Source organism: Brooklawnia propionicigenes (assembly GCF_030297015.1).
GTDB lineage: Bacteria > Actinomycetota > Actinomycetes > Propionibacteriales > Propionibacteriaceae > Brooklawnia > Brooklawnia propionicigenes.
Genome location: NZ_AP028056.1, coordinates 632162 through 862847, shown reverse-complemented (window position 1 = coordinate 862847; position 230686 = coordinate 632162). Strand labels below are relative to the sequence as shown.

The 230686-nt window shown below is 65.2% G+C and carries 189 protein-coding genes, 3 tRNA genes, 3 rRNA genes, 1 other RNA gene, 1 pseudogene and 2 CRISPR repeat arrays (2 of these 199 cut by a window edge); of the genes and pseudogenes, 93 read left to right on the top strand and 104 right to left on the bottom strand.

Annotated elements, in window-relative coordinates; genetic code table 11:
• From purQ to QUE25_RS03915, 4 genes are all read left to right on the top strand, one after another.
• Nucleotides 1–560, top strand: partial view of a phosphoribosylformylglycinamidine synthase subunit PurQ gene (purQ, locus tag QUE25_RS03930; protein ID WP_286267768.1) — the 3' portion only. It extends 115 nt beyond the left edge of the window; 560 of the gene's 675 nt are visible here — the last part of the coding sequence; its start codon lies beyond the left edge, outside the window; the stop codon is at nt 558–560.
• A 119-nt stretch (nt 561–679) separates the two neighbouring features.
• The gene (gene purL / locus QUE25_RS03925) at nt 680–2935 is read left to right on the top strand and encodes a phosphoribosylformylglycinamidine synthase subunit PurL (protein WP_286267766.1); all 2256 of its coding nucleotides are present in this window, start codon (nt 680–682) and stop codon (nt 2933–2935) included.
• 91 nt (nt 2936–3026) lie between these two features.
• Nucleotides 3027–4364 carry a M20/M25/M40 family metallo-hydrolase gene (locus QUE25_RS03920; RefSeq protein ID WP_286267764.1) on the top strand — a complete coding sequence of 446 codons (1338 nt, stop codon included), beginning with the start codon at nt 3027–3029 and terminating at the stop codon, nt 4362–4364.
• Between the two features lie 141 nt (nt 4365–4505).
• The gene (locus QUE25_RS03915; RefSeq protein WP_286267762.1) at nt 4506–5345 is read left to right on the top strand and encodes a hypothetical protein; all 840 of its coding nucleotides are present in this window, start codon (nt 4506–4508) and stop codon (nt 5343–5345) included.
• 104 nt (nt 5346–5449) lie between these two features.
• Here the strand turns inward: QUE25_RS03915 and QUE25_RS03910 are convergent, their stop codons facing one another.
• The 4 genes from QUE25_RS03910 to QUE25_RS03895 form a co-directional block, all read right to left on the bottom strand.
• Complete coding sequence (locus QUE25_RS03910) at nt 5450–5731, bottom strand: DUF1540 domain-containing protein (RefSeq protein WP_286267760.1); 282 nt, start codon at nt 5729–5731, stop codon at nt 5450–5452.
• Between the two features lie 292 nt (nt 5732–6023).
• Nucleotides 6024–6497, bottom strand: coding sequence for a ribose 5-phosphate isomerase B (gene rpiB / locus QUE25_RS03905; protein WP_286267758.1), 474 nt, complete (start codon nt 6495–6497; stop codon nt 6024–6026).
• Nucleotides 6498–6555: 58 nt separating this feature from the next.
• The gene (pdxH, locus tag QUE25_RS03900; RefSeq protein WP_286267756.1) at nt 6556–7197 is read right to left on the bottom strand and encodes a pyridoxamine 5'-phosphate oxidase; all 642 of its coding nucleotides are present in this window, start codon (nt 7195–7197) and stop codon (nt 6556–6558) included.
• Nucleotides 7198–7215: 18 nt separating this feature from the next.
• Nucleotides 7216–8178 carry a C-terminal binding protein gene (locus tag QUE25_RS03895; RefSeq protein WP_286267755.1) on the bottom strand — a complete coding sequence of 321 codons (963 nt, stop codon included), beginning with the start codon at nt 8176–8178 and terminating at the stop codon, nt 7216–7218.
• Between the two features lie 163 nt (nt 8179–8341).
• Here QUE25_RS03895 and purF point away from each other — a divergent pair, with 163 nt between their 5' ends.
• The 4 genes from purF (at nt 8342) to QUE25_RS03875 (ending at nt 12277) form a co-directional block, all read left to right on the top strand.
• Nucleotides 8342–9772, top strand: coding sequence for an amidophosphoribosyltransferase (gene purF, locus QUE25_RS03890; RefSeq protein ID WP_286268486.1), 1431 nt, complete (start codon nt 8342–8344; stop codon nt 9770–9772).
• The gene (gene purM, locus QUE25_RS03885; RefSeq protein ID WP_286267753.1) at nt 9769–10824 is read left to right on the top strand and encodes a phosphoribosylformylglycinamidine cyclo-ligase; all 1056 of its coding nucleotides are present in this window, start codon (nt 9769–9771) and stop codon (nt 10822–10824) included. Before purF ends, purM begins: the two co-directional genes overlap by 4 nt.
• Nucleotides 10825–11020: 196 nt before the next feature.
• Nucleotides 11021–11296 carry a DUF3073 domain-containing protein gene (locus QUE25_RS03880; protein WP_425332733.1) on the top strand — a complete coding sequence of 92 codons (276 nt, stop codon included), beginning with the start codon at nt 11021–11023 and terminating at the stop codon, nt 11294–11296.
• Nucleotides 11297–11320: 24 nt separating this feature from the next.
• Entirely contained in the window at nt 11321–12277 is a 957-nt protein-coding gene (locus QUE25_RS03875) for an alpha/beta hydrolase (protein ID WP_286267749.1), read from the top strand.
• A 265-nt stretch (nt 12278–12542) separates the two neighbouring features.
• Here the strand turns inward: QUE25_RS03875 and QUE25_RS03870 are convergent.
• Both QUE25_RS03870 and QUE25_RS03865 read right to left on the bottom strand, forming a co-directional pair.
• Nucleotides 12543–12616, bottom strand: a tRNA-Phe gene (locus QUE25_RS03870).
• Nucleotide 12617: 1 nt separating this feature from the next.
• Nucleotides 12618–12694 (bottom strand) — tRNA-Asp (locus QUE25_RS03865).
• Between the two features lie 195 nt (nt 12695–12889).
• On the opposite strand from QUE25_RS03865, the gene QUE25_RS03860 reads away from it, so the two are divergent.
• The 3 genes from QUE25_RS03860 to larC all read left to right on the top strand — a co-directional run bounded on the left by QUE25_RS03860 (nt 12890) and on the right by larC (nt 15774).
• The gene (locus QUE25_RS03860) at nt 12890–13585 is read left to right on the top strand and encodes an SDR family oxidoreductase (protein ID WP_286267747.1); all 696 of its coding nucleotides are present in this window, start codon (nt 12890–12892) and stop codon (nt 13583–13585) included.
• Nucleotides 13586–13651: 66 nt separating this feature from the next.
• The gene (larB, locus tag QUE25_RS03855; protein ID WP_286267745.1) at nt 13652–14422 is read left to right on the top strand and encodes a nickel pincer cofactor biosynthesis protein LarB; all 771 of its coding nucleotides are present in this window, start codon (nt 13652–13654) and stop codon (nt 14420–14422) included.
• Complete coding sequence (larC, locus tag QUE25_RS03850) at nt 14419–15774, top strand: nickel pincer cofactor biosynthesis protein LarC (RefSeq protein WP_286267744.1); 1356 nt, start codon at nt 14419–14421, stop codon at nt 15772–15774. The genes larB and larC overlap by 4 nt, the downstream gene beginning before the upstream one ends.
• Here larC and QUE25_RS03845 read toward each other — a convergent pair whose 3' ends face one another.
• The 10 genes from QUE25_RS03845 to QUE25_RS03800 all read right to left on the bottom strand — a co-directional run bounded on the left by QUE25_RS03845 (nt 15775) and on the right by QUE25_RS03800 (nt 24013).
• Nucleotides 15775–16578, bottom strand: a complete 804-nt coding sequence (locus tag QUE25_RS03845; protein ID WP_286267742.1) for a pyrroline-5-carboxylate reductase family protein — start codon at nt 16576–16578, stop codon at nt 15775–15777.
• Between the two features lie 7 nt (nt 16579–16585).
• Nucleotides 16586–17089, bottom strand: coding sequence for a mycothiol transferase (locus QUE25_RS03840; protein ID WP_286267739.1), 504 nt, complete (start codon nt 17087–17089; stop codon nt 16586–16588).
• The gene (locus QUE25_RS03835; protein WP_286267737.1) at nt 17089–17997 is read right to left on the bottom strand and encodes a glycine betaine ABC transporter substrate-binding protein; all 909 of its coding nucleotides are present in this window, start codon (nt 17995–17997) and stop codon (nt 17089–17091) included. The genes QUE25_RS03840 and QUE25_RS03835 overlap by 1 nt, the downstream gene beginning before the upstream one ends.
• A 115-nt stretch (nt 17998–18112) precedes the next feature.
• Nucleotides 18113–19081 carry a nucleoside hydrolase gene (locus QUE25_RS03830; RefSeq protein ID WP_286267736.1) on the bottom strand — a complete coding sequence of 323 codons (969 nt, stop codon included), beginning with the start codon at nt 19079–19081 and terminating at the stop codon, nt 18113–18115.
• 4 nt (nt 19082–19085) lie between these two features.
• On the bottom strand, nt 19086–20015 hold the full coding sequence (locus QUE25_RS03825; protein ID WP_286267734.1) for a ribokinase: 930 nt from the start codon (nt 20013–20015) through the stop codon (nt 19086–19088).
• A complete protein-coding gene (locus QUE25_RS03820) occupies nt 20008–20682 on the bottom strand; it encodes an ABC transporter permease (RefSeq protein ID WP_425332756.1) in 675 nt (224 codons plus the stop codon). The genes QUE25_RS03825 and QUE25_RS03820 overlap by 8 nt, the downstream gene beginning before the upstream one ends.
• The gene (locus QUE25_RS03815) at nt 20679–21317 is read right to left on the bottom strand and encodes an ABC transporter permease (protein WP_286267729.1); all 639 of its coding nucleotides are present in this window, start codon (nt 21315–21317) and stop codon (nt 20679–20681) included. The genes QUE25_RS03820 and QUE25_RS03815 overlap by 4 nt, the downstream gene beginning before the upstream one ends.
• Nucleotides 21314–22195 carry an ABC transporter ATP-binding protein gene (locus QUE25_RS03810; RefSeq protein ID WP_286267727.1) on the bottom strand — a complete coding sequence of 294 codons (882 nt, stop codon included), beginning with the start codon at nt 22193–22195 and terminating at the stop codon, nt 21314–21316. The genes QUE25_RS03815 and QUE25_RS03810 overlap by 4 nt, the downstream gene beginning before the upstream one ends.
• 113 nt (nt 22196–22308) lie before the next feature.
• The gene (locus QUE25_RS03805; protein ID WP_286267725.1) at nt 22309–22539 is read right to left on the bottom strand and encodes an NIL domain-containing protein; all 231 of its coding nucleotides are present in this window, start codon (nt 22537–22539) and stop codon (nt 22309–22311) included.
• A 451-nt stretch (nt 22540–22990) separates the two neighbouring features.
• Nucleotides 22991–24013 (bottom strand): NAD(P)H-dependent amine dehydrogenase family protein, encoded by a 1023-nt coding sequence (locus QUE25_RS03800; protein ID WP_286267723.1) that lies wholly within the window; start codon nt 24011–24013, stop codon nt 22991–22993.
• A 477-nt stretch (nt 24014–24490) separates the two neighbouring features.
• On the opposite strand from QUE25_RS03800, the gene QUE25_RS03795 reads away from it, so the two are divergent.
• Together QUE25_RS03795 and QUE25_RS03790 are read left to right on the top strand one after the other, a co-directional pair.
• Nucleotides 24491–26212: an AMP-binding protein gene (locus tag QUE25_RS03795; protein ID WP_286267721.1), complete on the top strand. Its 1722-nt coding sequence runs from the start codon at nt 24491–24493 to the stop codon at nt 26210–26212.
• A gap of 227 nt (nt 26213–26439) precedes the next feature.
• Nucleotides 26440–27423, top strand: a complete 984-nt coding sequence (locus tag QUE25_RS03790; protein ID WP_286267720.1) for a hypothetical protein — start codon at nt 26440–26442, stop codon at nt 27421–27423.
• Nucleotides 27424–27573: 150 nt separating this feature from the next.
• Here QUE25_RS03790 and QUE25_RS03785 read toward each other — a convergent pair whose 3' ends face one another.
• The gene (locus QUE25_RS03785) at nt 27574–28476 is read right to left on the bottom strand and encodes a metallophosphoesterase family protein (RefSeq protein ID WP_286267718.1); all 903 of its coding nucleotides are present in this window, start codon (nt 28474–28476) and stop codon (nt 27574–27576) included.
• Between the two features lie 403 nt (nt 28477–28879).
• Nucleotides 28880–29659, bottom strand: coding sequence for a CPBP family intramembrane glutamic endopeptidase (locus QUE25_RS03780; RefSeq protein ID WP_286267717.1), 780 nt, complete (start codon nt 29657–29659; stop codon nt 28880–28882).
• Nucleotides 29660–29765: 106 nt separating this feature from the next.
• Here QUE25_RS03780 and QUE25_RS03775 point away from each other — a divergent pair, with 106 nt between their 5' ends.
• The 4 genes and pseudogenes from QUE25_RS03775 to QUE25_RS03760 form a co-directional block, all read left to right on the top strand.
• Nucleotides 29766–30047 (top strand): hypothetical protein, encoded by a 282-nt coding sequence (locus QUE25_RS03775; protein WP_286267715.1) that lies wholly within the window; start codon nt 29766–29768, stop codon nt 30045–30047.
• A 195-nt stretch (nt 30048–30242) separates the two neighbouring features.
• Nucleotides 30243–31097, top strand: a complete 855-nt coding sequence (locus tag QUE25_RS03770; RefSeq protein ID WP_286267713.1) for a hypothetical protein — start codon at nt 30243–30245, stop codon at nt 31095–31097.
• Nucleotides 31098–31163: 66 nt separating this feature from the next.
• Complete coding sequence (locus tag QUE25_RS03765) at nt 31164–31745, top strand: DUF3267 domain-containing protein (RefSeq protein ID WP_286267711.1); 582 nt, start codon at nt 31164–31166, stop codon at nt 31743–31745.
• Between the two features lie 201 nt (nt 31746–31946).
• A pseudogene (locus tag QUE25_RS03760) lies at nt 31947–32600 on the top strand (IS481 family transposase); the annotation flags it as partial.
• 206 nt (nt 32601–32806) lie between these two features.
• On the opposite strand, the gene QUE25_RS03755 reads toward QUE25_RS03760, so the two are convergent.
• The 11 genes from QUE25_RS03755 to arsM all read right to left on the bottom strand — a co-directional run bounded on the left by QUE25_RS03755 (nt 32807) and on the right by arsM (nt 54867).
• Nucleotides 32807–34933 carry a DEAD/DEAH box helicase gene (locus tag QUE25_RS03755; RefSeq protein ID WP_286267709.1) on the bottom strand — a complete coding sequence of 709 codons (2127 nt, stop codon included), beginning with the start codon at nt 34931–34933 and terminating at the stop codon, nt 32807–32809.
• Complete coding sequence (brxD, locus tag QUE25_RS03750; RefSeq protein ID WP_286267706.1) at nt 34933–36273, bottom strand: BREX system ATP-binding protein BrxD; 1341 nt, start codon at nt 36271–36273, stop codon at nt 34933–34935. The genes QUE25_RS03755 and brxD overlap by 1 nt, the downstream gene beginning before the upstream one ends.
• 8 nt (nt 36274–36281) lie before the next feature.
• Nucleotides 36282–37463, bottom strand: coding sequence for an ATP-binding protein (locus QUE25_RS03745; RefSeq protein ID WP_286267704.1), 1182 nt, complete (start codon nt 37461–37463; stop codon nt 36282–36284).
• A 215-nt stretch (nt 37464–37678) separates the two neighbouring features.
• A complete protein-coding gene (gene pglZ, locus QUE25_RS03740) occupies nt 37679–40390 on the bottom strand; it encodes a BREX-2 system phosphatase PglZ (protein ID WP_286267702.1) in 2712 nt (903 codons plus the stop codon).
• Nucleotides 40387–44184 (bottom strand): BREX-2 system ATPase PglY family protein, encoded by a 3798-nt coding sequence (locus tag QUE25_RS03735; RefSeq protein WP_286267699.1) that lies wholly within the window; start codon nt 44182–44184, stop codon nt 40387–40389. Before QUE25_RS03735 ends, pglZ begins: the two co-directional genes overlap by 4 nt.
• Nucleotides 44181–47741: a BREX-2 system adenine-specific DNA-methyltransferase PglX gene (gene pglX / locus QUE25_RS03730; RefSeq protein WP_286267698.1), complete on the bottom strand. Its 3561-nt coding sequence runs from the start codon at nt 47739–47741 to the stop codon at nt 44181–44183. The genes QUE25_RS03735 and pglX overlap by 4 nt, the downstream gene beginning before the upstream one ends.
• On the bottom strand, nt 47738–52099 hold the full coding sequence (gene pglW, locus QUE25_RS03725) for a BREX system serine/threonine kinase PglW (protein WP_286267697.1): 4362 nt from the start codon (nt 52097–52099) through the stop codon (nt 47738–47740). Before pglW ends, pglX begins: the two co-directional genes overlap by 4 nt.
• 475 nt (nt 52100–52574) lie before the next feature.
• Nucleotides 52575–52647, bottom strand: a tRNA-Glu gene (locus QUE25_RS03720).
• A 126-nt stretch (nt 52648–52773) separates the two neighbouring features.
• On the bottom strand, nt 52774–53445 hold the full coding sequence (locus QUE25_RS03715) for a hypothetical protein (RefSeq protein WP_286267695.1): 672 nt from the start codon (nt 53443–53445) through the stop codon (nt 52774–52776).
• Between the two features lie 122 nt (nt 53446–53567).
• On the bottom strand, nt 53568–53975 hold the full coding sequence (locus tag QUE25_RS03710; RefSeq protein WP_286267694.1) for an arsenate reductase ArsC: 408 nt from the start codon (nt 53973–53975) through the stop codon (nt 53568–53570).
• Between the two features lie 106 nt (nt 53976–54081).
• Nucleotides 54082–54867 (bottom strand): arsenite methyltransferase, encoded by a 786-nt coding sequence (gene arsM / locus QUE25_RS03705; protein ID WP_286267692.1) that lies wholly within the window; start codon nt 54865–54867, stop codon nt 54082–54084.
• 90 nt (nt 54868–54957) lie between these two features.
• Between arsM and QUE25_RS03700 the strand changes: the two genes are divergently transcribed.
• Nucleotides 54958–55338, top strand: a complete 381-nt coding sequence (locus QUE25_RS03700; RefSeq protein ID WP_286267691.1) for an ArsR/SmtB family transcription factor — start codon at nt 54958–54960, stop codon at nt 55336–55338.
• Nucleotides 55339–55422: 84 nt separating this feature from the next.
• On the opposite strand, the gene QUE25_RS03695 is transcribed toward QUE25_RS03700, so the two are convergent.
• The 7 genes from QUE25_RS03695 to QUE25_RS03665 form a co-directional block, all read right to left on the bottom strand.
• Nucleotides 55423–56943 (bottom strand): SH3 domain-containing protein, encoded by a 1521-nt coding sequence (locus tag QUE25_RS03695; RefSeq protein WP_286267689.1) that lies wholly within the window; start codon nt 56941–56943, stop codon nt 55423–55425.
• A gap of 252 nt (nt 56944–57195) precedes the next feature.
• The gene (locus tag QUE25_RS03690; protein WP_286267687.1) at nt 57196–57891 is read right to left on the bottom strand and encodes a hypothetical protein; all 696 of its coding nucleotides are present in this window, start codon (nt 57889–57891) and stop codon (nt 57196–57198) included.
• 72 nt (nt 57892–57963) lie between these two features.
• On the bottom strand, nt 57964–59289 hold the full coding sequence (locus QUE25_RS03685) for an SH3 domain-containing protein (protein ID WP_286267686.1): 1326 nt from the start codon (nt 59287–59289) through the stop codon (nt 57964–57966).
• A 237-nt stretch (nt 59290–59526) separates the two neighbouring features.
• A complete protein-coding gene (gene msrA, locus QUE25_RS03680) occupies nt 59527–60162 on the bottom strand; it encodes a peptide-methionine (S)-S-oxide reductase MsrA (protein ID WP_286267683.1) in 636 nt (211 codons plus the stop codon).
• 41 nt (nt 60163–60203) lie between these two features.
• Complete coding sequence (locus QUE25_RS03675; protein WP_286267681.1) at nt 60204–61112, bottom strand: patatin-like phospholipase family protein; 909 nt, start codon at nt 61110–61112, stop codon at nt 60204–60206.
• Between the two features lie 2 nt (nt 61113–61114).
• A complete protein-coding gene (locus tag QUE25_RS03670; RefSeq protein ID WP_286267679.1) occupies nt 61115–61810 on the bottom strand; it encodes a uracil-DNA glycosylase in 696 nt (231 codons plus the stop codon).
• A 53-nt stretch (nt 61811–61863) separates the two neighbouring features.
• Nucleotides 61864–63039, bottom strand: a complete 1176-nt coding sequence (locus tag QUE25_RS03665) for an MFS transporter (RefSeq protein ID WP_286267677.1) — start codon at nt 63037–63039, stop codon at nt 61864–61866.
• Between the two features lie 76 nt (nt 63040–63115).
• Between QUE25_RS03665 and QUE25_RS03660 the strand changes: the two genes are divergently transcribed.
• Nucleotides 63116–64324 carry an AI-2E family transporter gene (locus QUE25_RS03660; protein WP_286267675.1) on the top strand — a complete coding sequence of 403 codons (1209 nt, stop codon included), beginning with the start codon at nt 63116–63118 and terminating at the stop codon, nt 64322–64324.
• Complete coding sequence (locus tag QUE25_RS03655; RefSeq protein WP_286267672.1) at nt 64321–65511, top strand: hypothetical protein; 1191 nt, start codon at nt 64321–64323, stop codon at nt 65509–65511. The genes QUE25_RS03660 and QUE25_RS03655 overlap by 4 nt, the downstream gene beginning before the upstream one ends.
• 63 nt (nt 65512–65574) lie before the next feature.
• Here the strand turns inward: QUE25_RS03655 and QUE25_RS03650 are convergent, their stop codons facing one another.
• The 4 genes from QUE25_RS03650 to QUE25_RS03635 all read right to left on the bottom strand — a co-directional run bounded on the left by QUE25_RS03650 (nt 65575) and on the right by QUE25_RS03635 (nt 68839).
• Nucleotides 65575–66489, bottom strand: coding sequence for an amino acid ABC transporter permease (locus QUE25_RS03650; protein WP_286267670.1), 915 nt, complete (start codon nt 66487–66489; stop codon nt 65575–65577).
• Nucleotides 66486–67133 (bottom strand): amino acid ABC transporter permease, encoded by a 648-nt coding sequence (locus tag QUE25_RS03645; RefSeq protein ID WP_286267668.1) that lies wholly within the window; start codon nt 67131–67133, stop codon nt 66486–66488. Before QUE25_RS03645 ends, QUE25_RS03650 begins: the two co-directional genes overlap by 4 nt.
• A gap of 72 nt (nt 67134–67205) precedes the next feature.
• Nucleotides 67206–68060 (bottom strand): glutamate ABC transporter substrate-binding protein, encoded by an 855-nt coding sequence (locus tag QUE25_RS03640; protein WP_286267666.1) that lies wholly within the window; start codon nt 68058–68060, stop codon nt 67206–67208.
• 26 nt (nt 68061–68086) lie between these two features.
• On the bottom strand, nt 68087–68839 hold the full coding sequence (locus tag QUE25_RS03635) for an amino acid ABC transporter ATP-binding protein (RefSeq protein ID WP_286267665.1): 753 nt from the start codon (nt 68837–68839) through the stop codon (nt 68087–68089).
• A 109-nt stretch (nt 68840–68948) separates the two neighbouring features.
• Here QUE25_RS03635 and QUE25_RS03630 point away from each other — a divergent pair, with 109 nt between their 5' ends.
• Complete coding sequence (locus QUE25_RS03630; protein ID WP_286267663.1) at nt 68949–69797, top strand: aminotransferase class IV; 849 nt, start codon at nt 68949–68951, stop codon at nt 69795–69797.
• Between the two features lie 51 nt (nt 69798–69848).
• Here the strand turns inward: QUE25_RS03630 and greA are convergent, their stop codons facing one another.
• Nucleotides 69849–70352, bottom strand: coding sequence for a transcription elongation factor GreA (gene greA / locus QUE25_RS03625; RefSeq protein WP_286267661.1), 504 nt, complete (start codon nt 70350–70352; stop codon nt 69849–69851).
• A 116-nt stretch (nt 70353–70468) separates the two neighbouring features.
• On the opposite strand from greA, the gene mca reads away from it, so the two are divergent.
• The 3 genes from mca to QUE25_RS03610 all read left to right on the top strand — a co-directional run bounded on the left by mca (nt 70469) and on the right by QUE25_RS03610 (nt 74100).
• Nucleotides 70469–71407, top strand: a complete 939-nt coding sequence (gene mca / locus QUE25_RS03620) for a mycothiol conjugate amidase Mca (RefSeq protein ID WP_425332732.1) — start codon at nt 70469–70471, stop codon at nt 71405–71407.
• 76 nt (nt 71408–71483) lie between these two features.
• Nucleotides 71484–72017: a GNAT family N-acetyltransferase gene (locus tag QUE25_RS03615; RefSeq protein WP_286267656.1), complete on the top strand. Its 534-nt coding sequence runs from the start codon at nt 71484–71486 to the stop codon at nt 72015–72017.
• A 1-nt stretch (nt 72018) separates the two neighbouring features.
• Nucleotides 72019–74100 (top strand): thioredoxin domain-containing protein, encoded by a 2082-nt coding sequence (locus tag QUE25_RS03610; RefSeq protein ID WP_286267654.1) that lies wholly within the window; start codon nt 72019–72021, stop codon nt 74098–74100.
• Between the two features lie 30 nt (nt 74101–74130).
• On the opposite strand, the gene QUE25_RS03605 is transcribed toward QUE25_RS03610, so the two are convergent.
• Complete coding sequence (locus QUE25_RS03605; RefSeq protein ID WP_425332755.1) at nt 74131–74907, bottom strand: isoprenyl transferase; 777 nt, start codon at nt 74905–74907, stop codon at nt 74131–74133.
• Between the two features lie 116 nt (nt 74908–75023).
• On the opposite strand from QUE25_RS03605, the gene trhA reads away from it, so the two are divergent.
• Together trhA and phoH2 are read left to right on the top strand one after the other, a co-directional pair.
• A complete protein-coding gene (trhA, locus tag QUE25_RS03600) occupies nt 75024–75695 on the top strand; it encodes a PAQR family membrane homeostasis protein TrhA (RefSeq protein ID WP_286267650.1) in 672 nt (223 codons plus the stop codon).
• A 170-nt stretch (nt 75696–75865) separates the two neighbouring features.
• Nucleotides 75866–77161 carry an RNA 5'-3' helicase PhoH2 gene (phoH2, locus tag QUE25_RS03595; protein WP_286267648.1) on the top strand — a complete coding sequence of 432 codons (1296 nt, stop codon included), beginning with the start codon at nt 75866–75868 and terminating at the stop codon, nt 77159–77161.
• 52 nt (nt 77162–77213) lie between these two features.
• On the opposite strand, the gene QUE25_RS03590 is transcribed toward phoH2, so the two are convergent.
• The 5 genes from QUE25_RS03590 to QUE25_RS03570 form a co-directional block, all read right to left on the bottom strand.
• Entirely contained in the window at nt 77214–77420 is a 207-nt protein-coding gene (locus QUE25_RS03590) for an exodeoxyribonuclease VII small subunit (protein ID WP_286267646.1), read from the bottom strand.
• The gene (xseA, locus tag QUE25_RS03585) at nt 77417–78652 is read right to left on the bottom strand and encodes an exodeoxyribonuclease VII large subunit (protein WP_286267644.1); all 1236 of its coding nucleotides are present in this window, start codon (nt 78650–78652) and stop codon (nt 77417–77419) included. The genes QUE25_RS03590 and xseA overlap by 4 nt, the downstream gene beginning before the upstream one ends.
• Complete coding sequence (locus QUE25_RS03580; protein WP_286267642.1) at nt 78652–79629, bottom strand: 4-hydroxy-3-methylbut-2-enyl diphosphate reductase; 978 nt, start codon at nt 79627–79629, stop codon at nt 78652–78654. Before QUE25_RS03580 ends, xseA begins: the two co-directional genes overlap by 1 nt.
• Before the next feature lie 112 nt (nt 79630–79741).
• Nucleotides 79742–81187: a DNA recombination protein RmuC gene (locus QUE25_RS03575; protein ID WP_286267640.1), complete on the bottom strand. Its 1446-nt coding sequence runs from the start codon at nt 81185–81187 to the stop codon at nt 79742–79744.
• Between the two features lie 100 nt (nt 81188–81287).
• Nucleotides 81288–82052 (bottom strand): GntR family transcriptional regulator, encoded by a 765-nt coding sequence (locus QUE25_RS03570; RefSeq protein ID WP_286267637.1) that lies wholly within the window; start codon nt 82050–82052, stop codon nt 81288–81290.
• 237 nt (nt 82053–82289) lie between these two features.
• On the opposite strand from QUE25_RS03570, the gene QUE25_RS03565 reads away from it, so the two are divergent.
• Entirely contained in the window at nt 82290–83576 is a 1287-nt protein-coding gene (locus QUE25_RS03565) for a M18 family aminopeptidase (RefSeq protein ID WP_286267635.1), read from the top strand.
• Nucleotides 83577–83585: 9 nt separating this feature from the next.
• Here the strand turns inward: QUE25_RS03565 and QUE25_RS03560 are convergent, their stop codons facing one another.
• Nucleotides 83586–84098, bottom strand: coding sequence for a DUF4190 domain-containing protein (locus QUE25_RS03560; RefSeq protein ID WP_286267633.1), 513 nt, complete (start codon nt 84096–84098; stop codon nt 83586–83588).
• A 124-nt stretch (nt 84099–84222) separates the two neighbouring features.
• On the opposite strand from QUE25_RS03560, the gene ychF reads away from it, so the two are divergent.
• From ychF to QUE25_RS03535, 5 genes are all read left to right on the top strand, one after another.
• The gene (ychF, locus tag QUE25_RS03555; protein ID WP_286267631.1) at nt 84223–85296 is read left to right on the top strand and encodes a redox-regulated ATPase YchF; all 1074 of its coding nucleotides are present in this window, start codon (nt 84223–84225) and stop codon (nt 85294–85296) included.
• Nucleotides 85297–85390: 94 nt separating this feature from the next.
• The gene (locus tag QUE25_RS03550; protein WP_286267630.1) at nt 85391–85936 is read left to right on the top strand and encodes a hypothetical protein; all 546 of its coding nucleotides are present in this window, start codon (nt 85391–85393) and stop codon (nt 85934–85936) included.
• A 95-nt stretch (nt 85937–86031) separates the two neighbouring features.
• Nucleotides 86032–88254 (top strand): ABC transporter ATP-binding protein, encoded by a 2223-nt coding sequence (locus QUE25_RS03545; protein ID WP_286267628.1) that lies wholly within the window; start codon nt 86032–86034, stop codon nt 88252–88254.
• Between the two features lie 24 nt (nt 88255–88278).
• Entirely contained in the window at nt 88279–89544 is a 1266-nt protein-coding gene (locus QUE25_RS03540; RefSeq protein ID WP_286267626.1) for an MFS transporter, read from the top strand.
• Entirely contained in the window at nt 89519–89854 is a 336-nt protein-coding gene (locus tag QUE25_RS03535) for an ArsR/SmtB family transcription factor (RefSeq protein ID WP_286267625.1), read from the top strand. The genes QUE25_RS03540 and QUE25_RS03535 overlap by 26 nt, the downstream gene beginning before the upstream one ends.
• Nucleotides 89855–89945: 91 nt before the next feature.
• Here QUE25_RS03535 and QUE25_RS03530 read toward each other — a convergent pair whose 3' ends face one another.
• A complete protein-coding gene (locus QUE25_RS03530) occupies nt 89946–90998 on the bottom strand; it encodes an ATP-dependent DNA ligase (RefSeq protein WP_286267623.1) in 1053 nt (350 codons plus the stop codon).
• A gap of 116 nt (nt 90999–91114) precedes the next feature.
• Here QUE25_RS03530 and QUE25_RS03525 point away from each other — a divergent pair, with 116 nt between their 5' ends.
• From QUE25_RS03525 to rrf, 6 genes are all read left to right on the top strand, one after another.
• Nucleotides 91115–92767 (top strand): CTP synthase, encoded by a 1653-nt coding sequence (locus tag QUE25_RS03525; RefSeq protein ID WP_286267621.1) that lies wholly within the window; start codon nt 91115–91117, stop codon nt 92765–92767.
• Between the two features lie 11 nt (nt 92768–92778).
• Complete coding sequence (locus QUE25_RS03520; protein WP_286267619.1) at nt 92779–93441, top strand: NUDIX domain-containing protein; 663 nt, start codon at nt 92779–92781, stop codon at nt 93439–93441.
• A gap of 22 nt (nt 93442–93463) precedes the next feature.
• A complete protein-coding gene (gene xerD / locus QUE25_RS03515) occupies nt 93464–94390 on the top strand; it encodes a site-specific tyrosine recombinase XerD (RefSeq protein WP_425332754.1) in 927 nt (308 codons plus the stop codon).
• Between the two features lie 728 nt (nt 94391–95118).
• Nucleotides 95119–96636 (top strand): 16S ribosomal RNA (locus QUE25_RS03510).
• 339 nt (nt 96637–96975) lie between these two features.
• Nucleotides 96976–100064: ribosomal RNA gene (locus tag QUE25_RS03505) — 23S ribosomal RNA — on the top strand.
• Between the two features lie 96 nt (nt 100065–100160).
• Nucleotides 100161–100277, top strand: a 5S ribosomal RNA gene (rrf, locus tag QUE25_RS03500).
• Together the 16S, 23S and 5S rRNA genes form the textbook arrangement of a ribosomal RNA operon.
• Nucleotides 100278–101217: 940 nt before the next feature.
• Here the strand turns inward: rrf and QUE25_RS03495 are convergent.
• Nucleotides 101218–102207, bottom strand: coding sequence for a hypothetical protein (locus tag QUE25_RS03495; RefSeq protein WP_286267615.1), 990 nt, complete (start codon nt 102205–102207; stop codon nt 101218–101220).
• 3 nt (nt 102208–102210) lie between these two features.
• On the opposite strand from QUE25_RS03495, the gene QUE25_RS03490 reads away from it, so the two are divergent.
• From QUE25_RS03490 to QUE25_RS03420, 15 genes are all read left to right on the top strand, one after another.
• Nucleotides 102211–103071 carry a tetratricopeptide repeat protein gene (locus tag QUE25_RS03490; protein ID WP_286267612.1) on the top strand — a complete coding sequence of 287 codons (861 nt, stop codon included), beginning with the start codon at nt 102211–102213 and terminating at the stop codon, nt 103069–103071.
• The gene (locus QUE25_RS03485) at nt 103068–104063 is read left to right on the top strand and encodes an HAD-IIA family hydrolase (RefSeq protein ID WP_286267610.1); all 996 of its coding nucleotides are present in this window, start codon (nt 103068–103070) and stop codon (nt 104061–104063) included. The genes QUE25_RS03490 and QUE25_RS03485 overlap by 4 nt, the downstream gene beginning before the upstream one ends.
• A complete protein-coding gene (locus QUE25_RS03480) occupies nt 104060–104296 on the top strand; it encodes a hypothetical protein (protein ID WP_286267609.1) in 237 nt (78 codons plus the stop codon). Before QUE25_RS03485 ends, QUE25_RS03480 begins: the two co-directional genes overlap by 4 nt.
• Entirely contained in the window at nt 104293–105057 is a 765-nt protein-coding gene (locus QUE25_RS03475; protein ID WP_286267607.1) for a TlyA family RNA methyltransferase, read from the top strand. Before QUE25_RS03480 ends, QUE25_RS03475 begins: the two co-directional genes overlap by 4 nt.
• Nucleotides 105050–105994 carry an NAD kinase gene (locus tag QUE25_RS03470; protein ID WP_425332731.1) on the top strand — a complete coding sequence of 315 codons (945 nt, stop codon included), beginning with the start codon at nt 105050–105052 and terminating at the stop codon, nt 105992–105994. Before QUE25_RS03475 ends, QUE25_RS03470 begins: the two co-directional genes overlap by 8 nt.
• A complete protein-coding gene (gene recN / locus QUE25_RS03465) occupies nt 105994–107682 on the top strand; it encodes a DNA repair protein RecN (RefSeq protein ID WP_286267603.1) in 1689 nt (562 codons plus the stop codon). Before QUE25_RS03470 ends, recN begins: the two co-directional genes overlap by 1 nt.
• Nucleotides 107683–107843: 161 nt before the next feature.
• Nucleotides 107844–108143, top strand: coding sequence for a hypothetical protein (locus QUE25_RS03460; protein ID WP_286267601.1), 300 nt, complete (start codon nt 107844–107846; stop codon nt 108141–108143).
• A complete protein-coding gene (locus QUE25_RS03455) occupies nt 108098–109744 on the top strand; it encodes a PRD domain-containing protein (RefSeq protein ID WP_286267600.1) in 1647 nt (548 codons plus the stop codon). Before QUE25_RS03460 ends, QUE25_RS03455 begins: the two co-directional genes overlap by 46 nt.
• A gap of 9 nt (nt 109745–109753) precedes the next feature.
• Complete coding sequence (locus tag QUE25_RS03450; protein WP_286267598.1) at nt 109754–110212, top strand: transcriptional regulator GutM; 459 nt, start codon at nt 109754–109756, stop codon at nt 110210–110212.
• Between the two features lie 54 nt (nt 110213–110266).
• On the top strand, nt 110267–110818 hold the full coding sequence (srlA, locus tag QUE25_RS03445; protein WP_286267596.1) for a PTS glucitol/sorbitol transporter subunit IIC: 552 nt from the start codon (nt 110267–110269) through the stop codon (nt 110816–110818).
• A gap of 8 nt (nt 110819–110826) precedes the next feature.
• Nucleotides 110827–111888 carry a PTS glucitol/sorbitol transporter subunit IIB gene (gene srlE, locus QUE25_RS03440; protein WP_286267594.1) on the top strand — a complete coding sequence of 354 codons (1062 nt, stop codon included), beginning with the start codon at nt 110827–110829 and terminating at the stop codon, nt 111886–111888.
• A 27-nt stretch (nt 111889–111915) separates the two neighbouring features.
• Nucleotides 111916–112284, top strand: a complete 369-nt coding sequence (locus QUE25_RS03435; RefSeq protein WP_286267592.1) for a PTS glucitol/sorbitol transporter subunit IIA — start codon at nt 111916–111918, stop codon at nt 112282–112284.
• A complete protein-coding gene (locus QUE25_RS03430) occupies nt 112281–112538 on the top strand; it encodes an HPr family phosphocarrier protein (RefSeq protein ID WP_286267590.1) in 258 nt (85 codons plus the stop codon). Before QUE25_RS03435 ends, QUE25_RS03430 begins: the two co-directional genes overlap by 4 nt.
• A gap of 51 nt (nt 112539–112589) precedes the next feature.
• Nucleotides 112590–113936 carry a sn-glycerol-1-phosphate dehydrogenase gene (locus tag QUE25_RS03425; protein ID WP_286267588.1) on the top strand — a complete coding sequence of 449 codons (1347 nt, stop codon included), beginning with the start codon at nt 112590–112592 and terminating at the stop codon, nt 113934–113936.
• 88 nt (nt 113937–114024) lie between these two features.
• Complete coding sequence (locus QUE25_RS03420) at nt 114025–114861, top strand: HAD-IIA family hydrolase (protein ID WP_286267586.1); 837 nt, start codon at nt 114025–114027, stop codon at nt 114859–114861.
• Here QUE25_RS03420 and QUE25_RS03415 read toward each other — a convergent pair.
• On the bottom strand, nt 114850–114987 hold the full coding sequence (locus tag QUE25_RS03415; RefSeq protein ID WP_286267584.1) for a hypothetical protein: 138 nt from the start codon (nt 114985–114987) through the stop codon (nt 114850–114852). The genes QUE25_RS03420 and QUE25_RS03415 overlap by 12 nt on opposite strands.
• Nucleotides 114988–115013: 26 nt before the next feature.
• Here QUE25_RS03415 and pyrB point away from each other — a divergent pair, with 26 nt between their 5' ends.
• Nucleotides 115014–116057, top strand: coding sequence for an aspartate carbamoyltransferase (gene pyrB, locus QUE25_RS03410; protein ID WP_286267581.1), 1044 nt, complete (start codon nt 115014–115016; stop codon nt 116055–116057).
• Nucleotides 116058–116079: 22 nt separating this feature from the next.
• On the opposite strand, the gene QUE25_RS03405 is transcribed toward pyrB, so the two are convergent.
• Nucleotides 116080–117153, bottom strand: a complete 1074-nt coding sequence (locus QUE25_RS03405) for a mannonate dehydratase (protein WP_286267579.1) — start codon at nt 117151–117153, stop codon at nt 116080–116082.
• Between the two features lie 106 nt (nt 117154–117259).
• Nucleotides 117260–118291: a TRAP transporter substrate-binding protein gene (locus QUE25_RS03400; RefSeq protein WP_286267578.1), complete on the bottom strand. Its 1032-nt coding sequence runs from the start codon at nt 118289–118291 to the stop codon at nt 117260–117262.
• A gap of 265 nt (nt 118292–118556) precedes the next feature.
• Here QUE25_RS03400 and QUE25_RS03395 point away from each other — a divergent pair, with 265 nt between their 5' ends.
• Together QUE25_RS03395 and QUE25_RS03390 are read left to right on the top strand one after the other, a co-directional pair.
• Nucleotides 118557–119276 (top strand): GntR family transcriptional regulator, encoded by a 720-nt coding sequence (locus tag QUE25_RS03395; RefSeq protein WP_286267576.1) that lies wholly within the window; start codon nt 118557–118559, stop codon nt 119274–119276.
• Nucleotides 119277–119338: 62 nt separating this feature from the next.
• Nucleotides 119339–121159: a glycoside hydrolase family 2 protein gene (locus QUE25_RS03390; RefSeq protein ID WP_286267574.1), complete on the top strand. Its 1821-nt coding sequence runs from the start codon at nt 119339–119341 to the stop codon at nt 121157–121159.
• Nucleotides 121160–121192: 33 nt separating this feature from the next.
• Here QUE25_RS03390 and QUE25_RS03385 read toward each other — a convergent pair whose 3' ends face one another.
• Nucleotides 121193–122074 carry a patatin-like phospholipase family protein gene (locus QUE25_RS03385; protein ID WP_425332753.1) on the bottom strand — a complete coding sequence of 294 codons (882 nt, stop codon included), beginning with the start codon at nt 122072–122074 and terminating at the stop codon, nt 121193–121195.
• A gap of 104 nt (nt 122075–122178) precedes the next feature.
• Here QUE25_RS03385 and QUE25_RS03380 point away from each other — a divergent pair, with 104 nt between their 5' ends.
• The 7 genes from QUE25_RS03380 to QUE25_RS03350 all read left to right on the top strand — a co-directional run bounded on the left by QUE25_RS03380 (nt 122179) and on the right by QUE25_RS03350 (nt 132039).
• Nucleotides 122179–123084 (top strand): NAD(P)-dependent oxidoreductase, encoded by a 906-nt coding sequence (locus QUE25_RS03380; protein WP_286267570.1) that lies wholly within the window; start codon nt 122179–122181, stop codon nt 123082–123084.
• Nucleotides 123085–123300: 216 nt separating this feature from the next.
• Complete coding sequence (gene mutA, locus QUE25_RS03375; RefSeq protein ID WP_286267568.1) at nt 123301–125205, top strand: methylmalonyl-CoA mutase small subunit; 1905 nt, start codon at nt 123301–123303, stop codon at nt 125203–125205.
• Nucleotides 125202–127394 (top strand): methylmalonyl-CoA mutase, encoded by a 2193-nt coding sequence (gene scpA / locus QUE25_RS03370; RefSeq protein WP_286267566.1) that lies wholly within the window; start codon nt 125202–125204, stop codon nt 127392–127394. The genes mutA and scpA overlap by 4 nt, the downstream gene beginning before the upstream one ends.
• A complete protein-coding gene (gene meaB, locus QUE25_RS03365) occupies nt 127387–128403 on the top strand; it encodes a methylmalonyl Co-A mutase-associated GTPase MeaB (protein ID WP_286267564.1) in 1017 nt (338 codons plus the stop codon). Before scpA ends, meaB begins: the two co-directional genes overlap by 8 nt.
• Before the next feature lie 49 nt (nt 128404–128452).
• Nucleotides 128453–129688: a chloride channel protein gene (locus tag QUE25_RS03360; protein WP_286267562.1), complete on the top strand. Its 1236-nt coding sequence runs from the start codon at nt 128453–128455 to the stop codon at nt 129686–129688.
• 2 nt (nt 129689–129690) lie between these two features.
• Nucleotides 129691–130677 (top strand): diacylglycerol/lipid kinase family protein, encoded by a 987-nt coding sequence (locus tag QUE25_RS03355; protein ID WP_286268485.1) that lies wholly within the window; start codon nt 129691–129693, stop codon nt 130675–130677.
• Nucleotides 130678–130755: 78 nt separating this feature from the next.
• Nucleotides 130756–132039 carry a citrate synthase gene (locus tag QUE25_RS03350; protein WP_286267560.1) on the top strand — a complete coding sequence of 428 codons (1284 nt, stop codon included), beginning with the start codon at nt 130756–130758 and terminating at the stop codon, nt 132037–132039.
• 36 nt (nt 132040–132075) lie between these two features.
• On the opposite strand, the gene QUE25_RS03345 is transcribed toward QUE25_RS03350, so the two are convergent.
• Nucleotides 132076–132585, bottom strand: coding sequence for a phosphoribosyltransferase (locus tag QUE25_RS03345; protein WP_286267558.1), 510 nt, complete (start codon nt 132583–132585; stop codon nt 132076–132078).
• Between the two features lie 71 nt (nt 132586–132656).
• Nucleotides 132657–133154: a GNAT family N-acetyltransferase gene (locus QUE25_RS03340; RefSeq protein ID WP_286267556.1), complete on the bottom strand. Its 498-nt coding sequence runs from the start codon at nt 133152–133154 to the stop codon at nt 132657–132659.
• 94 nt (nt 133155–133248) lie between these two features.
• Between QUE25_RS03340 and tkt the strand changes: the two genes are divergently transcribed.
• From tkt to QUE25_RS03315, 5 genes are all read left to right on the top strand, one after another.
• Nucleotides 133249–135312, top strand: a complete 2064-nt coding sequence (gene tkt, locus QUE25_RS03335; protein WP_286267555.1) for a transketolase — start codon at nt 133249–133251, stop codon at nt 135310–135312.
• 158 nt (nt 135313–135470) lie between these two features.
• Nucleotides 135471–136394, top strand: a complete 924-nt coding sequence (gene rarD / locus QUE25_RS03330) for an EamA family transporter RarD (protein WP_286267553.1) — start codon at nt 135471–135473, stop codon at nt 136392–136394.
• Between the two features lie 173 nt (nt 136395–136567).
• Nucleotides 136568–137659, top strand: a complete 1092-nt coding sequence (locus QUE25_RS03325) for a mandelate racemase/muconate lactonizing enzyme family protein (protein ID WP_286267552.1) — start codon at nt 136568–136570, stop codon at nt 137657–137659.
• A 304-nt stretch (nt 137660–137963) separates the two neighbouring features.
• Nucleotides 137964–138284, top strand: a complete 321-nt coding sequence (locus QUE25_RS03320; RefSeq protein ID WP_286263801.1) for a transposase — start codon at nt 137964–137966, stop codon at nt 138282–138284.
• Entirely contained in the window at nt 138281–139165 is an 885-nt protein-coding gene (locus tag QUE25_RS03315) for an IS3 family transposase (RefSeq protein WP_286263776.1), read from the top strand. The genes QUE25_RS03320 and QUE25_RS03315 overlap by 4 nt, the downstream gene beginning before the upstream one ends.
• 163 nt (nt 139166–139328) lie before the next feature.
• Nucleotides 139329–139783: direct repeats of the CRISPR family, unit length 28 nt; unit sequence GGATCATCCCCGCCTGCGCGGGGAGCAC.
• A gap of 82 nt (nt 139784–139865) precedes the next feature.
• Nucleotides 139866–148879: a CRISPR direct-repeat array (repeat unit 28 nt; unit sequence GGATCATCCCCGCCTGCGCGGGGAGCAC).
• A 54-nt stretch (nt 148880–148933) separates the two neighbouring features.
• Here QUE25_RS03315 and cas2e read toward each other — a convergent pair.
• The 14 genes from cas2e to fumC form a co-directional block, all read right to left on the bottom strand.
• Nucleotides 148934–149278: a type I-E CRISPR-associated endoribonuclease Cas2e gene (gene cas2e, locus QUE25_RS03310; protein WP_340312724.1), complete on the bottom strand. Its 345-nt coding sequence runs from the start codon at nt 149276–149278 to the stop codon at nt 148934–148936.
• On the bottom strand, nt 149275–150288 hold the full coding sequence (gene cas1e / locus QUE25_RS03305) for a type I-E CRISPR-associated endonuclease Cas1e (RefSeq protein ID WP_286268484.1): 1014 nt from the start codon (nt 150286–150288) through the stop codon (nt 149275–149277). The genes cas2e and cas1e overlap by 4 nt, the downstream gene beginning before the upstream one ends.
• A gap of 2 nt (nt 150289–150290) precedes the next feature.
• The gene (gene cas6e / locus QUE25_RS03300; protein ID WP_286267547.1) at nt 150291–150950 is read right to left on the bottom strand and encodes a type I-E CRISPR-associated protein Cas6/Cse3/CasE; all 660 of its coding nucleotides are present in this window, start codon (nt 150948–150950) and stop codon (nt 150291–150293) included.
• Complete coding sequence (cas5e, locus tag QUE25_RS03295; RefSeq protein ID WP_286267545.1) at nt 150950–151651, bottom strand: type I-E CRISPR-associated protein Cas5/CasD; 702 nt, start codon at nt 151649–151651, stop codon at nt 150950–150952. The genes cas6e and cas5e overlap by 1 nt, the downstream gene beginning before the upstream one ends.
• Complete coding sequence (cas7e, locus tag QUE25_RS03290; RefSeq protein WP_286267543.1) at nt 151651–152775, bottom strand: type I-E CRISPR-associated protein Cas7/Cse4/CasC; 1125 nt, start codon at nt 152773–152775, stop codon at nt 151651–151653. Before cas7e ends, cas5e begins: the two co-directional genes overlap by 1 nt.
• A gap of 1 nt (nt 152776) precedes the next feature.
• Entirely contained in the window at nt 152777–153427 is a 651-nt protein-coding gene (casB, locus tag QUE25_RS03285; RefSeq protein ID WP_286267541.1) for a type I-E CRISPR-associated protein Cse2/CasB, read from the bottom strand.
• Nucleotides 153424–155025: a type I-E CRISPR-associated protein Cse1/CasA gene (gene casA / locus QUE25_RS03280; protein ID WP_286267539.1), complete on the bottom strand. Its 1602-nt coding sequence runs from the start codon at nt 155023–155025 to the stop codon at nt 153424–153426. The genes casB and casA overlap by 4 nt, the downstream gene beginning before the upstream one ends.
• Nucleotides 155022–157838 (bottom strand): CRISPR-associated helicase Cas3', encoded by a 2817-nt coding sequence (cas3, locus tag QUE25_RS03275; protein ID WP_286267537.1) that lies wholly within the window; start codon nt 157836–157838, stop codon nt 155022–155024. Before cas3 ends, casA begins: the two co-directional genes overlap by 4 nt.
• A 355-nt stretch (nt 157839–158193) precedes the next feature.
• Nucleotides 158194–159672 carry a sodium/proline symporter PutP gene (putP, locus tag QUE25_RS03270; RefSeq protein ID WP_286267535.1) on the bottom strand — a complete coding sequence of 493 codons (1479 nt, stop codon included), beginning with the start codon at nt 159670–159672 and terminating at the stop codon, nt 158194–158196.
• A gap of 219 nt (nt 159673–159891) precedes the next feature.
• Entirely contained in the window at nt 159892–161232 is a 1341-nt protein-coding gene (gene gabT / locus QUE25_RS03265; protein WP_286267533.1) for a 4-aminobutyrate--2-oxoglutarate transaminase, read from the bottom strand.
• Between the two features lie 9 nt (nt 161233–161241).
• A complete protein-coding gene (locus QUE25_RS03260; RefSeq protein WP_286267531.1) occupies nt 161242–162666 on the bottom strand; it encodes an aminobutyraldehyde dehydrogenase in 1425 nt (474 codons plus the stop codon).
• 13 nt (nt 162667–162679) lie between these two features.
• Nucleotides 162680–164056, bottom strand: a complete 1377-nt coding sequence (locus QUE25_RS03255) for an aspartate aminotransferase family protein (RefSeq protein ID WP_286267529.1) — start codon at nt 164054–164056, stop codon at nt 162680–162682.
• Nucleotides 164057–164090: 34 nt separating this feature from the next.
• A complete protein-coding gene (locus tag QUE25_RS03250; RefSeq protein WP_286267527.1) occupies nt 164091–165626 on the bottom strand; it encodes an APC family permease in 1536 nt (511 codons plus the stop codon).
• A 491-nt stretch (nt 165627–166117) separates the two neighbouring features.
• Nucleotides 166118–167518 carry a class II fumarate hydratase gene (gene fumC, locus QUE25_RS03245; protein WP_286267524.1) on the bottom strand — a complete coding sequence of 467 codons (1401 nt, stop codon included), beginning with the start codon at nt 167516–167518 and terminating at the stop codon, nt 166118–166120.
• Nucleotides 167519–167703: 185 nt separating this feature from the next.
• Here fumC and QUE25_RS03240 point away from each other — a divergent pair, with 185 nt between their 5' ends.
• The 3 genes from QUE25_RS03240 (at nt 167704) to dapC (ending at nt 171063) form a co-directional block, all read left to right on the top strand.
• Entirely contained in the window at nt 167704–169512 is a 1809-nt protein-coding gene (locus QUE25_RS03240) for a VanW family protein (RefSeq protein ID WP_286267522.1), read from the top strand.
• A 121-nt stretch (nt 169513–169633) separates the two neighbouring features.
• Nucleotides 169634–169951: a ferredoxin gene (gene fdxA, locus QUE25_RS03235; protein WP_286267520.1), complete on the top strand. Its 318-nt coding sequence runs from the start codon at nt 169634–169636 to the stop codon at nt 169949–169951.
• Nucleotides 169952–169962: 11 nt separating this feature from the next.
• Complete coding sequence (dapC, locus tag QUE25_RS03230) at nt 169963–171063, top strand: succinyldiaminopimelate transaminase (protein ID WP_286267518.1); 1101 nt, start codon at nt 169963–169965, stop codon at nt 171061–171063.
• A gap of 60 nt (nt 171064–171123) precedes the next feature.
• Here the strand turns inward: dapC and QUE25_RS14740 are convergent, their stop codons facing one another.
• Together QUE25_RS14740 and dapD are read right to left on the bottom strand one after the other, a co-directional pair.
• Nucleotides 171124–172008, bottom strand: a complete 885-nt coding sequence (locus QUE25_RS14740; protein WP_340312722.1) for a hypothetical protein — start codon at nt 172006–172008, stop codon at nt 171124–171126.
• 2 nt (nt 172009–172010) lie between these two features.
• Complete coding sequence (dapD, locus tag QUE25_RS03220) at nt 172011–172982, bottom strand: 2,3,4,5-tetrahydropyridine-2,6-dicarboxylate N-succinyltransferase (RefSeq protein ID WP_286267516.1); 972 nt, start codon at nt 172980–172982, stop codon at nt 172011–172013.
• Between the two features lie 73 nt (nt 172983–173055).
• Between dapD and dapE the strand changes: the two genes are divergently transcribed.
• From dapE to QUE25_RS03205, 3 genes are all read left to right on the top strand, one after another.
• Nucleotides 173056–174123, top strand: a complete 1068-nt coding sequence (dapE, locus tag QUE25_RS03215) for a succinyl-diaminopimelate desuccinylase (RefSeq protein ID WP_286267513.1) — start codon at nt 173056–173058, stop codon at nt 174121–174123.
• An 18-nt stretch (nt 174124–174141) separates the two neighbouring features.
• Nucleotides 174142–174477 (top strand): DivIVA domain-containing protein, encoded by a 336-nt coding sequence (locus QUE25_RS03210; protein ID WP_286267512.1) that lies wholly within the window; start codon nt 174142–174144, stop codon nt 174475–174477.
• An 84-nt stretch (nt 174478–174561) separates the two neighbouring features.
• Nucleotides 174562–174729 (top strand): DUF3117 domain-containing protein, encoded by a 168-nt coding sequence (locus tag QUE25_RS03205; protein ID WP_286267510.1) that lies wholly within the window; start codon nt 174562–174564, stop codon nt 174727–174729.
• A gap of 99 nt (nt 174730–174828) precedes the next feature.
• Here the strand turns inward: QUE25_RS03205 and glgA are convergent, their stop codons facing one another.
• Entirely contained in the window at nt 174829–176022 is a 1194-nt protein-coding gene (glgA, locus tag QUE25_RS03200; protein ID WP_286267509.1) for a glycogen synthase, read from the bottom strand.
• 160 nt (nt 176023–176182) lie between these two features.
• On the opposite strand from glgA, the gene glgC reads away from it, so the two are divergent.
• Nucleotides 176183–177406 carry a glucose-1-phosphate adenylyltransferase gene (gene glgC / locus QUE25_RS03195; RefSeq protein ID WP_286267507.1) on the top strand — a complete coding sequence of 408 codons (1224 nt, stop codon included), beginning with the start codon at nt 176183–176185 and terminating at the stop codon, nt 177404–177406.
• A gap of 85 nt (nt 177407–177491) precedes the next feature.
• Here the strand turns inward: glgC and QUE25_RS03190 are convergent, their stop codons facing one another.
• A complete protein-coding gene (locus QUE25_RS03190) occupies nt 177492–178133 on the bottom strand; it encodes an O-methyltransferase (protein WP_286267504.1) in 642 nt (213 codons plus the stop codon).
• A gap of 66 nt (nt 178134–178199) precedes the next feature.
• Between QUE25_RS03190 and dapA the strand changes: the two genes are divergently transcribed.
• A complete protein-coding gene (gene dapA, locus QUE25_RS03185; RefSeq protein ID WP_286267502.1) occupies nt 178200–179081 on the top strand; it encodes a 4-hydroxy-tetrahydrodipicolinate synthase in 882 nt (293 codons plus the stop codon).
• Nucleotides 179082–179090: 9 nt separating this feature from the next.
• Nucleotides 179091–179549, top strand: coding sequence for a sec-independent translocase (locus QUE25_RS03180; protein ID WP_286267500.1), 459 nt, complete (start codon nt 179091–179093; stop codon nt 179547–179549).
• Between the two features lie 35 nt (nt 179550–179584).
• On the opposite strand, the gene QUE25_RS03175 is transcribed toward QUE25_RS03180, so the two are convergent.
• The 4 genes from QUE25_RS03175 to QUE25_RS03160 form a co-directional block, all read right to left on the bottom strand.
• Nucleotides 179585–181060: a DEAD/DEAH box helicase gene (locus tag QUE25_RS03175; RefSeq protein ID WP_286267498.1), complete on the bottom strand. Its 1476-nt coding sequence runs from the start codon at nt 181058–181060 to the stop codon at nt 179585–179587.
• A gap of 255 nt (nt 181061–181315) precedes the next feature.
• The gene (locus tag QUE25_RS03170; protein ID WP_286267496.1) at nt 181316–182500 is read right to left on the bottom strand and encodes an Mrp/NBP35 family ATP-binding protein; all 1185 of its coding nucleotides are present in this window, start codon (nt 182498–182500) and stop codon (nt 181316–181318) included.
• Nucleotides 182501–182532: 32 nt separating this feature from the next.
• Nucleotides 182533–183084, bottom strand: a complete 552-nt coding sequence (locus QUE25_RS03165) for a DUF1003 domain-containing protein (RefSeq protein ID WP_286267494.1) — start codon at nt 183082–183084, stop codon at nt 182533–182535.
• Entirely contained in the window at nt 183059–184357 is a 1299-nt protein-coding gene (locus tag QUE25_RS03160) for a magnesium transporter MgtE N-terminal domain-containing protein (RefSeq protein WP_286267492.1), read from the bottom strand. The genes QUE25_RS03165 and QUE25_RS03160 overlap by 26 nt, the downstream gene beginning before the upstream one ends.
• A 22-nt stretch (nt 184358–184379) precedes the next feature.
• Between QUE25_RS03160 and QUE25_RS03155 the strand changes: the two genes are divergently transcribed.
• Together QUE25_RS03155 and QUE25_RS03150 are read left to right on the top strand one after the other, a co-directional pair.
• Entirely contained in the window at nt 184380–185321 is a 942-nt protein-coding gene (locus QUE25_RS03155) for an HpcH/HpaI aldolase/citrate lyase family protein (protein WP_286267490.1), read from the top strand.
• A gap of 43 nt (nt 185322–185364) precedes the next feature.
• A complete protein-coding gene (locus QUE25_RS03150; protein ID WP_286267488.1) occupies nt 185365–186354 on the top strand; it encodes a YflT domain-containing protein in 990 nt (329 codons plus the stop codon).
• Nucleotides 186355–186397: 43 nt separating this feature from the next.
• Here QUE25_RS03150 and QUE25_RS03145 read toward each other — a convergent pair whose 3' ends face one another.
• Nucleotides 186398–187855 carry an aminopeptidase P family protein gene (locus tag QUE25_RS03145; protein WP_286267485.1) on the bottom strand — a complete coding sequence of 486 codons (1458 nt, stop codon included), beginning with the start codon at nt 187853–187855 and terminating at the stop codon, nt 186398–186400.
• Nucleotides 187856–187978: 123 nt separating this feature from the next.
• Between QUE25_RS03145 and QUE25_RS03140 the strand changes: the two genes are divergently transcribed.
• Entirely contained in the window at nt 187979–188719 is a 741-nt protein-coding gene (locus QUE25_RS03140; RefSeq protein ID WP_286267483.1) for a zinc ribbon domain-containing protein, read from the top strand.
• A 13-nt stretch (nt 188720–188732) separates the two neighbouring features.
• On the opposite strand, the gene QUE25_RS03135 is transcribed toward QUE25_RS03140, so the two are convergent.
• On the bottom strand, nt 188733–189176 hold the full coding sequence (locus QUE25_RS03135; protein WP_286267481.1) for a MarR family winged helix-turn-helix transcriptional regulator: 444 nt from the start codon (nt 189174–189176) through the stop codon (nt 188733–188735).
• A gap of 109 nt (nt 189177–189285) precedes the next feature.
• On the opposite strand from QUE25_RS03135, the gene QUE25_RS03130 reads away from it, so the two are divergent.
• Complete coding sequence (locus tag QUE25_RS03130) at nt 189286–191112, top strand: ABC transporter ATP-binding protein (protein ID WP_286267479.1); 1827 nt, start codon at nt 189286–189288, stop codon at nt 191110–191112.
• A 14-nt stretch (nt 191113–191126) separates the two neighbouring features.
• Nucleotides 191127–191535: RNase P RNA component class A (gene rnpB, locus QUE25_RS03125), an RNA gene on the top strand.
• A gap of 108 nt (nt 191536–191643) precedes the next feature.
• On the opposite strand, the gene QUE25_RS03120 is transcribed toward rnpB, so the two are convergent.
• On the bottom strand, nt 191644–192927 hold the full coding sequence (locus QUE25_RS03120) for a galactokinase (protein WP_286267477.1): 1284 nt from the start codon (nt 192925–192927) through the stop codon (nt 191644–191646).
• 103 nt (nt 192928–193030) lie between these two features.
• Nucleotides 193031–193582, bottom strand: a complete 552-nt coding sequence (locus QUE25_RS03115; protein ID WP_286267475.1) for a YbaK/EbsC family protein — start codon at nt 193580–193582, stop codon at nt 193031–193033.
• Nucleotides 193583–193632: 50 nt separating this feature from the next.
• On the opposite strand from QUE25_RS03115, the gene QUE25_RS03110 reads away from it, so the two are divergent.
• Nucleotides 193633–194283, top strand: a complete 651-nt coding sequence (locus tag QUE25_RS03110) for a TIGR01906 family membrane protein (protein WP_286267473.1) — start codon at nt 193633–193635, stop codon at nt 194281–194283.
• On the opposite strand, the gene QUE25_RS03105 is transcribed toward QUE25_RS03110, so the two are convergent.
• The 3 genes from QUE25_RS03105 to QUE25_RS03095 form a co-directional block, all read right to left on the bottom strand.
• Nucleotides 194270–195034 carry a hypothetical protein gene (locus tag QUE25_RS03105; RefSeq protein ID WP_286267472.1) on the bottom strand — a complete coding sequence of 255 codons (765 nt, stop codon included), beginning with the start codon at nt 195032–195034 and terminating at the stop codon, nt 194270–194272. The two genes, QUE25_RS03110 and QUE25_RS03105, sit on opposite strands and share 14 nt — an antisense overlap.
• Before the next feature lie 69 nt (nt 195035–195103).
• The gene (map, locus tag QUE25_RS03100; RefSeq protein WP_286268483.1) at nt 195104–195970 is read right to left on the bottom strand and encodes a type I methionyl aminopeptidase; all 867 of its coding nucleotides are present in this window, start codon (nt 195968–195970) and stop codon (nt 195104–195106) included.
• A 71-nt stretch (nt 195971–196041) separates the two neighbouring features.
• Entirely contained in the window at nt 196042–196914 is an 873-nt protein-coding gene (locus QUE25_RS03095; protein WP_286267470.1) for a DUF2510 domain-containing protein, read from the bottom strand.
• A 116-nt stretch (nt 196915–197030) separates the two neighbouring features.
• On the opposite strand from QUE25_RS03095, the gene QUE25_RS03090 reads away from it, so the two are divergent.
• Nucleotides 197031–198365 carry a glutamine synthetase family protein gene (locus tag QUE25_RS03090; protein WP_286267468.1) on the top strand — a complete coding sequence of 445 codons (1335 nt, stop codon included), beginning with the start codon at nt 197031–197033 and terminating at the stop codon, nt 198363–198365.
• A gap of 2 nt (nt 198366–198367) precedes the next feature.
• Here the strand turns inward: QUE25_RS03090 and QUE25_RS03085 are convergent, their stop codons facing one another.
• The gene (locus QUE25_RS03085) at nt 198368–199117 is read right to left on the bottom strand and encodes a sterol carrier family protein (protein WP_286267466.1); all 750 of its coding nucleotides are present in this window, start codon (nt 199115–199117) and stop codon (nt 198368–198370) included.
• A 98-nt stretch (nt 199118–199215) separates the two neighbouring features.
• On the opposite strand from QUE25_RS03085, the gene QUE25_RS03080 reads away from it, so the two are divergent.
• Both QUE25_RS03080 and dprE2 read left to right on the top strand, forming a co-directional pair.
• The gene (locus tag QUE25_RS03080) at nt 199216–202179 is read left to right on the top strand and encodes a bifunctional [glutamine synthetase] adenylyltransferase/[glutamine synthetase]-adenylyl-L-tyrosine phosphorylase (protein WP_286267464.1); all 2964 of its coding nucleotides are present in this window, start codon (nt 199216–199218) and stop codon (nt 202177–202179) included.
• Nucleotides 202176–202904, top strand: a complete 729-nt coding sequence (gene dprE2 / locus QUE25_RS03075; protein ID WP_286267462.1) for a decaprenylphospho-beta-D-erythro-pentofuranosid-2-ulose 2-reductase — start codon at nt 202176–202178, stop codon at nt 202902–202904. Before QUE25_RS03080 ends, dprE2 begins: the two co-directional genes overlap by 4 nt.
• A gap of 39 nt (nt 202905–202943) precedes the next feature.
• Here the strand turns inward: dprE2 and QUE25_RS03070 are convergent, their stop codons facing one another.
• Genes QUE25_RS03070 through QUE25_RS03035 form a run of 8 tightly spaced genes read right to left on the bottom strand, consistent with a single transcriptional unit; the run spans nt 202944 to nt 210423 of the window.
• A complete protein-coding gene (locus QUE25_RS03070) occupies nt 202944–203786 on the bottom strand; it encodes an adenosylcobinamide-GDP ribazoletransferase (protein ID WP_286267460.1) in 843 nt (280 codons plus the stop codon).
• Complete coding sequence (locus QUE25_RS03065; protein ID WP_286267458.1) at nt 203783–204328, bottom strand: bifunctional adenosylcobinamide kinase/adenosylcobinamide-phosphate guanylyltransferase; 546 nt, start codon at nt 204326–204328, stop codon at nt 203783–203785. The genes QUE25_RS03070 and QUE25_RS03065 overlap by 4 nt, the downstream gene beginning before the upstream one ends.
• The gene (cobT, locus tag QUE25_RS03060) at nt 204325–205404 is read right to left on the bottom strand and encodes a nicotinate-nucleotide--dimethylbenzimidazole phosphoribosyltransferase (RefSeq protein ID WP_286267456.1); all 1080 of its coding nucleotides are present in this window, start codon (nt 205402–205404) and stop codon (nt 204325–204327) included. Before cobT ends, QUE25_RS03065 begins: the two co-directional genes overlap by 4 nt.
• A 22-nt stretch (nt 205405–205426) precedes the next feature.
• On the bottom strand, nt 205427–206503 hold the full coding sequence (locus QUE25_RS03055) for a bifunctional glycosyltransferase family 2/GtrA family protein (protein ID WP_286268482.1): 1077 nt from the start codon (nt 206501–206503) through the stop codon (nt 205427–205429).
• An 11-nt stretch (nt 206504–206514) separates the two neighbouring features.
• Nucleotides 206515–207420: a phosphodiester glycosidase family protein gene (locus tag QUE25_RS03050; protein ID WP_286267455.1), complete on the bottom strand. Its 906-nt coding sequence runs from the start codon at nt 207418–207420 to the stop codon at nt 206515–206517.
• Nucleotides 207417–209006 carry a carbohydrate-binding domain-containing protein gene (locus tag QUE25_RS03045; RefSeq protein WP_286267453.1) on the bottom strand — a complete coding sequence of 530 codons (1590 nt, stop codon included), beginning with the start codon at nt 209004–209006 and terminating at the stop codon, nt 207417–207419. The genes QUE25_RS03050 and QUE25_RS03045 overlap by 4 nt, the downstream gene beginning before the upstream one ends.
• Nucleotides 209007–209032: 26 nt before the next feature.
• Nucleotides 209033–209782 (bottom strand): VTC domain-containing protein, encoded by a 750-nt coding sequence (locus QUE25_RS03040; protein ID WP_286267450.1) that lies wholly within the window; start codon nt 209780–209782, stop codon nt 209033–209035.
• On the bottom strand, nt 209779–210423 hold the full coding sequence (locus tag QUE25_RS03035) for a DUF4956 domain-containing protein (RefSeq protein ID WP_286267448.1): 645 nt from the start codon (nt 210421–210423) through the stop codon (nt 209779–209781). The genes QUE25_RS03040 and QUE25_RS03035 overlap by 4 nt, the downstream gene beginning before the upstream one ends.
• A 144-nt stretch (nt 210424–210567) precedes the next feature.
• Here QUE25_RS03035 and QUE25_RS03030 point away from each other — a divergent pair, with 144 nt between their 5' ends.
• Nucleotides 210568–211188, top strand: a complete 621-nt coding sequence (locus QUE25_RS03030; RefSeq protein WP_286267446.1) for a histidine phosphatase family protein — start codon at nt 210568–210570, stop codon at nt 211186–211188.
• A 120-nt stretch (nt 211189–211308) separates the two neighbouring features.
• Here QUE25_RS03030 and QUE25_RS03025 read toward each other — a convergent pair whose 3' ends face one another.
• Entirely contained in the window at nt 211309–212769 is a 1461-nt protein-coding gene (locus tag QUE25_RS03025; protein ID WP_286267444.1) for an MFS transporter, read from the bottom strand.
• Nucleotides 212770–213118: 349 nt separating this feature from the next.
• Here QUE25_RS03025 and QUE25_RS03020 point away from each other — a divergent pair, with 349 nt between their 5' ends.
• Both QUE25_RS03020 and manD read left to right on the top strand, forming a co-directional pair.
• Nucleotides 213119–213805, top strand: a complete 687-nt coding sequence (locus QUE25_RS03020; protein ID WP_286267442.1) for a FadR/GntR family transcriptional regulator — start codon at nt 213119–213121, stop codon at nt 213803–213805.
• 216 nt (nt 213806–214021) lie between these two features.
• A complete protein-coding gene (gene manD / locus QUE25_RS03015; RefSeq protein WP_286267440.1) occupies nt 214022–215236 on the top strand; it encodes a D-mannonate dehydratase ManD in 1215 nt (404 codons plus the stop codon).
• A 93-nt stretch (nt 215237–215329) separates the two neighbouring features.
• Here the strand turns inward: manD and glnA are convergent, their stop codons facing one another.
• Both glnA and QUE25_RS03005 read right to left on the bottom strand, forming a co-directional pair.
• Complete coding sequence (gene glnA, locus QUE25_RS03010) at nt 215330–216751, bottom strand: type I glutamate--ammonia ligase (RefSeq protein ID WP_286267438.1); 1422 nt, start codon at nt 216749–216751, stop codon at nt 215330–215332.
• Nucleotides 216752–216875: 124 nt separating this feature from the next.
• Nucleotides 216876–217631, bottom strand: a complete 756-nt coding sequence (locus QUE25_RS03005; RefSeq protein WP_286267436.1) for a GntR family transcriptional regulator — start codon at nt 217629–217631, stop codon at nt 216876–216878.
• Nucleotides 217632–217928: 297 nt separating this feature from the next.
• On the opposite strand from QUE25_RS03005, the gene QUE25_RS03000 reads away from it, so the two are divergent.
• Entirely contained in the window at nt 217929–218786 is an 858-nt protein-coding gene (locus QUE25_RS03000) for a class II fructose-bisphosphate aldolase (RefSeq protein WP_286267433.1), read from the top strand.
• Nucleotides 218786–219568, top strand: a complete 783-nt coding sequence (locus QUE25_RS02995; protein ID WP_286267431.1) for an HAD-IA family hydrolase — start codon at nt 218786–218788, stop codon at nt 219566–219568. Before QUE25_RS03000 ends, QUE25_RS02995 begins: the two co-directional genes overlap by 1 nt.
• A gap of 84 nt (nt 219569–219652) precedes the next feature.
• Here the strand turns inward: QUE25_RS02995 and QUE25_RS02990 are convergent, their stop codons facing one another.
• The 6 genes from QUE25_RS02990 to QUE25_RS02965 all read right to left on the bottom strand — a co-directional run bounded on the left by QUE25_RS02990 (nt 219653) and on the right by QUE25_RS02965 (nt 225619).
• Nucleotides 219653–220525, bottom strand: a complete 873-nt coding sequence (locus tag QUE25_RS02990) for a sugar phosphate isomerase/epimerase family protein (protein WP_286267429.1) — start codon at nt 220523–220525, stop codon at nt 219653–219655.
• A 37-nt stretch (nt 220526–220562) separates the two neighbouring features.
• The gene (locus QUE25_RS02985) at nt 220563–221333 is read right to left on the bottom strand and encodes a 3-ketoacyl-ACP reductase (protein WP_286267427.1); all 771 of its coding nucleotides are present in this window, start codon (nt 221331–221333) and stop codon (nt 220563–220565) included.
• A gap of 84 nt (nt 221334–221417) precedes the next feature.
• Complete coding sequence (locus tag QUE25_RS02980; RefSeq protein ID WP_286267425.1) at nt 221418–222428, bottom strand: LacI family DNA-binding transcriptional regulator; 1011 nt, start codon at nt 222426–222428, stop codon at nt 221418–221420.
• Nucleotides 222429–222554: 126 nt separating this feature from the next.
• A complete protein-coding gene (locus QUE25_RS02975) occupies nt 222555–223868 on the bottom strand; it encodes a TRAP transporter large permease (protein WP_286267423.1) in 1314 nt (437 codons plus the stop codon).
• A 2-nt stretch (nt 223869–223870) separates the two neighbouring features.
• Nucleotides 223871–224404 carry a TRAP transporter small permease gene (locus QUE25_RS02970; RefSeq protein WP_286267421.1) on the bottom strand — a complete coding sequence of 178 codons (534 nt, stop codon included), beginning with the start codon at nt 224402–224404 and terminating at the stop codon, nt 223871–223873.
• A 111-nt stretch (nt 224405–224515) separates the two neighbouring features.
• The gene (locus QUE25_RS02965) at nt 224516–225619 is read right to left on the bottom strand and encodes a TRAP transporter substrate-binding protein (protein WP_286267419.1); all 1104 of its coding nucleotides are present in this window, start codon (nt 225617–225619) and stop codon (nt 224516–224518) included.
• Between the two features lie 29 nt (nt 225620–225648).
• On the opposite strand from QUE25_RS02965, the gene QUE25_RS02960 reads away from it, so the two are divergent.
• Both QUE25_RS02960 and QUE25_RS02955 read left to right on the top strand, forming a co-directional pair.
• Entirely contained in the window at nt 225649–226806 is a 1158-nt protein-coding gene (locus QUE25_RS02960) for a DUF993 family protein (RefSeq protein WP_286267417.1), read from the top strand.
• 291 nt (nt 226807–227097) lie between these two features.
• Nucleotides 227098–229146, top strand: a complete 2049-nt coding sequence (locus tag QUE25_RS02955) for an FAD-binding protein (RefSeq protein WP_286267415.1) — start codon at nt 227098–227100, stop codon at nt 229144–229146.
• Between the two features lie 82 nt (nt 229147–229228).
• On the opposite strand, the gene QUE25_RS02950 is transcribed toward QUE25_RS02955, so the two are convergent.
• A protein-coding gene (locus tag QUE25_RS02950) for an acyl CoA:acetate/3-ketoacid CoA transferase (RefSeq protein WP_286267413.1) crosses the window boundary here: on the bottom strand, nt 229229–230686 show its 3' portion. It continues 105 nt past the right edge of the window; the window shows 1458 of its 1563 coding nt (coding positions 106–1563); its start codon lies beyond the right edge, outside the window; it ends in the stop codon at nt 229229–229231.

The following is a 230686-nucleotide window of genomic DNA, read 5'->3' as shown; positions in this document are numbered from 1 at the left end:
TCGACGGGGTGGACGCAGTCATCCTGCCCGGCGGCTTCAGCTACGGCGACTACCTGCGCTGCGGAGCGATCGCCCGCTTCGCCCCGATCATGGACGAGGTCGTCAGCGCCGCGAACAGCGGAATGCCCGTACTCGGCATCTGTAACGGTTTTCAGGTCTTGTGCGAGTCCCATCTGCTGCCCGGGGCGATGATCCGCAATGAGCGACGCAAGTTCGTTTGCCGGCAGCAGAAATTGCGGGTGGAGAGCACCGACACCGTGTGGACCTGCGATTTCACCGTCGGCCAGCAGATCACCATCGTGCTGAAGAACGGCGAGGGCAACTACCAGGCCGACCCTGCGACCCTGCGCAAGTTGGAGGACAACAACCAGGTCGTCTTCCGCTACATCGACAACCCGAACGGGTCACGCAACGACATCGCCGGCATCACCAATGAGCGTGGCAATGTCGTCGGTCTGATGCCTCACCCCGAGCACAGCGTCGAGGCACTCACCAGTCAGACCCGTGACGGACTGACCTTCTTCACCTCGGTCCAGCACTTCTTGGCGCTGACCGCCTGATCGGTACCGGCTCGCGGTTGCGCCGGCGACTCGCATGCGCAATCGCCGGGCCGTTGTTGCACATGGCCGCAACTCGATCACCGCGTGAGGAGCGTGGCGCGCTCGGCTAGCCTTAGTACGTGGTCGACACCGTGCAGAATGCCCGTGAAACTCCGGACGCCGAGCAGCCGTGGGCAGCCCTCGGGCTCAAAGAAGATGAGTACCAGCGAATCCGCGAGCTGCTGGGACGCCGGCCAACCGGCGCCGAACTGGCGATGTACTCCGTCATGTGGTCGGAGCACTGCAGCTACAAGTCCTCGAAGATCCATCTGAAGCGGTTCGCAGCACTGCCGCAGACGACTCCGCGCGGTGCGCTGTTGGCCGGCATCGGAGATAACGCCGGTGCGGTGGACATCGGCCAGGGCTATGCGATCACCTTCAAGTCGGAGTCACACAACCATCCGTCGTTCGTCGAGCCCTACCAGGGGGCGGCCACCGGTGTGGGCGGCATCGTCCGCGACATCCTGGCGATGGGCGCCCGACCGATCGCAGTCATGGACGGACTGCGGTTCGGCCCGCTGGAAGCCCCCGACACCGCCCGTGTGCTGCCCGGAGTCGTTGCCGGCGTCGGCGGCTACGGCAACTGTCTTGGACTGCCCAATATCGGCGGCGAGGTCTACTTCGACGCCACCTATGCGGACAATCCGCTGGTCAACGCGCTGTGCGTGGGCGTCATGCGGCATGAGGACCTGAAGTTCGCCAAGGCGACCGGGGTTGGCAACAAGGTCATCCTCTACGGAGCGTCGACCGGCGCCGATGGTATTGGCGGCGCGTCGATCCTGGCCTCGGAGACCTTCGACGATTCCAAGCCGTCGAAGCGTCCGGCCGTGCAGGTGGGCGACCCCTTCATGGAGAAGCTGCTCATCGAATGCACCCTCGAATTGTTCTCCGCGGGCGTCGTCACGGCATTGCAGGACTTCGGTGCCGCGGGTATCTCGTGTGCGACCAGCGAGTTGGCTTCGGCCGGCGACGGCGGCATGCACTGTGAGCTCGATCTGGTGCCGCTGCGCGACTACACGATGAGCCCCGAAGAGATCTTGATGAGCGAGTCCCAGGAACGCATGATGGCGATCTGCGAGCCGGACGACGTCGAACGGTTCATGGAGATCTGTGCGAAGTGGGATGTGCAGGCCACGGTGGTCGGCGAACTGATCGAGGGTAACCGGCTGTACATCGACTGGCATGGTCAGCGCATCGTCGACGTCGACCCCCGCACCGTCGCCCACGAGGGACCGACCTACGACCGCCCGCAGGGCCGCCCGGACTGGATCGACGCGCTGAACGCCGACCACGACAACCATCTGCCGCGCTCCAGCGAGGGCCCCGAGTTGGCATCTCAGCTGCTCAGGCTGGTCGCGTCGCCGAATCTGTGCGATCGCAGCTGGGTGACCGATCAGTACGATCGCTTCGTGCGTGGCAACTCCGTGCTGTCTCAGCCCGATGATGCCGGCATGGTGCGCATCGACGAACTCACCAACCTGGGTATCGCACTGGCAACCGACGCCAACGGCCGGTACTGCCAGCTCAATCCCTATCTGGGTGCCCAGCTGGCATTGTCCGAGGCCTACCGCAATGTGGCGGTCTCGGGTGCGCAGCCGGTCGCGGTGACCGACTGCCTGAACTTCGGTTCGCCGGAAGACCCCGAAGTCATGTGGCAATTCGTGGAGGCCATCAAGGGGCTGGTGGATGGCTGCCGGACCCTCGGCGTGCCGGTGACCGGCGGCAACGTGAGCTTCTACAACCAGACCGGCGGACGCAATATCCTGCCCACCCCGCAGGTGGGCATCCTGGGCGTCATCGACGATGTGCGCCAGCGCATCCCGATGGGCTTCGCGAAGCCGGGGGACAGCGTCCTGCTGCTGGGTGAGACCAAGGAAGAACTTGGGGGTTCGGCCTGGTCGGAGACCATACACGGTCATCTCGGCGGCCTGCCGCCGTTCCCCAACCTGGACGCCGAGCAGGCGCTCGCCACAGTGATGATCAAGGCCGCCAAGCAGGAGTTGCTCGGCGGCGCCCATGACCTGTCGGAGGGCGGACTGGCGATTGCGCTCACCGAGTCCTGCCTGCGCCGCGGCTACGGTGCGACCGTGACGCTGCCCCAGGGCCTGGACGCCACCGCGATGCTGTTCAGCGAGACTCCGGCCCGCGCCCTGGTGTCGGTGCAGCGACCCAAACTGGACGCATTCCGTGCGCTGTGCGCCGACCACGGCGTCCCGGTGGCCGATATCGGCCTGGTCAACCGCGAACGCGAGCTGACCGTGGAGGGATTCTTCTCGCTGCCGCTGGACGAGATCCGCGAGGCCTGGGCGGCGCCCATCCCGGCCGCCATGGCCTGAGCGCAGCCGCCGCCCCGGCGCGAACCCGTCGGTGACCTTGGTGCCGCGGACCAGACGCAACCTCGAAGCCGGCGGGAGTAAGGTCAGGATCATGGTTGATGTTGCCACGATTCGTGAACGCGCTCAGGCTGTGCTGCCGTCAGTGACCGAGGATCTGGTGGGGCTGGTGGCTATTCCGTCGGTCAGCTCGCAGCCCGAGCATGCCTCCGACATGCAGGCGATCGCCGAACGGGTCGCACACCATCTGCAGGAACTCAACTGCGATCGGGTGAAGATCGTCAGGGCCGGCGGTCAACCCGCGGTGATCGCGCACTTCGACGTCGATCCGAGCAAGCCGACGGTTTGCCTCTACGCGCACATGGACGTCCAGCCCACCGGCGATCCGACGCACTGGTCGTCGGATCCGTTCAAGGCCGAGCGTCGTGGCGACCGGCTCTACGGACGCGGCACCGCCGACGACAAGGCCGGCGTGGCCGCCCATCTGGCGGCGCTGCGGGCCTTCGACGGCAAGCCCCCGGTGAATGTCATCGTCCTCATCGAAGGCGAAGAGGAAATGGGCTCACCCACCCTCGGACGCATCCTCGCCGACAACGCCGATGATCTCGCGGCAGATCTCTACATCGTTGCCGACTGCGGAAACTGGGGTATCGGCCAGCCGGCCTTCACCACCAGCCTGCGTGGAGTCGTCGATTGCGTTGTCGAGGTCCGCACCCTGAGCCACGCGATCCACTCCGGTGAGTTCGGTGGCGTGGTGCCGGACGCCCTGACCACCTTGTGCCGGCTGCTGGCGACCCTGCACGACGAGAACGGCGATGTTGCCGTCGAGGGCCTGGTGAGTAGCGAGGACACCACAGTCGAGCAGACCGCCGAAAGCGTTCGGGCCGATTCCGCGGTGCTCGACAGCGTTCAGTTGATCGGCAGCGGCCCGATCGCGGCCCGTACCTGGCTGAAGCCCGCCATCAGCGTGATCGGGCTGGACACCACGCCGATTGCGGCCTCGTCCAACACCCTGATCCCGGTCGCGAAGGCCAGGATCTCCCTGCGTATCGCCCCCGGTGACACCGGAGTCAACGCGCTGGAGTGCCTGCACAAGCATCTCGAAGCCAAGGTCGAATGGGGAGCGCAGCTGGTCATCACCGATGGTGAAGCGGCCGAACCCTGCCGCACTCCGCTGCCCGACGATCTCGAAGAAAAGGCCAACTGGGCATGGCGGGAGGCCTTCGGCGTCGATCCGATGCAGATCGGCACCGGCGGCACCATCGGCATGATCGCCGAGTTCCAGACCACATTCCCGCGGGCCGGTGTCCTGGCCACTGCGGTCAGTGATCCGGACTGCCGCATGCACGGTATCGATGAATCGCTCTACGTGCCGGACTGGGAGGCGGTCTGTCTGGCCGAAGCCCTGTTGCTGGCGGCCTTGGCGGAGTAGCGCTCGAACCGGTGTGGTCGGTGGAGACTAACACCGGCAATAGAAAACAAGAAACTTGCGGAAATATCTGAGACCGGCTTTCCTTTGACGTCATCTGAGCCTAGCCTTGCCTAAGACATAGATGAGAGGGGTTCGCCACAGATGACCGAAAGTGTCCCTGTCGAGGCGATCGACTGCGACCGAACCGCCCGCTCGATGACCGAGCGCATCCTGCGAGGCGCCGGGAACCCGGCCATACTGGCCTACCGGTGTACTCCGATGATCTCTTGTGATGCCATGGTTCATGGCATCTCCCGTAGCGGCAAGCTGGTCGTCGCGGCCTGCCCGGGTGAGGACGATCCGCTCTGGCAGATGGAATGCGGGGAGCGCTTCAGCGTCCGCCTGGACATCACCAAGGAGTCGCCGGAAGTGCAGTTCCGCTTGGTGGCGGCCACCGTCCATCTGCTGGGCGAACTGGAGTGGCAGCCCGACTGGATCACCGATGAGCTGATCGCTGCGGGCGAGTTGCCTGACACGGTGTCGGCCATCGCCGGCGCTCCCAATGGCCGCCTGGGCGTGGTCGAGGCCGAGCGTTGCCTGATTCACGACAGCGCCGGCGTGCATTGCTTCGGCTTCGATGAGCTGCTCACCGAAACGGTCGAGCGAGCCTTTCCCTCCGCCGAGGACGAGTTCGACGCGCACCACGTGGTGATGGCGCTGAGCGACGACTCGCTACGCGGGATTCGCGATGCAGTGCTGAACGGATCCATCGGGGGACGCCTGTGCGCCCGGAAGTCCGCGCTCGGCGGCTGCCCCCACACGTGGAATCAGGTGCTCTGCGCCGACGTCGACCGCACCGGCATCACGATGCTGACGGTGGAGCCGACCGAGACCTACTCCGTGTTCGCGGCCTTCGAGCATGAGGTCTCGACGCTGGACGATCTGTGCCGCGAAGTCGAGGGACTGGTCGACAGCGCACCGATGCGCTTACCGCACATCTGAGCCGCTCCGTCACAAACGAGAAGACGCGTGGGTCCCCGCTTCGGCGGGGACCCACGCGTCTCACGTGAGCTGGTTCAGCTCACGTCCCTGGGCCGGGTGATCAGTCAGCGAACCTGGTAGCTGAGGCACTCCGCATCGGCGCCGGCGATATCGATCGACTCGGCGGTGCACATCAGATCGGAGTTGTGCACGCACTCGAGACGCTGGCAAGCGCCGACCTGGCCGTTGTTGGTGGGCAGGCCGCCGCGGGCGTCGAGAGTGATGAAGGTGCCGCAGGAAGCCTTGGCTCCCTGGCCGCCGACGGTGATGGCGAAGGCCGTGCAGCCGTCGTGGTTGAAAGCGCAAGAGGTGGTGGTGCAGGACTTGATGGCGGTGATGGTGCTCATGATCGGCCCTTTCTGGATTCGGGAATCCTCTGTCTGATATTCCAAAGAATAGGAACCGGAATAGTCACCGACAAGCCAGCCAAGGCTCGCCTTCGATGCGCCGGCGAGTTCTTATACCCGCTGTTCATCACAGGGTCGGCGCGACGACATCCCTTGTCAAAGGGCATTCATGGAATATGAGAAAATAAAACAACGCCGCGATTCTCTTAATAGAGCCGCGGCGTTGTTTGGGTTAGGCAAAACCTCTATTGGGGAACCCTGTGCGAGTTATGAGAAAACCCTGTGCCCCAATTCAGCCTTGCGCGATGGCGAGCTCCTCGTCCTCGATGGCTGCGATCTTGTTGAAGCGGTCGTTGAATTCCTGGTCGACCAGACCCTTGAACTCGGTGCCGAGGAAGGCGTCCACGATGGCCTTGGCCATCTCGGGCCCCACCACGAACGCGCCGAAGGCGATGATCTGTGAGCCATTGTTCTCGCGGGTGTGGCGAGCGGTGAACGGTTCGGAGCAGACCGCTGCACGAATGCCGCGCACCTTGTTCGCCGAGATCGAGATGCCGATACCGGTGCCGCAGATGAGCACCCCGCGCTCGACCTCGCCGTCGCGGATCGCGTGAGCGACCTTGCGCGCGTAGGTGGCAGAGTACTCGGGCTGCTCGCCCTCGCCCGGTCCGTAGTCGACGACCTCGTGTCCCGAGGCGATCAGGTGATCAACGATGATGCCCTTCAGGCCGTAGCCTGAACCGTCACTTCCTATTCCGATTTTCATGCCTCGATTGAACCATCGCAATGCCCGGCACCCCAGCGCCGACGGCCTTCGGTTGCGCCTACGGGGCCAGGCGTTCGCTGATCCAGTGGCCATCGCTGAGCCGGTAACGGATGCGGTCGTGCAGCCGGGATTTGCGTCCCTGCCAGAATTCCCAGTAGTCGGGTATCAGTCGGTAACCACCCCAGTTCTGCGGGCGCGGTGGGTTAAGCCCGAAGCGGGAGGCATATCGGGCGGCATTGGCCAGCAGTACCCCGCGATTGGCGATTACCTGCGATTGGGGCGACGCCCAGGCCCCGATCCTCGAATCGAGCGGACGAACTGCGAAATAGGCGTCCGATTCTTCGGCGCTGACCTTTTCGACGAGGCCTTCGATGCGGACGACCCGTTCCAGCTCCACCCAATGGAACTGCAGTGCGGCCTGGGGATGAACCGCCAACTCCTGAGCCTTGCGCGAGTCGTAGTTGGTGTACCAGACCAGACCGCGCTCGTCCGCGTCCTTGATCAGCACCACGCGGGTGGATGGGCGACCGTCGGATCCCACAGTCGCCAGCGTCATGGCGTTGGACTCGGTGACGTTCTTCGATTTCTCGGCGTCGGCAAGCCAACGCAAGAACAGGGCCAATGGCTGGGCGGTCGCGTCCGCCTCGTCCAATTGGCCCTGCTCGTAGCTCTTGCGTTGATGTGCTAGATGCCGCTGCATGTGCACAACATTAGGAGATCACTTCTTGCGCGGCACCACGATGTTCTTGCACTCGCGTCCCTTGAGCACGTCGATGACGTTCTGCATGGTGCGGCGCTTGAGCTGGAAATAGGACTCTTCGGAGTAGTACGCGGCGTGCGGGCTCAGGATGACGCGGTTGAGCTTCAGCAGCGGGCTGTCGGCAGGCACCGGCTCGATCTCCAGCACGTCCAGGCCGGCGCCGCGCAGTTTGCCCGACTCGACAGCGCGAATCAGGGCGTCTGTGTCGATGACGCCACCGCGCGCGGTGTTGACGATGATCGCGCCGTCCTTCATCTTGGCGAAGGTCTCGTCGTTGAACAGGTGCTTGGTTGCCGGGATCAGCGGGACGTGCACGCTGATGATGTCGCTGGTGGCCAGCAGTTCGTCCTGGCTGACGACCGGGAAACCGTCGACCTCGGTGGTGCCCTGCGGGATCATCACATCGCAGACCTGGGTCTGGAATCCAAGACCGCGGGCCTTGTTGGCGCAGGTTTGTCCGATCGCGCCGAAGCCCAGCACGCCGAAGGTCTGGTCGACGAACTGATGGATCGGCATCGCCGTGGCGAGGTCCATGGTGGACTTGCGGGCCAGCGCATCCAGGGTGGACAGGTTGCGGGCGACGGCCAGCGCCAGCGTGATCGCATGATCGGCCACTGACTGGGTGCCGTAGTCGGGCACGTTCACCACGACGATGCCGCGTTGTTCGGCTGCATCCAGGTCGATGGTGTCGACACCGACCCCGTAACGGCCGATGACCTTCAGCTCGGGCAGCAGGTAGTCCATGACCTCTGCCGTGATATCGGCGTACTGCACCAGCAAGCCGTTGGAGCCCTTCACCCGCGGATCAAGACCGGCGTCCTTGCCGCCGTGAATGATCTGGAACTCGACGCCCTCGGCCTCGGCGACGCCCTGCTCGATTGCCCAAGAATCGTGATCGAGATCGGTGATCGTTACGCGCATCTCTGGTTTCCCTTCATCGTTGAAAACGCGATGCCCATTATCCCATATCCTCTAGCGAATACCGAAGGCGCCGACCTGCGATACGTGGGCCTCGTCCGGCCACTGGCTGCGGTGGTCGCCTGCCCGGAGGCCGCGATAGGATCGCTCAGTGACGTCACCCGGAATGACTGACGATCTGCCGCACGAAGAATGCGGGGTTTTCGGGGTCTACGCGCCCGGCGAGGCCGTCTCGAAGCTCACCTACTACGGGTTGTTCGCCCTACAGCACCGCGGCCAGGAGTCCGCCGGCATCGCTGTGTCCAATGGCAAACGCATCATGGTCTTCAAGGACATGGGCCTGGTCAGCCAGGTCTTCGACGAGGCCACGCTGAGTTCTCTGACCGGGCATCTGGCCATCGGGCATGACCGCTATTCGACCACCGGTGCGTCGGTGTGGCAGAACGCTCAGCCCACCTTCCGGCAGATCGGTGGTGGCGGACTGGCGCTGGCCCACAACGGCAATCTCACCAACACCGATGAGATCGAGGAGCTGCTGGCGGCGGCCGAACAAGAAGATGTCCCGCACAAGGACAAGATGGACTCCTCGAACGACACCGCATTGATCACGGCGCTGATGGCGAGCTATCCGGATGGGGAGCCCATCGAGCAGATCGCGCTGGACGTGTTGCCCAAGCTGGCCGGTGCCTTCTGCCTGGTGTTCATGACCGAGACCGCGCTGTATGCGGCCCGCGATCGCAACGGGGTTCGTCCGCTGGTCTTGGGACGACTGGAGAACGGCTGGGTGGTGGCCTCCGAGACCGCCGCGCTGGATATCGTCGGCGCGACATTCGTGCGCGAGGTCGAGCCGGGGGAGTTCATCACGATCGACTCGGCCGGGCTGCGCAGCCGTCGCTTCGCGGAGACCGACCGCAAGGGCTGCCTGTTCGAATACGTCTACCTGGCCCGTCCGGATACGAAGATCGCCGGGCGTCCGGTGCAGCCCACCCGGGTGCAGATCGGCCGGCAGCTCGCCATCGAGTATCCGGTGGAAGCTGACCTGGTCATCCCCGTGCCCGAATCGGGCACCCCGGCCGCGCTGGGTTACGCACGCGAATCCGGTATCCCGTTCGGTATGGGGTTGGTGAAGAACTCCTACGTCGGACGAACCTTTATTCAGCCCTCGCAGACGATCCGTCAGCTCGGCATCCGGCTCAAGCTCAATCCGTTGCGCGAGGTGATCGCCGGCAAGCGGCTGGTGGTGGTGGACGATTCGATCGTGCGCGGCAACACGCAGCGCGCGCTGATCCGGATGCTGCGGGAGGCGGGGGCCAGAGAGGTGCATGTGCGCATCAGCAGCCCGCCGGTGGAGTGGCCTTGTTTCTACGGCATCGACTTCGCGACTCGCGCCGAGCTGATCGCGCCCGGGCTCAGCACCGAAGAGATCGCGCAGGCGATCGAGGCCGACTCGCTCGGCTACGTCAGCCTGGCCGGGCTGCACATGTCGGTCGGGCTGGATGCCAGTCAGCTGTGCTCGGCCTGCTTCGACGGAAAGTACCCGATTCACATTCCCCACGGGGCGGCGGCCGCGCTGGGCATCGACCAGGAGAACGCATGAGCCAGTCCGCCTACGCCCGCGCCGGGGTTGACATCGAGGCCGGCGACCGTGCCGTCGAATTGATGAAGAGCCATGTCGCGCGGGCCACCCGGCCCGAGGTGATGGGCGGGCTGGGCGGCTTCGCCGGCTGCTTCGACGCCTCGGCGCTCAAGGGATACCGGCGTCCGGTGCTGGCCACCAGCACCGACGGGGTGGGCACCAAGGTCGCCATCGCGCAGGCCATGGGCATCTACCACACCGTCGGCTGGGACCTGATCGGCATGCTCGTGGACGACCTGGTGGTCTGCGGTGCCGAACCTCTGTTCGTGACCGATTACATCGCCTGCGGACATGTGGTCCCCGAGCGCATCGCCAGCATCGTGAGCGGGATCGCCGAGGCGTGCGTGGCGGCCGGGGCGGCACTGCTGGGCGGTGAGACCGCGGAGCATCCGGGGCTGATGGGACCCGACGATTTCGACATGGCCGGCGCCACGGTCGGCGTGGTGGAGGCCGATGAGATGATCGGCGCCGAACGGGTGCGTCCAGGCGACGTGGTCGTGGCGATGGCGTCGTCCGGCCTGCATTCGAACGGCTACTCGCTCGTGCGCCGGGTTTTGCTGGACGAAGCCGGGCTGAGCCTGGAAGCGTCGATCCCGGAGCTGGGCCGCACCGTCGGCGAGGAACTGCTGGAGCCCACCAGGGTCTACGCGCTGGACGCGCTGGCCTTGATCCATGGCGTCCAGGTGCACGCAATGAGCCACATCACCGGTGGTGGGCTGGCCAACAATCTGGCCCGCGTGCTGCCCGGCACAGTCACCGCGCATCTGGACCGGGGAGCGTGGACGCCGCCGGCGATCTTCGCGCTGGTGCAGCGGTTGGGGCAGGTGAGTCAGCGCGATATCGAGGCGACCCTCAACATGGGTGTCGGGATGGCGGCGGTGGTGGCCCCCGAGGACGCCGACGCCGCCGTGCAGCTGCTGGCCGACCGCGGCGTGGACGCCTGGATCTGCGGCGAGATGGTCGCATCGTCCGCCGAGGATCCGCGGGTGGAGCTGGCTGGGCAGCACCGCTGAAACAGCTGTTCTCCCCGGTTCAAGGGTTGCCGGTCGGTTCTCATTATTCGCAAGGGTGAATCTGCCTGTCGGACTGGGATCGGTGGCCGATGCCACGGTGCCCGGTGCCCAAATCGGCTGCCCACGCTTCGGCCCGGCTTTGGCCTAGCGGCGTTCGATTGGGTAGCCTAGGTGCCACGACAGTTTCTTATTCACTATGCCGCGGCTACGGTCGCGAGGGACAAAGCGAGGGGGTCGACCCAATATGGGGCGCGGCCGTGCAAAGGCGAAGCAGACAAAGGTAGCCCGCGATCTGAAGTATCGTGCGGTGAACACAGATCTGGCTTCACTGGAGCGAGAGCTCCGTGGGGAATCCAGCAGCGTGGAGGACATCTACGCCGAGATTCCGGAACAATACGCTGATCTCGTGGGTCAGTACGACGAGGATGACCTGGTTGCGTACGACCCTGACGATGACGAGGATCGTCGCTGAGGTCAGCCTCGCCGAGTTTCGCCCATGTGGACAGATGATCGTCTGTTGCCCGGCTATCGTGCTTGTGCCTGGCAAGTCGCCGATGCCGCAGCGGTCGACGGTGAGCCGGACGAGCCACTGACCGCGACACTGGTCCGGCGTAACGAACCCGAGCATGATCGGGCGCTGTTGTACGTCCACGGCTGGAATGACTACTTCTTCCAGACGCACCTGGCTGACTACTGGAACAGACGCGGTTTCGACTTCTACGCGATCGATCTGCGGCGCTACGGCCGCAATCTGCGTCCGGGTCTGTTCGCCGGATACATCACGAGTCTGGACGATTACGTCAGTGAACTCGACGAGGCGTACCGGCTGATCGGCGAGGATGGGCACGACCTGATCACGCTGATGGGCCACTCCACGGGCGGGCTGATCGCCAGCCTGTGGGCCGCCCAGACCGACCGTCCGGTCAATGGGGTCGTGCTCAACTCACCCTGGCTGGACATGAGCGGGTCCGATCTGATGCTGCGCGCGAAGCGGCCACTGCTGGAGACGGCGGCGGCGTTCAAACCCACCTCCGGAATCCCGGTCAGCGAATCGGCCCTGTATGCCGAGAGCATCTCCAGTTCCATGAAGGGCGAGTGGGACTACGACCTGGACTACAAATCGAACAAGGGCTTCATCCCCCGCCTCGGTTGGGTGAAAGCCATCCTGGCAGGCCAGGCCAAAGTCGCAGCCGGGCTGGCGATCGAATGCCCGGTTCTGATGATGATCAGCGCTCGCAGCGATCTGAACGCAACCGAGTGGGATGAGTCTCTCAAATCGGTCGACCTGGTGCTCGCTGTCGACAAGCTGGCTCCGCTGGCATGGCGGTTGGGGCCAGTGGTGACCCTGATTCGTATCGAGGGCGGCTTGCACGACCTGACGCTGTCGCCGCAGCCGGTGCGCGATGAGGTTTTCGCGGAGATCACGCGCTGGATGAAGGTCTACGTGCGCTGAGTCCGGCCGGCAGTACGCTCGCTGTCGGTACTGTTCGCTCGCTGTCGGTACTGTTCGCTCGCCGTAAGTGAGTTCGCTTCTGTTGCAACGCGAGCGAACTCATTTACGTCGAGCGTTCAGGAGTGGGCGGACGGGGGAGGCACGTACGTACTGCTCAGTGGACGAGTGGGCCAGCCGCATTCGCGCCTGCCCGGAGTTGGCTGGCTCAAGCCGGCTATGGGCCCCATCTCGACCGCGATGGTGGGCCTGATCAGGCATGTCGGGGTGGCCAGGGGCGGGGTCGAACCGCCGACCTTTCACTTTTCAGGCGAACGCTACTACCAACTGAGCTACCTGGCCTTGGCGACCCCGACGGGACTCGAACCCGCGACCTCCGCCGTGACAGGGCGGCGCGCTAACCAACTGCGCTACGGGGCCAGGTCGCGTTGCCTTGTTCAGGCAACTCGGAAACTATAGCGTGAAGTTCGAGCCGAATGCAAAACCACGGTCGCCAAACGGGTAGCTGCCCTTATTTCTGCTTGCCAACGCCAAGATGGAGGCTCTGACCGGGGTGTTCGGCCCCGCGCCTGTCAGCTCGTGAGCCGCTCTGGGCGACCCCAATAGGATAGAGACATGACAGCAGCGAAGCGACGAGTCGTATTGATCACCGGGGCCAGTCGCGGCATCGGACGGGCAGTCGCGGATGCGCTGGCGAGTGACTGGCGGGTGCTGGTGGGCGGCACCCGAATCGAAACGGTCCAGCCGGTGGTCGACCTGCTCCCGGACGCTGCGCCCTTCGTCGCGGATCTCACCGATCCAATGGCGGTCGCGAACGCGGCAGCCGAGCTGGACAGCCTGGATGCGGTCGTGCATTCGGCGGGGATCTGCGAGGGGGGCACCATTGCCCAGACCTCGCGCCAGACGTGGAGCCGCCAGTTCGAGCTCAACGTTGTTGCCGTGGCCGATCTGACGCGGCTGCTGCTGCCGCTGCTTCGCGCTTCACACGGTCAGGTAGTCACCATCAACTCCGGTGCCGGTTTCCACGCCGGAGCGGGCAACGGCTCCTACTCCGCGTCCAAGTTCGCCCTGCGGGCCTTCACCGACGCGCTCCGCGAAGAGGAACGTGGCCGGCTGCGGGTGGCCTCGATCCATCCGGGCCGGGTCGACACCGACATGCAGGTCGCACTGCAGGCTCGGGCCGGGCGTCCGTACACCCCCGAGGCCTATCTGCGTCCCGAATCGGTGGCCGCGGCCGTGAAGCTCGCCCTGGATGCAACCGAGGATGCGGTCATCGAGTCGGTCGCGGTGCGCCCGTCGGGCCTGCAGTGAGGTCGGCTGCGGGATTCGCTGTAACGTTCTCGATGGCCCGGTGAGCGGGCAGAAACAGGTGGGGTAGTGGACCAGCGCGAGACCACGCGGTTGTTGCGGCAGGTCGCCAGCGGCGAAGTGGGCGTGGACGACGCCGTCCAGCGGTTGCGGCAGGCGCCGTTCGAAGACCTGGGCTTCGCCAAGCTCGACCTGCACCGCGGACTTCGCCAAGGCATCCCCGAGGTCGTCTACGGTTCGGGCAAGACTCCGGAACAGATCCGGGCGATCACTGCCGCGCTGCTTGCCGCAGGCCAGCACGCGGTGCTCATCACGCGTCTGGAGACCGATGCCGCTGCTGAGCTGGAAGCGGGCCTGGATACCGGAATGGGCTTGGAGTACTTCCCCGAGGCCCGCATCGCCGTCGCCGGGACGATGCCGCCGCCCGACGGCATGGGACGCATCGTGATCGCCACCGGCGGCACCAGCGACCAGCCGGTCGCCGAGGAGGCCGCGATCACCGCGCAGGCCCTCGGCAACGAGATCGTGCGGCTCTACGATGTGGGGGTTGCCGGGCTGCACCGGCTGCTCTCGCACACCGACGAGATCATGGACGCCTCGGTGATCATTGTGCTGGCAGGTATGGAAGGGGCGCTGGCGAGCGTCGTCGCCGGGCTGGCGGACTGCCCGGTCATCGCGGTGCCAACCAGTGTCGGCTACGGTGCCTCCTATTCGGGGTTGGCGGCACTGCTCAGCATGCTGAACTCGTGCGCGAGCGGGGTCAGCGTGGTCAACATCGACAACGGATTCGGCGCCGGCTATCTGGCCAGCATGATCAACCACATGGGGGTGGCCAAGTGACGACGCTCTACCTGGACCTCGGGATGGGCGCGGCCGGCGACATGCTGACCGCGGCCCTGCTGGAGCTGTTGCCGCAGCGCCGCGCCGAATTCCTGCAGGTCATGAACGGTCTCGGGTTGCCCGGAGTGAGCGTCACCGCCGAATCGAGCGTCAAGTGCGGCATCACCGGCACTCATATCAACGTCAGTGTGCACGGGGTCAGCGAGCACAGTGTGGACGTCGACGATCACCCCGACGCGTCTGCCGGCAATGAGCATCACCATGGCGAGGGTGGTGAACACCACCACCATGGCGACGCTCACGATCACGGCACGTCGCATGACCACCATCATCCCCACGATCCGCACGGGCACGAGGATCATGAGGGTGCACGCGGGCACACCCATTCGCACATCAGTTTCCCGCAGGTCGTCGAGGTCGTGAACGGGCTGGACATCCCCGAACAGGCCCGCGCCGACGCGATCGCGGTCTACTCGCAGCTGGCCGCAGCCGAATCCGCCGTGCACGGTCTGCCGGTCGATCAGGTGCACTTCCATGAGGTCGGGGAGGCTGATGCCATCGCGGACATCGTCGGCGCCTGTCTACTTATGAGCTGGCTGGCTCCGCAGCGAGTGCTGGCGTCCCCGGTACATGTGGGCAGCGGCAAGGTACGTTGCGCGCACGGCATCGTCCCGGTGCCGGCGCCGGCGACCGAGCGACTGCTCCGCGGCATCCCGGTATACGGCGGGACGATCCGCGGCGAACTGTGTACGCCTACCGGCGCCGCCCTGCTCAAACACTTCGTGGACGAATTCGTCCCCGCGCTGCCGGCGATGACTGTGACGGCGGCCGGATACGGCATGGGTTCCAAGGATTTCGAGGCCGCGAACTGCGTCCGCGCACTGCTCGGCGAGCTCGCGGAGACCGGCTCGGGCGACGACGTCATCGAGCTGAGCTGCAATCTGGACGACATGACCGGTGAAGCCATCGGCTATGCCCAGCAGCAGATCTTCGCCGCCGGCGCGGTCGAGGTCTTCACCACCGCGGTGAGCATGAAGAAGGGACGCCCGGGCGTGCTGCTGACCTGCCTGTGTCCACCGGCAGCCGCTGAGGAGGTGGTGCGCGCCATCTTCCGGCACACCACCACCATCGGGGTGCGCGAGCATCTGTGCCACCGTCATACCCTCGACCGCGTCGAGCAGACCGTCGCGACCCGGTACGGCGACGTGCGGGTGAAGGTGGCCAGCGGCTACGGGGTGCGGCGCAGCAAGCCCGAGTACGCCGACCTGGTCACCATCGCCGAGCGTGAGGGCATCTCCTTGGACCAGGCTGCGGGCGCCGTCATAGACGCCCGCAGCGATCAGGGGCAGTAGTCAGCGCCGCGCGTAACGTCCGCCATCCATGCATTCGATCACCGCTGCCCGCACGCCTTGGGCGTCCAGCTCGGTCATCGCCTTCACCGTGCTGCCGCCGGGTGTGGTGACCCGGTTCTGCAGCGCGTTGGGTGAGGCGGTGGTCTCGTTCAGCACCTTGGACGCCCCGGCGATAGCGCCGGCGACGATCGTCCGTGCCTGAGCTCGGCTGAAGCCCTCCAGGACGCCCCACTGCACCATCGCGTCCGCCACGTAGTACACCACCGCCTGGCCGTGACCAGCCAGTGACCCGATCAAGCCGATCTGTGATTCGGGGACGTCCACCAACGAACCGAACTCGCTGAACAAGGCGCGGACCTTCGCGACCGCGGCGGGAGGGCAGTCGTCAGCCGGGCAGATGCCGGTCAGCGAGGCGTTGACGGCCATCGCTGGATTCGGCATCACCCGCACCAGCGGAGTGCCTGGCGGCAGATGCGCGGCGAGGGTGGCCAGATCGGGGTTGGCCGCCATCGACACGACGATGGCACCGGGTTGGATCTGGTCATGGATTTCATCGAGCGCGTTGACGACCTGGTCGGGACGCACCGAAATGATGATGATGCTGGACGCCTGAGCCGCTGCGCTGGCTGCGTCCGCCGGGATCACACCGAAGCGCTCGGCGAGATGTTCGGCGTGGGCCGGTGTGCGGGTGGCGGCATGGATGGTGCTGGGTTCGACCCCGAGCCGCACCAGACCCTCGAGCAGTGAACTGCCGAGTTGTCCGGCCCCGATGATCGCGATGGGCCCTTGCCAAGTGCCATTCATTCGTGTGTTACCCCTTCTCTATGAGTCCGCGCAGATAGCCGATCTGCCCCAGGTGCTGGGTGATGTCGTTCACGATCGATACGAGTCGTACGGCAACGGTCACCCGGTAGGAGTCCTCGACGGTGCTGCTGAGATCATCATCGCTCAACCCGTCGAGCACGCGCTGGGTGGCCGCGTGCACGGCAGCGTAGTAGCCCGTGAACAGGCTCGGATCGGTCAATGGGAATGCTCGCACCTGCTCGATGCTCTGGCCGTATCCGGTCGCCGAGGGACCCGACGGCAAGGCGAAACGCTTCGCCCAGCCGTCTTGGTAGACCTGGGGCACGGCACCGATCGGGGCGATCTGGGCGTCCTCGCAGCGTCCGATGTGCCAGGCGAGCCAGGCGATGTGGTTGGCCGCGGGCGCGGGCTGCCAGAGCAACTGCTCGGCGGTGAGTCCTTCGAGAGCGGCCGGCAGGTCGTCCGCGACTCGCTCAAAACTGTCGCGGAGGATGTCGACAGCAGCGGTCATCAGATCAGCCCCTTCTCGGTGAGCCAGTCGGACGCGATCTTGGACGAGGGGAGTTCCTCGTCCACGCTGCGCTGGTTCAGTGCGATCAGGTCGGTCATGCCCAGCTGGGCGGTGACCTTGTTGATGATCGCCACTGCCGGCTCGTCGACGGTGTCGGATGCGACCGGGACGACGTTCTGCGGCAGGATCAACGACTCGGGATCGTCGAGGCTGACCAGATCGTTTGCCGCGATCGCCGGGCTGGCGGTGTAGATGTCGGCGACCTGGACGGTGCCGTCGACCAGTGCCTTCACGGTCAGCGCTGAACCCGAGTCCTCGATGGGCGTCAATGTCGCCTGGACGCCGTAGGTGCTCAGCAGGCCCGGGATGCCGTAGGGGCGGGTGGCGAACTCCGAGTTCGCCCCGACGGTGACCGGTTGCGGCAGCTTGGTCAGATCGCCGATCGAGGACAGCCCGTACTGTTCGGCCGTCGCGCGGGTCACGGTGTAGGAGTCCTGATCGGTCGCCTCGGCGGCATCGAGCGCCCGCAGACCTGCCGGAAGCGCATCAGCGAGGGCTGCCAGCACTTCGGCGCCGGTGCTCGCGCTGGACGACGAGTCCAGATACTGCAGCAGGTTGCCGCTGTATTCGGGAATGAGATCAATATCCCCGGACTCCAGTTCGGGTAGGTAGACCTCTCGCTGGCCGATCTGATACTGCCGGTCGACCTGGTAGCCGTCGGCTTCCAGGGCCTGCGCATACAGCTCGGCGATGATCTCGTTGGAGTAGTACTGCTGCGAGCCGATGACGATCGCTTGGCCCGATGGCGAACCGGGATCGCTTGAGCCGCTCAGCGGATCCTGGCTCCCGCAGGCAGCCAGGGTAACGGCGAACAGAACAGCGGTGAGCAATGCAGGGGTTTTCTTCATCGGAGAGCCTCCTTGTTGGCTTCCTGCCACGCTAACTCAGCAAGTGTCGTCACGCCGTGCGAACCATCCAGCGATGCGAACCCATCCAGCGATGCGAACCCGCGTCCTTGTCGGCTCAACGGCGGTACTCGTGGTCGAGCACTCGGACGATGTCGCCCCGATCGTCGGGGAACAGCGTTGTCAGCAAGAACTCGAAGAACTCCCGGGTCGCGACGTCCGATGTGGCGACCTTGGCGTTCGGCGCCAGGTCACGGAATCGGTCCGTGCGGGCGACTACTGAGCGTCCCTCAGTAATACCGTTGGTGCTGATCTCCACATGGGCGTCCACCAGCTTCACCAGCTGCGGGCGGCTCAATAGCGCAATGGCCAGCACATCGCACAACTCGGCCCCGACCTGGCGGTGCGTCCGCCAGTAGTAGTCGGCGTACTCGCGCGTGATCTGGAAGATGAAACGTGCTTGCTGATGATCGATTTGATAGAGCAGTTCGCGCACACCGGGCGACATGAAGGCCTGATGGGTGGCGTCCAGACCGACCATGATCGGATTCGGGAAGCCGGCAGCGAGAACCCGCTGCGCGGCCGGCGGGTCGCACCAGAAGTTGAACTCGGCCGAGGGCGTGATGTTGCCGGCGCCTTCCGCGCCGCCCATCATCATCAATCCACCGGTCTTGCCGGCCAGCCCGGGGTCGAGCTCCAGTGCCAGCGCGAGGTTGGTGAGCGGTCCGATCGTCACCAAGGTCACCTCACCAGGGCTGGCGTTCACGGTATCGACGATGAACTGAGCCGCGTCCGGTGCTGCCTCGACCCGGTCGTGCGGCAATGCCACCCCGCCCAAGCCGTCGAGGCCATGGGCCGCGGAACTGCGCGACGGTCCGGAAAGGGGACCGGCCGCGCCGTAGTGCAACGGGATGTCGGTGCGTCCGGCCAGTTGCAGCAAGCCGGCCGCATTGCGCGTGGCCTGCTCGAGGCCCACGTTGCCGGCGACGGTCGTGATGCCGACCACATCGAGATCGGGGCACTGCAAGGCGAGCAGCAGGGCAATGGCATCGTCGATGCCGGGATCGGTGTCGATCAAGATCTGCATGCTGTCACCGACCGAAATCGAGACCGAAGATCGCGGTCAGATCGTCGAGGGTTGGGGCGCCCACCTGAGCGCCGACCTTCAGACAGGCGTGTGCTCCCGCGGCGGCAGCCCAGCGAGTCGACTGCTCCAGCGGATGGCCCTGCGCGAGCAGAGCTGCCAAGGCCCCGACGAAGGCATCGCCGGCCCCGGTCGAGTCGACAGGGGTCACGGGCAAGGCATCGATCTTGGTGAGCTGACCGCCGGCGGCCAGCCAGGCGCCGTCGCTGCCGACGGTGACGATCACCGCCCGCGAATGCCGTTCGGCGAGCAGCCCCGCCACTGCCGCGAAGTCGAGCTCGTCGACGCGGTCGAGCCCGGCCACCGTGGCCGCTTCGAATTCGTTGACCACCAGGATGTCCACGTCGGGCAACAGATCTGCCACCGCCCCTGCTGGGGCGGCGTTGAGGATCGCGGTCGCGCCCCGCTGGCGGGCGATCCGCAGCGCGGTCTCGACCGCCGGTATCGGTATCTCGAGTTGCACCACGAGGATGTCCCCGGCGGTCAGGGCAGTGAGCCCGGCGGCGACACGGTCCGGGTTCAGCTCGGCGTTGGCTCCGGCGATCACGATGATCGCGTTCTGACCCGAATCCGTGCGGGTCACTACCGCCAGCCCGGTGGCCACGTCGTCCACGGTGGTGACATGGGCGATATCGACATCGTTGGCGCGCAGGTTCTCGGTCATGGCGATGCCGGAGTCGTCCGAGCCGACGCAGCCCACGAAGCGGGTGGTCGCTCCGAGTCGTGCCGCGGCCACCGCTTGGTTGGCGCCTTTGCCTCCCGCGTCGTATGCCACCGTGTGGCCATGCACCGTCTCGCCGAGTTTCGGATAGCTCGAAGTGCTGATCAGCAGGTCCTGGTTGATGCTGCCCACGACATAAACCCGATGCTCACTCATTCGACAAGGCTAACGGCCGCCGCCGGCCGATGAGCCATGACAGCACACCGAAGCAGACCTCACCCGTGATGGCAAGCCCAACTGCGAGCAGGGACGCTGCCAGCATCTGCGGATAGTCCTGGGTCTTCAACCCCAGGAACAGATAGCGCCCCAGCCCACCGCCGCCGACATAGGCGACCAGGGTGGCGGTGGCCACCACCTGCAGGGTCGCCGACCGCAGCCCGCCGATCAGCTGCGGCAGGCCCAGCGGTATCTCCACACGGGTGAGCACCTGCCATTCGCTCATGCCCAATGCGCGGGCGGCGTCGATCGTCGAGGCGGGGATCGCGTCCAGACCCGCATACGCTCCGGCCAGGATCGAGGGCAACGCGAGCACGGCGAGCGCAGCCAGCGGGGCCCCGACGCCGACCCCGGCGAGTAATGCGATCAAGGTGAGGACGCCCAACGTGGGCAGCGCCCGCGCCACCCCGGTGGCGCCCACGATCAGCCCACGGCCGCGTCCGGTGTGGCCGATCCAATAGCCCAGCGGAATCGCGATGGCGGCGGCAGCTGTTGTGGCGATCAGGGTGTACAGCAGATGCTCACCCAATCGCGCCCAGATACCGCCAGGTCCGCCCTGGTGGGCCGGATCGGCGATCCATGCGAATGCCTGAGCGAGGTAGTTCACGTTCGTGCCCGCGTCCATGGCAGCAGTAGCCAGCCGATCGCCACCAGGGCGCGGTCCACCAGCACTGCGAGCGCGGCCGTGCTGACAATCCCGGTAACGATCTCGGCCACGATTCCGCGCTGGAAGCCGTCGGTGAACAGGGTGCCCAGGCTCGGGATGCCCAGCACCGCGCTGACCGTGACCAGCGCCATGGTGCTGACTGAGACGACCCGCAACCCGGCTAGCAGCCCAGGACCGGCCAAGGGCAGTTCCACGGCGATGAGTCGTCGGATTCCGGAATAGCCGAGGGCCGTCGCGGAGATGACGGTGTCCCTGTTGACGCTGTCCAGCGCGTCGGCGGTCGAACGCACCATCAGTGCCATGCCATAGCCGGTGAGTGCGACGACGACGTTGACCGGTGAGCGGACGGTCGTGCCAATCAGAGCAGGCAACACGATCAACAATGGGAGCGAAGGGATCGCGTAGATCAGCGAGCTGCCGGTGACGAGCACGAAACGCGACCACCGGTAGCGGTAAGCCAACCATCCCACCGGAAGCGAAAGCACGAAACTCAGCGCTATGGCCGGAATAGCGAGCGCCAGGTGCGACCATAGCGCCTGCAGGACGGTCGACCAGTTGTTGACAAGCCAGGTCATCGGCGGTGTCCGCTCAGTCGTCCGATGGGACGCCCGTCGGCGTCCATCACGAGCTGGGTTCCGTCGCTGTCTTGCAGATGCAGGTCGCGCCCGGCGCCCAGCCCGAGGAAGTCTGCGACGAATTCGTCGGCCGGCTGCGCGATCAGTTCGGCTCCGGTACCTTGCTGGGCGATGCGTCCCCGCTCAGCGAGGACGACGATCTGGTCGCCCAGAGCGAGTGCTTCGGCGATGTCGTGGGTGACGAACAGGATCGTGATGCCGAGCTGGTCTTGCAGTTGGCGCAATTCGCGCTGCAGGTCGGAGCGCACGATGGGGTCGACAGCGCCGAATGGTTCGTCCATCAGCATCAGCCGCGGGTTCGCGGCGAGTGCACGCGCCACCCCGACACGTTGCTGCTGACCGCCGGACAGCTCGGCGGGGAACCTGGTGGCGAGTCGCTGGTCGAGACCAACCACGGTCATCAGCTCGAGGGCACGTTCGCGAGCGGACGCCTTCGTGGCGCCGTTGAGACGCGGGACGATGGCGATGTTGTCGATGACGCGTTTGTGGGGGAGCAGGCCGGATTCCTGCATCACGTATCCGATGGTGCGGCGCAGCTTGACCGCGTCGAGCTCCGAGACGTCGTGATCGTCGATCAGTACTCGGCCGCTGGTTGGGGTGACCATTCGGTTGACGCTGCGCAGCAGCGTCGTCTTGCCCGAGCCGGACGAGCCGACGAGCACGGTGAGGCTGCCCGCGGTGATGCTGAGGGTCACGTCCTGGACAGCGACCGTGGGGTGGTCGGATCGTCCGGAGTAGATCTTGGTGAGATGCTCGAACCGCACGCTGGGGGCGCGCGAGGTGGACGACATGGTGGCTGCGGAGGTGTCGGCTGCCATGGGTGTCACCCTAGCCGTGGCCGGCAAACCGCTGGAAGGTCTGATTCGGCAAACGGACGACTGAGCCAACCGATCGAGTAGGTCGGCTGTTCTCGGCGAGGCGACCGATAGGTTCAGACCGCTGCAGCGAGCTGGTGAATGCCGCGCCGCGCGAACCATGAAGTGGCGGCGTCGAGGGCGGGGGCGTCGGCGTCCAGTTCGACGGTCAACACGCTGACGGGGAAGATCTCCATGGTGGTGATCCGCTGGGCGATGAGTCGGTAGCGCACGTCGAGTTCGGCGCCGAGCTGGTCGAGGGTGGCGCGGCCGCTGTTCGCACCGACGAAGAGTAGATCGAGAGTCATGGCTGTGTTCTCCTGGTGAAGGGTTGTTGGGAGGATTCCGTGCCCAACTCCCTGCCCCAGGTACGCGACCGGGGTCCTTCAATCAACGAAGGATCAGGAGCGGGCGCCGCGCATGCGGCAACAACACCGACAACAGCCGGAGGAGAACAGGGACGACGCGTGCGTGGCCACACCGGCCAGCGTGCGCGCAGTCGTCAACATGGGCAGTAGCTTACACGAGTGGGGCACCAAGACCTATTCGTGGTCGAGGGCAGCACCTGCCGAGGCAGCGGGGCGCCGGACTGCCTGCGGTAGACGAGAGCGAGCCGCGCCGAGAAGTCTCGGATACTCGACGCGGTCGCCTCTACCATCGGGCTCGGTCATCGGTGCGATGGCTGTTGGTTTGATAGAGCCCGCGATTGCATGAACTGTGACGGTCGCGCTGGAAAAAGGGTATTTATACCCGTGCGATTCAGCTTGTCAGATAGTCGTGCATGGGCTTGACCAGGTACCGGTTGTTCGGCATCCGGTCGGTCGATACGTAGCCGGGCTCGGCATCGATCAGCGCTGGGATTCTGTTGATCAGGTTGGCGCAGGTCAGCTTGACGGTGTCAGGCCGGTCCACCGTGATGGTCACATCCGGTTCTCCGTGCAAAGTCCACTCGTTGCGGTCGAACTCGTCGGGAGCGTAGACCTTGCCGATGCACTGTGTCTCGATCGTGATGCCCTCAGCGGTCTCCGTCGTTACCACCGCCGACATGCCGGTAGCATCACCGGCCCTGATCGTCATGCCGAGCGTGGACGATCTCAAATCCTCGTCGTGGGTCAGTGGGACCTGCTTCTGAACCTGCGATACCGGGGTCAAGCCGAGCCGCTCGCACAGCCAACCGTTCTGATTCCACATGTACGACGGAGCGATCTCGCCGCCGGTGATCTTTCGGGCGATCTCCTCCGAACTGAGGTCGTTGAACTGACCGACGCTGGCGGCGAACTCGTCCAGCGTGAGCCCGGCACCGTGGCCTTTGGCCAACGCGATTCCGTAGTCCTCGACGTTGTAGGACGAGGAGCCGGTGATCTTCGTGAGCTTGTCCAGGGATCCCGCGAGCGTGTCCACCAGGACGCCCCAGTACATGTCCGGATAACCGGAACCAGTCAACGTGCAGCCGTTCTCCTTCGCCAGCGCATCGAGTTCAGCGACGAGCGTGGGCGAGGAGTTCTGCGGATAGATGGCTTCTTCTGCGGTCGAGATCGCGTTGACCCCGTTTCGGGCGCACGTCGCCATGGCCTCGTAGATGTCCGCGATGGTGCTCATCGTAGTGATGACGGCGACGTCGGGCTTCAGGGCCGCGAGGAGTTCGTCGGCCATCGACGCGTCGGTGACGACCACACCATGGGCCTCACCTCCGATGATCTCGCCGATGTCCTTGCCGACGACGTGGGGATTGATGTCGAGTGCACCCACAATGTCGACGCCGTGATCCAGCATGAACTGCATCGTGTGGATGCTCATCTTCCCGCAACCGTATTGAATGGCTCGAATCCTCTGATCGGTCACAATCTTCATCTCCCTTGATGCAACCTGCAACCTTCCAGGCAGTCCCCGGAAGGACTACTTTCACAGTAACAATGATTGTCTGACTAGGCGTTGTTCCTCGCCATCTGCTACACCGGAGTTCGCCGCTATCGCACCGGGCCGGTGGTCGACGGCCCGATCCCAGGCACCGGGGTCGCATTGCAGTTGGGTATGGAGGACGCCAGCGGTGTCATCGGCTGGCTCGACGCCGCGTCGGTGGGTGGCGTGCCGCGGCCCTTCGAGCGTCTCGGCCAGACTGCGGTTCGATCCCCGCTGCGCGTGCCGCGCACGTGCAGCGCGCCGCCCAATAGCCGGCTCGCTCGGCTGGGGCAGAACTCCCGATGGTCGCGCGATGGGCACCGCGCCACTCAGCGGTCGCAGCCTTTACGCTTTCATTCCATGAGCCATCCGCTCCGAACTGCCACCCCCGCAACCGACGCGGTGCGGGGCGCGCGCGACTTCCTGCTCGACAACGTCTACGACTACGACAAAGTGGTCCGGGAGTTCCGCTGGCCACAGTTGGAGGAGTTCAATTTCGCCCTCGAATGGTTCGATGTCGTCGCGGGCGAACACCCCGACCGGGCAGCCGTGACGATCGTGGACTCCAACCTGGACGCCACCAGTTGGTCATATGCGGAGCTGGCGAGGCGCTCCGACCAGGTCGCCAACTGGCTCACGTCCCTGGGGGTTCGCCGCGGCGACTCAATGATCGTGATGCTCAACAACACCATCGAACTGTGGGAGATCCTCCTGGGGCTGTTGAAGGTTGGCGCCGTCGCGATCCCCACCTCCACTCTGGTGTCGGATATCGATCTGGCCTGGCGCGTTGAGACCGCGGACACCCGCTTCGCCATCGCACCCGCGTCGTTGGCGGCACGGTTCCACCTGGTGCGAAGGGGGACGACGCGGGTCAGCGTGGGGGAGCAGCCCGATGATGGCTGGCGGAGCTACTCCGAAAGCTACGACGCCCCCGACACGTTCGTCCCGGACGGCCCGACGCCAGCGGACTCACCCTCGCTGCTCTACTTCACCTCGGGGACCACCGCCCATCCCAAGCTCGTTCGCCATACTCAGGTCAGCTACCCGGTCGGCCATCTCTCGACGATGTTCTGGCTCGGGGTCCGTCCCGGGGATGTGCATCTGAACATCAGTTCGCCCGGCTGGGGCAAGCATGCCTGGAGCAACTTCTTCAGCCCTTTCCTGGCGCAGGCCACCGTGCTCATCTTCAACTACGCGCGCTTCAGTGCGGAGACGCTGATGGAGGTGATGGACTCCCACGAGGTCTCGTCGTTCTGCGCGCCCCCGACGGTTTGGCGGATGCTCATCCAGGCCGACCTGTCGCGGTTGTCCCGCCCGCCGCGCGAACTGGTCGGAGCCGGTGAGGCGCTCAACCCCGAGGTGATCAACAAGGTGCGGTCGGCGTGGCACAACACGATCCGCGACGGCTACGGCCAAACCGAGATGACCTGCTGCGTGGGGAACTCGCCCGGTCAACCGGTTCGGATCGGCGCGATGGGACGTCCGATGCCGGGCTACGCGGTGGTGCTGAAGGACCCGGCGACCGATGTCCTGGTCGAAGGCGCCGGCGAGGGCGAGATCTGTCTCGACCTCCGTGTGCACCATCTCGGTCTGATGGGTGGCTACCACGACGCGGACGACCTCACTGCCGAGGCCTGGCGTGGCGGATACCACCACACCGGGGACATCGGGTCTCGCGATGCCGACGGTTACATCACCTACGTCGGACGGGCGGACGACGTGTTCAAGGCTTCGGACTACAAGATCAGCCCATTCGAGGTGGAGAGCGCGCTGATGCTGCACGAGTCGGTCGTCGAGTGCGCGATCGTCCCATCTCCCGACGAGGTGCGCGGCGCCGTCCCCAAGGCGTACATCTGTCTTGCCGCCGGTTGGCAGGCCGACCGGCACACCGCAGCCGCGGTGTTCGAGCACAGTCGCCGGACCCTGAACGCCTTCCAGTTGGTCCGGATCATCGAGTTCGTCGAACAGCTGCCCAAGACAGTGTCAAGCAAGACCCGCCGGGTCGAGTTGCGGAACCTCGAGGCCGAGCGGGTGGCCGCTGGCAGCGACGAGGGGCAGTACTACGACCGCGACTTCCGCTAAGGGTCTGGGTTGCCTCCGGCTGCGGTGGTGATCGTTGACGACGCTGGCCTCGGCCTGAGAGCCACGGCCACCCTGTTCATTGCGCCCGGGACCCGCGACAATTGATCAAGGACGCATCCCGTGTCCCGCATTGGAGGTCCCGCGAAGTGATCCTTCCTCCCTCAGATCCGCAGTTCACCGGGCGAGGCTTTGACCCGGCGGCAGCACTGCGCGCAACCCACCCTGCCATGCCCGCGCCAACCGAGCTGTGCGCGGCGCAGCACGCCTTTCTCGAACGGACTCGCGCCCTGGTGTCGAGCGACGAGGCCGCGCAGGCGCGGGCAGAGATCGCCGCGACGCGCGCCAGATGGGCCGTGCGGGGCACCGCAATCGCCCACGACGCCACGAGCTGGGACGCCGAGCGTGCACTCGCTCGCCGTCAGTTGCAGACCCGGCTCGCGGCGGTGCTGGCGGGATACGCCGAGCTCCGCAAGGCGCAGAGGAGCCACTTCGCGGCCCTGTTCACCAAGGCCCAGCTGCCTTTGCCCGCATTGGACCCGCACGTCGTCCTGCCCGCCGATCCCGAACTGACCCAGTACCGCTCGCCATTCAGTCTCGAACGCCGCGGGCCGCTGTCGGCAGGCTGGCTCAACACCATGCAGGTGCAGGACCGCTCCTTCGCGAGGCGAGAGATCGGTCACCTGGTGGTGGACGCCGACCTGTCGGTGGATCCCGATGCGACCTGGGGACTCAATGAGCTGTTCGGCCTGGTGCCTTTGCATCAGGCATGGCTGTCGGTGGCCTGCGGTACCGTCTTCACGCCTGCCTCGAACGGACGGCTGATGATAGCCGCCGCGCTGCACAACTTCTACAGCCGGGTCAACCTGTCGCTGCGGGACGAGTGGGGGCTTTCGGAAGGAGCGGTCAGCGCAGAGGTGACCCTGTTCATCGCCGCGTTGCGCCCGGACGGCGGGGAAGTGCTGCACAGCCTGGTCTCGGCACGTGCCTTGAGCTCGGATGGTGACGACGCGAACGGCGAACTGCCCGACATCGAGCAACGCCCATTCAACCTGCTGGCTGCGACCGAGACCGCCTTCCGGGCGGGCGAGTCGGTGATGGTGCTGGCCGGGGTGTCGGTGCGATCCGCAAGCGCGCTCAACGACATGCGTGCCAGCGTGCGCCCCCTACTGTGGTGGGGCCTGGACGAACTGCGCATCGGCGTCATTGCCTGAGCACGACCGCAGGATGAAGCCATCTCCGTCGGCTCATCAGGGCCATCTCAGCCAGGGCCCTGAAGGCCGAGTGCACGCGGTGCGGCGATGATGGCCGCAACGGGTTCCTGGGACGCTCTCAGCATCGAAGGCGCCAGCCCGCGGGTGGCATCAGTCGGCGCTCGGCACCCTCCGCTTGAGGTCGAACCTGTCCAGTGGCTCCGGCCCGGCGATGACCCGCCGGGTGACCTGCAGAAAGCCCTCCTCGTTCGGGTCGACGCGCCAGCGCACCAAGCTGATCTCGTTGTTCTCGATCTCGAGCCCGGTGATGTGTGAGGGGTACAGGGAACAGCCGTCGTTGAAGTAGGGCAACTCGTTGTGCTTGGGGAACTTCTCCCGATGGGTGTGCCCGCAGATCAACGCGATGCCGTTCTCCCGGATCCACTTCACGTAGTTACGCTCCACCTTGTGCCGTTTGTACGAGTTGCGTACCGGACTGGAGGGGCTGTGGGCCCCGAACGCGTGCAGATACCTCCAGAAGTAGCGCAGTGTGAACCTGCTGAACTGCCACAACTGGTCGTTGGCGAAGTCGCCCTGATGGCCGTGCACGATCAGGATTTCCTGCCGAGTGTCACGGTGCTGCAACACCACGGCCTCAATCGCCTCGAGTCCGGTGAAGAACGGTTCCACGTCCCCAGAGTCCGGATCTGCGGCCGTCCACAGGTTCGCGCGCACGAAGCCCGGATCCTTCAACCGGATGTCGTGGTTGCCGTACATCCGGATGTAGCGATCCGCACGATGAAAATGCAGCAGCTGGTCCCACACGGCCCGGTTCGCCTTGATGATGTGCTTGTACTGGTGTTCCCAGAGTTCGTCGCCATCGCCGGCCTCGATGTAGGTGAACCCCTCCTTCCAGTAATGCTCCATTGCTGCCAGGAAGACGTTCTTGTTCTTGAGGAACTCGTCAGAGACCGAGCCGTCGCCTCGGTGGCAGTCGCTCATGATGATGTAGCGGGAGTGCCCGTCGATTTCCTCCACCCGGGCGTTCTGGTAGGCGTTAGTGAGGCGCTGCATCGTCTTCATATCATCACCGCCGTGTGTTGATCCTGCATCGATCATAGGTCGGTTTCCGGGTGGTCGGGACGCGTGCGTTGGGTCATGGGCTTGCGATCTGCGACTTGGTCTGATGGCCCGACGTGCGCCGAGACATCAGCGGCACGGCGCTCATGTCCAACGTAGCCGACAGCTACGCCAAAGCCGACGACGCGAACCGTCGGCTGTGCAACCAAGCTCTGTTCAAGGCGATCTACGTCGACGAGGACAACGACGCTCGGCCTCTTCGACCGCGAGCACACGAGCGCGGCCATCGGCCGAAAAGCGACCTAGCCACGGGCGCCGTCAGCGTAGCGATCGTGACGGCCACGAGCAGACGATCCGTCGCGTCACGGTTCTGGCCTTCCTCCTCGTCCAGTGACGGTCAGCGCACATGCGCCGAGCGGTCAGCTCTCGGCGAGAGCGTCAGCTGCATTTCGGGGGCCGGGCCCTTCCGTCGGAGGACAGTCACGAGGTAGACGGCGTAGCCGACACTGATGAGGATCGTGATCGCGAGCATGATTACGTCGAATCCGGCGTCGGGCGCTGTCACGTTGCCGCTGATGTTCAGAAGGGTGTGGAAAATGATGAGCGGGACGATCGTGCCGGTGACTGCGAACAGCAACGCGAGTACGATCCCGAGTACCACCCCGAAGCCGATCTGGATGATCTGCTCGACACCTGTGTAGCCGCGCGCCAGGTTCACGATATGCCCAATCCCGAAAGTCACACCCGAGATGACGATGGCCCGCGTCAGCGTGCTCTTGGTGAGGATCGCACGGAACAGGAACCCTCGAAACACCAACTCTTCGATAAAGCCGACGCATACCATCAGAGCGACAATCAGCAGCACCGCCGTTAGGTCGAGGCCCTCCCGCCAGCCCTTCGCGTACTGCAGTAAAACGATCGCGAGCAGCGGGAGGTACAAGAGCGTCTTTGTGAAGTCGCCGCTCCGGAAGGAACGAACACCGTAATAGCGGAGCCAGCCGTTGCGACTCACGTAGACGATCAGCACGATCGCGAGCACGACGAGAAGGGGCGCTGTCACCGAATTAGGTTCTCCGACCAATTCCGACAACCTGTCCCCCACGGGAACCAGCAGCACGTATGCGACGATCCAGACCACGGCGTGCCAGATGGGGCTCACTTCATTCAGCTTCTTCATCTCTTCCGATCTCCCGTTCGTCGCAACCCTACCCGGCTGTGCGGAACGGCGCAGCCGGAGTGCCGCCCGCGTGGACGGGCGCTGTTCCGTCGGCGACGGTGGAGGCATGCGCGCGGTAGTTGTCTTCGAATCGCTGTGGGGAAACACCGGGCAAGTCGCGCGCGAGATCGCGGCCGGAATCGGCGGTGAAAGCACCGACGTGGTGGACGCAGTGTCAGCTCCGGACGCGCCGGATGCCGATATCGATCTGCCCGTGGTCGGCGAGCCGACCCACACACGTTCTCCATGTCAAGCCGGTCGACACGCGAGTCGGCGAAGCAGCAAGGCGCAAAGCAGCGCCGCCCTGGCAGCGATCGTGACGGCCACGAGCGGACCCGCCACGACGTAGAACGTCGCAACGAGCGGGATCGAGCTGCGCTCGCGGTTCTCGCGCGCCGCGACATTCACAGTGGCGGGCGCCGGTTCGACGCTACAGAGCCGAGGTGTTGTCGGGGCGCCGCCTTCACCGTCCAGACCAACGCACGATCCCCGTTCCAAGCATGTGCTTCCGACGTCCAAGGCCTAGCGAGGCATGCTCTGATATGTGGACACTAACCAGAACCGCATCCAGTCCGTCGTGCAACGACCCGGAGCATCCCTTGTTGTCGCGTCTTTCGTGATTGCCGCAATCGTCACCCTCGCGAGCCTGCTCGGCCTGCTCGCTCCTTGGCCGTACCAGGAGGAAACCGAGAATTGGGTCCTGCAGGCGCGAGGGCAAGACATCGGCAACCTTCTGGCGGTCGTCGTCCTGACCGTGGGTGCGATCAGGATGCGCGCCGGTTCCCTGAGAGCGACGCTGCTCTGGGTCGGTGCGTTGTTCTATCTGCTGTACGCCTACATTGTTTACGCCTTCGCCGTGCACTTCGGTCGCCTGTTTCTCGTCTACGTCGCGATTCTCGGGCTTGTCTTCTACACCCTGATCGCTGCGCTCGCGACGAGCGCACGCCCATCGATATACCCACGCGGCGCAACCCGGGTGTTCGCAGCGTGGGTCCCGATCGGCACCGGCGTGCTCTTCGCCCTGTTGTGGTTGAGCGAGATCATTCCAGCTACCATTTCGGAGGAGGCGCCGCCAAGCCTTGAGTTAGCCGGGCTGATCGTGAACCCCATCCACGTCATCGATCTGGCCGTGGTCCTGCCGGGCATGATCATCATCGGCGCTCTCGCCCTGCGCGGAAACGAGACGGGGTTGTTCTTGATCGTGCCGACACTGGTCTTCTCCGTGCTGATGGGATCGAGCATCATCGCCGCGATGGCGCTGATCGTCGCGAGCGGAGACACGAGCGTACTCGTTCCGATGGTGATGGTTTCCGTTGTTGTCGGCGCCAGCCTTGCAGCTGCCACCGTCTACGCGCGCCGAGTCGCTGGACTTCCCCGACCGCCCGCAACAAACCAATAGGATGGGCATGGACGAGGCCGAACCACGCGCGACACCAGCGCGCTAACCGGCTCCGCGAGGGGAAACATGGGTGCAGAGCGCAGCGTGCAGGACACCACGGAACTCCCGGTCACCTACACAGAGCATCTGACGGTCGACCTCAAGAAGGATAAGAAGCTCACGTTTGTGGTGCAGGGCATCTTCGTGTTGGTCGCCCTCATCGCTGTCGCAGCCGGCCTGTTGCTCCGTCTGCCACTCGAGACCGGCTGGTCTCCGGTCGTCACGATCCCCGTGACGTTGGCCGCCTGCCTCGTGTACATGGCACTCCACGAAGCGACCCACGGGATCACACTGCAACTTCTGACCAAGGTCAGGCCCTCGTACAAGGTGCGATTCCCATTCCTGACCACCGGAAACCGCGCGTACCTCACCCGGCGCACCGCAGTGATCGTGGCACTCGCGCCGGTTGTCTTCTGGGGGATCGTGCTGCTGGCCTCCCTGCTCACGCTGCCGGATGACTACCGAATGACGGCGTACATCGTCCTCGCCTTGAACTTCGCCGGTTCCGCCGGGGACTTCGTCGAGGTTTTCTTGGTGTCAAAGCAGCCGCGGGCAGCGCTCATCCAAGACGACGGCAACAAGCTCCACGTCTTCCTGCCGCGGGAATAGGCAGCGATTCCGGCTCCCGCTCCCAGTGCGAGCCCGATGACCTCGCCAACATCGCCTGGTGTCAACGACGATCTATCACCGTGACGGGGGCCGTAGATGGCGATGATGATGAGCGCGAGGGCGACGGTGATCCCGGTGGTCGCCCACGGTGCGGGCGCTGAAGACGCCGAAGACGTCTGAGCAGCCGTACGTTTTTCGGATCGGATGCCGGCCCTGGCCGATATCGATCAGGCCACCGGGCTGCCCGTGCGTCCAACCGTTCCGGTGCGCTATGAGAAGACAGCCCCCGGGGAACTGGTCCATGTCGATATCAAGAAACAGGGCCGTATCCCCGACGGTGGCGGGTGGCGAGCCCACGGGCGGGGCTCTGCGCAAGCGAAAACCGGCCGGGCCGCGGCCCGGCCGCGGGGCTACCGGTATCTCCACCACGCTGTCGATGACTACTCCCGGGTCGCCTACTCCGAGATCCTTGACGACGAACGGAAACAGACCGCTGCCGGATTCATCGACCGGGCCTTGGCGTTCTTCACCAGTATCGGGGTGAGCGTGGCAGCAGTGATGACCGACAACGGCTCTTGCTACCGCTCCGCCCTGTTCAACGACGTCTTGACCAGCGACGGCATCAAACACCGCCAGACCAGGCCCTACCGGCCCCAGACCAACGGGAAAGTCGAACGATTCAACCGCATCCTGGCCAACGAATGGGCCTACTCACGCCCGTACACCAGCGAAACCGAACGCGAACAGGCCTACACCGCCTGGCTTCACCACTACAATCATTACCGACCCCACACCGGCATCGGCGGCCAAGCACCATCAGAACGCGATCACAACCTCACAGGGCAATACAACTAGATCCGTTCGATCGACGCCGACCAGGGAACCGTCAGCCGCACGTCCCGTTGCGCTTGGGCGGTCATCTCAGCGGAGGTCACGAGTCTGACCGCTCCCTGCGACTCCCGACCGTCGCAATGTCGTCTGGGCTCGCAGCTCTTCTCGATCCAGCGCGCCCCGGTCTCTTCCAACCAGACGTCACCCACTGGCTGGGGTCTGGGGCTGAGTCACAACGTCCAGCGTTCGACGCGCGGACGCCCAACTGCACTGGCCGCGCCGGGGTGGTCGGCGAGTCGTTCGCTCAACGTGGCGTGCGCGAGGGTGTCCGGGAGCAGGTCGCCGAACTTAAGCTCTTGGACTGCTCGCTGCATCACTTCGGGCTGTACGCCGGCGAGATCTTCGCCGAAGCGCTGGTTCGCGGCCGCGAGCGCGGCCCCAAGCCCGGACTCCGTCGCTTCGCCGCGCAGGACGATGTGGTCGTTGGTGTAGGTGCTGTCGGGGTGGCACAGCTCGGGGGCGACGGCGTCCAGGGCCGCGTGCAGGACCGCGTTCGCTCGTCCGCCCGCCCAGGTCCACCACCGCGTCTGGCCGTCCTCGTGCAGGACGACTGTGCGTTCGGCGTCGACCCGGTCGCCGAGTTCGGCGCGCAGCCCGGCCAACCGTTCGGACGCCCGCCCTGAAAGGCCCACCCCGTGGGGCGTGGCTCCGAGCAGGACGCGCCGCATCGCGTCCACGAGCCGTCCCCGCAACGGCGCGGACGTCCCGAGCCAGCGCGCGGTCCCGGAGCCCTCGGAGGGTTCCACGTATGCCCGGCGCCGCGTCCAGTCGACCGCGGTCACCGTCCACGTGCGCCCGGCGAGCGTCAAGCGCCGCGGCCCGGGCACCTTCGACACCAGCACCATCGGGTCGACCGCGCCGATCTCGGTGCGTCCGTGCAGCACGGTCACCTGGGGGTCGGAGGTGAACACGCTCATCAGTTCCATGAAGTGCCGCCGCCCGTAGCGCTTCTCGGCCTCCGGGCCGACGAACAGCATGCCGGAGTCCTCGTCCAGCACGCCCTTGGCGAGCAGTCCTTCGACGATGGCGTCCGCCTCTGTCGGTGGCACCAATTCCAGGCCGTCGAGCCAGTCCTGCCAGGTGTGGCGCCCGATCTGCCGCTCCTGAAGCGCCAACGCCAGCACCTGCTGGGCCGCGATGTGCGCCGCGTGCGGGGGAGGGCTGATCGGCTCGACGTACCCTTCCGACCATAACAGCAGCAACCCGGTCGCGCGCAGCAGCGCGTCATCGTCGGGAGCCAACACCGTCAGGTTCCGGACCGCGCCCGGGCGACGTCCCGTCCGCCCTACCCGCTGCAGCAGCGACGCCACCGTCGAAGGGGAGCCGACCTGCAACACCCGGTCGAGGTCGCCGACGTCGATCCCGAGCTCGAGGGTCGAGGTGGCCACGATCACGCAGTCGCGTCCCTGCGCGAAGGCAGCCTCGGAACGTCGCCGCTCCGCGACCGAAAGGCTCGAGTGTGACACGTACGTTTCAACCCCGAGCTCCGCCAGCCCGACGCCCAGCTGCTCGACGGTCCGCCGCGAGTCGGCGAACACCAGCCGCTTCTCGCCGCGGTGCAACCGCGCGATCACGGTCGCCGCGTTGGGCAGCGACCCGACGTAGTCGAGCGCAATCTCCGGCGCCCCACCGCCAATCGCCTTCGGCGCGAGCACGCGTCCGGGACGTCGGCCCCGCTTGCTGCCCTGCAGCCACGCCAGTAGGTCGTCGGCGTTCCCCACCGTCGCGGACAGCCCGACCCGCTGCAGTGGGCGTCCGGCCAGCTTCGTCAGTCGCTCGATGACGGCCAGCAGATGCCAGCCGCGGTCGTCACCGGCGAACGCGTGCACCTCGTCGACCACCACCGCTCGCACCTCGCTGAGCAGTGACCGGGGGTTGATCGTCGCCGACACCAGCATCGCCTCGAGCGACTCCGGTGTCGTCAGCAGGATGTCTGGTTGATCCACCATCATCCGTCGGCGCACGCCCTGTGAGGTGTCGCCGTGCCGGACGGCAGCCGAGCGTCCCAGCCAGGACGCGTACCGGTTCACCCGCGCCTCGAGATTGTTGAGCAGCGCCCGCAACGGGCACACGTACAGCAGTGACGTGCCGCTCCACGATTCGCCTGCCATCCGCGTCAGCAGCGGGAACAGCGCCGCCTCGGTCTTGCCGCCGGCGGTCGGGGCGAGCAGCAGCGCGTCCTCACCGGCCAGCAGCGGCGCCACCGCATCGTCCTGCAGCGGTCGCAGTTCGCGCCACCCCAACTCGTTGACGATGTGGTGCTGCACCACGGGGTGGAGGGCGTCGAAGCCGGTCATCAGGCGCCCGAGGTGTCCAGCTCGATCGCATCCAGGTCGGACGTCCTCCGCGCGGCATTGCGCTCCACTGCCGTCAGCTCCCCCTCGGACACCGTCAGCGCGTAGTGGACGCGAGGGTCGAAGTCCGCGAACTGGTCGACCCGGTCGAGGACGTCGCTGACCAGCTTCTTCAGGAACACCCGGGGCGCCACCCCGATCCGACCGCCCAGCGAGCCGGCTACTGCGTCCGCCAGGTCACCCAGATAGGCGTCATCGACGACAGCGCGGATCCGGCCGGCGTCCGCGGACCCCTCGGCGTACAGGTCCCGCACCTTCCCTCCCAGCTCCACGAGGCTGTCGCGCTTGAAACCGGGCAGCCGCATCTGCACCGCGCGCGGGTTGTCGAACCGGGCGTCGGTGGTGAAGTCGGTGTGGACGCGCTGGGCCAGGGGGGCCAGCCGCGAAAGTCCGGACGGCCCTTCGAAGAACGCCGGCGTGCCGGTGATGAGCAGGTAGAGGCCGGGGTAGCGTCCCGAGTCGACCTCGTCGATCAGCTGCCGCAAGGCGTTCAGCGCCTTGTCGCGCACGTCGCCGCGGACGCGTTGCAGGGTCTCGACCTCGTCCAGCACGACCAGCAGCCCGGGGTGGCCTGCGTCCTTCAGAACAGTCAGGAGCCCCTGCAGGAAGGCCATCGCCCCGAAGTGGTCGAGGTCGCCGCGGACGCCCGCGGCACGTTTGGCGGACGCCGCCACGTGCGGCTGCCCGCCCACCCAGGCCGCAAGGCCGCCCGCGGTGGGCGCGTCACCGACAAGGGACGCGGCCCGGTAGCCGCGCAGCGCCTGCGCGAACGCCGGCGTCTTGGTCGATATCGCGGCCAGCCGGCTCTCCAGGAGTCGATCCACCTCGACGGTCAAGGCTGCGTCGGACGCGCCGGCGAGCGTCGGGTTGGCAGCGATGGCGTCCGACTCGAGGGTGAACAGCCAGCTGTCCAGGCTCGACCGGAACGCGCTCGGCGGGACGGTCGCGGTCCGCAGCGACTCCGTGATGCGCCGGTAGACCGTCTCGAGGCGGTGCAGCGGGGTCTCGGTCTCGCTGATCTGCACCTCGGCGCTCGCCCAGCCCCGCCGCAGCGCACGCTCGGCCAGATGCCGGGTGAAGAACGTCTTGCCCGAGCCGTACTCGCCGCGAACGGCCTTGAAGACCGCCGATCCGCCGGACACTGCGTCCAGTTCGGCGTCGAGTGCCGGGCCGAAGCGGTCGAGCCCGACGGCGAGCAGGTCCAACCCGTTGGCGGGCACGGTGCCGCGGCGCAGCGCATCGATCACCTCGCGGCGGCGCCTGGGGGAGACTGTTTGACTCACTCCTGGGATCACTCTTCCTGACTCAGCACGAAGTCCGACATCCCGGGCACTGTGAATGCGACCAAGCCCCTTTCAGGGACGTAGACCAATCCCTTCTTGATCAATTCCCCTCGTGCAACCGAAAGGTCTGATGTCCGGGCTTTTCTCAAGTGAGTGGCAAGTTCGCCGATCTCGACGGCGTTCTCTCTACTCAGTTGGGCCATGCCGATCAGCAGTCTGCGCTGGGCGGCCGTGGCCCGTTCCCATCTGGATCGGTAGAGTCCGGCGTCGATCTCTTCCCGCGCCAGGGCGCTGCCCGCCAAGACGTCGTCGGCGCGAACGACAGGACCGGGTGCCAGATCCCAGACGTGCTTGCCAATGGACTGAACGAAGTAGGGATATCCGCGGGCCACGTGCTGCGCAGCACTGAGTGCGTCCTCCTCCCAGGTTGCGCCCAGATCGAGACAGGGCTCTACCAAGGCCTTGCGCACGTCGTCCGACCCCAGGAGTCCGACCGGCTGGTACACGTACAGCCGCTCGGCGTGGCTGGCTGCTTCAGCGAGCTGTGCTGGTAGTGACGGGAGGCCGGCACCTACGAAGAACACTGGAAGTGGAACGTCAGCTTGACCGAGCGCGTGGACGGCCATGTTGATTGCTTCGAGGTCGGAGCTGGAGGCTTCCTGCAGCTCATCAACCAGGATGAGCGTCCCGACACCGAAATCGAGTGAAGCTTCACCGACCACTTCAAGGAGAGCTGTGAGGTCGTGGCCGAATCTGCCGCTGTCAGCGACACCGTGCTGCGGCTCAACCTCGGCGCCGAGCGTGATTCCTTCGATCCCCAGCTTCAGCGTGAAGGACTTCAAGACACCCAGTGCGCGTTTGAGGTGGGAGCCGTTGGGATGCCTGCCCGTGGCAGTACGCATCGCCTTGACCAGCTCTGTCGCGAGGATCTTTCGTAAGGGGGTGGACGATGACGCTTCGACTTTCGCAACGATCCACTTTCGAACGTTGGCCTGACCCATCAGTTCGTTGAGAAGCACCGTCTTTCCCACTCCGCGGAGCCCGGTGACGACCCAGCTCCGGTCACCCTCACCGAACTCCTCGGCACGTCTCAGGACCACGTCGAAGCTGGCCAGAATCCGCTCCCGGCCGGCAAGGACTGGAGGCCTGCGACCGGCGCCGGGACGGAAAGGATTCATCACCGGGTCCATGTGTAAGAACCTATCACGACGTATAAGCATTTTCCTTATAAGGGACGATACGGCCTGACACGCTAACGGACGTCTTGTCCCCGGCCTGCACTGCGGTGAGCGCCTGTTCTGCCATGGGTCAGTTCCCGTTCTGCCGAGCTTCGAACTCCCGAACCGGAGCACGGACGATGGGCGACGTCACGGTGGGCTCGTATATGCAAATCCCTTAGACGACCTTATGGAGTCTGATACACCCCGTACTGCTCGGCGAGCAGCGCGGCGTCCAGGGTGACCGCCTGGGTGGCGGGGTCGGTCGAGACCACGGGGTAGCCCTCGACGTTGAGCAGTTTCGCGACCTGACTCATCACCATCGGCACCCGATTGGCGCTCACCCCCAGCACAGGCGCGACGCGACCGGCCGGCAGTCGCCGGTCGGTCGCGGACGCCAAGGCGTCGACCAAGGTCGCGATCGCCTCATCGGTGACTCCCAGGCGTCCGACCAGCGACTTCTGGGCCCGGTAGGTGGCGCTGGCCACCAGGGCGGCACCCACCCCGGGCTGATCACCCGCCGGCACCGGTTCGGGTTCGCTGAACAGGTCGGGTTGCCGCTCGGGTGCCTTCACCCGGGCGACACGTCCGGACGGCGCGGACGCCGGCCCGTTGGCGCCGAGCACACCTAGCCCACCGCCACCGGAGATGCCGGCGGTCTCCCACCAGTCCGGTTCCGCGACTGGTGCCACGACCAGGTCGTGGACGAGCGTCGAGGGGGTCAGCAACGCGACCGGCACTACGGCCTCCGCGGGCGCCGCACCGCCGTGGTAGCCGGCCTTCAGTGGCCCGTACCGCAGCCGCTCGTTGACGGCCAGCACCGCCTGATGATCGGGAGTCAGCACGCGCGGCCCGCTGGCCAGCACCTCATCGGCCTCGACCGGCCCGCTGGTCGCGGCCCGGTAGCGTCCTCCCACGCCGGTGCCTCGTTGGGTGCCGCGCCGCCGCTCCACCACGTGGCCGTGGTCGCTGGTGAGCACCACCAGGCGTCCCGCGGACATCGCCGCCCGCAGCAGCGGGGCGAGGTGTTTGACGGTCTCGGCGGTCCAGTCGGTGCCGCCCGGATCGGTGCGGTCGAGGGCGTCGTCGATGGTGTTGAGGACGCAGCCGACCAGCTTGTACCGGTCGACGTCCGAGATCGCCTGCCGCACGTCGTCGGCCAGTTCGAAACCCTGCCGCGAGCTGTCGAGTCCCTTCTTGTGGACCAGCTTCACCTCGCCAAGACTGTGCGCCTGGGCGAGAGCCTCGAATCCCGCGCGTTCGGCGTCCTGCTGGCCCGAGGTGAGGCGTCCGCTGAGCAGGGACGCCCGGCTGAATTCGGTGACCGTGGGTAGCACCGCCAACGCCGGCGTCCGGGCGGTGGCTCCCGGCAACTGGCACTCCTGCAGATCGAACTCAAGCGTCGCGTGGGTCAGGATCTCGGTGGCGACCCCGGCACTCATGCCGTCCAACACGAGCAGCAGCGTCGGATACTTGCGGGCGAGCGGGACGACGACCTCGGGCAGCAGATCCTCCAGCCCGAGCAGCCCCGGGACGCGTCCACCGCAGCCTTCCCGGGCAAGTGCCGCCGCGAAGACAAGGTCGTGGTCGTCGCGACGTTGCTGCACCTGCCCCAGCACGTGCTCGAGCGCGGCAGCCAGGCTGTGCTCGTCGACCCCGGTCTCGGCGTCGTTGACCGCCGAGTCGACCCAGGCGTCCACGGCCAGGTGCCTGCCGGCCAGTTCGGCCAGCGTGGCCGTCGGAACGTCGGGAGTCCGCAGCCAGCGGGCCAACCGGACGCCTGCCCGCGCTGGCGCGACCCGGGGGTCGACCTCGCTGAGCTCGTGTTCGGTCACCTTCGCCCACGCCGCCTCCAGCCTGACCGGGTCGTCATTGGGCACCGTCCGAAAGGTCTCGGCGAGAGCCCTGAGCCGTCGGGTCAGTCCCGAGGGCAGCAACCGGGAGGCCCCCGCCAAGGGCAGAGCCTGCGCCTCTGTCAACAACTCGTCGGCTCGAACGAGCACCTGACGGGCGTTCTCGACGGTCGCCCGGCCACCCAGCAGGCCGGTGACCACGACTCCGGACAGTCGGGCGGTGGCCTGCAGCGCAGCACGCGGCACGTCGCCCCAGCGATGTTCGAGCCGGGCCAGCGCGAGCTCGGCGTCCTGCCTGGTCGGGGACTGCAGCAGGCAGTCGAGCACCACCCCCAGCGGGACGATGTCGCTCGGGTTCCCGGCTCGCAGCAGGGCGGCGACCAGCGGGGCCGCCTCGCCGGCGGCTTCGGCGATCCAGTCGAGCACGGCGTCGACCGTGGCCTCGCCGGCGCGGGCCCGCAGCCGGGCGATCGTCGCCGCCAGGCCACGCTGGGTCGACCAGTGCAGCACGGTGATCAGGTCGACCGGCCCGTCGGGCAGTCCCAGTTCGGTTCGCGCGACGCAGCCTAGCGCGTGGTCGCGGGTGAGGACGCCGGCCGGGGCGGGCGGCCAGCCGTCGGGCGGGGACAGTTCGAGCAGGCCGGTGGCGACCTCGCGGGCCTGCCGGGTCTGCAGCAGTTTGGCGTCGACGCCGTTCGCGCTGAACCGCTGCTGTACGGCCTGCCACGGGTTGGGGTGTCGCAGCCGCTGCCAGACGAACTGGGCGAGCAGCCCGGGGCCCAGGTCGTCGTCGCTGCGGTCGGTGACGACGACCAACCAGCCGCTCGGCTCGGCCTGCCGGATCGCCTCGCGCACCGCCAGGGCCGACGCGGCGGGCACGATCTGAACCGGCTGATCGCGGTGGGTGAAGCTGACCTGTCTGGTTGCCGCCGGGCTGGCGCGCAGCCCCAGCACCCCGTGCGGGTATCGGCTGGCGCGGGCCTGGTCGATGATGGCCCGGGCCACGGCCGGCGTCACGGTTGCGCCGGGGATCACGTCCGCGGTCATTCGACCCGCCATTCGACGACGACGTCATCGTCTGGATGCTCGGCGACGAACGCCTCCAGTTGGGCGGCGGCAGCACGGGCGTCGCGGGCACCGCGTCCGCGGCTGATCCTCGCCCCGCCGGACGCCGCCCGCCGGGGTTGGCTCCCGGTTTCGAGCTCGTCGTCAGCCTCGGTCGCGCCGGGGGTCTGCCCACCAACATCCGGTCCAGCCGGTACGTCCGGTTTCGCCCCGCGCGCCAACCAGGCGAACAGTTCGTCCTCGGCCCGCTTGAGCGCCGGGGCAATCGGGACGCTGAACTCGTCGGCGTCCACCGCCTCACTCAGCCGCCGCAGGATGCCGGCCGCCTCATCTGCCCGGACGCCCTCGCCCTGCCTCCCGGCGAACAGCGGCTCGAACCGTTGCCACGAGAACCTGTCCAGCAGCCCCGCGACCTCGGCGGCACTTTTCAGCGACCGCCCGGCATCCGTGGGCTCCGGCAGCGCCGCCGCACCGGCCCCGGCCGCGGCCAGCCGCTCGATCAGCGGCAGGCCCTGCAGCCCGCGAAGTCCGTCACACAACTCCGCCGTCGCCCGCGCGGTCGCCAGGCGGCCCGGAGCAGCGGAAACACCCATCCTCAGTTTCGTCCGCGCCCGCTCCAGTGAGCCGGCCAGCCGGTGGGCGGGCTGGTTGAGTTCGACGGCCCGGCCGTGCACCGCGGACGCCAGGTTCGCGACCTCGGCGGGGGTGACGTAGGCCGACGCGTTCACCCCGAACACCGAGCCGGCCAGCGTCCTCGCCACCTCCCACGTCTGCTGGGTCGGCATCGGCTGGACGCGCAGCTCCATCTCGTCGCGCAGCCCGCCCGGCTTCGGCGCCGGGATCGGCGCCCCGTGCGAGAACCAGGCCCGGCGGCGCAGCGCCGCCCACGCCAGGATCACCAGGTCGGCGACCTCGCGGGTCAACCCCAGCGCGGGCTCCATCGCCTGGATCCAGCCGCGCACCTCGCCGACGGTCACCGGGCCGAGGGCGTCGGCGTCCCGGGCCCCGAGGCGCCGCTCGAACTCCGGGCCCCAGGTGCCGAAGTACTCGTCGCCCATCAGGAAGTGCGTCTCGGCCGCCTTGCCGACCCCGAGCGGGTTCGCGATCCGTCGGACGACGACGGCGTCCGCGCCGAGCGGGACGCGCCCCTCGCTGTCACGCAGCGCCTGTTCGACGTAGCCGTAGACAGCCTGCAGGTCGCGTGGCCGCACCTCGACCTCGCCGGGTTCGAAGCGCGGGTGGCCCGGGTAGCTGCTGGCGAACGCGTCGTCGACCAGCGCCTCGAAGCCCTGGCGCAGCGTCCCGCCGGCGGGTGGCCGCGGGGTGAACGTCGGGGTCAGCGACGACAGCACGTCCGGGTGGGCCGCGCCGCTCACGACGTCGCCGGCGCGTACCGGCGACTCGACGTCGTAGGCCACCTGAATAGCCTGCCGCAGCCGGTGCAGCAGCGCCTCGCGCTGGGACTGCAGGATCGCCTTCGCCTGCACCCGCCCGGTTTCGGACAGGTGGTCGGCGTAGCTGGCGTACCGTTCGCCGGTCCCCTCGAGCAGGTAGTTGAGCACCACGAGGCGGCTGACGTCCTTCATGCGGTCGTCGCTGAAGAACCGCGGCAGCCACACGATGGTGTTCTCGTCCCAGTTACGCGCGCGCATCGCGTCGATGCGGGCGTGGTCCTCGGTCGGTGAGTGGCCCGGGTCGTCGAACGGGTGGTCGATGACGAACTTCCAGGTGCCCTGCGGGGCCCGGAAGTGCTCGTCGGTCAGCCAGCCGGCGTCGCGGACGTTGCCGAACACCAGCCCGACGTCGCGCACCGTGCCGCGCCACACCCGCCGGTGGGTGTAGCCGCCGAGCATGTCCTGGGCGCCGAGGTCGGCCAGCCCGAACGCCTCGGCGACCAGCCGCTTGATGAGGTCGCGTTGGCGTCCGGTGTTGTCCTCGCCGCGGGCGCGGTCGATGATCGACTCGTAGTCGACGTCGGACAGTTGCAGCGAGATCTGCGGGTTGCGGGCGTCGGTCTCGACCTTGATCTCGGGCACCTGCGCCGCCCACTGCCGCACCTTGGCCAGCACGACCGCAGCCTCACCGTTGGGCAGCGGCGACCGGATCGACCCGTGGTTCAGGGACGCCAGTCGTCCCGCGGTCAGCCCCTTGAGCGCCGGCACGTTGGGCGCCACCGCGCTGAGCAGCAGGGTTTTCGCCAGCCGCAGGTCGGCCTCCAGGGCGGGTGGACGCGCCGGCCCGGCATCAAGCAGGTCGGCGGCAGTGAGTCCGTACTCCTTGAGGATCAGCGGCTGCAGGCGCTGCTGGTAGAGGGTGCTCGCCGCTCGGAAGAGCGCCGCGGAGGCCTCGTCCAGCGGCTGGTCGCCGGCGGCCCCGGTCACCAGGTAGTCGAACGCGTCCCCGACCGGGATGACGTCGTCGATGGTCAGGGTGTCGCGGCGGTCGACGAGAATCTGCTGCATGACCTTCAACGCGGTGCGTTCACGCTGCATCACCCCGGCCAGCGACCGCAGGGTCGAAACCAGCGCGGGCGAGAACGGGTAGGTGAGCCTGAACTGGGCGGCGTCGGCGCCCTTGTGCGACGCGTCGGTGTTGATGCCGTCGAGCAGCACGTCCCACGACTCGGCCCGCCGGTCCAGCCGCGCGAACGCCTCGTCGATCTGGGCGGCCGCGGCGTCGTCCCGCGGGGTAAGCAGCCGCTTGTTGGCGACGTAGGGCAGGTTGTCGTCGCCGAGGGTGATCTTGCGGAACCGCCCCTCCTGGAAGTTGAATGACTGCTCCAGGGTCTGCTGCTCGGCCCCGCTGGCCCCGGAGTCGGCGAGCCAGCGCTTCAGGTCCATCTGGCGGGCGACGAACGACACCAGCGGAATCGGCCTGCCGCCCTGGCCGCCCTCGACCAGTTTGGTGAGCTTCTGGCTCTCGGTTCCGAAGAACTCATGGTCACGGATGCGGAACGCCAGCCACAGCACCAGTTCGTCCAGGAACAGCACGACCGCGTCGTAGCCGAGCGACTGCGCGTGCTCGGTGATCGCGGTCAGGCCCTCGTCCAGCCCGACGTGGGTGGCCTGGCCGACATAGGAGCCGAAGTAGTGCTGCTGTAGGGCGGCCACCAGTTCGGCGCGCCGGGGGTCGGTGGCGGACGCGGCCTTCGCCGCCTCGTAGGTTTCGGCGTTCCAGGTGCCGGCGTCGCCGAGCACCGCGCCCCACGAGTCTGCTGCCCCGGAACCCTCGTTGAGGCCGGCGAAGAACGCGTCGTCGCCCAGCCGCCCGCGCAGCGCGTCGGCGTCGGCCAGCAACCGCGCGGTCTGGTGCAGCAGCGGCAGCGTGGCGTCGGGATGCAGGTCGCGCACCTGACGCAGGTAGCCGTCGAACAGCGCCTGTTCCATCGACGTGGCGCCCAGCATGTGAAAGGTCAGCGGCAGCACCTTGCGGTCCTGCAGGTGCGGGTCGTGGCGGGCAATGACCGCCGTCAGGTCGGGGATCGCCCGGGCCTTGGGATGCTGACGCAGCAGCGCATACAGCACCGCCATGAAGTGGCTCTTGCCCGATCCGAACGTGCCGGTAAGGAACGCGCCCTTGCTGGTGTTGGCGTCGATCGCCTCGCCGACGACCCCCAGCGCGGTGTCGAACGCGCGCGCGATCGGGTCGGTGACCACGTAGTCGTCCAGCGTGCGGTCCAGGTGCGCGGCGTCGACGCTCTCGGTGAGCCGCAGCACGTAGTCGGCGCTCGAGGTGGTCTCGGGGATGGTGAAGATGTCACGCAGCAGGGCACTCACGAACGGGCCCTCCTTCCGCGGGTCAGTGGCGCGGGACGCAAGCGCCCGCGTGAGGATGCTGCGGGACGCCAGCGCGCCAAGTCGTCCAGGGTGACGCCGAGGGCCTGGCAATGGCCCCGGAGTTGTTCGCCGCAGAACGCGGCCGGGCTGATGCCGAACAGCGGGTCGACGGACGCGTGCCACTGCTCGACCCAGGGTTGCAGTTCGGCCATCCCCGCGACCAGCGGGACCAGCGTCGAGTCGTCGGCGCCCTCGGCCTGGCGTTGCTGGATGATCGTGGCCAGAGCGAGGGACTGCTGGGCGTGGTCCCAGCCCGCCCAGCCGAGCAGCGGCGTCGGGTCGGTCTCCCGCCCTGCGCCCGGGTAGAGGATGAAGCGCTCCTTGGGCACGTCGAGCTTGCCGCGGGCCGACCAGTACGACTGCTTGCGGAAGTCGGCGTTGGTGTACTTCGGCGGCACCGGGATGGCCAGGGTCTCGCCGGCATCCTCGCGCCGCTGCAGCGCCCAGGTGTGCTGCCACTCGGCGGACTTGCGCAACCCCGAATCCTTCAACCGGAACGCGGCCAGGTAGGGCACGGCCTCGGGGTCGAGCAGCGTGGTCAGCGCCTCGGTGAGGTTGACGTCACGGCGGCGCTGCCACAACTCGACGACGCCACGGAACTCGGCGTCCCGGCCGAGCACGTCGGCCAACTGGCTGACCGACTGCGGAGTCGGGTGGCCCTGCGCACTGAACCACAACTCCCGGTTCTCCACTCGGTCGAGCAGCCAGCCGCGCAGCGCGGTCTCGGCCTGCTTGTCGAACGGTTCGGACGCCCAACGCCGCTTGAACTCGGGAGCCTCCAGCAGCCGGATCGCATCCACGGACCCGATCGCGTCGATGCGCCGCTGGACGAGGTCGCGGTAGGCGGCCGGCCAATGGGTCGGGATCTCGGTGATCGGGGTGGACCCGTGCCGGGAGAACCACGAGGTGTCATCCTCACCGGCAGCGATCTTGCGGGCGAGGACGATCTCGAACGCGCGCTCGCCAAGCTTCACTAGTGGGGGTTCGTCGTCGTAGGTGAGCGCCTCATCCAGCAGCCCGTAGGACGCGTACACCTCCCAGTCCAGTTCCTCCTGGTGGGCGATCATCTGGTTTCGGAGGGACGTCTGGGCGGCTTCGGCGTCGCGGAGCAGTTCAGCGGTCGGGGTGGTGGATTCGATGAGCGTTGCGACTTGGTGGCGGGTGAGTTGCTGGGCAAGGGTGTCGAGAATGCGGGCGCGCTCCAGCGGGAGGGCCTTCGGGAGCGGGAAGTCCTGCAGGGTCGTGCCAGTGAACTCGTAGAAGTTCTCCCACGCCACGGTCGTCTGGCGAGCCCCCTTCTGGTCAACCGTGCTGCCCTTGTTGTGGCTGTTCTGCTTCAACCAGAAACAGGCGGTCGACGAGTTCAGGACACCGAGCAGCCTCAGGTGATCGTCCTCGGACGCCTCCGCCGGCAGCTTGATCACCGGCGCCGACCGGTTGAACACCTTGCCGCCCCGGTCGAGCACGAAGTGGTTGTGCGTCGCCACGAACGCGAACGTGATTACCCATGGGTGCGCGTCGTGGTCAGGCGGCAATTGGTGCCACTCGTACCAAGGGCGCCCTTCCGCAAAGTACGTGCGTTTCGAGAACGTCGCTCGGTTGCCGAGTTCAGTTCTCATGCGCCATAAGTGCCTACCCCAGCCGGGGAATTGCTCAAGTGGCTTCAAGACATGACTCGCGTCGTACGGGAACCACGTTGGCCACGATGCGTTGATCCGAAAGTCGCGGATCGCGTCGCCGACGACCAGTTCCGCAGTGGCAGATGCTTCTAGCTGATGACGTTCACGAACCCCGCGATACAGCATCATGGCGTCGTCGGAGCCCATGATCCCGAACACCCCAATGCGGCAAGCCTGCGGACCGAGTCTGGTGGACCAGCTCTCTTCGATGGTGCTGAGCGTGCCGCTCGCACCGCCGCCGCTGAGGCTCCACGGGTGTTTGCTCAGCGCCTTCCGGCTCAGGTCGGCCACGCTGACCCACGCGTTGTCGGTGCCCGGTTGGTCGATGCCCTCCACGATCGCGCGCCAGACGAGCCCCCGCGCCGCGTCTTCGGGCCGACCGGGCTCGCCCCGGATCCCGAGTACTGCCCGGACTCTCGGAAACTGCACCGGTTGGTTGCGGCCCACGAGGATGACGGTGGGCGTGCCGTGGCCGGGGATGTAGGCGCCCGAGGTGTCGATGACGAGCCGCAGGTCGAGGTGGGCGAGCAGGTTCTCGATCATGGGCGTGCCGAACTCGCGCTTCATGAAGGCGTTCGATGTGATCTGCCCGACCCATCCCGCAGGTTGCCTGCCATCCCCGCTCTTGGCGAGCTTGAACAGTAGTTCCATGAAAGGCGCGGTGAGTTGGTACTTGCCCTTGAGGTGGTTGTAGCGCTCCCGGTATCCCGCATTGAGTTGCTTGTCCTTGACCGTGATGTAGGGCGGGTTCGCGACTACCGCGTCGTACTGCCCGCGCGTCAGTGCCTTGACAAGCTCCTTCTTGTGCTCAGTCGAGTAGGCGAAGTCGTCCTGAGTGTTGAACAAAGCGTCCTGGTCGTGGCTGAACCACAGACTGTCCCCGGCCAACACGTTGATCCGGAACCCGGGTGCCCGCTCCAGCGACGTGGCTCCGATCGCCTGCAGCGCGGCGACGGTGAGCCGGAACTCCGCGATCGCCACGGCGAACGGGTTGAGGTCGACTCCCCACACTGCGTCCAGCGCCTTCTGCACCCTGTCCCGCACCCCCAGGGCCGGCGCCTCGGCGTCCCATCTCGCGAGGATGCGCCGGAACGCGCCGAGCAGGAAGTGCCCGGATCCGCAGGCTGGGTCGATCAGCTTGAACCCGTCGAGCGGTCGGTCCTTGAGGGCGGGTTCGAGGGTGCGGTCGAGGATGAACTCCTCGACGAACTCGGGGGTCTGCAGCAGGGCGTAGGTCTTCTTGGCGTGGTCGGAGAGGTCCTGGTAGAGGTCGCCGAGGAAGCGGGTGTCCAGGCCTGGGTCGGTGAAGTCGTGCGTGAGCGTGCCCGCGTCGTCGCGGCGTCGCCAGAACTCCAGCAGCCGGGTGACGGCCTGGCCCGACGGTGAGACGGTGTGCAGCATCGCCTGGTCGTCCACCAGCCCGGCGGTCGCGGGCGTCGCGGCGAGGTGGCCGATCGCCTGGGCGAGCCACTCGCGGTCGGTGTCCTCGGGGTGGCTGCGGAAGAAGGCGAGCTGGGCGTCCAGGGCTTCCTGGCGGCGCTCGGGTGGCCCGGAGATCCACACCGGGTCGAGCAGGGCGTTGTCCTCGCAGAACCGGACGAACACGCTGGTCAGCACCCACGACACGGCGGCCTGGGTGATGCGGTCGTCGGCCCACGCGGTGTAGGTGGCGGCGGTGCGGTCACCGGCCTGCGCGGCGGCGTGCTCCTGACGCCACGCGCCGTCGAACTGGGGCAGGGTGATGCGGTCGCGCAGGTCGTCCTCCAGTGCCAGCACCTGCTTCTTCAGGTCTGCGACCAGGGCGTCGGCGGCGATCACTTGGGGATTCCTTCCGGGGCGGGAGTGGCGGCGTCCCGGGTGCCGACCTCCTGGGTGGCTGCGTCCTGGGCCCCCGCGTCCTGGGGTGCTGGGGTGCTGCGGTGGGCCAGGATCCACTCGGGCGGTACCGACACGTACTGGCTGGGTGCAGTCAGCGGCAGCGGGTGGCCGTCGACGACCGGGCCGACGCGGCCGTGCAACTGCGGCACTACCAGCCAGATGGCGGTCGGGCGTGCGGTGGCCAGGTCGAGCCAGTCGGTCAGCAGGTCGAGGGCGTCGTAGCGGGCCAGCAGTGACGCGTCCACCAGCGCCACCGGACGCCCGTTTGCGTCCGCGAGCGCGCTTTCGATCGCCTGGCGGACGGCGGGCAGCGAGCGCTGCACGAGTGCCCGCAACCCCTGATAGGGCCGCGACCCCGGTACATCGGCGTCCGCCCCGAGCACCTCGGACCACGGGACGCCGACGGCGGCGGCCGCGGCGTGCAGCGCGTCCATCAGGGTGTGGGTGAGGTCGACCTCGACGACGTCGAAGTCGGTGCGGAGCAGCGTCACGAAGCGCTCCAGATACAGGGCGCCCACGCCGAGGGCGACGAACGAGCGGCTGCGGCGGCTGTCGGCCAGCCGCTGCCCGACCGCGCCCGGCCCGATCGCGCCGACCGCGGACGGCAGGTTAGTCCTCGGCCGCGAGTCCAGGCCGGTGGTGTCACCGCCGCGGACCGCCGGGGCCAGGTAGGCGCGGCGGTCATCGCCCCAGCGCAGGCTGAGCGCCTGCTGGACGATCGGGTCGAGGTCGGGGCGGGTCGGCAGCGGCGCCAGATCGGGGAACCGGGCGCCGACGCGCTCGCGCAAGTCCTCGGCCTTGTAGGCCTGACCCGGGAGCACGGCTGGGATGGCGCGCCGCAGCGCCGCCATCGGCGTGAGGTCGCGGTGGTGCAGCTCGCCGGCGGCGGATGCCCCGGCGTGGCGGGACAGCTGGGCGCCCAACCGGGCCAGGCGCTGCCCGTCGCGCAAGCCGCCGCCCGCGGTTTCGGCGCTTGTCGCAGTGCCATCGACGGGCGCCGCCGACGAGCCGGGCGGGTTGCCGGGGCTGGTGGTGAGCAACCGGCCGAGCTCGGTGGCCACCCGGCTGGCTGGGACGAGCGCGTCGGTGCCGGTGAGGTTCGCCTCGTCGATCAGCGCGTCGGCGCGGCGTCCCAGCGCCTCGGCGACATCCAGCAGGTCGGCGCGGGCGGCGAGCAGCACGGGCTGGCCGTCGCGGCGCCGCAGTGACCAGCCGCCGGCCTCGTCGCCGGCCAGCTGCTCGGCGCGGTCGACCGCGTTCCGGCGCTCGACGGTGCAGCGCAGCAGGCCCTGCGCGAGCCTGGTCTCCTGCGCGTCCACCGACTCGGGAGCCGCGACCATCAACGTCAGCAGGTGCTCGGCCAGCTCGTCGAAGGTGGCCACCCCGCCCAACTCGGCCAGCCGCCGATCGACCGCGGCGGCGAGGGTGTCCAGCAGCGACCGGGCGGCGTCGTCGTCCGCCCAGCGGTCCTGCAGGGTGGCGAGCAGCTGACTGATGCGACCGCGGGTGACCGGCGGACGAAGGGCGGCGGCCAACTCCGCCTGGGTGGCGTTCGCACTCACGCTGCCGGTCAACCCGAGCAGCATGGTCGCCACCTTCACGACTCGTTCGTTGCGGTCGTTGCGGGCCGGTGCCAGCAGCACGTCGGCGCACTGGAACGGGTCGTCGAGCTGGGCCCGGCGCGCCTCGACCGCCCAGCGGCGCCCCTTTCGTCCGAACTTGCCGCGCCACAGCTTTGCGCGCGCATTCACCTCTTGTTTGGCGGGGCTGGTCAGTCCGGGCAGGCGGGTCAGCCGCCACGCGTCCACCTGGACGAGATCGCCAACCGTGGCGACGCGCAGCTGCTCCAGCGCCGACAGGGCGCGCGGGCTGAGCCCGGACCCGGTCAGGGGAGTCTCGGCGGTGGCCGCCTCGGCCAGGGCGTCGGCGTTCTCGGGGACGACCGAGCTGTCCGGGAAGCAGGCCCGCCACTCGTGCAGCAGCTGCTCGGCGGTGTGGTGGCGGGCGCCGGCGTCCCGGGCGAGGGCGGTGGTGAAGAAGGCGATCAGCGGGGCCCGAACCGACGGATCGAAGTCGCCGGGCTCAAGGGTGACCTCGTCGGTGATGGACGCAGGGTCGGACAGAGCATCGCCGTAGACCGGGGTGTGACCGGTCGCCATCTCGAACAACACCACCGCGGTCGCGTAGCGTTCGGCGGCCGAGTCGTACTGCTGGCGCTTGCCGGTGAGGAACGGGTCGAGGTAGGGCCGGGTGCCGGCCTGGGTGTCGGAGGCCGGCGCCTTCGTCAGCGAGAAGTCGAACAGGTTGAGGTGCTTGGCGCGCGACGATGCCTCCTTGTGGACGCCCAAGTTGGCCGGTTTGATGTCGCGGTGGATGATGCCGGCGGCGTCCAGGGCGACCAGGGCCTCGAGCAGGTCGGTGCCCCAGCGCTCCAGCAGGTCGAGCGGCAGGCGTTCGCGGTTGCCGAGGTGGGTGGCGAGGGTTTCGCGGCCGGCGCTCTCCAGCAGCAGTGCGCTGCGGCCGCCGACGCTCAGTGGGCCCTCCAGCAGCTTGACGATGCGCGGGTGGGCGATCAGCCGCAGGGCGTCCGCCTCGTCCTGCAGACGCCGGGCGGCCGAGTCGTCCAGTGCCACCTTGAGGACGCGGTCGGCCGCGTCCGGGTGTTCGGCGTCGTGGACCAGCAGCCCCACCGCGGTCGAGCCGGCACCCAGCCGGCTGGTGAGGGTGAAGCGGCCGTCCAGGACGGCGCCCGGGCCGGCGTCCAGCGGGTCGGTGACCTCGTCGGACGCGGCGGGCTCGGCATCGTCCAGTTTGGTCAGGAAGCCGCCGACGTCGGCCAGTCGGTCGCTGACCCGCGGGCAGGTGGCCTGCAGGATCGCTTCGCGCAGCGCGGGCGGGGCCTGCGGCAACTCGACCGAGACGTCCAGACCGGCCTGGTCGCGCAGCCGGGCGATGAGGTCGGCGCGGGTTCGGGCCGGTGCCCGGCCGCCGGTGACGATATAGAAGGCCAGCGCGCCCAGGCCGAACACGTCCAGACGCAGTCGGTCGGCGCCGCCCACCGCGACACCCTCGGGCGCGGTAAACGCGTCCCGCAGCCAGCGCTCGTCGAGTGCCAACTGGTTGACCGGGTCGGCGTCGGCCAGCATGGTGACGCCCCGGGCGGCGGTGGCGGTGGCGGTGGCCTCATCGGTGCGTCCCACCCCTTGCCAGTCGGCAATCCGCGACTGGACGCGGCCCTCGCGATCGGTGCGCACCAGGATCGCCCGCGGGTTGAGGCCGCGGTGCACCACGTTCTTGCCGTGGGCGTACTGCAGGGCCTCGCCGATCTGGCGGATCAGGGCGAGCTGGGTGTCGAAGCTGAGGGCGCGCGGCTGCTCGGCCAGCCACAGGTCGAGGCGCTGCCAGCCCGGGTCGTAGGGGTAGACGAGGCCCGGGCCGAGCTCGGAGTCGACGTAGTCCTCGGGACGCAGGATCGCGTCGTAGGTGAGGTGCTGCATGACGTGCAGCTCGTGCGCAGCGAGCTGGCCCAGCCGGCGGCGGGCGTCCTCGGTGGAGCCCCCTGGGGCGACCCGGAACCGGATGCGCCGGCGCTGGTCGCGCAGGTGCTTGTGGGTGGCCAGCCAGTCCTGCCAGCCGGGCCCGTCCTCGAGCGGCTGCGCGTCGAGGACGTACTGGCCCGCCTCGCGGGCGTGGGCGCGCAGACCGATGAGTTTCATGACGCCGACGATGGCGCCCTCGTAGATCTTCGTGCCCGGCCGCGGGACGGCGTCCAGAACGTCGGTGATCGGGTCCAGGCCAGACGTGGTGGCGCCGGGCAGCCCGTACAGGTCGAGGCGCGCCGCCTCGGGGAGTTCACAGACGAAGTCAGGGTGATGCAGGAACACGCCGGCCTGGACGAACGGGATGACCTGGTTCGCACTCCTGGGGCGTTGTGGGTCGAAGGGCTGGTTGCGGGCCCAGTTGTCGAAGGCGGTCATCAGCTTCGAACGCAGCCGCTTCGCCTTGCGGTTGGCCAGCATGAGCGGCGAGTCCTCGGCGCGGTGGCCGTCGCGCAACCACTGCTGGTCGGTGCCACGCAGGCGTCCCGAGTAGTACTTCAGCTCGAGCAGGTGGAGTCCGTCCGGGGCGAGGACGAGCAGGTCGACCTCCGACCAGTTGCCACGGTCGTCACGAAACTCAAAGTTCGACCAGGCGCGGAAGGGCGCGCGGGCGGGCAGCAGGTCGCGGATGACCCGCAGACCTTCAGCCTCGTGGGCGAATTGGGAGGGGGTGACTTCGACCCACCGGTCGTCGACCACGCAGCCCCCCTTCGTTGGCGATGATTACCCACCCTAGCCGCGCGAATTGATCCGGTCGAAGCAGCCCCACGGCGTCCGACCTCGTGACACTCGCCGGGCGGCGCACGCAGCAGGCTGTCTGGGAGATTCGCGCCAGCCACATAAAGTACACGCGGTCCATCAGGAACGTCCAGAGGCCCGCCTTGTCGCTGATGTCGCTCGTCCACCTAACCGAGAGGTGTCAAGCCGATCAAGAGGATGCAACCGACAGCCACGCTTGAACCGAAGGCGAATTCGCGTCGTCGTGTGACCAGAGCCACGGCGATGGCCACCAGACAGGAAGCGAACAGGGCCGGCAGGACCAGAGAAGGACTCACCAGCGCGACGGCTGCACTGAGGACCGCGACGAGTTTCCCGTGACACGATTGCCCGATGTTCGATTCTAGGGGACAAGAACGCCCTAGCAGACATACATCTGACTAGGCCATTCATCTCGTATCCCCAACCGGATTCGAACCGGCGCTGCCGCCTTGAAAGGGCGGTGTCCTAGGCCGCTAGACGATGGGGACGCGCGCAGGTCATCTTAACCGAAACCGGCTGGAGTCCCCAAACGCACAACGCTGGCACAATCGTGCCGGTCGCAGCCAGGCACGGCCCCGCACTGAATACTTCACATCGTCAGCGTCCTCGCAGCGTCAGGCGGCGGCAGCTCCATCGGCGTCCTGTGTGCACAGCGTCTTCAACCGCGACATCATCCGCCACGTCATGATCGCGCTGACGACGCTGAGTGCGTCGACCATCCGTCGTGTCGATCCGTTGCCGGCCGCGTAGCGTTCCCGCACGTGAAGGCGGGTTGCCTGTTCGCCCGCAGGCCCGGCGGTCGAGGTGAGGTAGAAGGTCCAGGTCATAGCGAAGTCCATCTCGCCGGGCGCTGCACCGCCCTGCGAGGTCGCCACCAGGTAGCGGCCCGGCTCGACCTCGGCCACGCGCAGTGCGAGGTCGGGGTGCAACGGGAATGCGTCGTCCACCGCCGGGTTCTGCCACTCGGGGTGGATTTGTGTGGCGCCAGTGATCTGACACCCAGCCAGGTTCTCCAGGAACTCGAAGGAGTAGAAACCCGCCTTGTCCTGTCCGAGCTGGGCGATCCATGGCCAGACGGCCGATGGGGGAGCGAGGATCGTGCACGCCCTATCGTTCTGCACCTGTGCCTCGGGCAGCAAGCCGTCCCCGGGCAACGATGCACGGTACTCGGTCGCGGTGGCGCCGAAGCGGTGATGCTTGCCCGCGACCAGCGCCGCTGTCACGGCAGCGCCGGCAGTGAGCAATGGGGCCACCAGGAGCGCCTTCAAGATGCCGTGTGTGGACATCGGATCACCTCACTCGTTGGGACCCATTCTCGCAATCTCCAGGCCCCGCTACTAGTGGCGGCCGCATCGAAATTCTTCGCCGGCAGGATCGCAGGATTGAAGTGGCCGACCGAGCCCGGTGTTCATGACGCGAGCTCGGTGAGGAGATCTCGGACTCGCAGCTCGATGTCGTCACGGATCTTTCGCACAGCCTCGATGGACTGGCCGGCGGGGTCATCGAGCTGCCAGTCCTCATAGCGTTTGCCGGGGAAGATCGGGCAGGTGTCGCCGCAGCCCATGGTGATGACGACGTCGGCGACCCGGACGGCATCAGTGGTCAGCAGCTTGGGCTGCTCAGCGGCGATGTCGATCCCGACCTCGGCCATCGCGGTGACAACTGCGGGGTTGAGCCGGTCGGCGGGCTCGGATCCGGCGGAGCGGACCCGGACACGATCCCCGGCGAGATGGGTGAGCAGACCGGCGGCCATCTGCGAGCGGCCTGCGTTGTGGATGCAGACGAACAGCACGGTCGGCACGGATGCAGTGGTCATGGTGTCCTCCTGGTGATGAGGCGGGCAAGCGGGTGCGGCCGGGAGGTCGAGCACCTGGGCGCCGGACAATGCTGCTGCGGAGTCGGCCGGGGCTGCAGCATGGAGGTCAGGCGGTGGGCTTGGCGGCACGGATAATGGCGGAGTGCATACCGGCGGCTGCTTCGTGCGTGAACTCCACGGTGGCGTCAATGAACCCGGCAACGGCGAGTCCGTCGAGGTACTCGGTCTTGGAGAGGGCTCCGGCGATGCAGCCGACACGGGAGCCGCGCGTCGCCCGCTCGGCTGGGCTCAGGTGGTCTTCGGCGACGACATCGGAGATGCTGATGCGCCCGCCTGGGGCGAGGACGCGGAACATCTCGGCGAGGACGGCGGGCTTGTCGGTCGACAGGTTGATGACGCAGTTGGAGATCACCACGTCCACCGACCTGTCCGGCAACGGCACGTCCTCGATCGTGCCTTTCAGGAACTCCACGTTGGTGGCTGCGGCCTTGGCTGCGTTCTCACGGGCGAGGTCGAGCATCTCGTCGGTCATATCCACGCCGTAGGCGAACCCTGACTCGCCGACCTTCTGGGCCGACAGCAGCACGTCGATCCCGCCGCCCGAGCCCAGATCGAGTACTCGCTCGCCCTTGTGCAGGTCGGCGACCGCGGTCGGGTTTCCGCAGCCCAGGCTTGCCTCGACGGCCTGGATGGGCAGGCCTGCGGTTGTGGCGGCGTCATAGCGAACCGCGCCGAAGCTCCGCTCCGATGAAGTGTGGCTGGACGAGCCGCAGCAGGCGTCCTCGGCGAGCAGATCCGCGTTGAGCGAGCCGGACTTCACGGCGGTTGCAGCCCCGGCATAGCGTGCACGGACCTGATCGCGCAGCCCGGTGTTCTCACCGTTCACGGTCATGGTGTGCTCCGTTCATGTCGGGACGGATCAAGTCATATTGATGATGGTCGATGCATCGACATATGTCAATGCGTGGCTAGAGTGAGAGGCATGACGACTTCGCTTCCCCTGCTGACCACGGATGAGTCCTGCCATTGCGCGCCGGTGACTGCGGGCGTGATGGACGTCGAGGATGCGCAGCGGTTGGCCTGGATGTTCAAAGCGTTGGGTGACCCGACCAGGGTGCGATTGCTGTCGATGATCGCCGCGCAGTCCGGCGGAGAGGCGTGTGTGTGCGACCTTACTGAGCCCGTCGGGTTGGCCCAGCCCACGGTGTCCCATCACATGAAGCAACTCGTCGACGCCGGCCTGGTCACCCGTGAGCAGCGCGGCAAGTGGGCCTACTACGCACTCGTCCCCGAGGCGCTCGCGATGCTCAGCGCCGTACTTGATCCGTGGCCATCACGGGTCGGGGGCAACTCGTCCTGCTGAGGCCCACAGGCCTGCAGGACGAGCGCTGGTTGCCAGCCGTGTACCGAGGTTTACGCGAGTCCGCCCGCTGTGCCGATGCTCGGATCAGTAGTTCACCGTGACGTGGATGTGGTCGTAGTGGTTGGCGGTGATGCCGCCGCGATCGGCCATGGCGGTCCAGCCGCTCTGGCCGTTGATCCAGATGCGCTGACGCCATATCAGGTATTCGATATTGAGGGAGTTGGCGTTCTGCTGCAGATAGGCGGCGATCTCATTGCCCAGCGCCACATCGGACGACCCGTTCGGCATCATGATGTCAACCGCGCGGCCGCTCGGATGATCGGGCAGCGGGTCGGCGCGCACCCCGTACATTGTGGTGATCTGCGGGTAGTTCTCGCGGATCGTGTAGACGATTCCCTTGGCATTGGCCGTCAGCGAGTCCAGACCGGACGATCCGCCGGTGTTCAGCGAGGTTCCGCTACCGGCGCCCGCGGGGACACTCGGGCCGGCCGTCGAGCCCGAGCCACCGCTCGTGCTGACTGGCTCATCGCTGAGATACGTCGTCGAAATCCAGCGCAGCGTGCCATCGTCGCTCACCTGGCTGAAACCGTTCTCGGTGAGGCCGGTGAGCTCGACTTCGGTATTGGGGCTCAGCACGCGGACGATGCGGTAGTCGAGCCCCGGGCCGGTGCGCAGATTGACATCGGTGGTGGTGTAGGCCGTCTCGGTCTCACCGGAGCTCGGCTCTTCTTGTTCGTCGACGTTGCCACGGGTGGACAGATACTGCGTGGAGACCCAGGCGTCCTGGCCCTTGTAGGTGATGGGGGTCCAGCCGTTCTGGTCGTCCCCGGTGGTGGTGACCGATTCGCCGGTGCTCAGCACCGAGATGACGCTGTAGCTGGTGCCCGGCCCGGAGCGAACGTTGAGCGCCGTGGTGGCTGTCGCTGTGCCGGTGACGGTGCTGCCGCCTTCGGTAGAACCTGGGTCGCTGGTCTCTGGGTCGCTGGTCTCCGGATTCGTGGTCTCCGGGTCGCTGGTCTCCGGCTCGGTGGCGTCCGGTTCGGTGGTCTCCGGTTCTGTGGGGTCGGCCTCTACCGGATCGGGCTCGGTGGTGGCCGGTGCCTCGGTGGTGGAATCGAAGGACAGATAGGTGGCGAAGGCATATCCGTCGCGTCCGTTGTAGGAGACCGGCACCCAGCCGCCAACCTGAGACCCAGTGACGTTGACGGTCTCACCCTCCGCGAGGGTGCCGAGAATGCTGGTCAGTGTGGACATGCCGGCCCGCACGTTCACCTTGGCCGTGGCTGTGGCGGTGCCACCGGCGGCGGACTCGATGCCGGTCAGGCTGGTGTACTCGGAGTAGACCCAGGCGCTCTTGCCGTTATAGGTGATCGGGGTCCATTCGCCCTGCGGATCGCCGCGGCGCTCGACCTGCTCGCCCGCGGTGAGCGTGCCGAGGATCTCGGAGCTGATAGTGGGTTCGATACGCACATTGACCGCGGTGGTCGCGGTGATCGTGTTGTTGGACGCGATCGCGAGTTGAGGGACGACGAGAGTTCCGCCTATGAGTGCCCCGGCGACCGCGACACTTGCGACCGTCGTTCGTGTTCTCTTGCTAGCTGTCATCGTGCCTGGGTTCCTTCCACGCGACGTTCATGTGATGGCCGGGGTCGGATCGGCGTCTTCCCCGGTCACACGCAACGTGTGACCACGCCTAGCCCCGGCCAACGTGGCGACCGTAGATGGTCAAGACGGCACGCGGCTAGAGTCCTGAGACTTCGCTAAACCTTCAATCACTTATGACAAGCACAGATGAGAGATCCATTCAGCTCAACCCCAACTTGAGGTTCAGGTGAGCGGCGGATTGCCGATCCGCGATCATGCAACAGCGCTGATCACCCAGCAAGCGGAAGGACTGGCCACCAAGCGGGTGGGCCTGCCCAAGTCCGTAAGGGCTATCGCTCCGGCCTGGCGATCGGCCAGTGGGGCCGGCCGGCTACCCACAGCAGCCGCCAACTCGGCCAGTGCGTCGGCTCCGCCGAGCACCACGCAGACCTGCAGCTTGCCCGCGAGCTTGTTGGCAATGATCGTCTGCAACGCATCTGCGTCGATCGTCGGCGCCGCGATGACCAGCGCCTGCATGTCTGCAGATGCTGAGCCGAGCAGGGGCAGCACCTCGCGGAACTGGCCGATGCCATCGGCGCACACCAGCACCCGCGGTTGATCGAGGATCGCCCGCTCGCCGGTATGAGTGGCCAGCGTCGGGGCAGCCAATCGGCAGTCGATCCGCACTGTGGACGGCGCCGTGAGCTGAGCCGCCAGCTCGCGCTCCTGGTCGGGGCTGAAGCGGGCGGCCGGCGGGGCGCCGCGGAGCAGTTGCTCCGACGTGATGTAGGCGGGTGGTTCGATCGGGACCGGTTTCTCGGAGGCTGCCGGATCGGCTCCGGCAGAGCTGATCTCGGTGTCGTCTGCCTTGGTCAGCCGGGCGGCGCTGCGCCGATCCGCCAGGGTGGCAGCGATCACCAGGGCGATTCCCACCACAAGAATGATGGTGACGATCACGGCCGGGCTCATGCGGTCAACTCTAGGAGGACGCGATGTGCGGGCGGGCCGCATTGCGCAGCCCGCCCGCACATCGAGGATCTATCAGCGCAACCCGAGCTTGGAGCTGCAGGCCGGCCAGGCGCCCCAACCCTGCACGGCGAGGACCTTCTCGGCGATCTCGATCTGCTGGGCCTTCGTCGCCAGGTTCGCGGTCGGAGCATAGGCGCCGCCGCCGAAGGCCAGCCAGGTGGAATAGCTGAACTGGATGCCACCGTAGTAACCGTTGCCGGTGTTGATCGCCCAGTTGCCGCTCGACTCGCACATGGCCAGCGCATCCCAGGTGCTGGTCGCCACGGATGAACTCGACCCACCGCCGGAACTACCTGAACCGCTCGATCCGCTGGATCCGCTCGAACCGGTGCTGACCGGGCTGGAGCTGAGGTACGCGGTGGAGATCCAGCGCTGGGTGCCGTCGATGCTGACCTGGCTGTAGCCGTTCTCGGTGACCCCGGTGAGCTCGACCTCGGTGTTGGGGCTCAGCACCTGCACGACGCGGTAGTCGAGGCCGGGTCCGGTACGCAGATTGACGTCGTCGGAGACATAAGCGGTCTCGGTCTCAATGGTCTGGTTGTCGCCCTCGTCCGTGGCCTGCTCGTCGCCTCCGTTGGTGGCCTCGTCGCCTTCGTCCGTACCCTCATCGCCACCGGCGGCCTGGCCGGTCGACAGGTACCTGGTGGCGACCCAGGCGTCCTGGCCGGCATAGCTGATCGGAGTCCATCCGTCGTTGTCGCCGCCGCGAGTGGCGACAGACTCGCCGGTGCTCAGCACGGCAATCACGTTGTAGTCGGTGCCCGGGCCGGTGCGCACATTGAGCGCGGTAGTGGCCGTTGCGTCCCCAGCGCTCTGGTCGCCGGTGGCAGGAGCCTCAGTGGAGGAGCCGAATGACAGGTACGCGGCGTAGACGAAGGCGTTGCGTCCGTTGTACGAGACCGGAATCCAGCCGCCGGCCTGCGATCCGGTGATGGCCACCGACTCGCCGACCTCGAGGGTGCCGAGGATGCTGGCAAGAGTCGAGGCGCCGGCGCGCACATTCAGCGGGGCGGTTGCGGTGGCTGTGCCGCCGGAGGCCGAGTCGATGCCGCCGAGGCTGGTATAGGCCGAGAAGACCCACGCATCCTGGCCGTTGTAGCGGATCGGGGTCCACTCGCCCTGCGGATCGCCGCGGCGCTCCACCTGCTCGCCGGACGACAGCACTCCGAGGACCTTGGAGTTGGTCGTGGGCTCCAGGCGCACATTGAGCGATGCGGTCGCGGTGACGGTGTCATTGAACGCGATTGCGACCTGCGGGATGATGACGGCGCCCGTCAGGAGCGTGCCGGTTGCGACGATGCCGGCAATTCTCGCGCGGGTCTTTCTGCTGAATGCCATGAATCCGGGTCCCTTCGACGCGTGGTCGTGCGGTAGCCGAGGTTCGTGCGGCGTCTTCCCCGGTCACACGTCGTGTGACCACGCCTAGCCCGGCCGTCTTTGGGACGGTAAGTGGATCGGGTGAGCTATGGCTAGCCCCCTGAGAGTTTCCTTAACACTCAACATTCATATGGCAAGCAAAGATGAAAAACCTATTGGGCTCAACCCCAACTAGAGGTTCAGGCGTCCTGGAGCCCGCTACGAAACCGGACAGGCAACTCCGGTTCGGATGTGACAGTCGTAGCCGCCGGGGTTCGCATCGAGGTACTGCTGGTGGTAGTCCTCGGCGTAGTACCAGGGCTTCGCCGGCTCGATGGCGGTGGTGATCTGCCCGTAGCCCGCATCGGTCAGCGCGTGCTGGTACTCGGAACGCACTCGCTCAGCAGTATCTTGCTGGGCGTCCGAAACCGTGAAGATGGCGGAACGGTATTGCGTCCCGATGTCGTTGCCCTGACGATTGCCCTGGGTCGGGTCGTGGTTCTCGAAGAAGACCCGCACCAGATCGGCGTAGCTGATCTTGGCGGGGTCGAAGACGACCCGGACGGTCTCGGCATGCCCGGTCAGGCCGGTGCAGACCTGCTGGTAGCTGGGGTTCGGGGTATATCCGCCCTGATAGCCCACGGCAGTGGACAGCACGCCGGGCTGTTTCCAGAACAGTTTCTCGGCACCCCAGAAGCAGCCGAGGGCAAAGTAGGCTGTCTCGGCTCCCGGATGGTCTGCGTTCAGGGGCTCGCCGAAGATCCGGTGGGTCCGGCTGGCGTCCAGCACCGGAGTGTCACGCCCTGACAAGGCAGTCTCTGCGTTGACTGTGACAGACTTCCCGAATCCGAACATGCCCCAAGCCTAGGAAGCTCGACCAAAGTCCGGCCACGCGATCATAGCCCTGCCTCGTCGAACTGGGCGGCGGCCAACTCACGTCCGAGTTCGATGATCCGCGCAGCATCGTTGAAGTCGAAGATGGTGGCGGTACTCGCGGGCACCTCGATGTGAATATCCGGAGGGTTGACCGCTACCCGCGAGGCCTGAATCCGTTCCTGCATGACATCCAGCGACATGGTGATCATGTCCACCAGATCGAGGTCGTTGGGCAGCGGATCAAAATGGTTCAGGACGCTGGCTGGGCGCGACCTCGTCGGTAGCACCTCTGAGATGCGTTCCTGGAGACGATTCAATGCAGTGGGAGTGGTCTCTCCCGATTCTTCGGACGAAACCTCGATCGCGCCACCGAATTCACGGCCGCGCTCGCGTCCGAACAAGGACACGGCCACCGTCAGATCGGTGTCCAACCGCAGCGAAGTCTCCATCGGAAGCGGATTGACCAGACCGCCGTCGACCAGCAGCCGTCCATGCAACATGACCGGTTTGAAGACCGACGGCATCGCGATGGACGCCCGGATCGCCACAAGCAGCGGGCCGGTGTGGAACCAGATCTCGCGGTGCGCCAGCAAGTCGGTCGCCACCGCCGTGTACGGGATGGCCAGGTCCTCGATGCGCACGTTGCCGATGATGCGTTCCAGCAGGCTCATCACCCGGTCGAGCTTGATCAGGCCCGGAGCGTTCAGGGAGGGGCGCGCCATCATCAAGACATCGGTGCGTGACAGTCGCAAGGCGGTCTCCGTCAGCTCTTGGAGGCGCCCGGCCGCGTAGGCCCCGCCGACCAGCGCCCCCATGGACGCGCCGGCGACGGCGACGATCTCGTGGCCCCGCGACTGCAGCTCCTCGATGGCACCGATGTGGGCATAGCCACGGGCGCCTCCCGAGCCAAGCACCAGCGATATTCTCATGGTCACTCCCGAGCGTGGTTGAGGTCCCAGTCGATACCAGTCTGCCCCTGGGCGGCTAAGGCCTCGTTCGCCCGGCTGAACGGGCGGGAGCCGAAGAACCCGGCGCTGGCCGACAGTGGCGAAGGATGGGCCGACGCGATGATCGGGACGTCGGCGGCGGCCAGCATCGGGGTGAGCGACTGGGCATCGCGTCCCCACAAGATGGCCACCAGCGGACCGCCGCGGGCGGCCAGCGCCTCGATGGCGGCCTGGGTGACCGGCTCCCAGCCCTTGCCGCGATGAGAGGCAGAATGTCCGGGCTGCACGGTCAGGCACCTGTTGAGCAGCAGCACACCCTGGTTGAACCAGCCGGTCAGATCGCCATGGTCGACCGGGGCGATGCCCAGATCGGACTGCAACTCCTTGTAGATGTTGATCAACGACTTCGGCAGCGGCCGCACGGAGCGGTCCACCGCGAAACTGAGCCCGATCGGATGCCCGGGCGTGGGGTATGGGTCCTGGCCGACGATCAGCACCCGGACATCGGCCATCGGCCGGCTGAATGCTCGAAGCACCTTGTCGCCCGCGGGTAGATAGTTGCGACCGGCCGCCAGTTCGGAACGCAGGAAGGCGCCCATCTGATGAATCCGGGGCTCTTGGTCTGCCAGTGCGTCGGCCCAGTCGGGGGCCATCAGCTCGGAAATAGGGCGCGGATTCATGCCAGTCAGGCTATCTGTTGGCTTCGTCTGTGGCTCGACTGTTCACAGAAGTGCTACGCCCGCGCTCGGCGCAGACTGCTCGCCGACCAGGCGCCGAGGACGGCCATCAACGCCGCGCCGATACCGAAGGCGATCGGCAGGGGGTAGTGATCCGCAAGAGCCCCCACGGCCAGCGGCCCGATGATCGAACCAAGATCGGACGCCATCTGGAAGACCGCGACCGGGGTGCCGCCGGTACCGGCGGTGGCGTCGCCCACCATCGCGGTCGGAGCCGTCGACATGACCGCCGAGCCGGCGCCGAAGACACACAGGGAAACCACGAGCCAGGCCATGTTGGGTGCGAACGGGATCAGCGCCGACGATGCCGCGCACATCACCAACCCGGCGGCCAGCATCGGACGCCGCCCCCAGGTGTCGACCAGTCGTCCGGCGGGCTGCAGCAGCACGGCCTGGACGATCGCCGCGACCGCGAAGGCCAGTCCGGTCCACGAGGTCGGCCGGTCCAGCACCTCCACCACCAACAGCGGGACCAGCGTGGAGCGCGCACCCTGGGCCTGCCAGCCGGTGGTGAAGTTGGCCGCGCAGGCCAGCCGATAGCCCGGACGCCGCCAGACATCGGCAAGGGCCAGCACGGCCTCGCCGGTCTTGTCGGTAGGAGTCACCGCCCGGCGGCTGAGCAGCGCGAGACCCGCGCCGCCGGCCAGCACCAGAGTGGCCGCGTAGAAGAAGAAAGGCGCCCTGATCGAGATCGCGGCCAGTAGCCCGCCGACGGCCGGGCCGGCCATGCCTCCGATCAGGAAGCCTCCGGAGTACAGGGCGCTGGCGCGACCACGCAGCTGCGGGCCGACACTGGCCAGCAGCAGGCTCATCGCGGCCACCGAGAACATCGCGGATCCGATCCCGCCCACCCCGCGCAACACGAGCAGCTGCAGATAGCTCTGCGACAATCCGGCGCCGACGGTGCTGAGTGCCACGATTCCAATACCCGACCCCAGGGCCACCCGCTCACCGATCGCCCGGTTCAGGCGCCCGCAGAACGGTCCCATCGCCAATCTGGCCAGCGCGAACGCGCTGATGACCGCACCCACCTGGAACTGACTGACCGAGAAACTGCGGGCGAACACCGGCAGCACCGGCACCATCACGCCGAATCCGATGGCCACCAGCAAAGCGACCAGCGAAAGCACCCAGACGTCGCGGGGCATCTGGTCGGTCGACGGGTGTGGCACCCCCACAGGTTAGGTCATCGGCCCTCGGCCGCCGGGCTCCTATGCTTGAGACGTCGCTCAACCTGGAGGTTTACCGATGACTCCCGCATCCGGGGCCACCCCCGCCGAATCCCTGACTCCGGTCACGCCACAATCCGACGACATCGCTCTAACACCGAAGTGGCTGCGAATTGGGGCCAGTTGGGGTTGGCGCTTCTTGGTCATCGCCGCCGTGACCGTGGTGCTGTGGCAGATCGGGGCACGACTGAGCCTGATCGTCGTGCCACTGATTCTGGCGGTCCTGTTCACATCCGGGCTCAGTCCGTTCGCGGAATGGCTCATCTCCAAGGGCTGGCCGCGCTGGCTGGGCAGCCTCACCGCGCTGCTTTCGCTGGTCCTGGTCATCCTCGGCTTGCTTTTCCTGGTTGGTGCGCAGGTCGCCCTGCAGTCGTCCCAGCTGGTAGCCGCTGCGACCGAAGGCGTCAAGAGCCTGCTGAGCTGGCTGGCCACCGGGCCTTTGCAGATCAGCGACGACCAGGTCAACCAATGGATCAACCAGATCGTCACCTATGCCCAGCAGTCTTCGGAGCAGATCGCCTCCGGGCTGGCCAGTGCGGGTTCGACGGTCGGCTCATTCTTCGCGGGCCTGGCGACCTGCCTGTTCGCCACCTTCTTCTTCCTCAAGGACGGTCACCGCATCGTCAATTCCTTCGAACGCATTATTCCTACCCATGCGGTCAGCGCCATCGAACCGTCGATGCGCGGCGGTTGGACATCGCTGACCTCGTACGTGCGTGCCGCGGTGATCGTCGCCGGGATCGACGGTATCGGCGCCGGCTTGGGAGCGTTGTTCCTCGGTTCGAATCTGTGGCTTGCCATCACGGCCTTCACCTTCGTCTGCTCCTTCGTCCCGCTGCTGGGCGCGCTGGTCGCGGGCACCGTCGCCACCCTGGTGGTGCTGGTGACCCTCGGCTTCGTCAAAGCGATCATCATGCTGATCGTCTTCGTCTTGGTGATGTCGATCGAATCGCACGTGCTGCAGCCGCTGGTGCTCGGCAAGGCGGTCGAGATCCATCCGCTGATCGTGCTGCTGGGCATCTCGGCAGGTGCGATCATCGCGGGCATCACCGGGGCACTGTTCGCCATTCCCCTGGTGGCCTTCGTCAACGGCTGCATCAAGGGTGCCGAACTCGACGAAGCGGAAAGGGCTCGCCGGAGTCGCGGTCTCAGCTTGCCCCGATCACGCCCTGAAGCATCGGGGTCCCCATTCCGATGGGGGCGGCGCGGGGCTAAGTTGGACGCATGAGTGACTCCGCGGAGCTGAACCGCATCCTGAGTGACCTTGCCGACGGCACGATCGATGCCGACCAGGCTGCCCGCCGCATCGCCGATCTGGACAGGCCGGCCGAGCGGCCACAGGTGTCGCCCGAATCCTTGTACGACAGCCGGCCCGCCCGAGCGCTGGCCGACGATTCGGCGGATGCCGATGAGACCGCGGAGCAATCTGCGCCCGCAAGCAGCGACGATGCCGGCCGGGCCGAGGATCAGGCCGCCGAAGCTCCGGGCGAGCCGGACGAGGCATCGTCCGTCGATGACGGCAGCGCCCCGGATGCCGAATCGCCCACCCATGAGACCGGCCCCGCTGGTGGCCCATCGGAACACAACCTCTTCGATATCCAGTTGGACGATGTCGCCGCCGTGGCGGGTGAGGTCTTCCGCGACGCCGGTGACATCGCTCGCGGCGCCTGGCAGCGACTCGGGGAGTTCGCCAGCAGCGTCCTTCCCGGCGACATCGCCGCGGCGGTCCCCGAACCGCCGCACTTCGCGCCACCGCCGGGTGCCCCGCGTCCAGCAGCCGGCAAGGCAGTCGAGAAACTGATCGTCCGTTCGGTCGGGCGCCGGGTGCGCATTGTTGGCGACCAGCGAATCGCGACGATCTCGGTCGACGGGCCGCACACCGTGCGTCGCCAGGGCACCACACTGGAGATCAGTACCGAGGGCGAGCTGGGCATCAACACGAGTGGCTTCAGCCTGGTCAGGCCGCCGCGATCGGTGGACGATCTGCGGGTGCTCGGATTCGGCAAAGAACTCACGGTGCGCGTCAATCCGTCCATTGCGGTCGACGCCGAGGTGACCGGAAACAAGCTGACCACCGTCGGGGTGCCCAGGCTGGGCAGCATCCGGGTCAGCGTCGGCCAAGCCAGCCTCAGCGATGTCGTCGAAGTCAGCGACGCCCTGATCCAAGCAGGCAGTGCTTCGCTGGCCGGCCCGCTCAGCGAGGGACGCTCCCGCATCAAGGTCGAATCGGGGAACCTCTCGGTGCGGCTGACGCACGGGGCGAACGTGACAGTGCGCTCACAGACTCAACTCGGCCGGATCAGCTGGCCGGGCGACTCCCAGGCCACCCTCGACGAATACGTGGTCGGCAACGGATCGGCTCAACTCGAGATCGGCGTGGTGATGGGCCGAGTCGTCATCAAAGTGGACGACTGACGCTCCACATGGACGACTGACGCTTTACCGGGCCGGGTCCAGGTCTATGCCGGGTAGCGCTGCTCAGACCTTCCCGCCCGGGGCTGTACCGGACGAGTGCAGCGTGGATAGCGCCTGGACCGGATCGACCACCATGACGCCGCTCTTGGGACCGGACTGGCGTGCGATCCAGCGGGCGAGCGTCGACAGCGAGACGTTCACCGCAAGGTAGATCAACAGCACGACGATGAAGATCGAGAACGAGTAGCGGGTCGACCCGAAGTAGTCCTTGAGCTGATTCGAGATGCGCAGGATCTCGGGGTAGGCGACCACGTAGGCCAGCGAGGTGTCCTTCAGCAGCACCACCAGCTGCGCCACGATGATCGGCAGCATCTGCCGGAAGGCCTGCGGGAACTCGATGTAGATCCGGGTGGCGAACGGCGTCAGCCCCAGTGACAGGCCGGCTTCGCGTTGGCCCTTGGGCAGCGCCTGCAGCCCGGCGCGCAGCGCCTCGCCGATGATCGCGCCGTTGTAGACGGTCAACGCCAGCACGACAGCGACGTAGCCACCGGTGCCCAGTGCCAACAGGATGAACAGCATCATCAACAGCACCGGCATGCCGCGGAAGAACTCCAGCACGACCGTCGCCGGCACTCGGATCCAGACCTGACGGGCAGTCCGGGCGAAGCACAGCACGATGCCGAGGAGGATGGCGAGCACGGCGGCCAGGCCGGCCGCCCGCAGGGTGCCCATGAGCAGGCCGCGGATCAGCAGGCCCTTCCAGACCTCGCTCTCGGTGAAGATGTCCCAGCGTTCGGGACTCCACACACCGGTCAACTGAATACCGTTGACGGTCGTGCGGGGCTGGCCCAGCGCCCAGATGAGCCAGATGAAGGCTCCGGCGAGCACGACACCAGCGACGATCGACACGATTCGCGACAGTCTCCTGGTTCTCGGGCCGGGGGCGTCATACAGGACGCTCGGAGCGGCTGCACTCATCGCTGCATCGCCACCTTCCGTTCAACGACGCCGGCCAGCTGGCCGAGCGGGATGGTGATGATCAGATAGCAGGCGGCAATACCGAGCAGGATGGGGACGACCGCATCCCCGTTGTTGTTCACCAGCGTCTTGGACACCGCGAACAGCTCGACGACCAGGAATCCGCCGGCCACCGAGGTGTTCTTGGTCAACGCGATGAACACATTGATCAGCGGCGGCACCACCATCCGCAGCGCCTGCGGCAAGATGATCAGCGATATCGTCTGACCGAATCTCAAGCCGAGCGATCTGGCGGCTTCGGCCTGGCCGATCGGGACCCCGTTGATGCCCGAGCGGATGGCCTCGGCGACGAACGCGGAGGTGTAGAGGCTGAGCGCGATGTAGGCGCCGATTTTCGAGTCGATGCCTGCCTGAAGCGCTGGCAGCACCACGATGATGAAGAAGAAGAGCAGCGTCAACGGGGTGTTGCGCATCATCTCGGTATAGCCAGTAGCGATGAGGCGCAAGCTGCCGATCGGGGAGATCCGCATCAACGCGATCAGCGTTCCGATAAGGAGTGCGCCCAGCCCGCCGACGAACAGGAGTTCCAGGGTCACTTTGAATCCGGCCCAGTACTGGTCGAGGTTTGCGAGTACGGCGTGCACGGGCACCTCCTTCGGTGATGTGCTCGTCCCGGACACCTCGCTGAGGGCGAGGCGTCCGGGACGGCGGATATATCAGTAGCGATCGATTTCCGGCGGCTCGGGAGTCGGCAGAACCGTACCCGCAGTCTTCTTCCAGGCTTCTTCCCAGCGTCCATCCGTGAAGGAGGCTTCCAGGGTGTCGTTGATGAAGGCCCGGAACTCGTCGTCGCCCTTGGCCAGGCCGATGCCATAAGGCTCGGAGGTGAACGTACCGTCGGTGACCTCGAACTCGTCGGGATTCTGGCTGACCAGGCCCGCGAGAATCACGTTGTCGGTAGTCAGTGCCTTCGCCTGTCCGGTACGGATCGGCTCGAGGCAGTCGGAGTACTTGTCGACGGTGATGACATTGTTGGTGTACTCGCGAATGTTCTTCTCGGACGTGGATCCGGTCACGGTGCAGATGACGTTGTCACCGAGGTTTTCGGGATCGGTGATGTTGTTCGGGTTGCCCTTCGGCACCAGGAATGATTGACCGGCGATGTAGTAGGGACCGGCGAAGTCGACGACCTGCTTACGCGTGTCGTTGATCGTGTAGGTGGCGACCACGATATCGACCTGGCCGTTCTGGATGAACGGCTCACGGTTTTGGGAAACGGTCTCCACCCACTGGATCTTGTCGGCTGAGATACCGAGTTCGTCGGCGATGATCTTGCCGATCTCGACATCGAAACCCTCGGGAGTGCCGTCCGGGCCGGCCAGCCCGAACAGGGGCTGATCGAACTTGGTGCCGATCTTGATGGTGCCCGCATCGGCCAGCCTGGCCATTGTGGTTCCCTCGGCGAAGGTCTTCTCGGAGCTGGCTGACCCCCCCGAGCTTCCGCCACAGGCACTTAGCGCTAACGCCGTCGTCAGTGCCACGACACCCGCGGCGATTCTGTTGAGCTTCATTGAGGCTCCTTTCGTTTGGTAGGGCTTTAACTGAGGATCTTTGACAGGAAGTCCTTCGCACGATCCGACTTCGGAGCGGAGAAGAACTGGTCGGGCGGCGACTGCTCGACGATCGCGCCGTCGGACATGAAGACAACTCGATCGGCTGCCTTCTTCGCGAAGCCCATTTCGTGCGTGACTACCACCATCGTCATGCCTGACCTGGCCAGCCCGATCATGACATCGAGCACCTCGTTGATCATCTCGGGGTCCAGCGCGCTGGTGGGTTCGTCCAGCAGGATGAGCTTGGGATCCATCGCCAGCGATCGCGCGATGGCGACACGTTGCTGTTGGCCGCCGGACAACTGAGCGGGCAGCTTGTTCGCATGGTCGGCGACACCCACCCGAGTCAGCAGTTCCATCGCGCGCTTCTCGGCGTCCTTCTTGGACAGCTTGTGCACTTTGATGGGGGCGAGGGTGACGTTCTCCAGGACTGTCTTGTGCGCGAAGAGGTTGAAGGCCTGGAAGACCATGCCGACATCGCTGCGCAGCTTGGCGAGCGCCTTCCCTTCTTCGGGAAGCAGCACGCCATCGATGCGGATCTCGCCGGAGTCGATCGTCTCCAGCCGGTTGATCGACCGGCAGAGCGTCGATTTGCCCGAACCGGACGGACCGATAACGATCACGACCTCGCCCTTGTGCACGTCGAGATCGATGTCCTTGAGCACATGGTGGGTGCCGAAGTACTTGTTAACACCGCGCATCTCAACGAGGGGTCGTTCGGTAACGGGCACTGGCATATGGTGCACACTACGACCAGTCGCCGGGCTCCGAGGCCAATTGGGGCGGCACGGGGGAATAGTTAGCAAGACCGTAACCTGCGTAGAGGTCACCGAGTAGGGTCTGGCTATGGGGACGAAGTTGCTTGCGTTGTTGGACGGCACACTGGCCGATCCCGCCCTGCCGATCGTGCGTGCCGATGACGAGGGTGTCACGCGCGGCGACGGCATTTTCGAGGCGTTGCTGGTGGTGGACGCCCAGCCACGCGATCTCGATGCGCATCTGGCCCGGTTCGCGGTGTCAGCCGACAAACTCGAGCTACCCGCTCCCGATGAGGCAGGCTTCCGTCGTGCTACCGACGCACTGCTCGAGGCGTGGAACTGGAAAGCCGATCGCGAGGCCGTGCTGCGTTTCTTCTGGACTCGGGGGCCCGAGGGCACCAGCGAGCCCAATGCGTGGGCGATCATTGCACCGCTGGACGAGGCGCTGCGGCGCCAGCGCAGCGCCGGTGTCAGGGTGATGCTGCTGGACCGCGGCTTCGAACCCGTACCGGTCGAGAACCAGCCCTGGCTGCTGCCCGGCGCCAAGTCGCTGTCCTACGCGGTCAACATGGCGGCCAAACGCTACGCGCGCGAGCGTGGCGCCGAGGATGTCGTCTTCTACTCACCGTCCGGCAGGTTGTTGGAGGGGCCGACCTGCAGTGTCGTGCTCGACATCGACGGCGTGCTGCACACTCCGCCGTTCGAGGCGATCCTGCGCTCCATCACCGTCCAGACGCTCTTCCAGCAGGCGCCGGCTGAGGGGCTGGACGTGCAGTTCAGCGTGCTTGATCGCTCGGACTTCGAGCGTTGCCGTGGTGCCTGGCTGTTGTCGAGCACTCGAGTGCTGACTCGTATCACCCATGTGGACGGCCACCCGCTGCCGGCGAGTCTGCTCGACTCAACGTTGAAAAGGATGCTGGGAGTGCCATCGCGGTAGACGGCACTCCCAGCAGATGGAGTAGTAGCGGGGTCGAACGACCAGGGTGGGTCAGCCCTCGAAGGGTGCGACGTCCAAGATGGTGACCTCGATGTTGCGGCCGTTGGGGGCCTTGTAGCTCACCTTGTCGCCCTTGGCGGCACCGAGCACGGCCCCACCGAGGGGGGACTGGGGGCTGAAGACATGGGTCTCGATCTCCTCGTCCAGCGCGAGCATCTCGCGTGAGCCGAGCAGGAAGGTCTCTGTGTCGTCCTCGTCGTCGAAATACGCGATGGTCACCAGGGTGCCGACGCAGACCTCATTCGGGTCGGCCGGGGCATCTCCGACCTGCGCGGTGCGAAGCATCTGCTCCAGCTGGGCGATCCGCCCCTCCATCTGGCCCTGCTCGTCGCGGGCCGCGTGATATCCGCCGTTTTCTGACAGGTCACCTTCTTCGCGAGCCGCAGCGATCTTGGCAGCCACCTCGGGGCGTCCATGCGTCTTGAGGTGGTCCAGCTCGTTCGACAGCTTCTCGAAAGCGTCACGTGTCAGCCACACCGTCTCTTGCTCAACCATCGCCCCAGTCTAACCATTTGGTCACCTGGGCGGGCTTTCAGTCCGACAGACGGGGCTTTCCGGCCGGCAGTGAAACGCGTGGTCGAGCGCTGGGCCCGTTAGGCACAATGGTGACTATGTCCTCCGTTCCCCTCACCGCTCAAGCAGCCGATGGCGAGCAGTTGCGGCTGCTGCACGTTCACGCCCATCCCGACGACGAATCCAGTAAGGGAGCGGCCACGACCGCAAAGTACGTGGCCGAAGGCGTCCGCGTGGTGGTGGCGACCTGCACCGGAGGGGAACGCGGGTCGGTGCTCAACCCGAAGATGGACCGGCCCGAGGTGTGGGAGCACATCGCCGACGTCCGCAAGGCCGAGATGACCAAGGCCCGCGAAATCCTCGGGGTCGAGCAGGTGCCCCTGGGTTTCATCGACTCCGGTCTGCCCGAGGGCGAGCCACTGCCTCCGCTACCCGAAGGCTGTTTTGCCCTCTACGATCCGGCTGTTGCCGCCGAACCGCTGGTCAAGCTCATCCGGGAGCTGCGTCCACATGTGCTGACCACCTACGACGAGCAGGGTGGCTACCCGCATCCGGACCACATCCAGTGCCATCGGGTGAGTATGGCCGCGCTCGTCCAGGCTGCGGACCCGCAATACCGGCCGGATCTCGGTCCCATCTGGTCGGTGCCGAAGGTGTACTACCAGATGGGTTTCCATCGCCTGCGCTACGCGGCGCTGGACGCGGCCATGCACGAGATGGGCATGGATTCGCCCTATGCGGAGTGGCTGGCCCGCTGGGACGACACCAACTATGAGCACCGGATCACCACCCGGATCGCCTGCGCCGAATACTTCGAGGTCCGCGATGATGCGCTGCGCGCGCATGCATCCCAGATCGATCCCGACGGCATGTGGTTCTCGGTGCCCCTCGAAGTGCAGGCTCGGGCCTGGCCGACCGAGGACTGGCAGTTGGTCTACAGCGCGCTGCCCACGGTGATCCCCGAGGACGATCTGTTCGCCGGTCTGCGTCCGGTCGCACCCGACGAGCCGGACCCGTCCGCCCTGCGAGTGATCTGAGGCAGGCCGGCCGACCATCGATGAGCTTGGCTGCAGCCTCCGATTGGGGCACGGCCAGCGGGTAGGCTCTGGACTCATGAACCTGCGATGGCCTGAGTCCCAGCCGGTGCTGGGTGGTGACCCTGTCGCCCTGCGTAGTTGGCGTGCGTCCGATGTCGAGGCGGTCTACGCCGCTTGCCAGGACGAGACGCTGCAGAATTTCGCGAGCGTGCCGTCTCCCTACACGATGGCCGACGCCGAAGAGTTCATCGCCTTGGGAGCTGTCGTATGGCGAGAACACAGCGGCGTCAACTTCGCGATCACCGATGCGCTCGATGAGGTGATCGGAGCGATCACGCTGCAGAACTTCGTCGAAGTGGAGCTGACCTGCGAGGTCGCGTATTGGGTCGCGGACTTCGCGCGCGGCCAGCGGGTGGCCCGCCGGGCAGTCGAGCTGACCGCGCTGTGGGGGCATGAGGAACTCGGTCTGGAGCAGTTGATCCTCAAGATTCAGCGGGAGAACACCGCGGCGCTCGCCGCTGCGCTGGCTGCCGGTGCTCGTCCGACCGGACTGACCGTCGACGAGGAGCACAAGGGAATCGTGCGCAACTACAGCATTTACGAGATCTGACGTGGCAGAACGGCTAGCACAAGCATCCAGCCCGTATCTTCGTCAGCACGCAAGCAATCCCATCGACTGGTGGGAGTGGGGACCCGAACCGTTCGCCGAAGCCGAGCGGCGCGACCTGCCCGTGTTCGTGAGCATCGGCTACTCGTCGTGCCATTGGTGTCATGTGATGGCCGCCGAGACGTTCAGCGATCCCGCGGTCGCCGCGCTGGTCAACGAGTCATTCATCGCGATCAAGGTCGACCGGGAGGAGCATCCCGACGTCGATCAGGCGTTCATGCGGGCGACCCAATCGCTGACCGGTCAGGGAGGCTGGCCCAACAGCGTCTTCTGCACGCCTGACGGGCGGCCCTTCTTCGCCGGCACCTATTTCCCTCCGCAGCCGCGCTTCGGCCTGCCGTCGTTCACCCAGCTGATCGACACCCTCGCGGCTGCCTGGCGTGAACGCCGCCCCGAGGTTCTCGGGTCTGCGAGCGTGATCGTCAAGCGGCTTGCCTCGCTGGATCGTCCGCCGTTGCTGGGTGTGCCGGACGCCAACCTCGCCCCCGACCGGCTGCTCGAGTTGGTGCTGGCCGCCATGGACCCGCAGCACGGTGGATTCGGCACCGCCCCCAAGTTCCCGCAGGCGCCGGTGCTCGATGCGCTGTTCGTGCGCACCGAGCAGACGGCAAACGACAAGGCGCTGTTCGCTCTGGAAGCGATGGCGCGCGGCGGCATCCACGACCAGGTCGGCGGCGGTTTTCACCGCTATGCGGTCGACGAGGGCTGGGAGGTGCCGCATTTCGAGAAGATGCTCTACGACAATGCGCTGCTGCTCGGTACCTACACGCGCGGCTGGCTACGTGCAATACCCGATGACGGCACCGAGCAGCGAGAGATCTTCGAACGGGTGGCGCGCGGTATCGTCGGCTGGCTGGCCGATGAGATGCTGCTGCCCGGCGGCGGGTTCGCCGCCAGCCTCGACGCCGACTCCGACAACGAGGCCGGTGAGCATGTCGAAGGCGCCTACTACCTGTGGAGCCCACAGCTTTTCGACGAATACCTCGGCAAGGACTCCCGCTTTGCCCAGGGCGTCTTCCATGTGACCTATGGTGGCAACCTGCCGCGCGGCGCCCATGCACCCACCGACGGCAGTGGGCTGTCGACCCTGCAATTGCACGGGCTGCCGCATCCTGGACGACTGGCCAACATCATCGCGGTGCTGAAGGCGGTCCGCGACCGTCGTCCTCGTCCGGCACGCGATGAGAAGGTTCTGACAGCCTGGAACGGCTTGCTGGTCGACTCGCTCGTCCGTGCAGGCGTGGTCTTCGGGCAGCCCGAATGGTTGGACCTGGCGAGGGCATGTGGACAGTATCTGTGGCGCAATCACTGGGACGAGCAGCGCCGGATTCTGGCCCGGAGCAGCCTGGCCACCGAAGAGGGGATCTCGCTGGGCCCCGATGGCGTGTGCTCCGACTACGCCAGCGCGGCGCTGGGCTTCCTGGCCCTGGCCCAACTGGGCGATGCTGTCTGGCTGCAACGGGCCGTCACGCTGCTCGATCGGGCCCTGGAGCTTTTCGGTGCCGACGACGGTGGCTTCTATGAGACCGCCGTCGGCGGCGACGTCTTGTTCGAGCGGACGAAGCGCCTCAGCGATGAGGAACTCCCCAGCGCCACCTCGATCATGGAGATCGCCCTGCGTGCTGCCGCCCGGCTCGCCGAGCGCCCGGATCTGGAGGACCGGGCCGATCGGGCGGCGCGCGCGCTGCGTCCGGTGCTGGCCCAGGCACCCCAATTGAGTGGTTGGGGACTGGCCAGTCTGCTGGCGCGTTCGGAGGCCGATCGCGGTTGGGGTCCGGCCGAGATCGTCATCGTGGGCGCCGCAGCCGACCCCACGTCCCCGTTGGTCAAGGCCGCCTGGCGGCTCGCGCCTTGGGGCAGCATCGTGGTCGACGGCCCTCAAGAAACCGAAGGCTTCGGCGAGTTGTTCACCGGCCGCGCGCAGTTGGACGGCGAACCCGCGGCCTATGTCTGCCGCGGTCAGGCCTGCCAGCTGCCGGTCAGCGACTGGTCGCAGCTGCGGGCTCTGCTCTGGGAGACCGACTAGCCACACCCGAGCCCGGGGTGGGCGAGTGGCTCAGGCGCCGTAGCGACGTTCGCGCTGCTCGTAGTCACGCAGCGCGCGGTAGAAGTCGACCTTGCGGAAATCGGGCCACAGCGCCTCGCAGAAGTAGAACTCGCTGTGCGCGGACTGCCACATCAAGAAACCGCTCAGCCGCTGCTCGCCCGAGGTACGGATGATCAGGTCGGGGTCGGGCTGGCCGCGGGTGTACAGATGCTCCGAGATCTGATCGACTTCAAGATTGTCGGCAAGCTCGGCGAGCGTGGTTCCCTTCGCCGCCTCCTCGGCCAGCAGCGACCGGACGGCGTCGGCCAACTCGTGGCGTCCGCCGTAGCTGACAGCGACGTTGACGTGCATGCCCGGGCGCCTGCGGGTGAGCGCTACGGTCGCGCGTAGGGAGTCCGCGATTTCGTCGGGCAGCAGACCGAGGTCACCGACCACCATGACGCGGTAGTCGTCCGCCGCGGCCAGGTCCCTGACGAGTTGGACGATCACCTTGAGCAAGGGCATCAACTCGTCGTTCTGGTCGCGACGCAGATTGTCGGTCGACAGCACCCACAACGTCACGACCTGGATGCCGATCTCATCGCACCACGCGACGAACTGCTTCAGCTTGCTGGCACCGGCCTGATAGCCGGCGGCCAGTGGCAGATCCGGAGCATTGGCGCGCGCCCAACGGCGGTTGCCGTCCGCCAAGACAGCAACATGCCGGGGCAAGGCACTGGGACGCAGTTGCCTGCGCAGCCGGGTCTCGTAGACGCGGTAGGCCACCTTCTTGAGCTCACGCGGCATGAGGTCGAACGCCCGGGTGATTCCGGACTGTACGTTGGCCATTGCCATGGGCCTAATTAAACCGCGTTGCGTGATCGGCGTTTCTTCGGGGCGCAACCTACGGTACCGTAGGTTCTGTGAATCGCGCTGTTGCTCAGTCCAAGGTCTCGACCCTGCCACCGGAGACCAAACCGAGGCTGCGTGGCTGGCTGCACTTGGTCAACACGCCGATCTCCCTTGTCGGCGGATTGATCCTGATGATCGCGGCGGACACCGTCCCGTTGCGAATCGCCTGCGCGATCTGGACGGTGACCGCCCTCATGCTGTTCGGCAACTCGGCGGTCTACCACCGCGGGCACTGGAGCGACCGGGTTTCGGCGGTCCTGCGTCGTATCGATCACTCGAATATCGCGATCTTCATCGCAGGCACCTACACCCCGCTGGCGGTCGCCTTGCTGAGTGGCGCATCGCGCATCGTGCTGCTGAGCCTGATCTGGGGGGCGGCTGCGGTGGAGGTGCTGTTCCGGGTGCTGTGGATGGACGCTCCGCGCTGGCTCTATGTCGCCCTGTATCTGGTGATGGGCTGGGCTGCCGTCTTCTGGATGCCGCAGCTGATAACGGCCGGCGGCGCAGCGGTCGGCATTTTGATGATCATCGGCGGGCTGTTCTATTCCGTCGGCGCCATTGTCTACGCACTCAAGCGTCCCAATCCCAACCCGGCCTGGTTCGGTTTTCACGAGATCTTCCACGCCGGGACGGTGCTGGGGGCCATGTGCCACTGGGTCGCTATCCTCATCGCCATCTTGTGACCGGTCGCTCCACCGTCGGCGACACTCTTCCGGCGGTGGCCAAACCCGGCGGTGGTCAAGCCCGGCGCCGTGAGCTGGCGAAGCGACAGACAGGCGATTGAAGATGAACAATTTGCTACGCAGCGCGTGGAATGGCCCCGCGCGCCCGGTCGGGCATCTAGCGTCGAGGTATGGAGCGAGTTGCTACCAAGACCTATGTCGTTGATACCTCGGTGCTGCTCAGTGATCCGCACGCTGTGCTGCGTTTCGCAGAGCATGATGTCGTGCTACCGATCGTGGTGATCACCGAGCTTGAGGCCAAGCGTCATCATCCCGAACTCGGCTACTTCGCCCGCAGCGCTCTTCGCCTGCTGGACGATCTGCGCCAGAGCGAGGGCCGTCTCGATGAGCCGATTCGGGTCAACGCCGAGGGCGGACGCCTGAACATCGAGCTCAACCACACCAATCCCGAGCTGTTGCCGGCGGGATTCAGGCTGGGTGATAACGACTCGCGGATCCTCGCCGTCGCGCAGAACTATTCCGCTGAGGGACACGACGTCGTCGTGGTCAGCAAGGACCTGCCGATGCGGGTCAAGGCGGCGGCGATGGGCCTGAAGGCGGAGGAGTACCGCAACGAGCAGGTCGCCGATTCCGGCTGGACCGGGATGACCACCATCGAGGTGGCCTCCGATGTCATCGACAAGATCTACGGGGTGGGCTCGGTCGAACTGCCCGACGCCGATGAGATCATCGTGAACTCCGGTGTGGTGCTGCGTTCACCCACCAGCAAGGCCCTGGGACGCAAGCTGCCCGATGGCCGCATCAAGGCGGTGCGCACCGATCTGGAGGCGTTCGGGGTGCGCGGACGCAGCGCCGAGCAGCGGGTGGCGCTGGATCTGCTGCTCGATTCGACTGTCGGCATCGTCAGCCTGGGCGGGCGCGCCGGGACGGGCAAGTCGGCGATGGCCCTGTGCGCGGGACTCGAACTCGTGATGGAGCGCCGTGAGTTCTCCAAGGTGATGGTCTTCCGGCCGCTGTACGCTGTCGGCGGCCAAGAACTGGGCTACCTACCGGGCAACCAGGACGAGAAGATGAACCCCTGGGGTCAGGCTGTTCATGACACGCTCAGCTCGGTGACCAGCAAGTACGTCATTGAGGAGCTGGAACAGCGCGAGATGCTCGAAGTGTTGCCGCTCACCCACATCCGCGGGCGCTCGCTGCACGATGCTTTCGTGATCGTGGACGAGGCCCAGTCGCTGGAGCGCAACGTTCTGCTGACCGTGCTGAGCCGTATCGGACAGAACTCGCGGGTCGTGCTCACCCATGACGTTGCCCAGCGCGACAACCTGCGGGTCGGACGCCACGACGGTGTCGCCGCGGTGGTGGAGCGGCTCAAAGGCAACCCGCTGTTCGCGCATGTCACGCTCACCCGCTCGGAGCGCTCGCAGATCGCCGCGCTGGTCACCGAGATGCTCGAAGGGTTCTGAGCCGCGGGTTCGCTCCGGCGGCCGTTGTGCAGCGGCCCTCCGGTGGGCCCGATCAGCCGGGCTGCTGGCCGCGGGCGGCGTCGATCTTGGCCTTCGCGCCGTCCAGCCAGGCCTGACAGATCTTGGCGAGCTGCTCGCCGCGTTCCCACAGCTGCATCGACTCGGCCAGCGGCACACCGCCGGATTCCAGCTTGGCGACGACCTCGGCGAGCTGCTGGCGGGCCTGCTCGTAGGTCAGTTCGGCGTCGGGGGTGCTCATTGGTCTTCCTCCTGGTAATCCACTTCGACGACAAGCTGGCCGTCGGACAGGTAGAGCAGCAGCTGATCGCCTGGATCGGCGTCGTTGACCGAGGTCACCGAGCCGCCTTCGGCGTCGGCGACGACCGCGTAGCCCCGCTCCAAGGTGGCTTTCGGTGACATCGCCCGCACGCTGCTCAGGGCGTGTGCGAGTCCGATGCGCTCGTCTGCGAGGCGTTGGTCGATGGCCCGCTCCAGACGGTTCCGACAACCGTCCAGCCATTCTTGGTGGACGCCGAAGCCGCCCGCGGGATCACGCAGTACTGGACGAGAGCGCTGCTGGTTCAGCCATTCCTGCTCACCCCGGACTTTGCTGATGATCGCCTGCCGCAGCCGATTGAGCTGGGTGGCGATCTGCTCGGCTTGTTCGCGGGCGTCCGGCACGGCCATCTTCGCGGCTTCGGTGGGGGTGGATGCGCGACGGTCAGCGACCAGATCGAGGATCGGGCTGTCCGGCTCGTGCCCGATCGCGCTGATCACCGGCGTCTTGGCGGCGCCGACCGCCCGCACCAGGCCCTCGTCGCTGAACGGCAGCAGATCTTCCAGCGATCCGCCCCCACGAGCGATGATGATCACCTGGATCTGGGGGTCGGCGTCCAGTTCGGCCAGACCGGTCATGACATCGACTGCCGCGTCCGGGCCCTGCACCAGAGCATGCCGGACGCGCACCTGGGCGCCCGGCCAGCGGCGCTGCAGATTGCTCAGCACATCGCGTTCGGCCGCGCTGCCGGCGCCGGTGATCAGCCCGATGCAGCCGGGCAGGAATGGCAGCTTCTTCTTACGGACCGAGTCGAACAACCCCTCGGCCTGCAGTTTGCGCTTCAGCTGCTCCAGCTGGACGAGAAGCCGGCCCTCGCCGGCGATCCGTAGCTCGGCGCACTCGAACGAGAGGCTGGTGTTCTTCGTCCAGACTCTCGGAGTCAGACAGGCCAGCACCGTCATGCCCTCGGTGAGCGGGCCGGCGGCATCCAGCACCTGGGTGCTGCAGGTGATCGTCGCCGAATTCTCGCTGCGAGAGTCGCGCAACGTCAGGAACTGGGTGGGCGCCTGTCGGCGGCGCAACTCGATGACCTGCCCGCTGACCCAGATCCAGCCGCAGCGCTCAACCCAGCCGCGGACCTTCTCGATGACCGCGCCCAGCGGCTGGGGAGTGTCAGGCGTATTACTTGCGGTGCTGGGCGAGGTGATCGCCATCAGCGCCGCCGGCGAGTGTCGTGTTTGCGCAGTTGCGGCGGCAGCGCGAAACTCAGCGACTCGTCCACCAGGCGCTCCTCGACCGCGGGTGGGAAACCGAGCTCCACCAGCCGGTCGAGCACCCCGTCCACCAGACGCTCAGGCACCGACGCCCCCGAGGTCACGCCGATCTCATTCACCGACTCCAGCCAGGCTGGGTCGATCTCGGACGCGTCGTCGACCCGGAAGGCGGCGCGCGCACCGGCCTCCAACGCGACCTCGACCAGCCGGACCGAGTTCGAGGAATTGCGGGAACCGACCACGATCACCAGATCGGAGTGGGCGGCGATCTGCTTGACCGCGTCCTGCCGGTTCTGGGTGGCGTAACAGATGTCGTCGGATGGCGGATCGACCAGCTGCGGGAACCTGTCGCGCAGTTTGCCGACCGTCTGGGCGGTCTCATCGACGCTCAGGGTGGTTTGGGTCAGCCAGGCCACCGGCTGATCCGCCGGCAGGTCGAGCTTGTCGACGTCGTCTGGATGCTGAATGAGGACGATCGAGTCGGGTGCCTCGCCGGTGGTGCCCTCGACCTCCTCGTGGCCGTCGTGACCGATCAGCAGGATCGGCAGTCCCTGCCCGGCGAACCGCTTGGCCTCGTTGTGCACCTTGGTCACCAGCGGGCAGGTCGCATCAATGGAGCGCAGCCCGCGTGCGTCGGCCTCCTCCCGCACCGCGGGGGAGATGCCATGGGCCGAGAAGATCACCAGGGCGCCGGCCGGGACCTCATCGAGTTCGTCGACGAAGATGGCTCCCTTGGCCTCGAGTCCTTCGACCACATGCCTGTTGTGAACGATCTGTTTGCGCACGTAGACCGGCGACCCGAACTTCTGCAGAGCGCGCTCAACCGTGATCACCGCCCGGTCAACACCTGCGCAGTAGCCACGCGGCGCGGCTACCGCAACGCGCTTGGTGGAAGTCTGGGGACCTTGGTCAGTCATATCGATAAGCCTAGGGAGGTTGTTCAAAGACGGTACCGGTGTTCCAGGCCGAGCACCGCTGTCCGGGCAGCACAACAGGGGTGAGGCGGAAGTGCCGGGCCTCGACGATATCTCAGCTGCCGAGTTCATCGAGGCGGGTCCCTCGTGAAGAGCCTGCCTGCTGATCGGTCTCTACCAGTTCGGCGACCGTTGGCTCGCTCCTGGCCAGCAACTCTTCGGCAGTGCCGTCGATCCCGTCCGCCGGATCGGTCTGCACCAACCGGATCCTCGACGGGGCAGGCAGCGTCCGGGCCTCGGCCTCGGCCACCAGTTCGGGCGCCGACAGCGGGCGAGCGGATTGCTCGATGCCCTGGGGTGATTGCAGCTCCTTTTCGGTGACCTGCAGGTCGCGGAAGCGCCGGGCACTCACCAGCACCCGGGTCTCCATCGAGCCGACCGCCGAGTTGTAGTGGGTGACCGACTGCTGCAAGGAGCGGCCGAGCTTGGCGAATGCGCCTCCCATGGTCACCAGCCGATCGTAGAGTTCACGGCCCAGCGCGAAGACTTCTGCCGCCGAATCGGCCAGCGCGGCCTGCTTCCAGCCGTATGCGACGGCGCGCAGCAGGCCGATCAGCGTGGTCGGAGTCGCGACGATGATGTTGCGGCCCGCCGCATACTCGTGCAGGTCGGGACGCTGAGCCAGCGCCTCGGCGCCCAATGCCTCACTCGGAATGAACAGCACGACGAACTCGGGGGTGCCGGTATCGGACTTCCAGTACTGCTTGGCCGACAACTGGTCGACATGGCTTTTGACGTTCTCGCCGAACTGTTTGAGCCTGGCCTGCCGATCGCCGTCGGAGGTAGCCTCCTGCGCGTCCAGGAATGCGCTCAGCGGCACCTTGGAATCGACGTAGACGAACTTGCCGCCGCCCAGCATCACCTTCATGTCCGGCCTGATGCGGGTATCGGCCGAGGTTACCCCGCTTGCCTGCTCGTAGAAGTCGCAGTGATCCAGCATGCCGGCGATCTCCACCACCCGGTGCAACTGCAGTTCACCCCACGCTCCGCGCACCTGTGGCTTGCGCAGCGCCGTCGACAGCGCGTTGGTTTCGCGGCGCAGCGACTCGCCGGTGGCCATCACCTGACGCACCTGCTCACCCAACTCGGCAGCCTGGGCATGACGCTGGTTCTCGACATGGGTCAGCTGGCTGTTGAGCGCCGCAAGGCTGTCCTTGACCGGCGTCATCAACGCCTCGGTGTGTTTGAGCCGCTGCTCGGCGGCCGCGTCGGCCCGGCGCGCTTGCTCCTGCAACGTCTGGTCGGCGAGCACCTTGAACTGGTTGACCAATACCTCGCGGTCGGCGGTCAGCTCTTCCAGCCGCTGGATGGCCGCGTCCCGTTGAGTCTGCGCGACGGCGACCGCGCTGTCCATCTGCGCTTGCGCCTGCGCGACGGCGGCGTCCCTGTCCGCGCGCAGTTGGGCGAGCACGGCCGCATTGCGCGAGCGGGTCACGACCACCCCGACAGCGACGCCCATCAGCAGTGCCACGATCAGCGCAAGGACAGTGTTCAGCTCCATGGCGCCTACCCTGCCAGGCGGCACTGACAAAACGGTGAACCGCACCACGCGCGGCGCGGCGAGGCCGGAGATCGGCCCCGCGCGAGACGGACTCGGTGGGTCAGACGAACAACTGCAGACGGTACGAGTACAGCGACGACACGTAGACGTGGTCGCCGAATTCGATGACCCGCCCGGTGTGGTCATACGTGGTGCGTTGCATCGTGACCAGTGCTGAACCGGTGTCGACGTTGAGCAGATCCGCATCGCTGCGCCCGGTCAACCGTGCGCCGATCGACTGCTCCGCCGAGTATGGGTTCACGCCGCGCTTGCGCATGCAGGCGTACAGGCCCTGCTCATTGAGCTCGCTGAACGAGGGCGCGACATCGAACGGGATGAGATTGTTCATCAGCGCCAGTGGCGCATCATCGATGAAACGAAGCCGGCGAATCTGCACGATCTCGCTTCCGACGGCCGTGTTCAGATGCGCGGCCTGGCTCTCCTTGGCCAGCAGCACCTCATAACTGAGCACTTCACTTCGGATCTCGTAGCCCGATTCCTTGAGATCGTCGTAGAGGGAGGTGAGCCCGAGCGGACGATGCACATGGCGCGGGGCGACGCGGGTGCCCACCCGGCGCCGGCGTATCACCAGACCGCGGTTGACCAGCTCTTCCAACGCCCTGCGGGCCGTGGGGCGGGAGACCCGCAGCCGATTGGCCATGGCGACCTCATCTTCGATGAGCTGACCGGGCACCAGCCATCCGGAGCCGATCAGTTCGCTGAGCGGCTGGCAGATCTGCTGGTACAGCGGGATGGCAGAGTCCCGGTCGATGGAGATCGCGGGAACAAACGGTTCGTTCAGTGACTCCGGTCGAGGCTGTGTCACGGTCTCTCGATTCATGCATCTAGGAAGAAGCGCCAGAATCCACGGTTGGCGCCTGCTTGCTCCGACGTGCGCAGCACCCGGCACAGCGGCTGCCGGGTGGGGGGTGCCACAACGCCATTCACGGCGAGTCTAGCCCGTCAAGCCCTGCGCGGGAGTCAGTGGGCAGCTCGGCCGGTGCTTGGCCGCCACGACGTGGCGACGGCATCGGGCTGGTGACCGGTGGTCTAGCCTGATCGCATGCCGGCCGCACCCGATGCCCACGCGAGTTCATTCATCGACTTCATCGAGGAGTCGCCGACGTCCTATCACGCCGTCGCAAGCATGGTCGCTCGCCTCGAGGCCGGTGGATTCACCTCAGTGGACGAGACCGTGGCCTGGCACGGCATCCCCGGCAGTGGTTTCGTCCGGCGGGACGGCGCGCTCATCGCCTGGCGTCAGCCCGCCGCATGGACGACCGGAACAGCCCTGCGCATCGTGGCCTCCCACACCGATTCGCCCGCGCTCAAGCTCAAGCCACACGGCGCCCTGACCAAGTCGGGGTTTCGGCTGGCCGAGACCGAGATCTACGGCGGGCCGATCGTCCCCAGTTGGTTCGACCGCGATCTCGCGCTGGCGGGACGCCTCATCGACACCTCCGGTGTGGCCCATCTGGTGCGTACCCCGGCCTTCGCGCGGGTGGCGACTCTGGCCGTCCACCTCGACCGGACGCTACGCACCGACCTCAGCGTGGACGCCCAGCGCGACCTGAACGCCATCGTCTGTCTCGACCAGACCGGGGAACCTGCGCGGGATGCTCGGCTGGCCGAACTGCTGGCCGAGTGCGCCGGGCTGAACCTCGATCAGATAGCAGCCCAGGAACTCTTCTTCGTGCCGGCCGAACCCCCGGCCCAGATCGGGTTGGACGGCGAACTCATCGCGTCCTACCGCCTCGACAACCTCGCCTCGGTCTACCCAGGCCTGGCGGGCCTGCTGGAGGCCGGCGAGAGCCAACATGTCCAGATCCTCGCCGCCTTCGACCATGAGGAGATCGGTTCGGGCAGCCCCAGCGGCGCGTCCGGGCCCTTCCTGGCACAGATTCTGCGCCGGCTCAGTCTGGCGCAGGGATACAGCGAGGACGATCATCTGGCCTGGCTAGCGCGCGGCTTCGCGCTGTCGGCCGACGTGGCCCACGGGCTGCACCCGAACCGGGCCGATCGACACGATCCGGTCGTCCAGCCGGTGCTGGGCGGCGGCCCGGTTCTCAAGTGGAGCGCCCCGATGCGCTACGCCAGCGACGCTGTCTCGACAGCCGCCTGGACGCGCGCCTGTGCCGCCGCCGGCATCGACTACCAGGTCTTCGTGAACAACAGCAATGTGCCAGGTGGAACCAGCCTCGGTCCGCTGCTCGCCACCCGGCTCGGGGTGCGCACCGTAGACGCCGGGGTGGCGGTAGTAAGCATGCACTCGGCGCGCGAGCTGTGCAGCGCGGCCGATATCGGACGATTCGCCGAGCTGTCCGCGAGCTTTCTTCAGCTCGACCAGTAGGGCCGGGCGTTAGGCCGCGGCCACCACGATCACGAGGAGAACCGCGACCATCAGCAAATAGAGCGCAAGCAGCGCAGTGCCGATCGCGCCGAGCACCAAGCCCGCGGTGAGGTTGTCTGCCCCGGAGTAGGCCTCCGGATGCTCGCGTACGTCCTTGCGTCCGCGGATCGCCATCGCCAAGGCGATCGGGCTCAAGATGGGGAAGAAGAAGCCGATCACCCCGAGCACGATCGCGGGAACCCCGTTCGGGTGGTTGGGGCGGGCGTAGAAGCCGGAAGGTGAATAGGGCACCAGCGGAGGCTGCGTCGAGCCGTCGAACGGCTGCGACCACTGATCCTGGGGCGAATTGGTCGCCCGCGGCGCCGCATACGGGTCGGAAGGCGCGGGGGAGGGGGATTGTTGCCCGAAGTATCCGTAGCCGCCGTAGCTGGAGCCGCTGTCTGCATGCTGGTCGGCGTCGCGACTCCAAAAAGCAGCATTCGGGTCAGCGTCGTGACTGGGCCAACTGCCGTCGCCGCTCATCTTGTTGCCTCCTTGGCCTGTTCGTCCGGACCGCGTGGGGCCGCTTGCCCTTCGTCCATCCTGTCACGCCCGCGGTACCGGACGATGCCACCCCGCTCGCTCATCCTGAGTAGGCTGGTGCGACGTGGCACTTACCATTGGAATCGTCGGGCTGCCCAATGCGGGCAAATCCACCCTGTTCAACGCGTTGACCCGCAACACCGTTCTCGCCGCGAACTACCCCTTCGCGACCATCGAACCCAACGTCGGCGTCGTGGGAGTTCCCGATGATCGGCTGGCGGTGCTCGGCAAGATGTACAACTCCGAGCGACTGGTGCCGGCCACGGTGAGTTTCGTCGATATCGCCGGCATCGTGAAGGGTGCTTCACAAGGTGAAGGTATGGGCAATGCCTTCCTCGCCAACATTCGCGAGGCAGATGCCATCTGCCAGGTGACCAGGGTCTTCACCGATGAAGATGTCACCCATGTGGACGGCCGCATCGACCCGGCCTCCGATATCGACACGATCCGCACCGAACTGATCCTCGCCGACCTGCAGACCCTCGAGAAGGCGCTGCCCCGGTTGGAGAAAGAGGCCAAGATCAAGAAGGAATCGCGTCCGAAGTACGAGGCGTGGGCCGCGGCCCAGGAGTCGCTGAACGCCGGGGTGGGTGTCTTCCAGGCCGGGCTGGATCCCGAACCGCTGCGCGATCTGTTCTTGTTGACCGCCAAGCCCTACATCTACGTCTTCAATCTCGATCAGGACCAACTTGCGGACGAGGCGCTGCGCGCGAGGCTCGCCGAGATCGTGGCTCCCGCCGAGGCGGTCTTCCTCGATGCGAAGTTCGAATCCGAACTGGTGGAGATGGACGAGGACGAGGCCCGGGAGTTCCTGACCGACGCTGGGGTCAGCGAGCCGGGGCTGGATCAGTTGGCCCGTGTCGGCTACCAGACCCTGGGCCTGCAAAGCTTCCTGACCGCCGGACCCAAGGAGTCCCGGGCCTGGACGATCAAGCAGGGTGCCACCGCGCCCGAAGCGGCCGGCGTCATCCACACCGACTTCCAGAAGGGCTTCATCAAAGCCCAGATCATGGACTACAACGATCTGGTTTCACTCGGCAGCGAGGCCGCGGTCAAGGCCGCCGGCAAGATGCGGCTGGAGGGCAAGGACTACGTCATGGAACCCAACGACATCGTGGAGTTCCGCTTCAACGTCTGAAACCGGCGATTCAACGCCTTGGATGAGTTAGTCACCCCTGGGCTCGGGTTCAATGGGTAGCTAGAGCAGCCTCCGGCGACACAGGAGCAGACCCATGTTCACCGAGTTCGCACGCGACCACGCCTTCACCATCGCCTGGTTCGGTCTGATGACGATGGTCTGGTTCGGTTGGGGGCAGGAGGACCCACCGCAGCGTTGGCGCTGGCGCCTCGGCGTCGGGTCGGCCCTGGGAGTGGTACTGGCCGGGCTGTTCGGTTACGGAGTCTTCACACGCTGGGACGAAGGGTCCGCATTGGAGGGCCGGTACGGGCTGTTCGGCATCCTGGTCCTGCTCGAAGTCGCCGTTGCCGGCGCCGGCTGCCTCGTGCTGTGGCGCAGGCAGCAGAGCCGCTGGATGGCCTGGTGGGTCGCAGCGATTGTCGCCGTCCACTTCATCGGGCTCGCTTTCCTGCTCAATGACTGGTCGCTGGCCGCATTGGGTGGCGTGCAACTCGTCGCCCTCGTCGCAGTGAGGCCCCGCCTGAAATCCGGCGATTGGCCCACCAGCCGCCTGGTCGGACCTGTGATGGGCACTTCACTGCTGGTGTTCGCGCTGCTGTCCGCGGCGATCTTCCTAGCCGGCGTCGGCTTGCCCTGGTGAGGAATGCCGACATATCCCACTGAGCCCGATCGCCCGACCAGGTGTTCAGCTTCAACGAGCGCCCTGTCGCTCGCCGGCGGCTTATCATCTGGCCCATGAGCATGCCAGGAATGGGTCGCGGCGGGGGTATGCGCGGCATTGACGAGGACGCCCAACGCGCACTCAACGCACAAGCCCCACAGATCGAGAACCTGGGTGGACGTGTGCTCAAGCTCTTCGCCCCGTACAAGGCGAAGATCGTCGCGACCTGTTTGATCGTGGTCGTCTCTGCCGCGCTGGGCGTGATCCCGCCGCTGCTGGTCAAGCGGATCTTCGATCAGGCGCTGTTCCCGGTCGACGGCGACGCGTCGATGTCGCTGCTGATCCGGCTGGTGGTGGGCATGGTCGGGCTGTATCTGCTGTCGGCCGCGCTGAACGTGGTCCAGACCTGGCTGACCTCGACGGTCGGCAACTCGGTCACCGGCGACCTGCGGGTGCGACTGTTCGAGCATCTGCAGGCCATGGAGCTGGCCTTCTTCACCCGCACCAAGACCGGAGTCATCCAGTCCCGTCTGCAAAACGACGTGGGCGGAGTGTCCGGAGTGCTCACCTCGACGCTCACCTCGATCCTCGGCAACGCAGTCACCGTGATCGCCTCGTTGGTCGCGATGATTCTCATCGACTGGCGCCTGACCATCGTTTCGGTGATCGTGATGCCGATCCTGGTCCTCGTCCAGCGTCGGGTGGGCATGGTCCGCGCCCGGATCGCCGGGCAGACCCAGGAGTCGTTGTCGGAGCTCACCTCCATCACGCAGGAGACGTTGTCGGTCTCCGGAATCCTGCTGGCCAAGTCGTTCAACCGGCAGCGGGCGGAGTCGGAGCGCTACCGCGCGGAGAACACCAACCAGGTACGCCTCCAGGTCAGGCGTGCCATGAGCGGGCAGGGTTTCTTCGCGGTCGTGCAGGTGCTCATGTCGTCGGTCCCGGCGGTCATCTACGTGGTCGCGGGCTGGCTCATCGTCGGCGGCGATGCCGGCATCACCGCCGGTGCCATCGTGGCGTTCACCAATGTTCAGGCTCGTCTGCTGAACCCGCTGGTCGGGCTCATGCGGGTGGCGTTGGACCTGCAGACCTCCAGGGCGCTGTTCGCCCGCATCTTCGAATACCTCGATCTGGTGCCGGCGGTCAGCGACATCCCCGACCCGCTCGATGTCTCCCAGGCGCCCGGTCCGCGGGGCCGCATCGAGTTCGACGATGTGACCTTCCGCTACCCGGACGCGGCGCCGGACACCCGCCCGACCCTGGACCACGTCAGCTTCACCGTCGAGCCCGGACAACATGTCGCCCTGGTGGGGCCGTCCGGCTCGGGCAAGTCCACCATCTTGTATCTGGCGCCGCGGCTGTACCAGGCTTCGTCGGGTGTCGTCCGCTTCGCAGGTGCCGACATACGCACGCTCAGCGCGGCCTCGATCATCGACGACGTCGGCATCGTGGCCCAGGAGACCTACCTGTTCCACGCGACCATCGCCGAGAACCTGCGGTACGCCAAGCCGGATGCGACCGACGAGGAACTCGTCGAGGTCTGCACCGCCGCGAACATCCGTCACATCATCGCCGGCTTCGAGGACGGTTACAACACCGTGGTGGGTGAGCGCGGCTACCGGCTGTCCGGTGGTGAGAAACAGCGCATCGCGATCGCCCGGGTGCTGCTCAAGGATCCGCCCGTGCTGCTGCTGGACGAGGCCACCTCCGCCCTGGACACCGTCTCCGAACGCGTCGTCCAGGAGGCCATCGACGAGGTGGCGCACGGACGCACCACCATCACGGTGGCCCACCGGCTCTCGACGATCGTGGACTCCGACCTCATCTATGTGATCGACGCCGGGCGGATCGTGGAACGCGGTACCCACGCCGAGTTGATGGCCGCCGGCGGCTTGTACGCCGAACTCGCCGCCCAGCAGGTCTCCGCCGCCCGGATCGAGGGAGTCATCTCCGCCGACAAGGCCCCCTTACCGGAGCGCCGCGCGGACGAGTGCCCGCAGGCCGACCCCGATGATCTGCAGGAGGCGGCGTTCGACTCCGCCGCGGTGGTGCTTGCGGCCGCCGCACCCTGGCACGGTCCGGCTCCCGCAGGCGCGAGCATCGAATGGCCGCCCGTGGTGCAGCAAGTGCCCGCCTGGCAGGTCTACTCCCGGGTTCCGCGACTGCGGGAGGCCTCCGATCGCCGTCATGGCCGCAAGAGCGGAACCTGGTACGAATACCGTCCCTGGTACTGCGACAAGCGGCTGCCACGGTCGGGCCAAGCCCGGAAGTCCCGACTTTGCGTAGTTGCGCAATAACGCAAGTTATTCGATAATGGCGCCATGCTGCGCGTCCTGCGGAATCAGATCTATCGGCGCCTGTTCACCGCGCAGATCGTGGCGTTGCTCGGTACGGGACTCGCCACGGTCGCGCTGGGCCTGCTCGCCTACGACGTCGCGGGCGGACATGCGAGTCTCGTGCTCGGCGGCATCTTCACGGTCAAGATGATCGCCTACGTGTTCGTCGCTCCGTTGACGAGCGCTGCGCTGGTCCGGCTGCCGCGCCGCACCGTGATGGTGGCCTCGGACCTACTGCGTCTGGTCGTGGCCCTGTGCTTGCCGTTCGCGGATCAGGTCGGGCAGATCTTCGTGCTGGTCTTCGTGCTGCAGGCAGCATCGGCAACCTTCACCCCGACCTTCCAAGCGGTGATCCCGCTGGTCTTGCCCGATGAGGACGATTACACCCAGGCGCTCTCGCTGTCCCGGCTCGCCTACGATCTCGAATCCATCGTCTCGCCGATGCTGGCGGCACTGCTGCTGCTCGTCGTCCATTCGAACGCGCTGTTCTTCGGTACCGCCCTGGGGTTCGCGGCTTCGGCGATGCTCGTCTTGTCGACGGCGCTGCCCGCGTCGCCCGGCCTGACCAGCGCGGACGATGGACCGCAGCTGCCCTTCGGTATCCGGGCCCGAGCAGGCATCATGCATTTCGTCCACCGGCCCGGCCTGCGCCCCATCCTGGCGCTCAACTTCGTCGCTGCTGCCGCCATGTCACTCGTGCTCGTTCAGACGGTGGTGATCGTACGGTCGCAGCTGGGGCTGGACGAGTCGATGGTGGCCGTCTTCCTGGCCATCAACGGCGCGGGTTCCATGACGGCTGCGCTGGCGATCCCTCGAGTGCTGCGCACGGTTGACGAACGGACGATCATGCTGCCTGCCGCCGGCATCCTGGCAGCGCTCACTGCCCTGGCCGGAGTCGTCCTGCTGATCTCGGCAGGACCGACCCAGTTCGGCATGCTGGCCGTCCTGTGGTTCGTCATGGGGCTGGCCTGGTCAGCCGTGGAGACTCCGATCGGACGCATCATCCGCCGCGAGACCCCATCCGACCAACTCTCGGCGGTCTTCGCGGCACAGTTCTCTCTCTCGCATGCCTGCTGGCTGATCAGCTACCCACTCGCGGGAGCGCTCGGGCTGGCAGGCCTGCCCACCGCCGCGTTCGTCCTGGCGGGTCTTGCGGCGGCAGCTGCAGTATTGGCTAGCCTGCTGTGGAGAGCCGAACCACAGCTGCGGACGTTGGAGGTCATGCGTGCAGACACCGCCGAAGGACCCTGAACTCGATCATGCCGCGGCAATCCTGCGCCTGCTCGGTGATCGCACCCGACTGGCGATACTCGCGATGATCGCAGCCGAGGAAATGTCGGTGACCGCCATCGCCGAGAGCCTCGGCCGCCCGGTTCCGGCGGTCTCGCAGCATCTGGCCAAGCTGCGTAGCGCCGGCCTGGTCAAGGTCCGCAAAGACGGCGCGACAAGTTACTACACCCAGCCGGACGAGCATCTGGCCCAGCTGGTCACCAGCGCCCTGCAGCTCAGCGAACATGCGCTCTACGCCGTTCCGCCGCACCATCGTCCCAAGAGCAGCTAGCTTTCCCTGGCCACCGCAGGCCGGGGCGGGACCGGGCACCTGGAGTGCCGCGTGAGCCGGACCACCCACCCCCGCAGGCCGGCAACGCCGGTCAGTCGGTGAGCACCCGCGCGAGATCGTACGAGGGTGCCCGCTCCACCTGATCGAGTAGGCAGCTGCTGGCATCACGGTCGGGACGGAAACGCAACAGGCTCACCGCGTGCCGGAATCGAGCACTCTGAAGCTGGTCGAAGGCCACCTCGACGACCAGTTCGGGGCGCAGCGCCACCGACTGAACGGCGTCTGCCTTCGAAAAACGGGACCGCGGTCTATCGAGCGTCACCGGTTCACCCTCGGCGTCGCGCAGCACCAAGGGATCCAGTTCATCGATGAGCTGGTCGCGCACCACGTCCGAAAAGGCCCCGATACCGCCCACCGGAATCAACGTTCCCGACTCGTCGTACAGGCCCAGCAGCAATGATCCGACTCCATGCCCCCTCTTGTGGATGCGATACCCGATGACCACGGCCTCGGCGGTGCGGGAATGCTTGGTCTTCTTCCAGCCGCGCTTGCCCGGCAGGTAGAGCGAGTCCCGTGGTTTCGACACCACGCCATCCAGCCCGGCGCCCTCGAAGCGTTCGAATGCCCGCTGGGCCTCGGCGAGGTCCAGCATCACCGCGCTCAGGTGGGCCCCACGATGCCGGTCGGCAGCCGACGCGAAAACCGCTTCCAGCCGGTCGCGCCGCTCGTCCCAGATCAGCCCGGTCAGATCGGCGCCGTCAAGGGCCAAGACATCGAAGCAGACCAACTCGGCCGGCGTCTGCTCACTCAGCAGCGCAATCCGGGAGGCGGCCGGATGAATCCGGGCGCTCAGGGCATCCCAGTCCAGATGCTGCGCGCCCGGCTGACCCGCGCGCACGATCAACTCGGCGTCCAGAATCGCGCCATCGGGCAGCCAGCTCGACAGCGCGGAGACGACCTCCGGGAAATACGGGGTCAGCGGCTTCTTGCCGCGCCCGTCCAGGGCGATCCGGTCCCCATCCCGGCTGATGATGCAGCGGAAGCCGTCCCACTTGGGCTCGTGCGCGAATCCGGGACCATCCGGAATCCGGTCGACCGCGCTGGCGAGCATCGGATCGATGGGCAGATCGAGTGGCAGGCTCATACCTCCATTCCAGCACGGCCGCCAGCGGATTCAGATGCCTGAAGGGCACGCAGCGCGCCGAAGACGTAACACGCCCGACATGAATTGTCGGCTGTGTCACTGTAGGCTGAAGGCCCGTGGGTAGCGCTAAACAGACCAAGCACGTATTCGTTACTGGGGGCGTTGCCTCCTCACTGGGAAAGGGCCTGACGGCGTCCAGTCTCGGCAGTCTGCTGGTGGCCCGCGGACTGCGGGTGACCATGCAGAAGCTCGACCCCTATCTCAACGTCGATCCCGGAACGATGAATCCGTTCCAGCACGGCGAGGTGTTCGTTACCGATGACGGCGCCGAAACCGATCTCGACATCGGCCACTACGAACGCTTCCTCGATCGCAATCTGAGCGCCGAGGCCAACGTCACGACCGGTCAGGTCTATTCGACCGTGATCCAGGCCGAACGCCGCGGTGACTACCTCGGAGAATGCGTTCAGGTGATCCCGCACATCACCAACGCCATCAAGGAGCGCATGCTCGGTGTGGCACGTCCCGATGACGACATCGTCATTCACGAGATGGGCGGCACTGTAGGCGACATCGAATCGCAGCCCTTCTTGGAGGCCGCGCGCCAGGTGCGTCACGACATCGGACGCGACAACGTCTTCTTCCTGCATGTTTCGCTGGTGCCCTTCATCGGCCCGAGCGGCGAGCTGAAGACCAAGCCGACTCAGCATTCGGTGGCTGCGCTGCGCAGCTCCGGCATCGTCCCGGACGCGATCGTCTGCCGGTCGGGACTGCCGATCCCCGATTCCATCAAGCGCAAGATTGCGATGTTCTGCGACGTCGATACCGAGGCCGTGATCAGCTGCCCCGATGCGTCCAGCATTTACGAGATCCCCAAGGTCTTGCATGCGCAGGGCCTGGACGCCTACCTGGTACGCCGACTGGCGCTGCGTTTCCGCGACGTGAACTGGACCAAATGGGATGACCTGCTCGATCGCATCCGCCACCCCAAGCACGAGATCGTCATCGCCCTGGTCGGCAAGTACATCGATCTTCCGGACGCCTACCTGAGCGTCGTCGAGGCGATCCGGGCCGGCGGTTTCGCCAACTGGGCCAAGGTGGACATCCGCTGGGTGCCCAGCGACGAATGCGAGACCCCCGAGGGTGCCGCAGCCAAGCTGGGTGACGTGGACGGCATCGTGGTGCCCGGTGGATTCGGGATCCGCGGCGTCGAGGGCAAACTTGGCGCGATCCGCTACGCCCGCGAGCACAAGATCCCGATCCTGGGGCTCTGCCTGGGTCTGCAGTGCATGGTGATCGAGTTCGCTCGCGATGTGGCAGGTATCGAGGACGCGGCCTCCAGCGAGTTCGATCCGGACACCTCGGCCCCGGTGATCGCCACGATGGCCGAGCAGCAGGCGATCGTTTCGGGTGACGGCGACATGGGCGGATCGATGCGGCTGGGCGCTTACCCGGCCGACCTGGTCAAGGGCACGCTGGTGCAGCAACTCTACGGACGCATCAAGGTCTCCGAGCGGCACCGTCATCGCTATGAGGTCAACAATGCCTACCGCAAGCAGTTGGAGGAGGCCGGTCTGGTCTTCTCCGGGCTGTCGCCCGACCGCAACCTGGTGGAGTTCATCGAACTGCCCACCGAGACCCACCCGTTCTTCGTCGCCACCCAGGCTCATCCCGAGTTCAAGTCGCGTCCGATAACGTCCCACCCGTTGTTCAAGGGTTTGATCGCGGCCGCGGTCGAGTACCACGGCCAGCACAACGCGAGCCATTAGGAGGACGCACCGTGGACGATCTTGCTGGGGTGGTTGACCGGCCCGAGGATTGGCCTGTGCTCGATCGCCAGGTCAAGGCGACCGGACGGGTCCAGGATTTCGTGGAGGACCGCGTCCTCACCCCGAGCGGTGAACAGATCGTCCGGCAGTGGGTGGAACACCCCGGGGCGGTCGCCGTGATGGCCATGGACGACCAGGGCCGGCTCGCGGTCGTCCATCAGTATCGCCACCCGGTGGGCTATCGCCTGGTAGAGCCGCCCGCCGGCATCCTCGACCATGCCGGTGAATCCGGCGTCTCGGCGGCTCGCCGGGAATTGGCGGAAGAGGCCCGGCTGGCCGCGTCGGATTGGCGGACCCTGGTGGATATCTTCACCTCGCCCGGCGGGTTGCAGGAGTCGATCCGGATCTTTCTGGCACGCGACCTGAGCCCGACCGAGCGTCCGGATGGCTTTGTCGTCGACGGTGAAGAAGCCGATATGTGCCTGTACTGGCTGCCGCTGGAGCATCTGGTCGAGCTCATCTACCGAGGTGAGGTCCAGAGCCCCACGATGGTGGCCGGCACCTTGGCGCTGGCCTTGGCTGTCGAGCAGGGACGCCTCGACCAGCTGCGGCCGGCCGATGCCGACTGGCCTGCCCGCAGGGCGAAGGAGCAACGCGATCGCGAGTTCAACTGACGGGTGCCCCTCGTCCTCCCGGCTGCAGCGCGTGGTGAAGGGCTATCTCGATCATCTGGTGGTCGAAAGAGGACTCGCACGCAATACGGTCGCCGCATATCGGCGCGATCTGGCCCGCTACACGGGCTGGTTGACGCAGCAAGGCATCGACGACATCGCTGATGTTCATTCTTCCGATATCGAGGCCTATCAGATGAGCCTGGCTTCGGGGGACGCCGAGCATCCCGCGCTGGCGACGTCGAGCATCGCGCGGATGATCGTCGCAGTACGGGCCTTGCATGCGTTCGCGGCCGCCGAGTCGCTGACCCCCGACAGCCCCGCCGCCGACGTGAGCCCGCCCAGCATCGGCAAGCGGCTGCCCAAGGCACTGTCGATCGGTGAGGTGCAGCGATTGCTGGACGCGGTCGATCGCACGACACCAGTCGGGCTGCGTGACGCCGCCCTGCTCGAACTGCTCTACGGAACCGGAGCGCGCATCAGTGAGGCCACCGATCTCGATGTGGACGACGTGACTCGCCTGCTGGACGATCCCGAGCTCGGGTTGCGGCTGATCGGCAAGGGCAACAAGGAGCGGATCGTGCCACTCGGTAGCTATGCGCGCCGCGCGCTGGAGGCCTGGCTGGTGCGCGGACGCCCCGCCATGATCGCCAAGGCCGGACGCACGAGTCCCGCACTATTCGTCAATACCCGCGGGAGCCGGCTATCGCGGCAGAGCGCTTGGGGGATCATCCGCAGCTGCGCCCAACACGCCGGGATCACGACCGAGGTGTCGCCGCACAGTCTGCGGCACAGCTTCGCGACCCACCTGCTCGATGGTGGCGCCGATGTGCGGGTTGTTCAGGAACTGCTCGGGCACGCCTCAGTGACCACCACTCAGATCTACACCGAGGTGACGGTCGAGCATCTGCGCGAGGTCTACCGATCGGCGCATCCCCGAGCCCGGGCCTGACAAGGAGATCTCCTGGTCTCAGGGCTTCCACAGCCCCCCGATTTGCATGCCTTGCGATTGGTGTGTAATGTTGGCGAAGCCTTCTGAGGGGGGCGGTTACCGAGAAAGGTCGGGCTTTCGGGTTCTGACTAGGGCGTTTAGTCCTTTTCTGGGTGGCTGTCGTGTTGATGAGGGTCGGTCAATTCAATAGCTTGTGTCGCTGAGGCGAGGCTTGACGTTTCCTTTCGTGGGTGCGTCTGGTTGGGGCTCGGGGATGCGTGGGAGTCGGACTTCTGGTTTGACTCTTACCGATAAGGGGGCTATAGTTGGTCGGGTCGCTTCGGGAGGGTTTTGGTTCTTCTGGGGTGGTTGATAAGTGAAGATGGCCTTGATGGGGATTGTTGGGGGCGGCTCTTTTTGGGGGTTGTTTTTGGTGGTCTTTTGATGGGTTGGTGGATGGTGCTGGGCCTGGTTTGCTGGGTTTTGACTTGGTGGTTTTGGTCTGGTATTGTTTGCTGAGTTGCCTCGCTGGGGTCCTGTGGGATTTTGGTGGTGGTGCCCGAAACTTGAGAACTCAACAGCGTGCTTTATAGTCAATGCATTTTTTATGTGCAGGCATCATGTTTTGTGGTGTCTGTTTTCCCGTGCCTGGCTGGGCCTTTTGGTTTGGTTGGGTTGGGATTCCTTTGATGAGATCCGTGATGGATTTTTGTCAGTGTTTGGATTCTCTGGGGGAACATTTTGTGTTTTCATTGGAGAGTTTGATCCTGGCTCAGGACGAACGCTGGCGGCGTGCTTAACACATGCAAGTCGAACGGTAAGGCCCTTCGGGGTACACGAGTGGCGAACGGGTGAGTAACGCGTGAGTAACCTGCCCTTCACTCTGGGATAACAGTTGGAAACGGCTGCTAATACCGGATATTCAGCTCCTGTCGCATGGTGGGGGTTGGAAAGTTTTGGTGGTGGAGGATGGGCTCGCGTCCTATCAGCTTGTTGGTGGGGTGATGGCCTACCAAGGCGTCGACGGGTAGCCGGCCTGAGAGGGCGACCGGCCACATTGGGACTGAGATACGGCCCAAACTCCTACGGGAGGCAGCAGTGGGGAATATTGCACAATGGGCGGAAGCCTGATGCAGCAACGCCGCGTGCGGGATGACGGCCTTCGGGTTGTAAACCGCTTTTAGCAGGGACGAAGCGTGAGTGACGGTACCTGCAGAAGAAGCACCGGCTAACTACGTGCCAGCAGCCGCGGTGATACGTAGGGTGCGAGCGTTGTCCGGATTTATTGGGCGTAAAGAGCTTGTAGGCGGTTGGTTGCGTCGAAAGTGCAAACTCAGGGCTTAACTCTGAGCCTGCTTTCGATACGGGCTGACTGGAGGAAGGTAGGGGAGAATGGAATTCCCGGTGGAGCGGTGGAATGCGCAGATATCGGGAGGAACACCAGTGGCGAAGGCGGTTCTCTGGACCTTTCCTGACGCTGAGAAGCGAAAGCGTGGGGAGCAAACAGGCTTAGATACCCTGGTAGTCCACGCTGTAAACGGTGGGTACTAGGTGTGGGGGACATTCCACGTTCTCTGTGCCGTAGCTAACGCATTAAGTACCCCGCCTGGGGAGTACGGCCGCAAGGCTAAAACTCAAAGGAATTGACGGGGCCCCGCACAAGCGGCGGAGCATGCGGATTAATTCGATGCAACGCGAAGAACCTTACCTGGGTTTGACATATATCGGAAACGTTCAGAGATGGGCGCCCCGTAAGGTCGGTATACAGGTGGTGCATGGCTGTCGTCAGCTCGTGTCGTGAGATGTTGGGTTAAGTCCCGCAACGAGCGCAACCCTCGTCCAATGTTGCCAGCGGGTTATGCCGGGGACTCATTGGAGACCGCCGGGGTCAACTCGGAGGAAGGTGGGGATGACGTCAAGTCATCATGCCCCTTATGTCCAGGGCTTCACGCATGCTACAATGGCCGGTACAAAGAGTTGCGAGCCTGTGAGGGTGAGCGAATCTCAAAAAGCCGGTCTCAGTTCGGATTGGGGTCTGCAACTCGACCCCATGAAGTCGGAGTCGCTAGTAATCGCAGATCAGCAACGCTGCGGTGAATACGTTCCCGGGGCTTGTACACACCGCCCGTCAAGTCATGAAAGTCGGTAACACCCGAAGCCGGTGGCCTAACCCGTTTGGGGGGGAGCTGTCGAAGGTGGGACTGGTAATTAGGACTAAGTCGTAACAAGGTAGCCGTACCGGAAGGTGCGGCTGGATCACCTCCTTTCTAAGGAGCCTTTTGGCTGGCCGGCTGTGCTGGTTGGTTCATTGTTTCATCACTGTCAGCGTGTTGTTGGTGGTGGTGTGGGCTGTTAGTTGTGGAAGCTTGACTAGTAAAGTTGTCGTGGTCTGCTGATGGTTAGTACTGCCCTTGTGGGGTGTGGAACGTGGTTGGTGGGTTGGGATGGCCTGGGCACGCTGTTGGGTGTCTGAGGGGTCGGTTGCCTGTGGGTGGCGATTCTTCTGCGGACGCTGATTTGTGGCTGGCCTGTGGGTTGGTTGTGGGTTGGTGGCTCGCCCGTATTTTGAGAACTTCACAGTGGACGCGAGCATCTTTGTAGTGAGTAAACAAGCTACTAAGTGCAATCGGTGGATGCCTAGGCACCAAGAGCCGATGAAGGACGTAGGAACTTGCGATAAGCCTCGGGGAGTTGGTAACCAAACTGTGATCCGGGGATTTCCGAATAGGGAAACCTTGAAGGTACCGGAGTTATGTCCGGCGACCTCTGCCTGAATGTATAGGGCAGTTGGAGGGAACGTGGGGAAGTGAAACATCTTAGTACCCACAGGAAGAGAAAACAATAGTGATTCCGTTAGTAGTGGCGAGCGAACGCGGATGAGGCCAAACCATGTGTGTGTGATAGCTGACAGGTGTTGCATGTGTGGGGTTGTGGGATCGTCTTGATCATACTGTCATGTGGTCGGGGAGTGATAAATGGCTGGGGAAGTGGAAGCATTCTGGGAAGTTGCGGCATAGAAGGTGAAACCCCTGTAGACGTAATTCAGCCACTCTCGGACGAGATCCCAAGTAATGCGGAACTCCTGAAATTCCGCATGAATCTGGCGGGACCACCCGCTAAGCCTAAATACTCCTTGGTGACCGATAGCGGACTAGTACCGTGAGGGAAAGGTGAAAAGTACCCCGGGAGGGGAGTGAAATAGTACCTGAAACCGATTGCATACAATCCGTCGGAGCCCTGTGGGGTGACGGCGTGCCTTTTGAAGAATGAGCCTGCGAGTTAGTGGTGTGTGGCGAGGTTAACCCGTGTGGGGTAGCCGTAGCGAAAGCAAGTCCGAATAGGGCGGTTGAGTCGCATGCTCTAGACCCGAAGCGGTGTGATCTATCCATGGCCAGGGTGAAGCGACGGTAAGACGTCGTGGAGGCCCGAACCGACCAGGGTTGAAAACCTGGCGGATGAGCTGTGGATAGGGGTGAAAGGCCAATCAAACACCGTGATAGCTGGTTCTCCCCGAAATGCATATAGGTGCAGCGTCGCGTGTTTCTTACCGGAGGTAGAGCACTGGATGGTCTAGGGGGCCTATCAGCTTACCGAAATCAGCCAAACTCCGAATGCCGGTAAGTGAGAGCGCGGCAGTGAGACTGCGGGCGATAAGGTTCGTAGTCGAGAGGGAAACAGCCCAGATCATCAGCTAAGGCCCCTAAGCGGTAACTAAGTGGAAAAGGATGTGGAGTTGCGGTGACAACCAGGAGGTTGGCTTGGAAGCAGCCATCCTTGAAAGAGTGCGTAATAGCTCACTGGTCAAGTGATTCTGCGCCGACAATTTAGCGGGGCTCAAGTTATCCGCCGAAGCTGTGGCATTCACATGGTGCCTAGCCCCTGTTGGGGTTCAGGTGTGTGGATGGGTAGGGGAGCGTCGGGTGTGCGAGGAAGCGGCGGGGTGACCCAGTCGTGGAGTGCACTCGAGTGAGAATGCAGGCATGAGTAGCGAATGACGGGTGAGAAACCCGTCCGCCGAATATCCAAGGGTTCCAGGGTCAAGCTAATCTGCCCTGGGTAAGTCGGGACCTAAGGCGAGGCCGACAGGCGTAGTCGATGGACAACGGGTTGATATTCCCGTACCGGCGGAGCGACGTCCCTGTTGAGGCGAGTGATGCTAAACACGCGAGACATTCTGTCAGGCCTTCGGGTTTGTGGGGTGTTGAGTCTGTGACCCGAACTTGTAGTAGACAAGCTGCGGAGGGACGCAGGAAGGTAGCCGTACCGGGCGATGGTTGTCCCGGGGTAAGTGTGTAGGGAGTCAGGTAGGTAAATCCGTCTGGCGTGTTCCTGAAGCATGACGCATAGACCGTATGGTCGAATTCGGTGATCCTATGCTGCCTAGAAAATCTTCGTGAGCGAGTTGTGAGCCGCCCGTACCCTAAACCGACACAGGTGGATAGGTAGAGAATACCAAGGCGATCGAGAGAATCGTGGTGAAGGAACTCGGCAAAATACCCCCGTAACTTCGGGATAAGGGGGACCGGAGGGGTGCAAGCCCTGAGGGTCGCAGAGACCACGCCCAAGCGACTGTTTACCAAAAACACAGGTCCGTGCTAAGTTGTAAGACGATGTATACGGACTGACTCCTGCCCGGTGCTGGAAGGTTAAGGGGAAGTGTTAGCTTTTGCGAAGCACAGAACTTAAGCCCCAGTAAACGGCGGTGGTAACTATAACCATCCTAAGGTAGCGAAATTCCTTGTCGGGTAAGTTCCGACCTGCACGAATGGAGTAACGATTTGGGCACTGTCTCCACCACGAACTCGGCGAAATTGCATTACGAGTAAAGATGCTCGTTACGCGCAGCAGGACGGAAAGACCCCGGGACCTTTACTATAGTTTGGTATTGGTGATCGGGACGACTTGTGTAGGATAGGTGGGAGACGTTGAAGCAGTCACGCCAGTGGTTGTGGAGTCATCGTTGAAATACCACTCTGGTCGTTCTGGTTATCTAACTTTGGACCGTTATCCGGTTCAGGGACAGTGCCTGATGGGTAGTTTGACTGGGGCGGTCGCCTCCTAAAAGGTAACGGAGGCGCCCAAAGGTTCCCTCAGCCTGGTTGGCAATCAGGTGTTGAGTGTAAATGCACAAGGGAGCTTGACTGTGAGACAGACATGTCGAGCAGGGACGAAAGTCGGGATTAGTGATCTTACGGTGGCAGGTGGAAGCGCCGTAACTCAACGGATAAAAGGTACCCCGGGGATAACAGGCTGATCTTGCCCGAGCGCTCACAGCGACGGCATGGTTTGGCACCTCGATGTCGGCTCGTCGCATCCTGGGGCTGGAGTCGGTCCCAAGGGTTGGGCTGTTCGCCCATTAAAGCGGCACGCGAGCTGGGTTCAGAACGTCGTGAGACAGTTCGGTCCCTATCCGCTGCGCGCGTAGGAATCTTGAGAAGAGCTGTCCTTAGTACGAGAGGACCGGGACGGACTAACCTCTGGTGTGCCAGTTGTTCTGCCAAGAGCACGGCTGGTTGGCTACGTTGGGAAGTGATAACCGCTGAAAGCATCTAAGTGGGAAGCACGCTTCAAGATGAGGGTTCCCTCACCGTTAAGGTGGTAAGGTCCCCGGTAGACCACCGGGTTGATAGGTCGGACGTGGAAGTGCAGTAATGCATGGAGCTGACCGATACTAATAGACCGAGGGCTTGTTTCTTCTACAAAGATGTTACGCGTCCACTGTGGAGTATCTGAAAATACGGTCGACGAACCCCCCCCGTGCGGGGGTGTTCTCCCGATATTTTCATAGAGTTTCGGTGGCCATAGCGAAAGGGAAACACCCGGTTCCATTCCGAACCCGGAAGTTAAGCCTTTCAGCGCCGATTGTACTGCAGGCGGGAGCCTGTGGGAGACTAGGACGCTGCCGGACAAACAAAACTCCCCGGAAGCCATGCTTCCGGGGAGTTTTCTATTTATGGACCAATGACAATCGACATAGCTCGCGGCGACCGGCATCCGGTAGCCCGACTCATACCTCGGTGGCTTGAACGGCCGGCCGGCGCCTCGTTAGCCCGAGAGAAACCTCTGGCAGCTGGAAGGCGCGCATCGTCCGATCCGAGACACCGACTCGTCAGAAACAACAGCAGACAGGCAGAATTGAAGCCATGAACTCAGACCAACGACCCGGCGACGGTGGCGACTCCTCACGCGATGATCGCAAGCCATCTGGGCGCAGCGGTTCGCGTCCGTCGTCGAGCGGAGGCTCACGCGGCGGATACCCCCGGAGCGGTGGGTCCCGAGACGCGCGCGGATCCCGAAGCGCGGCTTCGCGCGGCGGCTCCTACAGCAGCAAGAACCGATCCGGTGGCGGGGCCGCTGGACGTCGCAATGATTCTCGCAGCGACGGCGGACGCGAGGGATACTCGCGCGATGAGGGTTACTCGCGCCGCGACGATTCCCGAGGCAGCGAGGGGCGCTATTCACGCAGCAGCGACTTCCGTGGACGCGATTCGCGGGAGGGTGGCTACTCGCGGGACGACCAGCCTCGCAGTGGCGGTTACCGCGGAGGCGGTAACTCCCGCGGCAATGACTCACGTCGTGAGGATTCGCGCAATCGCGGCGGCTACCAGAGCTCTGGGCGTTCCTACGGAAGCGCCGGGCGAGGCGAACGCGGCGGTGACGACCGGTATCGCCGTTCCGACGCCGGCGAGCGGGGTAACGACGCGCGCCGAGGACCGGCACGTGATGATCGGGACCGTCGTCGCGACGATGATCGCGAGCGTGGATACTCCCGGCGCCCGGAGGGCGAGCGCAGATACCGCTCGGACGATGATCGGCGGCCGGCGCGGCAGGGACGTCCGAATGATCGCTCACGTGACGAGCGCGGCGACCGCAAGCCTTACGGCGATCGCGCCCGTTCTTCCTACGGTGACCGGGATCGCAAGCCTTACGGCGACCGTGATCAGAGGTCGTCGGGCGACCGCGATCGTAAGCCTTATGGCGATCGCGATCGTAAGCCCTACGGTGACCGGGATCGCAGGCCTTATGGTGATCGGGATCGTAAGCCCTACGGTGACCGGGATCGCAAGCCTTATGGTGATCGGGATCAGAGGTCGTCGGCCGACCGTGACCGTAAGCCTTACGGTGACCGGGATCGCAAGCCCTACGGTGACCGGGATCAGAGGTCGTCGGCCGACCGTGACCGTAAGCCTTACGGTGACCGGGATCGCAAGCCCTACGGTGACCGGGATCAGAGGTCGTCGGGCAACCGTGACCGTAAACCCTACGGTGATCGGGATCGTAAGCCCTACGGTGACCGCGATCGTAAGCCTTACGGTGATCGGGATCGCAAGCCCTACGGTGATCGGGATCAGAGGTCGTCGGCCGACCGTGACCGCAGGCCTTACGGTGATCGGGATCGCAAACCCTACGGTGACCGGGATCGCAAACCTTATGGTGATCGTGATCAGAGGTCGTCGGGTGACCGGGATCGTAAGCCCTACGGCGACCGGAGCAGCTCGCGTCCAGCACGTTCCTATGACGACCGTCGGCCGAACCGTGATTCGCGTGACTCCGATTCCCGCGGCCGTGATGACCGCTTCTCGCGAGGCAGAGATTCCCGCGGCTTCGACCGCCGCGACGACGATCGCTTCGAGAGGACCGAGCGTCCGCTGCCACCCGGGCTGGAGCCTGCCGAGAACGAGCCCGAGTTGCCCGAGGGCTACGACCAGACCGGTCTGCCCAGCAGCATTCGTGCCGAGCTTCGCTCGCTGACCAAGCAGCTGGCCGACAAGGTCGGAGGCCATCTTCAGGCGGCGGCCGAGCTCCTCGACGTCGATCCCGAGCAGGCGCTCGCGCATGCCATGGTCGCCAGGCGGCTCGCGTCCAGACTGCCGGTTGTTCGCGAGGCGGCGGCCGAGACCGCCTACCTGGCTGGGCACTACGACACGGCGCTCACCGAATACCGAGCGCTGCACCGGATTACCGGCGACGACGACTACCTGCCGATCATCGCCGATTGCGAACGGGCCGTCGGCAAGCATCAGGCCGCGCTGCGAACCCTCCGGGAGGCGCGAGACCTCAAGCTCAGCCTGCCGCAGCAGGTGGAGGTCATCCTCGTCGAGGCCGGCGTCCGCGACGACATGGGTCAGCGCGACGAAGCATCGCGGTTGCTCAAGGAAGCGATCAGCGGTGGCCGAGGTGGACGTCAGGGCCAGGCGCGGTTGCGTTTCGCCTACGCCGATCTGCTCGCCGAGCACGGCCGGCCGGACGCCGCACTCGAATGGTTGACCTCAGCGCGCACCTACGACGAGAACAACGAGTTGGAGATCGACGATCGGATCGCCGAGTTGAAGGGCGAACCGGTCGCAGAAGCGCCGGACCTCGACGAGTTCGAGGTGCTCGACGTCGAGGAGGTCGACGACGTCGACGATGAGCCCGCTGAGGCCGACGAGCCCGCTGAGGCCGACGAGCCCGATGAGACCGACGATTCGCAGGAGTCCGTGGACGGATCTGAGGACGATGAGTCCGACGATGATGACTTTGGGGACGATGAGTCTGAGGACGATGACCAGTCCGATCACGATGAACCTGACGATCTGTTGGACGAGCAGACTCCGGAGCCGGACGAAGACGAGCAGCCGGAGGAAGACGAGCAGCCGGAGGAGCCGGACGACGCCGAGCCGGCAGACGACAAGACGAAAGACGATCTGGAGGAGCAGTGACCCGGTTCATCGATGCCTATGACGCCGCGATGTTCGATCTCGATGGGGTCGTATACCTCGGCCCGCGCGCGGTCGAGGGATCTCCGGAGAGTCTCGGAGAACTCCGCAGGCTTGGCGTGAAGGTCGGCTTTGTCACCAACAACGCCGGACGCAGCGCCGACGTGGTGGTGGACCATCTGAACGTCCTGGGCATCGAGTGCCATCGGGCCGATGTCGTCACCAGCCCGCAGGCCATCGCCCAGCTGATGCGCCGGGAGTTGCCGGAGGGAGCCAAGGTTCAGGTCTGCGGCGCTCAGGCTCTTACCGACGAGATCGCCGCGGCCGGTTTCACCGTGGTGACGGATTTCCGTGAGGAGCCGGCAGCGGTGGTTCAGGGTTATGACCCGGACCTGTCCTGGCCCAGTCTGGACAACGCCTGCTTCGCGATCCAGCGCGGGGCCCGCTGGTTCGGGACCAATACCGACATCAACCGGCCGACCGACCTGGGCCTGGTGCCCGGCGCCGGCGCACAGATCGAGGCGCTGCGCACCGCAGTGGGAGACACCCCGATCACGGTCGCCGGGAAGCCCTACCCGCCGTTGCTGCAAGAGACCATCAACCGCATGCAGGCCCGCCGACCGGTTTTCGTCGGCGATCGGCTGGACACCGACATCGAGGGTGCCCACAATGTCGGCATCGACTCGTTCATGGTGTTTACCGGCGCGCATGGCAAGACAGACCTGGTCAACGCTATTCCTCAGCAGCATCCGACGGCCATCGGCTGGAATCTGCGGGGCCTGCTCGCGCCGCGGCGCGAAGCGTCCTGGCACGACGACGAGGTGCTCTGCCGTGGCGCGCGGGCATACGTCTACGGTGGGGTCGTCCGCCTCGACGGTCCGCTGATAACCGTTGACGAACAGTTGGACGCGCTGTGGGCGATCGTCCAACTTACCTGGCGGGACGGCTCCTTGGATGCCGCGGACGCCCTCGATGCGCTGGACCAGCTCCCGTGACCACCACCGGGTACGACCCACAGGACAGCCACGAACCGAACCCGGACGAGCCTCCGGTCACCGGCAACCGGATCATCGATTCGGCATTGGCTGCCCTTGCCGGCACGCAACAGCTGACGGTGACCGAGCAACTCCAACGGCTGGGCGCCGCGCACGAGACGCTGGCAGACGTGCTGGAAAGCTCCCGCAGCGCGGCGATACCGATGCCGAAGCCGCAGACGCGTCAACCGTGAATGACCGGCTCGACCAGACGCTGGTGACGACCGGCCGAGCCCGATCGCGCTCACAGGCGTCAGAGTTGATCAAGGGCGGTTCGGTGCGGGTCAACGGCCGGGTCATCGTGCGGCCATCGCACCGCGTGAACGCCACCGACACCATCGAGTGCGCGATCGACCCGTGGGTTTCGCGTGCCGCACACAAACTCATCGGGGCTCTCGACTCCAGCGGGCTTCAGGTTCCTGCCCGGGTGCTCGACGCGGGTGCGTCCACCGGCGGCTTCACGCAAGTGCTGCTCAGCAGGGGAGCCCAATTGGTCTACGCGGTTGATGTGGGCCACGGTCAGCTGGCGCCCGTGGTGCGGGCTGATCCGCGGGTACGGGTGCGGGAGGGCCTGAATCTGCGCGATCTCACGCTCGCCGATCTCGATGACGAGCCGGTCGACCTGGTCGTGGCAGACGTCTCCTTCATCTCGCTGCGAATGCTGCTGGAACCGCTGTTCGCCGTGCTCAGGCCGGACGGCCGGGCAATGCTCATGATCAAACCCCAGTTCGAGGTCGGTCGTGAACGCCTCGGAGCGGGGGGAGTGGTCCACTCACCATCGGACCGCAGGCAGGCCATCGATGCGGTGGTCGAAGACGCCGCCGGACTCGGCTGGATCCCCCAGTGGCGTGCCGACAGCCAGTTGGCCGGTCCGGCCGGCAACCTGGAGCACTTCGTCTGCTTTCACGCGGTGCGCTCGGAAGACGAGGAACCGGACGACATCCGGCTTGGGTAGGCTTCGGAACGTGACGAACAGTTCGCAGCCTCAGCAACCCCGACGAGTGGGAATTCTGTTGCACCCGGCGCGTCCAGAAGCCATCGACGTAGCGGAGAAGTTCGTCCAGGGCACTATCGGTACCGGCATCACCTGCGTGGGCTTCGGCGATCGGATCGCCGAACTGCGCGAACGAGTCCGCGATGTGACGATCGAGCAGGGTGTCCTCGGCGATCCCGGGCCGCTCGAACTCATGGTCGTCTTCGGTGGCGACGGCACCATACTGTGGGCCGCCGAAGGCGTGGTGCCGCGCGGCGTGCCGCTGCTGGGCGTCAACCTCGGGCACGTCGGGTTCCTCGCAGAGCTGGAATCGCACGACGTTCACAAGCTGGTTCAGCAAGTGGTCGAACGCCACTACACCGTTGAAGAACGCCTCACCCTCGACGTCGAGGTGGTCGACCCCGAAGGCCATCAGATCTGGTCGTCGTTCGCGGTCAACGAGGTCTCCCTCGAGAAAGCGGCTCGCGAGAAGATGCTCGATGTGCTGGTCGAGATCGATCATCTGCCCGTGTCGCGCTGGAGCTGCGACGGCATGCTGGTTTCCACTCCGACCGGCTCCACCGCCTATGCGTTCTCTCTCGGCGGTCCGGTCATCTGGCCCGATGTGCAGGCGTTCCAGGTCGTGCCCATGGCCGCACATGCGCTGTTCGCGCGTCCACTGGTGCTCGATCCCAACTCGCTGGTTGATCTGACCTTGTCGGACCAGTATGTGACCCGGTCCGTCGTGTGGTGCGATGGCCGTCGTTCGGTCGACATCCTGCCCGGCACCCGTATCCATGTGGAGCGCGGCAGCCATCCGCTGCGGGTTGCGCGGCTTCAGGAGCAGCCGTTCACCTCGCGCCTGGTGAAGAAGTTCGACCTCAACATCGATGGCTTCCGGAGCAAAGGGCGGCCCTAATGCTGGTCGAGTTACGCATCTCGAATCTCGGGGTGATCGCGGACGCGACCATTGAACCTACCGCGGGCATGACCGTCATCACCGGTGAAACCGGTGCCGGCAAGACGATGATCGTCAGCTCACTCGGCCTGCTGCTGGGCGAGCGGGCTGATGCCTCGGTGGTCCGGCGGGGCTCCCAGCGCGTCATCGTCGAGGGACGTTTCAACGATCTTTCCGCGGTGACGCCACTGCTGGACGACATCGGCGCCGAGACCGAAGCGGACGAGCTGCTGGTTTCCCGCCAGGTCAGCAAGCAGGGCCGCTCACGGGTCTTCGTCGGGGGTGTCCAGACCCCGATATCGAAGCTGGCCGAAGTGACCGGAGAACTCGCGACCATTCATGGTCAGTCCGAGCAGATCCGGCTGGGCGACCCGGATCGGCAGCGCGAGGTTCTCGACCATGCCGGTGGTCCCGAGCTGGCGGCGCTGCTCGACGACTACCGAGGGGCCTACCGCCGTCGCGACCAGCTGCGTACCGAGCGCGACGACCTGGTGCACCACGCTCAAGAACGCGCCCGCGAGGCCGATCTGCTGCAGTTCGGACTGGAAGAGATCTCGGCGGCCGATCCCCGGCCGGGGGAGGACGCCGAGCTGGCGGCCGAGGCGTCCAGGCTGCAGGCTGTGGACGACCTGAGGCTGCTCGCCGCCCGAGCCAGCCATGCGCTGTCCGGCTCCGATGAGGGAGACCTCGACGATCCCGGCGCGGTCGGCCTGGTCGGTATCGCCCGCCACGAACTCGCCGGCATCGCCAGGCTGGATGAGCAGGCCGGCGAGCTGGCCCTGGCCGCCCGGACGATCACCGGGCAGGTCAACGAATTGGCCGCCGACGTCGCGTCCTATCTGGCCGACCTGGACGCCGACCCCGTGCGGCTCGAAGCGGTGACCTCACGGCGCGCGCAGCTGGCCGGGCTGACGCGCAAGTACGGCTCGACCATCGACGAGGTGCTCGCCTGGGCCGCAAACGCAGCGATGCGGCTGTCCAACCTCAGCCGCGGGGACCAGCGGCTGAGCGAACTGGATGCGCTGATCGCCGATCTCGATGCCACACTGCTGAGACTCGGCGGGCACATCACCGAGCTGCGCGAGCAGGCCGCCGCACGGCTGGCTGCGGCCGTGCAGGACGAGCTGGCGGCGTTGGCCATGCCGCACGCCCGGCTGCGCTTTGACCTACAGCCGCTGCCGCAGCCGGGTCCCCACGGGCTGGAACATGTACACCTGCTGTTCGCGGCGAACCCCGGCGCCACCCCCGGACCGCTGGCGAAGGTCGCCTCGGGCGGCGAACTGTCCCGCGTCCGGTTGGGTCTGGAAGTGGTGCTCGCCGCCGGAGATCCCGGCCACATCTTCGTCTTCGACGAGGTGGACGCCGGAATCGGCGGCAGCGTGGCCATCGAGGTCGGCCGCCGGCTGGCCCGGCTCGCCGAGTACTCGCAGGTGATCGTCGTGACGCATCTGGCTCAGGTGGCGGCATTCGCGTCCGCCCACTGGGTGGTCTCGAAATCCAGTGACGGTCAGGTCACCACCAGCGATCTGACGCTGGTGACCGGGGCGCAGCGCGAGGCCGAGCTGGCCCGCATGATGGGTGGCCTGGACGACAGCAGCTCGGGGCTGGCGCATGCCCGCGATCTGCTCGAACTCGCGCACAGGCCGTGACCTCCCGACCCGCATTTCGGCTTGTCAGCCCCATGGCATGGGGATTCGGTCAGTGTCGCGCGCCCAATTGACGTAGACCCCGGTCTATTGGGGGCTGCTTTCAGTGCTCCGTTCACGTTACGTTCATCTTGGCCACGATGGCGAGGCGGAGAGGAGCGACGATGAACCGAGCAGTCAGCATTCTGCTGCAGCTGGAGTCGGCGGATTCCGTCGCCAAGGATGCTCTGGCGATGCGTTGCGGCGTCGCAGCCCGCACCATCAGCACCGATGTCGCTCAACTCAACAACAGCCTCGGCACCGCCGCCTCGATCCGGTTCAGCGATGGACGCTACCGTCTGCTGATCGTCGACGCCGATGCGTATCGCCGGGTCCGTGACCGGCTAGCGATCGTGCAGGAGTCGTTCAACGACCCGCAATGGCGCGCGGCCTATATATCCTCGCCCGGCTGCTGCACAGCCTGAGGCCGGTACGCATCGAGGATCTGACGCTGGACATGCGCCTCGGACGCACCAGCGTGGTCGCCGATATCGCCCAGGTTCGCGAGTTGCTGGCTCCCTACGGCGTGAAGATCGAGGGGAGAACCCGCGTCGGGCTGACGCTGGCAGGCCCCGAGCTGGGCATCCGGCTGGCGATCCTCGACCACGCGTACGCAGCCGCCTACCGCGGCTATCCGCTGGGCGGCGAGATCCACGGTGCCGTGGAACAGGTGCTGGGCGAGTACGGTCTCAGCGCGGCCAACCGCGAAATCATGCGGGGCTGGGTGACAGTCGTGCTCGACCGCTACCTGAACAACCAGCCGCTCGGCGCGCTTCCGCCGACCTACGCCGATCTGGTGGATTCTCCCGCTCACGACCTGGCCAGGGCGTTGGCCGCGGCCGTCGAGCCGTTGCTCAATGAGCAGCTGCCGGACGACGAGGTGCTGTTCTTGGCGCTGCCCGCCGCCGGAATGCGGATGACCGGCGCCGAGGGCCCCGGCGGCGTCTGGCGGTCGGCTGAGCTGGCCGGCGCCCTTGTGGAACGCATCCTCGACCGCGTAGCCAACGAGATGGACGTACGCCTCGCGACCGCCGAACTCGTCCGCGAGTTCACCCAGCACGTCACATTCCTGGTGAACAGATTGCGCTACTCGCTGCATCTGGCCACCGACGCACAGCCCGGGCGGCTGGAGGAGGAGTATCCGCTGGCCCACCGCATGGCGATGATCGCCGCCGAGGAGATACAGCAGGAGACCGGGCTGGTCGTCGAAGCGGGCGAGTTGTCGCTGCTCACCACCTACTTCCAGGTATTCCTGGTCGACTACGCGGCTCGGCAACGGCGCGAGATGTCGGTGACCATCGTCTCGGGGCACGGCCCGGCCACCGCGCGCCTGGTTCGGTCCCACCTTGCGACGCTGCTCCCCGCCGGTACGCGCTACACGATCGTCCCCGACTGCGCACCCGGTGACCTGGATGCCAGCGACCTGGTCGTCACCACCCCCGGCGCCCGGGTATCGACCAACCGTCCCACACTCGAGCTGTCGGAGCTGTTCGACCGGCAGGCAGTGACTCGCCGGCTGAACGCGCTGCGGATACCCACCCTCGGCCCGCTCGCCCCGGCAGCGGCAGGCTCCCTGCTGGTGTCCCTGATCGACGAGAACCGGTTCGTCCGCCTCCCCACCGACGCCGGTTACCCGGAGGCGACCCAGCTGCTCATCGACGCGCTGCGGAAGGCCGGCCTGGTCGGCGAGGGGTTCGAGGCGGCCACTGCCGCCCGCGAGGCGCGGGCCACCATGCAACTAGACGACCGGCTCGCCTTTCCCCACGCCACCGATCCCACGCTGGTCACCCCGGTGTGCGCGCTCGGCGTGGTGCCGCGAGCCGACTCCGAGGCCGGCATCCGCGTGGTGTTCCTGATGGCCGTCCCGGAGAAGGTCGCCTACGACGACACCGTTCTCATCCGTGTCTACGACGAGATCATCCGGCTCGGCGGGAACGCCGCCGCGGTGGCGAAGATCTCCCGCCTGACCAGTTACGAGCAGTTCTTCTACTTCATGGAGAACCTGCAGTCCAACCCGACCACCTGAGGAGAAGCAGTGTTCTGGACCGTCCTGATCGCGTTCGCGGTCGTCTACCTCACCCAGACGTTCTTGGCGCTGAGGCAGTCGAAGAACTTCGCCGCCACGTTCACGAGCCTGCGCCGTCGCGGCCGGGTCGCGCTCGGCAAGAAGCAGGGCCTGCTCTCCGCGGGTGCGCTGGTGCTGTTCCTGCTCGACGACGACGGACGCATCGTCGAGGGCCACAAGCTCTCGGGGGTCACCGTGCTGTCTCGGTTCCGCGTCTTCGATGCCTTCGACGGCTGCGAACTCGCCGAACTCACACCCGAAACCGACCGGCGCTTCAATAGGCCGGTGCGCGCGGCGGTGGCCAATGCCCGCGACAACTACCGCACCGTGCTGGCCGGTAAGAAACCGCTGGATCCGCCCGGCCCGCTCGCCCAGATCAGCCTCGCTGCCGGCCGACTTGTTCGGCGCCGTCCGGTGGCCACGGCCTGACCTGTCCGTAACCCCATAAGCCCCACCACCCACTACATCTACGAAGGAGTGATCATGGATATACTCGTGCGCGCCGCCGAGTGGTTCGTCGGCCTATTCCAGGCCGGAGCCGATGTCTTCATCAGCTGGATGGGCAGCATCGTGCCTCTCGTCCTCATGCTGTTGATCGCAATGAACTCACTGATTCAACTGGTCGGCGAGAACCGGGTCAACCGCTTCGCCGGCAAGGCGTCCCACAACCCGGTGAGCCGTTACATGCTGCTTCCGTTCATCGGAGCGTTCATGCTGGCCAACCCGATGGTGCACTCGCTGGGGCGGTTCATGCCCGAGCGCTACAAGCCCAGCTATTTCGCCAGCGCCGCGCAGTTCTGCCACACCAGCAACGGCGTCTTCCCGCACATCAACCCGGCCGAATTGTTCATCTGGCTCGGCATCGCCCAGGGCGTCATGACGCTCGGCCTGAGCACCGGGCCACTGGCCATCCGGTATCTGCTGGTCGGCCTCGTCATGAACTTCGTCTCCGGCTGGGTGACCGACTTCACCACCGCCTACGTCAGCAAGCAGCAGGGTGTCGAACTCAGCCTCGAACCCCACATAGAAGGGTGACGCTCCACATGTCCAACTACCACACCATTGTCATTGAGCGCGGCGGCGGCGGCTTCGGAGGCCCCCTGACACTGACTCCCACCGAGCAGCGAAACAAGGTCGTCTACATCGTCGGCGGCGGCATGAAGCCGGAGGTCGTCGACCGGATCTGCGAACTGTCCGGCGCTGAAGCCGTCAACGGATTCAAGACGTCGGTACCCGACGACGAGATCTTCGTCGCGGTCATCGACTGCGGCGGGACGCTTCGCTGCGGCCTGTACCCGAAGAAGGGCATCTCCACGGTCAACGTGATGCCCACCGGCAAGACCGGTCCTCTTGCCCAGTTCATCACCGAGGAGCTCTACGTCTCCGCGGTCGGTCCCGAGCAGGTGCGTCTTGCCGATGAGGCGGAGGCCCTGGTCTCCATCGGCGCCGCGAGCGCCACCGCTTCCGAAGATGCCCAGGGCACCGGCGGTTCCGACGGCGGACCTGCCTTCACCGTCAAGGGTGATTGGAGCACCGACAAGAAGATCTCGCAGACCATTGCCGAGAAGAAGAAGAAGTCCCTGCTCGAGAAGATCGGCCTGGGCGCCGGCCGGGTCGTGTCGATCTTCTACCAGGCCGCCCGCGACGCCGTGCAGACCATGCTCGGCACGGTCATCCCCTTCATGGGCTTCGTCGCGATGCTGATCGGCATCATCAACGCCTCGGGCTTCGGCAACTGGTTCTCCAGCCTGCTCACCCCGCTGGCCGGCACCGGGTGGGGACTGATGGCTCTCGGCTTCATCGCCTCCCTGCCATTCCTGTCGCCGCTGCTGGGGCCGGGCGCCGTCATCGGCCAGATCATCGGCACCCTCATCGGCGTCGAGATCGGCAAGGGCAACATCCCGCCGAGCCTCGCGCTCCCGGCGCTGTTCGCCATCAATACCCAAAATGCCGCCGACTTCATCCCTGTCGGACTGGGTCTGGCGGAGGCCCGGCCGGAGACCGTCGAGGTGGGCGTGCCATCTGTGCTCTACTCACGATTCCTTAACGGCGTCCCGCGTGTTGCAGTGGCCTGGCTTGCCAGTATCGGCCTTTACTCGTCCTAGACACGACACGAAAGGAAGTCAGTCATCATGACCGAGATCTATCGCACCACCGTTACCGAGGTCGGGCCCGAGGCCAGCTCCTTCATCGCCCAGGGCATGCTCGTCACCTTCGGTGAGGAGGCTCCCGACGCGCTGCGTGAGTTCTGCTTCCTCGTCGACGCATCGGCCCGCACTACCGCGGATCTTCAGGCGGGTCAGGTGCTGGTGCTGGACGGCGAGCAGTACCCGATCACCGCCGTCGGCTCGGTGGCCCGCCAGAACCTGGACAACCTGGGTCACGTCACGGTCATCGTCGACGGCCAGAAATCGGCCTATATGCACGGGGCCATTCATGTCGAGGGCGAGGAAGTGCCACGCCTCGAGGTGGGCAGCACGTTCGTGATCGAGCAGTTGTGATCCGACGAGACGTCGTCGTGGGCCACCCCGAGGGCGTGCACGCCCTGGTGGCCCACAACCTAGCCGAACTCGCCGGTCGCTACTCCAGCAGCATCTTCCTGCGCTCCGCGGATCGCAGCGCGAGCGTAGCGCACGTCGTGAACGTGCTCGCGCTCGGGCTCGAGCAAGGAGATCAGGTTGTCGTCTGGGCGGATGGCCTCGACGAGCAGGAGGCGCTGGAGGCCGTGATTCACGCCTTGTCCGAACCTCGATGAGCCCAGAACGACCCATCCCCACCACCCCGATCATCGATCGAAGGAGAAACCATGAAGAAGGAATCCATCGCCGAAGGCCTGACACACGCGAGCGACACCCGAGTCATCGAAGTGGGACGAGGCATCCTGCCGCGCTCCGGTGAGATCCTCGCCCAGTCACTCGTCCAGGCCGAGCGGCCGCTGCTCATCGTGGCCGATGAGCGCACCTGGACGGCCGCCGGGAAGGCCGTCGCAGAGTCCATCGCGCAGGCGGGTCTGCTGCAGGCCGAGCCGCTGATCTTCCCCGGCACCCCGACGCTGTATGCCGCCTACGAGCACGCCGAAGAGGTCCGCGAACGCCTGCGCGAGACGGACGCACTGGGTGTCGCGGTCGGCTCCGGGACGCTCAACGATCTGGTCAAACTGGCCTCCGGGGAACTCGGCCAGCCATACGCGGTCGTCGGGACAGCGGCATCCATGGACGGATACTCCGGTTTCGGTGCACCGATGAGTCAGGGCGGCATCAAGATCACCATGCCGTGCCCCGCCCCGGCCGTCGTGATCTTCGACCTCGACGTCGCGGCTGCGGCGCCGAAGGCCATGGTGGCATCCGGCTACGGCGATCTCGCCGCCAAGATCCCCGCCGGCGCCGACTGGATCCTGTCGGACGCGATCGGGCTCGACCCCATCGACCCGCTCGCCTGGAACCTGGTGCAGGGCGGTGTCTCCGAGGCGCTGTCGCGGCCCGAGGCCCTGGCTGCCGGAGACCCCGATGCCTATGAGGGCCTGGTCAAGGGCCTGCTGCTGTCCGGCTTGGCCATGCAGGTCTACAAGGGCACGCGGCCGGCTTCCGGCGCCGAGCACTATTTCAGCCACCTGTGGGAACTCGATCATCTCGGCGCCGAGCTCGACCCACCGCTGTCGCACGGTTTCAAGGTCGCGATCGGCACCTTGGCGATGACTGCCTTCTACGAGCGGTTCTTGCAGCGCGACCTGGCATCCATCGATGTGGACGCCGTCGTCGCCGCCTGGCCGACCTGGGATGAACTCGAGGCGGACATCCGCTCGAAGCTCACCGGTGCGCTGGCCGAGAAGGGCGTGCGGGAGACCCGCGAGAAGTACGTGGACGCCGACGGGCTACGCGTCCGCGTCCAGACGCTGGTGGACGACTGGCCGTCCCTGCGGCCCCGGCTGGAGGCCCAACTGGTGCCGGCAGCTACTCTGCAGCGCTCGCTGGCTGCGGCGGGCACCCCGACTCATCCCGAGCAGATCGGCCTGACGCTCGCCGATCTGAAGGCCACCTTTCCGCGCGCCATGTACTACCGCTCGCGCTACACCGTGCTCGATGTGAGCCGCGAGATCGGATGGTTCGCAGAACTGGTCGACGAGGTGTTCGCTCCCGGTGGCCTGTGGACCTGAGCAGACCGTGACAGCTGAGCAGACCGTGACAGCTGAGCAGACAGCGACACCTGAGCAGACAGCGACAATCGACGAGCGAGGAGAAACGATGCGTCCCGAACGCCTCTACAGCGCCTACGTGTTCGACATGGATGGCACCATCTACCTGGGCGATGACGTCCTGCCCGGCGTCCACGAGGGGTTACGGGTTTTGCGCGAACGGGACATCCCAGTGCGGTTCTTGTCGAACAATCCCACCAAGGACCCGGAACTGTACGCCGCGAAACTCAGCCGGCTCGGCTTGCCCACCCCTGTGGACGACATCGCCAACACCGTGGTCACCACGGTTCGCTGGCTGCTGGCACACCATCCTCATGCCGTGGTGTTCCCGATCGCCGAGCAGCCACTCATCCGAGCCATGACGAAGGCCGGCATCCGGCTCAGCGACGATCCCGAACAGATCGACATCGTGGTGGCGTCCTACGACCGGACGTTCGACTACCGCAAACTCCAGATCGCGTTCGACGCCCTCTGGTTCTACAAGCGGGCATTCCTGGTGCAGACCAATCCGGACCGCTACTGCCCCTTCCCGGGCGGACGCGGCGAACCGGATTGCGCGGCGATCACCGCTGCGATCGAGGCCTGCACCGGCGTGCAGTGCTCGATCAATCTGGGCAAGCCAGGAGCCATCATGATCGACGAGGCGATCGCCGGGCTGGACGTCGACCCCAGGGACGTCCTCATGGTCGGCGATCGGCTCGGCACCGACATCGCGATGGGCCGGGCTGCCGGCATGGCCTCGGCATTGGTCCTCACTGGCGACAGCACCCGCGAGGATGTCGCGGATGCTACCCCCGAGCAGTGGCCGGACTTCGTGGTGGAGACCTTCGACCAGTTGATCCCGAGTGAGATCTGGCAGCGCAGCACGCAGTCGTCACGCTTGTGAAACTGCCTGCCGGACGATGCCGTCGGCCCAGCGCCCCGCCGCCTGGCCGACGGCATCGCCGGTCTCCGGGGCGTTGAGGAACTGGTGAGGGTGGGTCGGATCCGATGGCGCGTGGTAGGTTGCCATCGATATGTCGATGAAGGAGCGAACTCGTGACTGCCTCCGATAGTCTTCCTCCGTTCGGTGCCGGACGCCACCTGCTGAGTGTTCAGCAGTTCGACCGGACCTCGTTGCAGAAGCTGTTCGACCTAGCCGATCTCGTGCGTCCGATCGCCGAGCGCCGCGCAGTGTGCACGGTGCTCGATGGCGCCATCCTCGGCAGCCTGTTCTTCGAACCCAGCACCCGGACGCGGCTGAGCTTCGAATCCGCCTTCCTGCGGCTGGGTGGCGAGGTGACGACCACCACCGGCTTCACCTTCTCGTCCATGGCCAAGGGCGAATCGATCGCCGACACCTCGCGGGTGGTCTCCGGATACTCCGATGTCCTGGTGGTGCGCCATCCCGACGAAGGCTCGGTCGCCGAGTTCGCGGCGGCGTCGGTGGTGCCGGTGGTCAACGCCGGCGATGGCACCGGCGAGCACCCGAGCCAGGCACTGCTCGACTTCTACACCCTCGAGTCAGAACTGCATCGCCGCGGCAAGCCTGTGGACGGCTGCACGATCGCGATCGTCGGTGATCTCAAGTACGGCCGCACGGTGCACTCGCTGATGAAGCTGCTCTCACTGGCCGACAACATCACCTTCAAGATGTTCAGCCCGCCCAGCCTCGAACTGCCGGTCGAGGTGGAGAAGTACGCCCGCGAGCGCGGGCACCGGGTGATCGACTGCGATGCTGTGCCCGAGGCGCTGGTCGGTGCCGACGTGGTGTACGCCACCCGCGTTCAGCGCGAGCGGATGACCGAGGAGGTGCTGGTCACGGCGAACGTGTCCGGCAACCTGCTGAACAAGCGACTGCTGGCCGAGGCGGACGCCAGCGACATCATCATCATGCACCCGCTGCCGAGAGACTCCCGGATGGACTCGTTCGATCTGTCCAGCGACGTGGACGATCTGCCCGGCCTGTCGATCTTCCGCCAGACCGACAATGGTGTGCTCATCCGGATGGCGATCTTCCTCACCACACTCGGCTGCTCGGCGGACGCGGTGAAGGCGACCATCAAGCAGCGCCCCTGGGACGCCACCCTGCGCTGGAACTGAGTTCCGCCGAGGGAGCGGGCAGTCAGCGGTTGGCCTTGGTGATGGCCTCCCACAGGCCGCTCAGATAGCTGGTTCCGAGCGCCCGGTCGTACAGGCCGTAGCCCGGGCGTCCGCGTTCACCCCAGATGTCGCGGCCATGGTCGGAGCGCGCATAACCATCAAATCCGGCCTGGTAGAACGCGAGCATGATCTCGTACATGTCGAGCGATCCGTAGGCCGACGGGTGAGCGGATTCGTGGAAGTCGACATCAGAGGTGAACTTGATGTTGCGGATCTGCGCGAAGGGAACCTTGTCGCGCCCGGCGAACTCGCGGATCAGGGCGGGCACGTCGTTGGCACGATTCTCGCCCAGCGATCCGGTGCACAACGTGAAGCCGTTGTAAGGGGAGTCGTAGAACGACTCGATGCGGCGCAGGTCCTGGGCATCGGTCGCGATGCGGGGTAGACCGAACAGCGCCTTGGGCGGATCATCGGGATGCATCGCCATCTTGACGTCGTACTGCTCGCAGGTGGGCATGATCGCCTGGATGAAGTACTTGAAGTTCTCCGCGAGTCCCTCGGCTCCCAGTGGGGCATAGGCCTCGAGCAACTCCTGCAGATGGACGAGCCGTTCGGGCTCCCAACCCGGCAGCTTATGACCGCCGGTGTTGTTGGCGTTCATCCGCTCCATGGTCTCTTGCGCGGTGCCTTGCACCAGCGCGTCCTGGTAGGCCATCGTGTAGGACCCGTCGGGCAGCCGGTGGCGCAACTGTGTGCGCACCCAGTCGAAGACCGGCATGAAGTTGTAGCAGATCACCTTGATGCCGACGGCCGACAGGTTCTTGATGGTGGCGATGTAGTTGTCAATGGCCCAGTCGCGCTTGGGACCGCCGATCTTGATGTCGTCGTGGATATTGACGCTCTCGACCACCTCGAACTTCAGACCGACGCCCTCGATCTGGTCGCGCAGCGCGATGATCTTGTCCATCGGCCAGACCTCGCCCACCGGGACATCGAACAGGGCACCGACCACATGAGTGACGTTGGGCACCTGACGGATGTACTCGAGGGGGATGGGGTCGTCTTGCGCGCCGAACCAGCGCATTCCGAATTTCACCTGGGCTCCTTCATCTTGTTCGCTACTCGCATTCCGGATGGGAGGCCCTCTCGAATCGAAGGGCCCCCCATCCGGAAGTCGTTTGTCAGATTAGCCGGGCAACTTACTATGCAGGGTTGTCCTGGTTGGCTTGCTGGGTTGCCTCGTAGTACTTGGCCCGAAGGTCATTTGCGCCCATGTACTCCTCGACCATCGGGGCTACCCGAGCCTTGAAAGCAGCCGTATCGACGTCGTCGTTGAACTGCGCGCCGAGCGCCTTGCTGCGTTCGATCGATTCGTTGACGTAGGGAACGAAGTCGTCACTTGCCTTCTGAGTGATGTCAGGAATGATCGCCAGCAGAGCGTCGCGGTCCGTCTCGTCCATCTTGTCGAGCGTCTGTGTGCTCATCAACAGGAAGTCCGGGATCATCAGGTGCCTCGTATAGGAGTAGTACTTGGCGACCTCATCATGCTTCATCGCGTTGTACGACGGTTCGTTGTTTTCGGCACCGTCAAGAACTCCGGTCTGCAAGGCGGAATAGACCTCGCCGAAGCTCATCGGTGAGGGAATCCCGCCGAGGAGCTGCAGCATGCGAACCTGCGAATCGGACTGCTGGACCCGGATCTTGAGACCTTTGAGGTCATCAGGGGTCCTGATCGGCCGGATCGCGTTGTAGATGCTGCGTTGGCCGGCGTTGGCGCCGCCGAGCACGGTGATCGATTTGGAGTCTTCCAAAGAGGTGAACAGTTCGGTGTTGAGTTCGTCGTCATTGAGGACTGCGAGCTGAGCTTCGCGGGAATCGAATACGAACGGCAAGTTGTAGACGACGAAGTCCTGGTTGAGGCTTTCCACATTTGCTCCGCCGATCCAGGCGAAGTCGACGGTGCCGTTCGACAGATTCTGGATTACTTCGGCGCTGGTGCCCAGCGTTTCGTTTCCATAGACCTGCACGGAGTAGCGGTCATCGGTGGCCTCTTCGAGTCTCTTGCCCAATTCGAGGCCGGCCTGATACTGGGGGTGTTCCTGAGGCTGGCTGACAGCCAACTTGAAAACGACCTGTTCTGCCTTGCCCCCGCTTTCACCACCACTCCCGCAGGCTGCCAGACTCAACGAGATCAAACCGACAATTGCGGATGCTGCGAGCTTTGACTGTTTCATAGGGGAGAAGTCCTCCTTCTGATGGACGATGTTGTCTTCAGGAGCCCTATCTCTCTGCTGCCGAGAAATGAGGACCGTGTGCGGCCATCGCAACGGCTTTGTCGCCGTGGCCTTTCGGACGCTCTTGCCTTCTTGCTGGTTGGGATGCTGTCACCAGCTTCACCCATACAGAGATGTTAGCACTGATATATTAGAACTGTCGAACCGGCGTCAGCTGAAGCCACGACGAAAACCGGTATCGAGACCGAACCGTTACACTGACCCCATGGGTGAACTGCGGGGGAGTATCCGACAGCGCGTCTACGACGAGCTGCGGGAGCGCATCGTCACGTTGCAGTACCCGCCCCGCTCGCCGATCTCGGAGAAGGACCTCGCCGCAGAACTCGGTGTGTCACGCACGCCGGTGCGGGAGAGCCTGCTGAAGCTGCGCGAGGAGGGACTCGTTCAGGTCTTTCCGCAGATGGGGACTTTCGTCTCTCACGTGGACATCGATCGGGTGAGGCTTGCGCAGTTCGTGCGTGAGGCGGTCGAGTGCACAGCGCTCGCCGGGTTCGTCCGCAGCGAATCGTCCCGGGCCCACCTCGAGGCCCTGCACGACAATCTCGACGCCCAACGCGCCGTCGCTGCCGCCGGAGCTGATCTTGCGGAGTTCTTCACGCTGGACCAGGCCTTTCACCTCGAACTACTCAAGCTGAGCGGACGGGAATCGGCTTGGCCCATCGTGGCCTCGGAAAGAGCCCATCTCGACCGGGCGCGTCGCTTCGGCCTGGTCATTCATCCCGTGCCAGCTCTCATCGACCAGCACCAACGGGTCGTGGACGGCATCGAGGCGGACGATCTCGACGCGGCCGTGACCGTGCTGCGCGAGCATCTACGTGAAATCCTCATCGACCTCGCCAAAGTCCAGCAACAAAGCCCCGAGATCTTCGACTCGATGCCGTTGCGGCCGGTGCGGCGTCTGGTCACCACACTCGAACCGGGCTGAGTTCGTCCGGGCCGCTAGTCTTCGCAGGAGAGACAGCACTTTCCGGACGGAGGAGATTCGCCGTGAAACCCGTGGCTACGCAACTGCGCACCCCCTGGGCCGATGAAGCGCTGAACGCCGACAGCCCATTGGCGCAGTACCCGCGTCCCCAACGCGAGCGCGACGAATGGCTGTGTCTCAATGGCACCTGGGACTATGCGATCCGTCCGTCGTCGTCGGCCAGGCTCGTGAACGAATACCCACCCGACAGCTACGACGGACGGATCCGCGTTCCGTTCGCCCTTGAGACCGTCGCCTCGGGGGTGACCCGTGAGCTCCTGCCGGATGAGACCCTGTTCTATCGCCGATTGGTCGAGCTGCCGCCGGCCTGGCGGGCACGCCGCGTCGCGCTGAACTTCGAGGCGGTGGACTACCTGGCCGCGGTCTGGGTGAACGGCCAACTCGTCGGCGATCACCGCGGTGGCTATCTGCCCTTCAGTGTCGAACTCCCCAAGGCGGAGCGGCTGGAGATCGTGGTCGGGGTTCGTGACCCGGGTCCGGCCGGTCGCCAGCAGTACGGCAAACAATCCGAGAAGGCGCCGAAAGACATCTGGTACACCCCGACCAGCGGCATCTGGCAGACGGTATGGGCCGAGCCCCTGCCAGCCAATGCCATCACCTCGGTCGTCGCCACCAGCTACGCCGATCTCAACGGGTTCACGATCATCGCTGACACCGAACAGCATTGCCGGATCGCTGTTCGAGTCGAATGCCCGGACGGGTCCGAGATCACCGTGGCCGGAAAGTCCGGTGAGCCGATCGAAGTGGCGCTCCCATACATCCGACCTTGGACGCCCGACGACCCCTACCTCTACCGACTCGAGGTCAGCAATGGCACCGACCGGGTCACCTCCTGGGCGGGGCTCCGGACCGTGGCCATCGGACGCATTCCGGGCGCCCGGCGATTCGAGCGTCCGGCGATCCTGCTCAACGGCAAGCCGCTGTTTGTCAACGCGGTGCTCGATCAGGGCTACTGGCCCGAATCCGGCATGACCGCACCATCGGATGAGGCGCTGATCTTCGATCTGCAACAGCTGAAGGACCTGGGCTACAACGGGGTCCGCAAGCACATCAAGGTCGAATCGCGGCGCTTCTACCATCATGCCGACCGGCTGGGCATGCTGGTTCTTCAAGATGTGGTGAACGGCGGACGCCCGAGGGTGGGCATTCCGCGATCGCGCATCGTGATGGCGTTGGATTGGCAGACCCGCGACAAGACCCGTCGCGGGCTGGCCGCCGCCGGCCGGGATTCTCAGCAGAACCGCTACGAGTTCGAAGCCGATATGGCCGCCATGATCAAGCTGCTGCGTGGCCACCCGAGCATCGTCATATGGGTCATCTTCAACGAGGGCTGGGGCCAGTACCACACCGCCCGCCTGGAACGGCGGGTCCGCAGACTGGATCCGACCCGGCTGATCGATCCTGCGTCCGGTTGGTTCGACCAGCGCGGCGGCGATTTCCGCAGCCGGCATCGTTACGTGCTGAAACTGCAGCGCCCCCCGCGCAGAGACCGGCGTCCGTTCTTCCTCTCGGAGTTCGGCGGCTTCAGCCTCGCCACCGAGGGCCATCAGTGGGAAGGCGACGGGAAGTTCGGCTACCGCTTCTGCGCCGACTCAGCGAGCCTGGGCAAGGCGCTCGCCAAGCTCTACCGCGAGCAGTTGATACCGCTGGTCAGGCATGGCCTGCGGGCATGTGTCTACACACAGTTGAGCGACGTGGAGATCGAGGCCAACGGCCTGTTCAGCTACGACCGGCAGGTACTCAAACCGGACGCCGACCTGCTGCGATCCCTCAACGCGGAGCTGGATGCGGCGTTCGATGCCGCACTCACGCGCAGAAAGTAGCCGGCGTCGGTGAGCCGGGCTCGCTAGCGCGGCTTACGCCAGGCCCAGCCATTCCTTCCAGGCAGGCAGTTCGCGCTTGATCTGCGCCTGCCCATCGGCATAGCTGCGCGCCAGCTTGGCGACATTTCTCTCCGAGTTGCTCACGGTGTATCCGTCGGGGAAGAAGACCATCGCGTCTCCGCTGCGCTCCAGTTCCAGCAGTTCGGCCCGGGTGCGGTTGTAGTTGTCGGGCCGAGCCATCAACGCGTCCACAACCGCCGGATAGCGCCGGAAGTACTGCCGCACGACCCTGCTGACGCGCATCGGTTCCTTCACATACGAACGGGGCCGGGTCAGCACGACGAGGAACTTCTGGAAACCGGCCGCCTTGGCCGCGTCCAACGCGATTCCGCCGCTGGGGCCGAGTGCCCCGTCCACGTAGCTGTGTTCGCCGATGTGCACGGTGGGCATGAAGAACGGCAGTGTGGACGACGACTGCACGCGCACCATCAGATCCGCCGGTGTCGGGGTGTCCTCCCTCGTCCAGTAGAACGCCTTGCCGGTGTCTGCTTCGAAGACTCCGAGGTTCATCGCGGCAGGGTTGGCCTGGAAGGTGGCCCAGTCGTAGGGGAGTGCCCCGCCGGGCTGGCCGGTCTGCTGGTAGATGTAGTTGGCGTTGAACATGCCCTGCCCCCGCAGGAAGGTGCGCAGGTCGCCGAACTGCGGGTCCGCCGCGAAGCCGACGAAGGACTCCTTGGCACGCCAAGTATCCCTGGCCAGGTAGTTCGCCGTATTGGACGACCCGGCTGAGATGCCGGCCACCCAGTCGAGATGGATCTCGGCCTGCAGCAGGGCGACCACGACCGCGGCGGTGTAGCTGGCTCGCATGCCGCCGCCTTCGAAGATCAAGGCGGTATCGGTGACATTGCTGGTCAGCGCGGTGGAGGTGGTTGAACGTGGCACGATCCCAGTTTCTCACCGATCGCAGATGGCAAGATAGGCGGTGTCGAATGCGACCGAACAATGATGAGAGGACAATCGTGAGCGATAGCACCAAGCAGATCGGATTCGTGGGGGCTACCGGCCTGATGGGCCATGGGCTGGCGAAGAATCTGCTGCTCAAGGGATACCCGCTGGCCTACACCATGCGCAATCGGGCTCCCGAGGGGCTCGATGAACTGGGCGCGACCCGCGCGGCCGACAATGCCGAATTGGGCCATACCAGCGACGTAATCGTGATCTGCGTCACGTCCGCCGCCGACGTCGAGCAGGTGGTCACCCAGATCCTCACTGACCCGAAGCCGGGGCTGCTGATCCTGGACGCCTCCACCTCCGAGCCGTCGACCACCTACCGGCTGGCTGAACTGGCTGCCGGCAAGGGCGCCAAGTTCGCCGACATCCCGCTGACCCGTGGGCCAGCCGAGGCAGAGGCGGGCACCGTCAACGTGCTCGTCGGTGCCGACGACGAACTCTTCGCCGAGGTCGAGCCGATCGTGTCCTGTTTCGCCGACAACATCTACCGCTGCGGTGGGGTAGGCGCCGGCCACATCATCAAGCTCGCCAACAACACCGCCTTCCAGGCCGCCCTGACCATCTTGGCCGAGGGCTTCTCGGTCTGCGTGAAGTCGGGCGTCGACCCGGCCAAGCTGATCGAGGTGCTCGGCGGCGGTGGCTTCGCCAACGGCGGCACCCTGAACATCATGGGCGAATCGCTGAAGGGAAACTTCGACACCTTGAGGTTCCAGCTGGACAACGCCCGCAAGGACGTCCGCTATTTCTCGCGGCTGGCTGCTGATCTGTGCGTGCCGACCGTGGTGGGCGACGGGGTCCACGAGGCTCTCGAGATCGCCAGCGCGCAAGGCTTCGGTGGCGAGTTCTGCGCGGCTCTCACGAAGTCGCAGGCCAAGCTGAACAACATCACGATTCAGGCGGGCGGGCAGGCCTGAGCGGGCCGCTGGTCAGGCCACGGGGCGCCGTCCGGGCGAGAAGCCGCCTTGGTATGCTGTTGCAGGTCTGAGCGATGGACTGTTCCGCCTGCTTAGTCCCGTGGATCTGACCAGCGGGTCTCGTCCATCGCAGAAGCTTTATGTGGCCCTGACGGCCGCATGAAGGTTTGAACCCCGGCTTCGTGAGAAGCCTTTCACACTGGGAGGAGTGAACCGATGACGACACCTACTCCACCAGCAGGCGCGTCAACGGATGTCGCGGACGAAACCCCCGACAACCTCGTTCTCGCCGGTGACTTCGCCGCACCCACCTATGATCAGTGGGCTGCCGAAGTTGCAAAGGTACTGAACAAGGGACGTCCTGAGGGCAAGCAGCTGAGCGCCGAACAGGCGGTCGAGCGGCTACGTTTCAAGACAGTTGACGGCATCGTGGTTGAGCCTATTTACACCATCGATGATGCTATTGGTGAGCTGGGAGCCCCCGCGTCGGAGCCGTTCACGCGTGGGACAACCGTACGCAACGGCGACATGGACGCGTGGGATGTCCGGGCGCTGCATGAGGATCCTGATCCGGCCGTCACTCGCGCGGCCATCCGCACCGACCTGGAGCGCGGCGCCAACAGCATCTGGCTGCGTGTCGATCCGGACGCCATTTCGGCTGCCGACATCGCCGACGATCTGGCTGATGTGCTGCTCGAGCTGGCCAAGATCGACGTGTCGAGCCGTACCGATCAGCAGACGGCAGCCGACGCGCTGCTGGCCATCTTCGAGGCATCCGACAAGGACAAGTCGGAGCTCTCGCTGAACCTGGGCCTCGACCCGATCGGCGTGGCCGCTCTCAACGGCACGACCCCCGACCTCTCCCAGCTTGCCGGCTACGTGAACCGGCTGGCCGAGTACAAGAAGTCGCGAGCCATCGTCGTGGACGGCACCATCTACCACAACGCTGGAGCGGGCGATGTGCACGAGGTCGCCTGGCTGCTGGCCAGCGCCGTCGAGTACGTGCGGGCTCTGGTCGAGCAGGGTGTCAGCGTGGACGACGCCTTCGACGCGATCAACTTCCGCGTCACCGCTGCCGTCGACGAATTGGCGACCATCTCTCGGATCCGCGCGCTGCGCACCGCATGGGCGCGCGTCGGTGAAGTCTTCGGTGTCGACCCCGCCAAGCGCGGTGCCCGTCAGCATGCGGTCACCTCGTGGCGTGAGATCACTCGCGACGATCCCTATGTGAACATCCTGCGTGGCACCATCTCGACCTTCTCCGCCGCCATCGGTGGCGCCGAGGCGGTCACGGTGCTGCCGTTCGACACAGTCTGGGGCCTGCCCAACGACTTCAGCCGTCGCCTCGCCCGCAACACCCAGGTGGTGCTGGCGGAGGAGTCCAATATCGGCCGGGTGAACGATCCTGCCGGTGGCGCGTGGGCCATCGAATCGCTGACCAACGAGATCGCCGAAGCTGCCTGGGCGGAGTTCCAGGCTGTCGAGGCCGCAGGTGGCATGGTGGCGGCGCTGGCCGCCGGTCATGTCACCGAGGTGCTCGCCGATCTCAACGCCAAGCGGAGCAAGCTGGTGGCTTCTCGTAAGCTCCCGGTCACCGGTGTTTCGGAGTTCCCGAACCCGACGGAGGCTCCGGTCACCGACCGCACTGCTCGTCCGGAAGCCCCGGTCTACGCCGGACTGACCTGGACCCGCAATTCGGAGGTCTTCGAGCAGTTGCGCGATGCCGTCGCCGGCACCGACGCGAAGGTCTTCCTGGCTTGCCTGGGAACTCGCCGCGACTTCGGTGGACGCGAAGGCTTCGCGTCCAACTACTTCCACATCGCCGGTCTGGCGACCCCGAATGTGGAAAGCGCCGATATCGACGAGGTCGTCAAGGCCTGGCAGGCGTCCGGTACTCCCGTGGCGTGCCTGTGCTCGTCGGCCAAGGTCTACGGGTCCATCGGAGTTGAGGCCGCGAAGGCCTTGAAGGACGCCGGTGCGGCCAGGGTGCTGCTCGCGGGCAACATCAAGGAACTCGGAAACGTTGATACCGCCGGACTCATCGATGGCACGATCGCCTTGGGCATGGATGTCGTCGCCGGTTTGAAAGATGTCCTGAACACTCTGGGGGTGAACAAGTGAACGCCTTGCCTCGTTTCGACCAGGTCGAACTGGGGACCCCAGCAGTAGCTGCGGACGCTCAGACTACCTTCGACGCGATCCTGAACGCGGAGGGCCCCATCGACTGGACCACGCCGGAACAGATCGATGTCAAGCATCTCTATGGCAGTGACGTGTACGAAAGCATGGATCATCTGCATACCTTCCCCGGTATGCCGCCGTTCCTGCGTGGTCCGTATTCGACCATGTACACCTCGCGTCCGTGGACGATCCGTCAGTACGCCGGTTTCTCCACTGCCGCCGAGTCCAATGCCTTCTACCGCCGCAACCTGGCCGCAGGCCAGAAGGGCCTGTCGATCGCATTCGATCTGGCGACCCACCGCGGCTACGACTCGGATCACCCGCGGGTCGCCGGTGACGTCGGTATGGCCGGCGTGGCCGTCGACTCGATCCTCGACATGCGTCAGCTGTTCGACGGCATTCCGCTCGACCAGATGTCGGTGTCGATGACCATGAACGGCGCGGTGCTGCCGATTCTGGCGCTGTATGTGGTGGCCGCCGAGGAGCAGGGCGTCAAGCCCGCGCAACTGGCCGGTACGATCCAGAACGACATTCTCAAAGAGTTCATGGTTCGTAACACCTACATCTACCCGCCGGCGCCGTCGATGCGGATCATCTCGGACATCTTCGCGTTCACCAGCGCAAACATGCCGAAGTTCAACTCGATTTCGATCTCCGGCTACCACATGCAGGAAGCCGGTGCGACCGCCGACATCGAGATGGCCTACACGCTGGCCGACGGTGTGGAGTACATCCGCGCCGGCGAGTCTGTTGGCCTGAAGGTCGACCAGTTCGCTCCGCGGCTGTCGTTCTTCTGGGCGATCGGCACGAACTTCTTCATGGAAGTGGCGAAGATGCGTGCGGCCCGTATGCTGTGGGCTCGCCTGGTCCGCCAGTTCGGCCCGCAGAACCCGAAGTCGATGAGCCTGCGCACCCACTCGCAGACCTCCGGTTGGTCGCTGACCGCCCAGGATGTCTATAACAACGTGGTGCGTACCTGCGTGGAGGCCATGGCCGCCACCCAGGGCCACACCCAGTCGCTGCACACCAACGCACTGGACGAGGCCATCGCACTGCCGACCGACTTCTCGGCCCGCATCGCCCGTAACACCCAGCTGTTCTTGCAGCAGGAGTCGGGCACCTGCCGCAGCGTCGATCTGTGGGCAGGTTCGGCCTATGTCGAGTCGCTGACCCAGCAGCTGGCCCGCAAGGGCTGGTCGCTGATCCAGGAGGTCGAGCAGGCCGGTGGCATGACCAAGGCCATCGAAGCCGGCATCCCGAAGATGCGTATCGAGGAAGCCGCCGCGCGTACTCAGGCACGTATCGATTCGGGTCGTCAGCCGATCATCGGTGTCAACAAGTACGTCTTGGATCAAGAAGATCCGCTCGACGTGCTGAAGATCGACAACCGTGAGGTGCGGGCGCAGCAGATCGCCAAGCTCGAGAAGCTGCGCGCCGAACGCGACACCGAGGCGTGCAAGAAGGCCCTGGAGGCCATCACCTGGGCGGCCGCGAATCCCGATCCGACCGATCCCGATCGCAACCTGCTGAAGCTGTGCATCGACGCAGGTCGCGCCGGTGCTTCGGTGGGTGAGATGTCGGACGCCCTGGAAGACGTCTTCGGACGCTACACCGCTCAGATCCGCACGATCTCCGGTGTGTACTCGAAGGAATCCGGAAAGACTCCAGCCATGGAAGAGACTCACGCTCTCGTCGAAGAGTTCGAAGAGGTCGAAGGACGCCGTCCGCGTATCCTGATCGCCAAGATGGGTCAGGACGGTCACGACCGAGGCCAGAAGGTGATCGCAACCGCCTTCGCCGATCTCGGCTTCGACGTCGACGTAGGCCCGCTGTTCCAGACGCCTGAGGAGGCTGCTCGTCAGGCGATCGATGGGGACGTGCACGTCGTGGGCGTGTCCTCGCTGGCTGCCGGTCACCTGACTCTGGTTCCTGCATTGCGCAAGGAACTCGACAAGCAGGGTCGTCAAGACATCATGATCGTGGTCGGTGGCGTCATCCCCGAACAGGACTTCCAGGAGCTGCGTGATGATGGTGCGGTGGCGATTTACCCGCCGGGCACCAACATTCCCGCTGCTGCCAAGGATCTGCTGAAGGCGATGTTGGCCACGGCCCGGGACGGTAATGCCTAGAACAATCGATGTCGCGACACTGATCGATGGTGTCAAGGGTGGTGACCGGGCCGCACTGGCCCGGGCCATCACCCTCGTGGAGTCCCGCAAGCCAGCGCATCGTGCGCTGGCGCGGGAACTCCTGCGTGAGCTCACGCCACTGTCGGGCAATGCCATCCGCCTGGGACTCTCCGGTGTCCCCGGCGCTGGAAAATCCACCTTCATCGATGCGCTGGGCGTCCAGCTGATCGATGAGGGACACAAGGTCGCGGTGCTGGCCGTCGACCCGAGCAGTTCGGTTTCGGGCGGCTCGGTGCTCGGTGACCGGACGCGGATGGGGGAGCTCGCCCAGTCGGACTCGGCGTTCATTCGTCCCTCACCCACCGGACTGCATCTCGGTGGTGTCGCCCGCGCCACCCGCGAGGGCATGTTGCTCGTGGAAGCCGCCGGCTACGACGTCGTCATTGTCGAGACCGTCGGCGTGGGCCAGTCCGAAGTCGCCGTCCAAGGGATGGTCGACACCTATCTGATCTTGATGCTCGCCCGCTCGGGTGACCAGCTGCAGGGCATCAAGAAGGGCATCTTGGAACTCGCCCATGTGATCGCCGTCAACAAGGCCGACGGCGACAACGCCGGCGAGGCCCGGGTCACTGCCCGCGAGCTGTCCATCGCGATGAAGCTCGTCGCCACCGACGCAGACCGCCGCGTCCCAGTGCTGACATGCTCGGCGCTGCACAAGGTCGGGCTGACCGAGGTCTGGCAGGCAGTGCTCGATCATCGTGAGTACTTGGAGTCCAAGTACGGGCTGGCCAACTACCGCGCCGCTCAGCAGGTCGAGTGGATGTGGAGCCAGACCGAGGCTGCCGTGATGGATACGCTGCACAGCACGCATACCATGCGCACCCTGGCGCGTGAGCTGGAGACGCAGGTGCGTTCGGGACACCGGAACGCCATGGACGCGTCCGCCGACCTGTTGCGCGCCTTCGCCGCAGAGGTTCCGCAGATGGATTGGGCACAACCCAAGAGCTGACCACGGCGTTGAGTGATCTTGCCCTGATTCGCGCGGCAGACTCATTGTCATGACGGCACACGGTTGGCTTCGGATTGGCGTCGCGGTTGTCGCCGCGGGGCTGCTCGCAGGCCTCGCCGCCAGCGCGCTGATCTGGCTGCTGGACCTCGTGCAGTTCGCCGCCTACGGCGTGGACGCAGACAGCCTGATGCTGGACGTCGAACAGGCATCCGCAGTGCGACGAGTACTGGCCCCGACCATCGGTGGTCTGCTCGCCGGGCTCGGTTGGTGGGCGTTGGCGCGGCGCGGCGATCTACTGAGCGTGGACGACCTGCAGGCCGCGATGCCGGCGAAGACCCCACTGCTGCGTCCCCTGGCCGATGGCGTGTTGCAGACCGCAGTCGTGGGAGCCGGCGCCTCGATCGGACGCGAGGGCGCCCCTCGTCTGGTGGCTGCGGCGCTGGCAGCACGGCTTGCCACCCGACTGGAGTTGGACGCCAGCGCGGCCCGGATCATCGTGGCCGGCGCCGCGGGCGCGGGCCTGGCCGCTGTCTACAACGTGCCCCTGGCCGGCGCCATCTTCGGGGTTGCCTTGACCAGACAGTGGCGCTCATCTCGTACGTGGGCGAGTTGTCTGGCGATGTCGTTCATGGCGATCCTCGTCGTATGGTCAATCAGCGGCAATGAGCCCAGCTATCTCCTCCCACCGGCGTCCTTCGATCTGGTCACCGCGGGCTGGGCAGTGCTCGCGATTCCCCTGTGTGCACTGACCGGCATCGGTTTCCACCTGCTGAGTGCTCACGCGACGAGCTTCGCGCTGCGCTCCCGATTGCGCGGTGCACCACTGTGGCCGGCTTGGACCATCGCGGTGGCCGGAGCCCTCACCGGTGCGGCATCGATGTGGCTGCCGGTGCTGCCGGGCAACGGCAAGGACATTCTGCAAGCAGCATTCGACGCCAGCGCTCCGATGGAGCTGTTCGTGGTTCTGCTGGTGGCCAAACCGGCGGCTACTGCCATGTATCTGGCGGCTGGTGCGCGCGGTGGACTGCTCACGCCGGCGCTTTCCACCGGGGCGGCCCTCGGCGTGGCAGCAGCGTGGGGGCTGTCCTTGCTCGGCATTGTGGCCGATCCGGTCCCGTTTGCGATCATCGCCGCCGGCGGGGTTCTTGCGGTCACCCAGCGGGCCCCGCTCTTCGCCGCGGTGATGGCCTGGGAACTGATTCGTGCACCGATTTGGATACTGCCGCTGCTGTTGGTCGCGGCCTTCGGGTCTTGTGCGGTGACGTCGGGCACAATGAAAGAGTGAGCATGAACCACATTCCGGTACTGGGCCGCACGAGTCCCCAGTACGCCCCACTGCCCATCCGCGTCGGGATCGTGGTCAATCCGCTCAGCAATCACGCGAGCAGCGCGATCTCGGAGATCGTCCGTCAGTGCCGCGATTCGAATATCGAGACCCCGCGCGCCTACACGACCAGCGCCGAGGATCCCGGCGAGGGCCAGGCACGTCAGTGTGTCGCCGATGGCGCCGATCTGGTCATCGCGATCGGTGGTGACGGAACCGTCCGCGAGGTCGCCGAGGCGTTGGCCGGAACCGATGTGAGGCTCGGCATCATTGCTCTGGGCACCGGCAATGTGCTCGCGTCCAATCTCGGGCTGACCAAGCTGAGCGTCGGACAGCAGGTCGCGACGGCGTTGCGCGGCCCGCACACCTCGCTCGATCTGGGGCAGGCGCACATGCGCACCACCAGCGGCGAGGAGTACACCGAGCCGTTCCTGACCATGGCCGGCATCGGGCGGGACGCCTTGGCGGTGCAGAAGACCGGGATCATCGCCAAGAAGCGCACCGGTTGGGCCGCCTACGCGCTCACCGGGATGGTGGAGGCGTTGCGTCCGGCCATCGGCATGGACGTTCAGCTCGACGACTGCGATCCGGTGAAGACCCGGTGCTGGACGGTGCTGGCCGGCAACACCCCCGCGGTGCTTGGGGGAGTGCTCGTCTATCCGGGAGCGCTGGCCGACGATGGCATCCTCGAGGTGCTCCAGGTGCCGCTCAAGCGGCCCGATCAGTGGCTGCCGGTCGCGGTCAAGGGACTCACCGGCCATGATCATCCGGTGGGCGCGTTGCGCTACTCGAGCGTCTCGAGGTTGCGCGTCCGGCCGCACCAGCCATTGCCGGTTCAGGTCGACGGCGACGTCGTGGAAGACGTCACCGAACTCGATGTCAGCGTCCGGAAGCGTTGCGTGCAGGTGCAGCTTCCGCTGTCGGCGCACACCAACACCGGCCAAAGCTGAGCGCGTTTACCGCCCGCGCAATAGGGTGGAGGGGCCAACACAGCGTTGTCGAATGGCGAGTGGAAGGAACAGTCTCAGGTGAGCGATTCCGTGCGTATCAGCGGCCTGGAAACCGATTTCGAGGCACCTGTCGTGGTGCCGACCGAGGGTTCTTCGGGTATCGACATCAGCAAGCTGCTGTCGGAAACAGGCTATACGACCTATGACGATGGGCTGGCGAACACCGCTTCGACGATGTCCGCCATCACCTATATCGACGGGGACGCCGGAGTCTTGCGCTACCGCGGGTATCCGATCGAGCAGCTGGCCAAGGAGTCGACCTTCTTGGAGACCGCCTATCTGGTGATCTACGGCGAGTTGCCGACCGCCGCCGAGTTGGCCACCTGGGAAGACCGGATCCGCCGCAAGACCATGGTGGACGAAAGGATGCGGGAGTTCTTCAAGATGTTCCCGCGCCGCTCGCACCCGATGCCGGTGCTGGCCAGCGGCCTGATGATGCTGTCCACCTACAGCTTCGACTCGGTCGACTACACCCCGGAGGCGATCGAGAAGGCCACCGAAAGGCTGATCGCGAAGGTCCCGACGCTGGCCGCCTACGGCTACAAGAATTCGCGGGGCGAAGCCATGCTGTATCCGGACAATTCGCTCAGCTATATCGAGAACTTCCTGCGAATGAGCTTCGCCTATCCGACCGAACCCTATGAGTTCCACGACGAGATCACCCGGGCTTTGGATGTGCTGTTGATCCTGCACGCCGATCACGAGCAGAACTGCTCCACCTCGACGGTTCGCCTGATCGGTTCATCGGGCGCGAACATCTATGCCTCGGTGGCCGGTGGCGTGAACGCGCTGTCCGGGCCACTGCACGGTGGCGCCAATCAGGCTGTAGTGGAGATGCTCTCGGCGATCAAGGAGTCCGGGATCTCGGTCAAGGAGTACGTGCAGCAGGTCAAGGACAAGAAGGCCGGAATCAAGCTGATGGGCTTCGGTCATCGCATCTACAAGAACTACGATCCGCGCGCGGCGATCATCAAGGAGCATGCCGACAAGGTGATGAGCCTCAAAGCCGGACGTCGCGACCTGCTGAAGCTCGCCCAGGAGCTGGAGCACGCGGCCCTCGAGGACGACTATTTCACCGAGCGCAAGCTCTACCCGAATGTCGATTTCTATTCGGGGCTCATCTACGAGGCGATGGGTTTCCCAAAGGAGATGTTCACCGTGCTGTTCGCGATCGGGCGGCTGCCCGGCTGGATCGCCCAATGGCGTGAACTGGTGACCAACCCCAAGCGCAAGATCGGTCGTCCGCGCCAGATCTACATCGGCGAGGGCGAGCGAGACTACGTGCCGCTGGGTGACCGCTGAGGGCTGGCGGCAGCCCGAGGTGGGCCAGAGCGTTGGTCAGGCGGCTGGGTTAACCGGGGGTTGCGCCGACCACGGGAAGACGATCCAGTTGTCGGTGTGCTTCCAGACGAAGTCGGGCTGGACGATGGTGGTCGGCTTGGAGTAGATGACTGCGCTGCGCACATCGGCGCCGAACCCGCGCAGCAGTTTCAGCACGAGCGCGAGGGTGCGTCCGGAATCGACGACGTCGTCCACCAACAGGAGCTTGCGGCCACGAATCGAGTCCGTGTCGAGCATCGGGGCCAGCAGGATCGGGTCCGGCAGGGTCTCAGCGACATCGGTGTAGAACTCGACGTTGATGGCATCGGTGAGTTTGACGCCCAGAGCGTAGGTGAGGGCGCCGGCCGGGATCATCCCGCCGCGGGCCACCGCGATGATGACCTCCGGCTCGAAGCCCGAGTCGGTGATCCGCTGGGCGAGTTGTCTGGTGCCTTCACCGAAGCCCTCCCAGGTGAGGATTTCCTTGTCTTCGAGCTGGCTGGAGTCCGCATGGTAGGCCGTCGTCATGGGCACATAGTAGCCAGTGCCTTCGGGATTGCCCGGTCCGTTCGGCCGGTTGTAACGCGATTGTCGGGGAATCAATCCAGCTGCTTGATCCAGAAAGCGGCATTCAGCCAGCGGCCGAATTTGCGTCCGCCTCCGGGCAGCACGCCCATCAACTCGAATCCGAGACGGGCATGGAAATCCTGGGAGATCTGATTCGCGGCGTCGATGCAGGCGACCATGACATGCCTGCCATCGGCGCGTGCCTGCTGGATCAGCGCAGCCATCAGCGCACGCCCGACGCCGCCGCCTTGCATCCGCGCGTCCACATAGACCGAGTTCTCGACGGTGAGCGCCCATCCCTGCTTGCCGCGGAACGGTGCGTAGTAGGCGAAGCCCACGACCTGGCCGTCGATTTCGGCCACCAGGCAGGGCCGCCCGGCGGCATACTGATCGTCGAGCCAGCCGAGCCAGTAGGCCTCGCCGAGCGGCTCGTAGCCGTAGCTGGCTGTGGTGTCGATGCCCTGAGCGTTGTAGATCGCATTCACCACTGCCATATCGGCGGGGCGGGCATTGCGGATGGCAACCGGCATTCGGCCATTGTAGGGCGCCGGGCGTTAGGCTGTGACATGGATTCTCCGCGCTTATGGCAAGACGCTGAGCGTATCTGACTGCAAAGGACACACTGTGAGCAATTTCACCTGGACCGACGAAGACCGCCGGGCGGTCGACACTGCGCGCGTACTGGCCGCGGACGCCGTGCAGAAGGTCGGCAATGGCCACCCGGGTACTGCGATCTCGCTCGCACCGGTCGCCTACCTGCTGTACCAGAAGGTCATGAAGACCGATCCGACCGACGACAAGTGGATCGGACGCGACCGTTTCGTCCTTTCGGCAGGGCACGCCTCGATCCTGCAGTACTCGCAGCTGTACCTTGGCGGGCTCGACCTCGAACTGGAGGACATCGAGTCGCTGCGCACCTTCGGCTCGCGTACCCCCGGGCATCCCGAGTACGGGCACACCAAGTTCGTGGAGACCACCACCGGCCCGCTGGGCGCCGGGATCAGCAACGCTGTCGGCATGGCCATGGCGGCCCGTCGCCAGCGCGGCATCTACGCTCCCGGTGCTGAGGGCGAGACTCCTTTCGACTACTTCGTCTACTCGATTCTTGGCGACGGCTGCATGCAAGAGGGCGTGCAGGCCGAGGCCGCTTCGTTGGCGGGGACGCAAGAACTCGGCAACCTGATCGTCATCTACGACGACAACCGCATCACGATCGAGGGCGACACCAAGATCGCTTTCGGCGAGGACGTGTCGAAGCGCTACGAGGCCTACGGCTGGGACGTGCACACCATCGACTGGACCCACGGCGGCACGAAGTACGCCGAGGACATCGAGGCGCTCTACGACGCCCTTATCGCGGCTCAGCAGGTGACCAACAAGCCGACGCTGATTCATCTGAAGACCATCATCGGCTGGCCGCTGCCGAACATGCAGGGCTCGGAGAAGGTGCATGGCGCGGCGCTCGGCGCCCCCGAGATTACCGCCCTCAAGAAGGTGCTCGGATTCACCGATGAGCCGTTCGCGATCGAGGACTCGGTCGTCGACTACACCCGCACTCAGCTTGCTGAGCGGGGCAAGGCACTGCGTGCCGCCTGGGACGAGGAGTTCGCGGCGTGGCAGCAGGCCAACCCCGAGGGCGTGAAGCTGCTGGATCGGGTGCTGGCCAAGAAGCTGCCGGACGATCTGACCCTGCCGGTCTTCGAGGCCGGTTCGAAGGCCACCAGGGCGGCGTCGGCGGATGTGCTGAGCGCGCTGGCCTCCCAGGTGCCGGAGCTGTGGGGCGGGTCGGCCGACCTGGCCGGCTCGAACAACACCACGATGAAGGGCGAGCCGAGCTTCCTGCCCGCCGACCGGACGACCGACGAATGGCCGGGCGGCCCGTACGGACGCACGCTGCACTTCGGCGTCCGCGAGCATGGCATGGGCGGCATCGTCAACGGCATCAATGTGAGCGGCCTGAGCCGGGCCTACGGCGGCACCTTCTTCGTCTTCGCTGACTACATGCGTCCGCCGGTGCGGCTGGCCGCGCTCTCACACGTTCCGAGCATCTTCGTGTGGACCCACGACTCGATCGGTGTGGGGGAGGACGGCCCGACCCATCAGCCGATCGAGCATTTGGCCGCCTACCGGGCGATTCCCGGGCTGGCGATCGTGCGTCCGTCCGACGCGAACGAGACCGCGATTGCGTGGCGCGAGATCCTCAAGCTGACCGATCAGCCGGCCGGGCTGATCCTGACCCGCCAGAACACTCGGGTGGTCGATCGCACCAGCGGCGAGTTCGCGTCGGCGGAGGGTCTGGCCAAGGGCGCGTACGTGCTCAAGGAGGCCAGCGCTGCGCCGCAGGTCATCCTGATCGGCACCGGGTCGGAGGTTGAGGTCGCCCTGGACGCCCAGACGGCGCTGGAGGCCGAAGGCGTGCCGACCCGTGTGGTGTCGATGCCGTGCCAGGAGTGGTTCGACGCGCAGCCGGAGGCCTACCGCAACGAGGTGTTGCCCCCCGAGGTCACCGCCCGCGTGAGCGTCGAGGCGGGCATCGCGCAGGGCTGGGCCAAGTACGTCGGCTGCAAGGGACGCTCGGTCTCGATCGAGCACTACGGCGCGTCCGGCAAGGGCACCGTGTTGTTCAAGGAGTTCGGCCTGACCTCGGACGCGGTCGTCGCCGCGGCCAAGGAGTCGCTGGAGGCCTGATCCGCGGTTCTGATTGTCTGTGAAACACGGCAGAGGTGGGGTCGCCCGTTGGGGCGGCCCCACCTTTGTGGTTTCCGATGGCGTGAGCGGACCGGCGCAGAAAACAAGTGGGGTGGACGATGCCCAACCTGCAGGGTCGGCATGAAAGAATCACTCCCGTGGCGAAACGACAGGATATAGACCGGCGAGGGCTGCTGTTCGGCTTCGGCTCGTACTTTCTGTGGGGGCTGTTTCCGCTCTACTTCCGCCTGCTGTCGCGCTCCAGCGCCTTCGAGATCGTCGCGTACCGCATCGTCTGTTCGCTGGTGTTCTGCGTGCTGGCGATCACCGTGACCCGGCACTGGCGCGGGGTGAAGTACGTGCTGGCGAACCGGCGCGCTGTTGTCGTGCTGGCCGGGGCGGGTCTGCTGGTTTCGGCGAACTGGACGCTGTATGTCTGGGGCGTCAACAACGGGCACGCCATCGATGCATCGCTCGGCTACTTCATCAACCCGTTGATGAGCGCGGCACTGGGCGTCATCGTGCTCGGCGAGAGGATGCGCCGGGCGCAATGGGTCGCGTTCGGTGTGAGCACGGTGGCGGTGATCGTGCTCATCGTCGGCTACGGGAATGTGCCGTGGGTTGCGTTGGGGCTGGCGACGTCGTTCGCCCTATACGGCCTGATGAAAAAGCAGGTGGGAGCGGGCGTGCCAGCGCTGCCGGGGCTAGCCATCGAGACCAGCGCGGCGACACCGTTCGCGCTCGGCTACTTGATCTGGCTCGGCGTTGGCGGGCTGAACACCGTCCACCTGGATGGTTACGCGCTGCTGGTGGCTCTGGCCGGGCCGGTCACGGCGATTCCCTTGCTGCTGTTCGCGTCGGCGTCCGTGCGGGTTCCGCTGAGCACGATGGGGATTCTGCAGTACGTGGCGCCGATTCTGCAGTTCTTGACCGGTTGGCTGATCATCGGCGAGCAGATGCCGCCCGCCCGGTGGCTCGGCTTCGGGATCATCTGGGTGGCGGTGCTGATCTTCATCATTGACGCCTTGCATCACAGTCGGCAGGGGAGTGTGGAGGCCGAGCCGGTGCTGGTGAGCAGCTAGCGCATCTCGACCGCCGCATGAGCATGCTGGATACATCAGATGTCCAATATGCCCGCCGCGCCAGACGCCGATATGGCGAATTGGCTCATGGCCAGGTCTGGACAACTCAATAGGACACGCAACACTCTTCAGAAGACCGGTATCCCCGGTTGGTCGGCAAGCTGCGATGGAGCATGACTGTGCGGATAGAACAGGTGGACGTGGGCTTGTACAAGGTGCCCCTCAGCCACACCATGAAGGACAGCACCCACGGCGACATGAGCGACTTCGAGCTCATCACAGTGCGGATAATAGACAGCGACGGTGCCCAAGGACTCGGGTACACCTATGGTGTGCGCGCTGGCGGTGCGGGCATCTGGGCGCTGATCGACCGGTACTTGCGCGACGTGCTGGTCGGGGAGGACGCCGACCGGATCGAGTTCTTGTGGCAAAGGATGTGGTGGTGTCTGCATTATGCCGGCCGCGGCGGCCCAGTGACGTCCGCGATCTCGGCGGTCGACATCGCGTTGTGGGATCTGTTCGGCCGACGGGCAAGTCAGCCGCTGTGGAAGATTTTCGGCGGCTACGATCCGGTCGTCCCGATTTATGCAGGTGGTATCGATTTGGGACTGTCCACTGAGGAGTTGTTGGCTCAGTCGGATCGTTTCCAGTCCGAGGGTTTCCGGGCCATCAAGATGAAGGTCGGCCGGCCCGACTCACGCGAGGACGTCGCGCGAGTCGAGGCCATGAGGGAGCATCTTGGCGACACCTTCCCACTGATGGCCGATGCCAACATGAGGTGGAGCGCTGACAAGGCCATCAAGATGGCCCGCTCTTTGCAGCCCTTCGATCTGCTGTGGCTGGAAGAACCCGTCATTCCGGATGACTTCGAGGGGCAGGCGCGGGTGGTCCGCGACGGCGGCATCCCGATCGCGGCTGGCGAGAACTGGCACACCGTTTATGAGTTCTCTCGCGCGATCAGCATGGGTGCCGTCACTTTCGTGGAACCTGACGTCTGTAACGTCGGCGGCTACACGGTGTTCAACAAGATCGCGGCCATCGCCGAGGCTCACAACCTACCCCTGACAAGCCACGGCGTCCATGACTTGACCGTTCATTCGCTGGCCGCCGCACCCACTCGCACCTACATGGAGGCGCACGGGTTCGCCATGGGTGACTACATGGATGAGGCGATGCCGATCGGCGATGGCTTTGTCACGGCTCCGGATCGTCCTGGTCATGGCATTGACTTCGACTTCGATCTGCTCGAACCTCATCGCATCTGACGCGGCCCCCCGCTGGCGCGGGGAGCACGGAACTTCACGCTGTCCGTACTCGCCGGCCTGGGATCATCCCCGCCTGCGCGGGGAGCACGGTCGCCAGGGTGCCCATCGGATCGCCGAGGGTGGATCATCCCCGCCCGCGCGGGGAGCACGCCGACGCCAGCCTCGAACCCCGACGCCACTACGGATCATCCCCGCCTGCGCGGGGAACACATCTGAACCATATCCCGGAGACCGCTGGACCGTTCCCGGTTTGGTGGACACTGGTGAGGTTTGCGGTTCCCGATAGGGTGAAGGGGAGCTGATTATGGGATCTACGCGGAGGCATTTCACGGCGGAGTACAAAGCTAACGCGGTGGCGTTGGTGTTGGATGATGGGCGGTCGATCGCTGAGGCGGCACGGAATATCGGCGTCCTCGAGAAGACGTTAGGGAAATGGGTGAAGAAAGAACGAGACTTGCGCGATGAGCAGCGTGACCCGGACGAGTCTTTGACACGCTCGGAACGGGCCGAGCTCGAACAGCTCCGCGCGGATTACCAGAGGCTGCTGGACGAAAACGCTCATCTCCAGATGCAGGCCAGTTTCGCAAAAAAAGTGGCGACCTGGTTCGCGAAAGACCAGCAGTGAAGTTTGCTGCGATCGCGGACTGGGCTGATCAGGGTGTTTATCCGGTGGTGTTCATGTGTCGGGAACTCCAGGTGTCGACCTCGGGCTATTACAAGTGGCGGAGTCATCGGGTTTCGGTCAGGCACGACCAAGACGATCTGCTGATGGGATTGATTCGCCATTTTTATGCCAGCAGCCCGGGCCGGCCTGGGGTCCGACGCATTCATGCCGAGCTCGCTGCTGGCGGGCACCGGGTGTCGCGCAAGCGGGTGTGGCGGTTGATGCGGGCGCTGGGTGTCCAGGGCCGTCATCCCGCGGCGTGGCGGCGAACCACGGTGGCTGGCGAGCATCCGGTGCCGGCCCCGGACCTGATCGGTCGAAGGTTCGAGGCGTCGGGGCCGAACGAGAAGTGGTGTGGTGATATCACGTATGTGAAGACGTGGAATGGTTGGGCTTATCTGGCGACGGTGATCGACCTGTATTCCAGGAAGGTGGTGGGTTGGGCTGTCGATGACCATATGCGTACCTCGTTGGTCACTGATGCTTTGGATATGGCTCGGGTTCATCGTCGGCCTCGGACACGCGTGATTTTTCATTCGGACCGTGGGACGCAGTATACGTCGACGGATTTTGCTAAGTACTGTCGGAAACACAAGATTCGTCGATCATTGGGCCGTACCGGGATTTGTTACGATAACGCCGTCGCGGAATCGTTCTTCGCGACCTACAAGAAGGAACTCATCCATACCCGGCCTTGGCCAGATCTCAAGACTCTGAAGAAGTACACGTTTTCTTGGATTGAGGAATACTACAACCAGACTCGTCGCCATTCAACGCTCGGATACTTGACACCGCAAGAATATGAGCTAGGCTACAGAAACATACTTGAACTCGCAGCCTAAACAGCTATCCACTTTATCGGGAACACTCCACGCCCTCACTCGGATCATCCCGCCTGCGCGGGGAGCACCGAAGGCGGCTCAGCTTCCAGCAGCGGCCAACCGGATCATCCCCGCCCTGCGCGGGGAGCACGGCGCAGCTCATGATCGACCGCCTAAAAGGTGCGGATCATCCCCGCCTGCGCGGGGAGCACGACCGCGGTCGAGCAGTCCGCCGTCCTCAGTAAGGATCATCCCCGCCTGCGCGGGGAGCACGCTGAGGCGATGCACCGCACGATCCGGGCGGAGGGATCATCGCCGCCTGCGCGGGGAGCACTTTGCGGCGTCGCCCAGGCCGAAAGCGGTGCCCGGATCATCCCCGCCTGCGCGGGGAGCACAATGTCTTCAGTCGTCCGAACGCGGTGCCCGCCGGATCATCCCCGCCTGCGCGGGGAGCACAGCATGATCACTCAAACCCGGTCCGCAACACCCGGATCATCCCCGCCTGCGCGGGGAGCACCCTGCGCTTCCTCACCGCCGTCCAGCACTTGCCGGATCATCCCCGCCTGCGCGGGGAGCACAACGCGCTCTACCACGGCCAAGCCGTGTCGACCGGATCATCCCCGCCTGCGCGGGGAGCACCTGGCCGACGCGGGTGAGGGCGGTCGGGACATCGCCTGCGCGGGGAGCACGTGAGCCGGGCGACCAGGTCGCGTTGGCCCCAGGGATCATCCCCGCCTGCGCGGGGAGCACGGACGTCCGCCAGGACATCGGACACGTTGCGGAAGGTCGACAAGGGATCATCCCCGCCTGCGCGGGGAGCACGCGTCGAGGCAGTTGACAGCGCGTTGGTGTACGGGATCATCCCCGCCTGCGCGGGGAGCACGTGATCAACACGCGCACGGGTGAGGTCGTGCCGGGATCATCCCCGCCTGCGCGGGGAGCACACCCCGTGGAGCTCGCACCACGTGCGAGGGTCGGGATCATCCCCGCCTGCGCGGGGAGCACTGATCGGCACTAACAACGCGACTCATCAGGTTGGGATCATCCCCGCCTGCGCGGGGAGCACATTTTCATAACCTGGCGTATGAATGGTTCATTCAGGATCATCCCCGCCTGCGCGGGGAGCACTTGCGGGAGCCGCGTCGGAAGGGATCAACGGCCGGATCATCCCCGCCTGCGCGGGGAGCACCTCAACCAGCGATCGAAGGACGTCAGCTGGCGCGGATCATCCCCGCCTGCGCGGGGAGCACGTACCCATAGCTGCCGACATGGACCTTGAGGCAGGATCATCCCCGCCTGCGCGGGGAGCACGTCAGCAGGTCGCGCCTATAGTCGCGGAGCTTGGGATCATCCCCGCCTGCGCGGGGAGCACGCGTGCCGGTGCTGCAATTCCTCTCGAAACAGCGGATCATCCCCGCCTGCGCGGGGAGCACGCGAGCATGGACACCGGCACTGCGGCCAAAGCGGGATCATCCCCGCCTGCGCGGGGAGCACGTTGACGTATGGCGGGCGCGGTTAACAGTGGCGGGATCATCCCCGCCTGCGCGGGGAGCACTGGCTATGGCACTGGTCATCGTAGCCGACAAGCGGATCATCCCCGCCTGCGCGGGGAGCACTTGCAGGAGCCGGACTCTGTGATCGAAACCGCGGGATCATCCCCGCCTGCGCGGGGAGCACGACAGGCAGCTGCGACACGGTCGTAGGCGACGGGGATCATCCCCGCCTGCGCGGGGAGCACGTCCACTGCTCCCTCGATGACTGGGCGGCGGTACGGATCATCCCCGCCTGCGCGGGGAGCACTTCATGGTCGCGTTCTTGCCGACCTTCTTGCGCGGATCATCCCCGCCTGCGCGGGGAGCACGCATGGTCGATTCGGTCAGTCATTGATGTCACCGGATCATCCCCGCCTGCGCGGGGAGCACCTCACCGCCCTGACCGGCCTGATCATCGCGGTGGGATCATCCCCGCCTGCGCGGGGAGCACGGATTTGGGACGACGACACAGCTTCGTCGCGGCGGATCATCCCCGCCTGCGCGGGGAGCACATGGGGCACGCGCACCTGTCCATCACCACCGACGGATCATCCCCGCCTGCGCGGGGAGCACCGAGGGGAGGCGAGACGGTGACTGGCCTGCGGAGGATCATCCCCGCCTGCGCGGGGAGCACTTGCGGCTGCGGTTCTCCACGAGCTTGCCCCAGGGATCATCCCCGCCTGCGCGGGGAGCACACACCGGAGCGGGAAGCCGCCGCCAAGGAAGTGGGATCATCCCCGCCTGCGCGGGGAGCACCGCGCGCTCGCAATCCAGCTGGACAAGGGGCTGGGGATCATCCCCGCCTGCGCGGGGAGCACGAGCCCCACACGCTGGTGGGCATCGCCAGCACCGGATCATCCCCGCCTGCGCGGGGAGCACGCGTGTCCAGCGCGAACCAGTCCCCATGCCCATGGATCATCCCCGCCTGCGCGGGGAGCACCTCGGCGGCCGGCCGGGAACCCTCGTGCTGACAGGATCATCCCCGCCTGCGCGGGGAGCACGTTGGTGTACGTTTGATCGCACATCCCCGTCGAGGATCATCCCCGCCTGCGCGGGGAGCACATCGATGCGGCGAAACTTGGCGGGACCGTCCGGGGATCATCCCCGCCTGCGCGGGGAGCACGCGATCAAGGATCTCGCCGCCGAACCGGTCCGGGGATCATCCCCGCCTGCGCGGGGAGCACGTCCGGCGTGGCCGGCGTGGGCTCTCGATCGAGGGATCATCCCCGCCTGCGCGGGGAGCACGAGGCGCATGACACGCACAACGATCTGTATCGGGGATCATCCCCGCCTGCGCGGGGAGCACGCTGAGGAACGCGCCCGCGACATGCCGTCCCTGGGATCATCCCCGCCTGCGCGGGGAGCACCTATGCTAGGAATGTTTGGTTCCATTCCGACTTGGATCATCCCCGCCTGCGCGGGGAGCACGTCAGTGCTTGGCTTGCGTTCGCGGACGCCGCGGGATCATCCCCGCCTGCGCGGGGAGCACGCGGCCGCTGACGCGGTCGGCGCACTACCCGAGGGATCATCCCCGCCTGCGCGGGGAGCACCAAGACAAGATCATGAATTCGGTCATGGACCAAGGATCATCCCCGCCTGCGCGGGGAGCACTACCTCGTGCCCGATCCCGTTTTCGTGACCCCGGGATCATCCCCGCCTGCGCGGGGAGCACATCACCAGCGCAGAGAACCCGATCGCCTCCACGGGATCATCCCCGCCTGCGCGGGGAGCACCAGTTGCGGCGCGGATTAGGCGTCCGGCGACGGGGATCATCCCCGCCTGCGCGGGGAGCACGCGATGGGCACCCTCCTGGCCGCGCAGATCTCGGGATCATCCCCGCCTGCGCGGGGAGCACGGAGGCCGGGCGATGACCGCCAAGTTGCTCGAGGGATCATCCCCGCCTGCGCGGGGAGCACGAGGCTCAGCCCGAGCTGGTCGTGTAGGTGCCGGGATCATCCCCGCCTGCGCGGGGAGCACGCGTTGTTACTGATGTTGTTTAGCGCAGTGTTGGGATCATCCCCGCCTGCGCGGGGAGCACCGTCACCTGCCACACCGCAGGTGTGGCCTAAGTGGATCATCCCCGCCTGCGCGGGGAGCACAGGCGCAAAGACAATGGGCTAGATTCAAGGATAGGATCATCCCCGCCTGCGCGGGGAGCACCTAGACTCCCCTAGCCTGCCCGCGTCGAATCCCGGATCATCCCCGCCTGCGCGGGGAGCACTGTATGAGGCCCGCCACACTGCGGCAACGCTACGGATCATCCCCGCCTGCGCGGGGAGCACACGCGAGAGCGGGCAAGCATCACTGGTCGCAAGGGATCATCCCCGCCTGCGCGGGGAGCACTCGCGATCTCACCAGCAGTCATAATCTCCCCCGGGATCATCCCCGCCTGCGCGGGGAGCACTTTGGCTGGGTTGTGCCCGCCCCGGAGTGGTGGGGATCATCCCCGCCTGCGCGGGGAGCACTTTCACGAATTGATCGATATCTTGCCCAATGCCGGATCATCCCCGCCTGCGCGGGGAGCACCGGTTTCGCGGGCCATGCTCGTGCCAAGACGACGGATCATCCCCGCCTGCGCGGGGAGCACGTCGATCCGGGTCTACTCCGGGAGCTGGCCCAGGGATCATCCCCGCCTGCGCGGGGAGCACTTCGGTGAGCGCAACCTCAACAAGCTCAGACAAGGGATCATCCCCGCCTGCGCGGGGAGCACTTGCAATGAGCAACTACAAAACTTTCAAGCGACGGATCATCCCCGCCTGCGCGGGGAGCACTCGAATTGACAACCAATAATGGTAGTCCTATTAGGATCATCCCCGCCTGCGCGGGGAGCACGGCCCTTTCCGCGTTGCTATCCGCGTACTTGCCGGATCATCCCCGCCTGCGCGGGGAGCACATGGCCCCGTTGATGTCGCCCAAGAATGTCGGCGGATCATCCCCGCCTGCGCGGGGAGCACGGACTATTCAGATTCCACAGTCCGAATTCGGTAGGATCATCCCCGCCTGCGCGGGGAGCACTGGCGAACGTCGGCATACTCGCCGCATTGTACAGGATCATCCCCGCCTGCGCGGGGAGCACGGCTACAACACGCTCGGGGAAGGCGGCGGCCAGGGATCATCCCCGCCTGCGCGGGGAGCACCAGCAACGTCCGCGTAATTCATTTAATGAGTTCGGATCATCCCCGCCTGCGCGGGGAGCACCGAATTCGGCGCATCTTCCAGCAGCGGCCGACCGGATCATCCCCGCCTGCGCGGGGAGCACATGCTTGATATCCCAGTTAATCAGGCTTATCGGGGATCATCCCCGCCTGCGCGGGGAGCACGATGCGGGCATCCGCACGCGAAACCCGGAGATGGGATCATCCCCGCCTGCGCGGGGAGCACATTCACGCCCTGCAGCACCATCTGGTAGTCGCGGGATCATCCCCGCCTGCGCGGGGAGCACGTCGTCCAGGTTTTCCGGGTCGACGTACCCGCGGGATCATCCCCGCCTGCGCGGGGAGCACTATATTTTCAACAATTCTGACGTTTCATGTCCAGGATCATCCCCGCCTGCGCGGGGAGCACGTATCGTCTGGAGTCGGCACCATCGCGGGGGCCGGATCATCCCCGCCTGCGCGGGGAGCACCACCCGTAGGTGAACGCCCCTCGTTTTCTGATGGGATCATCCCCGCCTGCGCGGGGAGCACATTCGGTACGGAGGAATCGAAAGGCGTTATTGAGGATCATCCCCGCCTGCGCGGGGAGCACATATTAGTTGCGGTCTTGTTGATGTTGGTGCTGGGATCATCCCCGCCTGCGCGGGGAGCACTAATCGTCTGATTGGTGCGATCTTTCAGTACCCGGATCATCCCCGCCTGCGCGGGGAGCACCGGTGATTGCTGCGGGGTTGTCGTAGTAGCGGCGGATCATCCCCGCCTGCGCGGGGAGCACGGATAGCGCAGAGGAGGAATAACAGTGTCACTAGGATCATCCCCGCCTGCGCGGGGAGCACCCGGCAACGGTCAACCTGATCCACAGACCGCCGGGATCATCCCCGCCTGCGCGGGGAGCACACCAACGTTCTACGAAGGTCCAGTACGATCTATAGGATCATCCCCGCCTGCGCGGGGAGCACATCACATAGCTGGCGGGGAACGCCATGCCCAGCGGATCATCCCCGCCTGCGCGGGGAGCACGATCCGCCATGCTGAATATTGACATGATGGTCAGGATCATCCCCGCCTGCGCGGGGAGCACTCCATCCACCAGACACGACGCTTCCACCATTGCGGATCATCCCCGCCTGCGCGGGGAGCACGTTCTTCCAGTTGACTAGCAAGTTCGTACCAAGGGATCATCCCCGCCTGCGCGGGGAGCACCCTCAGCGATCAGCTGCTTGTTGGCCACGATGGGGATCATCCCCGCCTGCGCGGGGAGCACAAGTGGCCGGACAGGGCGCGCCGCACCAAGCACGGATCATCCCCGCCTGCGCGGGGAGCACGGCGAATGTTTGGCCGGTAGGCGCGCCTGGCCGGGATCATCCCCGCCTGCGCGGGGAGCACCGAAGGCTGCGACAATCCACACCGCGCTCGCGGGGATCATCCCCGCCTGCGCGGGGAGCACCACTTTCCGCGGTCGATGCACGGTGCCGCCGGCGGATCATCCCCGCCTGCGCGGGGAGCACTCCCCTCGCAGAATGACCCCCGCAGTGAGCAGGGGATCATCCCCGCCTGCGCGGGGAGCACTTGCCGCTCTGTGTGAACCTGGCTTCCGGCTGGGGATCATCCCCGCCTGCGCGGGGAGCACTGACTGGAGACGAGGCATGGGCCTGGGTTGACGGGATCATCCCCGCCTGCGCGGGGAGCACGGACTCAGCCTCATCACCTCCTCCTTCTACCCGGGATCATCCCCGCCTGCGCGGGGAGCACGGATAGTGAGCCGCCCACGGCGGTGACCGCTGCGGATCATCCCCGCCTGCGCGGGGAGCACATCCTGAGTTGCTCCGCGACGGCGAGGGTCGCGGGATCATCCCCGCCTGCGCGGGGAGCACGCCTCGTGCACCACGAATGACTCGAGGTCGGTCGGATCATCCCCGCCTGCGCGGGGAGCACTCCTGCGCCTCGATCGCCTCCGATGATGTCGGGGGATCATCCCCGCCTGCGCGGGGAGCACGTGTGCGACAAGAAAGCGACCACGACCGGGTGGGGATCATCCGCGCCTGCGCGGGGAGCACAACATTGAGCTCCTGATCCTATCGCTGCGGGAAGGATCATCCCCGCCTGCGCGGGGAGCACGCCGATGATCATCCCGTGATTCAAGAGCCACGGGGATCATCCCCGCCTGCGCGGGGAGCACGACCGTCATCCATGTCGCCCCGCCGGACGGCGCGGATCATCCCCGCCTGCGCGGGGAGCACCAGGCCGCGCTGCTGGCGAAGGCTCGGCTGGTGGGATCATCCCCGCCTGCGCGGGGAGCACTCGTATTGGCGGCCCTCAGCCGGGATATGCCGAGGATCATCCCCGCCTGCGCGGGGAGCACGACGAACGTGCGCGCCAGGATCTCAGCGGAGCCGGATCATCCCCGCCTGCGCGGGGAGCACACACTGCCGTCTGCGCGAATCATGATCAACACCGGATCATCCCCGCCTGCGCGGGGAGCACTGATGTCGTCGCGCGAGCCGACCTTGGAAGAGAGGATCATCCCCGCCTGCGCGGGGAGCACGCTTGCGCAGCTGAAGCTGGTCTACGGCGCCGAGGATCATCCCCGCCTGCGCGGGGAGCACCGCCGAGTCGTGGCAGCTGGTCAAGAACAACGCGGGATCATCCCCGCCTGCGCGGGGAGCACAATGTCCTCGGCCTGGCCGCGTCGGCCGCATCCGGATCATCCCCGCCTGCGCGGGGAGCACACCTACGCCCTTGTCATCGGCGCCGTCCTGCCGGGATCATCCCCGCCTGCGCGGGGAGCACGCTGGTCTGCGACGGGAAACTGACGGGCCTCGCGGATCATCCCCGCCTGCGCGGGGAGCACGTGAACCAGTCCTTGACCGAACCCAGCAGACTCGGATCATCCCCGCCTGCGCGGGGAGCACGACTCTCACAGCCGGAAGAACCTCGGCGTGCGCGGATCATCCCCGCCTGCGCGGGGAGCACGCGATGGCGGGCAGGGCGAGGCCCTGGAGCTTGGGATCATCCCCGCCTGCGCGGGGAGCACGCTCCCGGACGAAGAAAAGGGCTACATTTGGCGGGATCATCCCCGCCTGCGCGGGGAGCACTACGAGCCGACCCTGCGGGGCGCGATCCGCCACGGATCATCCCCGCCTGCGCGGGGAGCACGTGTTGGAGCCGACCACCTTCTTGCCTGTGATCGGATCATCCCCGCCTGCGCGGGGAGCACCTCGGAGACAGTGAAGTCGCTGCCACCGCGAAGGGATCATCCCCGCCTGCGCGGGGAGCACGGCCGTCGAGTCGGTGGCGCCCGTGTAGTCGGCGGATCATCCCCGCCTGCGCGGGGAGCACGAGCCGAGCAGCGCGAGGATGCCCAGTGCTCGCGGATCATCCCCGCCTGCGCGGGGAGCACGGTGAACCAATCCGCCACAGTTGCCGCGGCGGAGGATCATCCCCGCCTGCGCGGGGAGCACCTGCGACTGCGTCCGACGGTGGTGCGCAAAAGAGGATCATCCCCGCCTGCGCGGGGAGCACGAATTGAACCAATCCACCACCGGCTGAATGATGGGATCATCCCCGCCTGCGCGGGGAGCACCACTGGTCCGGCCAAAGCGGCTTCGATCTCATCGGATCATCCCCGCCTGCGCGGGGAGCACTAGTCCCGCGGGATCTCCTTGACCTTGTCGACAGGATCATCCCCGCCTGCGCGGGGAGCACCGGGCTGGCCCGGGTGCTGCTCAACGAAGACGGCGGATCATCCCCGCCTGCGCGGGGAGCACCAGCCGTTGCTCATGCGGGTCGCGACAGCCAGGGGATCATCCCCGCCTGCGCGGGGAGCACGCGCTGCTACCAGGAATCGCCAGGCAGGACCGAGGATCATCCCCGCCTGCGCGGGGAGCACAGAGATCCCTACGCCATGCACCAGACACTCACAGGATCATCCCCGCCTGCGCGGGGAGCACGCGGTCGATGATGGGCAGGTTTTCTTCGAGCAGGGATCATCCCCGCCTGCGCGGGGAGCACTCATCACGAAAGCGAGACACCCAATGAATCTCGGGATCATCCCCGCCTGCGCGGGGAGCACATGGCGCGGGCATCGATCTTGCGGGTGATAGCGGGATCATCCCCGCCTGCGCGGGGAGCACATTGCAATTTCTGAAAACAACTCTATCGAATCGGGATCATCCCCGCCTGCGCGGGGAGCACGAACGCTGGGGCATTATCGGCCCTATTGTATCGGGATCATCCCCGCCTGCGCGGGGAGCACCGCCAATGCGTTAACATCAATACCCGACTGGAAGGATCATCCCCGCCTGCGCGGGGAGCACACCAACAAGGAGGACGCCGTGAATCACACGGAAGGATCATCCCCGCCTGCGCGGGGAGCACTTCCGGTAAATCAGGCATACCGTTACAATTATAGGATCATCCCCGCCTGCGCGGGGAGCACTACCACCCATTGGCCTGCCAAAACGCCTGCGCAGGATCATCCCCGCCTGCGCGGGGAGCACCGGACAGCACCGGGCGGCAGTGTGCCGCCGTACGGATCATCCCCGCCTGCGCGGGGAGCACGATTGTCATTCGGGTCTCTCTGTGGATGTTCGGGGATCATCCCCGCCTGCGCGGGGAGCACTGGCTGTGTGACAACACCGGCCACCATCCCGGAGGATCATCCCCGCCTGCGCGGGGAGCACTCGGCCTTGTGGTCGACCGTCGGAAGCTGCGGCGGATCATCCCCGCCTGCGCGGGGAGCACCGCAAACGTGTGCCGCACATCATGGGTGTGCAGGGATCATCCCCGCCTGCGCGGGGAGCACTTAGGCAACAATTTACCCGTGAAAACGTGACCGGGATCATCCCCGCCTGCGCGGGGAGCACCCACCGTAATAGTCAGCGCAGTAGGCGGAACAAGGATCATCCCCGCCTGCGCGGGGAGCACTCAATGCCGATACTAATCGTGTTTTCGTATTCGGGATCATCCCCGCCTGCGCGGGGAGCACTGCCGACTCCCGATGATACGCCGACTGAACAGAGGATCATCCCCGCCTGCGCGGGGAGCACACTTCTTGACAAGCAAGAATACCGCAGTCTCGGGAGATCTAGAGTCTCTCTTCGTCAGCCACGGCGCCGGCGGTAGTGGCTGGCCTTACTCCAGCCATGGCGCATGGTTGGCTTCCCTGCGCTGTCCTGACTTGGACGTTGCAGCAACCGTATTCCGTCGACGTCGACGAGATCCCAGTCATGTCGATGGGTCTTGAACTCGAACCCCTGCTCGTTCTTCGCGGGATAGACCATTATGGCCTTGCCATCTTTGATCATGTCCATGGTTTGTGCCCACAATGCATCGCGTACTCGGGCACTCACATGCCCCACGAAAACGCCAGGACTGATCTCGAGAAGCCAGCGGGTCAGCGACCCTCGCAGCCCCTGAGGGCATGCGGTGAGAACTAGCACTATCAAAAGTCGACCTCGTCTGGTGTGCCATCGGAGTAGTTTGCCCCGGCAGCGACTCTGCCAACTTTCTCATCCCACAGCGTCAAGACAACAGCATCCTTCTCGTCTTCCTCTATCGGATCGTCAGGTAGGAGCAACGAACGAATATCTCGTGTGCAGCGAGCCAGAATCTTTCCATCGCTGATAGCGTCCCGGACGCGACGACGTGTGATTCCCGGCAAGTCGTCGAACTCCGATTCCATCGAGGGAGCTTCGTCCGCATCGCTGCTCCAAGTTCCCTGGAGCTCTCCAACGACCTGAAATGCCAGCGGAATTGTGATGTCAGCCTTGTACAGATCGGCAACGTCGTACACAAAGCTCAATTCGTGTCCGCTGTGCACAAATCCCAATGCCGGAGAACAGCCGAGAGCCACAATGACCGCATGGACAACGCCATATAGACACGCGTGTGCGGCGGAGAGTGCCTGATTGATCGGATTCGAATTGGCGAAGTCGTCAGGGCTGTAATCACGGCGAGTCCACTCCACGCCATACTGGCTTGCTGAATCGCGGTAAACCCCTCGGATGCGCGCGCCCTCCCTCCCTCGGAGTTGCTGCATGGTGAGGCCGCTGGTGTCCTCGCCGGCGAACCTCATCTCATACATCTGTCTCGCAACTTCGAGACGGGTTAGCCGTCCGGAAACCAGACGAGCCTGTGCCTCAATCAGTCGTGACGATCGGGCGAGTGAGCGCCCAGAGGCGTAATAGCGCACCCCTTGTTCACCTACCCAGACGATACTGGCACCGCTGTCGCCAAGTAGCACCATTGCCTGGTGCGTGATGTTCGTTCCCGGTCCCAGCATTAGGACCCCTAAAGACGCTGACGGGATATGTAGGGTGCCGCGGGAGTCAGTGGCAGTCAGCGCGTTGGAGTCGCGACCTAGTATGCAGTGCTCCAGGTACAAGAATGACAAGCGATCTTGCGCACGCGTGAGTTCGCGCACCTGACTAGGCCGGACTCCAGGAATCGGCTTCATGGTCACCGTGCCAGCGTGAGCAAGCCACAGCCGTAGGCCTTGGCACGACCGATCCCGTTCGTCAACGCCGATCTGAGCAGATCGGCGTCCATGATCTCCAGAGCACCGGAGAACGAGGCCACCGTTATGGTGACCGGACGACCTTTCCTGCGAAAGGTCTTGATGGTTCGATCGCGAGTAACTAGTTCGGTGATCGGTTCATCTCCTCTGCCGTCGCTGGTGCGAATCCTGAATCCGTTCGCCTCGCATCTATCGAGCAGCCACTGACGTTGCTGAGCTTCCGTGACATGTCCGAAGCGCCGCTTCGCGCCATTCTCCTCGGTAACCACATGCGTAGGGTTCGCTGTCAAACGAAATGCGTATGTTTGGCCTGGATGCAGCTTCTTCAAGAACGGTTCATAGTCAGCTGTCTGCACTGCCGCCCCTTCGCTCCAACCGATCTGACTCTGCAATTCTTCGGCATGAGGGGACCAGGGGCTGACCATGTAGAGCATGATTCGGTTGGCATCCTGGTCCACTCTCCACAGGACTCGCCCTTCTGCCGAAGCGGATTCGTCAGCGGCGCACGCTCTCATAACACATGCATGCATGGCTTGAGGATCAGCGAGCAGCTGACGAGCTTTCCGCCGCATCGGATCGACCTCGATTCGTGTCAGGAACATCATTGCTCCTCAATCAATGCGAAGGGATCGTGCGCCAGCGGCCGTCCGATCTCGTTCACTACCGGCTTGCTGAGTTCTCGGACGATCTCCCGCCACCCATAGTCGCGGTGTCGCACATCGAATGACAGCGGAATGTCATGGACGGAATCGTGGGGAACCTCGCCCGGCAGAGAATCACGCGCGATGGGTAGACGGACCCCCTCGGCCGGCTGAAGCCTACGAAAACGTTCACTCGCTATCCAAGGCTCCGTCCTGAGGACGTCGTCGAACGGCAGATCCCGGAGGCCAACGAGTACACGATCGGACGGGGGGCAGGATCTGCGTCCCAAATAGAGAGGAAAAGTGGGGTGCAGCAGCGCCTCGTAGAGTGCAGACACCAACGATTCGTCACCTTCGACAGCGGCCAGGAATATCGCGTCTGCGAGATAGTAACGGTGAGTGAGCGGCTTTGACTTACCTGTTCGCCAATCAATCTCAGTTTGGAAATCGCGCAGCACTGTCCCTCGCTGGTCAGTTCGGACGCCGAAGCGGAGACCGAGTAGGTCCTCGATCGGATCGGTGCGCCGCCGGCCGTGCGCTGCGGCAAGCAGCCCGAGTACCCCGCTCTTCGTCGGCTCTTCACGTGTGTGTCTGAGATTGAACCGGCTGGTATCTCCCCACGATTGCAGGGGCCCAGCCAGCTTGAGGACCAATGTTGTCATCACAAACCCCGAGTGCGTTCCGAGACCACTTCGCTCGCTTGCCGCGCGAGATCGTCCAGAGACCCGCGCTCAATCTCGTCATGATCGCGCAGAGCCGAGGCAGCATCGCCGACTGCGAGGGCCATCTCCGTGACCGGATGAGTGCCATACGCCTGGTCAATGTCGCGATCGCGTTTGACCAGTCTCGCAGCGGCCTCAGCGACTCGCCCAGCAGTGGTGGAAATCGGCTGTTCAAAGGCACCCACGAGATTGACCGGTTGATCATCACGAATGGACAGCAGGACGAAGTCCGGCAAGGTACGGTTCGCGAAGGTGTTCTGCTTGCCAGTGGGCATTGAGGTGATGAATGCGCGAGTGAACGCTCCGACCGCCCTTGCTGCCGCCTCAGCGCTACCAAGCACGCGGGCAAGCTCGGTCGCGTTGATACTGGCATAGCGATACAACGTCGACGAATTGAACTCGATCGTTCCAATCATTCCGGCGCCCGCGTTCTCGTCCGACTTGTTGTCATCCACGGCAGTGAAATAGTCGAATTCGCTCTCCACGGAGTGCACACTCAGTGCATGAGCGACCTGCGCGCAGGCGTCAACGTTCAAGTCCGGGGCATCTGCGATCATTCGGCCGAAGAGTGCAACGTCAATGGAAACGCCATCAGTGAGAGCCTTCTTCGCATCCTTCTTGGACGGAACTGAATCGGGGTTCGACACAATTAGTTCGGCGAGGGCTCGCATCTGAGGACGGCTGGCGAACAGCAGATAGCCCGTTTGCTCTCTCTCGGTGGTCTCGCCGCCGCTGAGCTTGACTTTCTGAGGCTTAACGTCAATCCCCGCCGCCTTCACTGCCGCTTTGCTCAACTCGACTGCTCGGTCCTTGAGCCCTGGGTTGAGTTCCTTGACGATTTCGGCGATTCGGTCGACCACGAGCAAAGTTCGCTCCCCAAGTTGGTTGGGATCGAGTTCGGTCTTGAACTGCTCACGCACCGCGCGTTTCCAAGCCTGGCTGGATACTCGCGCGCGACGCACCCCACCAAATGTTGCTGTCTTTGGGCTGCCCGTGTCATCGCGGTTGATGTTGCTCGGCGGCACGGTCTGGATGACGTGCAGGTCGACGAAAGTGTTGGTCATATCAGTTCTCTTCCTTGAGTTCATTGGGGTTGTCGTCGTTGGGTGTTGGATCAAGGCGGTACAGGTCACGAGCCCAGCGCAGCCGGACCCCATCCGCCCGCTCGGGTGACTGCAGGCCGGCGAAGTCCTCGGCGAGTCGACCGTAGTCAAGCCCAATTCCTGCCGCTCGCAGCTGCTGGACGAGTCCGCGTGCATGGTGGAGGGTCTCTGGCAGATCGACCGACGTCCCGAGAGCGTGGAATCGACGCATCACAGGTGATGACGGGTCGCTTTCGTCCGGTGATCTCGATAGGCGGCGGACGGCGCGGCCGAGACCCACGCCGTTCAGGTGCATGGGCTCTCGAGCGGACTGCATATGAATTGCGAACAGCGAGAGCGCCGCGTGTGCGGCAACTTCGGCGCGATTCGGTTCGTCACTTCGACCAGCGAGCTCAGGGGGGAATCCGTCGAAGATGGCGCCCCAGGCAAGCACATCACTTCCGAGCGGGCGCCTGACTCCGTTGCGTAGTTGCGCCAGTGTCGCCTTGGCGGCGGCGTTCTGGGCCAAGTAACGCTTCTGCAGTTCGGCGGCCCGTCGGGATATGTACTTACCGAGGTTGGTTCTGGGGAGATCCCACGGGTTAAGTCTTGGTTTGACCGATGGTGTGGTCATGCACTGACTCCTTCTTCGGACGCGGCGTATGGAAGTGCTCTTGCTAGAGATCTGCGAAACCATGAGTCGGCTTGCCCCGTATTGATGACGTGTTCCTGCCTATTCCTGGTGACTTTGCGTCCAACCCACGCGGTGGGGCCTGCCTCTCGCAGATACCCCTCTGCCAGACGCAGTATGCGGTCTCGGGCAGCATCAGTGAACTGCTGCAGCTGGCCTTCGAGATCACCTTCGGGATCGAAGGTGGCTAGCCATGCGCGGAAGTCCGAGTCAGTTTCGGCGAAGCCGCTCCCGCGAGCGGCAGCGGCCGCCGAATCGTAGTCTCCTCCCGCCGCAACTTGCAGGTTGCCAGCCAATGAACCAAGCGCGTTTATTGCCTCGACGGCGCGGGCGACTGCCGAGAAAACGATCTCTTTGGCTGGGAAGCTGTGGGAAGCGGCTAGCCGCACATTGAAGGCGAGTTTGTCGCTGAAGATCTCGTCCCATGAGGCGGACTGAGCGCCATAGGTGACGCCTACGGTTTCGATTTCCGTGAGGTGGTCGTCAGGCAAGACTCGGTTCCCGGCCAGGTCGGCAGACCACTCCAGCACTCGAGCCGGGAGGAATTGGGGATCCTGTTGAAGAACTGGCAGCAGTGCATCCAGGCCGCGCCATAGCTTCTCAGTCGGGTCGAATTGGCGCGGCATGAAGACATCGGTGTTGAACTTCTTCGACTGAGGCACGCTGTGCCGCCAACCAGTCATGACCTCGTGGGCATGCTGGAACTGGTAGTCAATTGGGTCGCCGTTGCACACCAGAACCGAAGACACGTTGCCCTGATCGTTGGTGAAAAGCCGGATCCTTCGTTGAGGCCAGCTGAACAGAGAAACCGGGCCGGTTCCCTGGGCACCCCTGCGAGCTGAGGAAGTCAGCTGAGGAAGCTCCCAGACAGGGAGATCGTCATCCTGGTAGCTGTTCGCCACGAAGTTCAGTAGGAGTGTCTCTCTCAATGAACTTCCTGTGACGGTGATGCCGCCGAGCCATCCGGCCCACCCGTTTCCGATGGGGTAACCTTTACCGCCCTTGACCCGGTCATCGCCCACGGCGCCGGACTTGATACCGGAAATGTCATATGCCTGGCAGTGGATCAGCCATCTGGCAGCTTCGGCGGGCGAAATCGAGCTGTACCCGCGGCGCATGCTGAACAAACCACCCGCGATGGGGCAATCGGGGATGAGCAGGTCTACCGGCTTCGTTTCACCATTGGTCGCCGCCAAGTCGGGGACTTGGAACCAGGGCCGGGTCTTGTCGAAGAGATAGAAATGATCGTGCCACTCTTCGAGGTACTGGTCGATGGCCTGCAGGGGCAACTCGGCGGTGGCCCACAGCTCTGCCCAGTATGCGAGTGGGTCCGCTCGCGCAGATCCCTCAACTGCGCGGTACAGGACAGCGAGCAGAATCCGCAGCACTGCGAAGTCTTGGGAGGGCAGCTCTCCTGATAGTCGTCTGAGTTCATGAGCCCGCGCGAACGCGGTGTGCATGGAGACCGTCTCGGTGTCGCCATTGACGTTTCTTACGATGAGCCAGGGGTCGTCGATCAAGTTGAAGCGGGGTGGTGTCATTCCTGACTTCCCTTCGTGACTAGTAGTCCGAGTTCATGGTCATGGAGCAAGGTGTAGTTGTCGAGTTCGCGAGTAAGGTCCTCGTCGAGGATCAGGGGGAGTTCTCCTTTGAGCCACGGTGATTCTTGCCATGTCGCGAAACCATCTTCTTCCAGAGCACTGACAATTCTGTCGCCGAGTGATCCCTGAGCCATCCAGGAAGGCAGCTTCACGGTGCAGCGGGCCACGGCTCTCGCCAGACTCGGGCGGATCTGAGTGCCGAGGTCGATCTGTTCATTCCCATATTCGTCAAGCCATGGGAGAGAGCGGATCCGGCCATCCCGTCCGCGGACGACGACTACCGCTTCAATGGTGTTTGCCGTGTCCCGAACCGCTTGGATGGCTGACTCTTCATCTTTCTCGGGCGCCTGCAACACGGCCCACCCCAGTAAGGGCGCTTTGGCATGGGAGGGTGGCTCAACACAGCCCTGCTTTGCGCGCTTGCGCAAGTCTTTCAGGTCTAGTTCCGCTTTCATTTCTGCGGCCGTCCACTTGTCTTCCCAACCGACGGGCACCGAGAGTCCCGGGTCGTATGCCTCGCGGACGAGCGGCGCGACGTCGTCGGGGCTAGTCAGCCCCTTGTGTTTCGCGAGGTGTGATTCGAGAACAGCCATGCTGCGGAGCAGCAGTGATTGTCCGTACACTCTCTGGGAGCCCTCCACGAACTCCGGCGCTGCGCCGTCGCGATGAGCGAACCCGGTGATGGTCACCCTCGCTTCGCGCATGGCAACCGGACGAGTCTCCGGTGGGCGATCATGTCGGTGCAAGCGCCCCATGCGTTGGATCAGGGCGTCAATCGGGGCCATGTCGGTGAACATCGCATCAAAATCCAGGTCGAGGGATTGCTCGAGCACCTGTGTTGACACAACAACAAGCCTCTTGGGCCGATGACTGCCACCAGGACCGAGAAGCTCCACAAGATGACCTTCCTTGGCCAAACGGTCCGTGGCGATGAATCGCGAATGAAGCAATACGACGTCACCTCCCAGCGCAGGCTTCAGGAGCCGGTAAGTCTGTTGAGCACGATCCACTGTGTTGTGAATGACGGCGACGCATCCGCCTTCTTCCACCGACTCCAAGATCTGTGCGGTGAGAGACTGAGGATCCTCGTCCAGCATCGTCACGCGTGTTGCCCGGGTGCGTTCGGAGGGGGGTGTAGGCCGGGGCGGGGAGGCGAGGTCGGTGGTGGTGAGCAGCGGGTAGCCTGCGGCTTCGCGGGCCATTTCAGCAGTGTGCTCCCTATCATCGCGTTGATCTCCGCGGCCATTCTGATAGGCCGAGAGCATCTCGGCGCGACGGGCCGGAGGTAGCGTCGCAGATAGCGCGATGACTGGTACGCCGAGCGCGCCAAGCCACTCCAATGCCCGGTCGAGATAGACAGACATGTATTGGTCGGCCGCGTGGACCTCATCCAAGATGACCACTTTCCCAGCCATGCCCAGATGCCTCAGCATCAGATGGCGCGATGTGAGCGCCGAAAGTAGCACTTGATCGATTGTTCCGACGACGAAGTCCGCAAGTGCCGCCTTCTTCCGCCCGGATAGCCACCAGTGCGCACGCAGTCCGGATTGGCTTACTCGGTAGCCATCTTCGTCGTGCACTGACGTGATCTTGGGTTCTCGCAGTCGCTGGAACTCGTCATTGAATTGAGCCTTGCCATGGCACAGCGCAATGCTGGCAGCATCCGTGTTCGGCACAGACTTCTGCAGCCAATGCTGCGCTCGAGTGAACATGGCATTGGAGGTTGCCTGTGTCGGAAGCGCAATGAGGGCTCCTCCACAACCGAACTTCGCGGCGAGGATCTCGGCCGCGGAGAAGGCGGCCTCGGTCTTTCCCTCGCCGGTGGGAGCTTCAATGATGATCAGTCCTGGACGCGACATCTCGCGCGCGATCCGCATGGCAGCTCGCTGGGCCGGTCGGATATCGGCGTTCTCAGGTAAATCAAACCGCTCCTCGAAGAGTCGAATGTCGTTGTCCGGAGGAACTGGGTGCCACGGCTCGGGAAGACTCAGTTCCATTAGTGCTCGCCTGGCTCGCTGTTCAGGAGTGAGGTCCGTGACGTATGGGAAGAAATCGGCATTTGATGCGATCCAGTCGCAGACGATCACGAATGCGGTCAGGACAAGCTGACTTGGCTGGTCGAGTCCTTCGGTGGCCAGCCAGCGTAGTTCATCCTCGCTCAACCCCGATGTCTTGAGCGCCGCGTCTAGCAGGGCATCTCTTGTGTCTATCCAGATCTGGTCAGGGCCGGCGAGCCTGCTGCGTATATCGCCTTGGCCTTGGGAGGGGTAAACCCCGTGGTGGCCACCCAGAATGATCGCGAGCGTCTTCGCCCTTGCTGTTGTGCGGAGATCGAACTTGCGCTTGAGCCAGTTCTCGAGGTGTAGATAGGAGACCGTCGAATGAGGCATGCTACGTCGTTCACTGTCTGTGACCGTCGTCGGGAAGGTGAAGCCGACCTGCCTCATTCGATCGGCGAGCGCGGGCACCTGTACGGCGAACGCCGGGCTCGCTTTGCCAATGTCGTGTGAGGCGGCGAGGAAGATGGCTAGGCGATGCGCCAGGCCCTCGGCGACCCCCGAATTGCTCGATTCAGAAAGACAGCGTTCCACGACGTGGCGACTTGAGGGGGCCATGTGGTCATTCCAGTAAATGCGTGCCACTTCGGCTGTGTCAGCGCAGTGCTGGACTAGCGGCATCCACGCATCTGTCTCTCGGTCTGACTTGGCCCAGACTTCGGAAACTGTCGCACCGAGACGGTAGAACGGACTCATCAGAAGCCTCCTCAAGAAGAAGGTAGTTGCGGCAAAGGCAGTTGTCAATGGTGTAACCCTCCTCCCTAACCCCTGCTCCCAGAAACAAATTGATCATCTGCTGGCGGGGCTCATCATGGTGCCGTGGGGAGGTGACGTTGCATGCTGGGAGAGGGCAGCCCTCGCCTTGTACGGCGCTGGCCGCCCTTCTTGCCCCGCTAGCGCGGGGATCACTCCGCCTGCTCCGAGTAACAACGGATCATCCCAGCTCGCGCCGGGAGTATGTCCAGTCTGCCGTCTGCGTGACGAAGATCAAGTTTGCCTTGACGGAGCCCCTTGCCCTTGGCGGCGTCTAGCGCCGCTGGGCCAAGCCCCCTCAGAACGCCCGAGCCGCCGCCAACTCAGCCGCCTCGTCGAACTCGGTATCGATATCAGGCGCCTTCGTCAGCAGCGACACCACGACCGCGACAATGACGTTCACGATGAACCCCGGAACGATCTCATACAGCGCGCTCCACGAGCTGTAGTGCCACACGAACACGGTCACGGCGGCGCTCAGCATGCCCGCGATCGTGCCCGGCGTGGTCAGCCGCTTCCAGAACAGCGACAGCAGAATGATCGGCCCGAAGCTGGCACCGAAGCCGGCCCAGGCGAACGCCACCAGCTTGAGGATGGTGTTGTTCTGCGTCCAGGCCAGCGCCATCGCGATGATGGCCACCACGAAGACTCCGCCGCGGCCCAGCCAGACCTGAAGGCGTGGGCTCAGCTCACGCTTCAGCCCGATCTTGGTGAGGTCCTCGACCAGGGCCGACGAGCACACGATCAGCTGCGACGACACCGTCGACATGATCGCGGCCAGCACCGCCGCGAGCACGAACCCGGCGATGAACGGGTGGAACATGAGCTGCGCCATCGCCAGGAAGACTGCCTCGGGATTGTCCAAGGTGAGGTCAGGATGCTGAGTGAAGTAGGCCAGCCCGGTCAGCCCGGTGAACACAGCGCCCACCAGCGACACGATCATCCAGCCGATGCCGATGCGGCGCCCGGCTGTCGCGTCCGCAGCCGAACGCAGCGCCATGAAACGCACGATGATGTGCGGCTGCCCGAAATAGCCCAGCCCCCACGCCAAGCCGGACACCACGACGACAACCGATGTCCCGGCGAACAGTGAGAACGCGTGCGGATTCACCTGGGTGACCGTATCCACCATGGCCGCAGGACCGCCCACATGGATGAGCCCGAGAATCGGCACCAGCAGCAGCGCCACCATCATCAGCAGGCCCTGCATCATGTCGGTATACGACGCTCCGAGAAACCCGCCGAACAAGGTGTAGGCGACCGTCACCCCGGCCACCAGCAACATGCCCAGGTGATAGCTCGAGCCGAACGAGTTCTCGAAGAAGACCCCGCCTGCCACCATGCCGCTCGAAACATAGAACGTGAAGAACACCAGGATCAGCGAACCCGCAATCACCCGCAGCATGCGGGAGCGATCCTTGAGACGATTCTCCAGGAATGACGGAATGGTGATCGAATTCTGGGCGATCTCGGTGTAGGTGCGCAGCCGCGGTGCCACGAATTTCCAGTTCAGCCATCCGCCGGCAGTCAGGCCGATCGCGATCCAGGCATCGGCGAGCCCTGTCACATACAAGGCGCCCGGCAGGCCCATCATCAGCCACCCTGACATGTCCGATGCCCCAGCGCTCAACGCGGCAACAGTCGGCGACAGGTTGCGTCCACCGAGCATGTAGTCGCTGAGATCATTGGTTCTCCGGTTGGCCCAAAAACCAATGGCGAGCATCGCGGCGAAATAGATCATGATCGCGACGAGCGTGAATATGTTGCCAGAGTCCACGGCAGTCTCCTTGTTCTCGGCTACCGGAACGGCGCCACCGAAGAATCTATCGTTGCCTGGCGACGTCCGACACCTCGGACCAATTGTTCGTTTCGAAATCGTGCAGTTGCGCGGAGGTCGACGCAGTGCGACCGTATCCGGCCCGGTCACTTCAACACCGGGCCGGATACGGCAGTAGCTGCTCAGCGAATCCCCTCGGACGAGGGCACCCGCAGCAGGCTATGAGTGCTGCTGAATTGCCTCGGCGAGTACCTCCAGCCCATCGCGCAGCAACTCTTCCCCAATCACCAACGGTGGCAGGAGACGCACGATGTTGCCCCAGGTGCCGCATGTGAGCACCAGCACCCCTTGAGCCAGGCAGGTCGCAGCGACTGCCTTGGCTACTGCCGGATTCGGTTCCCAGGTGCCGGGCTTGACGAACTCGATTGCCTGCATGGCGCCACGGCCACGTAGCTCGCCGACCGTAGCCACCGACCCGAGAAGCGGACCCAGCACCTCGGTGATGATCTCCCCGATGCGCAATGCGCGGTCTGCCAGCTTCAAGTCGGTCATGGTCTCGATCGCAGCGACTGCGGCAGCGCACGCTATGGGATTGCCGCCGTAGGTCCCTCCCAGCCCACCGGGTTGCACCGCATCCATCAGCTCAGCGCGTCCGGTGACCGCCGACAGCGGCAGCCCGCCCGCGATGCCCTTGGCGGTGCAGATCAGATCTGGCTCGACGCCCTCGTACTCGCAGGCGAACCAGCGTCCGGTTCGGCAGAATCCGGTCTGTACCTCGTCGGCGATCAGGACGACGTCGTTGGCACGACACCACGCTGCCAGCGTGGGCAGGAACCCCTCGCTTGGGACGATGAAGCCGCCCTCACCCTGGATCGGCTCGATCAAGATGCTGGACAGATGGTCTGCGCCGATCTGGATCTCGATCTGATTGATCGCACGCAGCGCAGCTTCCACGCCACCGATGGGGGCCGGCTCACGGAACGGGTAGTTCATCGGCATCCGGTAGACCTCGCCAGGGAATGGCCCGAACCCGGACTTATAGGGTGCCTGCTTCGCCGTGAGTGCCATCGCCAGCGCCGTCCGGCCATGATAGGCGTGATCGAAACAGACCACTGCGTCACGACCAGTCGCCCGGCGGGCGATCTTCACCGCGTTCTCCACGGCCTCCGATCCCGAGTTGAACAACGCCGACTTCTTCGCGAAGGTGCCGGGGGTCTTCGCCGCCAGCAACTCGCAAACCCGGACATACGACTCGTACGGGCTGACCATGAAACAGGTGTGGGTAAAGTTGGCTGCTGCCTGGGCGACCGCGGCCACGACGGCCGGGGCCGAAGCCCCGACGGTCGTGACCGCGATACCCGCGCCCAGATCGATCAGCTGATTGCCGTCAGCATCCACCAGGATGCCGCCATCCGCGCCCACCACATAGCACGGCGACGAGGATGCGACCCCTGCACTGACCACCGCATCGCGGCGTCCGGCCAGGGATAGCGAGACCGGGCCAGGCAATGCGGTGACGATCCTGCGTTGTTGCGGTAGCCGATAAGAAGGCTCACTCATTTTTCTGCTTCACTCCATCGAACTCATGACGTGCTTAATCCGGGTGTACTCTTCCACGGCATAGATGGACAGGTCTTTGCCGTAGCCAGAGTGCTTGAAGCCACCGTGTGGGAACTCGGCCACCAGTGGGATGTGCGTGTTGATCCACACGCATCCGTAGTCGAGGGCTGCCGACGCGCGCAGCGCGCGGGCATGGTCTGTCGTCCACACGCTGGAAGCCAAGCCGAACTCGACCCCGTTCGCGTATTCGTAGGCCTGGTTCTCATCGGCGAAGGTCTGCACGGTGATCACCGGACCGAAGATCTCGGATTGGGTAATCTCGTCGTCCTGCCGCGCCCCGTCAAGCACCGTCGGAGCGAAGAAATAGCCCGCCCGGTCCACTCGCGAACCGCCCGTGACGATCTCGACATGAGCCGGCAGCCGGTCGATGAAGCCCTGCACCGATGAGAGTTGCCGAGCGGAGTTGAGCGGGCCGAACAGCAGGTCCGGTTCGTCCGGATTGCCGTACTTCGCCTCTTCGGCGGCGGCCTTCAGCTTGGCCACGAACTCGTCGTGTACTTGCTCGTCGACCAGCACCCGACAGGCGGCGGTGCAGTCCTGGCCGGCGTTGAAGTACCCAGCGGTGGCGATGCCAGTTGCCGCGGCCTCCAGGTTCGCGTCGGCGAAGACCACGCAGGGTGCTTTGCCGCCCAGCTCCAGATGCTGCTGGGTGAGATTCGGAGCGCCGGCCTGGGCGACCTCGATGCCGGCCTTCACCGATCCTGTGATCGACACCAGCCCGGGGACCGGTGAGGAGGTGATGAGGTTGCCGGTGGTGTAGTTGCCGAGCACCACGTTGAAGGTGCCGGGCGGTAGGAACTCACCGCAGATCCCGGCAAGAACGAGCGTCGACTCCGGAGTGGTGGACGCAGGCTTGAGCACGATGGTGTTTCCTGCTGCCAGCGCCGGGCCGATCTTCCAGATGGCCATCATCAAGGGGTAGTTCCACGGAGTGATCTGTCCGACGACCCCGATCGGCTCGCGACGCAGCACGGAGTTGAGGCCGTCGGCGTACTCCCCGGACGCGGTGCCGGACATGATTCGGGCGGCGCCGGCAAAGAAACGCAACTGATCGGCGCCCACCGTCACCTCCTCGGAGGCGATCAGCTCTTTGGGCTGGCCGGTATTGCGGGCCTGAGCTTCGACCAGTTCGGACGAGTGGGCCTCCACCGCATCGGCGATCTTGAGCAGCGCCAACTGGCGGTCCTTGGGCAGCATCCGCCCCCAGGTCGCTTTCGCGGCCACTGCCGCCGAATAGGCAGCATCCACGTCGGCAGCGAGCCCGACCGGCATCTGGGCGACCACTTCCTCGGTGGCCGGGTTCATGACATCGACCAGTTGTGTGCCGGTGGAGGCAACGAATTCGCCGGCTATGTAGTTCTGCAGAACAGTCATCGTGATCCCATCGTCAGCGGGTGATCGTGTGAGCGAACTCGGTGAAACACTCCAGGTATGCGTCCACAGCCTTGTCGTCGTGAACCACCGAAAGCGTCCACTCCTCCTCGCGTCCCGGGGTCATGAAGATCTTCCGGTTCATGTTGAACAGCCAGGCCAGCTCCGTGAGCGCGACATCCTGAGTCGCCTTGTACGACTCGTAGTCGACGATCTTGGACGGTGAGAAGGTCACACAGCCCTTCGAGCCGATGCCCACCGCGTATCCGGGCAGGTTGTACTCGGCGATGATCGCCTCCGAGCCGGTCAGCAGCCGCTCGTTGAGGTAGTCGAGATGCTGGTAGGCCTGCGGGGTGAGCACCTTCTCGAGGTTGGCTCGCGCCGCCGCCATCGACAGTGGATTGCCGGAGTAGGTACCCACCTGGTAGACGGTGTGGTCTTCGACAACTCGCATCACCTCGTCGCTGCCGCCGATAGCCCCGGTGGGCAGTCCGCCGCCAAGAGACTTCGCCATGGTCACCAGATCGGGCTTCACTCCGAAGTACTCCGTGGCTCCGCCGGCAGCGATGGTCAGACCGGTCTTCACTTCGTCGAAGATCAAGACGATGCCGTACTTGTTGGTGATCTCACGGACGGCCTCCAGATAGCCCGGTTCCGGCAGCACGACACCGAGGTTCATCATGGCCGGCTCGAGGATCACGCAGGAAGGCTTTCGTCCTTGCGCATCGAGTTCGATGATGCGGCGCTCCATGGCGCCCGCATCGTTGAACGGCACCGGAATAGTCATCTCGACCGTCGCCTGCGGGATTCCGCCGCCGTACGGCAGGGATGCGTAGTGCTCACGGTCGCCGATTTCATCGTAGGGAACTCCGATCGAGACCATCACGGTGTCGTGGTGGCCGTGGTACGAGCCGAAGATCTTCATCACCGTGTCGCGACCGGTGTAGGCGCGGGCGATACGGATGGCATCCATGGTCGATTCGGATCCGGAGTTGGTGAAGCGCCACTTCGGTAGCCCCCAGCGCTCCGCGAGCAGCTCCGCTACGACGATGCCGTCCTCGGTAGCCGCTCCGAAATGGGTGCCCAGCGGGAATCGCTTGGCGACAGCCGCACCGATGGCCGGGTTGTTGTGTCCCTGGACCATCGCGCCGAAACCGTTGTGGAAGTCGAAATACTCGTTGCCGTCCACGTCGTAGATGTACTGCCCATCGCCGCGCTCAATGTAGATAGGCCACGGGTCACGCAGTTGGTAGCTGGACGCCACTCCACCCGCCAGGTGCTTCTCTGCGCGCTCCAGCATGTGCTTGGACGCTTGAGTGTTCGCGTCCAGGCGCTCTTCTTCCAGCCGGGTGAGTTCTGCAATCCTGGTGGGATCGATAGTTGCGAACGCCATTACAATTCTCCTTCGATTGATTTGTACAGGTCCATCAGTTTTCAGGGTCGATTTGATCGATCAGGTCACCCATGACCAGATCGTCTGCGGGATCGACCGATGTTCCCCGGTGAATTATCTCGCCGCGGAAAAAGCCTGGGTTGCGGATTGCCGAGATCACCATCAAGACGACCCCGACACCCAGCAAGACCAGACCGAGCACAAAGACCAGACCCACACCGCCAATCGAGGATCCGGAGCCGAACTCGGGATCCATCGAGTCACGCCAGGTCTGGAAGAAAAAGCCGAGCAGCATCAAGCCGCCCAGCAGCGGAGCACAGAATTTCGTGACGAAGTTCTTCGCGTTGACGAAGGCTTCCTTGCGGAAGTAGAAGACCGCGGCGAGCGCGGTCAAACCGTAGTAGAAGCAGACCATCATGCCGAGTGCGGCGATGGTGTCCCACAGCACGTTCTCGGACAGGAAACGCATCATGGCGTAGAACGCGCCAGAGACGACCGCCGCCGTGATGGTCGCGAAAGACGGCGTCCGGAAGGTCGGGGAAACTCGCGCGAATCGGGCAGGCAAGGCCTTGTAGTACCCCATCGCAAGCATCGTGCGGGCGGGGGAGGCGAAGGTCGACTGCAGTGACGCGATCGAGGAAGCCAGCACTGCCAGACTCATCAGGATTCCGAACGGACCCATGACCGGGCCGGCGAGCGCAGCGAAGATGTTCTCCTGGACGTCGGGGTTGGTCAAGCCGAGCCCTTCGCTGCCGATCCCGGCGAAGGACAAAGTGGAAATAGCAATCAACAAATACAGGGCCAGGATCGTGAATATCGTGCCGGTGGCAGCCCGTCCCGGGGTCACGGCTGCGCCCTTGGTCTCTTCATTGAGGGTCAGCACGACATCCCAGCCCCAGAAGATGAACACGGACAGCGAAATACCCGCCGCAAATGCCGACCAGGTAGGAATCTCGGCCGGATTGAACCACGCCAGAGTCGGGGTTTGGGCGTCGAAGGCAGTGCCGTTGACCACATGGTTAATCGCCAGCACCGAATACAGCACCAGCACCGTCACCTGGAATCCGACCAGGATGTATTGCACCCGTTGGGTGGCATCGAGCCCGCGGTACGCGATATATGACGCAATCGCGACGAAGACCAGGCAGGTGACAATGTTCAGCGGCACATTCCGGGTCAGATCTGCCAGCGCAGCATTACCCGTGAGCTGGGAAAGCATCAAGTAGAAGAAATCGACCGCGATACCGGCCAGATTCGACAACACCAGAACCGTCGAGATCAGCAAACCCCAGCCGCCAAGCCAACCCAGCCACGGGCCGAAGGCTTTCGTACACCAGGTGAATGTGGTCCCCGAGTCGGGCATGGCCTTGTTGAGCTCGCGGTACCCGATTGCGACCAGCACCATCGGAATGAAACCGGCCAAGAAGATCGCCGGCAACTGGTAGCCAACCGCTCCAGTGGTCGGGCCGAGTGCGCCGGACAATGTGTAGGCGGGCGCGATGCAGGATACTCCCAGCACGATCGCGCCGAGTAGCCCGATCTTGCCTGCGGCGAGTCCCTTCCCAGTCACCTCCGCCGCACCTTCTTGGTGTCTTATCGAATCAATTGTCATCGGGTTATCTCCGTTCCGGCACGGCGCGCGGGCACCACATAGTGGCGATGGGTGCGATGTGGACCAGACCTGATAGCACGACGGTCTCCTGATGCGCTCGGGGCGGCGTGCGTCGCACGCCTCCGCCGGCCTGGCGCGGGAGAATCCATCAGATCGGGCTCCCAACCGGCCTGGCGTCGGGGTCCGAAGGCATGCAACAGCACAGCCTCAGGACAGTCAACATCATCTGTCTGAACCAGGACAGGGGTCTTTGGTGCGGAAACACGATTGTTACTTACACGAAACTTGCCGAACCCTGCCCTGACCTGGCCAGACATGCGGTTCATTGGGTCGGCCGTGGTGCTGTCGACCGGTGACGCAGACCGGAGGTGTGCCGTTGATCCTGAGGAATGACCAGGGCCGCCCATCAATTCGATGGGCGGCCCTGGCGTAGACGTCGAATCAGCAGATCACTCGGCGGCGCTCGGATGGGTCATGTCAACCGGAACGACCCAGGCATCGAACTCGTCGCCGGTCAGCTCGCCCGATTCCAGCGCAGAATCGCGCAGGGTGAGGCCCTTCTTGTGGGCATTCTTGGCGATCTTGGCAGCCTTGTCGTAGCCGATGTGACGGTTCAGCGCGGTCACCAGCATCAGGTTCGAATCGAGGTTCGCCTGGATGCGGGCCAGGTTCGGCTCGATACCGACCGCGCAGTGATCGTTGAACGACACGCAGGAGTCGCCGATGAGCTGGATCGACTCGAGGCAGCACCAGGCCATCACGGGCTTGAAGACATTGAGCTGGAAGTTGCCCTGGCTGCCGGCGAAACCGACGGTGGCGTCGTTGCCGAAGACCTTGGTGGCCACCATGGTCATCGCCTCGGACTGGGTCGGGTTCACCTTGCCGGGCATGATCGAGCTGCCGGGCTCGTTCTCCGGAATTGTCAGCTCGCCGATGCCATTGCGCGGGCCGGACGCGTACCAGCGCACGTCGTTGGCGATCTTCATCAGCGCGTCGGCCAGCACCCGCAGCGCGCCCGACACCTGCACGAGCGCGTCGTGGGCCGACAGCGAAGCGAACAGGTTGTCGGCCTGGACGAACTCGATGCCGGTCTGCTCGCTGATCTTCTTGGCGGCCAGCTTGCCGAACTCGGGATGCGCGTTCAGGCCGGTGCCGACCGCGGTGCCGCCGATGGCCAGCTCGCGGGCCCGCGAATCGGCGTAACGGATGCCGTCGAGCGCGAAGTCGATCTGGGCAACCCAGCCACTGATCACCTGGCCGAGGGTCACCGGGGTGGCGTCCTGCAGGTGTGTGCGGCCGACCATCACGACATCGACGAACTCGTCAGCCTTGGCGGCCAGGGTGTCACGCAACTTCGTGACATCGGGGTAGAGCTTCTCGTTGATCTCGGTGACCACGGCGATGTGCATGGCGGTCGGGAAGGTGTCGTTCGAGCTCTGGCCGCGGTTCACATGGTCGTTGGGGTGAACCGGCTTCTTGGTGCCCATCTCGCCGCCGGCGATCTCGATCGCGCGGTTGCTGATGACCTCGTTGGAGTTCATGTTCGACTGGGTGCCCGAGCCGGTCTGGAAGACCACCAGCGGGAAGTCCTCGTCGAGCTTGCCCTCGATGACCTCGTCGGCGGCCTGCACGATCAGGTCGGCGATATCCGGAGGCAACTCGCCCAGATCCGCGTTGGCCTGAGCAGCAGCCTTCTTGAGTACGCCGAGAGCCTTGATCATCGGCCGGCCCCAGACGAAAGTCGGGCGTCCGATGTCGAAGTTCTGCAGGCTCCGCTGGGTCTGAGCGCCCCAGTACCGGTCAGCGGGCACTTCAATTGTGCCCATGGAATCGGATTCGATGCGTGACATGGCTCAAGCCTAACGATCGGTCTCCGGGCTCGTGCGAGCGGGGCAGATGCTCGGTGAAGTCAATCGGCAGGTGCGCCGCCACCTGCTGATATATCCTCGGATGAGGTTTCAACTAATGAATTCCTGGCACCTTCCCGCTGCCCCGAGGAGCCCGCTTGACGCACATCGCCGCAGGCGCCACCCGAGTGGAACGCCCACGTGGACCCCTGGTTGCCGCTGCGCCCTGGATCGTCGCGGGGCTGTTCGCTCTTCTCGGCGTGGCCTATGTGGGTGCGCATTTCATGGCCAGCGACACGGTGCCGCGCAACGCCACCGTGAACGGCGTGCCCATCGGCGGGCTGAGCGTCGATGAGGCTACCGCGAAGCTGACCGCTGAGCTGTCGTCGGCCGACCGGGCTGAGTTCACGCTCACCGGACAGGCCGGGCAGGCGGTCGCGATCCTGCCGGCCGACGCCGGACTGCAGGTCGACTATCGGGCGACCGTGCACCAGGCGGGTGGCGGCTCCACCTGGGATCCGCGGGTGCTGGTCCGGGTGATCACCGGAGGCGGCCGCACCAGCACCGTCGTCGATGTCGACAAAGCCGCGTTGACAAGCGTCGTTAGTGGGCTCGCCACCGACTTCGAACGCGATCCGGTGGACGCCGGGCTGAGCCTGGACCAAGCCACGATCCACCACGAACCCATGGTGGTGGGCACCAGCCTGAATATCGGCAAGACCGTCTCGGCGGTGTCGAACGCCTACCACCAGGCGGCGCAGCGTCCAATCGATGGACGCGATCAGCCCTTCGACGTCGCAGCCGACCTGACGATCACCGAGCCCGAAATCACCGACGCCGAGGTGCAGCCGGTCATCGACCAGCTGGAACTGGTCTTGCAGCCGGTCACCGTCCGCACCCCGGACGCCCAGGCCGAACTCGGCGCCGAGCGCATCGCGCAAGCGATCAGCTTTGTTGCAGCAGACAGCACCATCACCATGACGATCGACTATCCGAAGCTCTATGACATCGCCACCGAGGTCCGCGACCCGCTGGCGATCGTCGCGGGCAGAGACGCCACTGTCGAGATGCAGGACGGCCGGCCCGTGGTCGTCCCCTCGGTCGACGGCCGGGGCATCGGCAAGGACGAGTTCGCCACCGCGCTCGCAACGGTGATCGACCAACCCGCCCCACGCGGCATCGACCTGGACATCGTCGACGTGCCGGCCACGTTCACCACCGCCGACGCCGAGGCGCTCGGCATCACACAGGTCGTCGGCGAGTTCACCACCTATTTCCCGAACACCGGCTACCACAACACCAACCTCGGATTGGCCGCTGCCGGCATCAACAACGAACTGGTCAAACCCGGCGAAACGTTCAGCCTGGCCAAGGCCACCGGCCCGAGGAATGCGTCCACCGGGTATGTCGCAGGGGGCGTGCTGGTCGGCGATCACATCGAGTACATCGTGGGCGGGGGAGTCTCGCAATCGGCGACCACCACCTACAACGCGGCCTTCTTCGCGGGCATGACCGACATCGAGCATCATCCCCATACCCAGTACTTCAGCCAGTACCCGCCCGGACGCGAAGCTACCGTCTACGAGGGGGTGCTCGACCTGCAGTTCCGCAACGACACCCCTTATGGCGTGCTGATGGAGGCCTATATCGTCCCCTCGTCACCGGCAGGCAGAGGCTCGCTCACCGTGCGGGTTTGGTCGACGCAGTACTTCGACTCGGTCACCGCGACTGAGCCGGTCTTGTCCAACTACACCTACGGGCGCGACCGGGTCTCCACCAGCCCCAGTTGCGTCGCCCAGAGTCCCGCCCAGGGGTTCGATGTCAGCTATCAACGGATTCTGGTTCTGAATGGGCAGTCGACCACTCAGGACTACTTCTGGCGGTATTCGCCGGTGGATCGCATCCAGTGCAAGCAGCCGGAGCCGGCTCCCACCCCTGCGCCGGCTCCGGAACCCACCACGAGTGAGCCGGCGACGGAGGAGCCCGCCGAGCCCTGAGCGGCGATGTCCTAAGGCCATGCTCACCGCGCGACCCTGGGGGTTGTTAATTCCGGGGGTATAGAATCTGCGAGGTAACGGACTCGGCCCGTCACCGGGCACACCTGACAGGAGATCATGAATGACATACGTCATTGCTCTGCCGTGCGTTGATGTCAAAGACCGCGCCTGCGTTGACGAATGTCCTGTTCAATGCATCTACGAGGGTCCCCGTTCCCTGTACATCCACCCGGACGAATGCGTCGACTGCGGTGCCTGTGAGCCGGTCTGCCCGACCGAGGCCATCTACTACGAAGACGACCTGCCCGATGACCAGCAGGAATGGCTGGACATCAATACCCGCTTCTTCGACGACATCGGTTCGCCCGGTGGCGCCGCCCGGGTGGGCGTCTACGACAAGGACGAGCCGCGGGTGGCCGCGCTGCCGCCGCAGGCCTGAGATCGCCGACGGTGGTCAGCCGTTGGACGCGGGTCTCCGCGAAGCTGCCGGTTTTTCCGTGGGACACCTTGGCCGAAGCCAAGGCTACCGCTGCCGCTCATCCTGGTGGCCTGGTCGATCTGTCGGTCGGCACGCCCGTCGACCCGACGCCCGAGATCGTGCGCGAGGCGCTGGCCGGTGCCAGTGACGCCCATGGCTATCCCACGACCTGGGGGACCGCCGCCCTGCGCGCGGCGATCATCGACTACCTGACGGTGCGCTGGCAGGCGGAGGGGCTCGACGACCCCAACGTGCTGCCGGTCATCGGCACCAAGGAGATCGTCGCCTGGCTGCCCACCCAGATGGGCCTGGGACCCGACGATCTGGTGGTGATTCCGGCCACCGCGTACCCGACCTACGATGTCGGCGCGCGGTTGGCCGGCTGCCGGCTGCAGCTGTGCGATGACCCGGACGAGATCGACGGCCGTGCGTCCCTGATCTGGATCAACTACCCGGCGAATCCGAGCGGCGCGGTCGCCTCGGACGATCTACTGCATCGCTGGATCACCACCGCCCGCGAACACGGCGCGGTGCTGGCCAGCGACGAATGCTACGGCGAGTTCGGCTGGGACGCCGAGCCCGCCTCGGTGGTTCGTCCGGACCTGTGCGAGGGTTCGCTGGACAACATTCTGCTGGTCAACTCGTTATCGAAGCGGTCGAACATGGCCGGCTACCGGGCCGGTTACCTGGCCGGCGATGCCGGTCTGATCACCGAACTGCTGGAGGTGCGCAAGCATTCCGGCATGATGGTGCCCACCCCGATTCAGGCCGCGATGGTCGCTGCCCTGGGTGACCAGGATCACGTCGAGGTTCAGCGGGAACGCTACGGCCGTCGTCGTGGGCTGCTGAAGCAGGCGCTGCTCGCTGCCGGCTTCCGGATCGATCATTCGCAGGGATCGATCTACCTGTGGGCGACCCGTGGTGAGAATTGCCGGACCACCATCGATTGGCTCGCCCAGCGGGGCATTCTGGCCGCGCCCGGCGACTTCTACGGCGATGACGAGCACGTCCGGGTGGCGCTGACCGCACTCGACGAGCGCGTCCAGGCTGCGGCGGAGAGACTGCTGGCCTGAACCGCCGGCCGGTGCGAAGCGGGCCGCCTTCGTCCGGGCCGCTGCGCCGGTGAGCAGGGCTCAGCGCAGCGTCACGACGACCGGAGCTGCGGCTGCGGCTGCGGGCTGCCAGTGCGCATACTCGTTACTGGACACGGCCCAGGTCTGATCGATGGCCTGCAGACTCACCAGCCCCATCTCCTGGCCGCGTATCTGGGCCAGCTGGGCGACGGCCCAGGAGGTCGTCTCCGAATCGGTGCTGAGCAGCAGGCCGCCGGTCTCCGATGTGGTCACCGACACGGTGTCGGGCCACACGGTCGCCACGAAATCGGTCAGGAACGCGGCATTGGCCGGATTCTCCACGCGGTCGATGCAGCTGATGGCCGCGGGGGAGTAGCCGGTCAGGGCGCTGGCCCACGCGCGTCCCTTCTGCTCATGCTGCGCGTACTTCTCGGGATGCGCCGAGCGCTGCACCGCCTGCGCGACATCGTTGATCACGCCGGTCTCCCAGCCGTCGACCTTGGCCAGCGCCTCATAGAACTTGCCGGCCGAATACCAGGGGTCCATGATCTGCTCGACGGTTCCCCAACCCTGGGAGGGGCGCTGCTGAAAGAGCCCGACCGAGTCGGCGTCGCCGTAGTCGAGGTTGCGCAGGTCGGACTCCTGATAGGCCGTGACCAGCGCGATCGTTGCGGCGCGTGCCGGCAGCCCGCGCCTGATTGATTCGCCGACGATGATCGACGCGTTGATCGACTGCTCCCAGGTCAGTGTGGTGGTGTAGTCGTCCATCGTGACCAGGCAGCCCTGAGCAGGCCCTACCGGCACCTCCAGTCTCTCGGAGTGGGTGGCGATGAAGGTCACGATCGAGGCGATCGCGATCGCCAGCGCCGCGATGATCGCCACTCCGATCAGCGCACCGGTGCGGCGCTGCGGATCGGGAGGGGCTGACCGGGGACCGTACGCCATCGTCAGTTGGCGTGCAGGGCCGCGTTCAGCTCGATGCGCTGCCCGGCCCTGGGCTTCACGATCACGGCTCCGGTCTGGGAATTGCGCAGGAACAGCAGGTCGCTGGCGCCGCTCAATTCGCGCGCCTTGGCGACCTCGCCGGACGGCAGCAGCACCTTGGTGCCGGCGGTCACGTAGAGGCCCGCCTCGATCACGCAATTGTCACCCAGCGAGATGCCCAGCCCGGACTCGGCTCCCAGCAGGCAGCCCTTCCCGATGCTGATCATCTCCTGCCCGCCACCGGACAGGGTGCCCATGATGGACGCGCCGCCGCCGATGTCGGATCCGTCCTCCACGACGACACCCTGGCTGATACGCCCTTCGACCATCGACGTGCCGAGGGTGCCTGCGTTGAAGTTGACGAAGCCCTCATGCATGACCGTGGTGCCTTCGGCCAGGTGCGCGCCCAGCCGCACCCGGGCGGCATCGGCAACCCGCACTCCGGTGGGGACGACATAGTCGAGCATCCGCGGGAACTTGTCCAGCGAGAGCACGGACAGGCCGCCGCGGTGGCCCCGCAGGTCGGCCCGGATCTGATCGAAGGTCTCGACATGACAAGGCCCGGATGTCGTCCACACGACATTGGGCAAGACGGAGAAGATGCCGTCGACGTTGACCGTGCGCGGCTTGCGCAGCCGGTGGCTCAGCAGATGCAGCCGCAGGTAGGCGTCCTCGGTGGTCACCGGGGGCGCATCCACTTCGATGACGGTGCGGACGATTTCGGTGGTGGTCTGACGAGCTTCGCTGTGCACCCGGTGCGCCCGCAGCGCTACCGGGGGTTGGACGCCCGGCTCCGGCTCGCCGATCTTCGGTTCGGGATACCAGGTGTCGAGTACCTGGCCCGAGGAATGGACGGTTCGTAGACCCCATCCCCATGCCGTCAGGCCGGGGGCGGTCGTCGGGTCGAAGTCGCGGGAGTCGTCATGCGCGGTCATGCAGGCAACTCTAGTAGGACGCCGACAATGCCAGCTGCCCCCAATGCGGCCGAGAATGCATAGGCTGGCGTTCATGGCCTTGCCCACCGACAATCTGCTCGCGCTGTTCCGGTCCATCGTCGACATCGAATCGGTCAGCCACCACGAACGAGAGCTGGCCGACGCCATCGAGACCACGCTTCGCGGATGCGCGCATCTGGAACTCATCCGAGACGGCGACGCCGTGATGGCCCGCACCGATCTCGGACGCGGCGAGCGGGTCATCATCGCCGGTCATCTCGACACGGTTCCGGTGGACGGCAATCTGCCATCCACCACCACAGGGACCGGCGACCAGATCATCGTCCACGGCCGTGGCACCTGCGACATGAAGGGCGGCATCGCGGTCATGGTGTGGCTGGCCCAGCGGTTGGCTGCACCGAACCGCGACATCACCTGGGTCTTCTACGACTGCGAAGAGATCGAGGACACCGCCAACGGGCTGCGGCGGCTGGCGGCCGACCACCCCGACTGGCTGGAAGCCGATCTGGCAGTGTTAATGGAGCCCACCAGCGCGCGCATCGAGGGCGGCTGCCAGGGCACCACGCGTTTCGACATCACCACCACCGGCGTCGCGGCGCACAGCGCCCGCAGTTGGCTGGGCCACAACGCGATTCACGACATCGCCGACGTCCTGGAGCGGGCTCGCGGCTTCGACGCGCGGCAGATCGAGGTCGACGGACTGGTCTACCGCGAGGGACTGAATGCCACCCTGATCAGCGGGGGACTGGCGTCCAATGTGGTGCCGCCCAGTTGCACCGTGCAGATCAACTACCGCTTCGCGCCGGACAAGTCCGGTGAGCAGGCCCTGGCCTTGATGACCGAACTGTTCGAAGAATGGACGCTGCAGTTGCGCGACCTGTCGCCGGGCGCGCGTCCGGGCCTGGATCAGCCTGCTGCCGCAGCATTCGTGGCGGCGGTCGGCGGTGAGCCGCGACCGAAATACGGCTGGACCGATGTCGCCCGATTCGCCTCGCTGGGCATGCCTGCAGTCAACTACGGGCCCGGCGATGCCGGCAAGGCCCATGCAATCGACGAGCAGTGCCCGCTGGCCGACCTGGACGCCTGCGTGGACGCGCTGGAGCGCTGGTTGTCTTCTTGATGTGACAGCATGTCAATCATGGGTTGGTTCTTCGCCGCACTGATGGTGGTCATCGTCGGGTTCGTCTTCTTCGTCGCGGTAGGGCGCGGCGGCGAGATGGCCCCGCAGATCGACGACCGGCCCGTGCCTCAGCTGCCGGACCCCGGGCAACCGCTGTCGGCGGCCGATCTCGACGCGCTGTCGTTCGCCGTGGTGACGCGTGGCTATTCGATGGAACAGGTCGATGCTGTTCTGGATCGGATATCGGCCCAATTGGATGGCACGAACTCGGTATCCGGGCATCCCGCGAAAGCCTCCCCGGTCGATCCCGAACGCATCGGCCAGGTGCCGATCGGATGGCCCGCCATTCTGTGAGCCGCTCCCAACCGGCCCGCCGCAATGATCAATGCGGAATAATAGAAAGCGGTAGCTCAGCGGACGAACAGAAATGAGGGTCTAATGGCAGCGATGAAACCGCGTACGGGTGACGGTCCGATGGAGGTCGCCAAAGAGGGCCGTGGCATCGTGATGCGAGTTCCGGTTGACGGCGGTGGTCGCTTGGTGGTCGAGTTGAACGCTGAAGAGGCGTCCTCGCTGCTGGAGTGCCTGAAAACAGTTGTTGGGTGATCCCGGATCCGCAACTCCCGTCAGTTTCGAGTCGGCTGGGTACGACGATGACAGTTCGTACCCAGCCGACTTTTCGTTTGTTGGAATCGATCTGGACGATCAGCCCTTCTTGGCCTGATGGTGGGCGATCGCAGCCTTGTACACCTCGACGGTCTCCTGAGCGATCTTCTCCCAGCTGAATTCGTCAATGCAGCGCTGGCGTCCGGCCAGTCCCATTTCGCGAGCGCGTGCGGGATCGCGAGTGATCTGATTCAGCTTGTCGGCGAAGTCGGACTCGAACGCCTTGATGTAGGACGCGTGGCCTGCCTTGCCAGGATCGTAGGGCACCAGCAGCCCGGTCTCGCCGTCCACGACAACCTCGGGAATGCCGCCCACCGCCGAAGCGACCACCGGGATTTCGCAAGCCATCGCCTCCAGATTCACGATGCCCAGCGGCTCGTAGATCGACGGGCAGGCGAACACCGTTGAGTGGGTGAGCACCTGGCGCACCGAGGCGCGTGGCAGCATCTCCTGGACCCATTTCACGCCGCTGCGCGAGGCGTTGAGGTCGGCGAACGCCTTGTCGAACTCCGCAGCGATCTCCGGGGTGTCGGGGGCGCCGGCCAGCAGTAGCACTTGGGTGTCCGGATCCAGCAGCCTCGCCGCCCGCACCAGGTGGACCAGGCCCTTCTGGCGGGTGATTCGTCCGACGAAGGTCACGATTGGCTTGGTCAGATCGACGCCCAGGCCTTCGATCACGTCGGTATTGGGATCGGGTTTGAACTCGTCGGGATCGATGCCGTTCTTCACCACATGGATACGCTCGCGTTCGACGAACGGGTAGGCATTCTGGATGTTCTCGATCATGGCAGCCGAGACCGCGATCACGGCATCCGCATTCTGGTAGGCTGTCTTCTCGATCCAGCTCGAGACACGGTAGCCGCCACCCAGCTGTTCGACCTTCCACGGACGATCCGGTTCCAGGGAGTGCGCCGTGACCACAGTCGCGACGTCTTGGAACAGCCCGGCGATGATGCCCGCGAACTGCGCATACCAGGTGTGCGAGTGGATGACGTCGACTGGGGGTACGGCCGCGGCCATCGCCACATCGGCACCCAGCGTCCGGATGGCGCCGTTGGCGCCGGCGGGGTAGTCCTCGGCGTGGGCGGTGGCACCTTCACGGGGCTCGCCCATGCACTGGACATCGACGCTGTCACAGAATTTGCGCAGCTGCGGAACCAGCTGACCCACATGTACGCCAGCGCCGCCGTAGATGTAAGGGGGGTATTCTCGGGTGAGTATCGAAACGCGCATGCCCTGATGGTGTCACATCGACCGTGCCGGGGTGCTGCCGAACCGGAAAAAACTTGGCGCCAAAAGGAATGCTCCGCGGTAGATGCGTCCGGACATTCGAAGCCACACGGAATTCGCTAAATCGGTTGCCAACCCTTCGTGAAGACCTTAAGTTCGTACCATGGCACAACCCAAAGTCCTCTCCATTGTCCTCGCCGGAGGCGAGGGCAAACGGCTCATGCCCCTCACAGCCGACCGGGCAAAGCCTGCGGTTCCGTTCGGTGGCACTTACCGTCTCATCGATTTCGCGCTGTCGAACATGGTGAACTCAGGCTTCACGAAGGTCGCTGTGCTGACCCAGTACAAGTCCCACTCCCTTGACCGCCACATCACGTTGGCGTGGCGGTTGTCGAGCATGCTCAACGACCACATCACTCCCGTCCCCGCCCAGCAACGCCGCGGCCCGCACTGGTACCAGGGCAGCGCCGACGCCATCTACCAATCCATGAACCTCATCAACGACGAGGATCCCGACTACGTCATCGTCTTCGGCGCCGACAACATCTACCGGATGGATGTGGCCCAGATGCTGGACGCCCATATCGACTCCGGCCTGCCGGCTTCTGTCGCGGCCATCCGGGTGCCGCGATCCGAAGCGTCCGCATTCGGCATCATCGACGCGGGCAAAGACCGGGTCATCGATCGCTTCCTCGAAAAGCCGAAGGATCCGCCAGGGCTGCCCGACGCCCCCGATATGTCGTTCGCCTCCATGGGCAACTACATCTTCAGCCGCAAGGAATTCGTCGAGCGGCTCAATGCCGACGGCCAGGCCAAGGATTCCAAGCACGACATGGGCGGCGACATCATCCCGTCGTTCGTGGACTCGCACGACTGCTCGGTCTACGACTTCACCTCCAACGACGTTCCGGGATCGACCGAACTCGACCGCAACTACTGGCGTGACGTGGGCACCATCGATGCTTTCTTCGACGCGCACATGGATCTGATCTCGGTCGTGCCGGAGTTCAACCTCTACAACACGCAGTGGCCGATCCTGACCAGGCAGACCCAACTGCCCGGTGCGAAGTTCACCCTGCACGGCACCGCCGAAAGCTCCATCGTCACCAACGGCTGCATCATCTCCGGCGGCGACGTCGACCATTCGGTGCTCAGCCCGGGCGTGCGCATCGAGAATCACTCCGTGGTGGACGGTTGCGTGGTCATGAACAATTCCCGCGTCGGCCAGAACTGTACCTTGCACAATGTCATCCTCGACAAGAATGTCGTGGTGCCCGACGGCGTGCAGATCGGTGTCGATCATGAGGCTGATGAGGCTCGCGGATTCACCGTTTCGGACAACGGCATCACGGTGGTGCCGAAGAATGTCGAAGTCACCCCCGTTTAGGGGCTGTTGATCTCGGACGCGCAGACGGCGCCGGCTCCCGTTGGTGGGGGACGGCGCCGTCTGTGGTTTGTGCTGTCGGTGGGGCTCAGTTCTTGATGGCGGCGAGCAGGCCTTCGCCCAGCGGGATCAATACGGAGGTGAACATCTCCGACTCCTGCACCGCGGTCAGCGCCTCGCGGATGATGACCGATTCGTCGGACTCGTCGGACGGATCGGCGACCAGCCCCTGCCACAGGGCGTCATTGATCACGGCGATGCCGCCGGAACGCAGCAGCCGCTCCGCCTGTGCCACGTACTCGACGTATTCGAGCTTGTCGGCGTTGATCAGCACCAGGTCGTAGGCGGCGTCCCGCAGGTTGTTCAGCACGTCCAGCGGATGCCCGGAGATCAGCCGGAAACGCTGCGTGGGGATCTTCCGGTCGCGGAAGGCCTGCTTGGCCTCCAGCTGCCAGTCGACCTCCGAATCAATGCTGGTGAGCACGCCCTTGGGGTTCATGCCCTCGAACAGCGCCAACCCTGTTGTCCCAGTGCCGGTGCCGATCTCGACCACGGCCGTCGCATCCAGCACCCGAGCCAGGAAGGTCAGGGCAGTCGTCACCCCGTTGGAGGGGGCCGGGGCGTCGCTGGCGATGGCGTTGCGCCGCGCAGTGGTGACATCTTCGGGCGCGGGCACGTAGTCTTCGGCAAAGGCAACCGAACGCTGGTCGAGCAGGAAATTCTCACTCACCCCGCCAGCCTACTGGCTCCGCTGACCGAAAACCTCTCAACAGCCGGGCACGTCTATCATGGTGCCATGACTCAACCAGTGCTCGGCCGGCTCGCGACTGCCATGGTGACCCCTTTCAATGCTGAGGGCGCGGTTGATCTGGCGAAGGCGCAGGAGTTGGCGTGCCGCCTGGTGGATGAGCAGCGCAATGACATCGTGCTGGTCAACGGGACCACCGGCGAGGCTCCGACTACTACCGATGATGAGAAATGGCAGCTCGTTCATGCGGTGAAGGAGGCGGTCGGCGATCGCGCCAAGGTGGTCGCGGGAGTCGGCACGAACGTCACCGCGCACTCGGTGGAACTGTGCCTGCAGGCGGCGTCGGCCGGCGCCGACGGACTGCTCGCGGTCACCCCGTATTACTCGCTGCCCCCGCAGGACGCGATCATCGCCCACTTCGAGACCCTGGCCGGCGCCACCGATCTGCCGATGATTCTCTACGACATTCCGCACCGCGCCGGGCGTCCTATTGAGGCGGACTCACTGATGCGCCTGGCCGGGCATCCCAATATCGTGGCGGTCAAGGACGCGAAGAACGACATCACGGGCTCGGCCCAGGTGCTGGCCGCGACCGATCTGGACTACTTCGCCGGCGACGACGCCAAGGTGCTGCCGCTGTTGGCCATCGGTGGTGTCGGTGTCATCGGGACCTCGACGGTTTTCACCGGGCGCCGCACCGCTGAGTTGATCGATGCCTGGCTTGCGGGCAACCCGGACGAGGCCCTGCGCATCTATCGGGAACTGCTGCCGGTCTATACCGGAGTGTTCGCCACCCAGGGCGTCATGATGGTGAAGGCTGGGCTGGCGCACCTGGGCTTCGATGCCGGCAGCGTGCGCGCCCCGCTGCTGCCTGCCTCCGCTGATCAGGCGGAGCACTTCGCGGCGATCCTGGATCAGACGGATCTCTAGGTCCAGCAGGTGATTCCGCACGAGATATTCGGCATCGGCGCAAGTGAACTGGTGCTGTTGCTCGTTCTCGGCGTGATCATGTTCGGGCCGGAGAAGCTGCCCGAGATCAGCCGCAAGGCCGCCCGCGTCGTCCATGTGGTACGGGTTCTGGCGAATCAGGCGATGGGTTCGCTGCGCGAGGAGCTGGGGCCCGAGTACAAGGACCTCCAGCTGGCCGACCTCAATCCCAAGACACTGGTCCGCAAGACACTGCTCGCCGACATCGAGGACGACATCGAGGACATCAAACGCGAGCTGGATGGCGTACGCGCCGATCTGACCGGTGCCGCCTCCGACGTGAATCACGAACTCGGCGCGAAGAACAGTCCCACGGCCGGGTCGTCGTCCGGCACGGGGGCGGTCGCCGCCGCGGCAGCGCATCCGGAACCTCACCAGATGGTCGTGCCGTGGGACGACGAAGCCACCTAGTCAGACCCTGATCAAGGCGCCGCCGGGCTGACAGGTCAGGCGGCCCGCCGAGAACCGCTGCGCCGATTGGCCTGCCGGGAGAAGCCGACGACACCTGACGAGGACTGGGTTGAGGCTGACTGCCGCGTCCCCTTGTGAGCGCCCCGGGCCTTCCCGGGATGAGCCTGCCCGTCCCGCCTGAGCTCCCGCTGGCGGGGTGCGGTCTCACGCTGACGGGATGCAGCGGATTGACGCGGCTGGGCGGTTGACGTGGCCTGGGGAACACGCCGGGATGCCGCGGCGGGTGCCAGTTCTGGTGGTATCGACTCAGCGAGGGGACCCCTGAGCTTCGCCAGCACCGGATCGCCCGGGTGGACCTGCTTCGGCGTGGTCGAGATCCGCGCAGCGCGGACCAGCGACTGGAAATCCCTGCGCTGTTCGGGGAGGATCAGCGTGACGACGTCGCCGCTGTGACCTGCCCGCGCGGTCCGCCCGGAGCGATGCAGATAGGACTTGTGCTCGGCCGGCGGATCCACATGGACGACCAGCTCAATGCCGTCGACGTGGATGCCGCGGGCAGCGATGTCGGTGGCCACCATCACGCGCACCTGACCGTCCGAGAAAGCCTTCAGGCCTCGCTCGCGGGCGTTCTGCGACAGATTGCCGTGCAGTTCGACAGCCGGTATCCCGGCGGCGGTCAGCTCCCGGGCCAACTTGCGGGCCTGATGCTTGGTACGGGTGAACAGCAGCCGCCGTCCGGTGCCGGACGCGAGGTCCTCGATGATCTTCCGCTTCTCGCCCGTGTCGGCGACCAGCAACGCGTGATGGGTCATCTCGCTGACCGGTGACGACTCCGCATCCACGCTGTGGGTCAACGGCCGCACCAGGAAACGCTTCACGAGCTTGTCGATGGCGGAGTCCAGCGTCGCCGAGAACAGCATCCGCTGTCCGCCCGAGGGGGTGGCCGCCAGAATCCGCGTGACAGAGGGCAGGAATCCGAGATCGGCCATGTGATCGGCCTCGTCGAGCACGGTGACGGCGACATCGTCCAGCCGCAACTCGCCGTCCGATTTCAGGTCTTCCAGCCGGCCGGGTGTTGCCACCACGATGTCGACGCCGCGGCGCAGCTGGCGTACTTGGTTGACTTTGCTGACGCCGCCGACGACGGTCGTCACGCGCAGCTTGGCCGCGTCCGCGAGCGGTTGGATGGTGGCGACGATCTGGCTGGCCAGCTCGCGGGTCGGGGCGAGGACCAGGCCGCGGGGAGCCCCGGGTGAGCTGTGCCGGGAGATCTTGTTGCCGGACGGAGTCAGGCCGGCGAGCCGGGAAACCAGCGGAATTGAGAATGCGAGGGTTTTTCCGGAGCCGGTACGGCCGCGGCCCAAAACGTCGCGGCCACTGAGGGTGTCGGGGAGCGTGGCGGTCTGGATCGGGAATGGAGTGCTGGCGCCCTGCTGCTTGAGCGGGCCGATCAGCTGTGCACAGACGCCCAACGTCGCAAAGGACGCAGGCGCGGAATCAGGTTGGGACAAGGAAGACTGCTTTCAAGAACGATGAATCACCACGGTCCAAGTCGGCTCGCGTCTTCGCCGGTCGAGCCGACGGCGCGGTGCGCAGAAGTGGTGCGATGTCGGGCCGCGATGTCCGCGCCCTGTCGTCCAGTCTCTCACAAGACCAAATCGCAGACCGAATCGTTGTGACCGGCGGCCGGCAACCGCCGATGCGCACGGGCCTCGCGACCCGGCCTGTCTGCACACCGGGCGTTGCCAGGCAGCAGCGCGAGGGCCTCAGTTGGTGATCAGGCCCAGCGGCTTGCCTGCCAGGGACGTTTTCGTCGTAACCAGATGTTCGGCGACGTCATTGATGGCTTCCGCGGCGGGGGAGTCGGGGTACGCGATGACGATGGGAGCGTTGATCTCGGCGCCGGCTCCCAGGGCGTAGACCATCGGGATCTGGGCGAGTAGCGGCACGTCATGTGCCAAGCGGTCAGTCAGTGCGTCCGCGGTCTGCTGACCGCCGCCGCTCCCGAAGATCTCCACCCGGTGCGGTTGGTCGCAATGCGGGCAGACGGTCTCGAACCAGCTCATGTTCTCGATGACGCCGATCACGTTCTGGTGCAGCATCGAGCCCATGGTCCCTGCGCGCTCGCTGACCCAGGCCACGCTGGGCTGGGGGGTCGTGACCACGATCATGTCGCTGCCGGGCAGCTTCTGGCCGATCGACATCGCCACATCTCCGGTGCCGGGCGGCAGATCGATGAGGAAGAAATCGAGATCGCCCCAGAACACCTCGGCGAGCAGCTGGGTGAGGGCCCGGTCGAGGATCGGTCCGCGCCAGGCGATCACCTGGTCACGGGACTCCTTGAGCATGCCCATGCTGATGACCTTCAGCACCGCCTTCTTGCCGTCGGCGCTGACGTACTCAACCGGCACCGGCATGATCATCGAGTCGACCATGGTCGGGCGGGCGTCCTCGGGGATGCCCAGCAGATCGGGGACCGAGTGGCCATAGATGTCGGCGTCCAGCAGGCCGACGTGGTACCCCTGCTTGGCGAGGGCCAGGGCGAGATTGACGGTCATGGAGCTCTTGCCGACGCCGCCCTTGCCGGAGGCGACCGCGATCACCCGCGTAAGCGAGCCCGGCTGGGCGAACGGGATCACCGGGGCGGGGGCTCCGCCGCGCAGTTTCGAGGTGAGCGCCGCTCGCTGTTCGGCGTTCATCGCTCCGATCGTCAGCTGAAGTCCGGTCACCCCAGGAACCTTGGTGACGGCGTTGGTGACGTCTTGTTCGATGGTGTTGCGCAGCGGGCAGCCGGCAACCGTCAGTAGGACCGTGACATGCAGGACGCCGTTGGCGTCGATGGTCAGATCGTCGACCATGCCCAGATCGGTGATCGGCCGCCTGATTTCCGGGTCAATCACCGTCGACAGCGCTTCGCGCACGTTGGCCAGTACCGGGTTGGATTTGCTCACGGGTTCATGACTACGCGAACGCCCGGTCAGTTTCAAGCCGGATCGCCTTGGCCTGGACTTATCTCGTCCGCAGCGCGGGGGTCGTCGGATTCGAGATCGGTGAGCAACTCGCGCAATTGGTCGCGCAGTTCACCACGGACGAAGTCGCGGGTCGACAGCTCGCCCATGCTGCTGCGCAGCGCGGCGATCTCGCGGGCCAGGAAGTCCATATCGGCCCGGCTCTGCGCGGCGACCCGGCGGTCTTCGTTCAGACTCAGGCGGTCGCGGTCCTCCTGCCGGTTCTGGGCGAGCAGGATCAGTGGTGCCGAATACGAGGCTTGGGTCGAGAACGCCAGGTTCAGCAGGATGAAGGGATACGGGTCCCACTGCCAGCCGAAGATCCCGACCACATTGAACGCGATCCAGGCGGTGACGAAGACGGTCATGCCCATGAGAAATCCGGGGCTGCCCATCCTCCGGGCGATCCACTCGGCGAGGCGTCCGAACCAGTCCTCGTTCAGGCGCAGCCGGCGCGGCCAGCTGATGGACGAACGACGGCCCGGGGTATTCAGACGGTCCTCATCGTGGCGGGAGTTCTCGGCCATGCTCGTCCTCCTTCACTTCGGATTCGTTACCCTCCATCTGATCGCCGCGCCAGTCGGGGGGCAGCATGTGGTCGAGCAGGTCGTCGACGGTGACCGCACCCACCAGCTGGTGATCCTTGTTGATCACGGGGGCGACCACCAGGTTGTAGGTGGCAAAGTACCGGCTCACCTGCGAGATATCCGCGGAGGTGACCAGTGGCTCCAAGACGGAGTCGATCATCTGGCCGATCTGCAGGCTGGGAGGTTCTCGCAGCAGCCGCTGCACGTGCACCGCGCCCAGGTATCGTCCCGATGGGGTGTCATGCGGCTGTCTGGTGATGAACACCATGGACGCCAGCGCCGGAGTCAGTTCCTCGTTGCGTACCCGGGCCAGCGCCTCGGCCACCGTATTGTCGGCGCCCAGCACCACCGGTTCGGGGGTCATCATGCCACCCGCGGTGAGGTCCTCGTATTTCAGCAGGCTGCGGACGTCGGCGGCCTCCTCCGGTTCCATCCGGTCGAGCAGCTCCTCGGCCATATCGTCCGGTAGGTCATTGATGAGGTCGGCGGCATCGTCGGGGTCCATCTCGTCGAGCACATCGGCTGCCCGCTCGATGGTCAACGACTGCAGCAGCTCAACCTGTTCGTTCTCGGGAAGCTCCTGGAAGGCGTCGGCCAACTGTTCGTCGTCCAGCGCGCTGGCGATCTCGGCCCGCCGCTCCGGGTCCATGTCGTAAAGCTCGCGCGCCACGTCGGCGGGCTTCATGTCGGCCAGTTGGGCGAGCTTGGTGTCGGTGGTCTGCTCGGCGTTCATCACCTGCGAGGCCACCAAAGACCATGGCTCGATCGTCATAGGGCCCTTGGCGGTGGTGGGCAAACCGAATCGCCGGGTGGTGGTGACCTCACGCAGAGCGACCTCGCTGAGTTCCCATTCCCGGTTGCGGACTTCGATCATCGCCACGTCGAAGATCTGTGACGGTTTGGCTTCCAGGGTGATGGTGCGATCGAACAGATCGTCCATCACCAGGATCTCGGAGGCGCGCCTGATGAATCGGCGGGTGTCGATGACACCGACGATCGAGACCTGGGTGGGGTTGATGGCGTGCACCCGGGTCATGGGCACGAAGATCCGCCGCCGCGCGAACAGTTCGACCACCAGCCCGCGCACTCTGGGACGACCGGCCAGTCGCGCCTGCACGACGACATCGCGGACTTTGCCGACCTGATCGCCAGCGGCGTCCATGACCTGCAATCCCTGCAGGCGGCTGATGAAAACCGAGGAAGGATTGGTCACTCGCAAAGCCTAGACTGACCCCATGACGAAGACGCAACAGCCACGGCCATTCCGTGCCCGCCGCACGGTATTGGCCGTTCCTGGTAGCTCCGAGCGGTTCATCGCAAAGTCGCGTGACCTCGGTGTTGACTGCTTGTTCCTTGATCTTGAAGATGCGGTGGCGCCTGCGGCCAAGATTGCCGCCCGTGACACGATCGTTGCTGCGCTGAACGGGGGCACCTGGAAGGCCCCGACCGTCACGGTGCGCGTGAACTCGTGGGATACGCCGTGGACCACCGGCGACGTCATGCAGGTGGTCAGTGGGGGAGGTGCTCATATTGACGCACTGGTGTTGCCGAAGGTGACGTCGGCGGAGCAGGTGGTCGCTCTCGATCTGGTGGTGAGCCAGGTGGAGGCGTCCGCTGGTCTGGAAGTCGGACGAATCGGGTTCGAACTGCAGATCGAGGAGGCGCTCGGGTTGCAGCATGTCGATGAAATCGCTGCCGCCAGCGCGCGCACCGAGACGTTGGTCTTCGGGCCGGGCGACTACATGGCGTCGATGGGTATGCGTGGACTGTCGGTCGGCAGCCAGATCGTCGGTTATCAGGCGGACGCCTTTCACTACGCGCTGACCCGGATTCTCATCGCGGCCCGGGCCAACGGCCTGCAGGCTCTCGATGGCCCCTATGTCTCGATCCGCGACCTGCCCGGCTTCAAGGTCTCGGCAGCCAAGGCGGCCGCGCTCGGCTACGACGGCAAATGGGTGGTCCATCCCAGCCAGGTCGAGGCCGGCAACGAGATCTTCACCCCGGACGCCGCTCAGATCGAGCGCGCCGAGCGCATCGTGGCGGCCTATGCCGCGGCCGGTGAACGCGCCGCCGGCGCCGTCGGTGCGATCGTGGTGGACGACGAGATGGTCGACGAGGCCGGATACAAGGTGGCCCAGGCGCTGCTCGCAAAGACGGGCCACAGCGACCGGGTGTAGGAAGGGCCGATAGGCTGGATAACGGAGGTCGATCGCAGTGTCCATGAACCAGCAACCACCCAAGTCGGCGCAAGAAATCATCAAGCTGAAGCGACCCAGGTCGGTCGCCGTCTACGACGACTACGTCGACGCTGCGCACGCCGTCGATTATCTTGCCGACCGGCAGTTCCCGGTGGCGACCCTGGCCATCGTGGGTACCGACCTGAAGAGCGTCGAGAGGGTCACCGGCAGCATGACCTGGGGCAAGGTGCTGCTGTCCGGCTTCCTGCAGGGGTCGACCTGGGCAGGCATGTTCGCCATCTTGATGTGGCTCCTGCAGCCCGGCATGAGCCTGCTCAACCTGCTGGCCATGGGCCTGCTCGGTTTCGGTCTGGTCGGCATGGCGATGTCGGCCCTGCAATACCGGATGCGTGGACGAGATCGTGACTACACGTCCACCACGGCGATCATCGCGACCCACTACGAGGTGCTCGCGGAGGCCGAATACGTCGACAAGGCACGCAGCCTGCTGAGTGGCGGCTCGGCGCAGACCCGCGAGGTCCAGCCGCAGCCGCAGGCCCAGTCGGTGACACCGCCGCAGCAAGTCGATCTGAACAAGCTGCCACCGCCGGCCTGGCCGACGAGTGCTTCGCCGGCCGCTCCCGGGCAGACCGCCGGGCCGGGGCAGGCCCCTGCATCCGGCCAGGCCGCAGCGGCCCCTGCGCAACAGCCGGCAGCATCGTCTCCAGGCGCGTCCAATATGTCCTACGGCCAGTACTGGAGCGAAGGCGACGCGCCCGGCATCGGCGATGTGCCGAAGCGTTTCGGCGGACCAGCCCAACCCGCGGTCTCCGAGAAGCCGGAAGGCGCAGACCACAAGCCGGAAAGCGCAGACCAGAAACCGGAAGGCGCAGACCAAGCAGACCAAGGCGACGCGCCCAAACGTGTCGGTGGCGCAGCCCAACCCGAAGAGTCCGAGAAACACCAAGGCCCCGAGCAAGGCTCGGCCCAGCCCCCGCGCCGAGGCGATTCGGCCGGTCCCTCGGGAGACTGAATCAGGCGTCCTCGGCGGACTGGCTCAGGTCGGCCAACCTGAATCAGGCCAGCAGGCCGGCCATCCAGGCTTCGACGTCGGCTGATTCACGGGGCAGTTGATCGCTGAGGATCTCGTAGCCGTCGGCGGTGATGAGGATGTCGTCCTCGATGCGCACGCCGATGCCGCGCAGTTCTTCGGGCAGCAACAGGTCGGTCGACTTGAAGTAGATGCCCGGCTCGACGGTGATCACCATGCCCGGCTTCAGCGGCCCCCGGTACTCCTCGCGGAGCGCTTGCGCACAGTCGTGTACATCCAGGCCCAGGTGGTGGCTGGTGCCGTGCACCATCCAGCGACGGTATTGCCCGCCCTCGACCGGGTCGAGGGCCTGCTCGGCGCTCACCGGCAGGACGCCCCAGTCCGCGAGCCGTTCGGCGATGACCGCGATGGCCGCCTGATGGACGTCGGAGAACAGTGCGCCCGGCTTGGCGGCTTCGAAACCCGCCTGTTGGGCGGCGCGCACGGCATCGTAGACCTTGCGCTGGGCATCGGTGAATCGTCCGTTCACCGGCATCGTGCGGGTGACGTCGGCGGTGAACAGGCTGTCGAGTTCGACTCCGGCGTCCATCAGCAGCAGATCACCGTCGTGCAGGTCGCCATCGTTGCGGATCCAGTGCAGGGTGTTGGCGTGGTCGCCGGACGCGGCGATCGTGTCGTAGCCGACTGCGTTTCCCTGATGGCGGGCGTGCAGACCGAAGACACCCTCGACCCAACGCTCACCGCGCGGTTTGGCGAGCGCGTTCGGCAGTTCGCGCACCACGGCCTCGAAACCGACGGCGGTCGCCTGGCAGGCCTGACGTAGCTGGGCGACCTCGAAGTCGTCCTTGATCAGGCGCAGCTCGCTGAGGGTGACGACCAACTCGGCATCCTCGCGATCGCCACGTCCTCGCCAGGCGTCGAGCTTGTTTGCCAGGCTCGGGTCGGTCTCGCGCAGCATTCGCGTGGGGGTCTGCGAGGCCATCTTCTGCAGGGCGGGCTCCAGCTCATCGATGTTCGCCGTTCGCAGTTGGCCCAAAGCGGCCATCTCATCCAGCGATTCGCGCTGGCCGACCCACATCTCGCCGTAGCGCGGGTTGCCGTAGAACTCCTCATCGGTGCGCGGCACGCGAGGGTGGAAGTAGAGCGTCGAGGTATGACCACCGGCGGCCGGCTCCATCACCAAGACGGCGTCGGGCTCACGGTCGGTGCCCAGACCCGTCAGCCAGGTGAAGGCCGAATGCGGGCGGAAGGGGTAGTCGCAGTCGTTGCTGCGCGGCTTGAGACTGCCGGCCGGAATGATCAGGCGTTCGCCCGGATAGATCGCGGAGAGCTTCTTGCGATGCGCGGCCGCTGCCACCGCGCCCGGCAGTGGAGCGGGCGGCTCACTGCTGTAGGGCGCCCAACCCTCGCAGATGAACTGCTTGAAGGCGTCCGAGAAGGGCGACTGTCGGTTGGTCAGGGTCGCTTTCTCGCCGTTAGCCATGAAGTCCTCCGAAACACATCTGGGCGGTGATTCGTGTTCGATCCTACTCGCGCGCGTTTTCCCCTACTGCTGGCTGGGCGCTGGGCCGAAGCTCTAAGCTCGGGGCAACGAAAGGTTTCATCGATGCAAGCTGATCCCGGTGCGCAGCGCGCACTGCTGCAGGTCGCCGAACTGGATACCAAGGTCGCCAGGTTGCGCCACCGCCGCTCGACCCTTCCCGAAAACGCCAAGCTCGCCGAATTGCAGGCTACCCGCACCAAACTGAGCGAGCAGATCGTTGCCGCTCAGACCCGCAGGGGAGACGCCGAGGCCGAGCAGGAGCGGGTTGAGATCGATCTGGCTCCGGCGCGCGCCCGTTTGGTGCGCAATCAGCAGAAGATCGATGCGGGAATGATCGCGGCCAAGGCGCTGCAGCCGATGCTCGACGAGATCGAACACCTGCGCGGACGCATCGCCACGTTGGAGGACACCCAACTCGACATCATGCAGCAGGTCGAGGACGAGACCGCGACCAGCGACAAGCTGGCCGCCGAGCGCAAGGGGATCGAGACCGCGATGCGCGACCTGCTGGTGCAACGCGACAAGGCCGCGCGCGAACTCGATCAACAGATCGAAGGCTTCGGTGAGCAGCGCAAGACGCTGGCTGGACGGTTGCCCGCAGAGTTGATCGCGCTGTACGACAAGATCGCTCAGCGCGCCGGTGGCACCGGAGCCGCCGAACTACGAGCCCGTCGCTGCGGCGGCTGCGGCCTGGAGTTGGATGTCAGCGAACTCAAACGGCAGGCGACGGCGGCTCCCGATCAGGTGCTGCGCTGTGAGGAGTGCGGCCGGATCCTGGTCCGCACCGAGAGCTCTGGGCTGTGAACTGCTCGGTTCGCTAGTCGGGTTGGCGATCCAGCACCTGAAGGATGCGGCGCAATTGTGCGCGGTCGGCTGCGTCCAGGGCGGAAAGGAAGGCTTCGCCCTGCTCGGCGCGCACTTTGCCGATCTGTTCGGAGCGTTGGATGCCTGCCGGGGTCGCGCTGACCAGGATCGCGCGCCGGTCGCCGGGGTCGGGCTCGCGGATCAGCAGACCTGCACCGACCAGCGCGTCCACCACATCGGTTGCTGACCGCAGACTGATGTGCAGCTGCTCGGCAAGCTTGCTCGGGCGAAGGGGCCCGAGCTTGATGATCTGACGCAATGCCCTGGCCTGATGCGGGCTGACGCCGTAGGGTTCCAATGCGCTCAGCGTCGCGCGCCGCTGCTGGCGGGCCACTCGCGCGAAGAGTTCGCCCAAGTCGTCGCTGGTGCCCTGATGATCATCTGCCTGTTCGCTCACGGCACTGTCCTTCTACCCGCGTCGCCTGTCGAGGCTTGTTCCGGCTATTTTGCTGAGGTAACCTCTTAATTGTTCTACCTCAGCATATCGTGGATGAAGGTGATTCTCCATGGCAGATCAGAGTCGCATGAGCGCCTACGGACCGCAGCGCATCGATCCCGCCGACAAGGCACAGCTTGCGGAATCCCCGGTGCGCTGGCAGCGGATCGCCCGGTTGTTCGCCCCTCAGCGCTGGCGACTACTGCTCCTGCTGGGCATCATCGTCGTGATCTCGGCCGTCGGCATGGGGCAGCCCTTCCTGCTGCGCGCAGTGATCGACGATGCGCTACCCAACCGCGACACGCATCTGCTTGTTGTGCTGGTGGCGGCGATGATCGGGATCGCGGTGGTCACTGCGATCGGTGGAGTGTGGCAGACCTGGCTGGCGAGCGCCATCGGCGAGCGCGTCATGCACAATCTGCGTGTCGATGTCTTCGCGAACATCCAGCGTCAATCGATCGACTTCTTCAAGCGCACCCGCGCCGGTGAGATTCAGTCACGACTGGTCAACGATGTGGCCGGCTTGCAGTCTGTGCTCACCACGACCGCCACCTCGGTAGCGTCCAATCTGACCACCGCGGTCGCCACGGCCATCGCGATGGTCGCCCTCGATTGGCGGCTCTCGTTGATCTCTTTGATCATCCTGCCGCCCGCGATCTGGGGCACCCGCAAGGTCGCCCTGGTACGCCGCGATCTCACGCGGGCCCGGCAGCAGGCCATGTCGCGGCTGCACAACGAGGTGGACGAATCACTCAGCGTCAGTGGTGCGCTGTTGTCGAAGACCCTCGGTATCGCCGATCGGCGGACCGAGTCGTTCTCGGCTGTCTCAGCCACCCTGATCGATCTCGACATGCGCTCCCAATTGGCCGGACGCTGGCGGATGGCGACGATGAGCATCATCTTCGCTGCGCTGCCGGCGATCATCTATTTGGCGGCGGGTTTCGGGCCGGTCGACGGTCGTCTCACGATCGGCACGGTGGTGGCGTTCACTGCCCTGCAATCCCAGATCTTCCGCCCAATCATGGGGCTGCTCAATATCGGAGCCCAGTGGGTGGCCTCGATGGCCCTGCTCAGCCGGATCTTCCAGTATCTGGATCTGGTGCCGCAGGTTGCTGCGCCCGCCGATCCGGTACGAGTGGACCCGGATCGGCTGCGCGGGGAGATCCGCTACGAACACGTGAGCTACGTCTACCCGGATGCCGACCGGCCCGCCCTGGACGACATCGATCTGACGATCCCCGCGGGCAGTTCGGTCGGCCTGGCCGGCTCGACCGGGTCGGGCAAGTCGACTGCTGCGTCCCTGCTGTCGCGACTTGCCGATCCGACCGAAGGTCGCATCACGATCGACGGCATCGACCTTCGCGACTTCGATCCCACCACCTTGGCGTCCATCGTCGGGGTGGTCACCCAGGAGACCTATCTGGTGCACGACAGCCTGCGGGGGAATCTGCTGCTGGCCAAGCCGGAGGCCACTCAGGCCGAGCTGTGGGGCGCACTCGAGGCCGCCCGGATCGCCGACGTGGTGCGCAGTCTTCCTGATGGGCTGGACACGGTGGTGGGCGCCCGCGGTCACCGGTTCAGCGGGGGAGAGCGCCAACGTATCGCGGTGGCCCGGACGCTGCTACGCAACCCTCGCGTGCTGATCTTGGACGAGGCGACCAGCGCCCTGGACACCAATACCGAGCACGAGCTGCAGGCGGCGCTCGACCACCTCGCCAGCGGTCGCACCACCTTGACCATCGCGCACCGGCTCAGCACGATCCGTGAGGCTGACCAGATCGTGGTGCTCGACCACGGACGGATCGCCGAGCGTGGCACTCATGAGGAGTTGCTGGCTCTCGGTGGACGCTACGCCGAACTGGACGGCGGGTACGCGGTTGGGGTGAACGCGGCATAGAATGGTCGATTGGACGAGTCGGCTGGGTGATCGCGGCGCAAGCTGAGGAAAGTCCGGGCTCCACAGGGCGAGGTGGTGGGTAACGCCCACCCGGGGTGACCCGCGGGACAGTGCCACAGAAAACAAACCGCCCGGATACCGTTCCCCTCGGGGATCCCGGTCCGGGTAAGGGTGAAACGGCGGTGTAAGAGACCACCGCGCGATTGGTGACAGTCGCGGCACGGCAAACCCCACCTGGAGCAAGACCAAGAGGACGCCTGCGGGCGTCTGCGGAAGTAACTGAGGGCTGCCCGCCCGAGCTTCCGGGTAGGTCGCACGGCTGGGTCGCAAGGCCCAGCGGAAGGCCGCCAGCAATGGCGGTCGCAGATGGATGATCACCGCCCCCATGGGGCACAGAACCCGGCTTACAGGCCGGCTCGTCCCTCAGTTTCACTGGTTTGACTACCAGGCCCCCGAATGGTGGTTGCTCCAGATCGGACAAACTAGCAACCGTTGTGGAGTTCGTAAGCAGCGGGACTGAGTGCGGCCTGCTCAGTCAGCGATGACGACGCCACCGGCGGGGCGGATGTGCAGGATCGCGCAGCTGCCCGCACCGAGCACGGCGTCCATACCGGCACGGAAGTCCTCGGCTCGATCAACTGGCACGTAGGCCTGGATCGTGCCGGCGAACCCTCCGCCGTGCACGCGGACCGCGCCGCGTCCAGCCAGCAGGTGGTCGGCCAGCGCCAGCGTCACGCCGACGGCCTGCTGATGCGGGTCAGCGGTGCTGAACAGATTCTGCAGCTGCATCGCGGACGAGACACCCGAGGCCCGGACCAGCTCCAGGAAGTCGGGGAAGCGTCCCTCGACTAGCGCTGCCGCCTGCTTGGGCACGCGAGCATTGTCGCCGAAGAAGTGGGCGGCCCGCAGCACCGCACGGTCACCGGTCGCCGCCCGCACCGCCTGCAGCTCGGCCCAGAAGTCGGCTTCGCGAACCTCGCTCAGATACTGCTTACCGAAGTGCTGGGACACCGCGCGCATCTCGTCGGTGATCGCAGCGTATTCGCTGGTCAGGTCGGCATGGTCGGCCCCGGAGTCCACGATGCACAGCACATGCCCGGAGGCGGCCATGTCGAACGCGATCGGCTCGACGAGCGGATTCGCGGGGTCGGCGAAGTCGATATGCACAACCCCGCCGAGTGAGCTGGCCATCTGATCCATCAGGCCGGATGGCTTGCCGAAGAAGGTGTTCTCCGCGTACTGCCCGATCTGGGCGAGCTCGACGGGGGAGAGTTCGTCGTTGCAGAACAGGTGGTTGACGATCACGCCGACAAGGACCTCGTAGGCTGCCGAGGACGACAGCCCCGACCCGCCGGGCACCTGTGAGGTGATGCAGGCATCGATCCCTCCTACCGCATATCCGCGGTCGGTCACGGCCCGGCACACCCCGCGTACCAGCGCCGCGGACGTGCCCACCTCAGCGGGATCCGGCTCCAGGGCTGCCGTATCCAGCTCAAGTGCGGGGTAGCCGTCCGAGATGATCCTGATGGTGGTGGACCCGTTCGGCGCCGCGCAGGCGACCATGTCGAGATTCACCGATCCGGCCAGCACATGGCCGCGCTGATGGTCGGTGTGATTGCCGCCCATCTCGGTGCGTCCCGGGGCCGAGAAGAGCCCGGCGTCCGCCTCGCCGAAATCGGCCGCGAAACGCTCGATCAGCGCCGCCAACCGCTCGCGCGTCGATGCGATCTCCACGCTGTCGGCCGCATAGATCCGCCGGATCTCGGTGTCGAGTTCTCCTCCGGAGAGCCGAGTCTTCAAATCGTCGAGCTTCACGTCGTCCCCTGCCTCATTGCATGCCCAGGCAGGAGCCTAGTCGACCATCGCCGCCCCAGATCCCGACCCGCGGTTCGTCCTCGATCGGTCTCTGATCAGCCCCTCAGGCGGTCGGCACCGGGTGCGCCAGACCATCTTGACGCACCGCGGTGGGCAACGTCAGCAGGTCCGCGCCGGGCATGAACAGCTTGGCCTCGCGCACCCCCGCGCCCAGGCAGATCCACTCGCAGTCGGCGACCGCGCCATCGACCCAGACCGGCCAATCCTCCGGCAGCCCGACCGGGGTGATGCCGCCGTAGGCCATGGCGGACGCCTCGACGGCCTCGTCCATCGGAGCGAACGAGCACTTGCGCACATCGAGGGCCTGCTTGACGAAATGGTTGACGTCCACCCGGTGGGTCGCCAGCACCTGGCAGGCCACCTTACGCACCTCACCGGAGCGCTTGCCCGTGATCAACACGACATTGGCCGAAATCCCCAACGGCACGTCATAGCGGGCGCACATCGCCTCGGTGTCGCTGACGGCCGGATCAATCGGAGCCACCAGCGCCTCGGGCAGGTACTGCTGCACCGCGCGAAACGTGGCAGGCGCCAGCAGTTCCGGGTGCTCAATGGCGGGCAAGGGATCGAGTTGACCGAAAACAGGGTTGTGCATGGATTCCAGCCTGCCACGCCCACTCACGCAGTCGCGCTAGTCTCGCCTCCATGAAACGAGCAGCCAGCGTGCTGGCATCGGTGGCCGTTGCGGGAGCCATCTTGGGCAATTCGGTGACCGCAGTCCTCGCCGCGACGTTTACCTATCCCTGGTTCTCGGCGGGCCTGGTCAACAACTACGACCTCACTGCGGCCCAGATGCAGGCCAACTACGACCGGGTGGTGCACTACAGCCTCTTCCCCTGGGTGAGCGAACTCCGGCTCGACACCTTGCCGATGTCCGATTCCGGACGCCAGCACTTCGCCGATGCCAAAGACCTCTTCCAGGTCTTCGTGCAGGCGGGGCTGATCTGCCTTGTCATCGCGCTGGTCCTGGGCATCTGGCTGTGGCGCAGGCATCGTTCGTCCGGGTTCTTGATCGCCGGCGGCATCATCACGCTGGCCTCGCCGCTGCTGATAGCGATTCCTCTGATGATCAATTTCGACCGGTCGTTCGTGGTCTTTCACGAACTGTTCTTCGACAACGATCTGTGGATTTTCGACCCGCGCACCGACCCCATCATCAATTACCTGCCGGAATCACTGTTCATGCGCAACGCGTTCGCGATTCTGGTGCTCATGATCGTGCTCAGCGTCGCCGTGATCATCTGGGGACGATGGGCCGGCCGCCGCGCGGCGCGGGCCCGGCTCAGTGCTGAATGATCTCGGTCCGCAAACTCACCTGATCACGTAGCGCGGCCGTCTCTTGCTCGCTGGTCGTCATCACATACAGCCCGATCGTCAGGTCTTCGGCGGGCAGATAGGTGACATCGATCTGCGCAGCCATCCGACAGGCCGGATACTGCTGGTCGGTGGCCGGGGGTGTCCCGAACTGCAGATACGAGGCCAAGAACCCGTCGGGGGTGTGCTCGGGGCAGTTCGTCAACACCGCTGCCTGGTAGCTCGTCCAATCACGGCCGGCGAACGACACCGACGCGGCGTCCGAGCTCAGTACATCGAACTGGCTCTCGGCAAAACCCAGGCCCAGCGCGGGCAGCGCAAACCCGCGCTGATCGAACTCCGCGACCCGCGTGACCTCGGCATCGGTCAGCTCCCGCCCCAGACCCTGCACGTAATAGGCGCCGACATAGGCGCCGTGCAACGGATCGTCCGGATCGAAGATCGCGCTGTATCCGCGCCACGGTTCGAAATCGGCGAAGGTGAAATCGACCGTGAACCGCACGTCGGAGCCCAGCCAGGCAGACATTGCCGAATCCGCGTTGAAGGTGATCATCCGGGGATACAGGCCGGTGCCGGCCAGCGGCATCTCGGCTCGGACCCCGGCATCGTGAGGCACCGAATCGCGCTCGTAGACCTGGTCGTAGCCAGCCATCAGCGCCAGCGATCGCCAGCGGGCAAACCACGGGTTGAATGCCAGATTGGCCAGCAGCACCAGCACAACAGCAACGGCCACCAGCCATCGGCGGCGCCGACGGCGTGGTGGCCGCTGGGGGCTCATCTCGATCGCCCGGGGTGCTCGGAATCAGTTGGTGACGCTCTGCGGAACCTTGCCGCCGAGGATCAGCTCGCCGCTGCTCGGCACGGTGAGGATCTCCGTGCCGGTGTCGGTGACCACCAGGGTCTGCTCGAACTGTGCGCACCAGGAGCCGTCCTGAGTCACCACGGTCCAGCCGTCGTCCCACTGCTTGGTGCGGGCGCTGCCCAGTGTTAGCATCGGCTCGATCGTGAAGGTCATCCCGGGCTCCATGATCGTGTTCAGCATCGGCTCGTCGTAGTGCAGCACGATCAGCCCCGAATGAAATGCGGTGTGCACACCATGACCGGTGTACTCGCGCACCACTCCGTACCCGAAACGCTTGGCGTAGGCCTGAATGACTCGGCCGATCACCGACAGCGGACGCCCGGGCTTGACCGCCTTGATGCCCCGGTACATCGCCTCCCGGGTGCGTTCGGTGAGCAGCCGGGCCTCGTCGGAGACCTCGCCCACGAAGAATGTTGCGCAGTTGTCGCCGTGCACGCCATTGATATAAGAGGTCGAGTCGATCTTGACCAGATCGCCCTCCTCGAGCGGCCGGCCGTCCGGGATGCCGTGGCAGATGACCTCGTTGACCGAAGTGCAGATGCTCTTCGGATATCCGCGGTAGTTCAGGGACGCCGGGTAGGCGCCGTGGTCGCACAGGTACTCATGGGCGACCGCATCCAGATGATCAGTGGTCACCCCGGGACGGATCTCCGCGGCGGCGACCAGGATCGAATCGGCGGCGATCCGGCCGGCGAGCCGCATCGCTTCGATGACCTCCGGGGTCTGCACGTGAGAACCGTGGTACTGCTCAGCCGCCATCACCCCGGCATACGGGGGTTTCGGCACGCTGGCAGGAACGTGACGCATCGGGCTGATCGGGTACGGTCTGATTGGTTGACTCACCTAGCCGATTCTAGGCGCCCCGGTAACTACCCGGCTCAGTCGACCCTGAGCGAGGCGATGCAGTCGTCCACGAGTCGCTGGCGGGCATCGTCACCGATGGTCACCGAGGAGAAGAAAATGCCCATCCGGTTGGCCTGGCCGATGTCCACGACATAGATGTCGACCACATCGCCCTCGATCTCGGGCATATCCGGTGATGCGATACGTACCTCGGAGCGCATATGCCAGGCGGAGTGTCCGCTGATGGTCGTCGCTTCGTCGACTAGGTCGATTCGTTCGGTGAAGTTCAGGTAGTAGCCCGACGATGCGTAGCATTCCATCGATTGCCGGGCAGAGATCTGAGGGCTGTCGAAGCCATCCTCGTAATTCAATTGACCGACTGCGACATTGCTCATCCAGCCGGTGCGCACGAAATCTTCCTGGGTATGCAGATCGGAGACCCACTGCAGATACATGGAGTAGTCGTCCCACCCGGCGATTCGTTGCACCGAGATGCCGCCCCCGCGCAGCCGGCCGTCATTGCTCTGCCTGGTCTGGTCCTTGTTCGCCGTGATCGGGCAGTCGATGGTGCTCGCGGCCGTGGTTGGCGGCGGTGTCGGCGATGAGGTCTCATCCCAGCCACTGACCGTCGGGGTGGACGAGTTGGTGTCCTCCGGCACGTTGCCCCCGAATCCGCCGGTCCGGTTGCCGAAGACGAACCAGGCGATGATCAGCACCGTGACCACCGCGATTGCGCCGATGATCAGGAATGTCCGGTCACGACCCGAGGAGCGTCCGCCGCCCCCGCCGGTGCTCGGAGCCGGGTCGGAAGGATTGGCCGTCGTCTCGTTGGACCAAGCCGAGCCGTTCCAGTAGCGGAAGCGGCCCTGACCGCCAGCGGGATCGGGGTACCAACCAGGCATAGACATGCCATGCAGTCTATGTGGATCTCGGAACGTGATTGTCGTGACAACCGCACGATCGTGTTGCCGTCTCCAGTCGGCTCCTCGCGCGATCTGGCACGGATGCTGGCAGACTTAAGGCTATGGATCGTCAGACCGAGTTCGTTCTGCGCGCTGTCGAGGAGCGCAACGTCAAGTTCATCCGCCTCTGGTTCACCGACGTGCTCGGTTACCTCAAGTCAGTCGCCATCGCCCCTGCCGAACTCGAAGGCGCCTTGGTGGAAGGCATCGGCTTCGACGGCTCGGCGATCGAGGGCTATGCCCGCATCTACGAAGCGGACATGATCGCCCATCCCGACCCGGGAACCTTCCAGTTGCTGCCGTGGCGCACCCAGGCGGGTACTGCCCGGATGTTCTGCGACATCTCGATGCCCGACGGATCCCCGGCGATGGCCGATCCTCGGCACGTCCTCAAGCGCGCGCTCAAGCGCGCCGCCGACATGGGCTTCACGTTCTACACCCACCCCGAGATTGAGTTCTTCCTGCTCCGCACCCCGCTGCAGCCCGGTGTCGAGCCGATCGCTTTGGACACCGGCGGCTACTTCGACCACAACACCATGGACGAGGGCACCGACTTCCGTCGCGATGCCATCAACATCCTCGAGCAGATGGGTATCTCGGTCGAGTTCAGCCATCACGAGGCGGCCCCCGGTCAGCACGAAATCGATCTGCGGTACGCGGACGCGCTGGCGATGGCCGACAACATCATGACCTTCAAGGTGGTGCTGAAAGAGGTCGCCATCGCCCAGGGCATCCGGGCGTCCTTCATGCCGAAGCCGTTCACCGACCATGCGGGTTCGGGCATGCACACCCATATGAGCCTGTTCGAAGGCGACCAGAACGCCTTCTACGACGCCACCGACGAACTCCGGATGAGCAAGATCGGCAAGCACTTCATCGCCGGACTGCTGGCGCACGCGGCCGAGATCACCGCGGTGACCAATCAGTGGGTGAACTCCTACAAGCGGCTCGCCTGGGGCGGTGAGGCTCCCAGCTATGTGTGCTGGGGACGCAACAACCGGTCGGCGCTGGTCCGGGTCCCGCTGTTCAAGCCCGACAAGGCCAGCTCCGCCCGTGTCGAGTACCGGGCCATGGACTCGGCCTGCAATCCCTATCTCGCCTACGCGCTGCTGCTGAACGCCGGTCTGGACGGAATCGAGAAGGAGTTGCCGCTGCCACGCGAGGCCGAGGACGATGTCTGGTCGCTCTCCGAGCGTGAGCACGCTGCGCTGGGCATCGCCTCTCTGCCACGCAATCTGGAGGGTGCTGTCGAGCTCATGGAGTCCAGCGAACTGGTCGCCGAGACCCTCGGCGAACACGTCTTCGACTTCTTCTTGCGCAACAAGCGGGCCGAATTCGACTCCTACCGCCGCGAGGTCACTCCCTGGGAACTGAGGACGCTGCTGCCGAAGCTGTGAGTTCAGCGGATCTTGACGATCGGGAACATCCTGGCCGTCTCTCCGGCGTGCACGCCGGAGAAGGTCAGGGTGCCACTGGCCGCGGCGCGTTGCCAGCTCTGTCGTCCGGTCGCCAGTTCCCAGAAGGTCTCGGGCGCGAACTCCACCACATTCGGTGGTGTGCCGCGAGTGTGTGATGGCCCCGCGCTCAGCGCTCCCACCTGGACCGCCGCGTAGGGCGGAATGCGGACCTCGATAGTGCGTCCCGGATAGCGCTCGGTCAGCACCTGGGTGAGTGCTCGCACCGATTCGGTCATCGCGGCCCGTTCGGCTGTGGCGAGTTCCTCCAGCGCCAGGTCGACCACCATGATGACATTCGCGCGCAGATAGTCGGTCAGTCGAACCGTGCCGAAGCGGCTAGCCACGGTGTCCGGCAGCGGCAGGCGGCTCAATGCGTCGGACAGTTCGCAGGTCAGCGGTTCCAGTTGGCGTGCCAGTGTGGCAGCGGTCTCATCGCCCATGATGCCGCTCACCTTCTCGGCGACATCGTCGGCAGCACGCGATCGCTCCAGCAGGTGATCGCTCAACGACATCGGCGTGCTGACAGCCGGCGAATCCAAGGTCACCAAGGTGTCGTTCACCAGGTGCATCAGGCGCCCGAGGCCATATCGCGAGAGCTGGCCGGGCGGGGCGACCAGTGCGTCCAATTGCGACAGGAGGGCAGCGTAGATCCGAGCCATCGAGCGATGAGCACGCTCTACCAAGTCCTCCACCCCTCACAGCGTAGGCATCGAATTCGATCCTCAGGTGACGTGCCAGTGACGAACAGATGACCACTCATTGCTGATACTAGCGACTAGGCTGATGAACCATGAGCGGACGCACCAGCACCGCGGTCGGTGACCTCGCCCGGCGCGGCTTCAGCGACGCAAGCCGCGCGCAGCAGATGGTGGACGCCATCGTCGCCCGGCATCCGGCGTGCACCGATCCCGATGGACTGCTCGACATCTTGGCCGGCGCCGCCGATCCCGATCTGGCACTGCAAGGCATCTCCGCGCTCGACGAGTCTGCCACTGATCTGGCCGGCGAGATCTTCATCGACGAAGACTGGCTGGTGCGCCTGGTAACCGTGCTGGGCGGCAGCCAGGCCCTCAATCAGTTCGTCCGAGCTCATCCCGGCGCTACGCAGGTCATCCGGACTCCTCCGCGCCGGCTCAAGGCCGCCGACCTTCGGGCCGCGATGCTGGAGGCTGTCGTGGGCGCGGGCAGTTGGGCGGACGATCTGATCGTGGACGACCCGGCGGCCCCCGATCGGCTGCGGCTGGCGAACAAGTACCAGCTGCTGCGGATCGCCACTCGCGATCTCTGCCATCCACGACCTGTCGAGATCGTGGACGATGTGGCCGGCGAGCTGGCTGATCTGGCCGACGCGGTCATGGGTCTGGCGCTGGCGTGCGCCCGTTCTCAGGTGCCCGGCCAGGAGAAGACCCGGCTCGGGGTGGTGGGGCTGGGCAAATGCGGCGCACGCGAGTTGAACTACCTGTCCGATATCGATGTGCTCTATGTCGCCGAGCCGGCTGACGACCAGCTCGGCGTCGAGGACGCCATGCAGATCGGCACGAAACTGGCAGCCGCGATGACTCGCGTGTGTTCGGCACATTCCGGGGCGGGCACGATCTGGCAGGTGGACGCGGCCCTGCGTCCCGACGGGAACGCCGGACCGCTCGTCCGGACTCTCGCTTCGCACCGGTTCTACTACGAGAAATGGGCGAAGAACTGGGAGTTCCAGGCGATGCTCAAGGCCCGGCCGATGGCCGGTGATCTGCAACTCGCGCAGGACTTCGTCGACATGGTCTCGCCGATGGTCTGGCAGGTCGGCGGCCAGCCGAACTACATGACCGAGACTCAGGCGATGCGCCAGCGGGTGGTCAACCTGATCCCGGCCCGCGAACGCGACCGCGAGATCAAGCTGGGGGCGGGCGGCCTGCGCGATGTGGAGTTCAGCGTCCAGGTGCTGCAGTTGGTGCATGGACGCGCCGACGAGCGGCTACGCACCACCGCGACCCTGCCGTCGCTGGCACGCCTGGTCGAACACGGGTATATCGGGCGCGCCGACGGCACCAACCTGGACGAGTCCTACCGTTTCATGCGGGTCCTGGAGCACCGCGAACAGCTCTTCCGGCTGCGTCGCACCCACCTGATGCCCGACGATCCCACGGACTTGCGGCGGTTGGCCCGCCAGATGGGCCTCGATGACGGCGAGAAACTGTGGGATCTGTGGCGTCACGTGGCCCGGCACGTCAAGCGGCTGCAGCAGCGGGTCTTCTATTCACCGCTGCTCGAGGCGGTCAGCAAGCTGTCGAGCGATGAGCTGAAGCTTTCCCCCGAAGCGGCCTCCGACCGGCTGCGGGCGCTCGGCTTCAGCGATCCACGCGCGGCGCTGCGCCATATCGAGGCGCTCACCACCGGTCTCAACCGGACCGCGGAGATTCAGCGGCAGCTGATGCCCGCGATGCTCGGCTGGTTCAGCGACGGCCCCAACCCCGACCTCGGACTGCTCAGCTTCCGCAGACTGTCCGAAGAGATGAGCTCCACCTCGTGGTACATGCGGGCGCTGCGCGATGAAGGGTGGATGGCCGAGCGGCTGGCGAAGATCTTGTCGACCAGCCGGTACATCAGCGATCTGCTGCGCCGCGATCCGGCGGTTGCTCAACTTCTGGTCAGCGACGAGATCAGTAAGCCGCGAAGCCGCGAGGATCTCAACGATTCGATGCTCAAGATCGTCGAACGGCACAGCGAATCACCCGAACCGGCGATCAACGCGGTCCGGTCCTTGCGACTGCGGGAGCTGTTCCGGCTCGCAGCCGGCGATGTGCTCGGCACCATGGAACTCGCCGATGTCGGGCGTGGCCTCAGCGATCTCACGGGGGCGAGCGTGGACGCCGCCCTGCGCATCGCGATGGGCGCAGACGGACCGCGGGTACCGATCGGCATCGTGGCCATGGGCAGCTGGGGCGGCGGCGAGATGGGCTACTCATCCGACGGTGATGCGATGTTCGTCGTCGGTGACGAGTGCGAGCCCGACGACCTGGCCTGGGCCGAGAAAGTCATCGCCCGGATGCGGGCGCTGCTGTGGGGTCCCGGTCCCGAACCCGCGCTGGTCATCGACGCCGATCTTCGCCCGGACGGACGCAACGGCCCGATGGTCCGCCGGCTCGGCAGCTATCTGAGCTACTACCGGCGCTGGAGCGACACCTGGGAGTCTCAGGCTCTGCTGCGCGCGAGCTTCGGGGCGGGCGATCGCGAGCTGGTCGATCGGCTGCTGGAGGGCATCACCTTCCGCCGATACCCCGCCGACGGCATCAATCCCACCCAGGTCGCCGCGATCCGCCAGCTCAAGGGACGCATGGAGCGCGAGCGGACCCGCCGCGGCGCCGCGACCGAGAATCTCAAGCTCGGGCCGGGTGGGTTGAGCGACATCGAGTGGACCGTGCAGTTGCTGCAGTTGCAGCATGCGGGCCAGATGCCGAAGCTGCGGGTGCCCGGGACCCAGGACGCACTGGAGGTCGCCCGGAAGACGATGCTGATCAGCGACACCGATGCCGAGGCGCTGTCGGTGGCCTGGCAGTTGGCCAGCCAGCTGCGAAACAAGGCCATGCTGGTGCGGGGACGACCCTCTGATCTGTTGCCCTCCGATCCGCGGGAGACAGCCTCGGTGGCGACCCTGCTCGGCTACGAGCACGCCCAGGCGTCACAGCTCATGGATGCCTGGGCGAAGGCTGCCAGGCACGCATCTCAGGTAGTGGGGCGCCTTTTCTGGGGCCTGAATCGATGAGAATCCTGTTGCTCGGCGGGGCCAGCGAGCTCGGCTTGGCAATCGTCGGCGAACTGATGGCCGACCAGCCTGCAGATGTCGTGCTGGCCGGCCGTCCCGGCTCCCGGCATCGGGAAGCAGCCATCGAATCCATCCGGGAAGCCGGCGCGGCCTCGGTGCGATGGCTGGACTTCGATGCTGCCGATCCCGCCGGGCACCCGGCGGTCATTCAGGCGGCCTTCGACCAGCCGGTGGACGTGGCGATCGTGGCTTTCGGCGTGCTGGACGACCCCACGACCTGGCTCGATCATGCGGCGACGGTGCGGCTCGCCCAGACCAACTACGTCGGTGCACTCAGTGTGGGCGCCCTGCTCGCTCAGCAGATGCGTGCGCAGGGCCACGGCCAGATCATCGCATTGAGCTCGGTGGCGGGGGAGCGCACCCGGCGCTCGAACTTCGTCTACGGCTCGTCGAAGGCGGGCATGGACGGCTACTATCTGCAGCTTGGGGTGGCCCTCAAGGACTCCGGGGTGAACGTGCTGGTGGTTCGTCCAGGGGCAGTGAATGGACGCATGACCGCCGGCCGCAGGCGGGTGCCGATGTCGGTCACTCCGCAGCAGGTGGCGCGGGCCACCGTGGAGGCGATGCGACGGGGCAAGGCGATGATCCGTGTGCCCGCCGGTTTCGGGCCGCTGATGGCGGTCTACCGCAATCTTCCCGCGGGCCTGGCCAGCCGCTTGTTCTGACCACACCGCTCCGCAGGGACGATCCGGTGTCGCGGCGCATCAGAATGCGGCGACTCGGAAGGCGGCGGACAGCGCGAGCGAACCGGCCAGTGCGCAGACTGCCGTGGTGACCTCGATGATGGCGCCGAACATGTCACCGCTCAGCCCGCCGAAGGCGCCGACCAGCCGGTGCACCCAGACCAATGAGACCAGCACGGCGATCGCCAGTGAGCAGCCCAGCCCGATGGCGCCGACCCATCCGGCTGCCCACCAGCCCAAGCCGACAGCGACTGCGGCGATCAGCAGCATCTGGATGGCGATCTGGGTGGGCGGCGTCACCTCGTGGAACAGCGCCCCGAAGCCACCTTTGCGGGCAGCGGGCACACCGGGGCGGGAGGCGATCAGGATCGCGGCCCGCCCGACGGCCGGAGCGAGAATCGCCAGCACGAGCAGGGTGCGTGCATCGGGGGCTGCCGACAAGGCGCCGACCTGCACCAACAAGACCAGGACGATTGCTGCGACACCCATGGCACCGGTGTCGGGGGTGCGCATGATCTCCAGCGCGCGGGCGGCGTCACGTCCTTCTTTGCGGCTGCCCAAGGCAGCCAGCCCGTCGAAGCAGTCGGCCAGGCCGTCCAGATGCATCGCGCCGGCCAATGCCTGCCAGATAAGGAGCACGATGACGGCTGCCAGTAAGTGAGCCCCACTCACTAGCAGCGTCGCGGCACCGGCCAGACCTGCCGCCAATCCGAAAAGCGCGCCCAGGGTGGGAAACCAGCGCAAAGCCCGGCGGGTTTCGTTCTCGCCGATCTCAGTGAATGCCGGCATCGGGATGATGCTGAAGAATCCCGCCGCCAGTACCAGACCGGACCGGCGGGGTGCCGCACCTGTGGCGCCGCTCACTTCAGCCTGGCCGGAATACCGGCGGTGCAGAACCAGACCTCGTCCACGACCTCGGCCAGGCGCATGTTGAGCACGCCCATTTCGTCGCGGAAGCGCCGGCTGCCCGCCTCAGCAGGCACCAGGCCCTGCCCGACCTCGTTGCTGACCGCGACCACGGGCCTGGTCGCGCGAGCGAACGCCCCGACGGCCTCCTCGACGGCGGCCTTCAGGGCCTCATCGCAACCCGGCCGTTCATCCCAGATTCCCGCCAGATCCATCTGGCGAGTCAGCCAAACGGTCATGCAGTCGATGAGCAACGGTGTGGTGGTCTCCCGCGACAGTTCGCCGGCGAGCTCAAGGGTCTCGATGGTCGTCCAGTGCGAGGGGCGCCGCCGCCGGTGCACGCGGACGCGTTCGACCCATTCGGGATCGTCGTCGGGCACCTGCGACGTGGCAAGGTAGTCGACGGCCGGGGCATGCGCGAAGTGCTGTTCGGCGAAGGTCGACTTGCCCGAGCGGGCACCGCCCAGCACCAGCAGTCGCGCGATCCGAGGCTCGCTCACTCGTCCACCTTGCCGGACACCCCGGCGTCGGCGAAGGTGGCCATGTCGCGCAGCACCCGGGCGGCACCGCGGATGATCGGCAGCGCCATCAGGGCGCCGCTACCTTCACCGAGCCGCAGCTCGAGATCGCACAGAGCCGGCAGCCCCAGCGCCTCGAGCGCTACCTTGATGCCCGGCTCGTCACCGAGGTGACCTGCGAACAGATAACCGATGAGATCGGGCTGCAGACCGGTGGCCACCAGCGCCGCGGAGCAGCTGAGCACGCCGTCGAGAATCACCGGGACTCGGTGGGCCGCGCCCCCGAGCATGAAGCCGGCCATGCCCGCCAGCTCGAGGCCGCCCAGCGCGGCCAGCACGCCGAGCGGATCGGACGGATCGGGATCGTGCAGGGCGATGCCGCGGCGAACGACATCGACCTTGCGCTGCAGCATGACGTCATCGGAGCCGGCGCCGCGTCCGGTGGTCAGCTGGGGGTCGGTACCGGTCATCGCCGCGATCAGTGCCGACGCCGAGGTGGTGTTTCCGAGCCCGACTTCGCCGGTCAACAGCACGTCTGCGCCGCCGGCGACGGCCTGGTCGGCCAGGGCAATGCCCACCTCGATCGCGCGCTGAGCTTCCTCCCGAGTCATCGCGGAGGTCTGGGTGAAGTCAGCGGTACCGCTGCGCACCCGCAGGCGGCGCAGCCCCGGAGCATCCGGCACACCGTTGGCCAACCCGATGTCGACCGGCCAGATCTGGGTGCCGGTCTCGGGCGCCAACGCATTGATGGACGCGCCGCCGTAGCACATGTTGATGAGCATCTGCACGGTGACCTCTTGCGGCCAGCAGGTGATGTTCTGCTCGTAGACTCCGTGGTCGCCCGCGAAGACTGCCAATACCGGATGAGTGGGTACCGGTGGCGGTACCTGGCCACAGATCGCACTCAGCTGGCAGCCGATGACTTCCAGCAGTCCCAGGGATCCCGGTGGCTTGGTCAACTGACACTGTCGGTCCTCGGCGGCTGCGAGCGCTTTGGAGTCGGTGGGGGTGATGGATGAAATGGTTCTGCCCAGCAGCGAACCAGGATCGATGGTCATCATCGTCCTTCCAGGGGTCTTGTCAGCGGACGCCTAATTTTTGCACAGCGTCGGAATCGTCGGGCGCCGGTGCGGTGTCCTCGTGCTGGGCTCGGTGGCGATGCGCGAATACCCGGGTGGATTGGACGACATAGCTGACAGTAAGTAAGGACACCTCAGTAACGATCTTCGCGACTGCTGCGCCGGTGAGCGGGGTGAGCGTCCACATCAGGACGAGGTTGCCGATCAGGACGACGACGGCCAGCGCGGCATAGCCGGGGAGTGTCTGGCGCACCGCAAGGGGCGCTTGAGCGGCGAAGACGTAGCGGCGGTTGACCGTGTAGTTGACTGTCGCGCTGACCAGCCGGGCGCCGATCACCGACAGGGTCAGCACACCGGTGCCGGCCAGCAGCAGCGCGAGCATCGCGCAGTCGATGCCGAAGCCCAGCAGCGAACTGCCGATGAATCCCAGCAAGGGGCGGTAGATGAGCCAGGAATCTCGGACCGGCCGGAAATGGCTGGACGCGTTGCCGTCCTCGTAGACGGTCTTGATGGGTACCTGCCGGACGCGCATCCCCTGCTGGCTCGCCCTCACCAGGAGGATGAGCTCATAGTCGAACCGGTCGCCGTCGATCGTGCACAGCCAGCTGAGCATTCGTGCGGGATAGGCGCGCAGCCCTGTCTGGGTGTCGCTGATCGCCAGTCCGGTTGCTGCCCGGAAGAGCGATCTCGTTGCGGCATTGCCGATCCGTGACCGCAGCGGGACCTTGCCGGAGAATTCCCGCACACCCAGCACCATGTTGGGGTCGCCGTCGTCGAGGGCATCGGCGACCTTGGTTATGTCGGCCGGTGTGTGTTGACCATCGCCGTCGGCGCAGACCACCGGCTCGCCCGGAAAGTGCCGGGCGATGTACTCGAACCCGGTACGCAGTGCCTTGCCTTTACCTCGGTTGATCCGGTGATGGATGACGGTGCAACCGAGACGTTCGGCTGCGGCGAACCAGTGGGCGTAGCGCTGGCTCGAGCCGTCGTCCACGATGACGATCTGCTGACCGGACAGGTGGGTCAGGAGGGTCAGTAGTCTGCGATCGGGCTCGTAGCTGGGTATGAGGATGACCATGGCCACGGCTGCTAGCCTCCGGTGGTCCAGATGATGTCGCTGGTGCCGCGTTCCTTGCCCTGGCCGAGGGGGTTGTTGACCAGCTGGCCGTCATGGACCATCGTCGATGAGCCGCCGCCGTCCAGGTTGTAGGCCACCTGAGCACCCAGACCGGCGAGAAGCTGAGCGAGTCCGGTCATGGTGACCCCGCGGCTGTAGCCCGGCGAGCGTCCATCGATCACGGCGAACAGGTAGTGGTTCGGTTCGATCATCGCGATCGCGGTGCGCGGCTGTTCGCCCTGGATCGAGTGGTTGCCGACGTTTGTGTCGATCTCCACGTCGTCGATGCCGGCTTGGATCTGTCCGTCGATGATCAACCCGGGACCGAACGACCAGGTCTGCCAGACGCCGGCATCGACGAGCTCCTGAGCGCTGATCGTGGTTTCGTCGTACACCCTCAGTTGCCCGTCGGAATATAGCGCCAGTCCATCGCGGGTGCCCTTGTCGCGGAAGGCGATGCCGTCGCGGATGACGATGCCTTCGCTGCGGAATCCGTAGTAGTCGCCGTTGATGGCCAGGGCCGCCCCGACGCGGGCGGCGATCACCGAGGGGTTTTCGATGATGTTCTCGCCGTAGGTGTCGTCGGCGAATGCGGTTCGGATCTGGCGAGCGTCCGCCGTGCTGATGTCGGCGATGTAGCCGGTGACCAGGTCGTCGTCGGCGCCTGTCGTCCAGGTGGTGATGGTGACCTTCGGGTCTGCCAACGCGTTGTCGTCGGGAGAGGCCGAGGAGTCCAGTTGCGAGACCCCGGTGACCTGGGCATGCTCGATCACGAACCGATCGAGCGCCCAGGCGCTGGCGGTGCCGGTAGCGGCCAGCGCCGTCAGCCCGCCGAGCAGCACGGCTCGCCGCGATACCTTGGGCCGGCCGTCGGTCATCGCTGCCAGGACTGGTCGCCGGCCCGACCCATTCCGCCGCCGGCGGACGCTTGGTCCGCAGTGACGCTGCCCGCGTCAGAATCGTCGACCCGAACCGTGTAGGACGAACCGCTGACGATTCCCGGCACCGAGATGACGATGTTGCCGGCGTCCTTGACCGCGGTGAATGTGGCCAGCACAGTGTCACCATCGAGTAGCTCGACGGTTTGTCCACTGGTCAACGTCTGATTCACGCTCACCCAGCCCTGGGCACTTGTGGTCGTGGGAGTGACCACCATGCCGGTGCTGCCGGCCGCGATCAGTGTGCCACCCGAGATATCGAAGGACGTGGTGTCGAGAGCGCCGTTGCCGCTCTTGGTGGGGCCGTGGACGATCGCCGTGCCGCCGCTCATCGTGACGGTGCCATTGGAGTCGATGCCATCGCCCTCGGCGTTGACGGTGATCTCGCCGCCGGTGATGATCAGTTGGGAGCCGTCGCTGGACTCACCCATGCCACCCGCCGTGCCGCCCTGGGCCTGGCCATCGGCCATCGGGCCACCCTGAGGCATCGCGCCGCCCTGGGCAGGACCAGTGTCACCGGCTTGGTCAGCCGGCTGCGCCGAATCGTTGGATGTGCCCTGCGTGGCGTTGAGGCCATCATCGCTGGAGGTCACATCCACGACCCCGCCCGCGATGACGATGTTTGCTCCCTCGAGGCCTTCGTAGGAGTTGGTGATCGTCAGGTTCCCGCCGGAGACCAGCAGGTCACCTTCCGCGTGTGCGCCGTCGTCTCCGGCATCGATGGTGACGGTGCCACCGCTCACGTAGACGTAACCGACGGTGTCGTCGTCCTCATTCGTGGATTTCAGGCCGTCCTGGGCGGACTTCACGCTGATGGTGCCGCCTTCGACGATGAGGTAGTCCTTGCCGCGGATACCGTCATCTGCTGCGTCCACGGTGATGTCACCGGCGAGGATGACCAGGCCATCCTTGCTGGCGATGCCGTCGACCCCGCTGGCGGTGGAGGTGACCGTGAGGGCACCGTTGCCGCCGATGGTGAGATCGTCCATCGAGAAGATCGCAGCGTTCGGCGCATCGGAGTCGGATTCGGCAGCACTGTGCGCCGAGGTGTCGGTGACGGTATTGGTGGATCCGTCGGCCAGGATGATCACGACCTCGTCGGCGGCAGTCACGATGATCGGCGAGTTCACCGACGACGTCATGGTGACGTTGTCGAGCACGAGCTTGACTTTGCCGTCTGCCGACGAGTCGATCGTGACACTGTGATCGGTCAGGGTGCCGCTGAGGATGTAGGTGCCGGGCTCGCTGATGGTGACGTCGTCATCGGCCAGCGTGATCGTCGTCGCCTTGGAGGCGTCGTAGTCGGCATCGTTGGAGTCGGCGTGCGATTCCTTGTTATCGGAGAGCACGTCAGCGTATTGGGTGTAGTCGACGGTGGTCGCGGTGCTGGACGAGGTCGAGCTCGAGCTGTTGACCGAACTGGCGCTGGAGCCAGTCGCGGTGAGATCGGACGAACCGCAGCCGGCCAGGGTGAGCCCGGCCAAGGCGAAGCCGACAATCGATGTGGTGATCTTCGAATGATTCATTGTGTTGTCCTGACGATCGGGTGGGTTTAGGCGGCGAACTCGTGCTTGATGATGCGGTGCCACTTGTAGTCGGGCAGTTCCGGGTTGAGCAGTGCGACCCCGATTCCGAATTTGCTGACCCGAAGGGGTCGGTGACCCATCGTCCACAGCTGCCGGTCGGCCCGTGATGGCCGCGGCGAGCCCTTGGTTTCGACGATGGTGTACTCGTCGAAACTGACCGATTCGGCGTTGTCGTCCGGAGTTGAACAGGTCAGTCCGACATCGATGGTGAGCCGCGAGACGGGTGCATCCGCGGGACAGATCTGTATCGTGCGGCGTGAGTAGTCCGTGGTCACGGTTGGTTGCAGGGTCTCGACGGGGGCATGGGTGATGCCGCGGAACAAGAGCGTTTGACCGATCCAGTGCCGTTCGGCGCTGGAGAGCGAGCCGGAGTCGCCGGTGCGGGCCAGCCGGTCCTTGATGGTGGTGCCGCGTGGCCCGCGAGTCTTGACTTCGAGCCAGTGCTCGTCGCTGGACAGATAAGCACGGGTGCGGACCTTGAGGCGGCGGCGTCGTCCGATGCCGGCATCGGCATAGCAGTCCAACTCGGGAGTGTCGTAGTAGACCGAGTGGTAGCCGAACCAGGTGAGCCCGTTGATGTCCAGAACCCGGGAGCAATCATCGAGGTTGTTCCAGATCACCGGCAGATCGGAGGTCTTGATGAGGTACTTGCGATCCACCCGGTCGAGCAGGGCGCTTTGCTCGTTGAGTTCTTCGAGGCTGATCGTCGCGGTCATCGCAGCGGCTCACGGTTTCCGGTGGCCCGCATGGCGGGCTCGAAAGGGCCTTGATAGGTATTCGGCTTGTCGAGCTGGTTGCCCGCAGTGGTGTCATTCGTGGTGAGCAGACGGTAGCGAACCTGGACCGTGGTGGAGTCGTTGATCAAGTCCACGCGGCGGATGACGAGGTCGGTGACGACGCCGCCGAGCAACTCCGAGGTCCGCCGTTCGAGAGCGGCGGGGTCGGTGATGGCCTGGTCGATGATCAGTTCTGCGCTCCTGGTATGCGCGGTGACACGAGGATGGTCGCCGATCGCGATGGCCAGCAGCACCAGGGCCATCAGGCCGATGCTCCACAACAACGGCAGCCCCTCAAGGCCGCCCAGCAAGCCCAGGCTCAAGGCAGCGAAATAGTAGGCGATTTCGCGGTGGCTCAGCTCTTCGGAGCGGAGCCGAATGATGGACAGCACACCGAACAGACCGAGGCCAAGACCCGCTGCAATCGTCCCGACCGACATCGCGGTTGCGAGGGCGAGGACGCCGACGTTGGTGACCAGGAAGCTGGAGACCAGTTCACGGCGACCCTTGCGAGGCACGTAGAAGACGAGCATCAGCAAGGTGATGGCCACGATATCGGCGAGCATCAGATACGGATTCATGGTGGGACCTTTCGGGTCATGTCATCTTGTGTTAACCATTCAGTCAGGCGAAGTTTGGTTCCATCGATGACGCATCTGTGTGTTGCCTATGAGCCTGTTGTGCCGATCGGGCTCGGAAGACGCGAGGATCACTAGGGTGGGCACATGCGCTTGCTGATCGTGCGGCATGGGGAATCGACCGCCAACCGAGACCATCTGGTATTGGGGCAGTCGTTGCCGGCGCCGCTCACCGAGCTCGGACGGCTGCAAGCCGAGGCGGCGGCTGCCACGGTGGCGGGCCTGGTCGCCGACGGGCCCGTTCAGCTATTCAGTTCGGACGCGGTGCGGGCGGCATCGACAGCACAGGCAATCGCAGATCGGTTGGGGGCTCGGCTCAACGTCACCCCGCTGCTGCGCGAACAGTGCCTGGGCGAACTCGAAGGACGCCCCGTCAGTGAGTTGCGGGCTCTGCCGACCCCCGCCGGCTTGGATGTCTCCGAGGTCGCGTGGGGCGGTGGGGAGTCCATCGTCCAGGTCCATGAACGCATGCGGCGGTTGCTGGCGTGGCTGAGAACACGCATCGATGCTCGCGGCACGGTCGTGCTGGTCGGACACGGCGACGCGCTGTGCGTGCTTCAGACGGTGCTGGCGGGCAGGGGGCACCGGGATGTCGACTGGGAGCATGACTCGCTGGCACCCGCCGAGGTGCGCGAGATCAGCGCCGCCGGGTTGGCGGACGAATGCGGGGACGGGGTGTCGCCTGGAGCCGGCTGTGAGGTTGGTTGACCGGTTTGCTGCGGATCAGCTGGGCGGCCCGGGAGAACACGCGGCTCAGGAGAAATACAGTGGCGGGCAGCCCCGGTTGGAGCCGCCCGCCACTGGCTACGGACTGATCAGATGGCAGAGTTACACGACTGCCGAGGCTTCGCTCTGAGGAGCGATTCCGCCGACCTCCTCGGTCTCCACGTAGCCCCACATCTCCGGCAGGATGTACTTCGCCGAGAAGAAGCCGATGAGCGACAAGATGCCGACGGCCGCAGTGGCCCAGGCCTTGCCTGCGTACTGGGTGAGGACCGGGAAGACGAAGGCGCCGAAGAACGAGGCCGCCTTGACGAAGACGTATCCGAAGCCGGACGCGGTCGCCTTGAAGCGCGCCGGGGCGGCCATTGAGACGATCGTCATGCCGTTGGAGGCGTCCCAGTAGTGGCCCCACATCAAAATGCAGGCACCGACCACGAGCAGGCTCCCCCAGGCCACCGGCGGAGTCTGGTTGAGCGCCTCGAAGGGGGCGATCTTGGCCAGCGAGATAGCTCCGATCATCAGACCGATGAACGACAACCCGAAGCCCCACATCGACAGGCCGCGATGGCCGATCTTCGGAAGCATCAGCGGGGCCACGAAGCCGGAGACTGTCGCCAGGCAGAAGACCAGCGCGGTCACCAGGTTGGATCCGATGATGTTGCCGGCTCCCGCAACGCCGGCGACGGTCAGGATGAACGGCAGGTAGAAGCCCCAGGCGGTGAACTCGGCGCCCTGGCAGGCATTCGAGATCCAGCCGAAGATCGATGCGCGCTTCTTGATCGGATCTCTCCAGATGACACTCAAGAAGTCGTGCAGCTTCGGCTTCTCGATCTTGACGTCCTGGTCGGGCAGCATATCGAGGTCGTCATCGAACAGCAGCTTGCTGGTCGCCTTCGCCTGGACGAACTTGCCGCGCTGAATGAGCGACAGCGGTGTTTCGGGCAGATCCAGCCGCATGATCAGCAGCAACAGGGCCGGCACGGCACCCAGGGCCAGTGCTACGCGCCACAGGATGGTATCGCTAAAGATGTTGGTGGCGAACAGGATCGTGATGACGATGATGGAGAAGACCTCGCCCAGACCGAACATGAACTGCCAGCGGGAGCCCATCTGCTCGCGGGTGCCCTTCGACATCGACTCCATGATGTAGGCGTAGCCGTTCGAGATATCCGAGCCCAGCGGAATACCGATCAGCAGCCTGATGATGATCAGGTCGATGATGTTCTGGGAGAATCCCTGCGCGATGGCCAGGATGATGAACAGCACCATCGTCAGGATGAAGACCTTCTTGCGTCCGAGTCGATCGGCGACCACGCCACCGATCAGCGCGCCGATCAGCGCGCCGCCCTGGACCGCCGCGGCAACCAAGGACAGCTCAACGGCATTTGGCTGAAACTCGTTCTTGATGAAGATCAGCACAAAGGCGATCGCATAGAGATCCCACGCTTCGATGAGGATCGTGGAGATCATCATCCAGCCGCCCTTGCGGCTCGAGATGGTCTGGGGCTTGTTGAGCAACACATGGGTTGCCTGATCCGACAGGCGTCGGATCGTCTCTTGATCCATATTCCCTCCTTTGGGGTTCGGGTACGCCGGATCAGTCGCCCGAGGTGGAGGAGGCATCATGGGGTGTCTCGCGCCAGGTGTGCCGGTTCGGCAAGCCCGCTTGGCCTGGACCAGTGCCGCGCGGGTAAGACCGCCGTGAACAGGAGGGCGTCAGCGTGTCGCTGCCGAAAGTGGCTTCGTCAGCCGGCGCCCGACCAGACTGGTGGTTGCTTCACGAGAACGGTAATTTTCTGGAGACGGCCTGTCGATTGATGCGACCAAATGCGAGACAACTTGTCAGAACTTATGACCAGTGATAGAGGCTGAGTGGTGTATTGCATCGCCGTGGCCGTGATGACAGGAGGACGGTATGGGAGCCCCGACGCTGCACCAAGCGATCGTTGAATCCGTGGCGCAGCACATTCTGAGTGGTGAGATTCAGCCCGGCGAGGTGCTCACTTTGACCTGGATCCAAGAGGAATACGGCGTCTCTCGTACCGTGGCGCGGGAGACCGCGCGGGTGCTCGAGTCGGTCGGACTGCTGGAAGCCCGCCGCAAGGTGGGGCTGGTCGTCCGGCCGCAGAGCGAATGGAGTGCGCTCCACCCGCGCATGGTGCGGTGGATGATGCAGGGCGGTGGTCATCTCGCGGAGCTGCGAGCATTGACCGAATTGCGGCTCGCCGTCGAACCGGTCGCCGCATCGGCCGCGGCTACCCTGGCCACCAGTGAGCAACGAGAAGAACTGAAGGCCCTGGCCAGACGGTTGTATCAGCTTGCCGACCGGGCCGATTCGCAGGACTTTCTCGAGGCTGACATCAGATTCCATGCGCTGCTGCTCGAGGCGAGCGGCAATCCGATCTTCGTCTCGTTGAAGGGCGCGCTGGCCGAAACACTGCGCGGACGCGTCGCCTGGGGGCTGATGCCGCGGGAGGCTGCCCTGATGGCGATCACCGGCCACGCCCATGTGGCCTGGCTGGTTGCCGGCGGCGATCGGGAAGCGGCCTTCCACGCGACGGTTGCCATGCTCGGCGGCCTGCGCCGGGAGTTGGGGCAGTAGCACGTCGCGGCTCCGGGCCATTCACCTGCCGGCCGTCGGTCACCTGCCGGCCGTCGGCGGGCGGCCGACCGGTGATCGGTGGCCCGGGCAGGACCTTGGATTGAGACCCCCCACGTCGAGGTCTGAATGCTTAAGGTATTACTATTGCAATTCGGACGACGGGCATCGCGAGCGTTGTGGCCGCGAGCACGTCCACGAATGATGGAGTGCTGATCAGTGAGGACAATCAGAAGCGCCGAGGTTTTGCTTACCAGCCCGGGCCGCAACTACGTGACCCTCAAGGTCACCACCGATGATGGGATCGTCGGGTGGGGCGATGCTACGGTCAACGGACGCGAATTGGCGGTGGCGTCGTATCTGCGAGATCACATCGCGCCGCTGCTGGTCGGCTTGGACGCGGACCGGATCGAGGACACCTGGCAGTACCTCTACCGTGGCGTCTACTGGCGCCGGGGGCCGATCACGATGGCTGCCATCGGCGCGGTGGACCTCGCCCTGTGGGACATCAAAGGCAAGGCGCTCAACCAGCCGGTCTATCAACTGCTCGGAGGCAAGGTACGAGACCGGCTCCTCGCCTACACCCATGCCACCGGATGGTCGACTCCCGAACTGCTGGAATCCGTGGACGCCATCCGGGAGCGTGGCTTCACAGCCATCCGTGCGCAATCAGGCGTCCCCGGGCTGGATTCGGTATACGGGGTGCAGCGCCATCGCGACGCCTACGAACCTGCATCCAGGGGAGCGAAGCCGGTCGTCGAAGTCTGGGACACGGAGGCCTATCTGCGGCATGCGCCGGTCATGCTCGCCGAGGTCCGCGACCATGTCGGGCCCGAGCTGAAGCTGCTGCACGATGCTCATCACCGGTTGACGCCGATCGAAGCCGCGCGGCTGGGCAAGGAACTGGAGCCGTTGCGGCTGTTCTGGTTGGAGGACGTCACCCCGGCCGAGAACCAGCAGGCACTCGACCTGGTGCGTCAGCACACGACGACGCCACTGGCGATCGGCGAAGTCTTCAACACGATATGGGACTGCAAGGACCTGATCATCGGGCAGAAGATCGACTATGTCCGCACCTGTGTCATGCATGCGGGGGGTATCTCGCATGTGCGACGCATCTTCGACCTGGCGAATCTCTACCAGGTGAAGGGTGCTCCGCACGGCCCATCCGATGTCTCGCCGCTGACCATGGCTGCGTCGGTTCACCTGGGCATCTCGAATCCGGCTGGCGCGATCCAGGAGTACATGGGATACCCCCGCGAGGTGAGCGAGGTCTTCCATGTGTCCTACGAACTCGTCGACGGATACCTGGTGCCGGGAGAGGCCCCGGGGCTGGGCGTCGAATTCGACGAACAGGCCGCCGCAGGATTCCCTTTCGAGTCGGCCTATCTCCCTGTCGCTCGTGACCGCGACGGATCGATGCACGACTGGTGAGCGATCGATCCGCACCGAAGAAATGAACCGGGTCAGTACCTCCAAGAGGTACTGACCCGGTTCATTTCGGCTTGGGGTGACAAGCCCAAATGATCAGATCTGGTAGTACAGATCGAACTCGTAGGGATGCGGACGCTGACGCAGTGCGTCGATCTCGTCGTTCTTCAGATCGATCCAGGTCTGCAGGAGGTCAGGAGTGAAGACGTCTCCGGCCAGCAGGAAGTCCTTGTCGGCTTCGAGGGCGGCCAGCACCTCATCCAGCGAGGACGGAACCTGGGTGACCTGAGCGTGCTCTTCGGGCGGCAGTTCGTAGAGGTCCTTGTCGACCGGAGCCGGCGGCTCGATGCGGTTCTGAATGCCGTCGATGCCGGCGAGCAGCAGTGCGGAGAAGGCCAGGTACGGGTTGGCCGACGGATCGGGGCAGCGGAACTCGATGCGCTTGGCCTTCGGGTTCGAACCGGTGATCGGAATGCGGATGCAGGCCGAGCGGTTACGAGCCGAGTAGACCAGGTTCACCGGGGCTTCGAAGCCCGGCACCAGACGGTGGAAGCTGTTGATGGTCGGGTTGGTGAAGGCCAGCAGCGCCGGAGCGTGCTTGAGGAGGCCACCGATGTACCAACGGGCCACGTCGGACAGCTGAGCGTAACCGTTCTCGTCGTAGAACAGCGGCTTGCCGTCGTTCCAGATCGACTGGTGGCAGTGCATGCCCGAGCCGTTGTCACCGAAGACGGGCTTCGGCATGAAGGTCGCGGTCTTGCCGTTGACGAATGCAGTGTTCTTGACCAGGTACTTGAACTTCATGACGTTGTCGGCGCTGGTCAGCAGCTCGTCGAAACGCCAGTTGATCTCGGCCTGGCCGGCAGCGCCGACCTCGTGGTGAGCGCGCTCAATGATCAGACCGGCATCTTCACAGTGCTTGACGATTTCGTCGCGCAGATCACCGTAGTGATCGGCGGGAGCCACCGGGAAGTAGCCGCCCTTGGTCTTGACCTTGTAGCCGAGGTTGCCACGCTCTTCTTCGCGGGCGCTGTTCCAGCCGGCCGACTCCGCGTCCACCGAGTAGAACGCGCTGTGCCCGTTGGTCTCGTAACGCACGTCATCGAAAACGTAGAACTCGGCCTCGGGAGCGAAGTACGCGGTGTCGCCGATGCCGGTGGTGCCGAGGTATGCCTGAGCCTTCCGCGCGATGTTGCGGGGGTCGCGGCTGTAGGGCTCCTTCGTCAGCGGGTCATGCACGAAGAAGTTGACCACCAGCGTCTTCGACTTACGGAACGCATCCAGGTAAGCCGAGGTGGGGTCGGGCATCAGGGCCATGTCCGACTCGTTGATCGCCTGGAAGCCAGTCACGGACGAGCCGTCGAATGCCAGGCCCTCCTCGAAAACTTCGGGACCAAACGAACCCACAGGCACAGTGAAGTGCTGCATCACTCCTGGCAGATCGCAGAAACGGACGTCGACGTTCTCGACGTTCTCGTCCTTCAAATACGCCAAGAGATCATCGGCGCCTTGGAACATGAGGTCTCCTTCAACTCGACGACCGGGCTTTCCCGGCCCGCTGAATCAGTGAACGGGTTCACGCTATCCAGCCAATCTAGCGGAGGTGTTGCGCGAGTGTTTCAGCCATGTAACGTCTGGGCCGTCACAGATCGAAGCTGAAGCTGATCTGCACCTTGTCACCGCGGAACAGAATCTTCGAGTACTCGTACGGAGTCCCTGAAGCGTCGAAGATGAGGTCCTCGAGAAGCAGGACCGGGTCGCCACGACTCAGCTTGAGCTGCCGTGCGACCTCAGTCGTGGCAGATACCGATTCCAGCTTCTCGTCGACGTGTTTCATCGCCAGGTTGTAGTGCTCATCGAGGATGACGCACAGCTGGTGGGAGGTCAGATCGTGCTGGTCGAGGGTCGGCGCGAGCCGATACGGAACAAAGGAATGGTGCAGCGAGATCGGTAGGCCATCGGCGCTGCGCACCCGTTCGACGGTGAAGACATCTTCGCCGTCGGCGAGGCGCAGATGTTCTTGCACGGACGGACTGGGAGTCGTCCTGGTGCTGCGGATGAGTCGTGTCGTGGTCTGGTAGCCGAGGCTTTCGAGCTGCTCGCGCACGCCTCGGTAGGCGGGGGAGCTGGTCTCGATCTTCTTCTTGGCGACGAAGGTGCCCTTGCCTGCCACGCGGACGAGCAGTCCGTCCTCGACGAGTCTGGTGAGCACGCCCCGCACCGTCATCCGCGAGACGTTGAAAATGCGGTTGAGTTCGTTCTCTGAGGGGATCCGGTCGCCGGGTGCCCACTGACCGCCGGCGATTTGGGCTCGGAAGATCTCTTCCAGTTGCGCGTACAGCGGCACAGCCGAATCGCGCGCGAGGCCTGTCGCCATCGGCTCGATATCGGTTGTCACTGCATCTCCTGTGAGGCCGAGTTGGCAGGGTCGCTGCAGGCGCCGTGGCCGGCCGGTTGTGCGAGCAGCGCGTCGTCTCCACGGGTGGAGGCTCGACGACTACACCCTACCCGCGACGGCGAGTTGTCCGATGCGCGAATGGGGTGTGGGCGGCACCGGCCGAGGGAATCGGTGGCAAATACTGGTACATACCTGTATAGTCACGTCTATGGAGGCGCCGAGGCTGAGGGAACGGTTCCTGGTTCGGAGCCCGTGAAGACCAGAGCGAGATCTGAGACTGCCGAAAGGGATGTGACGATGAAGCCGACATCAACAGTTGAGTTGTTGAAAGCCGCTCAGGCGGGTGGGTATGCGGTGGCTGCCTTCAATGTTGTGGACGACGTGAGTCTGCGCGCGATCGTTGCCGCGGCGAACCGTGCGAGCTCACCGGTGATCATTCAGGCGTCGGTGAAGACGGCGAAGTCGATCGGAGTGGGGTTGCTGACAGCCATGTTCGACGCCGCGGTATCCGATTCGCGGGTACCGGTCGCCTTGCATCTGGATCACTGCCCGGATCGTCGTGTCATCGAGGACGTGGTTGCGGCGGGCTGGTCGTCCGTGTTGTTCGATGCGTCGAACCGCGATCTGGAGACGGCGATCCGCGAATCGCGGGAGGTAGCCGAGTTGGCACATGCTCACGGCATCGGCGTCGAGTCCGAGATCGAGAACATCGTCGGCGTTGAAGACGGTGTCGGCTCCGATGTGATTGCGCACGCCTACAGCGCGCAGCAGGTCGTCGAGGCGGCCCAGGCGAGTGGCATCGACTTGATCGCCCCGCAGCTGGGCACTGCCCACGGGGTTTACCATGGTCGTCCGAAACTGCTTCCGGAGCGAGCACGGGAGTTCAGGGCATTGTCGGACAAGCCGATCGTCCTGCACGGGGGCACCGGATTGACCACGCAGGAATTCCAGGCGTTCATTGAAGCCGGAGTCTCGAAGATCAATATCTCGACGGAGCTCAAGATGACGTATATGAAGTCTGCGCTCGCATCGCTGCGGCGATGCGAGCAGACCCAGGAATGGGATCCGCCAACGTTGTTCAATGAGATCGGTGGAGCGGTCGAGACCATGGCGGTCGGCTTCTTCGAGATCTTCGGCTCGGCAGGCAGGGCATGATGACCCCGGCGCTGCTCATCTTCGACTGCGATGGCGTTCTGGCCGACACCGAGCGCGATGGCCACCGGGTGGCGTTCAACCAGATGTTCGACGAACTGTCGATCCCGCTGCACTGGAGCAACGACGAGTACGCCGCGCTGGTGAGCATCGGCGGGGGCAAGGAACGCCTCGCCAGCGTGCTGACTCCCGCCTTGCGTGAACAGTTGGGGCTGCCCGAGGACGAAGAAGTACTTAAGCAGGAGGTGGCTCGTTGGCATCGGGTGAAGACCCGCCGCTACACCGAGCTGGTGACCGCCGGTGCGCTGCCAGGCCGGCCGGGTGTCAAGCGCCTGATCGGTGAAGCCGATCGCAGCGGCTGGACGGTCGCGGTGTGCTCGACCTCTGCCCGCGAATCCGTCCTGGCGGTCCTACAGCATGTGATCGGGCCCGAACTCGCCACACGCGTGCACATCTTCGCCGGAGACATCGTCGCGCGCAAGAAGCCGGCTCCCGATATCTATCTGTACGCGTTGGACAGTCTCGGGTTCGGGCCGCACAACGCGGTGGTGGTCGAGGACAGCGGCATCGGCTGTCGGGCCGCGGTCGGCGCCGGCCTGGCGACTGTGATCACGGTATCGGCATACACCGGCGGGGACGATTTCACCGGTGCCGCCATGGTGCTTTCCGATTTGGGGGAACCTGGAGCTGCCGCAACCGTGCTGGCAGATCCGTGGGGCGTGCAGGTGGGGGAGTATGTGGATCTCGGCGTGCTGAACAAGGTGCTGGAGTCGCGGCAGGGCTGAAGGCCGGCATCGCGAGATCCGGCACTGAGGAGGTGTTTCCTTATGCCCCGGCAGCAGGGGCATAAGGAAACACCAGGCATCGTCTCAGCGCAGATACGGCAGAACGAGCGCGCTGTAGCGCTCGGCAACAGTGCTGAGCAGTTCGTCGGTGGGCAGATCCCAGATCTTTCGGTTGAAGATCTCGACCTCGATGTCGCCGGTGTAGCCGGTCTGCTCGACCAGCGAGGTGATCGTGGCGAAGTCGATGTAGCCATCGCCCATGAATCCGCGGGAGTTGAGAGTGTCGAGGTCCAACGGAAGAACCCAGTCGCTCACCTGGTAGGACGAAATCTGTCCGGCTCGTCCGGCGCGTTCGACCTGCGAGGCCAGCTGGGGATCCCACCAGACGTGGTAGGTGTCCACGACCACCCCGACAGCCCCCTGATCGAATGCATCGGCGATATCGAGGCACTGGCCCAGAGTGGACAGCACGCCGCGGTCGGCGGCGAAGATCGGGTGCATCGGCTCGAGCGCCAGACGCACCCCGCGAGACTGCGCATAGCCGACGAGGTCGCCGACGCGGTCGATGACCCGCTGCCGCGCTGCGCCGAGATCCCGATCGCCATCGGGAATTGCAGGTCCTCCGAAGTCGCTGGCGGCCGGCAGACCGCCGACCACCATCACCAGTTCCGAGGTGCCGAGCCCGGCTGCTTCGTCGATCGCGGCCTTGTTGTCGGACAGCGCCCACGCGATGGCATCAGGCTCGGAGGCGGTCATGAAACCTCCGCGGCACAGCGCCGACACTCGCAGCCCTGCCTGCTTGACGAGTTGGGCCGTGCGTTCGACACCGGTCTCGGCGACGCGGTCGCGCCACAGCCCTACCGCTTCGTAGCCATGCTCGGCGGCCGCGGCCAGTGCCGTCGGCAGATCGAGGTTCTTGGCGGTTGCTGTATTGAGGGAAAGGCGATTGATTGACATCACTGCTCCAGGAGTCCGGCCGCTACCGTGGCGATCATCACAGCACCGGGATCCGCATGCCGCCATCGACGTAGATGATGTCACCGGTCGAGTACTTGAGCCGACCTTCGGCCAGCACAATGACCGCCTCGGCGACGTCCTCTGGTTCACCCCAGCGAGCAATCGGGCAGTTGCCGTCCTCGAGGATGTACTTGTCGTACTTGGCCGTGACAACCTTGGTCATCTCGGTGCGGATGATTCCGGGGCTCACTTCGTAGACGGGAATGCCGTGCTCGGCCAGGCGGATCGCGAGGAGCTTGGTCATCATCGAGACCCCGGCCTTGGAGATGCAGTACTCGCCACGGTTGGTGGACACCATGGTGGCAGAGGCCGAGCCGGTGTTCACGATGACCCCAGGCTGACCGCCCGGGTTGCGAGGAGTGTTCTTGATCATGAGGGCAGCCACCACCTGGGTGAGCAGCAGCGGGCTGCGGAGATTCACGTCCATGACTCGGTCGTAGCTCTCCAGCGGCATATCGAGGATGTCGAGGCGCTTTTCGGGGCCGGTTCCGACGTTGTTGCACAGCAGGTCGATCTGGCCGAACTTGTCCAAGGTGGTGTTCACCAGAGTCTCACGTGTGGCAGCATCCGTGATGTCACCCAACAGGAACAACACCTTGCCGCTGTCCACGAGCTGGTGGAATTCGTCATCGGTGGACTCATTGCGAGCGATCGTGCTGACGTTGTAACCGGCAGCGATCAACTTCTTGACGATGGCCAAACCGATGCCCCGGGATCCTCCGGTGACGAGGGCGGTTGGCTGATTCATGTCTTGCTCCTTTGCGTAGGGTCGAACAAAAATAGGCGCGCAATATCGCTGTGCGGCGAGCGGGCCGCCGCGAAATCGCGCAATTCAGCTGGCTGATGCGTCGTGATTCGATGGCGCTGGGCCGGTGGATTGCCGTATTACGAGACTTGCGAGCAGCACGACTTCTTCTCGCATGATGCTTTGTCCGGAGATCGCCTTCTCCAGTAGTTCCACGGCGGCGCTGCCCAGTCGCTCGAGTGGCATCGCCATGGTGGTCAACGGCGGATAGGTGGCCTCGGAAATCAGGACGTCGTCGGTGCCGACCACGCTGATATCTTCGGGCACTCGAAGGCCGCGTTGGTGAAGACGGGACAAGATGCCGATCGCCGCCAAGTCGTTGAAGGCGATGACCGCGGTAGCCCCCGACGAGATGACCAGATCTGCTGCGGCCATGCCGCCATGTGCGAAGGCGGCGAAGTTGCCCAGATGCATGATCTCGAGTTCATCGTGCTCTGCATCGATCTGGATCAGTGCCGAGCTGCGCGCGACTTCGGACGGTGATGCCGCCGACCCGCCGGCGTAGGCAATCCGGCGATGCCCGAGCGCGGTGAGATGATTCACGATCTGCCGCATGGCATCGGTCTCGTCCACCCGCACCGAATTCACCGACGGGACCGAATGGTTGATGAGCACCATGGGTGCGCGTGCCGACATCTCGAGGATCTGGGAATCCGTCGAGCGGCTGGAGCATGAGATCACGCCCTGCACGCTCGGCGGCAATCCGTTGAGCAACTCGGATTCCTGTTCGATGTCTTCACTGGTGTTCGCGACCATCATGTTGAACGAACGCATGTGCGCACGCTGCTGGGCGGCCTTCGCAATCGCAGCGAAGTACGGGTTGGCAATGTCAGGAGCGATGAAAGCTATCGTCGGATGACTGGTGCCAATTCCGTACGGACGTCGTACCTGCACCGGCTCGTAGTCGAGGGCCTGTGCGGCCTCTCGAACCCGGCTGAGCGTGGCAGGGGAGAGTTTGTCAGGATGCGTGTACGCCCGCGACACTGTAGATACTGAAACCCCCGCGCGCTGCGCAACTAGTCGAGCTGTCGATGTCATGAGGCGGACTCTTCCATGTACCGAGCGTAGAGGGGCGGATGTTCTCGTCGTCAGCGTAGCGTACCCCCACCTTGGCAGCAATTGTTGCTGCAAATGCGGTTGCATCTTGCGATCTCCTCTGCCGTGTTATGCCGGTGTGATCATGCCGGCTGCGGTGGGTAGCCACAGTGATAGGGCGGGCACGTATTGGACGATGAGCAGCATGACGATCAGGGCTCCGAAGAAGGGCATGAGGGGGCCGATGACGTCTTCGACTTTCTTGCCGGCGACGCGGGCGCCGACGAACAAGACGGGTGCTGATGGTGGGGAGATGATGGCTAGGCCCATGTTGAACATCATCATCATGCCGAGGTGGACCGGGTGGACTCCGTATTGGACGGCGATCGGTAGGAAGATCGGGGTGAAGATCAGCACTGCCGGGGTGGCGTCCAGGGGGATACCGATGATCAGCAAGATGACGGCCATGATGAGGAGGAACACCACGGATGAGTCGGTGAACGAGGTCAGCCAGTCGGCGATCAGGTTCGGGATGTTCGCGAAGACCATGGCGTAGCTCATGATGGACGACAATCCGATCAAGAAGATGACCACCGACGCGGTACGGGTCGCGGTCAGCAAGATGCGGGGAATGTCGCGGATTTTCACGGTGCGGTAGACCAGGGACAAGATCAGCGCGTAGGACACGGCCACGGCCGCGCCTTCGGTCGCGGTGAAGATACCGGTGATGATACCGCCGATGACGACCACGATCAGGCCGAGGCTGGGCAGGGCCCGCAAGAACGCGCGCATGCCGTCTTTGAAGGGCGGGAAGCCTTTACCTTTGAGTTCGGGACGTTTCCGCGCGTACAAGAAGACCAGCACCATGCAGGTCGCGATCCACAAGATTCCGGGAATGTAGCCGGCCAGGAACAGTGCGCCGACCGAGGCCTGGGAGACCAGCGCGTACACGATCACGGTGTTCGACGGGGGGATCATCATCCCGGCCGGCGCGGACGCGATGTTGACCGCGGCAGCCCAGCTCATGTCGTAGCCGTCTTTTTCCATTTCGGGGCTCATGATCGCCCCGACCGCCGACGCGCACGCCAGGGAGGATCCCGAGATCGTGGAGAACAACATGTTCGTCACACAGTTGGTTTGAGCCAGCGCTCCGGGCATCGGCCCGACCAGGGCTTTCGCGAACTCGATGAGCCGAGACGCGATACCGCCTTGGTTCATGATCGCCCCAGCCAACACGAACAGGGGGATCGCCAGCAGCGCGAACGAGTCGACACCGTTGTAGATCTTTTGAGCCGAGGTGAAAATACCCGAATCGTGGCCCATCAAGATGACCAGACAGATCGCCGAGGGCAGACCGATCGATACCGACACCGACACGCCGATCGCCATCAGCCCGAACATGCCCACCACCAAGATGATGGCGACAAGTGCTGCGTCACTCATAATCAGATGCCCTCTTCCTGCAGGGATGCAATATCAATGTCTTCTTCCGGAAGGAGTTCCTTCACATCCGAAGTGACCGTCTTGATGATGTGCAAGACGCAGTAGATCGCGATAAGAGCACCCGCGAGAGGCAAGATCATGTAGATCTGGCCCTGGGAGAACGGCAACAACTCCACCGTCTGATCGAACGCCGACGACGCGAGTTCCCACCCGCCCATGATCATGATCCAGACCGCGAAGAACCCCACGATCGAGTGCGCCAAGATCTCGAAGAACTTCACGACCGCGGCCGGGAACTTCCGAACCAAGAAATCGATCGCGACATCATCATTCTCACCAATGACATACGCGGCACCAATAATGCCCTGCCAAATGAAAATGATCCGCGCCATCGCCTCGGTCCACGCGTTACCACCACCGAACGAACGAATGACTACCTGGTACACGACCAGAATGACCAGCAACGCGAACAATACGATACAAACCCATCTCAAAATCGCATCGACCACGCGCTGAAATACGCTAAAAGCTTTCATGCACTGAGCCTTTTTTGTGTGTGTCAACGGGTTTCCAGTACCCGCTTCGGGAGGGAAGGACCGCCGGTTCTTCCCCATGGAGATCTGTGGCGAAGAACCGGCGGAGTGCTGTCACTTGGCCGGGTGAGCCTGATTGGCGGCCTGCACGCCCTCGTAGAGCTTGATGCGTGCATCATTCTGATTGACCGAAGCCAGGTTCTGAGGCGCGACGAGAGCCTTGAAGGCGGCGACGTCGACGTCGTCGTTGAACTGAGCGCCGATCGCCTCCGACTGGGCTATCGACTTGTTGGCGAATTCGACCATGCCGTCATTGGCCGCCGTCTGGACCTCGGGCAGCAGTCCCAGGAGTGCTTCGCGGTCCGCCTCGTCCATGCCTGCCAGCGTCTTCGAGTTGATCAACAGGTAGTCGGGCATGAGCAGATGCCGAGTGTACGAGTAGTACTTCGCGACCTCGTCGTGCTTCATCGAGTGGTAGACGGCTTCGTTGTTCTCAGCACCGTCCAGGACGCCGGTCTGCATCGCCGAGTAGACATCGCCGAAGTTCATCGGGGACGCGGTCGCGCCCATGGCTTCGATCATCGCTACCTGCGAATCCGACTGCTGCACCCGGACCTTCAGACCCTGCATGTCAGCAGGAGTCCGGATCGGGCGCTTGCTGTTGTAGACGTTACGGGTGCCGGCGTTCACACCGGTGAGGACCGTGATCGACTTGCTCGCCTCGAGCGAGGTGTACAGATCGCTCAGCAGATCAGTGTCCGACAACACCTGGGTCTGTGCCTCGGTGGAGTCGAACATGTACGGCAGGTTGAACACCACGAAGTCCGGGTTGTATCCCTCCAGGATGCTGGCCGCGATCCACATCATTTCGACGGTGCCGTTCGACAGATTCTGAACGACATCGGCCTGGCCGCCCAACTGCTCGTTCGGGTAGACCCGGATCGAGTACCGGCCGTCGGTCGCCTCCTCGAGCTTCTTGCCCAACTCGACGCCCGCCACGTACTGCGGGTGATCCTCGGTCTGGTTGAACGCCAGCTTGAAGACCGTCTTGGTGCCACCACCAGAGAGCTTGTGCTGCTGGCTGCGGCGTGCTGCCAGAAGTTTCGCTGTCGAAGAGTCCCGCTGCCGAAGACTCGCCCATGGCCGCCTGTACGCTGGCGGAGTCTTCGGAAACACCAGGTGACCATTGAGGACATATGGGATGCAGTAGCCCGTCATCTCATCACCTCCGCGCAGAAGGAATCCGCATGACTACGCCCGCCACGGTCCGAATCCCCGGGCCCAGCGGGGCACGCACCGTTGAGTTGCTCGCCCCGCCCGCGCTGATCACTGCCAGGACTCCGCCATTGAGCAGACTCGTCTACGCCGCCGGTCACGTCGTGGCCGATCCACTACGCGCCGCCGCCTCGGTATCCGCGACCATTGACTGGGACGCCACCATGGCGGTACGCCACAGGTTGTGGGCCCTGGGGCTCGGTGTTGCAGAGAGCATGGACACCGCCCAGCGTGGCATGGGTCTGGACGCTGCGACTGCCCTCGAACTGGGCCGACGCACCGTGCGGGAAGCGGCTTCTTGCGGTGGGCAGGTGGTCGTCGGTATCGCAACCGATCAGCTTCCTGCCGGTCCGGCGACGCTTACCGCGATAGGTGATGCCTATCTTGAGCAACTCGAACAGATCGAGTCCGCCGGCGGCTGTGTGGTTGTCATGGCCAGCAGGCAGCTCGCCCTGAGCGCGGCTTCCGTGGACGACTACCTCGCCATCTATGGTCGCGTGATCGAGGCAGCCAGCCGTCCCGTCATTCTGCACTGGCTAGGTGCGATTTTCGACCCGCAGCTGGCCGGTTACTGGGGCAGTGATGACCTCGACGCCGCTGTCGACACCGTGGTGACCCTCGTCAACGCCCACGCCGAAGCCGTCGTCGGAATCAAGGTCTCCCTTCTTGACGCAGGACGCGAGGGCGTGCTGCGCCGTCGGCTTCCCGAGGGGGTGCGGGTGTTCGCCGGCGATGATTTCAACTATGCCGAGCTCATCGCCGGCGACGAGAGCGGTCATTGCGACGCGCTTCTGGGCGCATTCGCGGTCATACCTCGGTACGCGTCCGCTGCGCTCCTGAGGCTGGACGCCGCAGACACCGCGGGGTTTCACACAATTCTCGATCCCACCGTTGCGCTCAGCAGGTTGCTGTTCGAGGCGCCCACGCAGTTCTATAAGACCGGAGTCGCGTGGCTCAGCTTCCTCATGGGGGACCAGTCGCACTTCCGGATGCTCGCCGGGCTCGAGAGTGGTCGTACCGTCTTGCATCTGGCCGACCTGTTCGCGGAGGCGGCAGGCATCGGACTGTTCCCCGACCCCGAACTGGCGGTGGATCGCGCCACTGGCTATTTCCGCGGTATCGGGCTGTGAGGCGAGCACGTCAATGCTTGTCCAGACGTCTCCGCTGGGTTGCCTCGTCCAACGGTGCGGCGTCAGGCATGGGGCAGGCGCGTGGCAGAGGGCTGATGGATGAGCAGTGATGACACGTCGACAGCAATTGCTGCAAAGATGCAGCTACGGTAGGATGCACAGTACGTCGCCAGATGTCGTATGGCGAGTCGTGGCCATGGAGAGCCACGGCATTCCTGACAGGGCCCTCCAGGAGGGCCAGGATGGTATCTTGCGCGTGTTCAACTGGCCAGCGTTGGAGGAAGTGAGACTGTGGCGAATATCGAAACACATATTCTCGAGGTTCTCGAGAGGCTCGAACTCGATGTCCTCACGACCAATACGGTCGTTGTCGGAACAGGTTCGGCAGGCTTCTGCGCCGCCACCCGGCTTGTCGAATTCGGTCAGGACGATGTCGTCATCGTGACCGACAAGACCAAGGCGGGTACCTCTCGTAACGCGGGCTCGGACAAGCAGACCTATTACAAGCTGACGCTGGCGGGCTCGGAGCCGGACTCGGTGCGCGAGATGGCCAGCACGCTGTTCGCCGGCGGTGCGATGGACGGTGACAACGCGCTTGCCGAGGCGGCGCTGTCGGCAAGGACCTTCTTGCACCTGTGCGATATCGGCGTCCCATTCCCTCGCAATGAGTACGGCGAGTTCGTAGGTTACAAGACCGATCATGATCCGCGGCAGCGGGCCACCTCCGTGGGCCCGTATACCTCGCGTTCCATGGTCGAAGCGCTGGAGAAGAAGGCGCAGGAGCAGGGCATCCCGGTCATCTCGGAATGCCGCGTGGTCGATCTGATCGTGGACGATGACAAGGTGATCGGCCTCCTGGTGCTCAGGCGCGATCGCGACTGGGACGCTGCAAACCCCCCGCTGCTTCTCATCCGTTGCACGAATGTGGTTTACGCCACCGGCGGCCCGGCGATGCTCTACGCAAACAGCGTCTTCCCGCATGGCCAGTGGGGTGCCTCGGGCGCGGGCTACCGGGCGGGTGTGGTCGGCAAGAACGTCACCGAGTGGCAGTTCGGCCTGGCTTCCCTGCGTCCGAGATGGAATGTGTCGGGCACCTATATGCAGGTCGTGCCCCGGTTCATCTCCACCGAGCCGGACGGCAGCGACCCGCGGGAGTTCTTGCTGGACGCGATCCCCGATCGGGGGCGGCTCGCTTCGCTGATCTTCCTGAAGGGGTACCAGTGGCCCTTCGACATCCGCAAGGCTCGTGACGGCTCATCGGTCATCGATCTGCTGGTCTACCGCGAGACTCAGCTGCGTGGTCGCCGGGTCTATTTGGACTTCATGTACAACATTGCGGACGAGCCCTTCGACCCCGATCAGCTGGAGCCGGAAGCACGCACCTACCTGGAGCGCGCCGGCGCCCTGCAGAACAGCCCGATCGAGCGGCTGATCCACATGAACCGGCCGGCCTATGACTTCTACTTGGAGAAGGGCCCCAGGGTCGATCTGGCCACCGAGCTGCTGGAGGTGGACGTCTGCGCCCAGCACAACAACGGCGGATTCGCGGTCGACTCGTGGTGGCGTTCCAATCTGGAAGGTTTCTTCCCGGTCGGTGAGGCCGCCGGTTCTCACGGCGTCTACCGGCCCGGCGGCTCGGCGCTGAACAGTGGCCAGGTGGGCGCCACCCGCGCGGCCGAGTACATCGCCAAGCGTCGTGCGCAGGCCCCTTCGGAGGACTCGGCGTCCTTCGTGAACGCCGCCCGCGGCCCGGTCGGCGAGGCGCTCGGCCTGGTCAATGCCGCTGCCGTCAATGCGGCCGAGGGCGTGGAGCTCACCTCCCTGGATCTGCTGCAGCAGCTTGCCGAACTCATGAGTGCCGACGCGGGTCCGGTGCGCTCTGCTACCTCCATCGACCAGGCGAGCGTCACGATCGGGCAATGGTTGGCCGATCTGCCGCGGATCGTCTCCGCTGATCCGGATTCCCGCCGGCTGGTCGACCGGCTCTTCCTCCTCCGCGATGCCCTGACAACGGCATTCGTCTACACCTCGGCGATGAGCGACTTCGTCCACAAGGACGCGGGCTCGCGCGGTTCGGTGCTCTACTCCGATCCTGCCGGTGCCTTCCCGGTCGAGGGAGATCTGGACCAGGTGGTTTCTGCCGCCGATGATTCCGAGCTGTTCAGATTCCGGTTGTCGGGCACGGACTTGGACTCCACCACGCAAGAGGTGCGCCTGGCGGGGTCCGGCGAATCGCCCGAGGTGGAGATCAGCTGGCGCGATGTGCGGCCCATACCGGCCGATGACGACTTCTTCGAGAACGTCTGGCGGCGCTACCGGGAGACCGGGGGAGTGAGCTGACTCCGGCGTTCGAATGAGCTGAACGTCGGCGCGGGACCGGCACCTGGAGGGAAGGTGCCGGTCCCGCTTTTTTGCAGGCCGATCAGCGAAGGGCCTCGGCTTGGTGAGCCAGGCCCATGAGCCCTTCGTCGAAGATCCGCGGGTCCATAAGCTTGAGGTCGGCTCGGATGAGCGGGAGGAAGCCCATCTGGTCGAGAATGTCGGTCTGCAGGTCGACGCCCGGAGCAATCTCCGCCAGTTCCAATCCGGTACTGCCCAGCCGGAAGACGCAGCGTTCGGTGACGTACCACACTGTCTGTTCTTCGTCGAGGGCGTGTTGTCCGGAGAAGGTCACATGCTCGACGCGTTTGACGAACTTGCGTGAATGACCTTCGTGAAGGATTCGCAGTTCACCGTCGACGATGCTCGTCTTGAGGCCGCCGGCGGTGAAGGTGCCGCAGAAGATGCAGGTGCCCGCCGATTGCGAGATGTCGATGAAGCCGCCGCAGCCTGCGATCGTGGTGCCGAATCGGGACACGTTGACATTGCCTCGCTCGTCGACCTGAGCCAGCCCCAGGCAGGTGAGATCCAATCCACCACCGGAATAGAAATCGAACTGACTAGGAGAATCGACAAAGGCGCTGGCGTTGTAGGCGGCACCGAAGATGTCGCCCGATGCCGGGGTCCCGCCCACCAAACCCTGCTCGATAGTGGCCGTGAGCGTATTCGTGATGCCCTCCTCGGAGCACACCGAGGCGACTCCATCGGGCATCCCGTAGCCGAGATTGAAGATCATCCCCGGCTTGACCTCCATCGCGGCGCGCCGCGCGATGACCTTGCGCTGGGTCAGCGGCATGGCCGGCAGCGAACCTATCGGCTTTCGTTGCCGACCGCACAGGGCGGGATCGTAGCGGCCCTCGCTCGTCTGCCATTGATCGGGATCGACGACCACGATATCGACGAGCATGCCGGGAATCTTGACCAGCTGCGGATCCAGCGACCCGCGCTCGGCGACATGGTGCACCTGAGCGATCACGATGCCCCCGCAATTGTGAGCGGCCTGGGCGATGGCTTGGGCCTCGAGGAATGCGACTTCTTCTTCGAATGTGATGTTGCCGTCCTCATCGGCGGTCGTGCCCCGCACGATGCCGACATCCACCTGCCACGGCCGGTAATGCAGCCAGGTTTGGCCGTCGATCTCGATCAGGCGGACGAGATCGTTGGGCGTGGCCAGGTTGAGCCGTCCGCCGTCGATGCGCGGATCGGCGTAGGTGCCCAAGCCGGTCTTGGTGATCAATCCCGGACGTTTGGCGGCGATCTCACGATACTGGGAGACGATCACGCCCAGAGGCAGGTTATACGCCTGAATCTTGCCTTCGGCCGCCAGCTGCTGCATCCGGGGGGACCATCCCCAATGGCCTCCGATGACGCGTTTGACCATGCCCTCATGGGCGAATCGGGACATGCCCTCGACGGCCTTGTCCCCGATCCCGGTGGAATGCGACAGGCTGAGATCGCGAGGAGAGCCGGTGGCCAGGAAGCGCTCTTCGATGCAGCGGTA

Coding starts and splice junctions, on each gene's coding strand:
- QUE25_RS03435 (WP_286267592.1), top strand. CDS start 111,916: ATGACCGAGATCTATCGCACCACCGTTACCGAGGTCGGGCCCGAGGCC.
- QUE25_RS03575 (WP_286267640.1), bottom strand. CDS start 81,187: ATGGAGCTGAACACTGTCCTTGCGCTGATCGTGGCACTGCTGATGGGC.
- QUE25_RS03055 (WP_286268482.1), bottom strand. CDS start 206,503: ATGGTCATCCTCATACCCAGCTACGAGCCCGATCGCAGACTACTGACC.
- QUE25_RS03110 (WP_286267473.1), top strand. CDS start 193,633: ATGAAACGAGCAGCCAGCGTGCTGGCATCGGTGGCCGTTGCGGGAGCC.
- QUE25_RS03255 (WP_286267529.1), bottom strand. CDS start 164,056: ATGGCGTTCGCAACTATCGATCCCACCAGGATTGCAGAACTCACCCGG.
- QUE25_RS03030 (WP_286267446.1), top strand. CDS start 210,568: ATGCGCTTGCTGATCGTGCGGCATGGGGAATCGACCGCCAACCGAGAC.
- dapE (WP_286267513.1), top strand. CDS start 173,056: ATGGCCTTGCCCACCGACAATCTGCTCGCGCTGTTCCGGTCCATCGTC.
- QUE25_RS03825 (WP_286267734.1), bottom strand. CDS start 20,015: ATGAGTGAGCATCGGGTTTATGTCGTGGGCAGCATCAACCAGGACCTG.
- cas6e (WP_286267547.1), bottom strand. CDS start 150,950: ATGTTCCTGACACGAATCGAGGTCGATCCGATGCGGCGGAAAGCTCGT.
- QUE25_RS03415 (WP_286267584.1), bottom strand. CDS start 114,987: ATGGCAACCTACCACGCGCCATCGGATCCGACCCACCCTCACCAGTTC.
- QUE25_RS03545 (WP_286267628.1), top strand. CDS start 86,032: ATGAGCATGCCAGGAATGGGTCGCGGCGGGGGTATGCGCGGCATTGAC.
- QUE25_RS03880 (WP_425332733.1), top strand. CDS start 11,021: ATGCCGCGGCTACGGTCGCGAGGGACAAAGCGAGGGGGTCGACCCAAT.
- QUE25_RS03815 (WP_286267729.1), bottom strand. CDS start 21,317: ATGACCTGGCTTGTCAACAACTGGTCGACCGTCCTGCAGGCGCTATGG.
- QUE25_RS03795 (WP_286267721.1), top strand. CDS start 24,491: ATGAGCCATCCGCTCCGAACTGCCACCCCCGCAACCGACGCGGTGCGG.
- QUE25_RS03140 (WP_286267483.1), top strand. CDS start 187,979: ATGCAAGCTGATCCCGGTGCGCAGCGCGCACTGCTGCAGGTCGCCGAA.
- QUE25_RS03685 (WP_286267686.1), bottom strand. CDS start 59,289: ATGGCATTCAGCAGAAAGACCCGCGCGAGAATTGCCGGCATCGTCGCA.
- QUE25_RS03355 (WP_286268485.1), top strand. CDS start 129,691: ATGAACCACATTCCGGTACTGGGCCGCACGAGTCCCCAGTACGCCCCA.
- QUE25_RS03780 (WP_286267717.1), bottom strand. CDS start 29,659: ATGAAGAAGCTGAATGAAGTGAGCCCCATCTGGCACGCCGTGGTCTGG.
- QUE25_RS03875 (WP_286267749.1), top strand. CDS start 11,321: ATGTGGACAGATGATCGTCTGTTGCCCGGCTATCGTGCTTGTGCCTGG.
- QUE25_RS02985 (WP_286267427.1), bottom strand. CDS start 221,333: ATGAATCAGCCAACCGCCCTCGTCACCGGAGGATCCCGGGGCATCGGT.
- QUE25_RS03700 (WP_286267691.1), top strand. CDS start 54,958: ATGACGACTTCGCTTCCCCTGCTGACCACGGATGAGTCCTGCCATTGC.
- dapD (WP_286267516.1), bottom strand. CDS start 172,982: ATGACCGCGCATGACGACTCCCGCGACTTCGACCCGACGACCGCCCCC.
- QUE25_RS03495 (WP_286267615.1), bottom strand. CDS start 102,207: ATGCGCGAGCGCCTGCTCGGGATCGACGTCGAGGAGCTCGGCCGCCGC.
- QUE25_RS03695 (WP_286267689.1), bottom strand. CDS start 56,943: ATGACAGCTAGCAAGAGAACACGAACGACGGTCGCAAGTGTCGCGGTC.
- QUE25_RS03635 (WP_286267665.1), bottom strand. CDS start 68,839: ATGCCAGTGCCCGTTACCGAACGACCCCTCGTTGAGATGCGCGGTGTT.
- QUE25_RS03210 (WP_286267512.1), top strand. CDS start 174,142: ATGGGTTGGTTCTTCGCCGCACTGATGGTGGTCATCGTCGGGTTCGTC.
- QUE25_RS03895 (WP_286267755.1), bottom strand. CDS start 8,178: ATGCGCGTAACGATCACCGATCTCGATCACGATTCTTGGGCAATCGAG.
- glnA (WP_286267438.1), bottom strand. CDS start 216,751: ATGTTCCAAGGCGCCGATGATCTCTTGGCGTATTTGAAGGACGAGAAC.
- QUE25_RS03460 (WP_286267601.1), top strand. CDS start 107,844: ATGAACCGAGCAGTCAGCATTCTGCTGCAGCTGGAGTCGGCGGATTCC.
- QUE25_RS03045 (WP_286267453.1), bottom strand. CDS start 209,006: ATGAATCATTCGAAGATCACCACATCGATTGTCGGCTTCGCCTTGGCC.
- fdxA (WP_286267520.1), top strand. CDS start 169,634: ATGACATACGTCATTGCTCTGCCGTGCGTTGATGTCAAAGACCGCGCC.
- QUE25_RS03670 (WP_286267679.1), bottom strand. CDS start 61,810: ATGAATCCGCGCCCTATTTCCGAGCTGATGGCCCCCGACTGGGCCGAC.
- QUE25_RS03640 (WP_286267666.1), bottom strand. CDS start 68,060: ATGAAGCTCAACAGAATCGCCGCGGGTGTCGTGGCACTGACGACGGCG.
- cas7e (WP_286267543.1), bottom strand. CDS start 152,775: ATGACCAACACTTTCGTCGACCTGCACGTCATCCAGACCGTGCCGCCG.
- QUE25_RS03655 (WP_286267672.1), top strand. CDS start 64,321: ATGAGTGACTCCGCGGAGCTGAACCGCATCCTGAGTGACCTTGCCGAC.
- QUE25_RS03020 (WP_286267442.1), top strand. CDS start 213,119: ATGGGAGCCCCGACGCTGCACCAAGCGATCGTTGAATCCGTGGCGCAG.
- QUE25_RS03675 (WP_286267681.1), bottom strand. CDS start 61,112: ATGAGAATATCGCTGGTGCTTGGCTCGGGAGGCGCCCGTGGCTATGCC.
- QUE25_RS03805 (WP_286267725.1), bottom strand. CDS start 22,539: ATGACTCTCGATCTACTCTTCGTCGGTGCGAACAGCGGCCGCGCCACC.
- QUE25_RS03660 (WP_286267675.1), top strand. CDS start 63,116: ATGACTCCCGCATCCGGGGCCACCCCCGCCGAATCCCTGACTCCGGTC.
- gabT (WP_286267533.1), bottom strand. CDS start 161,232: ATGAGTGAGCCTTCTTATCGGCTACCGCAACAACGCAGGATCGTCACC.
- phoH2 (WP_286267648.1), top strand. CDS start 75,866: ATGGAGCGAGTTGCTACCAAGACCTATGTCGTTGATACCTCGGTGCTG.
- QUE25_RS03530 (WP_286267623.1), bottom strand. CDS start 90,998: ATGAGCCTGCCACTCGATCTGCCCATCGATCCGATGCTCGCCAGCGCG.
- QUE25_RS03745 (WP_286267704.1), bottom strand. CDS start 37,463: ATGGACCCGGTGATGAATCCTTTCCGTCCCGGCGCCGGTCGCAGGCCT.
- QUE25_RS03395 (WP_286267576.1), top strand. CDS start 118,557: ATGGGTGAACTGCGGGGGAGTATCCGACAGCGCGTCTACGACGAGCTG.
- QUE25_RS03605 (WP_425332755.1), bottom strand. CDS start 74,907: ATGCCGCGTGAGCTCAAGAAGGTGGCCTACCGCGTCTACGAGACCCGG.
- QUE25_RS03340 (WP_286267556.1), bottom strand. CDS start 133,154: ATGCCGGTTGCCATCCGCAATGCCCGCCCCGCCGATATGGCAGTGGTG.
- QUE25_RS03035 (WP_286267448.1), bottom strand. CDS start 210,423: ATGAATCCGTATCTGATGCTCGCCGATATCGTGGCCATCACCTTGCTG.
- casA (WP_286267539.1), bottom strand. CDS start 155,025: ATGACACCACCCCGCTTCAACTTGATCGACGACCCCTGGCTCATCGTA.
- QUE25_RS03090 (WP_286267468.1), top strand. CDS start 197,031: ATGGATCGTCAGACCGAGTTCGTTCTGCGCGCTGTCGAGGAGCGCAAC.
- QUE25_RS03765 (WP_286267711.1), top strand. CDS start 31,164: ATGGGTGCAGAGCGCAGCGTGCAGGACACCACGGAACTCCCGGTCACC.
- QUE25_RS03835 (WP_286267737.1), bottom strand. CDS start 17,997: ATGAAGAAAACCCCTGCATTGCTCACCGCTGTTCTGTTCGCCGTTACC.
- QUE25_RS03710 (WP_286267694.1), bottom strand. CDS start 53,975: ATGACCACTGCATCCGTGCCGACCGTGCTGTTCGTCTGCATCCACAAC.
- QUE25_RS03165 (WP_286267494.1), bottom strand. CDS start 183,084: ATGGCCGAGAACTCCCGCCACGATGAGGACCGTCTGAATACCCCGGGC.
- QUE25_RS03755 (WP_286267709.1), bottom strand. CDS start 34,933: ATGACCGGCTTCGACGCCCTCCACCCCGTGGTGCAGCACCACATCGTC.
- QUE25_RS03040 (WP_286267450.1), bottom strand. CDS start 209,782: ATGACCGCGACGATCAGCCTCGAAGAACTCAACGAGCAAAGCGCCCTG.
- glgA (WP_286267509.1), bottom strand. CDS start 176,022: ATGCGCGTTTCGATACTCACCCGAGAATACCCCCCTTACATCTACGGC.
- QUE25_RS03785 (WP_286267718.1), bottom strand. CDS start 28,476: ATGCAGCGCCTCACTAACGCCTACCAGAACGCCCGGGTGGAGGAAATC.
- mutA (WP_286267568.1), top strand. CDS start 123,301: ATGACGACACCTACTCCACCAGCAGGCGCGTCAACGGATGTCGCGGAC.
- QUE25_RS03590 (WP_286267646.1), bottom strand. CDS start 77,420: ATGAGCACCCCCGACGCCGAACTGACCTACGAGCAGGCCCGCCAGCAG.
- rpiB (WP_286267758.1), bottom strand. CDS start 6,497: ATGAAAATCGGAATAGGAAGTGACGGTTCAGGCTACGGCCTGAAGGGC.
- QUE25_RS14740 (WP_340312722.1), bottom strand. CDS start 172,008: ATGGCGTACGGTCCCCGGTCAGCCCCTCCCGATCCGCAGCGCCGCACC.
- QUE25_RS03715 (WP_286267695.1), bottom strand. CDS start 53,445: ATGTCCACACACGGCATCTTGAAGGCGCTCCTGGTGGCCCCATTGCTC.
- QUE25_RS03320 (WP_286263801.1), top strand. CDS start 137,964: ATGGGATCTACGCGGAGGCATTTCACGGCGGAGTACAAAGCTAACGCG.
- cas3 (WP_286267537.1), bottom strand. CDS start 157,838: ATGAGTCCGTTCTACCGTCTCGGTGCGACAGTTTCCGAAGTCTGGGCC.
- xseA (WP_286267644.1), bottom strand. CDS start 78,652: ATGGCGATCACCTCGCCCAGCACCGCAAGTAATACGCCTGACACTCCC.
- QUE25_RS03910 (WP_286267760.1), bottom strand. CDS start 5,731: ATGAGCACCATCACCGCCATCAAGTCCTGCACCACCACCTCTTGCGCT.
- QUE25_RS03025 (WP_286267444.1), bottom strand. CDS start 212,769: ATGGATCAAGAGACGATCCGACGCCTGTCGGATCAGGCAACCCATGTG.
- QUE25_RS03420 (WP_286267586.1), top strand. CDS start 114,025: ATGCGTCCCGAACGCCTCTACAGCGCCTACGTGTTCGACATGGATGGC.
- QUE25_RS02995 (WP_286267431.1), top strand. CDS start 218,786: ATGACCCCGGCGCTGCTCATCTTCGACTGCGATGGCGTTCTGGCCGAC.
- QUE25_RS03630 (WP_286267663.1), top strand. CDS start 68,949: ATGGGGACGAAGTTGCTTGCGTTGTTGGACGGCACACTGGCCGATCCC.
- QUE25_RS03540 (WP_286267626.1), top strand. CDS start 88,279: ATGCTGCGCGTCCTGCGGAATCAGATCTATCGGCGCCTGTTCACCGCG.
- cobT (WP_286267456.1), bottom strand. CDS start 205,404: ATGACCATCGATCCTGGTTCGCTGCTGGGCAGAACCATTTCATCCATC.
- glgC (WP_286267507.1), top strand. CDS start 176,183: ATGGCACAACCCAAAGTCCTCTCCATTGTCCTCGCCGGAGGCGAGGGC.
- QUE25_RS03775 (WP_286267715.1), top strand. CDS start 29,766: ATGCGCGCGGTAGTTGTCTTCGAATCGCTGTGGGGAAACACCGGGCAA.
- QUE25_RS03155 (WP_286267490.1), top strand. CDS start 184,380: ATGACGAAGACGCAACAGCCACGGCCATTCCGTGCCCGCCGCACGGTA.
- srlA (WP_286267596.1), top strand. CDS start 110,267: ATGGATATACTCGTGCGCGCCGCCGAGTGGTTCGTCGGCCTATTCCAG.
- QUE25_RS03115 (WP_286267475.1), bottom strand. CDS start 193,582: ATGCACAACCCTGTTTTCGGTCAACTCGATCCCTTGCCCGCCATTGAG.
- msrA (WP_286267683.1), bottom strand. CDS start 60,162: ATGTTCGGATTCGGGAAGTCTGTCACAGTCAACGCAGAGACTGCCTTG.
- fumC (WP_286267524.1), bottom strand. CDS start 167,518: ATGTCACGCATCGAATCCGATTCCATGGGCACAATTGAAGTGCCCGCT.
- QUE25_RS02970 (WP_286267421.1), bottom strand. CDS start 224,404: ATGAAAGCTTTTAGCGTATTTCAGCGCGTGGTCGATGCGATTTTGAGA.
- QUE25_RS03840 (WP_286267739.1), bottom strand. CDS start 17,089: ATGACCGCTGCTGTCGACATCCTCCGCGACAGTTTTGAGCGAGTCGCG.
- QUE25_RS03325 (WP_286267552.1), top strand. CDS start 136,568: ATGACTGTGCGGATAGAACAGGTGGACGTGGGCTTGTACAAGGTGCCC.
- QUE25_RS02990 (WP_286267429.1), bottom strand. CDS start 220,525: ATGTCAATCAATCGCCTTTCCCTCAATACAGCAACCGCCAAGAACCTC.
- QUE25_RS03360 (WP_286267562.1), top strand. CDS start 128,453: ATGACGGCACACGGTTGGCTTCGGATTGGCGTCGCGGTTGTCGCCGCG.
- mca (WP_425332732.1), top strand. CDS start 70,469: ATGTCCTCCGTTCCCCTCACCGCTCAAGCAGCCGATGGCGAGCAGTTG.
- QUE25_RS03205 (WP_286267510.1), top strand. CDS start 174,562: ATGGCAGCGATGAAACCGCGTACGGGTGACGGTCCGATGGAGGTCGCC.
- QUE25_RS03145 (WP_286267485.1), bottom strand. CDS start 187,855: ATGGCTAACGGCGAGAAAGCGACCCTGACCAACCGACAGTCGCCCTTC.
- QUE25_RS03845 (WP_286267742.1), bottom strand. CDS start 16,578: ATGAATGGCACTTGGCAAGGGCCCATCGCGATCATCGGGGCCGGACAA.
- QUE25_RS03130 (WP_286267479.1), top strand. CDS start 189,286: ATGGCAGATCAGAGTCGCATGAGCGCCTACGGACCGCAGCGCATCGAT.
- QUE25_RS03830 (WP_286267736.1), bottom strand. CDS start 19,081: ATGCAGATCTTGATCGACACCGATCCCGGCATCGACGATGCCATTGCC.
- QUE25_RS03490 (WP_286267612.1), top strand. CDS start 102,211: ATGGTCGCCAGGCGGCTCGCGTCCAGACTGCCGGTTGTTCGCGAGGCG.
- QUE25_RS03000 (WP_286267433.1), top strand. CDS start 217,929: ATGAAGCCGACATCAACAGTTGAGTTGTTGAAAGCCGCTCAGGCGGGT.
- map (WP_286268483.1), bottom strand. CDS start 195,970: ATGCGTCACGTTCCTGCCAGCGTGCCGAAACCCCCGTATGCCGGGGTG.
- QUE25_RS03800 (WP_286267723.1), bottom strand. CDS start 24,013: ATGCAGTTCATGCTGGATCACGGCGTCGACATTGTGGGTGCACTCGAC.
- cas5e (WP_286267545.1), bottom strand. CDS start 151,651: ATGACAACATTGGTCCTCAAGCTGGCTGGGCCCCTGCAATCGTGGGGA.
- QUE25_RS03345 (WP_286267558.1), bottom strand. CDS start 132,585: ATGACGACGGCCTACCATGCGGACTCCAGCCAGCTCGAAGACAAGGAA.
- QUE25_RS03920 (WP_286267764.1), top strand. CDS start 3,027: ATGGTTGATGTTGCCACGATTCGTGAACGCGCTCAGGCTGTGCTGCCG.
- casB (WP_286267541.1), bottom strand. CDS start 153,427: ATGACCACACCATCGGTCAAACCAAGACTTAACCCGTGGGATCTCCCC.
- pdxH (WP_286267756.1), bottom strand. CDS start 7,197: ATGCAGCGGCATCTAGCACATCAACGCAAGAGCTACGAGCAGGGCCAA.
- srlE (WP_286267594.1), top strand. CDS start 110,827: ATGTCCAACTACCACACCATTGTCATTGAGCGCGGCGGCGGCGGCTTC.
- QUE25_RS03690 (WP_286267687.1), bottom strand. CDS start 57,891: ATGAGCCCGGCCGTGATCGTCACCATCATTCTTGTGGTGGGAATCGCC.
- QUE25_RS03650 (WP_286267670.1), bottom strand. CDS start 66,489: ATGAGTGCAGCCGCTCCGAGCGTCCTGTATGACGCCCCCGGCCCGAGA.
- dprE2 (WP_286267462.1), top strand. CDS start 202,176: ATGAGAATCCTGTTGCTCGGCGGGGCCAGCGAGCTCGGCTTGGCAATC.
- purF (WP_286268486.1), top strand. CDS start 8,342: ATGACTGACGATCTGCCGCACGAAGAATGCGGGGTTTTCGGGGTCTAC.
- recN (WP_286267603.1), top strand. CDS start 105,994: ATGCTGGTCGAGTTACGCATCTCGAATCTCGGGGTGATCGCGGACGCG.
- cas1e (WP_286268484.1), bottom strand. CDS start 150,288: ATGAAGCCGATTCCTGGAGTCCGGCCTAGTCAGGTGCGCGAACTCACG.
- QUE25_RS02960 (WP_286267417.1), top strand. CDS start 225,649: ATGACTACGCCCGCCACGGTCCGAATCCCCGGGCCCAGCGGGGCACGC.
- meaB (WP_286267564.1), top strand. CDS start 127,387: ATGCCTAGAACAATCGATGTCGCGACACTGATCGATGGTGTCAAGGGT.
- QUE25_RS03915 (WP_286267762.1), top strand. CDS start 4,506: ATGACCGAAAGTGTCCCTGTCGAGGCGATCGACTGCGACCGAACCGCC.
- QUE25_RS03810 (WP_286267727.1), bottom strand. CDS start 22,195: ATGGCAGCCGACACCTCCGCAGCCACCATGTCGTCCACCTCGCGCGCC.
- QUE25_RS03565 (WP_286267635.1), top strand. CDS start 82,290: ATGCCGGCCGCACCCGATGCCCACGCGAGTTCATTCATCGACTTCATC.
- purM (WP_286267753.1), top strand. CDS start 9,769: ATGAGCCAGTCCGCCTACGCCCGCGCCGGGGTTGACATCGAGGCCGGC.
- QUE25_RS02975 (WP_286267423.1), bottom strand. CDS start 223,868: ATGAGTGACGCAGCACTTGTCGCCATCATCTTGGTGGTGGGCATGTTC.
- QUE25_RS03080 (WP_286267464.1), top strand. CDS start 199,216: ATGAGCGGACGCACCAGCACCGCGGTCGGTGACCTCGCCCGGCGCGGC.
- QUE25_RS03050 (WP_286267455.1), bottom strand. CDS start 207,420: ATGACCGACGGCCGGCCCAAGGTATCGCGGCGAGCCGTGCTGCTCGGC.
- arsM (WP_286267692.1), bottom strand. CDS start 54,867: ATGACCGTGAACGGTGAGAACACCGGGCTGCGCGATCAGGTCCGTGCA.
- QUE25_RS03425 (WP_286267588.1), top strand. CDS start 112,590: ATGAAGAAGGAATCCATCGCCGAAGGCCTGACACACGCGAGCGACACC.
- QUE25_RS02980 (WP_286267425.1), bottom strand. CDS start 222,428: ATGACATCGACAGCTCGACTAGTTGCGCAGCGCGCGGGGGTTTCAGTA.
- greA (WP_286267661.1), bottom strand. CDS start 70,352: ATGGTTGAGCAAGAGACGGTGTGGCTGACACGTGACGCTTTCGAGAAG.
- QUE25_RS03150 (WP_286267488.1), top strand. CDS start 185,365: ATGAACCAGCAACCACCCAAGTCGGCGCAAGAAATCATCAAGCTGAAG.
- QUE25_RS03550 (WP_286267630.1), top strand. CDS start 85,391: ATGTTCACCGAGTTCGCACGCGACCACGCCTTCACCATCGCCTGGTTC.
- pglZ (WP_286267702.1), bottom strand. CDS start 40,390: ATGACCGCGGACGTGATCCCCGGCGCAACCGTGACGCCGGCCGTGGCC.
- QUE25_RS03860 (WP_286267747.1), top strand. CDS start 12,890: ATGACAGCAGCGAAGCGACGAGTCGTATTGATCACCGGGGCCAGTCGC.
- QUE25_RS03260 (WP_286267531.1), bottom strand. CDS start 162,666: ATGACTGTTCTGCAGAACTACATAGCCGGCGAATTCGTTGCCTCCACC.
- dapA (WP_286267502.1), top strand. CDS start 178,200: ATGACTCAACCAGTGCTCGGCCGGCTCGCGACTGCCATGGTGACCCCT.
- QUE25_RS03615 (WP_286267656.1), top strand. CDS start 71,484: ATGAACCTGCGATGGCCTGAGTCCCAGCCGGTGCTGGGTGGTGACCCT.
- QUE25_RS03560 (WP_286267633.1), bottom strand. CDS start 84,098: ATGAGCGGCGACGGCAGTTGGCCCAGTCACGACGCTGACCCGAATGCT.
- QUE25_RS03400 (WP_286267578.1), bottom strand. CDS start 118,291: ATGAAACAGTCAAAGCTCGCAGCATCCGCAATTGTCGGTTTGATCTCG.
- QUE25_RS03095 (WP_286267470.1), bottom strand. CDS start 196,914: ATGTCTATGCCTGGTTGGTACCCCGATCCCGCTGGCGGTCAGGGCCGC.
- QUE25_RS03580 (WP_286267642.1), bottom strand. CDS start 79,629: ATGACTGACCAAGGTCCCCAGACTTCCACCAAGCGCGTTGCGGTAGCC.
- QUE25_RS03790 (WP_286267720.1), top strand. CDS start 26,440: ATGCCCGCGCCAACCGAGCTGTGCGCGGCGCAGCACGCCTTTCTCGAA.
- QUE25_RS02965 (WP_286267419.1), bottom strand. CDS start 225,619: ATGACGGGCTACTGCATCCCATATGTCCTCAATGGTCACCTGGTGTTT.
- QUE25_RS03455 (WP_286267600.1), top strand. CDS start 108,098: ATGGCGCGCGGCCTATATATCCTCGCCCGGCTGCTGCACAGCCTGAGG.